Below are 226,970 nucleotides of genomic sequence, written 5' to 3'. Positions count from 1 at the left end.
GCCTGATCGTGATCGACTTCATCGACATGGAGGACAGCAAGAACCAGCGCGCCGTCGAACAGCGCCTGCGCGACGCCCTGCATTTCGACCGTGCCCGCGTGCAGATGGGCAAGATCTCGCGCTTCGGCCTGATGGAGCTGTCGCGCCAGCGGCTGCGTCCGGCGCTCAACGAAGGCTCGCACATCACCTGCCCGCGCTGCAACGGCACCGGCGTGATCCGCGACGCGGAGTCCAGCGCCCTGCATGTGCTGCGCCTGCTGCAGGAAGAGGCCATGAAGGAAAACACCGCGGCGGTGCACGCCCAGGTGCCGGTCGACGTGGCCACCTTCCTGCTGAATGAAAAGCGCGCCGACATCGCCAAGATGGAAGCCCGCCTGAAGGTCAACCTGGTGCTGATCCCCAACAAGCACCTGGAAACGCCGCACCACCATATCGAGCGCCTGCGCCACGACGACCCGCGCCTGGAAGAAACCAAGACCAGCTTCGAGCTGGCCGAGGCTCCGGCCACCGATCTCACCTGGCAGCCGCGCGAGCACGAGATCAAGGCGCGCCCCGAAGCGCTGGTCAAGGGCATCACGCCCGCGCAGCCGGCCCCGGTGTCCACGCCCGCGCCCGCGGCCAAGGCGGCGGCCGCCGCGCCGGCCGCCCAGGGCGGACTGGGCAGCTGGTTCAAGCGCCTGGCCTCCTGGCTGGGCGGCAGCGCCGAGCCGGCCAAGACCGAAAGCAAGCCCGAGGACGAAAAGCGCGGCGCGAACCGTGCGCGGCGCGCCCACGACGGCCAGGACCGCCGCGGCGAACGCCACGGCTCGGACCGCAACCGCCATCGCCGCAATGAGCCGCGCGGCGAACACGCCGAGAGCGGCGACGCGCGCCATCACGTGCGCGGCGGACGACGCCAGGAAGAGCGCGGCGAGCGCGGCGAACGTGCCCAGAAGGAAGCCCGGACCGACCGCGAGCAGGCCCAGCAACAGCAGGCAGCCGGCCAGCCGCGCCAGGAACGCCCCTCGACCGCCGACACCGGCGAGGAAGGCGGCCGTGGCCGCGGTCGTCGCGGCCGCGGTCGTGGCCGTCGCGAGGAAGCCCAGACCGACACGCCCATGACCGAGCAGGAAAGCATGGTGGCGGCGCTGGCCGAAACCGTGGCTACCGCCCTGCCCGAAAAGCAAGCGGCAACGCCCGCTCCGGCGGTCGCCGCCGCCACGGCCCTGGCGGTTGCCGAGGCCGCCAGCAGCGATGAGCAGGCTCCCGTGACCGAGGATGCCGCCGGCATCGACGCCAACGTGGACGCCGGCGCCGAAACGGGTACCGACCCCGAGCGCAAGCGTCGCCGCCGCCGCAGCCGTCGTGGTCGCCGCAGCCAGGAAGACGGCAGCACGGTCAATGCCGAAGGCATCGAGGGCGCCGACGAGCACGGCGAGCAGGCCGACGCGCCCGCGGGCGTAACGGACATCGAGCCGTCCGCCCTGCAAGCCGGGCCCGAGACCGCGGCCGCCCCCGTGACGGTCAGCGTGGCCGCCGACGAGCCCGCTGCCACGACCGACACCGCCGCCGCCGAGCCCACGGCCCCGCAAGCCGCCGAAGCCGCGCAGGCCGAACCCGTGGTTGCAGCGCCTGTCGCCGACACCGCCCCGCAAGCGCCCCAGCCCGTGCAAACGGAGCCCGCGCCGGCCGAAACGGTGCAGGCGCCCGCCCAGGCGGCTGAACCGGCAACGACCGCTCCGGTGGAAACTGCTCCGGTGGAAACTGCTCCGGTGGAAACTGCTCCGGTGGAAACTGCTCCGGTGGAAGCCGCTCCGGTGGAAGCCGCTCCGGTGGAAGCCGCTCCGGTCGAAGCCGCCCCCGTCGAAGCGCCGGCCGAGCCTGCCCAGGTGGCGGCTCCGGTCGAAGCCGAGACGCCCGCCGCCGTGCAGCCTGAAAAGGCGCCCGAGCCTGTCGCCCGTCCCGCCGACGCCATCAGGGTGCCGGCGCAAGCGGCTGCCCCGGCCGCTGGCGCGCTGCACGACGTGCTCGACGCCGCCGGCCTGACCTGGGTCGAAACCGACCCGGAACGTCACGCGCAAACCCAGATGCGCATCGCCGCGGCCGCCACGCCGGTGCGTCTGGGCCGCGAGCGCAAGCCGGTGGCTGCCGTGTCCAGCGAGCCGTTGGTGCAAGTCGAAACGCGTCACTGACGCAAAAAGCGGGTTGCGGCGTCGCCGCAACCCGCTTTTTCTCCTGCTGTCCCCTTCCCGCGCGCAATGCGCGGCGCTCAGAGCCCCAGGAACTTGAACGGCGCGGCCTGCTTGAAATGAGCATTGGCCTGGCCGGAGTAGATGTGGGCCTGGTTGGGGCCAAGATCCAGCTTCATTACCTTCCCGCTTTCCGTCGAGAAATCCAGCGCGCCCAGGTCTATCCAGAAGATATTGGGAGTCAGCGCCGACTCGAAGAAGTAGCGCTTGCGCTTGTGGTCGGCCACCGTGCGCCAGCGCGTCGATGAAATATTGGGCTGGTCCGGCGTGGTAATGCCATACGGCACGGAAACGTTGCGGATCACGCTGAATACGCTGGCGATCGCCTCGCCGGGATCCTCGCTCTTGGGAATCGCGTTCACATAGAAATGCGCGCGTGCAAAGCGGTCCGATGCCCGGTTCGTGCCTGGCAGCATCACGGTACCGCCGATCTGCTTCCAGTATTCGTTCAGGGCCAGCTGCTTGTCGAAGGTCGGCGAATTGGTCATCACCTGAAAGGCGCGGCTGTGGTGGATGACTTGCTTGCCGTCTATATATTCGATGATGGCGCTGTCGCCGCTGGCATCCGAGAGGGACAGATGCAAGGTGGCCAGGCGCTGCTCGCCCGGCACGTTATCGGTGACGACGGTGAAGGGCTCGCGCACCAGCGTATCGACGGCTTCCCGCACGGTCGCGAAGTTATCCAGCACATATTGCGCCCAGGCGGCCAGGGTCAGCCCGGGTGTCTTGCCATCGTATTCGGGATATGAGGACTCGACCAGCCACAGCACGTTGGCGACCAGTCCGGCCTCGTTCATGCCGTCGGTGGTGGAAATATCGTAGCCCGATGCGATGACGCTGCCATACTTCGACGTCCACTGGATCGAATTCGGGCCAGCCTGACCCGAGCGCTGCATGCCGCGCGGGAAGGCCCACAAGTTGGTCCCGACATCCACTTTCCAGTCCATCGAACGGGCGGTGATCACCTCGTCGTTGGCGCCGTGATAGACAAAGCGCGTGCATGCCGAAGCCGCCGGCGTGGCCAGCAGGCTGGCGCACAGCAGGGTGACGGCACCTATCGTGCCAGGCCGGGATCGCCGGAAAATCATGAGACTACTCCTCGGGTGCCTGTCCCCGCAGGGGGACTGGCACCCGCCAATCGTCCCGCTGCGGCAAGGGCGCCTGTCCCCACATGGGGACAGGCATCCGGCGCTGCCGCGCCGCCGCCCCGATACTACCCGATGAGCCCACAAAAAAAACCCGCCAGCGTGCTGGCGGGTTTCAATGACTTGCCGCCCCAGGGGCGGCCTTGCTCAGAACTGGTATGTATAGGTCAGCTGCACGATATCCAGGCCGGGGTTCGGTTCCTTGATGCCGGCATTCGAGAAGTGCGAATAGCGCAGGCCGATACGGTTACTGGGTGTCAGCAGGAAGCCCAATCCGATATGGTCGCCAAACTGGAAGGCCGAACCGATGCGCTTGTCGGCGAAGCTGGTGCTGCTGAAAACCGTGGCGCCGATGCCGGCCTCGATGTAGAAGCGCTCGCCGGTCCACCAGCGGAACATCGGAATGGCGCTGGCCTGCCACACGTGGCCGGGCGAGCGCGAGCCATCGGCCCACCAGTACGACGCGCCCAGTTCGGGGGTCAGGTCCAGGCGGCCCCAATTGCCGTCGAACTGATGGCTCCAGAGCGTGGGGGTTTCGTAATTCAGCGTGACGCGCTGATAGTGGTCGCCAATGCCGTAATGCAGGCTGACGCCGCCCTGAGTGGGCTGCGCCTGGGCGGTGGCGGCGGCGCAAGCCAGGGCCAACGTGGCGATGCCGAACAGGGGCTTGTTTTTCTTGAGAAATTGCATGAACGCTCCACAAAATCCGCAAATTCGATACGCGCTAAACCTTAGCAGAAAATGTCCGCAGCCAGCACGAGCATCTGTCTTAATCTGGCAACACTGCGTCCCGGAATTCGACATCGGGCGGTACAGTCCCGCCGTATTACCCGCATGCATGGAAAAATGACAACGCCCGGCCTGGGCCGGGCGTTTCATGGCGATGCCGGCGGGCAATCTCAGGCGGCGGCCACGATATCAGCCGACTCGTTGCCAAGCAGGGCCAGCAGGCGGGCGATTTCCTCGCGCAGCTGGCGCCGGTCCACCACCATGTCGATGGCGCCCGTCTTCAGCAGGAACTCGGCGCGCTGGAAACCCTCCGGCAGCTTCTCGCGCACGGTTTGCTCAATCACCCGTGGGCCGGCGAAACCGATCAGCGCCTTGGGTTCGGCAATCACCACATCGCCGACGAAGGCAAAGCTGGCCGACACCCCCCCCATGGTGGGATCGGTCAGCACGCTGATGAACGGCAACCCCGCGGCCGACAGGCGCGTCAGCATGGCATTGGTCTTGGCCATCTGCATCAGCGAAAGCAGGCTTTCCTGCATGCGCGCGCCGCCCGAGGCGGCCACGCAGATGAACGGCGTCTTGTTCTCCAGCGCGGCCTGCACGCCGCGCACGAAGCGCTCGCCCACCACCGAGCCCATGGAGCCGCCCATGAACTCGAATTCGAAGCAGGCCAGCACCGCCGACACGCCGCGGATCGAACCGCTCATGACGACCAGCGCATCGGTCTCGCCGGTCTGCTTCATGGCTTCCTGGATGCGCTCGGGATACTTGCGCGAATCCTTGAACTTCAGGGTATCGACCGAACGGGTGGTCTGGCCGATCTCGACCCGGCCCTCGATATCGAGCAGGGAGTCGATGCGCGCGCGCGCGCCGATGCGCATGTGGTGATCGCATTTCGGACACACATGCAGATTGGCGGCGAGGTCTTCGCTGTACAGCACCGATTCGCACGAGGGACATTTGACCCACAGCCCTTCCGGCACGCGGCGCGCGCCGCTGTCGCTGTTCTTGTTGATGCGCGGGGGCAGGAGTTTCTCGATCCAGCTCATAGGTTGGTATCCCGTAGGTGACTTGCTTGCGCGGGCTCAGGCCGGCGCGTTTTCTCGTTTGACTTCATCCAGCGCCAGCCGGATGGTGTGCAGCCATTGCTGCGCCGCCGTGATGGCGGCCTCGTTTTTCTGCTCCGGGGCCGCCTGTGCGCCGGCCTGTTCCATGGTCTCGATCAGCTTGCTGCCGATGACCACGGCGTCGGCGTGCGCGGCGATGCGCTGCGCGCTGGCCGCGTCGCGGATGCCGAAGCCCACGCCCACCGGAATGCTCACGTGGCGGCGGATCAGGGCCAGCTTGCGGGCGACGTCGTCCGTATCCAGGCTGCCGGCACCCGTGACGCCCTTGAGCGACACATAATAGACGTAGCCGCGCGCCACGCGGCCGATCGCCTCGATGCGGGCCTCGGTGGAAGTCGGCGCCAGCAGGAAGATCGGCGCCACGCCGGCTTCGGCCAGCATGACCGCGAACTCGTCGACCTCTTCGGGCGGATAGTCGACCACCAGCACGCCGTCGACGCCGGCCGCCCGCGCGGCCTGCGCAAATGCCCGCTGGCCCATGCGTTCGATCGGATTGGCATAGCCCATCAGCACCACCGGCGTGACGCTGTCGTCGCGGCGGAAATCCGCCACCAGCTCCAGCACGCGGCGCAGCCCGACGCCCTGGGCGATGGCGCGCTCGGCGGCGCGCTGCACCACCGGCCCATCGGCCATCGGGTCGGAGAAGGGCACGCCCAGCTCGACCAGGTCGGCGCCGCCGCGCACCAGCGCGTGCATCAGCGGCACCGTCGCCTGCGGCGACGGATCGCCGGCGGCAATATAGGGAATCAGGGCGGCCGCGCGGCCGGCCTCGGACACCCGCGCGAACGCGGCGGCAATTCGGTCAGTGGTAGTCATAGGTCAGAGCTGTAGGCCCGCGCGCTCGGCCACGGTGTGCATGTCTTTGTCGCCCCGGCCGGACAGATTGACCAGGATGACCTTGTCCTTGGAAAGCGTGGGCGCCATTTTCACGGCCTGCGCGATGGCGTGCGCCGACTCCAGCGCCGGCATGATGCCCTCGATGCGGCAGCAATCGTGGAACGCCGCCAGCGCCTCGTCGTCGGTGATGCCCGCGTACTCGGCGCGGCCGCTGTCCTTGAGCCACGCATGCTCCGGCCCCACGCCGGGATAATCCAGCCCGGCCGACACCGAATGGGTTTCCTGCACCTGGCCATCGGCATTCTGCATGACGTAGGTACGGTTGCCGTGCAGCACGCCGATCTGGCCCGCCGCCAGCGAGGCCGCATGGCGGCCGGTTTCCATGCCCTCGCCCGCCGCCTCGACGCCGATCAGGCGCACGTCCTCGTACGGGATGTACGGATGGAAAATGCCCATGGCGTTGGAGCCGCCGCCCACCGCCGCGACCACGTAATCAGGCTGGCGGCCGATGACTTCGGGCATCTGGGTCAGGCATTCCTGGCCGATGACGGTCTGGAAGTCGCGCACCATGCGCGGGTAGGGATCGGGCCCCGCCACCGTGCCGATGATGTAGAACGTGTTCTCGATATTGGTGACCCAGTCGCGCATGGCTTCGTTCAGCGCGTCCTTCAGGGTGCACGAGCCCGACTCCACCGGCACCACCGTGGCGCCCAGCAGCTTCATGCGATAGACGTTGGAGGCCTGGCGGCGCACGTCCTCGCTGCCCATGAACACCACGCATTCCATGCCATAGCGGGCCGCCACCGTGGCCGTGGCCACGCCGTGCTGGCCGGCGCCGGTCTCGGCGATGACGCGCGGCTTGCCCATGCGCCGCGCCAGCAGAGCCTGGCCGATGCAATTGTTGACCTTGTGCGCGCCCGTATGGTTGAGGTCTTCGCGCTTGAACCAGATCTGCGCGCCACCCAGGCGCTGCGACCAGCGGCTGGCGTGGTAGACCGGGCTGGGCCGGCCGACGAAGTGCTTGAGCTCGTAATTGAACTCGTCGATGAAGCTGGGGTCGACGCGGCACTGGTCATAGGCCGCGCGCAGCTCGTCTAGGGCGTGCATCAGCGTTTCCGCCACAAACACGCCGCCGTAGGGGCCGAAATGGCCCCGGGCATCCGGAAGGTCGTAAGGTTTCACCAGGAATCTCCCCGGGGTGCCGCCGCGCCAGGCGCGGCGGACCGGTTTCGCAACCCGTCATTTTACCCGAGAGGCGCGCCCCCGGCCGGGGATGCCTCCGCGGGCGTCTCTAGAGCGACTGTCCGAGCCGCCGCAGGAACGCCTCGCAGGCGGCCAGCTGGTCCAGCGCCACGTATTCATCGGGCTTGTGGGCCTGCTCGATATGGCCTGGCCCGCACACCACGGTAGGGATGCCGATGCCCTGGAACAGGCCGGCTTCGGTCCCGTAGGCCACCTTGCGGGTGACCCGGTCCGCGGTCAGGGCCCGCACCAGTTCCGTGATGGCGGCCTGCTCGGAGGCCTCCAGGCCGGGCGCCGCGGCGCCGGTTTCGATGTCGATGCGGGCTTGCGCGTATTCGGCGCGCATGCGCGGCAGCAGCTCGTCGCGTACGTAGCGCTCCACCTCGGCCTGGATGGCGTCGGCCGGCATGCCCGGCAGGTTGCGGAACTCGTACGAGAACTCGCACAGCTCGGGAATGGTATTGACCGCGATCCCGCCGTGGATCTGGTTGGTGGTCATGGTCGAGAACGGCACGTCGTAGAACTCGTCATACGGGCCGTTGGCCTTGAAGGCGTCGGCCAGGTCGCGGATGCGGCAGATCAGCCGCGCCGCGTATTCGATGGCGTTGCACCCGCGCGGCGTCAACGACGAATGCGCCGCCTTGCCATGGACCCGGCAGCGGAACAGGTTGATGCCCTTGTGCGCCACCACCACCTGCATGCCGGTGGGCTCTCCCACCACGCAGCCTTCCGGCTGGATGCCGCGTTCGCGCAGGTCGGCCAGCATGACGGGCGCGCCGGCACAGCCCACCTCCTCGTCATAGGAAAACGCCAGGTGGATGGGCTTCTTGCGAGGCATCTCCAGGAATGCCGGCACCAGGGCCAGCGAAGCGGCGATGAAACCCTTCATGTCGCACGAGCCCCGGCCGTACAGGCGCCCTTCCTGTTCGCGCAAGGCGAACGGGTCGCCGGACCAGTCCTGGCCGTCGACCGGCACGACGTCGGTATGGCCGGACAGCACGATGCCGCCCTGCTCGCCGCCATCGCTGGCCGGCAGCGTGGCGAACAGATTGGCCTTGGTGCGCTCGGGGTTGTGCGCCAGCCAGGCCTGCACGCCCCGCCGGCCGAGCCAGTCCCGCACGGTTTCGATCAACGCCAGGTTGGAATTGCGGCTGGTGGTATCGATAGCCACCAGCGTCTCGAGCCAGGTGCGAGTGTCCATGGGATTCCCCCGGAGGGCCAAAAGACCTAGTGTAGGGCACGCGGCCGCCCCGCGGGACGCCATCGCGGCCCGCCGTTCAGCGGCGCGCCGCCGACGTGACCCCGGCCACCTCGCCCAGGGCATCGAGCGCCTTGTGCAGCGACTCGCCGCCGCGCACCTCCACCGTGAACACCATGTGCGCCAGCGACTGGCGGCTCTGCGTGTTCACGCCGACCACGTTGAGCCGCTGACGCGCGAACACTTCCGAGAGGTCGCGCAGCAGGCCCGGCCGATCCTGGGCGCGCACGCTGATATCGACCGGGTAGAACGAGTCGCTGGTCTTGCCCCAGGCGACCTCGATGATCCGCTCCGGCTCGCGCTCGGCCAGCGCCTTGTAGCTCGGGCAATCGGCTCGATGGATCGAGACCCCGCGCCCGCGCGTCACGAAGCCGGCGATCTCGTCCGGCGGCGCGGGCCGGCAGCAGCGCGCCAGCTGGGTCAGCAGGGACCCCACGCCCACCACCAGCACGCCGCTCTTGCCGCTTTTCTCGGCGCTGTCGGCGCTACGCGCGTGCGCGAGCGCGGCCGGCTCGGGTTCGGCCACGGGCGCCGGCTGCTGGAATACCGTGTCGATCTGGCGCAGGCTGAACTCGTCCTTGGCGGCGGCGACATACAGGTCGTCGGCGCGCGCGAAGCCCAGGCCCTGGGCCAATTGCTCCAGGTTGACCGCCGTCTTGCCCAGGCGTTGCAACTCTTTCTCGACCAGCGCCTGCCCCTGGGTGATGCGCTGCTGCAGCTCGATGGCGTTGAACCACATGCGCACCTTGGCCCGCGCGCGCGGGCTGGCCAGGTAGCCCAGCTGAGTATTGAGCCAGTCGCGCGACGGGCCGCCCGACTTGGCCGCGATGATTTCGACGGTCTGGCCGGTGGCCAGGCGGGTGTTCAGCGGCACCATCTGGCCGTCCACCCGCGCCCCGCGGCAGCGGTGCCCCAGGTCGGTATGCAGGTGGTAGGCGAAATCGACCGGCGTGGCGCCGGCAGGCAATTCGATCACCCTGGCCTGTGGCGTGAGCACGTAGATGCGCTGGTCGGCGCGCCGCCCGGCCTCGCCCTCCGCCTCGACGTCGCTGTTCCAGGCCAGCAGCTGGCGCATCCAGGACAGCTGGCGGTCGTACTCGCTGGAGGCGGCCACCTGGCCGCCGCGCGCGCCGGCCTCCTTGTAGCGCCAGTGCGCCGCCATCCCGTATTCGGCGAACTGGTGCATCTCGCGAGTACGGATCTGGACCTCGAAAGCGCGCCCCTGCGCGTCGGTCACCACCGTGTGCAGCGAACGATAGCCATTGGGCTTGGGGCGCGAGATGTAGTCGTCGAATTCCTCGGGCAGCGGCGTCCACATCTCGTGCACCAGCCCCAGCGCGGCATAGCAGGCGCGCACGTCGTCGACGATGATGCGCAGGGCGCGCAGATCGTACATCTGGCTGAAATCCAGCCCCTTCAGGCGCATCTTGTTCCAGATGCTGTAGATGTGCTTGGGCCGTCCGCTCACCTCGGCGGCCACGCCGGCGCGCGCCAGCGCGGCCTGCATGCGGGCGATGGCCTCGGTGATGAAGGCTTCGCGCTCGACCCGCTTTTCCTCCAGCAGGCGCGCAATCTGCTTGTAGCGCTCGGGCTCGAGGAAGCGGAACGCCAGGTCTTCCATCTCCCACTTGAGCTGCCAGATGCCCAGGCGGTTGGCCAGCGGCGTATACAGGTCCAGGGTCTCGCGCGCGAAACCGGCCGCGCACGGCGTCTTGGTCTCGGCGTGCCAGCGCAGGCTCTGCAGCCGCGACGCCAGGCGCATCAGCACGATGCGCAGGTCGGCCGCCATGGCCAGCAGCATCTTGCGCTGCATTTCCTTCTGGGAGCCGCTTTCGGCCTCGCTGTCGCTGGCATGGCGCGCCACGATGCCCAGCCGCAGCAGGGCGCGCGCGCCCTGCACCAGCCGCGCCACCTCGACGCCGAACTCGCTGGCCACCGGGTCGTTGCGCAGGGCGGGCGCGGGCGCGTTCAGGTCCGCCGGCAACGAGGCCAGCACCGCGGCCACGCGAGTGGCCTGGTCGGTATGCAGGCTGGCCAGGATGCGCACCGCGCCGGCGGCATGGCTGGCCAGCGGCTCGCCGGTCAGCGCCTTCTGCGCCTCGAAGCGCGGCCAGGCCCAGGCCGCCGCGTGCGCCAGCTGCCGCTGGCCGGCATCGTCCAGCCCGGCGGCGGCCAACTGGCGCCAGGCATCGTCGAACGGCGTAGGCGTATCTGGAGCGGGCGTAGCGGACATTGCGAACGGGACGAGCGTACTCGGGTCAATTTTTCCTACACTCTACACTAACGCCAAGAGGCATTTCCAAGGAACTCCAAGTCATGTTGCGATGGCTACGCGGCCGGGGCGCCAAGGCGGGCGAAGTAGCCGCCATGCAGGCCCGCATCCCGCCCGACCTGTGGCGGCGGGTGCTGCACGCCTACCCGTTCCTGGCGGCCCTGTCCGAGGCCGAGCGGCAGGCCCTGCAGGCGCGCGCGGCATGGCTGCTGGCCAGCAAGAACATCAACGGCGCGCACGGGCTGGAAATAACCGATTTCATGCGCCTGTCGGTCGCCGCGCAGGCCGCCCTGCCGGTATTGAACCTGTCGCCCACCCTGTACGAAGGCTGGGACGAAATCATCATCTACCCGGCCGGCTTCTCGATCCCGCGCGAGCGCATGGATGAGGACGGCGTCATGCACGAATACATCGAGGAGGCCGTCGGCGAAGCCTGGGAAGGCGGGCCGGTGATCCTCTCGTGGAGCGATGCGGCGGGCTCCGACGGCGCCTTCAATGTGGTCATCCACGAATTCGCGCACAAGCTGGACCTGCTGGCGGGCCAGGCCGACGGGATGCCGGCGCTGGCGGCCCACCCGGACATCGACCCGCGCCAATGGCGCCGCGTGCTGGAAGACAGCCTGGACCGTTTTGCCGCCGCCGTCGAGGCCGTCGAACGCGCGATTCCGGCGCACGTCGATCCGGAGGGCCCGCAGGCCGACCCCTGGTACGCGCGCCTGCCGCTGGACCCCTACGCCGCCACCGACGAAGCCGAGTTCTTCGCGGTGAGTTCGGAACACTTCTTCGTCGAGCCCGAACCCCTGGCCGACGCCCTGCCGCAGTGGTACGCCCTGCTGCGCGCCTACTATCGCCAGGATCCCCTGGCCCGACTGGCATGAAGACCTTGCTCATCGCCTGGCATTCGCGCACCGGCGCGGCGCGGCAGATGGCGCAGGCGCTGGAGCGCGGCGCGCTGGACGCCGCCCAGGCGCTGGAACAGCCCGGCCAGTTGCGCGTGCGGCGGCAGGCGGCCGCGCGCACCGACGCCGCGGCGCTGCTGGCCGCCGACGGCTATCTGTTCTGCGCGCCCGAGAACCTGGGCAGCCTCAGCGGCGCCATGAAGGAATGCTTCGATCGCTGCTATTACGGCGTGCTCGACCGCATCCAGGGGCGCCCGTACGGCGTGGCCATCAGCGCCGGCACCGACGGCGAAGGCGCGGCCCGGCAGGTCGAGCGCATCTGCACCGGCTGGCGCCTGCGCGCGGCCGCGCCGCCGCTGATCGCGCGCAGCGGCGCGCAAACGCCCGAGCAGATCGCCGCACCCAAGCAGGTGCCCGCCGATGTGCTGGCCCGCTGCGAGGAGCTTGGAGGCCTGCTGGCGGCCACGCTGCTGATGGGAAGTTGAGGCCGGGACGGCGAAAATCCCGGCAAGATGCAGGCATCGCGGCATCGGCCGATGCCGCGATGCCTGCGCCGTCCCGAGGCGCTCGGTGCCTTGTATCTTTCCTCCGGTGGTGATTAGCTATCACCACCGCGCGCCGATGACCGCGAGTTGGTGCCCAAAGCGAGGACTTTGTGGGACAGATAGCGGCTCGGTTGCGCACTGCTGGGCCGGCGAAACACTGGACGGTATCGTAGGGCGAGGACCCTGTATGTACAAGGCAAGTGGGCGCAGTGGCTGACAGCAGTTTGTTATCTGCAGGAGGCCAAGTCCATGTTTTTTATAGGTATTGATGTATCGAAGGCTAAGCTGGATTGCACGTTGCTGACGGCTCAGTCTGATAAGCGTAAGACCAAGGTGGCGGCCAACAGCGCCGCGGGCGTGAAGGCCCTGCTGGCGTGGTGCGCCAAACACGGCGCACAGCCAGCGCAGTTGCACGCCATCCTGGAGCCCACGGGGCTGTATCACGAGCAAGCGGCCACGGCGCTGCACGATGCCCAGGTCCGGGTCTCTTTGGTCAATCCCGCCCAGGCTCGGGACTTTGCCAAGGCCTTGGCGATGCGCTCCAAAAATGATGCGCTCGACAGCTACGTTCTGGCACGCTATGGACAGACGCTGAGCCCGGCGCTGTGGCACCCGGCGCCCTTGCATGCGCGCCAACTGCGCGCCTTGTTGACGCGACGCGAGGCGCTGGGCAAGGATCTGCTGCGTGAGCTCAATCGCAAGGAGAAGAGCCAGTTCAGCCCTTCGGCGCCCTTGGTCGATGGCTCCATCGACAAGGCCATCGCGTTTCTGCGCGAACAGCTCAAACAGATCGAGCGGGCGATCGAGCAGCACATCGACAACCACCCCGATCTCAAGCAAGACCGCGAGCTGCTGAACTCCATCCCCGCCGTCGGGCCTCAGGCCGGCAACGCCATCCTGGCCGTCATGCACAATCGGCGTATCGACTCCGCCCAGAGCCTGGCCGCCTACCTCGGGATTGTCCCCGTGCAGCGCCAATCCGGCAGCAGCCTGAACGGCCGCGCACGCCTGTCCAAAGCCGGCCCGGCCCAGGTGCGCGCCACGTTGTACATGGCGGCCCTGGTGGGCACCCGCCACAACCCCCACATCCGTGCTCTCTACCAGCGTCTGCTCAAAGCGGGAAAAAGCAAAAAGGCCGCGCTGGGCGCGGCCATGAGAAAACTGGTGCATCTGTGCTTCGGGGTCCTCAAAAACCGCATCCCCTATCAGCCCAATTACGCCATGAACGCTTGACGGCCAAGACGGTATCTGTCCCCGCGGGACAGGCACACCTGCTATCAGCCGATCGCGGCGGTGACCACGATCTCGACCTTGTAGTCGGGATTGGCCAGGCGCGCCTCGACCGTGGCGCGCGGGGGCGAATTGCCCGGAGCGACCCACGCGTCCCAGGCCTGGTTCATGCCGTCGAATTCCTTCATGTTGGCCACGAAAATCTGGGCCATGAGGATCTTGGTCTTGTCGGTGCCGGCCTCGGCCAGCAGACGGTCGATGGTGGCCAGCACCTGTGCGGTCTGGCCAGCCATGTCCAGCGAAGCGTCGTCGGGCACCTGGCCAGCCAGGTAGGCCACGCCGTTGTAGACGGCCATGTCGGACAGGCGCTTTTCCACGTTGAAGCGCTTAATGCTCATAAATCACCCCTGATGCATTGATTGGATGGGTTGGCGAAAACAGCCGGCCCTCAGGCCGGCGGAAGCTGGAACACCTGGCGCAGGTAGGCCAGATAGGCGGGATCGTCGCACATCGTCTTCTCGGGCGCATCCGATACCTTGGCGACCGGTTGCCCATTGCAGCGCACCATCTTCATGACGATCTGCAGGGGCTCGTGCCCGAGGTCGTTGGTCAGGTTGGTGCCGATGCCGAACGACACCTTGCAGCGGCCGGCGAACTGGCGCGCCAGCTCGATGGCGCGCGGAAATGTCAGCGAATCCGAGAACACCAGCGTCTTGGCGCGCGGATCCGCGCGATTGGCGCGATAGTGCTCGAGCAGCCGCTCGCCCCACACGAACGGATCGCCCGAATCGTGGCGCGCGCCGTCGAACAGTTTGCAGAAGTACATGTCGAAGTCGCGCAGGAAGGCATCCATGCCATAGACGTCCGACAGGGCGATGCCGAGATCGCCGCGGTATTCCTTGGCCCAGACTTCCAGCGCGAACACCTGGGAGTCGCGCAGCCGCGGCCCCAGCGCCTGGCAGGCCTGCAGATACTCGTGGCCCATGGTGCCCAGCGGCAGCACGCCATGCCGCATGGCCAGCAGCACGTTGCTGGTGCCGGCGAAATGCACCCCCATGCGCGCCTTCATGGTCGAGACGATTTCTTCGTGCCAGACTTTAGAGAAGCGCCGCCGGGTGCCGTATTCCGCGACCCGGAAATCGGCCAGCGCGGGGTCGTCGAGCACCAGGTTCATCTTCGACTGCAGGCGCTTGCGGCCTTCCTCCCAATCGGGATTCTTGCGCGTATTACGAAAATAGACTTCGTTGACGATGGCCAGCACCGGTATTTCGAACAATATCGTGTGCAGCCATGGCCCCTTGACCGTGATGGATATTTCGCCCGGCTGCTCGCCCTCGCCGATGAATATGCAGCGCTCGGGCAAATGGAACAGGCCCAGGAAATCGACGAAATCGCTCTTGATGAAGCGCAGGCCGCGCAGATAATCCAGCTCCTCGCCGGTAAAGCGCAGCTGGCACAGTTCATGCACCTCGGCGCGTATTTCGTCGAGATAGGGCCGCAGATTGATGCCCGGAGTACGGCACTTGTAGCGATACTCGACCTGCGCGGCCGGAAAATGATGCAGCACGACCTGCATCATGCTGAATTTGTACAGGTCCGTGTCGAGCAGCGATGTGATGATCATGATGGCGCGAAACTGTTGCCGCGAAACGTTTCGGCACACCATAGCATACCGCGCGCCGGCGGGCCGGCCGCCACTACCGGCGCCAGGGTCTTGGTCGCCCCGCCGGCGCGCATTGGGTAAAATCGCTTCAATAATGCAACGGCCGCCCGGCACCCGGAGTTCCTGAATGACCCACGTAGTCACCGAAAACTGTATCAAGTGCAAGTACACCGATTGCGTGGATGTGTGCCCGGTGGACTGTTTTCGAGAGGGTCCGAACTTCCTCGTGATCGACCCCGACGAATGCATCGACTGTGCGGTATGCATCCCGGAATGCCCGGCCAATGCCATTTACGCGGAAGAAGACGTGCCGCAGGACCAGGTCCCTTTCATTGCGCTCAACGTCGAGCTGTCGGCCGAGTTTCCCAGCATCAGCCGGGCCAAGAAGCCGCTCGAAGACGCCGACCAATGGAACGGGGTGCAGGACAAGCTGCAATACCTGGAAAAGTAACTTTCTGTCCGGTCCGCCGCTGCGCGGCCCGGCCGCGCCACGCCGATGACCGATACCAAGTACACGCGCCAGACCATCACCGCCGTCCAGACCTGGGTGCCGGGCAAACTGTTTTCGGTGCGCGTCACCCGTGACCCCGACTTCATTTTCCAGGCCGGCCAGTTCGCCCGGGTAGGCCTGCCCGAGGGCGACGACCCGCGGGCCGAACCCAGCGTATGGCGCGCCTACTCCATGGTGTCCGCCCCCGACGAGCCCTGGCTGGAGTTCTATTCCATCGTGGTCCCCGAGGGCCAGTTCAGCCCCCGCATGGCGCGCCTGCAGCCCGGCGACGCCCTCTATGTGGAAAAGAAGCCGTTCGGCTTCCTGACGATAGACCGCTTCGCCCCGGGTGGCGACCTTTGGCTGCTGGCCTCCGGCACGGGCCTGTCGGCCTACCTGTCCATGTTGCGCGACCCGGCCACCTGGCGCGCCTTCGACCGCATCATCCTCGTGCACGGAGTGCGCAGCGCCGAGGAACTGGCCTATCGCGACGAAATCGAGCAATGGCGCGGCCAGCCCGCGTTCGCCCCCTATTTCGAGGCCGACCCGCGCAAGCTGATCTACCTGCCGATCGCCACGCGCGAGACCCTGCCCGGCATGCCCCAGGCCCGCCTGACCACCCTGATCGCCGACGGACGGCTCGAACAGCTGGCGGGCCAGCCGCTGGACCCGCAGCGCGCCAAGATCATGCTGTGCGGCAACCCGGCCATGCTGGCCGATGCCCGCAAGCTGCTGGGCGAACGCGGTTTCGCCCCCGGCCGGCGCGGCATCCCCGGCAACCTGGCGGTCGAAAACTACTGGTAATCCCCCCTATGGCGGGGGGAATCCGCCATACGGGGGTCGCTTTTTCGCAACATTTGTGCGCCGAAGCCCTAATCTGAACAGACAGATTCAAAATATTGATATTTCTGGCGACAATAAGACGTCAGTCTTATTAGGTCATGTCGCGATGCTGTATCAATTGCACGAAATGCAGCGGGCGTTCCTGCGTCCCCTGGCGGCGTTCACCGACGCCAGCTCCCAGCTTTTCACCCACCCGTACAGCCCGCTGGCCTATATGCCCATGTCGCGCCAGCTCGCCGCCGGCTGCGAGCTGGTGCACCGCATCGGCAAGGAATACCAGAAGCCGGCCTGGAACCTGCCGGCCACCGAGATCCAGGGCAAGCGCGTCGCCGTGATCGAAGCCGTCGTGCTCGACAAGCCGTTCTGCCGGCTGGTGCATTTCCAGCGCGACGTCCGCCGCACGGCCGGCCGCGCCGATCCGCGCGTACTGCTGGTGGCCCCGCTGTCGGGCCACCATGCCACGCTGTTGCGCGACACCGTGCGCGCGCTGCTGCCGGCCCACGACGTCTACGTCACCGACTGGGTCGATGCGCGCATGGTGCCGCAGGACGCCGGCCCGTTCCATCTCGACGACTACGTCCGCTACGTCCAGGCATTCCTGCGCCACCTGGGCCCCGACACCCACGTCATCTCGGTCTGCCAGCCCACCGTGCCGGTGCTGGCCGCCATATCGCTGATGGCCTCGGCCAACGACCCCTGCCAGCCGCGCAGCATGGTGATGATGGGCGGGCCGATCGATCCGCGCGAGTCGCCCACCCAGGTCAACCGGCTGGCCACCACCAAGCCGTATGCCTGGTTCGAGAGCCAGCTGATCCATGCGGTGCCGGCGCCCTATCCCGGCGCGGGCCGGCGCGTGTACCCCGGCTTCCTGCAGCACGCCGGGTTCATGGCCATGAATCCCGACCGCCACCTGAAGTCGCACTACGACTTCTACCTCGACCTGCTGCGCGGCGATGACGGCGACGCCGAAGCGCACCGCCGTTTCTACGACGAATACAACGCGGTGCTCGACATGCCGGCCGAGTTCTACCTGGACACCATCCGTACCGTGTTCCAGGAGTTCCGGCTGCCCGGCGGCACCTGGGAAGTCGACGGGCAACTCGTGCGGCCCGCCGACATCCGCAAGACATCGCTGCTGACCGTCGAGGGCGAGCTGGACGATATTTCCGGCCAGGGCCAGACGCGCGCGGCCATCAAGCTGTGCAGCGGCATCCCCGCCGCGCGCAAGAGCCATTACACCGCGGTCGGCTGCGGCCATTACGGCATTTTCTCCGGACGGCGGTGGCGCGAACTGATCTGTCCTAAAATCGCCGCATTCATCCGCCAATCCTGATGCGGCCGCGCGCGCTCCCTGCAACGGGCCGCCTGGCCCGTTTCTGCTTTTTACGCCATGTCTTCCTGTAGTTCGCTGGTCGACCGTATCGACGCCCTGCTGCCGCAGACGCAGTGCACGAAGTGCGGCTACGACGGTTGCCGGCCCTATGCGCAGGCCATCGCCGACGGCGCCGCGGCCATCAACCGCTGCCCGCCCGGCGACGAGGCCGGCATCGCGGCGCTGGCGGCCCTGCTCGACACGCCGCCGCTGCCGCTGGACCGCGCGCGCGGCCAACCGGGACCGCTGCTGGTGGCGGTCATCGACGAGGCCCATTGCATCGGCTGCACCCTGTGCATACGCGCCTGCCCGGTCGATGCCATCGTCGGCGCCAACAAGCGCATGCATACGGTGCTGGCCGACTGGTGCACCGGGTGCGACCTGTGCGTGGCGCCTTGCCCGGTCGATTGCATCGAGATGCGCCCGGCCGCGCGCGCGTGGTCCGAGGCCGACGCGCACGCCGCGCGCCAGCGCCATCAGCAACGCCAGGCGCGGGTGCGGCGCGAAACGGCCGCCAACGAACGGCTGATGGCCGCGACCACCGAGCCGGCCATCCCGCCCGCCGCGACCGAAAGCGCCGAGGATGCCGCCCGCAAACGTTCCACCATCGAGGCGGCGCTGGCCCGCGCCCGCGCCCGCCGCTCTGCCCAGCGCCCATGAACGCCGTCAAACGCCGCGAGATCTTCGCCCGCCTGCAAGCCGCCAACCCCAAACCCACCACCGAGCTCGAATACGACACGCCATTCCAGCTGCTGATCGCCGTGCTGCTGTCGGCCCAGGCCACCGACAAGTCGGTCAACCTGGCCACGCGCAAATTCTTCCCGCGCCACGGCACGCCGCAAGCCATGCTGGCGCTGGGCGAGGAAGGGCTGGCCGAGTACATCAAGACCATCGGCCTGTACCGCACCAAGGCCAAGAACGCCATCGCCACCTGTCGCCTGCTGCTGGAACGCCACGGCGGCGAAGTGCCGCAAAGCCGCGAAGCGCTGGAGGCCCTGCCCGGCGTGGGCCGCAAGACCGCCAACGTGGTGCTCAATACCGCCTTCGGCGAAGCCACCATCGCGGTCGACACGCACATCTTCCGCGTCTCCAACCGCACCGGCATCGCCCCCGGCAAGAACGTGCTGGAAGTCGAGCGCAAGCTGGAGAAAGTGGTGCCGCGCGAATACCTGCTGGACGCCCATCATTGGCTCATCCTGCACGGCCGCTACGTGTGCGTGGCGCGCAAGCCCAAGTGCCCGCAGTGCGGCATCTCGGATCTGTGCGAATACAAGCTGAAAACCAAGGCCTGAGCGCCGCGCGCCAGGCCCGCCGCTTGCTGCTGCGTACGACGCCGGGCCGGCCGCGGATAACCCCTGCGCCGTCGTGGAAAACACCGTGAAAACCCTTGTTCCTGAAGCGTTTTGACGGATTTCTTACTGCTGTTTGTCGGCTGCTTGACAATCAAGCATGCGGCGGCGCAAAACCTATGAAAAACCCTCATGGCAATTTGATAACCGGGTCCGCATACTCGCCGCAACTCTTAGAAAAAAACAAAGCGGATGCGGCGCAATGGATGACACGATCCTGGAGACAAAGGGCCTGACCAAGGAGTTCCGCGGCTTTGTCGCGGTCAACGGGGTCGATCTGCGTGTCAAGCGCGGCCAGATCCACGCACTGATCGGTCCCAACGGCGCCGGCAAGACCACCTGCTTCAACCTGCTGACCAAATTCCTGGCGCCCACCTCGGGCACCATCGTCTTCAACAGCCGCGACATCACTCGCGAGCGGCCGGCCCAGATCGCGCGGCGCGGCATCATCCGTTCGTTCCAGATCTCGGCGGTCTTCCCGCGCCTGACCGTACTGGAAAACGTGCGCCTGGGCCTGCAGCGCAAGACCGGGCTGTCGTTCCAGTTCTGGCGCAGCGAGCGGCAGCTGGCCGCGCTGAACCAGCCGGCGCTGCGCCTGCTCGAGGAAGTCGACCTGGCCTCCTTCGCCAATGAACTGACGGTCAACCTGCCTTACGGTCGCAAGCGCGCGCTGGAGATCGCCACCACGCTGGCGATGGAACCCGAGCTGATGCTGCTGGACGAACCCACCCAGGGCATGGGCCACGAGGACGTCGCCCGCGTGACGCAATTGATCAAGCGCGTCAGCGCGGGCCGCACCATCCTGATGGTCGAGCACAACATGAACGTGGTGTCCTCGATCGCCGACACGATCACGGTACTGGCGCGCGGCGCGGTGCTGGCCGAAGGCCCCTACGCCGAGGTCTCGCGCCATCCCGCCGTGATGCAGGCATACATGGGCACCACCAACGGCGAACTGCAAGGAGCGCACGCATGAGTATCCCCGCTCTCGAAATCGCGGGCCTGCAGGCCTGGTACGGGGAATCGCATATCCTGCACGGCGTGGACATGCAGGTCGGCCAGGGCGAAGTGGTCACGCTGCTCGGCCGCAACGGCGCCGGCCGCACCACCACGCTGCGCGCCATCCTCGGCCTGACCGGCGCGCGCCAGGGATCGGTGCGCATCCATGGCACCGAATCGATCGACCTGCCCACCTACAAGATCGCGCACCTGGGCGTGGGCTATTGCCCGGAAGAACGAGGCATCTTCGCCAGCCTCTCGTGCGAGGAGAACCTGCTGCTGCCGCCGCCGGTCGGCGCGCTGGGCGGCGGCATGTCGCTGACAGAAATCTACGACATGTTCCCCAACCTGCACGAACGCCGCAACTCGCCCGGCACCCGCCTGTCGGGTGGCGAACAGCAGATGCTGGCGGTGGCCCGCATTCTGCGCACCGGCGCGAACCTCCTGCTGCTCGACGAGATCTCCGAAGGATTGGCGCCGGTGATCGTGCAGGCCCTGGCGCGCATGATCACCGCGCTCAAGGAGCGCGGCTACACCATCGTCATGGTGGAGCAGAATTTCCACTTCGCCGCGCCGCTGGCCGACCGCTTCTACGTCATGGAGCACGGCCAGATCGTCGAACACTTCGAAGCCGCCGAACTGTCACGGAAACAGGGCACGCTCAACGAACTGCTGGGCGTGTAGAAAACCAGCCTGTCACCCGCCGTATCACGGCACCCCACACAGGAAGAGGAGTCATCCCATGAAGCTGCACAAGATCACTGTTGCACTGGCCGTGGCTGGCCTGGGATTCGCCGGGCTACCCGCCCAGGCTCAAGGCATCTCCGATGATGTCATCCGCATCGGTTTCATCACCGACATGTCCGGGGTCTACTCGGACATCGACGGCAAGGCGGGCGTGGAAGCGATCCGCATGGCCATCGAGGACGCCGGCGGCGCCATCAATGGCAAGAAGATAGAACTGGTGTCGGCCGACCACCAGAACAAGGCCGACATCGCCTCGGCCCGCACGCGCGAATGGATCGACCAGCAGAAGGTCGACATGATCATCGGCGGCACCAACTCGTCGACCAGCCTGGCCATCGCGCAGGTGGCGGCCGAGAAGAAGAAGCCGTTCCTCGCCGTGGGCGCCGGGGCCTCCGACCTGACCAATGCCCAGTGCTCGCCCTACACCATCCACTACGCCTACGACACGGTCGCGCTGGCGCGCGGCACCGGCTCGGCGGTGGTGAAGGACGGCGGCAAGACCTGGTTCTTCCTGACCGCCGACTATGCGTTCGGCCATGCGCTGGAACGCGACACCGCCAACGTCGTCAAGGCCTCCGGCGGCGAGGTCAAGGGCCAGGTGCGCGCGCCGCTGGGCGCCTCCGATTTCTCGTCGTTCCTGCTGCAGGCGCAGGCTTCCGGCGCGCAGATCCTGGGCCTGGCCAACGCCGGCGGCGACACCATCAACTCGATCAAGGCCGCCAACGAGTTCGGCGTGACGGCGACCATGAAAATGGCCGGCCTGCTGGTCTTCATCAACGACATCCACTCGCTGGGCCTGGACGCCACCAAGGGCATGTACCTGACCGACGGCTGGTACTGGGACCAGAGCGACGCCTCGCGCGCCTGGGCCAAGAAGTTCGAGGACAAGATCGGGCGCAAGCCGTCGATGCTGCAGGCGGGCGACTACTCCGCCGCCATGTTCTACCTGAACGCCGTGAAGGCCACGGGTTCGGATGACGGCGACGCCACCATGAAGTGGATGAAGTCGAACAAGATCAACGACTTCTTCGCCCAGGGCGGATACGTGCGCGAGGACGGCCGCATGATCCACGACATGTACCTGATGAAGGTCAAGTCCAAGGAAGAGTCCAAGGGCCCGTGGGACTACTACAACGTGGTGGCCACGCTGCCGGGCGACGAGGTCTACACCAAGCTGTCCGAATCGACCTGCCCGCTGCTCAAGAAGTAACCTCCTGAAGGAACGCCACACGGCCTTGCTCATCCGGCAAGGCCGTGTCGCGACCGGACACGTCTACCCGTACGCGCAGGACTCATAACAGATGACAGATCTATTCGGCATACCCATTCAGGCACTGTTGGGGCAGTTGCTGCTGGGGCTGGTCAACGGCTCGTTCTATGCCATGCTCTCGCTGGGGCTGGCCGTGATTTTCGGTCTGTTGAACGTCATCAACTTCGCCCATGGCGCCCTGTACATGCTGGGCGCCTTCGTAGCCTGGATGGGCCTGTCCTATCTGGGACTCAACTACTGGATCATGCTGGTCCTGGCCCCGCTGGTGGTCGGCCTGTTCGGCATCCTGATCGAGAAGCTGCTGCTGCGGCACCTGTACAAGCTGGACCACCTGTACGGCCTGCTGCTGACCTTCGGCCTGACGCTGCTCATCGAAGGCCTGTTCCGCAGTTTCTACGGCGTATCCGGCCAGCCCTACCCCACGCCGCAGGCACTGCGCGGCGCCACCAACCTGGGATTCATGGTGCTGCCGAACTACCGCGCCTGGGTCGTCGTGGCCTCGATCACGGTATGCCTGGCGACCTGGTTCGTCATCGAACGCACCCGCCTGGGCGCGCTGCTGCGCGCCGGCACCGAGAATCCGCGCCTGGTGGAAGCCTTCGGCGTCAACGTGCCGCGCATGATCACGCTGACCTACGGCTTCGGCGTGGCGCTGGCCGGCTTCGCCGGCGTGCTGGCCGCGCCGGTGCTGCAGATTTCCCCCCTGATGGGCTCCAATCTCATCATCGTGGTGTTCGCCGTCGTGGTGATCGGCGGCATGGGATCGATCATGGGCGCCATCGTGACCGGCCTGGGGCTGGGCGTCATCGAGGGCCTGACCAAGGTATTCTGGCCCGAAGCGTCCAACACCGTCGTGTTCATCATCATGGCCATCGTGCTGCTGCTGCGCCCCGCCGGCCTGTTCGGGAAAGAAAAATGAATCGACAACTCCTGGGCTACGCCGCATTCGCCATCGTGGTTGGCATCCTGCCCTACGTGGGCGTGTATCCGATCTTCGCCATGAAGGTCATGTGCTACGCGCTGTTCGCCTGCGCCTTCAACCTGCTGCTGGGCTATACCGGACTGCTGTCGTTCGGCCACGCCGCCTTCCTGGGCAGCGCCGCCTACGCGGCCGGTCACGCGCTGAAGGTATGGGGCCTGCCGACCGAACTGGGCCTGGCCTTCGGGGTCGCGGTGGCGGCCCTGCTGGGGCTGGCCATGGGCGCGCTGGCCATACGCCGCAGCGGCATCTACTTCGCCATGATCACCCTGGCCCTGGCCCAGATGGTGTTCTTCTTCTTCCTGCAGGCCCATTTCACCGGCGGCGAGGATGGCCTGCAGGGCGTGCCGCGCGGCACGCTGCTGGGCACCATAGACCTGCGCGACGACCTGAACCTGTACTACGTGGTCATGGGCATCTTCGCGCTGGGCTATTTCGTGATCTGGCGCACCGTGCACTCGCCGTTCGGCCAGGTGCTCAAGGGGTTGCGCGAGAACGAGCCGCGCGCCATCTCGCTGGGCTACGACGTCGACCGCTTCAAGCTGGTCGCCTTCGTGCTGTCGGCCGCCATCGCCGGCCTGGCCGGCGCCACCAAGACGCTGGTGTTCGTCTCGGCCACGCTGTCGGACGCAACCTGGCAAATGTCCGGGCTGGTCATCCTCATGACCCTGATCGGCGGCCTGGGCACGCTGACCGGCCCGATCCTGGGCGCCTTCATCGTCGTGCTGCTGGAGAACAAGGTCGGGGACTTCGGCCAGATGCTCACGCGCCTGACCGGGCTGGACTGGTTCCTGCGCCTGGGCGAGTCGGTCACCATCGTCATCGGACTGATCTTCGTGGTGTGCGTGATGGCGTTCCGGCGCGGCATCGTGGGTGAACTGGTCGCGCTGCGCGAACGCCGGCAGGCACGCACCTGAGCGCGCCTGCTGGGCAGGCCTGCCCGTGACGCCGTAGAATCGAACGGGTCTGGCGCCGGTCCGACGGGCCGCGTCCCCACTTCGAGGTACCCACATGCACGCCCCGCGTATTGTCCGCAAGGCGCTGGCCACCCTGGCCAGCGTCGCCGCCCTGGCCTGCGCCCCCACTGCCAGCGCTTGCGAAATCGATCGGCCGGTGCGCTTCAGCGGCCTGAACTGGGAATCCAACCTGGTCATGGTCGGCATCCAGCGCTTCATCCTGGAAAAGGGCTACGGCTGCAAGACCGCGATGGAGATCGGCGAGACCCTGCCCATGCTGGCGGCGCTGCAACGCGGCGATGTCGACGTCACGCCGGAAGTCTGGCCGGGGCAGATCGAAGGCGCCTGGAAAAAAGCCCTGGCTTCCGGCAAGGTGCTGGGCGTCGGCCATGTGTTCACGGCGGGCGAAGGCTGGTACGTGCCGCGCTATACCGTCGAACGCCACCCCGACCTCAGGCAGGCCGCCGACCTGCAACGCTACAAGAACATATTCATCGACCCGGAAGACCCCGCCAAGGGCCGCATCTACGGATGCCCGGCGGGCTGGGCCTGCGGCACGCTGAACGAGAACCTGCTCAAGGCGCTGCGGCTGGAGCGCGACTACAACCTGTTCGCGCCGGGCTCGGGCGCCGCGCAGAAGGCCGCCATCATGTCGGCCTACAAGCGCAAGCGCGATATCGTCTTCTACTACTGGACGCCCACGGCGCTGGTCGGCGCCCTGGACCTGGTCAAGCTGGAATTGCCGGCGTTCGACCAGGCCGCCTACACCTGCATGACCGATCCGAAGTGCGCCAAGCCCGTGGCCACCGAGTTCAAGCCCAACCCGGTGGTTACCGGCCTGAATGCCGACTTCGCCCGCCAGGCACCCGCCCTGCACCGCTTCTTCGAGGCCCTGACGGTTCCCGACGAGGCCATCGGCGCCACGCTGGGCTGGCTGGAAAACGAGAAGGCCGAAGCCGACGATGCCGCGCTGTACTTCCTGCGACAATATGGCGACGTCTGGAAAAAATGGGTGCCCGCCGATGTCGCGCAGCGCGTCCAGGCGGCGCTGTAGGCGCACCCCGATAACCAAGGAAGACCGCTGTATGGAAGCCCTTTACTGGTACGACGGCCAATGGCTGACCGAGAACCCCAAACTGCTCGGCCCGTCCGACCACGCATTCTGGATGGCCAGCATGGTGTTCGACGGCGCGCGCGCTTTCGCCGGCCTGACGCCCGACCTCGACCTGCACTGCCAGCGCGTGGTGCGCTCGGCCGAGAAAATGCTGATGAAGCCGGCGCTACCGTGGCAGCGGATCCAGGAGCTGTGCCTGGAAGCGGTGGCCAAGTTCCCCGCCGGCAGCGAACTCTACATCAAGCCGATGTTCTTCTGCGCCGACGGCTTCCTGCTGCCCGACGCCGAACGGACGCAGTTCGTACTGCATGTATTCAAGGTGCCGCTGCCCGGCGAACAAGGCTTCTCGGCCTGCTTCTCGAGTTTCGCGCGCTCCTGGCCCAACATGGCGCCCACCGACGCCAAGGCCTCGTGCCTGTACCCCAATGGCCAGCGCGCCATCCGCGAGGCCAACCTCAAGGGCTTCGACAACGCCATCATGCTCGACGGCGCCGGCCATATCGCGGAATTCGCCACCAGCAACCTGTGGATCGCGCGCAACGGCCGGATCGCCACGCCGGTGGACAACGGCACGTTCCTCAACGGGATTACGCGCCAGCGCGTGCTGGCGCTGCTGCGCGCCGATGGCGTGAACGTGGACGAGCGCGCCCTGACCCGCGCCGACGTCGAAGAGGCCGACGAAGTGTTCTCTACCGGCAACTACGGCAAGGTCGTGCACGTCAACCGGGTGGAAGATCGCAGCCTGTCGTATGGGCCGCTGGCTCGGCACGCCTATCGGCTGTACATGGACTACGCGGCGGGCGGGCGCTGACCTTCGCGCGCGCCGCTGGCGCGGCCCGGGCCGCGCCAGCCGCATTCAGTCCTGGGCGCCCTTGCCCAGCCCCAGGTAGCTCTCGATGACGCGCGGGTTGCCGGCCAGTTCGCGCGCCGGGCCGTGCAGCACGATTTCACCGGTCTCCAGCACATAGCCGTAATCGGCCACCTGCAACGCGGCGCGGGCGTTCTGCTCGACCAGCAGGATCGCCACGCCGGTTTCGCGCAGCCGCGCGATGATATGGAAAATCTCGCGCACGATGCGCGGCGCCAGCCCCAGGCTGGGTTCGTCGAGCATCAGCAGGCGCGGCTTGGCCATCAGCGCCCGGCCCACGGCCAGCATCTGGCGCTCGCCGCCGGACAGGGTGCCGGCCTGCTGCGCACGCCGCTCGCGCAAGCGCGGAAACAGATCGAACACTTCCTGCAGCGTATCGCGCCAGCCGCTCTCACGGGCGCGGTAACGCCGAAAACCGCCCAGCAGCAGATTGTCCTCGACCGACATGCTGCCGAACAGCTCGCGCCGCTCGGGCACCAGCGACATGCCGGCCGCGACGCGGCGCTCGACCTGCCAGCCAGACACGTCGGCGCCGGCATACTGCACCTGCCCGGCGGCATGCCCGGTCTGCGGCAGCGCGCCCATGACCGCATTGAGCATGGTCGACTTGCCGGCGCCGTTGGCGCCGATCACCGTCACGATGCTGCCGGCCGGCACCTGCAGGTCGGCCCCGCTCAGCGCGCCGACCTTGCCATAGCGGGCCGACAGCTGGCGTACTTCGAGAATGGGCGCCTGGCTCATTGCGCACCTCCGGCCGCCGCCGGCGCGCCCTGGCCGGCGTCGGGAAGATCGTCGTCGATACCGCCCAGGTAGGCTTCCAGCACCGCCGGGTTCTTCTGCACATCGGCGGGCACGCCCTCGGCCAGCTTGGTGCCGAAATCCATGACCACCAGGTGATTGGTCAGTCGCATCACAAAGTCCATGTCGTGTTCCACCAGCAGGATGCTCAGCCCCTCGGCGCGCAGCTGTTCCAGCACCTTGGCCAGTTCCTGCTTTTCCTTGTAGCGCAGGCCCGCGGCCGGTTCGTCGAGCAGCAGCAGCACCGGATCGCACGCCAGCGCGCGGGCGATTTCCAGGATGCGCTGCTGGCCCAGCGCCAGGTTGCCTGCCTGCTCGTACAGGTAATCGCCCAGCCCGACGCGCTGCAGCTGCTGCGCGGCTTCGTGCAGCAGCTGGGCCTCGCGGGCGCGCTCGCTGTGCAAGGCGCCCGACAGCACGCCCACATCCGAACGCATGTGCGCCCCCAGGGCCACGTTTTCCAGCACCGACATGGTCGGCAGCAGCTGCACGTGCTGAAACGTGCGGCCCACGCCGCGCTTGGCGATCTCGCGCGCCGAGCGGCCGTCGATGCGATCGCCCAGGAAGCGCACCTGGCCGCGCGTGGCCGGCAGCACGCCGCTGATCAGGTTGAAGGTCGTGCTCTTGCCGGCGCCGTTGGGGCCGATCAGGCCCATGATTTCGCCGGCGCGCACCTTGAACGTGATGTCGTTGACCGCCACCAGGCCGCCGAATTCCTTGCGGATGCGGTCGACTTCCAGCACCAGTTCGCCGGCCTGCGGCCGGGCGCGGTGCGGCAGCGCCGGCGCTTGCGGCGGCGGCGCCATGTTGCGCCGCGGGCCGGCGGCGCCGGTGATGCGCTCCCACCAGCCCGACAGGATGGGCCACAGGCCATTGCTGGCGTACTGCAGCACCAGGATCATCAGCACGCCGAAGAAGATCAGTTCGAAGTTGGCGTTGGTATCGAGCAGCTTGGGCAGGATGTTCTGCAACTGGTCCTTGATCCCCAGGATGACCGCCGAGCCCAGCAACGCGCCCCAGACATGGCCGGCGCCGCCGACCACCGCCATGAAGAGGTATTCGATGCCATAGTTCAGGCCGAACGGGCTGGGGCTGACCGCGCGCTGCATATGGGCGTACAGCCAGCCCGACAGGCAGGCCAGCAGCGCCGCCCACACGAAGATGACGATCTTGTAGATGCCGGTATTGACCCCCATCGACTCGGCCATGCCGGCGCCGCTCTTCAGGGCGCGGATGGCGCGGCCCGGACGCGAATCGAGCAGGTTGCGCGTGGCCCACAGCGCCAGCAGCACGAACACCCAGATCAGGTAGTAAATATGGCGCCCGCTGGCCAGCGACCAGCCGAACAGGCTGATGGGCTCGATGCCGGCGATGCCGTCATGCTTGCCCAGCCAGTCCAGGTTGCCGAACAGGTAATACAGCGAGAGCCCCCAGGCAATGGTGCCCAGCGGCAGATAGTGCCCCGACAGCCGCAGCGTGATCAGTCCCAGCAGGAACGCCACCACGGCCGTCACCAGCAGGCCGACCGGCAGCGCCAGCCAGGGCGAGATATCGTATTGCGTGGTGAGCAGCGCCGTGGTGTAGGCGCCCAGGCCCACGAAGGCCGCCTGGCCGAACGAGGTCAGGCCGCCCACGCCGGTCAGCAGCACCAGCCCCAGCGCCACCATGGCGGCCAGGCCGATGTAGTTCAGTTGGGTGATCCAGAATTCCGGCGTGGCCGACAGCAGCGGCAGGCCGGCCAGCACGACGATGAATGCGATAAGCAGGAAGCGGTTCATGGCGCTTATTCCTCTTCGTCCACATGACGGCTGCTGAACGAACGCCAGACCAGAACCGGGATGATCAGGGTGAACACGATGACTTCTTTGTACGAGCTGGCCCAGAACGAGGAGAAGGCCTCCAGGATGCCGACCAGCAAGGCGCCGGCCGCCGCCACCGGGTAGCTCACCAGGCCGCCGATGATGGCGCCCACGAAGCCCTTCAGACCGATCAGGAAGCCGGTGTCGTAGTACACGGTGGTGATGGGCGCGATCAGCATGCCCGACATGGCGCCGATGGACACCGCCAGGGTGAATGTCAGGCTGCCCGACATGGTGGTGCTGATGCCCACCAGGCGCGCGCCGCGCCGGTTCACCGCGGTGGCCCGCAGCGCGCGGCCATACAGCGTCTTGCCGAAGAACAGCCACAGCGCCACGATCAGCAGCGCGCAGGTGAGCACCACGAACAGGCTTTGCGCCGACCAGGTCGAGAACCCGAGGTCGACCTGCCCGCTGACGAATGCCGGCGTACGCCAGCCCTCGGCGCCGAAGAACACCAGCGCCAGCCCCATCAGCGCGAAGTGCACCGCCACCGATACGATCAGCAGCACCAGCACCGTGGCCTCGGCCAGCGGCTGGTAGACGATGCGGTAGACCATCGGTCCCATCGGGATCACCAGGGCCAGGGTCAGCAGCATGTTCAACCACAGCGACGTGCCCTGCGCCGCATAGCTGTTGGTCAGCCACAGCAGCGCCAGGGGCAGCGCCACGCAGCCGGCCAGCACCTTGGGCATGGCGCCCCACGCGCCGGTGCGCAGCGCGCGCACGAGTTCCAGCAACAGGCACACGCCACCCAGCAGGGGCAGCAGGTAGGCGGTGCCCGGCACTCGGCCGTCGACCAGCATGGCCAGCGTCAGGGCGCCGAAGGCGACGAACTCGCCCTGCGGAATGAAGATGACCCGCGTGACGGCGAAGACCAGTACCAGCGCCATGCCCAGCAGGGCATAAATGGCGCCGTTGACCACACCGTCTTGCAGCAGGATCAGCGCAATTGAAGAGTCCATCGAACCACTACCTTATGGGATTTCAGGTGCCCCGACCCCACCCGGGACACGGCACATACGACGCACCGGCCCTCAGGCCGGTGCGAGGTGAAGCTGGGGGAACGCACCGCCACGCCGTTCCGGCGTCGCCGCGCGGTGCCTCCCTTGAAGCCGACAGCGATTTACAGGTCGGGCTGGTACACCCACTTGCCGCCCTCGACCTTGACCATCACGCGCGAGCGCTCGTCGAAGCCGGCGTGGTCCGTGGCGCTCATATTGAACACGCCCTGCGAAGCGGGCAGGTTCTTGATGCCTTCCAGGGCGTCGCGCATGGCCGCGCGGAACTCCGGCGTGCCCGGCTTGGCGCCCGACTTCAGGGCCGTCGGCAGCGCGGCCACGATCAGCTGGCCGGCATCCCACATGTGGCCGCCGAAAGTGTTGGTCGAGCCGGCGCCATGCGCCTTTTCATAGGCCTGCGTGTACGCCAGCGCCGATTGCTTGACCGGATTGCTGTCGGGCAGTTGCGCGGCGACCAGCAAGGGGCCGGCCGGCAGCAGCATGCCGTCGCAATCCTTGCCGCACACGCGCAGCACGTCATTGTTGGCGGCGCCGTGGGTCTGGTAGATCACGCCGCCGTAGTTGCGCGCGCGCAGCTCCTTCTGGGGCAGGGCAGACGGCGTGCCGGCCCCCGCGATCAGGATCGCGTCAGGCTTGGCGCCCACCAGCTTGAGCACCTGGCCGGTCACGCTGGTATCGGTGCGGCCGTACTTCTCGACGGCGGTGATCTCGATGCCCTTGGCCTTGGCCGCGGCCTGCATCACGGCCAGCCAGCCGTCGCCGTAGGCGTCGGCGAAGCCGATGAAGCCCAGGGTCTTGATCTTGGCCTTGACCATGGCGTCGGCCAGGGCGCTGGCCATCAGGGCGTCGTTCTGCGGCGTCTTGAAGACCCAGCGGCGCTTGTCGTCCACCGGCTCGACGATCTTGGCGCTGGCGGCCACGCTGATCATCGGCACCTTGGCTTCGGCGGCCACGTCCACCATGGCCAGCGAACCTGGAGTGATCGAGGTGCCGACCAGCACGTCGACCTTGTCTTCCGAAGCCAGCTTGCGGGAGTTCTTCACGGCTTGCGTCGTATCGGTGGCGTCGTCGAGCACGATCCATTCGATCTTGGTGCCGTCGACTTCCTTGGGCAGCAAGGCCACCGTGTTGCGCTCGGGGATGCCGAGCGAGGCGGCCGGGCCGGTGGCGGCGATCGTCACGCCGACCTTGACCTGGGCGCTGGCAATCAGCGGCAGGCTGAGGGCAACAGCGGCCGCGACCGCGGACAAGCCGAAATGCTTGCGCATGTTTTGTCTCCTGTGTGAACCTGCCGGCGCGCCCGGGATGGAGCGCGGCAAGCCTGATTAAAGTTATACAGAAAAAAGAATTATAGGGTTAAAAGAGTATCAAATAACCACCCTGACCCCACCGGGATCAACCCTAATCCGGCGCCCGAAAATTTTCAAACGCGTTCGTTAATAGAAAATTTTTACCCGGGGCACCCGCAGTGTCTCTAAGGGGATTCCCTGGGAAAACGCCCTCAGCGCCCCAGCACCGGCCATACGCGCTCGACCCGCGAAGCCACCCAGGCCGCCACCGCCGCCTTGGCCAGGTCGCCCGGCAGGAACACCGCCACGGCCGCCCAGGCCTTGGCCATGCCCATCTGCGTGACGCTGGCCAGCCAGGGGACGCCGACGGCATAGACCACCACGATGCCGCCCAGCACGCAGGCCGCCACGTAGCCGGCCAGGCCGCGCCACGTACCGGCCGCGCGCAGGGCCAGGCGGCGCGCCAGCCAGCCCGTGACGCAGGCGCCGGCCACCATGCCCACCAGGAATCCCCCGGTCGGGCCGAAGAACACGCCCAGGCCGCCGCGTCCGCCCGGCAGCACCGGCAGGCCGATGGCCGCCAGCACCAGGTACAGCAGGCAGGCCAGCGCCCCACGCGATGGGCCCAGCATGGCGCCGGCCAGCATGGCCCCCAGCGTCTGCAGCGTCACCGGCACGGGAATCGCAGGCAGCGGAATCGGCGGCATCAGGCTCAACACCACGATCAGCGCCGCGAACAGCGCCACCAGAACCGTATCCTTGGTCGTCATCGGGCTTCTCCTTCGTATGGATGCGGCGCGCCGGCGCGGCCCCTCAACCGCGCGCGTCGATCGCCTGTGCCACTTCCTCGGCACGTTTCAGCGTACGCACCACCAGGGGCACGAGCAACGCCAGCGGATGGGCGCCCAGGCCGCGCGCGGCCTGGGCCTCCCGGATTTCCTGATAATTGCGCCAGATTTCGGGGATGAAGCGCAAGGCCAGCGCCAGGGCCAGCGCCACCTGCGCGGCGTTGAGCAGGCCCAGGCGTTCGGCCGGCCGCAGCGCGCGTTCGCAGACATCGATGAGGGCCGGCACCGGCGTGGTCAGCGTCACGGCCATGGCCAGGCCGATCAACGCCGCGACCCGCAGCACCACCACGGCGGCGTGCGGCCATCCCTGCATCAGGCCGGTGAACAGGCCGACCGCGAGCACGATCAGCGCCAGGCCGCGGGTCTGCCGCCACCAGGCGGCCGCGCCGACGCCGCTGCGCCAGACCAGCAGCGCGGCGCCGGCCAGCACCGCCGCCAGCGCGCGCCAGTCGGACACCATGAACAACCCTACCCCCGCCAGCGCCAGCGCCGCCAGCTTCAGCCCGGCCGGCAGGCGATGCAGGAAACTGGCGCCGGCGACGTACAGGGGCTCGATCATGCGCAATGCTCGCGATACCAGCGCAGCACCGAGGCCGGCTCGCCATCGGCGGCGATGCGCCCGTCGACCACCGCCAGCACCCGGTCGTAGCCGGCCAGCAGGTCGAGGTCGTGACTGACCACGATGGCCTGTTGCGGCAACGCGGCGATGGCCTCGGCCACCCGGTTGCGGTTGCGCAGGTCCAGCTGGGTGGTGGGTTCGTCGAACACCACCAGTTCCGGCGCCATCACCAGCACCGACGCCATGGCGACCAATTGGCGCTCGCCGCCGGACAGCGTGTGGCTGGTGCGTTCGGCCAGGTGGCCCACGCCCAGCCCCGCGAGCGCGGCCGCGATGCGCGCGTCGCGCTCGGCCGGCGCCAGGCCCTGCTTCTTCAGGCCGAACGCCAGGTCCTCGCGCACGATGGGAAAGACGATCTGGTTCTCGGGATTCTGGAAGACGAAGCCGACCCGGCGGCGCACGTCCTTGACCTGGCTGCGCGTATCCAGGCCGTCGACCAGCACCCGCCCGGCGGAAGGCAGGGCCAGGCCGTTGACCAGCCGCGCCAGCGTGCTCTTGCCCGCGCCATTGGGGCCGATCACCCCTACCCGGCGTTCGGACAGACTCAGGCTCACGCCATGCAGGACCTGTGCCTGGGGCGTGGCGACAACCGCCTGGTCAAACTCGATTAACATGGAGCGGGATTATGCCCGAACCAATTCGCACGGCGGGACTCCAAGCTGATCATGGACAAAATTCGCAAAACCGACGCCGAATGGCGCGCCCAACTCACCCCTGAAGAATACGCGGTCGCACGGCAGAAAGGCACCGAGCGCGCCTTCACCGGCCGGTATTGGAATACCACCACGCCCGGCATATACCGCTGCATCGGCTGCGGCACGCCGCTGTTCGCATCCGACACCAAATTCGATGCCGGCTGCGGCTGGCCCAGCTACTTCGAACCGCTGGCGCCCGAGCGCGTGCGCGAGGAACTCGACACCAGCCATGGCATGGTGCGCACCGAGGTGCTGTGCAATATCTGCGACGCGCATCTCGGCCATGTTTTCCCGGACGGTCCCGAACCGACCGGGCTGCGCTATTGCATCAATTCGCTGTCCCTGCAATTCGAACCGCTCGAGGACGAATGAAGAAGTTCCTGTTTGACCTGTTTCCGCTGATCCTGTTTTTCGTTGCCTATCGGTACGCCGATATTTACGCGGCCACCGCGGTCGCGATTACCGCGTCGATCGCCCAGATACTCTGGCTGCGCCTCACCGGCAAGGCCATCGAGGGCATGCACTGGATTAACCTGTCGGTCATCGTGATTTTCGGCGGGGCCACGCTGTGGCTGCACAGCGACGTCTTCATCAAGTGGAAACCCACCGTGCTGTACTGGCTGTTCGGCGGCGCGCTGCTGGGCGCGCGCTACCTGTTCGGGCGCAACCTGGTCCGCCGCCTGCTGGGCAAGCAGATCGCGTTGCCCGACCCGGTCTGGGAGCGCCTCAACCTGAGCTGGGCGCTGTTTTTCGTGGCGGCCGGCGCGGTCAACCTGTATGTGGCCTTCTCGGGCCACTTCACCGAATCCCAATGGGTCAACTTCAAGGTCTTCGGCCTGATGGGCCTGCTGGTCGCGTTCGTCATCGCCCAGTCGCTGTGGCTGGGCAAGCATCTGCAGGCGTCGGACACGCCTGATCAAGATCGAAACGAAGACTGACCAAGAAATACTCTCTTATATATGTCTGAAAATTCTGAACGAATTGAGATTATTCGCGCACGTCTCGCCGCGTTAAATCCGATTATCTTGGAGATACAAGACGAGTCGCACTTGCACGCCGGGCACGAAGGCGCAAAAGGCGGCGCGGGGCACTTTCGGGTGCACATCGTAGCCTCCTGTTTCGCGGGTCTGAAGCCCGTTGCACGCCATAGGCTGGTGTATCATCATTTGCAGGATTTGCTGCCTTATCCCATTCACGCACTTGCGCTGGATGCGCAAGCGCCCTCTCCAGACAACGCCAAGTAAATACCCTTCAAAAGGTCAAAGGACATACATGAAACGCATCGCCATGCTGGCTGCTGCCTGCGTCATTGCCGTGCCCGCTTTCGCCCAGAACGTGGCGACCGTGAACGGCAAGCCCATTACCCAGAAGAGCCTGGATGAGTTCGTCAAGCTGGTCGTCAGCCAGGGCGCCACCGACTCGCCCCAGCTGCGTGAGCAGATCAAGCAGGAAATGATCAACCGCCAGGTTTTCGTGCAGGCGGCCGAGAAGGACGGCGTGGCCAAGCAGGCCGACGTCCAGACTGAAATCGAGCTGGCCCGCCAGGGCATCCTGGTGCGCGCCCTGATGGCCGACTACCTGCAGAAGCACCCCGTCACCGACGCCCAGATCAAGGCCGAATACGACAAGATCAAGAAAGAACAGGCCGGCAAGATGGAATACAAGGTCCGTCACATCCTGGTCGAGGACGAAAAGACGGCCAACGACCTGCTGGCCCAGGTCAAGAGCAACAAGAACAAGTTCGACGACCTGGCCAAGAAGAACTCCAAGGATCCCGGCAGCGCCGAACGCGGCGGCGACCTGGGTTGGGCGCCCGCCACCAACTACGTCCAGCCGTTTGCCGAGGCCGTGACCAAGCTGAAGAAGGGCCAACTGGTCGACAAGCCGGTGCAGACCCAGTTCGGCTGGCACGTGATCCAGGTCGACGACACCCGTCCGGTCGAATTCCCCGCCATGGACCAGGTGCGTCCGCAACTGGAAGAAATGCTGCGCCAGCAAACCCTGGCCAACTACCAGAAGCAACTGCGCGAGCAGGCCAAGATCCAGTAAACGCCCGGCCACCGCCAACAACAAAATTGCCCGCGAATGCGGGCAATTTTGTTTCCGGCTGCGGGCCCCCGTCGCCCGGCGCCTTGCCTATAGGCCCAGCAGCGCCTTCAGGCCGTCCTCGTCCAGCACCGGCACGCCAAGTTCCTGGGCCTTGGTCAGCTTGCTGCCGGCATCCTCGCCCGCCACCAGATAGGCCGTCTTCTTGGACACCGAGCCGCTGACCTTCCCGCCGGCGGCCAGGATGCGGCGGGTCGCCTCGTCGCGGGTCCAGTTCGGCATGGTGCCGGTCAGCACGAAGGTCTTGCCGGCCAGGCTGGTGCCTTCGGGCTCGGCCTCGGCTTGCGGATGCACGCCCTGCTGGGCGAGCTGCTCGACGATCTCGCGGTTGTGCGGCTCGGCGAAGAAACGCCGGATCGAGCCCGCCACCACGCCGCCCACGTCGGGCACGGCCAGCAGCGCTTCTTCGCTGGCGTCCATGATGCGCTCCATGCTGCCGAAATGGCGGGCCACGTCACGGGCCGTCGTCTCGCCCACATGGCGTATGCCCAGCGCGAACAGCAACCGGCCCAGGGCCGGACGACGCGCCTGGTCGATGGCCGCCACCAGGTTTTCAGCCGATTTCTTGCCCATGCGCTCGAGCGCCGCCAGTTCGAACGCCGTCAGGCTGTAGATATCGGCCAGCGACTTGACGCGATCGGCGTCGACCAGCTGGTCGATCAGCTTCTCGCCCAGGCCTTCGATATCCAGCGCCTTGCGTCCGGCGGCATGCAGCAAGGTCTGCTTGCGCTGGGCGGCGCAGAACAGCCCGCCCGTGCAGCGGGCGATGGCCTCGCCCTCGGGGCGCTCGATCGCCGAGCCGCAGATCGGGCAGGCGGTCAGCATGACGAATTCGCGCGCGTCGGCCGGCCGCTTTTCCAGCACGGGCCCCACCACCTCGGGGATGACGTCGCCGGCGCGCCGCACGATCACGGTATCGCCGATGCGCACATCCTTGCGGCGGATCTCGTCTTCGTTGTGCAGGGTGGCGTTGGTGACCGTCACCCCGCCGACGAACACCGGCGCCAGGCGCGCCACGGGCGTGATCGCGCCCGTGCGGCCCACCTGGACCTCGATGCCGAGCAACTGCGTGACGGCCTCCTCGGCCGGAAACTTGTGCGCCAGCGCGAAGCGCGGCGCGCGCGCGACGAAACCCAGCACGCGCTGCGACGGCAAGGCGTCGACCTTGTAGACCACGCCGTCGATGTCGTAGGGCAGATCGGCGCGCAGCGTGCCGACCCGCTCATAGAACGCCAGCAGGCCGTCGGCGCCACGCTCCCGGTGGTTGTGCCGCAGATTGACCGGCAAGCCCAGTTCGGCCAGCCAGTCCAGCATGCCGCCATGCGTGTCGCGCGGCAGCGTGGACGCCACGCGCACGCCCGGCGCGGGCTCGTCGAAGCGCGTCGGCATGCCCGCGGGCAGGCCATGGACTTCGCCCCAGCTATAGGCGAAGAAACGCAGCGGCCGCTGCGCCGTGATGCGCGGATCGAGCTGGCGCAGGCTGCCGGCCGCGGCATTGCGCGGGTTGACGAACACTTTCTCGCCGCGCGCGGCCTGCGCACGGTTCAGGGCCTCGAATTCGGCGCGGTTCATCAGGACTTCGCCGCGCACCTCGAGGACCCGCGGCGCGCCATGCAGGCGCAGCGGCACCCCCTTGATGGTGCGGATGTTGGCCGTGACGTCCTCGCCGGTCTGCCCGTCGCCGCGCGTGGCGGCCTGGGCCAGCCGGCCATCCTCGTAGCGCAGGCTGATGGCCAGGCCGTCCAGCTTGAGCTCGCAGAAGTACTCGACCTGCTGGTCCAGGCCCAGCAGGCCCGCGCCGCGCAGGGTGTCGGCCACGCGCTTGTCGAAGGCGCGCACGTCCTCTTCGTCGAAAGCATTGCCCAGCGACAGCATGGGCACGGCGTGGCGCACGCTGCCGAATTCGGCCAGCGGCGCGGCGCCCACGCGCTGCGTGGGCGAATCGGGCGTGACCAGTTCGGGGTGCTGGGCCTCCAGCGCCTGCAGGTCGCGCATGAGCGCGTCGTACTCGGCGTCCGGAACGCTGGGATCGTCGTGGACGTAGTAGCGGATGTTGTGCTGCTCGATCTCGGCCCGCAGGCGCGCGATCGCTTGCTGCGGCGTGGGACCTGCCTGCGCCATTATGCAAATACTCGCTGCGCCCGCGCGCTGCCGGCCGGCAGGCCGGCCTGGTCGAGCTGCTCGAACAAGACCTGCAGGCGCTCGTCGATGACCGCGTCGGCGCCATCCTGCAAGGGCCGGCCCTGGTCGTCGACCAGTTCGGCGCGCAGGCGGGCGGCCAGGTCGCGGCCCACGTCGACCATGCGGCCGAAGGCCCGCTGGTCCGCCGGGCTGCACGGCACGTCCAGCAGCAGGTACAGGCGTTCGATGCCGCCCATGCCGGCGTCGAACGCCGCGCCATCGGCGCGCGACAGCGTGAAGCGCACCGCGCCATTGTCGGCCAGCCAGGCCAGCCGCGCCCCATCGGCGGCAAAGCCGAGGTCGCGCGCCACCGCCAGCACCTCGGCGGCCGGCTGCGCAACGCCCAGCAGCAGCGTCAGGCCGACCTGGGTATCCAGCGCGGCGCAGGTATCGTCCAGCCGGGCCGCCTGTTCCAGCACTTCCTGCTGGTCGGGGCCCTCGACGCTGGCCTCGAAGCGGTCGGCCAGGTCCTGCGCGCGCGCCCAGGCCTGCGACCATTCGATGGCGGTCAGCGGGCCGCTGCGGTTGGCCAGCAACACGGCCAGCTGCATGCTGGCATAGGATTCCTCGGGATGGATGCGGGCGCGATGGCGTTGCTCGGCCGTGGCGGCGAACACGCGCAGGGGCTTGCGGCCCGCCTGCCGCAGCGACTGCAGATAAGGCAGCAGGTCGGCGCCGCGCACCGGCTCGCTGAAATGGATTTCAATCACGACCTCGCAGGCGGGATCGGGCTCTTCCTGGTCGTCGGTGTCCGGATTGGCGGGCGCGGGGGCCGGCGCGGCGCCCGCCGCGGCGCCGCCCATGCCGGGTTCACGGCGGGCCGAGCCCGCCGCGGCGCGATCCTGCGCGCCCGCGCCAAGCAGGGGATCCTGCTCGGTCGAGGGGAAATGGGCCTGCATCCTGCGGCGCACCCGGCGGTCCTGCCACCAGTTAAAGCCCAGCACCAGCAATATGAGCAGGACACCAAGGGCAATCAGCCCGATCTGCAAATCACTCATGAGAACATCCCGCGCCTAAGGCAGCGCAAATCCGAAATATGGGTTTCAGGCTTCGGCGGCCATTTGCACGGCCGAGTCTATATCCACAGCAACAATACGCGATACGCCCTGCTCCTGCATCGTCACGCCAATCAGTTGCTTGGCCATCTGCATGGCGATCTTGTTGTGCGAGATGAACAGGAACTGGGTCTGCTCGCTCATGTTGCTGACCAGGTTGGCGTAGCGTTCGGTATTGGCGTCATCCAGCGGCGCGTCGACCTCGTCGAGCAGGCAGAACGGCGCGGGATTGAGCTTGAACAACGCGAACACCAGGGCCGTGGCCGTCAAGGCCTTCTCGCCCCCGGACAACAGGTGGATGGTGCTGTTGCGCTTGCCCGGCGGCTGGGCCATCACCTGGACGCCCGCGTCGAGGATTTCGTCGCCGGTCATGGTCAGCTTGGCCTCGCCGCCGCCGAACAGCTTGGGGAACAGCTCGCCGAAATGGCGATTGACCGTATTGAAGGTCTCCTGCAGCAGCTCGCGGGTTTCGCGGTCGATCTTGCGGATGGCGTCCTCGAGGGTCTCCATGGCCGTCAGAAGATCCTGCTGCTGGGCGTCGAGGAAAGTCTTGCGTTCGCGCGAGGTATTCAGTTCGTCCAGGGCGGCCAGGTTGACCGGCCCCAGCGCGTCGACCTGGCGCGAAATGCGGCCCACCTCGGACTGCAGCCAACTGGCCTTGCGCCACTCGTCGGGCATCCCGGCCAGCTCCCGCGCCAGCGTCTCGCGGTCGACCTCGCGGGCGTTGAGCTGCTCGGTGAACTGCTCCTCGGCCAGGCGGGCAGCCTGCTCCTGCAGCTGCAGTTCGGTGATGCGGGCGCGCAGCGGCTCGAGCGCGCGCTCCTGTTGCATGCGCTCCTCGTCGGCGCCGCGCATCAGGGCCGACAGGTTGTCCAGCTCCTGGCGCGCGCGCGTCAGCGCTTCTTCGCGCTCGGCGCGCAATTCCAGGGCATCCTGCAGGCCGGCCTGCGAGGCCGAGGCGTCCAGGTCGACCAGGTCGGTTTCGAGCTGCTGCAGCTCGGTGCCGGCGCGCTGGCTCTGGTCGGCGGCCAGTTGCCGGTTGCGCTGCAGGTCGGTGATGCGTACCTGGACGCCGCGCTCGGCGAACTCGGCCTCCTGGGCGGCGCGCTCCAGCTCGCGCAGCCGGGCGCGGGCGGCGTCGGCCTGGGCAGACAGGGTTTCGCCGTCGATCTCGGCGTCGGAGAAACGCGATTGGTGCTCGGCCAGTTCGCCGTCGAGCGCCTCGAAGCGCACTTCGGCCTCCTCGCGGGTGGCGCGCAGGTCTTCCTCGTGCGCCGCGAGTTCTTCGAGATCCTGGCGCAGGCGGGCGGCCCGCTCGCCGGACTGCTCGGCCTGCTGCTGCAGGCGCGAATGCTCGAGCTGGATATCGTGCACGCGCCGGGTGACTTCGGCCACCCGCTGGCGCGCCGGCGCGATGGCCTGCGACACCTGCTGCCAGGCCGCCTCGGCGCGCGCCACGGCGGCGCGGGCCTGGTCGGCGATCAATTGCTGCGCCTTGATCTCGCGCTGCAGGTTTTCGATTTCCTGCTGCCGCGCCAGCAGCCCGGCCTGCTCGGAATCGGGCGCGTAGAAACGTACGCTGCAGGCATCGACCAGATGGCCGGCCTGGACGACGTAGGCGGCGCCGGCCGGCAGGCTGGCGCGCCCGCCCAGGGCCTGGGTAAGGTCGGTGGCGATATACAGGCCGGCCAGCCACTGGTTGAGCAGCGTGCGCAGGTCGGGGTCGGTGACCCGCAGCAGGCTGGCCAGCGGCGTCAGGCCCTGCGGGGCGGCCGGCGCGGGCGCGGCGACCGGCATCTGGTAGAACGCCAGGCGGGCCGGCGGCGCGTCGTCGGCAAAGGCGCGCGCCCAGTCCAGGCTGCGCACCTCGAGCGCGGCCATGCGCTCGCGCAGCGCGGCTTCCAGGGCGGTTTCCCAGCCCGGCTCGATATGCAGCTTCTGCCACAGGCGGCCCAGGCCGGCCAGTTCGTGCTTGGCCAGCCACGGTTCCAGCGCGCCCTGCTTCTGGACATCCTCCTGCAGCTTGACCAGCGCCGCCAGGCGGGCCTCGAGCCGGGCCAGGCCCTGGGCGTCCTGCTGGGCGGCGGCCTGGGCGCGGCTGCGCTCGGCGTCGGCCTCGGGCACGCGCCCTTCCAGGCTGGCCAGTTCGGCCTGCGCCGCCTCGAGCTGGTCCTCGCCGGCCAGGCGGTCGCCGGCCAGCTGTTCCAGCCGTTCGGGATCGGGCGTATGCAGTTCGCGCAGTTCCTGCTGCAGGCGCTCGCGGCGCTGCTCCAGCGTTTGCAACTGGCGGTCGGCGTCGCGCTGGGTCTGGGCCACCAGGGCCAGGTTCTGCTCGACGCGCGCCAGGGCGGCGCGCATGTCGTCGCGCCCGGCCGCGGCGTCACGCACCCGGGCCTCGATGGCCGGCAGGCCGGCCTGGGCGTCCTCGGCCGCGGCGCGCGCCTCTTCGGTGCGCGCCGCGCCGGCGGCCAGGTCTTCCTCGGCCAGGGCGATCTGTTCGGTACAGTGTTCCTGCTGGGTGTTCCACTCGGCGATCTGGGCCTGCAGCTGTTCGCGGCGCGCCTGCAGGCGGTTGCGCGAATCGACCACATGGCGGATCTCGGCCTCCAGGCGGCTGACCTGGGCATTGGCCTCGTACAGCTGGCCCTGGGCCGCGTGCACGGCGTCGCTGGCGGCGTAATGCGCCTGGCGGCGCGATTCCAGCTCGGCCTCGCCGGCCCGCAGGCCGGCGATGGCGGACTCCAGATCGTTCTGGGCCCGCACCATGTCCTGATTCTTGCGCTCGCGCTCGTCGCGGGCGCCGGTTTCCTTCAGCAGCCACAGCGCAAACTGCTTTTTCTCGCCGTCGGCCTGCAGTTCACGGTATTTGCGCGCCACCTCGGCCTGGGCCTCCAGCTTGTCGAGCTGGCTGCCCAGTTCGCGCAGGATGTCCTCGACCCGGGTCAGGTTCTCGCGCGTATCGGACAGGCGGTTCTCGGTTTCGCGGCGGCGCTCCTTGTAGCGCGACACGCCGGCCGCCTCTTCGAGGAAGACCCGCAGCTCTTCGGGGCGGGCCTCGATCAGGCGGTTGATCATGCCCTGCCCGATGATGGCGTAACCGCGCGCCCCCAGGCCGGTGCCCAGGAAGATGTCGTGGATGTCGCGCCGCCGGACCTGCTGGTTGTTGACGTAATAGCTGCTGGTGCCGTCGCGCGTCAGAACGCGGCGCACCGCGATTTCCGAATAGGCGCTCCACTGGCCCGCGGCCCGCCCTTCGGTATTGTCGAATACCATTTCGACCGAGGCGCGGGCAGCCGGCTTGCGGTTGCCGGAGCCATTGAAGATGACGTCCTGCATCGACTCGCCGCGCAGTTCGGACGCCTTGGCTTCGCCCAACACCCAGCGCACGGCGTCGATGATGTTCGACTTGCCGCAGCCGTTGGGGCCCACCACGCCCACCAGTTGGCTGGGCACGGGGATCACGGTTGGATCGACGAAAGACTTGAAGCCGGCGAGTTTTAGCTGGGTGAGACGCACAGTACGATGACGGACGGGGTAGGTTGAACGAGGGGCGTTGAACGGACCTGCCGCACACAATAGGCGATGCGACCCCCAGGAGGGCCGATCCAAGGCCCGTATGATACCCCAGGAGGTTAGCGCCCATCGTGAGCAAAGGTGAGCCTGGGGCAAACGCGAAGCGCCGGCCGGCCGGACCGGGCGCTATACTCGCTGACACTTTTTTTCGCCAATACGGTCAATCGGACAGTGCCAGCCGCTCGGGCAGGCAGCGGGGACATTCTTGAAACGCGGGTTTTATCTGGTCATGGCCGCGCAGGCCTTCTCATCCCTGGCAGACAACGCACTGTTCATCGCGGCGATCGCCTTGATCCTGGAGTTGAGCGGGCCCGACTGGATGGCGCCCATGATGAAGTGGTCCTTCGCCCTGGCCTACGTGGTGCTGGCCGCGTTCGTCGGCGCCTTCGCCGACTCGTTCCCCAAGGGCCGGGTGATGTTCATCACCAACGCGCTCAAGGTCGCCGGCTGCCTGCTGATGTTCTCGTACGCCAGCATCGGCGTGCCCGCCGCCTACCAGACCTACCTGGTCTGCGCGGCCTACGGGCTGGTCGGCGTCGGCGCGGCCGCCTACTCGCCGGCCAAGTACGGCATCGTCACCGAAATGCTGCCGCCCGACCTGCTGGTAAAGGGAAACAGCTGGATCGAAGGGCTGACCGTGCTGTCCATCATCATCGGCACGGTGCTGGGCGGCGTGCTCATTTCCCCCCATGTCTCGAGCGTGCTGCTCGCCCACCCCTGGCTGAACAAGCTGGTCCATACGCCGGCGGAAGCCGCCATCCTGGTCATCGCGCTGGTCTACGTCATCGCCGCGCTGTGCAACCTGCTGATCCCGCCCACGCACGTGCGCTACCCCCCGCAGCAGCGCAACCCCTTCAAGCTGGTGCGCGTGTTCAGCGGCTACGTGTGCGTGCTGTGGCGCGACAAGCTGGGCCAGATCTCGCTGGCCGTGACCACGCTGTTCTGGGGCGCCGGCGCCACGCTTCAGCTGATCGTGATCGAATGGGGCCGCAGCCACCTGGGCTATCGCCTGGACCAGGCTTCGGTGCTGATGGGCGTGGCGGCGGTAGGAACGGTGGTCGGCTCCATCCTGGCCGGCCGCATTCCGCTGCGCAAGGCGCTGTCGGTGCTGCCGGTCGGCGCGGCCATGGGCCTGGTGGTGCTGCTGATGCCGCTGGTCTATTCGCCCTGGAGCGTCTACCTGCTGCTGCTGGTCACCGGCGGCCTGGCCGGCTTTTTCGTCGTTCCCATGAACGCCCTGCTGCAGCACCGCGGCCACGTGCTGCTGTCGGCAGGCCACTCGATCGCGGTGCAGAACTTCAACGAGCAGCTCAATATCCTGCTGATGGTCGCCATCTATACGGTGCTGCTGTGGCTGGAACTGCCCATCAACATCATCATCGTCATCTTCGGGCTGATCGTCACCATCCTGATGGTGGTGTTCATCCGCTGGAGCCGCCGCAACCTGTCGGCCGATCCCGCCCTGCGCGAGCAGATCGGCCAGGAAGGCCACGGCAAGGCCCTCGACTCGGCCCACTGAGGGCCGTCCGCCGCCGCTCAGGCGCGCGCGGCCAGCAGCAGGTCCTGCCAGGCGCGCGCTTTCTCCGCCGGACTGCGCAACAGGTAGGCCGGGTGGTAGCTGACCACCACCGGAATCGACCGCCCCTCGTCGGTCTGCAGGCTGTGCATGCGGCCGCGCAAATTGCCTATCGTGGCCTCGGTGCCCAGCAGCGTCTGGGCCGCGAACCGGCCCAGCACCAGGATGCGCTCCGGGTTCAGCAGGGAAATCTGGCGCCGCAGGTAGGGATTGCAGGCGGCGATTTCCTCGGGCTTGGGATTGCGGTTGCCGGGCGGGCGGCACTTGATGACGTTGGCGATGAACACGTCGCGCTCGCGGCTCATGCCCACCGACTGCAGCATCGCATCCAGCAGCTTGCCCGAGCGGCCGACGAATGGCAGCCCCTGGCGATCTTCCTGCTCGCCGGGCGCCTCGCCCACCACCATCCAGCGGGCCGGCTGGGCGCCCATGCCGAATACGGCGTGGCGCCGCCCCTGACACAGGCCGCAGGCGGTGCAGTCCTGCACCAGTTGCTGCAATTGCCCCAGGTCGGCGCCAGCGGCCCGCGCCGCCACGGCGGCGCGCGCGGCCTGTCCGTCAACCTCGGCGGCCGGCTCGGCGGGCCGGGGCGCGGCCAGCGGCGGGCGCGGCGCGCGGGCCGGGCCGGCCGCCGGGCCATCGGCGCGCGGCGTCATGGCCGCCGGCGGGACGGCCGGGGCCGTCGCCACGGCCGCACTGGCGGCCTCCTGGACGGCTGGCGCGGCAGGCGCGACCGCCCGGGCCGCGGGCGCCAACGGCGCCGGCAGCCAGGTTTTCTCGATGCCGATCTCGCGCAGCCAGATCCGCTGCAGCGGATTCGGGCGCGGCGCGGCCGGCACGGCGGCCTCAGGCGCGCTCATTGCCCACCATCGCTACGCCCAGGGTTTTCTGCATTACCAAAGCATCCTCGCGCTTGCCTTTACCTGCGGGATAGTAATCCTTGCGCCGGCCGATGCGCAGATAGCCGTGCCGCTCGTAGAACCGCACCGCGGCGGCGTTGGACGGCCGCACCTCCAGCAGCACGCCGGCCAGGCCGCGCGCGCGCGCCTGGCGCTCGCACCAGCCCAGCATCAGGCTGCCCAGGCCTTGCCGGTGCAGATGGCGCGGCACGGCGATGACCAGCAGGTGCACCACGTCGGGCGCCGGCATCATCACGCAGAAGCCCGCCAGCCTGCCATCCTGGCGCAGCACACAGGCCGGATAGCCGGCCTGCAGCGCATCGGCGAAATTGCCGCGCGTCCACGGAAAGGACTGGACCTGCGCCTCGAGTTCGGCCACTTCGTCGAGATCGCCCTGCGCCATGGGCAGCATCTGCGTGGCGGCCAGGGCCGAGGCCGCGCGCGGGTTGCCCCCCTGCCCGCGCTCGCGCTCGGCGGTGGTGAAGGCCACCTTGTCGCGCACATACAGGGGCGCGGCCAGTTCCGCGGCCACGCCGCCGCCATCGCGCCAGGCGCGGCGCGCCAGGCGCGCCACCGCCTGGGCCTGCGGCCGCTCGGCCTGCACGCGCACCCAGCCGGGCGGCGCGGCCATGCTGGCCGCGTAGACCTGCCATGCATCGCCCGCCATGCGCACGCGCAACGCGCGGCCGGCGCGGGCCGACCAATCGCCCAGGTGGTGCACGGTCCACGGCACCACCTCGCCGGCGGCGATCAGCAGCGGCGCCTGCAGCACCTGCCACTGCCCGCCGTCGCCGCGCAGGTAGACGGCCAGGTAGACCTCTTCCATGCGGGCGTCCAGCGCCACCACGACCACGTCGTCGGCCGCCGCGCCCGAAACTTCCGCCACCGCCTCGTGCGATACGACCGGCAGGACCGGGATGCCCAGCCCCAGGGCGATGCCCTGCGCCACGCCGCACGCCACCCGCAGGCCGGTGAACCCGCCCGGCCCCTGGCCGAAGGCGACCGCCTGCAAGGCTTCGGGCGCCAGGCCGGCGCGCGCCAGCAATTCCCGTGCCATGGGCAACAGGCGTTCGGCGTGCTCCTGGGCGCCCTCGTGCTCCAGCACGGCGACGACGGGTTCGGCGCCATGCTCGGTGAGCAGGGCCACGCCGCAGCGGGAAGACGAAGTTTCGAAGGCAAGCAGGTTTAGATCCATAGGGGCGGATTGTACGAAATCGGGCGCTTCACCTAGTATGTAAGGGGGATTTCAACCGTAGCGCGCAATGTGTAATATCTTGTGAACACCCACTAGCCGCTGGTTCTTGTCACTGTTACATTTCCGGCCATGAACACGCAAAACACCACTCCTACCCGCAAGATCCTGGTCGTCGACGATGATCCCCGACTGCGCGATCTCCTGCGCCGCTATCTGTCGGAACAAGGGTTCAATGTATTCGTGGCCGAAGATGCCAAGGAAATGGGCAAACTGTGGCAACGCGAACACTTTGACCTGCTGGTTCTCGACCTGATGCTGCCGGGCGAGGATGGCCTGTCGATCTGCCGCCGCCTGCGCGGCGGCCACGACAATACTCCCATCATCATGCTGACCGCGAAGGCCGAGGAAATCGACCGGATCGTCGGCCTGGAAATGGGAGCCGACGATTACCTGTCCAAACCCTTCAACCCGCGCGAACTGCTGGCCCGCATCAATGCGATCCTGCGCCGCCGCGGCACCGAAGAGCACCCGGGCGCGCCCAGCCAGGAAAACGAGTCGATCGCCTTCGGCCCGTACGTCCTGAACCTGTCCACGCGCACCCTCACCCGCAATGGCGAGCAGGTGCCGATCACGACCGGCGAATTCTCGGTCCTGAAGGTTTTTGCCCGCCATCCCAAGATCCCGCTGTCGCGCGACAAGCTGATGGAACTGGCCCGCGGACGCGAGTACGAGGCGTTCGACCGCAGCCTGGATGTGCAGATTTCGCGTCTGCGCAAATTGATCGAACCCAACCCGTCCAAACCCGTTTTCATCCAAACCGTCTGGGGCCTGGGATACGTTTTCGTTCCGGATGGCGGCAGTTGACCTGATGGCCCGCCCCGGGCAGGAGCGCCGTCTCGTGCCCCGCATGCGCAGACTGTTCAGAAATCTGACCTCGCGGTTGCGTCTCGGCCTGTTCGGACGCACCTTTCTGCTGCTCGCGGCACTGATGCTGGTCAGCCTGGGCGCCTGGCTGCAAGTATTCTTCAGCATGGAGCTGGGACCGCGCGCCAATCAAATGGCGCAGCGGGTGATCACGGCCGTCAATATCACGCGTACGGCCCTGGTCTATTCGCATACGGACGAACGCAGCAAGCTGCTGCTGGACCTGGCCACCAACGAAGGCATCCAGGTCTACCCGCGCGAGCTCACCGACTTCACCGAGGCGCTGCCCGACGACGACTACTGGCAACGGGTCGCGCAGCATATCCGCGTGCGCTTCGGGCCGGAAACGCAGATCGCCTGGGGGGTCAACCAGGTACCGGGCTTCTGGGTCAGTTTCCAGATCGACCAGGACCTGTACTGGCTGGTCTTCGAGCGCGAACAGATCGGCCTGACCGGCGGCATCGAATGGCTGGGCTGGGGCGCGACGGCGCTGCTGCTCTCGCTGGTCGGCGCGGCCGTCAGCGTGGGGTTCGTCAACCGGCCGCTGTCGCGGCTGGCGCGCGCCGCCCAGGTGCTCTCGCGCGGCGAAACGCCCGCGCCGCTGCCCGAGCAGGGGCCGCTGGAAATCCGCGACCTGAACGCCTCGTTCAACCGCATGGCCAAGGATCTGCGGCAGGCCGAGGCCGATCGCGAACTCATGCTGGCCGGCATTTCCCACGACCTGCGCACGCCGCTGGCGCGCATGCGCCTGGAAATCGAGATGAGCGGCGTCTCGGAAGACGCCCGCCAGGCCATCGACGAGGACCTCGGCCAGATCGACCACAGCATCGGGCAGTTGATGGAATACGCGCGCCCGGCCGGGACCCTGCCCCAGCTCGCCACCGACATCTCGTCGGTGCTGGCCGAGCTGTACGAGCGCGAGCGCAGCCATACCGCCTCGCTGGGCGGCGAGCTGGAAGCCTCGATCGATCCGGGCCTGCGGGCGCGCATCACGGCGCTGGATCTCAAGCGCATCGTCAGCAACCTGATCGAGAACGCGCGCCGCTACGGCCGCTCGTCCGACGGGCTGGCTCACCTGGCCATCAGCGTGCACTCGGAAGGCAACATCCTGGCGATCGAAGTGGCCGACCGCGGCCCCGGCATCGCCCCCGAGGAAGTCGACCGTCTGCTGCGCCCGTTTTCGCGCGGAGAGGCGGCCCGCACCGGCGTCAGCGGCGCGGGCCTGGGCCTGGCGATCGTCGAGCGTCTGCTCAAGCACGTGGGCGGCTCGCTGCGCATGCTGCCGCGCCCGGGCGGCGGCCTGATCGCACGGATAGAGTTACCCAAAGCCAAGTTTAGAAATTATCAATTAGACAGCGAAAACCAATAGCGTAGAATTTAGGGTTTGAGGCCTTGCCTGCCTTAATTCCACCAACAACTTACTGGGAGCACCACATGAAAACTGTTGGCGACAAACTCGAGCCTTTCAAGGTCACCGGCGTCAAGCCCGGCTTCAACCAGCATGAAGAAAACGGCGTTTCGGCTTTCGAGGACATCACCGAAAGCTCCTTCCCCGGCAAGTGGAAAGTGATCTATTTCTACCCGAAGGACTTCACCTTCGTGTGCCCGACCGAAATCGTCGGCTTCAACAAGCTGGCCAAGGATTTCGAAGACCGCGACGCCGTCCTGCTGGGCGGCTCGACCGACAACGAATTCGTCAAGCTGGCCTGGCGCCGTGAGCACCCGGACCTGAACAAGCTGGGCCACTACCAGTTCGGCGACACCACCGGTGCGCTGATCGACCAGCTGGGCGTGCGTGAGAAGGGTGCCGGCGTTGCGCTGCGCGCCACCTTCATCGTCGACCCCGACAACACGATCCAGCACGTTTCGGTGAACAACCTGAACGTCGGCCGCAACCCTGAAGAAGTGCTGCGTCTGCTCGACGGCCTGCAAACCGACGAGCTGTGCCCGTGCAACCGTTCGGTTGGCGGCGCCACGCTGTAATTTCCCCGGCCCGGCTCGTCCGGGCTTTCATTGCTCCAGACTATAGGGAAAAACTATGGAATTCCTTTCTACCATCAAGGATCAACTGCCGGATTGGGCCAAGGACATTCGCCTGAATCTGGATGCCGTGATTGCACGCTCCACCCTGGCGCCGGAAGACGCCCTGGGCGCCGCGCTGTCGGCCGCGTTCGCCGCGCGCAGCCAGGTGCTGATCGACGCCTTCAAGGGCGCGCTGTCGGAGACCGACGCCAATGCCGCCCTGACCGCATCGGCGCTGATGGGCATGAACAATACCTGGTATCCGTACGTAGAAATGACGGGCGACGCCCAGTTGAAGAGCCTGCCGGCCCAGCTGCGCATGAATGCCTACGCCACCCATGGCGGCGTGGACAAGAAGCGCTTCGAGCTGTTCGCGCTGGCCGCCTCGATCATCGGCAAGTGCCATTTCTGCGTGCAGTCGCACTATGAAAACCTGAAGAAGGACGGCCTGACCGTCGAACAGCTGCGCGACGCGGGCCGTATTGCCGCCGTCGTCAACGCAGCCGCCCTGGCGCTGGCCGCACAGGGCAAATAACGCCCCCCGCGACGCGCCGGCCTCCCCCGCCGGCGGCCGCAGCCGGCCCCTGCATGGGGCCGGCACTCATTCCCGCCCCTCTCCCAGGCGCCGCCACTCGCGCGGCGAGCACCCCAACGCCCGATTGAACATGGCCGTGAACGCGCTCGGACTCTGATAGCCGAGATCCAGCGCCACGTCGGTGATCGCCTGGCCGTCGCCCAGCCGCCGCACGGCGTCCAGCAGGCGGGCCTGCTGGATCCAGCGCGCGAAGCTCAGGCCCGTTTCGTCGAGAAAATGCCGGTACAGCGTGCGCGCGCTGATCTTCAGCCGGCGCGCCTGCGCCTGGGCGCTGTCGAATGCCGACAGGTCGGCCAGCGCCCGCTCGCACAGGCTGCGCAAGGCCGTGCTTTCGGGCAGCGGCAGATCGAGGCCGCAGCGCGGCAGCCGCCGCAGTTCGGCCACCATCAGGGCGCAGAGCAGGCCATATTCCTCGTCCAGCGCGCCGTCGCTGGCCTCGTGCCGCTGAGGGGCGTCGCGCGTGGACGGCGCATCGGCGCTGGCGCGCACCACCAGCTCGCGCATCAGCGTGGTCATGTCCAGCACGGCGCAATCGTCGGGCATGCCCCGCACCAGCGCGGCGTCGATGTACAAGGACCGCATGTCGACCGCGCTGCTCATGCGGATCTCGTGCACGGTGCGCGCCGGGATCCACAACGCGCGCATCGGCGGCACCACCCACAGCCGGCGCCGCGTCGCGACTCGCATCACCCCCGACGAGCCGCACAGGAACTGCGCGCGATCATGCCAGTGCGGCTTGACGTGCGCGTCGGCCGGGTAGCGGTTGCGCCGCGTGACGACGGCCGGCGCGCGCGCATGGGCAACCGAGATGGCCTCGGCGGCGGGTTTGTCCATTTCTCGATAGTTTTGGTCAAATTCAAGAAGGACAGAATAACGCAGCCGGCGCACACTGGCATGCATCCTCACTACGACACCTTCGCCATGGACGCTCCCGCAGCCAGCACGCCCGCCCCGCCCGCCGCCTTCCCGCGCAGCGTCACGCTGCTGCTGAACGTCGCGCACGCGCTGGACCATATGTTCCTGCTGATCTTCGCGGCGGCGGTCGCGGCCATCGCGGCCGACTTCGGCTTTGCGCGCTGGGAGGACCTCATGCCCTTCGGCGTGGCGGCCTTCTTCCTGTTCGGACTGGCCTCCTGGCCGGCCGGCCGCCTGGGCGACCTGTGGGGCCGGCGCCGCATGATGCTGCTGTTCTTCTTCGGCCTGGGCGCGGCCGCGCTGCTGTGCGCACTGACCCGCAACGCCTGGCAACTGGCCGGCGCGATGGCGCTGATCGGCGCGTTCGCCGCCATCTACCATCCGGTGGGCATTCCCATGATCGTGCAGCACGCGGCCAATCCGGGCGCGGTCATCGGCGTCAACGGGCTGGCCGGCAACCTGGGGGTGGCCCTGGCGGCGCTGGTGACCGGCGTGCTGGTCCAGTGGCTGGGATGGCGGGCGGCGTTCGCGGTGCCCGGGCTGCTGTCGATCGCCTGCGGCCTGCTGTTCATGCGCGTATGCCCCGCCGAGGACGAGCCGCCGGCCCGCCGCAAGAGCCGCGCCAGCGTGACGCTCGACCCGCGCCAGCTGGCGCGGGCGTTCGCGGTCATGACGGCCGCCGCCGTCACCGGCAGCCTGCTGTTCAACTTCACCACCAACGGCAATGCCCAGTTGCTCGACCAGCGCTTTCGCGGCATCGTCGAAGACCCGGTCGCCCTCGGCGCCATGCTGGCCTTCATCTATGTGGTGGCGTCGCTCACGCAGGTGGTGGTGGGGCGCCTGATCGACCGGGTGGCGCTCAAGCCGCTGTACCTGTGCATGGCGCTGGCGCAGATCCCGCTGCTGGCCTGGGCGGCCGTGGCGCAGGGCTGGGCCCTGTTTGCCGCGCTGCTGGGAGCCATGGTGTTCATTTTCGGCGCGATCCCGTTCACCGACGCGATGATCGTGCGCTACGTGGACGATCGCAGCCGCTCGCGCGTGGCCGGCATGCGGCTGACAGTGTCGTTCGGCGTCAGTTCGCTGGCGGTTTGGCTGCTGGGGCCGGTGGTCAAGCAGGCGGGTTTTGGCACCCTGTTCGCCGGCATGGCCGTCATCGCCGCCTGCACCGCCACCATGGTGCTGCTGCTGCCCGGCGAGCGGCCCGAGCCGCAAGGCGCTCCGGCCGCCTAGCGGCCGGCCCTAGCCGGCGCGCGCCAGCAGCACCACCACGTTGGCGGCGATGCCTTCCTTGCGGCCCAGGTAGCCCAGGCCTTCGTTGGTCTTGGCCTTGATGTTGACTGCGCCGGCCTCCAGCGCCAGATCGGCGGCGATATTGGCCACCATGGCGGCCGCATGCGGGCCGATCTTGGGCGCCTGCGCATGGATGGTCGCGTCGACGTTGACCGGCGCCCAGCCCGCCGCGCGGACCTTGTCGAATGCCGCGCGCAGCAGCACCCGGCTGTCGGCGCCACGGTAGGCCGGATCGGTATCGGGAAAATGGCGGCCGATATCGCCCAGGCCGGCCCCGCCCAGCAGGGCGTCGGTCACCGCGTGCAACAGGACATCGGCATCGGAATGCCCCAGCAGGCCATGCGTGTGGGCGATGGTGACGCCCCCGATGATCAAGGGCCGGCCTTCGACCAGCGCGTGCACATCGAAGCCCTGCCCCACGCGAAACGGGATATTCATAGCCATTTTTCCATCAGTTCGAAATCATCGGGCCAGGTCACCTTGAAATTGCGCAGCGCGCCCGCCACCAGGCGCGGGGCGTGGCCGGCCGCCTCCACCGCCGACGCCTCGTCGGTCACGGCCAGGCCGGCCGCCCGCGCGTGCGCCAGCGCGTCGCGCAGCAAGCCGGCGCGAAACATCTGCGGCGTCTGGGCCAGCCACAGCCCGTCGCGATCGACGGTGCGCGATACGCGCTGCCCGCCCGCCTTGACGGTATCGGCCACCGGCAGGGCCAGCAGGCCGCCGACCGCGTCGCCCAGGCAGGCGTCGATCAGGCGCGCCAGCGCCTGGGCCGGCAATCCCGGACGGGCGGCGTCGTGCACCAGTACCCAGTCGTCGGCGGCCGCCCCGCTGTCGGCCAGGGCCGCGGCCACCGTGTCGGCGCGGGTCGGGCCGCCGCATGGGCGCCATACCGTACGCGGCAGGCCAGCCAGCGCCTGCTCGACCCAGCCGTCGCCGGCGCTGACCGCCACGCGCACCTGGGCGATGCGCGGATCGGCCAGCAGGGCGCGCACCGCGTGGCGCAGCATGGGCTGCCCGGCCAGCGGGCGATATTGTTTCGGAACGGCCGCCTCGCCGGGCAGGCTGGCGCGCGCGCCGATGCCGGCGGCCGGCACGATGGCAATCAGGGACTCGGACATGTTGCGGTGATTTTATAATCTTTGCCCTGATGCCTGATCTCACTCCGCCCGCCGTGCCCATCCCCGCCACCGCCACCACCCTGTCCGCCCTCAAGCCGGGAGCGCGCTTTACGCAGCCCCGCCCGCCCGGATCCGGAGACGGATGGCTGCTGGCGGACCTGGCTCGCCAGGCCGGCAAGCCGCTGGTGGTGCTGACGGCCGACCCGCTGGAAGCCCAGCGGCTGGCCGATGAAATCCCGCAATTCGCGCCCGAACTGCGCGTGCGCCAGTTGCCCGACTGGGAAACCCTGCCCTACGACGCGTTCTCGCCCCACCAGGACCTGATCTCGCAACGCCTGCGCACGCTGCACGCGCTGATGAACCAGGGCGTGGACATCCTGACCGTGCCGGTCACCACCGCCTTGTACCGCCTGGCGCCGCCCGCCTTCCTGGCCGCGTATACGTTTTCGTTCAAGCAGAAGGACCGGCTCGACGAAGCGGCCCTGCGCGCGCAGCTGACGCTGGCCAACTACAGCCACGTCACCCAGGTCACGGCGCCGGGCGAATTCTGCCTGCGCGGCGGCCTGATCGACCTGTTTCCCATGGGTTCGGTGGTGCCGTACCGGCTGGACCTGTTCGACGACGAAATCGAATCGATCCGCAGCTTCGACGTCGACACGCAGCGCAGCCTGTATCCGGTGGGCGAAGTGCAGTTGCTGCCCGGCCGCGAGTTCCCCATGGACGAAGAGGCGCGCAATCGCTTCCGGGCGCGGTTTCGCGAAGTGTTCGAAGGCGATCCTTCCCGCGCCCTGCCATACAAGGACATCGGCAACGGCATCGCGTTCGCCGGCATCGAGTACTACCTGCCCCTGTTCTTCGAGCAGACCTCCACCCTGTTCGATTACCTGGCGGCCGACACGGTCACCGTCACGCTGGGCGACATCGACGACGCCATGCAGCGCTTCGCCCATGACACCCGCAGCCGCTACGACTTTCTCAAGGTCGACCGCGAACGGCCGGTGCTGCCGCCGGACGCCCTGTTCCTCGACCATGAGGCGCTGTTCGCGCGCCTGAAGGATTTCCCGCGCCTGGCCTTGACGGCGGAACGCCCGCACCCGGACTTCGCCGCCGCGCCCGACGTCGCCGTGGCGCGCCGCGCCGACGACCCCGTGGCTCGTCTGCGCGCCCTGCTCGCGCAGACCCAGGACCGCGTGCTGCTGTGCGCCGACTCGGCCGGCCGGCGCGAGACGCTGGCGCAGATGCTGGGCGAACACGGCCTGGCGCCCGAGACCCAGGCCGATTCGATCCAGGCCTTCCTGGACGACGGCGCGCGTTTCGGCCTGGCCGTGGCGCCGCTGTCGGCCGGTTTCGGCGTGCCGGGTGGCGCCCTGCTGTTCCTGACCGAGAACGATCTCTACCCCGGCCATGCCGGCGCCACGCGGCGCGGCAAGCGCACCCAGGAACGCACCAGCAACGTCGAAGCCATGGTGCGCGACCTGGCGGAGCTGCGCGCCGGCGACCCGGTGGTGCACGCCCAGCACGGCATCGGCCGCTACCACGGGCTGGTCAACATGGACATGGGCGAAGGCGAGATGGAGTTCCTGCATCTCGAATACGCCAGCGGCAGCACGCTGTACGTACCGGTGTCGCAGCTGCATGTCATCGCCCGCTACAGCGGCGCCGACCCGGACGCCGCCCCCCTGCACCAGCTCGGCTCGGGCCAGTGGGACAAGGCGCGCCGCAAGGCCGCCAGACAGGTGCGCGACACCGCGGCCGAACTGCTGGCCCTGTATGCGCAACGCGCCGCCCGCGAAGGCTATGCCTTCAAGCTGCCCATGAGCGATTACGAGGCCTTCGCCGAAGGCTTCGGCTTCGAGGAGACGCCCGACCAGTCGGCCGCCATCCAGGCCGTCATCATGGACATGACCTCGGGCCGTCCCATGGACCGTCTGGTGTGCGGCGACGTGGGCTTCGGCAAGACCGAGGTCGCGCTGCGCGCCGCCTTCCTGGCCGTGGCCAACGGCAAGCAGGTCGCGCTGCTGTGCCCCACCACCTTGCTGGCCGAGCAGCATGCCCAGACCTTTTCCGACCGCTTCGCCGACTGGCCGGTGCGCGTCGTGGAGCTATCGCGCTTTCGCTCCGCCAAGGAAGTGGCCGCCGCCGTCGAGGGCATCAACGACGGCCGCGTGGACATCGTCATCGGCACGCACAAGATCCTGTCCAAGGACGTGCGCTTCAAGCGGCTGGGCCTGGTCATCATCGACGAGGAACACCGCTTTGGCGTGCGCCAGAAGGAAACCCTCAAGGCGCTGCGCGCCGAGGTCGACGTGCTGACCCTGACGGCCACCCCGATCCCGCGCACGCTGGGCATGTCGCTGGAAGGGATCCGCGACTTCTCCGTGATCGCCACGGCGCCGCAGAAGCGGCTGGCCATCAAGACCTTCGTGCGGCGCGAGGACGGCAGCACCATACGCGAAGCGCTGCTGCGCGAGCTCAAGCGCGGCGGCCAGGTGTATTTCCTGCACAACGAGGTCGAGACCATCCACAACCGGCGGGCGCGCCTGGAAGAACTGGTGCCCGAGGCCCGCATCGCGGTCGCCCACGGCCAGATGCCCGAGCGCGAGCTGGAACAGGTGATGAAGGGCTTCTACCAGCAGCGCTACAACGTGCTGCTGTGCACCACCATCATCGAGACCGGCATCGACATCCCGACCGCCAACACCATCGTCATCCACCGCGCCGACCGCTTCGGCCTGGCGCAGCTGCACCAGCTGCGCGGCCGCGTCGGGCGCTCGCACCACCAGGCCTACGCGTATCTGCTGACGCCGGGCGAGGATGCCATCACGAACAACGCCAAGAAGCGCCTTGAAGCCATCCAGGCCATGGAAGAACTCGGCTCGGGCTTCTACCTGGCCATGCACGACCTGGAAATCCGCGGCACCGGCGAAATCCTGGGCGACTCGCAATCGGGCAACATCCAGGAAGTGGGCTTCTCGATGTACAACGAGATGCTCAACGAAGCGGTGCGGGCGCTGAAGGCGGGCGAGGAGCCCGACCTGGACGCGCCGTTCAACCTGGCCTGCGAAGTCAACCTGCACGCGCCGGCGCTGCTGCCATCGGACTACTGCCCAGACGTGCACGGCCGCCTGGCCATCTACAAGCGCCTGTCGCATGCCGACGGCGAAGACGACCTGATCCGCATCCAGGAAGAACTTATCGACCGTTTCGGTAAACTGCCCGAAGCCGCGCAGACGCTGCTGGCCACGCACCGCCTGCGCCTGGCCGCGCAACCGCTGGGCATCGTCAAGATCGACGCCAGCGAAACGCAGGCCCTGCTGCAGTTCGGCGCCAAGACCACGGTCGACCCCTTGCGCATCATCGAGCTGGTGCAGCGCCAGCGCCATATCAAGCTGTCCGGCCAGGACAAACTGCGGGTGGAGATCAAGGCGCCTCAGATCCCCGCCCGCGCCGACGCCGTGCGCGCCGTCCTGCGCGCACTGAAATAACCGCCGCGCTCGGCGCGGCCCGGAATCCCGAACCCATGACTATTCTCCACCTCGTCATCCAGTCCCCTGCCCTGGCGGCCGAACACGCCGAACAGCTGGCGGCGCTGGCCCAGGCCCAGGGCGTGACGCGCATCAGCGCCACCGCGGCGCGCCTGCTCGACGTACAGCAGGATGCGGACACGCGCGCCCAGGTACGGCAATGGGCCGAAACGCACGGCGTCGACGCCGCCTTCGTGCCCGCGGGCCAGGCGCTGGCAGACTGCCGCATCCTGGCGATGGACATGGACTCGACGCTGATCAACATCGAGTGCATCGACGAGATCGCCGCCGTCGCCGGCGTGGGGGCCCAGGTGGCCCAGATCACGGAAGCCGCCATGCGCGGCGAAATCAAGGATTTCTCGGAAAGCCTGCGCCGCCGCGTGGCGCTCCTGGCCGGCACGCCGGCCGCCGCGCTCGAGCGCGTATACACCGAGAAGCTGCGCCTGAACCCGGGCGCCGAGCGCCTGCTGGCCAGCGTCCAGGCGGCCGGCATCAAGACCCTGCTGGTTTCCGGCGGGTTCACCTTCTTCACCGAACGGCTGCGCGAGCGCCTGGGGCTGGACCACGCCCATGCCAACACGCTGGAAATCGACGCCGACGGCAAGCTGACCGGACGCGTGCTGGGCGACATCCTCGACGGCCAGGCCAAGGCCGCGCACCTGGCCGCGCTGGCGCAGCGCCTGTCGGCGCGTCCCGAGCAGATCATCGCCATCGGCGACGGCGCCAACGACCTCAAGATGCTGGCGCGCGCCGGTTTCGCCGTCGCCTACCACGCCAAGCCCATCGTGCGCGAGCAAACGCCCTACGCCCTGAACGTATGCGGCCTGGACGGCGTGCTGAACTGGTTCGAAAAATAAGAGCCCATCGCCGGCATGCCTGTCCCGGTGCGGCAGGGTGTGCCTGTCTACGCGGGAGCCGGCGCCCGCCGGCGCGGCGCTGTCAGGACCCGGTGTCTGCCTTGTCCCGCAAGGGAACCGGCATCCCGGGCGACGGGATGGGGCCGGCATCCTTCACGAACCGCAATAGCAGCCGCGCGGCCGGACTCAGGCTGCGCGTCGGCAGGTGCAGAAACCCCAGCGGACGGCGCACCCGGGGGGCATGCAGCCGCAATACCTTCAACCCGGCGACGTTGCATACCTCGACGGCGGTAGTGGGCAGGACGGAAACGCCCAGCCCTGCCCGAACCATGCCGATGGCGGTGGTGATGAGGCTCACCTCGCGCTTGGGACGCTTCGAGATGCCGTTGGCGGCGAAGGCTTCGTCGACCAGCATCCTCACGTGGCTCTGGTAACTCATGCCGATCAAGGGCGATTCCGCCAATTCGCTCCAGCGGACCAGGGTGCGCCTGGCCAGGGGATGGTCCTGCGGCACGACCGCCACCAGCTCATCGTGCGCCAGCAGATCGAACTCCAGCCCGTCCTGGTCGAGCGACGGGCTGCCCACGCCATAGTCGATATCGCCGGTTCGCAGCATTTCGTGAATGCTGCGGTTTTCCGTCATGGCGTCCTTCAGAATCACCTTGATGCGCGGATAGGCGTGCTCGACACGCGCGATCAGCGACGGGATCCAGGTATTGCTGAGCGACGGAATGCACGCCAGCGTGACGGTGCCGCCGCGCGGCGAGGCGGCACCGCGCACGTCCTCGATCACGACCTCGAGATTGGCCAGGATGCGCTGCAGCTCCGGCAGCAATTCGCGCCCGGTGGTGGTCAGCTCGGCGCCACGGCGCGTACGCGTGAACAGAACCACCCCAAGCTGGGCTTCCAGCTTCTGGACCATGGCCGTCAGCGCCGGCTGCGTCACGTGCAAGGCCTGCGCGGCCTGCGAGAAGCTGCGGCTGCTTGCGACCTCGATGAAGGCGGTCAACTGCCTGAAGGTCACGTTCATGGCGCCATAACTTAAATTGAATTAACTATAAACAGAATAGATTATACGAATCAAACATTTGCGAGTGTAATGGCGTCGCCTTCAGGCCAATCATCGATAACAGGCGCATCCACAGCGCCTTCCGGAGACGCAGCAAAATGCTATTGCACCGAGTACTCATTTCCCTCGCCACGGGCGTGCTGACTTTGGGGGGCCTTGGCGCCGCACACGCCGACGCCTATCCGACCAAGCCGATCAGGCTGGTGGTGCCCTATCCGCCCGGAGGAATCACCGATATCGCCGCGCGCGGCCTTGCCCGCGCCATGAGCGAGGAACTGAAACAGTCGGTGATCGTGGAGAACCGCGCGGGCGCCGGCGGCATCATCGGCTCGGATCATGTGGCGCGCGCGCCCGCCGACGGATATACGCTGCTGATCGGCACCAGCGCGACCCACGGCACGAACCCCAGCACCTACGCCAATCTGCCGTACAGCGCCACCGACAGTTTCGAGCCGATCGCCGCCGTGGCGTCCAGCCCGCTGCTGGTGGTCGTCAACCCGTCGTCCCCCGTGCGGGACGTCCAGGGCCTGATCGCGCACCTGAAAGCCAATCCGGGCAAGGAGTCCTTCGCATCCACGGGCACCGGCGGCTCGCTGCACCTGACGCTGGAACTCTTCAAGCTGATGACCGGGACCGATATCCAGCATGTGCCCTACAAGGGCAGCGCCCCCGCATTGACCGACCTGATCGGCGGCCACATCCAGCTGATGTTCGACAACATGCCCTCGTCGCTGCCTCAGGTCAAGGCGGGCAGCCTGCGCGCCCTGGCCGTGACGGGCCCGCAACGCTCGGCACTGGTGCCCGAGCTGCCCACCGTGGCCGAAGCCGTTCCCGGCTTTTCCTCGGCCTCGTGGGTCGCGCTGTACGCGCCGAGGAACACGCCCGCCGCGATCGTGCAAACGCTCAATGCCGCGGCCAACAAGGGGCTGAAATCGCAAGACGTGTTGACGCAGTTCTCCGCCGCGGGGCTGGAGCCGACCGGCGGGACGCCCGCCGAGCTGGACAGTTTCATGCGCGCGGAAATCGCCAAGTGGGCGGAGGTCGTCAAGAAGATCGATCTGCCGCCATCGAAACTGTAGCCACGGCCGCACGCCATCGCCAGGCCGGCCACCCGGCTATCTCCACACCAGATGAAACCCCATGCAAGCACATACTGAATCACCGCCCGGCGCGCGAACCAGCACCGGCAGCTGGGCCCGCCAGGACCTGAGCGCCTACCAGGCCGCCAACGCAATCGCCGACGTGCTGAAGGCCGCGGGCGTCAACCAGATCTTCGGCCAAAGCTGTCCGACGGCCCTGTTCCTGGCCGCCGATGCGATCGGTATCCGCCAGATCGGCTACCGAACCGAGAACGCGGGCGCCGCGATGGCCGACGGCGCGGCCCGCGTCGGACGCCAGCTCACCGTGATCACGGCGCAGAACGGCCCCGCCGCGGCCTTGCTGGTCGCCGGATTCTCCGAGGCGACCAAGGCATCCGTGCCCATCCTGGCCATCGTGCAGGAGGTGCCGCGCGCCAACGCGGACAAGAATGCGTTCCAGGAGCTGGACCATGTCCAGTTGTTCGCATCCTGCGCGAAATGGGTGCGCCGCATCGACATGGCCGAACGCGCCGCCGAATACACCGAGCGCGCGATACGTATCGCGACATCCGGCCGGCCCGGCCCGGTCGTGCTGCTGGTATCGCAGGACGTCCTGACCACGGCCTGCGCGCGGGCGCGGCCGGTGGAGCAGGACAGCGACGAGCCGCTGGGCCGGTTCCCTTTGGACCGGACGGTTCCGGTGGCCAGCCGCCTGGACCATCTGGCCCAGCGCCTGCTTGACGCGAAGCGGCCCCTGGTCGTGGCCGGAGGCGGCGTCCATCTTTCGGGAGCCTGCGACGCCCTGGCCCGGCTGCAGTCCCTGGCCGGCCTGCCCGTGGCCACGACCAACATGGGCAAGGGCGCGATCGACGAAACGCATCCGCTGTCCGTAGGGGTGATCGGCAATGCCATGGGCACGCGCAGCCCGGCGAAGTACTTCATGGATTACGTCCAAAGCGCCGACCTCGTGCTGTTCGTCGGCACCCGCACCAACGAGAACGGCACGGCGTCGTGGTCGCTCTTTCCCGAGCAGGCGCAGTATGCCCAGATCGACATCGACAGCGAGGAAGTCGGCCGCAATTACGGCGCCATGCGCTTCGCCGGCGACGCCGCCGCCACGCTGCAGGCGCTTTGCGAGACCCTGCAGGGGCGCGGCCAGGCCGTCGCGGCGCGCAGAATGGCCGAACTGGCGCCGGCCTTCGAAGCCAGCCGCCTGGCCCACCGCGCGGAACTCGCCCCCTATGCGCAGAGCGACGCCTCGCCCATGCGGCCCGAGCGGATCATGGCCGAGTTGCGCGCAAGCCATGGCGACATCATCTGGGTCGCGGACGCCAGCTACTCGTCCATATGGCTTTCCCAGTTCATTCCCAGCACCCGGGCGGGAACGCGATTCGTCACGCCGCGCGGCATCGCCGGCCTGGGATGGGGCGTCCCGATGGCGATCGGCGCCAAGATCGCGCGGCCCGACGCCCGCGTGATCTGCCTGACCGGCGACGGCGGCTTCGCCCATTGCTGGGCCGAACTGGAAACGGCTCGCCGGCACGCAGTCCCCGTCACGATCGTGGTGCTCAACAACGGCGTGCTCGGTTTCCAGATCAACGCGGAAGAGAGTCGTTTCGGCACCCATACCGACGTCTGCCACTTCGGGGCCATCGATCACGTCGCGATCGCCAAGGCATGCGGCTGCGACGGCGCCAGCGTGAGCGACGCCGCCTCGCTGCGGCAAGCCATGGCGGCGGCCGAGCGCAGCCCGGTGCCGTTCGTGATCGACGTGAAAACCGAACCGTCGGCGTTTCCGCCGATATCGGCATTCGAATCCCAGCTCCAGCCCCTCGGAGACCAGACGCGATGACGCACCTCGAACAGTCCCGGTTCCAAGGCCAGCGGGCGCTCGTGACGGGCGCCGGCGCCGGCATAGGCCGCGCCATCGCCCTGGCGCTGGCCGAGCGCGGCGCCCATGTCTGCGTACTGGATGCCGACCGCGCGGCCGCCGAGAAAACGGCGGCCATGGCGCGCCGGCTGGGCGCGCAGGCCGCGACGATCGTGCACGACATGGGATGCGCGTCCGTCGTCGCGTCGATCGCGTCGATGCAGGACGGTTTCGGCGCCTTCGATCTGCTGGTCAATAACGCCGGCATCTCGCCCAAGAAGCCGGACGGCCGCAAGCGCATGATCTGGGAAACCCCGCCCGACGAGTGGCAGCGCGTCATCCAGGTCAATCTTTGCGGCTATTTCTTCTCGCTGCGCGCGGTGCTGCCCGGGATGGTCGAGCGCCGCGCCGGCGCAATCGTGAATATCGCCTCTCTGGCGGGCCTGCGCTATTCCTCGATCGCCGGCGCGGCGTACGCCACCGCCAAGAACGCGGTCGTCGGCCTGACCCGGCAAGCCGCCGGCGAAGTCGCCGAATTCGGCGTGCGCATCAACTGCGTCGCTCCAGGGCGCATCGAGACCGCGATGGCCTCGGTGGCCGGCGGGGAATTCAACGAGGCGATCCGCGCAAGCACCCCGCTGCGACGCCTGGGCCAACCCGCCGACATCGCCGACGCCGTGATGTTCCTGCTGTCCGAGCGGGCCGGCTTCATCACCGGCGAGACCCTGCCCGTGACCGGCGGACGAGGGTTGTGACCGGCCGGGCTCAGGCCGCCCGCGCCAACAGGAGATGTGCCGCCCCCTCGAACACCACACTGGAATATCCGCGAAAACCAAGCCGGTCGGCCAGGCGCAGCGAGGGCAGGTTGGAACGCGCGATCAGCGCCACCAGGCGCTGGCGTCCGCCTGATTGATCGTGGTGCGCGAGGATTGCCTGCATGGCCTGCGTCGCAAGCCCCTGGCCCTGATGGGCGCTGACGATGGCCCAGGCCGCTTCCGGATGGTGGTCGAAATCCGCCCCGAGGCCGCGGCGCCGGAATTGGAAGCCGGCCTCCCCGCGCATCTCGCCGCTGGCCGGATCGAGCAGGTAGTAAAAGCCGCAAGCGTACGCGTCCCACATTCCCTGCCGCGCGCAAAGGCGCAACCACGCCTGATCCTCGGTGAGATCGCGATGGCCGGCTTCGTCGCGCTGCCGCTCCATCGCGAACCACTGATCGAAGCGCGCCACCGTTTGCGGCTTCAGCAACAAACGGTCCGTTCTCAGCACCTGCCGCATATCCGTCATGTTTTCCGCCAGGGTGGCTCAATGGCAAACACTTGAAATCGTAGAATATTTTCGCGCCGTGCCGAAAAAAAACCGGCGCATTGCGCCGGTCTTTCCTGCCGTGCGGCGGCGCTCAATACTTGATGTTGAACGACAGCACCGCGGCGCGGCCCGTGCCCAGCGCCGCATAGTGCGCCGCGTAGGCCTTGGTGTAGTACGTCTTGTCGAAGATGTTCATCACGTTGAGCTGCGCGGTCAGGTGGTCGTTGAACTCGTACGCGGCCATGGCATCGAAGCGCCAGTACGACGGCACCCAGCGCGCCTTCGGCGTGCCGTCGGCATTGCGCCCGTTGTCCGCGTTGCCATACACCTTGTCGACATAATAGGCGCCGCCGCCCACGGTCAGCTGGGGCACCAGCTTGTAGGTGGTCCACAGGCTGAAGGCATTGCGCGGCGTGTTGGGCAGGTCCTGGCCCACCGCGCCGCTGTTGTAGGCGCCCTCGACCAGTTCGCTGTCCATGAAGGTATAGCCGCCGTAGACATTCCACTTGGGCGTGATGCTGCCCGAGAAGCCCAGCTCGATACCGCGCACCTTGGCCTTGCCGATCTGCTCCGTTTCGGTCGCCGACACAGCCACGCTGGTGTTCTTGCGGATGTCCTGGAACAACGCGCCCGACAGGGTCAGGCGGTCGTCGAGCAATTGCCACTTGGTGCCGACCTCGACGGTACGGCTTTTCTCCGGCGCCAGCGACTCGTTGCTCGCCGTCACGGCGTCGCTCACGTTCGAGCCGGCGACGGCCGAAGGCGTCGACGACGTGCCGTACGACGCGTAGATCGTGCCATTGGGCGCAGGCTTGTAGGCCAGGCCCAGCTGGTAATTGAACAGGTTGTCTTCGCGGCTGGTGCTGTAGAACGCCGGCGTGCTGGCGGGGTCGTTGCGACCGCGGGCGATATTGCTGCCGCTTACGCGGTAATTGTCCCAGCGCAGTCCGACGCTGGCCTGCCATTGTTCGTTGAACTTGATCGTGTCGAAGCCGTAGAGCGCGATCGTGTCGGTGGAATAGCGGGCCGGATTGTCGTTGCGCGACAGGTGGCCGGGATAATAATCATGCGGATCCGGATCCCACAGCGAGGTGCACAGGGCCGGGTTGCTGGCGTCGTTGGCGCCCACCTTGCACGGCATCGCGCCCTTGGCGATGGTCTGGGTATACGAGTCCTTGTCCTGCTTGATGTTGCTGTACTCGAAGCCCAGGTCGAACGAGTGCTGCAGGCTGCCCGTCTCGAATTCGCCGCTCAGATCGGTCTGGTTGGTGAACGTCTTGTTGACGTAGTAGCCCGCCTTCAGCGCCCGGTATACCAGCCCATTGGGCACGTTGCCCTTGCTGTCGTCGGGGTTGGTGGCGGCGTAGTCGGTCACCGAGCGTCCGTAACGGGTGACGTTGCGCAGGCGCAGCTTGCTGCTGAAATCGTGATCGATGGCCAGCGTGGCCACGTCGTCGCGCGACTTCATGAAGTCGCGCCCGGTCAGGCCGTAGAAATTCTTGCGGCTGACGCCCTGGGTCTCGGTGACCGGCTGTCCCGATTTCGGATCGTACGGGATCGCGTAATCGGGCATGCTGTCATCCTGGTAGTGGTAGTAGCCCAGGGTAATGCGGGTGGGCGTGCCCACGCCCAGTTGCAGGGTGGGCGCCACGCCCCAGCGGCTGAAATCGACCGCATGGTCGCGGCCCGGCACGTCGCCCTTGTTGCCCATCAGGTTCAGGCGGAAGGCGGCGTTGTCGCCCAGCAGCCAGTTGCCGTCGGCGGTGGCGCGGTAATTGCTGTCGGTGCCGATCTGCACCGAACCCTCGGCGAAGTCGCGCGCCTTCGGCGTCTTGCTGACCAGGTTGATGCTGCCGCCGGCTCCGCCGCGGCCGGAATAGACCGAATCAGGTCCCTTGATGATCTCGACCTGCTCCAGGTTGAATGTGTCGCGTATCTGGGTGCTGGGGTCGCGCACGCCGTCGACGAAGATGCTGCCCGCCGCATTCTGGCCCCGGATGATGGGCAGGTCGCCGCCGGCGCGTCCGCCCTCGCCCGCGCCCATGGTGATGCCCGGCGAGTTGCGCAGCACGTCCTGCAGATTGGTGGCGGCCTGGTCCTGCATGACCTGCTGCGGCACGACCTGTACCGTCCTGGGCGTATCCAGCAAGGGCGCCGTCATCTTGGACGACTGGACCGTGGTGGCCTGATACGGGGACGCTTCGCCCTCGACCTGCACCGGCGCCAATTGGGTAACGCCCGCGCTGGTCTGCGCCTGAGCACCGGGCATCAGGCACAGGGCCGGTACCGCGATGGCGGCGGCCAGCGAATTGGCGAGCGTACTCGCTGAATACGAGTCCAGGGATTTCAACGGCTTCTCCATAAAAATCTTAATAACAACGATTCTTGTTCTTTAAATCGACTGCGATTCTCGTCCGTTTAGCTGACCCAAACCTGAAAATTCCTACAATGTCACATTTCCGCAACATCCAAGCCATCCTCCCGCCCCCCCCTCTTCGGGCCAGGAAAACCCCGCCGGAAATGAAAAACGGCCCCCCTCGCGGGAGGCCGTTGCGGGACCGCGGCGATGCCGCGGCCGCGATCAGTAGCTCAGCTTGAACGTCAGCATGGCGGAGCGTCCCGCGCCCAGGGCCGCGTAATGGCTGCGGTAGGTCTTGGCGTAATAGGTCTTGTCCAGCAGGTTGTAGAGGTTCAACTGGGCCGTGAGGTGCTTGTTCAGCTGGTACGCCGCCATGGCGTCGAAGCGCCAGTATGCCGGCACCCAGCGCGCCTTCGGCGTCCCGTCCTTGTTGTAGCCGGCGTCGGCGTTGCCATGAACCTTGCTGCGATAGAACGCGCCAGCCCCCACGGTCAGCTCCGGCAGCAGTTTGTAGGTGCTCCAGACGCTGAATGCGTGCCGGGGCGCGCTGGGCAGCGGCTGGCCCTGCGCCCCGCTGTTGCGGCTGGCGCGCACCAGCTTGCTGTCGAGCAGCGCGTACCCGCCATAAACGTCCCAGTACGGCGTCAGGCTGCCCGCCGCACCCAGTTCCAGGCCGGTGACGCGGCTCTTGCCGGCCGGCGCGCGCACGCCTTCGGCGACTTCGATGCTGGTGTTCTTGCGCGTTTCGCGGAAGATGGCGCCCGTCACCAGCAGCCGTCGGTCCAGCACCTGCCACTTGGTTCCCAGCTCGATCGCCTCGCTGCGCTCGGGCTTGAACCGCTGGCTTGTACCGGAGATGCTGTCGGCCGGGGCGTAGTCGGACACGGCCGAGGGCGTGGAGGCGGTGCCGTAGCTCGCATACACCGTGCCGTCCGGACGAGGCTTGTAGACCAGGCCCAGCTGGTAGTTGAACAGGTTGTCGGTGCGCGCGGCGCTCTCGTAGACGGGCGGCTTGGCGCCGCGTACCGGCAGGTTGCGCCCGCTGGTCTTGTAGTTGTCCCAGCGCAGGCCGAGGTTCAGTTGCCACTGCTCGTCGAAGGCGATGGTGTCGAAACCGTACAGCGACAGGATGTCGGTGTGGTAGCGGGCCGGATTGTGGTTGCGCCGCACCGTTCCCGGGAAATCCACGTGCGGGTCCGGATCCCGGAGCGAGGCGCACAGGGCCGGGTTGTTGCCGCCTTCCACCGGCGAGCAAGGGCTGGCGGCATCGGGGATTTCCTGCTTGTAGCGGTCGCGGCTGCGCCGGCTGGTGGCGAACTCCGCGCCCAGGTCGAAGGTATGGCGCCACTGCCCCGTCTCGAACGTGCCGCGCAGGTCGGTGCGATTGGCGAAACTGTCGTTGACCTGGTAGCTGGCGCGCAGGTTGCGGTACACCAGCCCCTTGGCCAGGTCGGCGGTTTTCAGTTCCGGCATGGTGGTGATCTGCTCCACCTTGGCGCGCGAGTAGCGCGCCAGGTTCTCCACCTTCCAGCCATTGGCGAGGTCGTGCTCCCACTTGACGGTGGCGGCATGATCCTCGGTATCGCCGGAGTCGCGCTGCACCAGGCCGTAGAAGTTGCGGCGGCTCACCCCGATGGTCTCGGTGATCGGCGTGCCGGTGCGCGGATCGTACGGAATCGAATAGTCGGGAATCCGCCGGTGGCGATAGAGGTACAAGCCCAGCGTCACGCGGGTGGAGCCGCTCAGGCCCAGCCGCAGCGATGGCGCGATACCCACGCGGCTGAACTCGACCACCTTGTCGCGGCCCGGCACGGTGCCCTTCGCGCCCAGCAGGTTCAGGCGCAGCGCCGTGTTCTCGCCCAGCACCCAATTGCCGTCTATCGTGCCGCGATAATTCTCGGCCGTGCCGATGCCCGCCTGTACCTCGGTGAAATCGTGGCTCCTGGGCGTCTTGGTGACGAGGTTGATGCTCCCGCCCGCGCCGCCGCGACCCGAGAATACCGAATCCGGGCCCTTGACTACGTCGACCTGTTCCAGGTTGAAGGTATCGCGCGACTGCGTGCTGGGATCGCGCAGCCCGTCGACAAACAGGCTGCTGGCGGAATTCTGGCCGCGGATGAACGGCAGGTCGCTGGCCGGACGGCCGCCTTCGCCGGCGGTCATCGATATCCCGGGCGCATTGCGCAGTACCGCTTCGAGGTCGCTGGCCCCCTGGTCCTGGATGAGCCGCCCGGGTATCACCTGCACCGTGCGCGGCGTGTCCGCCAGGGGCGCGGTGAACTTGGGCGATTGGGCGCTGTCGGCCTGGTAGGGCGAGTACTCGCCCTCGACCGTGACGGATGGCAGCTGGACCGCGGGGGACGCGGCCTGCGCCGCCGGCAGCAGGCTCAACAACGGCACTGCGATCGCGGCCGCGAGCGACTCGGGCATCGGGTGGGAAGCGTGGAACTTCATGGGAATCCGCTATCGTCAACGAAACATGGAATGCGGCGCGCCCCGCCAAGCGGATGCGGCACTGCGCCATGCTACGGACGACTGCGGCCCGTGCGGCCTGCTATGGGCCGCGCCTCCCCAAAACCAGATAGCTCCTATTTGCCGCCACACACAGTCCTTCCCTGGCAGCGGAACAAATCTCTCGCCAGTCACGCCATCTGTGGTAATTCACGAAGACAGACGTCCCTCGGAAAACGGGCTGGCGAAGGCGAAAAAAAAACCGCCTCCTGGAGGCGGTATCGCTGCGGCGGCCCGGCGGGCTCAAACCCGTGCCGGGCGGCGCTTCTTGTAGAGATAGCGGTAAACGAAGCCAGGGTAGCCCAGGACCAGGAACAGGCTGAGCGTAATGGCGTAGAACTCCCAGGCCTGCGCGAAGCGGTTGCCCAGTTGCGCCTCGAACGCAAAGCCGAGCAGGCCCACCACCGCGTACCAGACCAGGACCTCGCACAGCCTGAGCCAGAAAGGCTTGGGCGCATGGACGCCGCCCCGCTTGTACGGCAGCAGCGCGAACACGCGCTCGCTGAGAAACGGCAGATTGGCGCTGACCAGGGCCAGCGCAATCAGCAACCATACGGCGGCGGTCTGGTTCACGCCCCTGCCCCGGCCATCAACCCAGCGACGCCTGGATCACCTGCACGCACAGCGCCATCAGGCCGCCCGGCAGGATGCCCAGCACCAGGATCAGCGCGCCGTTGAGCGACAGGAGGCTGCGCTGGCCGGTCGTGACCGCCAAGGCGGCGGGCTGGTCGGCCGGATCGTCGAAGTACACGACCTTGACCACGCGCAGGTAGTAGAACGCCCCGATCAGCGAGAACATCACCGCGATCACCGCCAGCGCCACGTGGCCGGCCTCGACCAGCGCCTGCAGCACCGCCAGCTTGGCGTAGAAGCCCACCAGCGGCGGGATGCCGGCCAGCGAGAACATCAGCAGCAAGACGATGGCGGCGTGCCACGGATTGCGCCGGTTCAGGCCCTTGAGGTCGTCGATCTGCTCGCACTCGAAACCCTGGCGCGCCAGCAGCAGGATGATGCCGAAAGTGCCCAGCGTGGTCAGCACGTAGGTAAGCATGTAGAACAGGGCCGCGCCATAGGCGGAAGCGGCCGCGTCGGGCTTGCCGTCGACCACCCCGGCCATCAGGCCCAGCAGCACGAAGCCGGTGTGCGAGATGGTCGAATAGGCCAGCATGCGCTTGAAGTTGGTCTGGACGATGGCGGTCAGGTTGCCGATCGCCAGCGACAGCACGGCCAGGATCATCAGCATCGGCTGCCAGTCGGCCGCCAGCCCGTGCAGGCCGTCGACCAGCAGGCGCAGCGTGATGGCGAAGGCCGCCAGCTTGGGCGCGGCGCCCAGGATCAGCGTCACCGCCGTGGGCGAGCCCTGGTAGACGTCGGGCAGCCACATATGGAACGGCACGGCGCCCAGCTTGAAGGCCAGCCCGGAAACCAGGAACACCACGCCGAACACCAGCGGCAGCTGCTTGGCCTGGCCGGAGGCGATGACCTCGGCGATCTTCGCCAGGTCGAGATGGCCGGTGGCGCCATACACCATCGACATGCCGTACAGCAGGAAGCCCGACGCCAGCGCGCCCAGCACGAAGTACTTCATGGCGGCTTCGGTGGCGACCTTGTCCTCGCGGCGCAGCGCGATCAGCGCGTACAGCGCCAGCGACATCAGTTCCAGGCCGAGGTAGATGCTGATCAGGTTGCCGGCCGAGATCATGACCATCTGGCCAAGCAAGGCGAACAGCGTCAGCACGTAGAGCTCGCCGCCGCGCTGCATCATGTCGCGCTGCTGCGCATAGATGCGGCCGTATACCAGGGTCGCGGCGACCGCGATGTACGAGGCGACCTTGAGCAGGTGCGCCAGGCTGTCGGTCACGTACAGGCCGTTGAAGGTCTGGCCCTGGACGCCGTCGCGCCATTGCAGCAGGGACACCACGGTCAGCGCCGCCAGCGTGGCCAGCGTCAGGACGAACGTGGTCTTGCGTTCAGGATGGGAGCTGACCGCGTCGATGAGCAGGATGGCCAGCCCGAGAACCAGCAGCAGGATCTCCGGGGTCGCCAGGGCAAAATCGAGATGGGATTGCATCATTGTCCAGGTCTTACAGTTTCGAGACAGCCACGTGTTGCAGCAGGGCCTCGACCGAAACGTGCATCACGTCGGTAAAGGGCTTGGGGTAGATCCCCATGAACAACACGGCGATCGCCATGACGCCGAGAATCAGGAATTCGCGGCCGCTGAGGTCGGTCATTTCGCGCACGCGGTCGTTGCCGATGTCGCCGAAGGCAACGCGCTTGAGCATCCACAGCGAATACGACGCGCCCAGGATCAGCGCGGTAGCGGTCAGCAGGCCGATCCAGAAGTTGTATTCGACCGCGCCCATGATGACCAGGAACTCGCCCACGAAGCCGCTGGTGGCCGGCAGGCCGCTGTTGGCCATCGAAAACAGCACGAAGAACGTAACGAAGCGCGGCATGACGTTGACCACGCCGCCGTAGTCGGCGATGCGGCGCGAGTGCATGCGGTCGTACAGCACGCCGATGCACAGGAACATGGCGCCCGACACGAAGCCGTGCGAGATCATCTGCACGATGGCCCCTTCGAGGCCGGCCGTGTTGAAGATGAAAAAGCCCAGCGTCACGAAACCCATGTGGGCCACGGACGAATAGGCCACCAGCTTCTTCATGTCGTCCTGGACGATGGCGACCAGGCCGATGTAGATGACCGCGATCAGCGACAGCGCGATCATCAGGCCGGCCAGGCCGTGCGAGGCGTCGGGCGCGATCGGCAGCGAAAAGCGCAGGAAACCATAGGCGCCCAGCTTGAGCATGATGGCGGCCAGCACGACCGAGCCGCCCGTCGGCGCCTCGACGTGCGCGTCCGGCAGCCAGGTGTGCACCGGCCACATCGGCACCTTGACCGCGAAGGCGGCCAGCAGCGCGACGAAGATCAGCACCTGCGGCGTATAGCCCAGCTTGGTCTGGTGCCAGGTCTGGATGTCGAACGAACCGCCCGACACGTTCCACAGGTAGACGAAGGCCACCAGCGTCAGCAGCGAGCCCAGCAGCGTGTACAGGAAGAACTTGAACGCCGCGTACACGCGGTTGGGTCCGCCCCACACGCCGATGATGATGTACATCGGGATCAGGGTGGCTTCGAAGAACACGTAGAACAGCATGCCGTCGAGCGCGGCGAACACGCCCACCATCAGGCCCGACAGGATCAGGAAGGCGGCCATGTACTGCGCCACTCGGCTGGTGATCACCTGCCAGCCGGCCCCCACCACGATGATGGTGATGAAAGCCGTCAGCAGCACGAACCACAGCGAGATGCCGTCGATGCCGAGATGGTAGTTGACGTTGAAGGCCTCGATCCAGGACGCCTTCTCGACGAACTGCATCTGCGCCGTACCGGCGTCAAAGCCCGTATAGAGGGGAATCGTGACCAGGAAGCCCGCCAGCGCGCCGATCAGCGACAAGCCCCGCGTCAGGCCGGGACGGTCGTCGCGGCCCAGCGCCAGCACCAGCAGACCGAATACGATCGGAACAAAGATCGCAAGCGTAAGCCAGGGGAAGTTGTTGGATGCCATGTCGCTTGCCATCATTGGGGAATCAGCACAAAGAAAGTTACCAGCGCCATGATGCCGATGATCATCGCGAACGCGTAGTGATAGATGAAGCCGGACTGCAGGTGGCGGCTGATCGCGGCCACCCAGCCCACCACGCGGGCGCTGCCATTGACGAGCACGCCGTCGATGATGCCGCGGTCGCCGGTCTGCCACAGGCCGTAGCCCAGGCACCGCGCGCCGCGGGCGATGATCTGCTCGTTGACCCAGTCGACGTAGTACTTGTTCTCGAGCAGTTTGTACACGCCCGAGAAGGTGGACTGGATCGCGGCCGGCACCCTCGGGTTGACCAGATAGCAGTACCAGGCGATGACGGCGCCGGCAACCACCAGCCAGAACGGCACGGTCTGCACGGAATGCAGGCCGAAGGCCACCCAGCCGTGCCACTCGTGGCCCAGCTCGGCCATGGCCGGGTGCTGCGGCAGCACCTTGATCACGCCATCGAAGAACTTGCCGAACAGCATGGGCTCGACCACCCAGGCACCGACCAGCACCGACGGGATGGCCAGCAGCACCAGCGGCAGGGTCACCACCCACGGCGACTCGTGCGGCGTGCCGCCGTGATGGCCATGGTCGTCATGGTGCGCGTCGCCGTGATGGCCGTGGCCATGGGCGTCGAAACGCTCCTTGCCGTGGAACACCAGGAAATACACGCGGAACGAGTACAGCGAGGTCACGAACACGCCGATCAGCGTCGAGTAGTAGGCGAAGTTGGCGCCCCACACGTTGGCCGCGCCGGCGGCCTCGATGATGTGTTCCTTCGAGTAGAAGCCGGAGAAGAACGGCGTGCCGACCAGCGCCAGCGTGCCCAGCAGGAACGTGATCCAGGTGATGGGCATGTACTTGCGCAGGCCGCCCATGTTGCGGATGTCCTGGTCATGGTGCATGCCGATGATGACCGAGCCCGCGCCCAGGAACAGCAGGGCCTTGAAGAAGGCGTGGGTCATCAGGTGGAAGATCGCCACCGAGTAGGCCGAGGCGCCCAGCGCGACGGTCATGTAGCCCAGCTGCGACAGCGTCGAATACGCCACGACGCGCTTGATGTCGTTCTGGATGATGCCCAGGATGCCCAGGAACAGCGCGCCGATGGCGCCGATCACGATGACGAACGACAGCGCCGTGTCCGACAGCTCGAACAGCGGCGAAAAGCGCGCCACCATGAAGATGCCCGCCGTCACCATGGTGGCGGCGTGGATCAGGGCGGAAATCGGCGTCGGGCCTTCCATCGAGTCCGGCAGCCAGGCATGCAGCGGCACCTGGGCCGACTTGCCCATCGCGCCGATGAACAGGCAGATGCAGGCGACCGTCAGCAGCATCCAGTCGGTGCCCGGCAGGGTTTCGCCGGCCAGCTTGTCGGCCTGGGCGAACACGTCGGCGTAATGCATGGTGCCGGCGTAGGCGAACAGCAGGCCGATGCCCAGCACGAAGCCGAAGTCGCCGACCCGGTTGATCAGGAACGCCTTCATGTTGGCGAAGATCGCGGTCGGGCGGGTGTACCAGAAGCCGATCAGCAGATAGGACACCAGGCCCACGGCTTCCCAGCCGAAGAACAGCTGCACCATGTTGTTCGACATCACCAGCATCAGCATGGAGAACGTGAACAGCGAGATGTAGGCGAAGAAGCGCTGGTAGCCCGGATCGTCGGCCATGTAGCCGATGGTGTAGATGTGCACCATCAGCGAGACCGAGGTCACCACGACCATCATCATGGCCGACAGCGGGTCGATCAGGAAACCGATTTCCAGCTTGGTCTGGCCGATCAGGCTCCAGGTGTAGACCGTGCCGTCGTAGGTATGGCCGTTGAGTACGTCGCCCAGCACCACGAACGAGCCGATGGTGGAGATGAGCACGCCCAGGATGGTGATGACGTGCGAGCCGCGGCGGCCGATGGGGCGGCCCAGGAACCCGGTGCCGAACAGGCCGGCGAGAATCGCGCCGGCCAGCGGAGCCAGCGCGATGAGCAAGTAGAGATTGGGTGAGCTAGACATTTTCTTCCAATACCCCGTCAGCCCTTGAGGCGATCGAGTTCGTCAACATTGATCGTGTTCAGGTTGCGGAACAGCAGTACCAGGATCGCCAGGCCGATGGCGGCCTCGGCGGCCGCGACGGTCAGGATGAAGAACACGAACACCTGGCCGGCGGTGTCGCCGAACCAGCTCGAGAACGCCACGAAGTTCATGTTGACGGCCAGGAGCACCAGCTCGATGGACATCAGCAGAATGATCAGGTTGCGGCGGTTGAGGAAGATGCCGAAGATGCCGATGGCGAAGAGAATCGCCCCCAGGATCAGGTAGTGGGCCAGCGTCAGCGTCATTGTTGTTCTCCTTGGGCGTCCGCGGACGGCGAGGCCACGCGAGCCTGGGCACGGTCGCTCTGCGCGGTCATCTTCACCATGCGGAAGCGGTCTTTGGCGCGCACACGCACGGCGGCGACCGGGTCGTTGTACTTGACGTCGCGGCGGCGGCGCAGGGTCAGCGCGATGGCGGCGACCATGCCCACCAGCAGCAGCGCAGCGCCCACTTCGATGGCGTAGACGTACTGGGTGTACATGACTTCGCCCAGCGCGCGAGCGTTGTTGTAGTCGCCGGCGACGGGGGCCTGCGGGCCGGCGCCATACCAGGTGGTGCCCAGCACGAAGGCCATTTCCAGCACCAGCACCACGCCGATGACCAGGCCCAGCGGCAGGTAGGTCTTGAGCCCGTCGCGCAGGCTGTCGATGCGGATATCAAGCATCATCACGACGAACAGGAACAGCACCATCACGGCGCCGACGTAGACCAGCACCAGCAACAGGGCCAGGAACTCCGCGCCCAGCAGCATCCAGATCATGGCGGCGTTGGCGAAGGCCAGGATCAGGTGCAGGACGGCGGTGACGGGGCTGCGCGCCGTGATCACGCGGAAAGCGGCGACCACCAGGACGAAAGCCAGTATGTAGAACAGGACGGTAGTGAATGTCATGGATCAGACCCTGGCGATCAACGGTAAGGCGCGTCTTCGGCCCGGCGGCGGGCGATTTCGGCTTCATAGCGGTCGCCGACGGCGAGCAACATGTCCTTGGTGAAGTAAAGGTCGCCGCGCTTCTCGCCGTGGTACTCGTGGATGTGGGTTTCCACGATCGAGTCCACCGGGCAGCTCTCTTCACAGAAACCGCAGAAAATGCACTTGGTGAGATCGATGTCGTAGCGCGTGGTGCGGCGGGTGCCGTCGTCGCGCTGCTCCGATTCGATGGTGATGGCCAGCGCCGGGCAGACGGCTTCGCACAGTTTGCACGCGATGCAGCGCTCTTCCCCGTTGGGGTAGCGGCGCAGCGCATGCAACCCGCGAAAGCGCGCCGAGGTCGGCGTCTTTTCCATCGGGTAGCGCAGGGTGACCTTGCGCTTGAAAAAATACTTGCCCGTCAGGCGCAAGCCCTTGAACAACTCGGTGAGCAGCAGGCTACCGAAAAAATCCTTGATCGCTTCCATTTCCAGCCTCAGCCTGACGCATCAGCGCCAAATGTTCCAGGGCGTCTGCATCCAGATCGCCAAGACGACCAGCCACACGCCGGTCAGCGGGATGAAGATCTTCCAACCCAAGCGCATGATCTGGTCGTAGCGGTAGCGCGGGAACGACGCGCGGAACCACACGAACATCGACACCACGCAGAAGGTCTTGATGCCCAGCCAGATCCAGCCCGGAATCCAGTTCAGCGGCGCGATGTCGATCGGCGACATCCAGCCGCCCAGGAACATGATCGCGGCCATGCACGACAGCAGGATCATGTTGGCGTATTCACCCAGGAAGAACAGCGCGAAGGCCATGCCCGAGTACTCGACCATGTGGCCGGCCACGATTTCGGACTCGCCCTCGACCACGTCGAACGGGTGGCGGTTGGTTTCGGCCACGGCCGAAATCACGTAGATGATGAACAGCGGCAACAGCGGCAGCCAGTTCCACGACAGGAACGTCAGGCCGCGCTCGGCGAACCAGCCGCGGCCCTGCCCCAGCACGATTTCGCTCATGTTCAGGCTGCCCGACACCAGCAGCACGCTCACCAGCACGAAGCCGATGGCCAGCTCGTACGACACCATCTGCGCCGAGGCGCGCAGCGCGCCCAGGAAGGCGTACTTGGAGTTCGAGGCCCAGCCGGCCACGATCACGCCATATACGCCGATCGAGGTGATGGCCATGATGTACAGCAGCCCGGCGTTGACGTTGGCCAGCACCACCTCGGGACCGAACGGCACGACCGCCCAGGCGGCCAGCGCCGGCATCAGCGTCACCACGGGCGCCACCACGAACAGCACCTTGTTGGCGGCGCTGGGCACCACCACTTCCTTGGTCAGCAGCTTGAACACGTCGGCGAACGGCTGCAGCAGGCCCTTGAAGCCGACCCGCGTCGGCCCCAGGCGCACGTGCATCGCGCCGATCATCTTGCGCTCCCAATATGTCAGGTACGCCACGCAAAGAATGATCGGCACGGCAATCACGACGATCTTGACGAGCGTCCAGACCACCATCCACGCCGCGGGGCCCAGCAGTGCCTGACCGTGGCTTTCGAGAACATTAAGCCATTCCATCAGACACGCTCCACGCTGATTTGACCGAAGGCACCGCCGAGGGCGGCGGTTTGCTCAAAGGCGGCGGCCACGCGCACGGCGCGGTCGGCCACGGCCTCGTCCAGGGCGGCTTCGAGCTCGATCGCTCCCGCCGCACCGATTACGCGCACCTTGTCGCCCGCATTCACGCCCAGGCTGGCCAGGGTGCGGCCATTCATGCGCGCCTGGGGCGCGCGCGAGGCCGGGGCGGCCTGCAGCGGTTCGGAGCGGCGCACGATGGCGTCGGTGCGGTAGATCGGCACATCGGCCACGCGCTCCAGCGCTTCGAGCGGCTGGCCCAGGCCCAGCGGCGCGCCGATGGCGTTGGACAGGCGCGCTTCCACGCCGCCCGCCAGCACCGCGTCGCGCACGGTTTCGGAGGTTTCCTCGTCAAAGCCCGCCAGGTGCAGCACGTTGCCCAACACGCGCAACACTTTCCAGGCCGGACGCGTCTGACCGAACGGCGCGACCGTGCCCTTGAAGCTCTGCGGCTGGCCTTGCGCGTTGATGAAGGTGCCCGAGGTCTCGGTGAACGGCGCGACCGGCAGCATGACGTCGGCCCAGTCCTCGGCCGCCGAACGGTACGGGGTCAGCGCGACGGCGAACTGCGCGCCACGCAGCGCGGCCAGCGCCTGCGGCGCGTTGTCGGCGTCCAGCGAGGGCTCGGCGTGCAGCACGATGTAGGCCTTGAGCGGGTCGGCCAGCATGGCGGCGGCGTTCTTGCCGCCCTTGCCCGGCACGGCGCCAGCCAGGTAGCCGCCCACGGTATTGCCGCCGGCGGTCAGAAAGCCCAGTTTCGCGCCAGCCAGTTGCGCCACGGCCTGCGCATTGGCCGCCAGCGTGGCGGCCTGCGGCGCGTTGACGGCCATGTTGCCCAGCAGCACCGCGGCATTGCTGCCCGAGGCCAGGCTGGCGGCGATCTGCTTGGCGCCCTCCGCCGGGGTCACGGCGGCGAACTCGGCCGGCACGGCCTGGCCCTTGGCATGCGCCAGCGCCACGGCCACTTCGGCCAGGGCGCGCGCCAGCGCGGACGGCGCAACCGTCAGGCGGCCGGCGACCGGCATCAGGGGATCGTCGGCCGCGGCGTCGAGCAGCAGTACCTGCGTGCCGCGCTTGGCGGCCTGGCGCAGGCGTTGCGCCATCAGGGGATGGTCCTTGCGCAGGAACGAGCCGACCACCAGGACGCGGTCGAGATTGTCCAGTTCGGCCACCGGCATGCCCAGCCACGGCGCGCCGTCGAGAGCCGCGTCGAAGCCGGCGTCGGTCTGGCGCAGGCGGAAGTCGATATTCTCGGAACCCAGGGCGCGCACCAGGCGGCCCAGCAGGGAGAACTCTTCGGTGGTGGCGTACTCGGAAGCCAGCGCGCCGATCTGGCCAGCGCCGAAACTTTCGCGCACGCGCGACAGGCCCTGGGCCACCGCCTGCAGGGCGTCGGCCCAAGAGGCTTCCTGCCACTTGCCGTCGGCGCCCTTGATCATGGGCGCAGCCAGGCGGTCGTCGCTATTGAGGCCTTCGTAGGAGAAGCGGTCGCGGTCGCTGATCCAGCACTCGTTGAGCGCTTCGTTCTCGAACGGCACCACGCGCAGCGCGCGGTCGCCCTTGACCTGGACGACCAGGTTGGCGCCCATGCTGTCATGCGGGCTGACGCTGCGACGGCGGGCCAGTTCCCAGGTGCGGGCCGAGTAGCGGAACGGCTTGGACGTCAGCGCGCCCACCGGACACAGGTCGATCATGTTGCCCGACAGCTCGGACTCGATCGAGCGGCCGACGAACGACGTGATCTCGGCATGTTCGCCGCGGTTGAGCATGCCCAGCTCCATCACGCCGGCGATTTCCTGGCCGAAACGCACGCAGCGGGTGCAGTGGATGCAGCGCGTCATTTCCTCGGCCGACACCAGCGGGCCGAGATCCTTGTGGAAGACGACGCGCTTTTCTTCCTTGTAGCGCGACGACGAGCCGCCATAGCCGACCGCGAGGTCCTGCAGCTGGCACTCGCCGCCCTGGTCACAGATGGGGCAGTCGAGCGGGTGATTGATGAGCAGAAACTCCATCACCGATTTCTGCGCGGCCTTGGCCTTCTCGGAGCAGGTGTGCACCACCATGCCGTTGGTCACGGGCGTTGCGCAGGCGGGCAGCGCCTTGGGCGCCTTCTCCACTTCCACCAGGCACATGCGGCAGTTCGCCGCGATGGACAGCTTCTTGTGGTAGCAGAAATGCGGCACGTACAGCCCGAGCTTCTGGGCCGCATGCATCACCATGCTGCCTTCGGGCACTTCGACTTGATTGCCGTCGACGGTTAGTTCAACCATTGCTGTTCCTGAGACCTACAGATATTGCGGGACCACACAAGACTTGTGCTCGATGTGGTGCGCGAATTCGTCGCGAAAATGCTTGATGAAGCTGCGCACGGGCATGGCGGCGGCATCACCCAGGGCGCAGATGGTGCGGCCCATGATGTTGCCGGCCACGCTGTCGAGCATGTCCAGGTCCTCGGGGCGGCCCTGGCCGTTCTCGATGCGGTGCACCATGCGGTAGAGCCAGCCGGTGCCTTCGCGGCACGGCGTGCACTGGCCGCAGCTTTCCTCGAAATAGAAATACGACAGCCGCAGCAGCGACTTGACCATGCAGCGCGTCTCGTCCATGACGATCACCGCGCCCGAACCCAGCATCGAGCCGGCCTTGGCGATGGCGTCATAGTCCATCGTGCAGTCCATCATGATGTCGGCGGGCAGCACCGGCGCGCTCGAGCCGCCGGGGATCACCGCCTTCAGCTTGCGGCCGCCGCGCATGCCGCCGGCCAGTTCCAGCAACTTCGAGAACGGCGTGCCCATCGGGATCTCGTAGTTGCCGGGACGCTCGACGTCGCCGGAAATCGAGAACAGCTTGGTGCCGCCGTTGTTGGGCTTGCCCACCTCGAGGTAGGCCTGCCCGCCGTTGCGGATGATCCAGGGGACCGCCGCGAAGGTTTCGGTGTTGTTGATCGTGGTCGGCTTGCCGTACAGGCCGAAGCTGGCCGGAAACGGCGGCTTGAAACGCGGCTGGCCTTTCTTGCCTTCCAGCGATTCGAGCAGCGCGGTTTCCTCGCCGCAGATGTACGCACCGTAGCCGTGGAACGCGTGCAGCTGGAAGCTGAAATCCGAACCCAGCAGCTTGTCGCCCAAAAAGCCCGCCGCGCGCGCCTCTTCGAGCGCCTCCTCGAAGCGTTCATACACCTCGAAGATCTCGCCGTGGATATAGTTGTAGCCCACGCTGATGCCCATCGCGTAGGCGGCGATCGCCATGCCTTCGATCACGATATGGGGATTGAAGCGCAGGATGTCGCGATCCTTGAACGTGCCGGGCTCGCCCTCGTCCGAGTTGCACACCAGGTACTTCTGGCCCGGAAACGCGCGCGGCATGAAGCTCCACTTCAGGCCGGTCGGAAAGCCCGCTCCGCCGCGGCCGCGCAGGCCCGAGGCCTTGACTTCCGCGATCACGTCTTCCGGCGTCATGCCGGTGGTGAGGATCTTGCGCAGCGCCTCGTAGCCGCCGCGCTTGACGTATTCCTGCAGGCGCCAGTTCTCGCCATCGACGTCGGCCATGATCTGCGGCGCGATGTGCCGGCCATGCAGGCACATCGAGTTCGACAGATCGTTCAGCGGGTTGGGGTCCAGCCCCTGCGCCAGGCGCTTGTACAGGTCGGGCGCGTTCATGCCGACTCTCCTTGCGACTTCAGGCCATCGACCAGCGCGTCCAGTTTCTCTTCCGTCATGCGCACGCACATATGCTTGTTGTTGACGATGAGCACGGGGGAATCGCCGCAGGCGCCCATGCATTCGCCTTCGATAAGCGTGAACCGGCCGTCGGCCGTGGTTTCACGGAAATCGACGCCCAGCTTGCGCTTGAGATAGTCGGCGGCCTTTTCGCCATCGCGCAAGGCACAGGGCAGGTTGGTGCACACGGCAATCTTGTGCGTGCCAACCGGCTTGACGTCGAACATGTTGTAGAACGTGGCGACTTCCTGCACCGCGATGGGCGGCACGCCGATGTAGTTGGCCACGTCTTCGAGAATTTCGGCCGGCAACCAGCCCTTCTCTTCTTGCGCAATGGCAAGCGAGGCCATGATGGCCGACTGCCTTTGGTCGGCCGGGAACTTGGCCAGCTCACGGTCGATTTTTTTGTAGGCCTGTTCGGAAAGCAGCATAGTTTGAATCCGGGTTATGCGGGCGCTCTGGACTGATATGAAGGATCAGCGGTCGATCTCGCCAAAAACGATGTCCTGCGTGCCGATGATGGTGACGGCGTCGGCAATCATGTGGCCGCGCGCCATTTCGTCCAGCGACTGCAAGTGGGCAAAACCGGGCGCCCGGATCTTCAGGCGGTAGGGTTTGTTGGCGCCATCGGCCACCAGGTAGATCCCGAACTCGCCCTTCGGGTGCTCGACCGCGGCATAGGCTTCGCCGGGAGGCACGTGGAAGCCTTCGGAGAACAACTTGAAGTGGTGGATCAGCTCTTCCATGTTCGACTTCATGGCGGTGCGGCTGGGCGGCGCGATCTTGTGGTTCTCGATCATGACCGGGCCCGGGTTGTTGCGCAGCCATTCGACGCACTGGCGGATGATGCGGTTGCTTTCGCGCATCTCGGCCACGCGCACCAGATAGCGGTCGTAGCAATCGCCATTGACGCCGACCGGCACGTCGAAGTCCATCAGGTCGTAGACTTCGTAGGGTTGCGTCTTGCGCAGGTCCCAGGCCACGCCCGAGCCCCGCAGCATCGGGCCGGTAAAGCCCAGCGCCTTGGCGCGATCCGGGTCTACCACGCCGATACCCACCAGGCGCTGCTTCCAGATGCGGTTGTCGGTGAGCAGCGTTTCGTACTCGTCGACGCAGCCGGGGAAGCGGTTGGTGAAGTCCTCGATGAAATCCAGCAGCGAGCCCGAGCGCGCGTCGTTCATCGCGCGCACTTCCTTCTCGCCGCGGTATTTGCTCGAATCGCCATACTGCGGCATGGCGTCCGGCAGGTCGCGGTAGACGCCGCCGGGGCGGTAGTACGCCGCGTGCATGCGGGCCCCCGAGACCGCTTCATAGCAGTCCATCAGGTCCTCGCGCTCGCGGAAGGCGTACAGGAACACCGCCATCGCGCCCACGTCCAGGGCGTGCGAGCCCAGCGACATCAGGTGGTTCAGGATGCGGGTGATCTCGTCGAACATCACGCGGATGTACTGCGCGCGCAGCGGCGCCTCGATGCCCAGCAGCTTCTCGATGGCCATGACGTAGGCGTGCTCGTTGCACATCATGGACACGTAGTCCAGGCGGTCCATGTAGGGCAGCGCCTGGATGAAGGTCTTGTGCTCGGCCAGCTTCTCGGTGGCGCGATGCAGCAGGCCGATATGCGGGTCGGCGCGCTGGATGACTTCGCCGTCGAGCTCGAGGACCAGGCGCAGCACGCCGTGCGCGGCCGGGTGCTGCGGGCCGAAGTTGAGCGTGTAGTTCTTGATTTCTGCCATGATTAACGCCCCATGCCGTAGGAATCTTCACGAACGACGCGCGGCGTGATCTCGCGCGGGTCGATCGTGACCGGCTGGTAAATGACCCGCTTCTGTTCGGGGTCGTAACGCATTTCGACCGTGCCGGAAAGCGGGAAATCCTTGCGGAACGGGTGGCCGATGAAGCCGTAGTCGGTAAGGATGCGGCGCAGGTCCGGGTGGCCTTCGAAGACGATGCCGAACAGGTCGAAGGCTTCGCGCTCGAACCAGTTCACGCCGGGCCAGCATTCCAGCAGCGACGACACCATCGGGAACTCGTCGTCCGGGGCCCAGGTGCGCACGCGCAGGCGCCAATTGTGCTCGATCGACAGCAGGTGCACCACGACGGCATAGCGGCCGCGCGCGACCGCGCCGGTCTTTTCCTCGGGCTGCGTGCCATTGCCCCAGGTCAGGTAGTCCACGCCGCAAAGGTCGATACAGGACTCGAAGCGCAGCGCGGGGTCGGTGCGCAGCTTGGTGCACGCCGAAAACCACTGCTCGGCGGCGACTTCCAGCGTCAATTCGCCAAGCGACTCGGTGAGCGCGAGGTCCTGGCCAAAAGCGGCCTGCAAGTTGTTTTTCAGGGTTTCGAGCCTGGTCATCATCATGTACGCATAGGTAAACCGGGACACTGCTTCACTGGGCGGCGGCGCGATCGAACCGCGCCGCCCGCGCCGGTGGTTCAGCGCGCAATCGTATTGGTCAGGCGGATCTTGTTCTGCATCTGCAGCAGGCCATAGACCAGCGCCTCGGCCGTGGGCGGACACCCCGGCACATAAACGTCGACGGGCACGATGCGATCGCAACCACGCACCACCGAGTACGAGTAGTGGTAGTAGCCGCCACCGTTGGCACAGGAACCCATGGACACCACCCAGCGCGGCTCGGGCATCTGGTCATAGACCTTGCGCAGCGCCGGCCCCATCTTGTTGCACAGCGTGCCGGCCACGATCATCAGATCGGACTGGCGCGGGCTGGGACGGAAAATGATGCCGAACTGGTCCAGGTCGTAGCGGGCGGCGCCCGCGTGCATCATTTCGACCGCGCAACAGGCCAGGCCGAAGGTCATGGGCCACATCGAACCGGTCTTGGCCCAGTTGAGGAACTTGTCGGCGCTGGTGGTGATGAAGCCTTGCTTGAGAATGCCGTCTATAGCCATATTCGTCTCTGATAGCGTGCTGATCGAGGCCGGGATTTATTCCCAGTCCAGCGCGCCCTTTTTCCATTCGTAGATAAACCCGACGGTCAGCACGGCCAGAAAGACCATGACTGCCCAGAAACCGACGAGGCCCACCGTACCCTGGGCAATAGCCCACGGGAACAGGAACGCGATTTCCAGGTCGAACAGGATGAAGAGAATGGCTACCAGGTAGTAGCGCACATCGAACTTCATCCGCGCGTCTTCGAAGGCTTCGAAGCCGCATTCATAGGGCGACAGTTTTTCGGCGTAAGGACGCCGCGGCCCAAGCAACGAGCCCGCTGTAAGCAGGGCAAACCCGATCAGGGTTGCCACCAGGATAAACAGCAGGACGGGGAAATACGGGTGCAGGTTCATTCAGGCGTCCGTCAAATGCGCAAACCTTTGGATTGTAGCATTTACGGAATTACTTCCGGCTGAACCCAAGCGCTCGGAAACATGATTCAAAAGCGAAAAAAGCCGCCCCGAAGGGCGGCTTTTCACGCGCGGGCACGAGGCCCGCGCGTCAGCTTGGAATCGAAGCGGAACTTGCGTTCCGCAGCCGATTAGAAGCGGTGACGGATACCGACGCCGACAGCGGTCGACTTGGCATCTTCCAGGAACGCGAAGTTCTTGGCGTACGAACCGTAGGCGTACAGGTTGGTGCGCTTGGACAGGTCGTAGGTGTAGCCCAGCGAGAAGACGTTCATCTTCTCGTCGCCGCCGGTCAGCTTGTCGTTGCTGGGGTCAACCATCTGCCACGAACCGAACACGTTGCTGGCGCCGCCGATGGGGGCCGACAGGCCGACCATGTACGAGTTGGCCTTGAAGCCGTCAGCGAAGGTGTTCACGCCGAAGCCGCCGAACTTGTCGCCCGAGGGCAGCGTGACAGCGACCGGGTAGCCTTGGCCACCGAACCAGCCGTCGGTCGTGCGAGCGTAGGCCAGAGCCAGCTTCACGACTTCGAAGTCATACGAACCGCCGATGCCGTAGCTGCGCGGGGTGGCGTCGACTTCGTCTTGGGCCTGGTTGTTCGAAGCGTTCAGCTGGTCGTACGACAGAGCGACGTTCAGCGGGCCGTTCACGTAGCGCAGACCGGTCGTGATGGCACGAACGTTGTCGGCGGTGGCGAAGCCAACGCGGTTGACGGCGTCAGCGTCCTTGTCGTTCGCGCTGAACGAGTAGCCGATACCGAACTGGAAGCCGCTGTACGACGGGGTCTGGTACATGACCATGTTGTCGTAGCGAACGGTGTTCATCGCGCTCATGCCCATGCCGATGTTGGCTTGACCGAAGCCAGCGCCGAACGGATCGATCGAGCCGAAGTACTTCGAGGCGATGTTGGTTTGGCGACCGAAGTCCAGACGGCCCCAGCTTTCGCTTTGCAGACCGATGGTGGCTTGGCGACCGAACAGGCGACCGTCCTGGGCCGAGTTACCGTTGCCCGAGTTGAAGCCCGATTCCAGTTGGAACACAGCTTGCAGGCCGTCACCCAGATCTTCCGTACCACGCAGACCCCAGCGCGAACCGTTCTGCACGCCGTTGATCATGCCGAAGCGGCTGTGGTTGTACTTGAAGTCGCTGCCGTCGGCGTTAGCGCCTTTCACCTTGAAATCGACATCGTTGTAGCCGATACCCGTGTCGATGATACCGTACAGGGTGACCGACGTTTCTGCCTGAGCGGCACCGGCGAAACCGGCGAGCAGGGCGGCAGCGAGCAGAGTCTTTTTCATTTAAGAAATCTCCGTTGATTTGAGTGACAAGAGCAGCAATGCAGCACATACCGGCCTGCCGCCCCCCTAACTCCGCGAAGGGAAGTTGACGCTATTGCATCAAAAATCGGCAGGACTGGCTATGGTCAGGCTCAGAAAAACGCCGGTTTCCCGCCCCATTGTTGGTAAGTTGCAACATCCTGTCCCCTTAATCTGGAATGGCGCGCGGGCTAACCCTAGGCCGGCGCATCGCAATGCAACAAGCCCCAGCCCGCCCGCTTTGCGCGGATCTTCTACCACCCCTGGTGGCCGATTCGTCCGACCTTACCAAGTATGCCCACGCCCGTCCGCGGCCCTGCCGCGCCTGCCGCTGGCGCACATGGATATAACGTTGTTATTTTCAAAGAACGTTGCTATAACTTGCCTGGGCGGCCTGTAGCGCCGCCGCCACACCGTCGCGCAGACAAGGAAACCCATGACCCTGCCCCGCCCGCCCGGCCGCGCCGACCAGCTTGCCTCGCTGCGGCGGCAATTGATCCTGGAAGCCGCCGAGCGCGTGTTCGCCCGCGACGGCCTGGAAAACACCACGATCCGCGCCATCGCCAAGGAAGCCGACTGCACGACCGGCGCGATCTACCCGTGGTTCGACGGCAAGGAGGCCATCTACGGCGCCGTGCTGGAGGCGTCGCTGCAGCGCCTGCGGCAAAGCCTGGCCGATGCGTTGCGGGACACGGTCGACGCCCAGGCGGCGCGCAGCGTGATCGCCGCCTTCTTCAATTACTACACGACGCGCGAAACCGAGTTCTCGCTGGGCCTGTACCTGTTCCGTGGCCTGGGGCCGCGCGGCCTGGGGCGCGAAATGGACGACAGGCTGAACGCGCGCCTGCGCACCTGCGTGGAACTGCTGGGCACGGGCCTGGCGCGCACGCGCCGCTGGCCGGCCGACCGCATCGCCCTGGAAGAAATGAACACCTTCACCTATCTGATGGGCCTGCTGCTGCTGTTTCACACGCGCCGGCTCAAGTCGCTGGACCAGCAGGCCGACGCGCTGCTGGACAGTTTCATCACCGCCCTGGAGCAGCGCTGACATGAATCTCCCCGCCGCCGAGCCCCGCGCGCGCATCACGCTGGCCGAGTTCCATCGGCTGCTGGCCGACCAGCATCCCTTCGCCCAGGTACTGGGCATCGACGTGGTCGATATCGGCCATGGCACGGCGCGGGCCGTGCTGCCGGCGCGCGATTCGCATCAGCGCCTGGGCGGCATCGTGGCCGGCCCCATGCTCATGGGCCTGGCCGACCTGACGATGTACGCGGCCGTGGTCGGCGCCACCGGACAGGCCGGCGCCGTGACCGCCAACCTGACGATCCATTTCCTGCGCAAGACGTCCGGCGCCGCGGTGATCGCCGATGCGCGGGTCCTGAAGACGGGCCGGCTGGCCATGGCCGAGGCCATCCTGCGCTGCGACGGCGCGGACGAGCCGGTCGCGCATGTCGTCAGCGCCTGGGCCGTGCCGGCGCCATGACGCGCGAGATCACCATCATCGGGCTGGGAGCCACCGGCAGCCAGGCTGCCCATGCGCTGCTGCACGCCGCCCCGGATGTCTCGTTGACGCTATATGACCGCCAGCCGCTGCGCTGCGAACCGTTTCGCGGCCAGGCCACGCTGGCCGCCAGCGCCGCCGAGGCATTGCGCGAGTCGGGCGTGATCGTGCTGGCGCTGACCGATGAACGGGAAATCGACCGCACCCTGGAGCGGTTCAGCGACGGCAAGGTGGGCGTGGACCTGCAGGGCAAGCGGGTGCTGGACCTGTGCCCGAGCCCGCCGGACTGGGTGCGGGCGCTGGGCGCCGCGGTCTCGGCGGCGGGCGCGGACTACCGCCACGCCGACCCGCGCGAGGTGGCCGGCGAGCGCGCCGGGCCGCATGCGCTGCTGCGGCTCATGCTCGCGCGTTGACGCGCAGCGCCCATTCGGTGACGGCCACGCACAGGGCCAGCCAGGCCGCGGTAATGGCGAACCCCGCCACCACGTCGCTCAGGAAATGCACCTGCAGCAGCACGCGGCTGACGCCGATGGCCACGATCAGGGCCGCCACGCCGGCCAGCGCGGACGAGCGCCAGCGCGCCGGCAAGGCGCGCAGCATCAGATAGCAGGCAATGCCGTAGACGGCCATGGAGGCGGAGGCATGCCCGCTCGGAAAGCTCCAGCCGTCGGCCAGCGTGTAGCCGTGGAGATGGTCCGGGCGCACTCGCTGGAAGGCATGCTTGAGCACCCAGTTCAGCGCGCCCGCGCCTCCCGTCGCGGCCACGCAGGCGCCGGCCAGCACCCATCGGCGCCGCCACAGCAGCGCCAGCGTCATGCCCACCGCGACCGCGGTGAGCAAGGTTCGATCGCCCAGGTGCGTGAACCAGGACAACACCCACAGCAACGCGGCCGGCATGGACAGCCCCAGCGCGCGCGCCAGCGCCTGATCGAATGCAACCATGCCTCCCTGGTGCTCGACCGAGGCGGCCAGCACGCCGAACACCCCCACCGCCACCAGCGCCAGCACCGCGAAGACCATGGTGCGGCGGCGGCCGGCGGGCAGGCCGGCCACCAGTTGCCACAGCAGCAACGCGCCGGCCGCGGCCAGTGCCGGGGCGGCGACGAAGATGATGATGGGGTGGGCAGCAATCCAGGCTGCGTAGGATTCCATGGGCTCAATAGACGAAACGACGGCCAAAAGGTTCACGGGCGGCATCGCGCCGCGACGGGCCTCATGCTCGCCCGCGGTGCAGGGCCAGCACCTGCTGCCCGAAAAGGGCGAACGCGCCGCTGTCCGCCTGGAAATCCCAGCGCTGCACCGTGCAAACCGGACAGTCGGCTGGCGCCGCGTAATCGATCAGGTTGACCGAATTGGGCACCCTGCCCCGCACGCGCCGCGAAACCGCCGTCCCGGCCTGCACCGTCCAGGCACGCCGGCCGGTTTCGCCGGCCTGGCCGTGCAGCGGCGCCACGTATGGCAAATGTATATGCCCGCCCAGTATCAGGTCGACCCCTGCGTCGACCCAGGCGGGCACCGCAAACTCGCGCCCGATGAGCAGATTGCGCTGGTCGCTCTCGACCATGGCGCGCACCGGGTGATGCAGGGCCACCACCCGCAGCTGGCCCGGACGCGCGTCGCGCAGGCGCTGCGCCACCCGCTGCACCTGCGCACGCGACACCTCGCCGTTCTTGCGGCGCGCCGCGCGCGTGCTGTTGACGCCAATGGCCAGCAGACGGTCGTCCTCGTAGACGGGCTCGAGCACCGCGCCCAGGGCGCGCCGGTAATTGCCATAGGGATCGAACAGGCGCGCGGCCAGGTTGAACAGCGGGATATCGTGGTTGCCCGGCACGGCCAGCACCGGCCGCTGCAGGGCCTCGACGAAGCGCCGCGCCGCGGCGAACTGGCCGCGCCGCGCCCGCTGCGTGATGTCGCCGCCCAATACCACCAGGTCGGGGCGCAGCGTATCAGCCAGCGCGTGCAAGGCGCGCACCACCGGCTCGCGCTCGGTGCCGAAGTGGGTATCCGAAATATGCAGCAAGCGCATCATGCCGCCTCCAGCCGCTGCCCGGGCGCCGGCACCAGCAGGTGCAGCGGCTCGGGCGAGACCTGGAATTGCAGCGGCGTCGGCAGCCAGGAGATTTCGCCGTCCATGGCCACCTTGACGCGCCGCCGCCCGCGCACGCGCACGGTCAGGCGCTCAAAGCCGAAGCTGATGACCTGGTCGGCCTCGCCCAGGCGGCTGAACAGGCCGCTGAGCAGCAGGCCGTAGAGCGCCAGGGTGCCCACCGGACGCACCGACATCGCCACCAGTTGCCCGTGCCGCAGCGCCTGCGCCTCGGCAATGCCCAGGCGCTCGAGCTGCAACGCGTTGTTGCCCACCACCAGCGTGGGCGTGCGCAGCGTGCGCGCCTGGCCGCCATGCTCCAGCTGCAGGGTCAATTGCGGCGGCGCCCGCAGCAGGGTCGCCAGGCCCGACCATAGCGCCACCATGCGGCTGCGCCCGTAGCGCTGCTTGTACGCTTCGCGGTCTTCCAGCAATTGCGGGTACAGGCCAAGGCTGGCGTTCACCAGGAACAGCCTGTCGTTGAGCAGGCCGACCTGCACGGGCTCGACGCGGGCGTCGAGCAGGCAGCGGGTCGCGGCTTGCGCATCCTGCGGGATGCCGTGCGCGCGTCCGAAGAAATTGAAGGTGCCTTGCGGCAGGATGCCGAACGGCACGCCCGAACCCAGCACGGCGCGCGCCACGGCATTGAGCGTGCCGTCGCCGCCGGCGGCCACGACGACGCCCCCTTCGGCACGCGCGCGTTCGACAGCCTGGCGGGCCACCCCCGGCAGGGCCGTGGCGTCGCTGACCGGCATCAGCGTGTGCGCGCGCGAGGCGGCTTGCAGCACCTGCACGATGGCGGCCTGCGCGGCGGACGCGTCATCGCGTCCGGAGCCGGTGTTCAAGACAATGAAAAGGGGCTCGCGCCCGCTCAGGCCGCCGCGTAGGGGTTGCGTCATGCGGTCAAAGATAGCGCAGGCGCGGCGTGCCCCGCAAGGCGCATCAGGGCAGCCGGCAGGGCGCGGCGAAATCGACCGACAGCAGGACCTGGTCGCGCATGGCGGCCACCAGCGGCCGCGTATCGTCGCGTCGCCAATGAAAAGCATAGGGCAACGGCACCGGCTCGGGATCGCTGGAGAGGATGCGCAGCGCGCCGTCGCGCGCCAGCGCCTGCGCCCAGTGGCGGGGCAGCAGGCCGATGCCCATGCCTTCGAGCAGCATGCCCGCGATCGCCCCCCAGTTGTTGCAGGCCAGCCGCGGGCCGGCCGGCGCGCCGCTGGCCAGCCAGGGATCGAGCAGGCGCGTGGTGCCCGCCCCGTCGGGCAGCGAAACCAGCGCGGCGCCGGCCAGCAGTTGCGGCGTCAGGCTTTGCGCCGCCCCGGCCACCGATGGCGCGGCCACCCATGCGAAATGCGCCTGCCCCACCGGCGCGGAGGCGATGGCGCTGTGCGCCGAGGCGCCGGCCACGACCGCGAAATCGAGCTCGCCTTCGGCGACCTTGCGCTTGAGCACCTGACCGACATCCACATAAGGCTCGAGCGCCAGCCCTGGATAGCGGCCACGCACGCGTCCGATCAGCCTGGGCAGCCAGGTCAGCGCGCTGAGTTCGCCCACGCCGAAGCGGCAGCGCACGCCCAGTTCGGGCTCGGCGCGCAGGCTGGCGCGGATGCGATCGGCGCTGGCCAGCAGGTCGCGCGCCTGCGGCAGCAGCCGTTCGCCAGCCGCCGTCAGGACCGCGCGATGGCCGCTGCGGTCGAACAGTTCCAGGCCCAGCGCCGACTCGAGCTCGGCGATCCGCTTGGACAGCGACGACAGCGACAGGTGCAGGCGATCGGCCGCCACCGCGAAACTGGCGCAGGTGGCGGCCCAGTAGAAGGCTTCGAGTTGCTTGAGCGTCATGCGGCGATTGTAGGGGCCGCGCGGGCGTCAATGCACCACGTGCAGATAGTGGCGGTGGCGCTCGTACTGGTCGAGGATGTCGCCGATCACCTCGTCGCGGGTCCAACCCATGATGTCGTAGTCCTGGCCGCCCTCGCGCAAGTGCACTTCGGCGCGGAAGTAGCGGCGCTCCTCCTCGTCGTTGGCCTCCTGGGGCGTGAGGCTGGGGCGCACCTCGGAGCGCGGATAGACGGCATAGGAGAAGTCCAGGTAGACGCCGTGCGACACCTCCAGCCTGACCTCACCCTCCTCGCCGTCGACCACCTGGGCCTCGTAGCCCTCCTTGCGCAAGGCTTCGGCCACGTCGTCCATGGCGGGACGCACCACGTCCGAAATGAAGCGCAGCACATGGGCGCGGCGCGGCATCATCACGATGTTGCGCAGGCGGTGCTCCCAGTTCTGGCCGCGCACCGGCTGGGTGCGCGTGATGGTGCGATGGAGCAGGCTGCGCTTGGTGGCGTCCAGCCTGAGCGCCTTGAACAGCCCCCACAAGGCCAGCAGCAGGATGATGGAAAACGGCAGCGCGCTGGCGATGGTGGCCGTCTGCAGCGCCTGCAGGCCGTCGGCCAGCAGCAGCGCGATGGCGACCACGCCCATCAGCGAGGACCAGAAGATGCGCTGCCAGACCGGCGTGCTCTCGGCGCCGCCCGAGGCCAGCTGGTCCACCACCAGCGCGCCCGAATCGGCCGAGGTCACGAAGAACACGACCACCATCACGATCGCCACGACGGACGTCACGCTCCCCCAGGGCAGGTGCTCCAGGAAGGCGAACAAAGCCAGCGAACTGTCGGCCTTGACGGTCTCGGCCAGGCTGCCCACGCCTTCGACCAGCACGGCGTAGATGGCGGCATCGCCGAACACCGTCATCCAGAACAGGGTGAAACCGGCGGGAACCAGCAATACCCCGCCCACGAACTGGCGAATGGTGCGCCCGCGCGAGATCCGCGCGATGAACAGGCCCACGAAGGGCGACCATGCGATCCACCAGCCCCAGTAGAACAAGGTCCAGCCGCCGATCCAGTCGGTCGGCTCATAGGCATAGAGGTTGAAGGTCTTGTTGACGATGTCCGAGAGGTAGGCGCCGGTGTTCTGCACGAAGGTCTGCAGCAGGAACACCGTGGGGCCCAGCACCAGCACGAACAGCAGCAGCACCACCGCCAGCAGCAGATTGGTCTCGGACAGGATGCGGATGCCCCGGTCCAGCCCGCTGGCCACCGAGATCGTGGCCAGCCCGCAGCTGATGACGATGAGTATGATCTGCGTCGGTATGCCGACCGGCAGGCCGAACAGGTGGTTCAGGCCGCTGTTGATCTGCGCCACTCCCAGGCCCAGCGACGTCGCCACGCCGAACACCGTGCCGATGATGGCGAAGATGTCGACGGCATGGCCGATCGGACCGTAGATGCGCTCGCCGATCAGGGGGTAGAGGGCCGAGCGCAGGGTCAGCGGCAGGCCATGGCGAAAACAGAAAAATGCCAGGACCAGCGCCACGCTGGCGTAGATGGCCCAGGCATGCAGGCCCCAGTGGAAGAAGGTGATCTTCATGGCCTCGCGCGCCGCCAGCGCGGTGCCGCCCTCTCCCACCGGCGGATCGATGAAGTGCATGACCGGCTCGGCCACGCCGAAGAACATCAGGCCGATCCCCATGCCGGTCGAGAACAGCATGGCGAACCAGGTGATATCGCGGTAGTCGGGCTCGCTATGGTCCGGCCCCAGCTTGATATTGCCGTACCGGCTGACCGCCACGAAGATGACCGCCAGCAGGATGATGGCCACGGTCAGGATGTAGAACCAGCTGGCGTTGCCCAGTATCCAGGCCTGGATCAGGTTGAAGAAATCCTGGGCCGTGGCCGGAGCGGCGATCGTGAAGGCGACCAGCAGCAGGATGAACAGCGCCGAGGTCAGGAACACCGGCTTGTTGATGGTCGGCTTGAATTCGGTTTGCATGCGCTCGCCTCCGGTCGATTGTCTTGGGTTGGCCCGGGCATGGCGCCGACAGCCCCGTACCGACCCTATTACTAACACACGGCGCCCAGGCCTGCCTAGGTGTGGCGCCGCCCCGGCGCGGGACTGGTAATATCGGCGCAATACTCCTGATAGCGGAGTCAATGGTCCTATTTTGGAACCGCATACTGGCGGGCAGGCAAGCCCGGCGGCACAGGCATGGCAGGCAAACGAAGCTATGAAGATGGGTGCGCGGGCGCCCATGCGCTGGATCTGGTCGGCGAGCGCTGGGCGCTGCTGGTCGTGCGCGAGCTGTTGCTCGGCCCCAAGCGCTTTACCGACCTGCGCAAGGGCTTGCCGGGCATCAGCCCCAATGTACTCACGCAGCGCCTGACCGAACTGGAGGCTGCCGCGGTGCTGCGCCGCCGCAAGCTGGATCCGCCGGCAGGCGCCTGGGTCTACGAGCTGACGGACTGGGGCCGCGAACTGGAACCGGTCATTCTCCAGCTGGGCAAATGGGGCGCGCGCTCGCCGGCCTTGCCGCGCGAGGCCGGGCTGAGCGCGGACTCGCTGGTGCTGTCGTTTCGCGCCATGTTCGACCCGCGCGCGGCCGCCCGCCTGGCCGCCACCTACGAATTGGTGCTGGACGGCCAGCATTTCTGGGCCCGGGTCGAGAACGGCCGGATCGCCCTGCTGCGCGGCCGGCCGCCGGCGCGGCCCGATGCGACCATCGAAGCCTCCCCCAACGCGCTGGCGGCGCTGGTCTATGACGATGGCGACCTCGATGCCGCCGTTGCGGCCGAGCAACTACGCTACAGCGGCCCGCGCGCGAGCATCGCCCGCTTTCTCGGCTTGTTCACGCTGCCGGAACCCGCCGCGCAACGCTGAACTCCCCAAAAACCGAACCCTAATAACCCCACGGTATCTGTCAGATTAACTTTAATTTCTTGACGGCAACTTCGCTTTGACTAATTATCCAAGAATATTCTTTGATAATTAGGTTGCGTCATGAAAAGCAAGAAAGGGACGCTGGCGGCCGGCATCGCGGCCGCCGTGGCAATAGCGGGAGGGGCATGGCTGTACCTGCGTGACGCGGGCTCGGCGCCGGCCTGGACGACGGCTCCCATCAAGGTCGCGGCCGCCCCCGCGGCGCAGGGGCCGCTGCCGGTGACGCTGGCCGGCATCGGCACGCTGCAGGCCAGCCGCCAGGTGGTCGTTCCCGCCGAAGTGGACGGGCGCATCGCGCGGATCGTCTTCGAGTCGGGCCAGACGGTGCGGGCCGGCCAGGTGCTGGCGCAACTGAACGACGCCCCCGAACAGGGCGACCTGGCGCGCCTGCAGGCGCAGCTGCGCAATGCGCGCAGCGTGCTGGAACGTACGCGCCGCCTGGTGCCGCAGCAGGCGGCCACCGCCGAACAGCTGGACCAGGCCCGCGCCGCCTACGACCAGGCCGCCGGCGAAGCGCGGCGGGTGCAGGCCGTGGTCGAACAGAAACAGATCAGGGCGCCTTTCGACGGCGTGCTCGGGGTGCGCCAGGTCGATCTGGGCCAGTTCGTGCGCGCCGGCGAGCCGATCGTGTCGCTGACCGACGCCCGCACCATGTACGCGGACATCACATTGCCGGAACAGGCGCTGCGCGACATCAGGACCGGCCAGGCCGTCCGCATCGGCGTCGATGCGTATCCGGGCCGGGTGTTCGACGGCGTGGTCAGCACCATAGAACCGCAGGTGTCGGCACAGGCCCGCACCCTGCTGGTGCGCGCCACCCTGCCCAACCCGGACGGCGCGCTGGCGCCCGGCATGTACGTGAATGCCCGCGTGGCGCTGCCCGAACGCCCCGGCGTCATCACCGTGCCGGAAACCGCGGTGAGCTACAGCGCCTATGGCGACTCGGTCTATGTCGTGGACGACAGCGCCCGGCCCGCGACGGTGCGGCAGGTGTTCGTCAAGACCGCCGAACGGGTGGACAGCCGCATCGTGGTGACCGAGGGACTGCAGGCCGGACAGCGGGTCGTGACCTCGGGCCAGTTGCGGCTGCACAACGGCGCGGCGGTCGAGATCGCCGGCCAGGACACGCTGGCCGCCGGCGGCGGCATGGCGCTGGCCGGTCATTGAACGGGGCCGACCATGACATTCACCGATCTGTTCGTGCGCCGCCCGGTGCTGGCCCTGGTGGTCAGCACCCTGATCCTGCTGCTGGGCCTGCGCGCCACCGGCGAACTGCCGGTGCGCCAGTACCCGCTGACCGAAAACACCACCATTACCATCACCACCCAGTACCCGGGCGCCTCGCCCGAGCTGATGCAGGGTTTCGTGACCCAGCCCATCGCCCAGGCCGTGGCGACGGTCGAGAACATCGACTATCTCTCGTCCTCGTCCACGCAGGGGCGCAGCCTGATCACCGTGCGCATGAAGCTGAACGCCGACTCCAACAAGGCGCTCACCGAGATCATGGCCAAGGTCAACCAGGTCAAGTACCGGCTGCCGCGGGAGATATACGACCCGGTCCTGGCCAAGTCCTCGGGCGAGGCCACCTCGGTGGCCTACGTGGGCTTTTCCAGCAAGACCATGCCGATTCCCGCGCTGACCGATTACCTGCAGCGCGTGGTGCAGCCGCAGCTCTCGTCCATCGACGGCGTGGCCAGCGTGGACCTGTACGGCGGCCAGACCCTGGCGATGCGCGTCTGGCTCGACCCCGCCCGCATGGCCGCGCGCGGCATCTCGGCGGGCGAGATCGCGCAGGCGCTGCGGGACAACAACGTGCAGGCCGCGCCCGGCCAGACCAAGGGGCTGTACGTGGTATCGAACATCCAGGTCAATACGGACCTGAACAGTCTGGCCGATTTCCGCGACATGGTGGTGCGCCAGGTCGACGGCGCCGTCGTGCGGCTGGGCGACGTGGGCACGGTGGAACTGGGCGCCGCCTCGTACGACTCCAGCGCCCGCATGGACGGCGAGAAGGCTGTCTACTTCGGCCTGAACGCCACGCCGGTCGGCAATCCGCTGACCATTGTCGAACGCATCAACGCCCTGCTGCCCGGCATCAAGCAGAACCTGCCGCCCGGCGTCGAAGTGCAGGTTCCCTTCGAGCTGGCGCGCTTCATCAATGCCTCGATCGACGAAGTGCGCAACACGCTGCTCGAGGCGGTGCTCATCGTGGTGGCGGTGATCTTCCTGTGCCTGGGTTCGCTGCGCGCGGTGCTGGTCCCGGTGGTGACGATTCCGCTGTCCATGCTGGGCGCGGCCGCCATCATGCTGTCCCTGGGATTTTCCATCAATCTGTTGACGCTGCTGGCGATGGTGTTGGCCATCGGGCTGGTGGTCGACGACGCAATCGTCGTGGTGGAGAACGTGCATCGCCATATCGAGGAGGGCAAGTCGCCGGTGCACGCCGCCCTGGTCGGGGCGCGCGAGGTGGCCGGGCCGGTGATCGCCATGACCCTCACGCTGGCCGCCGTGTACGCGCCCATCGGCCTGATGGGAGGACTGACCGGTTCGCTGTTCAGGGAATTCGCCTTCACGCTGGCCGCGGCCGTGGGCGTGTCGGGGGTGATCGCCCTCACGCTTTCGCCCGTGATGAGTTCGTTCCTGCTGAACAGCCGCGTATCCGACGGCTGGATGGCGCGCAAGGCCGAGCACTTCTTCCAGCGCCTGGGCGACGCCTATGGGCGCGTGCTCGATGTGTCGCTGCGCCATCGCTGGGTGACCGGCCTGATCGCCGTCGTGGTGCTGGCGAGCCTGCCGGTGCTGTACGGCAGCGCGCAGCGCGAGCTGGCGCCGGTGGAAGACCAGGCCATGATCCTGACCGCCGTCAAATCGCCCCAGCACGCCAATATCGACTACGTCGAGCAATTCGGCCAGAAGTGGGACGCCGTCATGCGGGAAATTCCCGAGCAGAACGGCCGCTGGCTCATCAACGGCTCGGACGGCGTGGCCAACAGCATCGGCGGGGTGAACCTGGTTACGTGGCAGGAGCGCGAACGCTCGGCCGACGAGATCCAGGGGGATCTGCAAAACCGCGTCAACGCGATCGAGGGCAGCAACACCTTCGCCTTCCAGCTGCCGTCGCTGCCCGGCTCGACCGGCGGCCTGCCGGTGCAGATGGTGCTGATGAGCGCGGCCGACTACCGCGTGGTCTACGACGCCATGGAAAACCTGAAACAGGCCGCGCGCGCAAGCGGCCTGTTCATGGTGGTCGACAGCGACCTGGACTACAACAATCCGGTGGTGCGGGTGGACATCGACCGCGCCAAGGCCAACAGCCTGGGCGTCACCATGAAGGCCATCGGCGATACGCTGGCCGTGCTGGTGGGCGAAAACTACGTCAATCGCTTCGGCATGGACGGGCGCTCGTACGACGTGATTCCGCAAAGCCCGCGCGGCATGCGCCTGACGCCGCAGTCGCTGGGCCAGTTCTACGTCAAGAGCGCCAGCGGCGCGCAGGTGCCGCTGGCCACGCTGGCGAAAATCTCGATGGGCGTCGAGCCCAACCGGCTGACCCAGTTCGACCAGCTCAACTCCGCCACCTTCCAGGCCATTCCCATGCCCGGCGTGACCATGGGCGACGCCGTGCAGTTCCTTACCGAACAGGCGCGCCTGCTGCCGCCGGGCTTCAGCCATGACTGGCAGTCCGACGCTCGCCAGTACAGCCAGGAGGGCTCGGCGCTGGTGGTGACGTTCCTGTTCGCCATCATCGTCATCTACCTGGTCCTGGCCGCCCAGTACGAAAGCCTGCGCGATCCGCTGATCATCCTGATCAGCGTGCCGATGTCGATCTGCGGCGCCCTCATCCCGCTGGCGCTCGGCATGGCCACCATCAACATCTATACCCAGATCGGCCTGGTGACCCTGATCGGCCTGATCAGCAAGCACGGCATCCTGATGGTGGAGTTCGCCAACGAGATGCAGGCGCATGCCGGGCTGGATCGCCGCGCCGCCATGGAGCGGGCCGCGCGCATCCGGCTGCGCCCCATCCTGATGACGACGGCCGCCATGGTGGTGGGCCTGGTCCCGCTGCTGTTCGCCAGCGGCGCCGGCGCGCATAGCCGCTTCAGCCTCGGGCTGGTGATCGTGGTGGGCATGCTGGTGGGCACCCTGTTCACCCTGTTCGTGCTGCCCACCATGTACACCCTGCTGGCGCGCGACCACCGCGCCGCCGGCCAATCCGCGCGCGCCCGCGAACTGGCGCGGCTGGACGCCCGGGCGGGCGCCGCCTCCCCCGCACACGAGACCGCATCATGACGCATTCCGCCCCGACGACTCTTGCACGTAACGCCGGCGCGCTGCTTGCCGCGCTGGCGCTGGCCGGCTGCGCTGTAGGGCCGCGGTACCAGGCGCCCACGCCCGCGCCGGTGAAGCTGGCCAGCCCCGAGCAGGCGCTGTTCTCGGCCGACCAGGTACAACGCGACTGGTGGCGCCAGCTGCAGGATGCCCGGCTGGACGCCTTGATCGGCCTGGCGCTGGCGCGCAATCTCGATATCCGCCAGGCGCAGGCGCGCCTGCGCGAAGCGCGCGCCGCGCTCGACGAAAAGGAGCTGGACCGCTGGCCGACCGTGACCGCGGCCGGCGGCTACACGCGCAGCCTGTCGCAGATCAACCCGGGCCCCGACCAGCGCAACCTCGCGCAAAGCTACCGCGCGGGTTTCGACGCGACCTGGGAAATCGATCTGTTCGGCCGGCTGCAACGGCGGGCCGAGGCCGCGGCCGCGCGCGACCAGGCCGCCGCCGCCGACCTGGCCCAGACGCGCCTGGTGGTGGTGGCCGAGCTGGCGCGCAACTATTTCGAGATGCGCGGCGCCGAGCAGCGCCTGGCCGTGGCGCGCGCCAACCTCGCCACCCAGCAGGAAACGCTGCGCGTCACCGCGGCGCTGGTGGAAACCGGCCGCGGCTATGCCGGCGACCTGGCCAGCGCGCGTGCCGAGCTGGCCGGCACGCGGGCGCTGCTCGCGCCGCTGGAGACCCAGCGGCGCCTGGCCCAGTACCGCATCGCCGTCCTGGCGGCCATGCGGCCCGCCGAACTGGGCGAGCTGCGCCAGGAGCGACCGCTGGCGCCGCTGGCCGCGCAACTGCCCATCGGCGACGTGGCCATGCTGCTGCAACGCCGCCCCGACGTGCGCGCCGCCGAGCGCCTGCTGGCGGCCACCAACGCCGATGTCGGCGCCATCACCGCCGAACTGTATCCGCGCATCGACCTGGGCGGATTCCTCGGCTTCATTGCCTTGCGCGGCGGCGACCTGGCGCAGGCCGGCAGCAAGGCCTTCGCGCTGGCGCCGACGATCAGCTGGCCGGCGCTGCACCTGGGCAGCATCCAGGCGCAACTGCGCGCCAGCCAGGCCCGGCACGACGCGGCGCGGGCGCGCTACGAGCAGGTGGCGCTGCAGGCCATCGAGGAAGTGGAAGGCGCATTGACGCGCTACGGGCAGAACCAGCAGCGGCTGCGCGACCTGCTCGACAGCGCCACGCAGAGCCAGCGCGCCGCCGACCTGGCGCAAACGCGCTATCGTGAAGGGGCCGCGCCGTATTTGACGGTGCTGGACGCGCAGCGTACTCTTTTGCGCGCACAGGATGCCGTGGCGCAATCCGAGTCGGAGTCGTATACCAGCCTGGTCGCGCTCTACAAGGCCCTGGGCGGAGGCTGGAATGCCGACGCCGCCGCGCCCGCCCGTTCCGACCGCACCGCCGCCCTGCCGGCCAGCCCCTGAGACGCCCACCGCCATGCCCGACCAATCCGCCCCTGCCAGCACGCACTGGGTCCCGCACCAGCCGGCCGAGCGCATTCTCATGACGCTAAAGACGCGCGGCCCGCAAGGCATCGCGGCCATCGCCGAGGTGCTGGACGTGACGGCCGAGGCGGTGCGCCAGCAAATGGCGCGCCTGCAGGTCGAAGGCCTGGTGGACGCCGAAACGCGTTCGGCCGGCCGCGGCCGGCCCACCCAGATATGGCGGCTCACGCAGGCCGGCCATGCGCGCTTTCCGGACATGCACGCCGAGATGACCGTGCAGATGCTGGGCGCGGTGCGCCAGGTTTTCGGCGAAAGCGGGATCGACAAGCTGATCGGCGCGCGCGAGGCCAGCATGCGCGCCAGCTACGCCGAGGCCATGCAGGGCGCCAACGGCCTGCGCGAGCGCCTGGAGCGCCTGGTGGCCGTGCGCAGCCGCGAAGGCTACATGGCCGAATTGGTCGCCACCGACGATGGCTACCTGCTGGTGGAGAACCACTGTCCCATCTGCGCGGCGGCGCAAGCCTGTATGGGTTTCTGCCGCAGCGAACTGGACCTGTTTCGCGAGGTCATCGGCCCGCAGGCTCAGATCGAGCGGGCCGAGCACATCCTGGCCGGCGCGCGCCGCTGCGCCTATACGGTCAGGCCGTTGCGCCGGACCGCCTGAAAGCGCGCCCCGGCGGCAGCGCCGCCAGGGGCCATGCCGGCGCTCAGTCGACCAGCTTGAGGGTGCCCTTCATCAGGGCGCCATGGCCGGGGAACGAGCAGAAGAACGTGTAGTCATCGCCCGCGGCCAGCTTGGCCACGTCGAACGTCACCGAATCCGACTCGCCGCCGCCCAGCACCTTGGTGTGCGCAAGCACGCGCGTATCGCCGGCTTTCAGGTACTGGTTGTCCAGGCCCGCGGCTATGCCATCCTTCTCGACCGCCTGCATGTCGGCCGTCTTGGTCAGCACCCAGTTGTGCCCCATGACGTTGCGGGGCAGCTTGCCGGTGTGCTTGAGGTTGACCGTGAACTGCTTGCACGACTTGCTGACCTCGATGGCCTTCTTGTCGAACTGCATCTGGTCCGTGCCGGCGATGTCCACCGAGCATTCGGCCGCGAGAACCGGCGCGCTGAACGCCGCCATCAAGGCCATGCCACCCAATACCTGCTTGAACATAACGTCCTCCATCAACACATTGTGCGACGCGCGACCGCGCATCGGGCAATCCCTACTTTACGCCCCCGCGCGCGCAAAGGGAAAGGCGCGCGGCGCGCCCGTTTGCGCGCCATCAAACAATGGGGCCGGCCCGCGCCGCGCCGCGAAATCCATGCAGGGACAAGGGGAATGGCAACGCGGACTACATCTCGCCCAGGCGCATCAGACGCCGGATATGGTCGCGTTGCGCGCGCAGGCGCGGCAGGACCTCGGCCTCGATGCGCGGCATGTCGTAGTCGTCGTCGTTGACGGACAGGCCCAATGAAAGACCGCGCGCCTGGCTGGAGAAGAGCGCGACCCCCACGGTGGTGACCTTGCGCTCGGGATATCGGGCGATCGCCCACTGGTCTTCGGGCAGGTCCAGCGCCGAGCACAGCGCGCTGGCCGGCGGCAGCGCATTGCCCACGCGCAGATTGACCACCAGGATCTTGCGCCGCTCGGCCTCCGAACTGGCCCGCGCGATGATGATGACCTCGTCCTTGCTGCGCTCGCCGATATTGGCCGTGCCCGCGCATTGGTCCGCCAGGTCCTGCAAGGCGGACTGGATCACATCGTTGACCCCGGTATTGGCCAGCGCGGCGAAGCCGATCTCCAGCAGCTGGGGCGTCAACGACCACAAGGTGCCTTCCTTGCGCACATAGCCTTCGCTCTCGAGCGTGGTCAGAAAGCGCAGCACGGTGGAGTGCGGCAGGTCGACCGCCTTGGACAAGGCGGTGAGCGATTGCCCGGGACCGCTGCGGAAACTGCGCAGCAGCGCTAGACACCTCTGGACCGAGCGATTATCATTCATTTGACCACTGCATGAAAATATTGTTCACCTAGCGGAAAGTTTAAGCGACTCGCAGGTACTTTGCAAGCGTTTATCGACTTTGCGCCACATCGATGGGGGCACCATGGGGTACAGGGTAGGCGTCGATATCGGCGGCTCATTCACCGATTTCGCCGTGTTCGACGAAGACAGCGGCGAAATCAAGAGTCTCAAGGTCTTTTCGCGGCCCGACCAGCCGGGCGAAGAAGTCATCGCCGGGGTCCGCATGCTGGGCGAGCGCTACGGCATCCAGCCCGCGCAGATCACTTACTTCACGCACGGCACCACGGTCGGCATCAATACGGTCATCCAGCGCAAGGGCCTGAAGCTGGCGCTGTTCACCACCGAGAACTTCAGCGACGTGCTCGAACTGGCGCGGCTGAAAACCCCCGACATGTATCACCTGCTGTCGCGGCGGCCCGCGCCGCTGGTCAAGCGCAGCATGGTGTTCGGCATCGCCGAGCGCATGGGGCCCGACGGCACGGTGCGCGCGCCGCTGGACGAGGCCAGCGTGGAGCGCGCGGTCCGGCAGGCGCTGGACGCGGGCGCCGAAGGCATCGTGGTCTCGCTGCTGCACGCGTACCGCAACCCGGCGCATGAACTGCGCGTGCGTGAAATCGCCGAAGCGCTGGCGCCGGGCCTGCCGGTGTCGTGTTCCAGCGAGACCTGGCCCATCATCCGCGAATACGAGCGCACCATCACCGCCGTGATCGGCGGCTATGTGCAGCCGCGCGTCGCCCATTACCTGACGTCGCTGCAACAGGCGCTGAAGAACGCCGGCGTGCAGCCCGAGCCGCGCCTGACCAAATCCAACGGCGGCGTGATGACCGCCGAGCAGGGCAAGCGCGATTGCGTGCAGATGATCCTGTCGGGCACCGCCGCCGGCGTCATCGGCGCCAGCCACGTCGCGGCAACGGCCGGCCTGCCGCGCTGCCTGAGCCTGGACATCGGCGGCACCAGCGCCGACATCGCGGTCATCGTCGACGGCAAGCCGCAATACGGCGTGGGCGAGCTGATCGGCGATTTCCAGATCTACATTCCGTCCGTCTCGGTTTCCTCGGTCGGCGAAGGCGGCGGCTCCATCGCCTGGGTGGACCCGCTGGGCGTGCTCAAGGTGGGTCCGGAAAGCGCGGGCTCGCATCCGGGCCCCGCCTGCTATCGGCGCGGGGGCACGCGCGCCACCATTACCGACGCTTTCGTCTGCTGCGGACTGGTCGGCCATTCCGAACTGGGCTACCAGGCCGTCACGGTCGATGCCGACGCCTCGCGCCAGGCGGTGGGCGAGCTGGCCGACAGGCTGGGCCGCGGCATCGAGGAAACGGCCGAGGCCATCATCCAGATCGCCGTCTCCGGCATGTACTCGGAAGTCAGCGGCCTGGTGTCGCGCTACGGCATCGATCCGCGCGAGTATGCCGTACTGGCCTTCGGCGGCGCGGGCCCGATGCTGGGCTGCTTCCTGGCGCGCGAACTCAAGGTCCGCGAGATCGTGGTTCCGCCCTCGCCCGGCACCCTCAGCGCGCTGGGCGGACTGATCGCCGACCTCAAGAGCGACTTCCTGAAAACCGTGTACACCGACCTCAGCGCCGACCGGCTGGCCTTCGTGCGCGACGAGTTCGCCACCCTGGCCGAGCGCGCGCGCCAATGGCTGGCGCAGGAACAGGGACACGCCGAGGAAGCCGAACTGGTGTACTCGGCCGAAATGCGCTATCGCGGCCAGTCGTACGAGATCGATACCGTGCTGGACCCGGCCCACATCGAGGCCGGCGACGTGCAGGCGGTGGGCCAGGCCTTCCACGACATGCACCGGCGCCTGTACGGGCATGCCGACGAGCAGGCCCCGGTGCAGATCGTCAGCCTGCGCGTGGTCATCGCCGGCAACAACGACAAGCCGTCCTTCCCGCGCCATGCGCTGCGCCCAGGCACGCCGCGCACCGAACGCAAGGTGCGCGTCTGGCTGGACGGCGCCTGGCACGAGGTGCCGCTGTACGCACGCACCGCGCTGGCGGCGGGCCAGCAGTTCGCCGGCCCGGCCATCGTGACCCAGGACGACTGCACCACCGTCATCCCGGCCGACTATGCATGCCGGGTCGACGAGTACGCCAATCTGCGCATCACCGAAGGAGCCGCGTCGTGACCGTGGACAATTTCCGCCTGCAAGTGCTCGCCAACCACTGCACCGCCGCCGCCGAGGCGATGGGCTATACGTTGATGCGCACCGCCTATTCGACTTTCGTGAAGGAAACCGAGGACTTCTCGGCGCAACTGATGACGCCGGCGGGCAAGACCTTTGCCTCGCCCAAGACCTTCGGCGCGACCTGGTACACCGGGCTGGACTATGGCCGCGTCATCGCCATGTTCGACGATTACCGCGAAGGCGACATCTATCTGACCAACGATCCGTACAGCGGTTTCGTGGCCACCCATACCCCGGACATGCACGTCTGGAAGCCGGTGTTCCGCGACGGCCGCCTGGTCTGCTTCGTCGGCAGCCACATCCACAATACCGACATGGGCGGCGCCGTGCCGGCGTCGCTGTCGCGCACCCTGACCGAGGTCCACCAGGAGGGCCTGCGCATCCCGCCCATGCTGCTGGCGCGCGACGGCGTCATCGACGAGAAAGTGCTGCGCATCATGGAAGTCAACGTGCGCATGCCGGAGCAGAACCGCGGCGACCTCAACGCGCAGATCGCGGCGCTCAATGTCGGCGAGCGCAAGGTGCACGAGATCATCGACCGGTTCGGCGTGGACGAATTCATGCAGGGCGCCGAGGCCATCCTCGATTACGCCGAGCAACAGACGCGCGCCCTGATCCGCGAAATCCCGGACGGCGAGTACCGCTTCGCCGAGTACGCCGACGAAGATACCGTGGGCGGCTACCCGTGCCGCATCCATATCACGCTGCGCGTGCGCGGCGACGAACTGGAACTGGATTTCACTGGCAGCGACCCGCAGGTCGCCTCGTCGCTGAACGTTCCGACCGGCGGCGACGGCCACCATTCGGTGATCACGGTCGGCCTGATCTACGTCATGCATACCCTGGCGCCGCGCAACGTGCTCAACGCCGGCAGCGTGCGGCCCTGCCATGCCGTCCTGCCGGAAGGCACGGTGGTCAACCCGCAGGCGCCGGCGGCGGTGGGCATGCGCAGCCTGATGGCGGCGGTCATCCAGGCCTGCACCTTCGGCGTCTTCAGCCGCGCCATGCCCGATCGCCTGCCGGCCTGCCCGGCCGGCGGCTCGACGCTGCTCAACGTCAAGACCGCCACGCGCGAAGGCCGCCAGGTGCTGTCGTCGATCGGCCCCTGCGGCGGCGGCGCCGGCGGCGGGCCGGAATACGACGGCGTCGAAGGCTGCGGCGCCAACAACGCCTTCCTGAAGAACACGCCCGTGGAGATCAACGAAGCCGAGGTGCCGATCGAGATCATCCGCTACGGCCTGGTGCCGGACACCGGCGGAGCCGGCCGCCAGCGCGGCGGCAACGCGGCCACGATGGAATTCCGGCTGCTGGCGCCCAACGGCGTGGTCACGGCGCGCAACCGCAACCGCTCCGAGCTGGCGGCCTGGGGCGTCATGGGCGGCAAGGCGGGCGCCAACTCGCGCTTCATCCGCAACCCCGACTCCGACGCGCCGGAGGAGCTGCGCAACAGCGACCTGGTCAACTGCGCGCCAGGCGACGTCATTCGCCTGCAGGGCCCGGCCGGCGGCGGCTACGGACACCCCCACGAACGGCCGGTCGAGCAGGTGGTGGAGGACGTGCGCTGCGGTTTCGTGTCGCGCCAGCGCGCGCGCGAGGCCTATGGCGTCGCGGTGCGCGCGGACCTCAGCGTGGACGAGGCGGCCACCCGCGAACTGCGTCGCGCCGACCGGGGCGGCCCGGAGCATTTCGACCATGGCCCGGGCCGCGCTCGCTTCGAGGCGGTCTGGACGCCAGCGCGCTACGACGCGATGACGCGCATCATGGCGGCGCTGCCCGTCAGCTGGCGACATTTCGTCAAGCACCAGATGTTCGCGGCGCTGGCCGGCTCGGCCCCGCCGCAGGACGGCGGCGCGCAGGATATCGAGCGGCTCTATGCGCAATTGAGCCAGCGCTACGCGGACCTGCCCTCGCCGCAGGCGATTGCCGCGGCCAGCGGCGCGGCCGCCTGAGTGCCCAGCCATGCGGGAGCCGGACATGGCCGCGTCGAGGGATATCTTTGCGCCGGATTTTCGCCGGCGGCCCTACTGGTGGGAGGGCTACGAGCCGCCCGAATGCGGCGAGGACGCCCTGCCCGCCGGCGCCGACGTGCTCATCGTGGGCGGCGGCTACACCGGCGTGTGCTGCGCCCTGGCCCTGCGCGAGGCCGGCATCGAGGCCGTGGTGCTGGAGGCCGGCCGCCCTGGCGAAGGCGCCAGCACCCGTTCGGGCGGGCAGGTGTCGGGCGGCGTCAACGTGCAGAAAAAGGCGCTCGCCGCGGTCGGCGAAAGCGCCGGCCAGCGCGCCGAACGCCTGGCCGCGCGGCTGCGCGACGCCGCGGCCTCGATGGCCTATGTCGAATCATTGATCGAACGGCACGCCATCGAGTGCGGCTGGCACCGCACGGGGCGGCTCACCACCATGTGGGTGCCCGCGCACTACCAAAGCTGGCAGGCGCGCCTGGACCAGCTCAATGCCTGCACCGGATCGCAGGCGCGCATGATCCCGCGCGAGGAGCTGGCCGCCGAGATCGGCTCGTCCGTGTACCACGGCGCCGCGCTGATCGAGCACGCCGGCCACCTGCAACCCGCCCAGCTCTATGGCGGCATGCTGCGGGCGGCGCGCGACGCGGGCGCGCGCGTGTTTGGCCGCACGCCGGTCGAACGCATCGAGCGCCGCGCCGGCGGCTACGACGTCCATACCGCGCGGGGCGCCGTGCGGGCCGGCCAGGTGGTCATCGCCACCAACGGTTATACGGGCGCCAACCTCGGCGGCCTGAAGCGCCGCATCGTGCCGGTGTGCACCCACATGATCGCCACCGAAGCGCTGTCGCCGGATCTCGCCGCCAGCCTGCTGCCGACCAATCGGGCCGTGTCCGAGTCGCGCCGCGTCGTCAACCACTACCGGCTCTCGCCTGACGGGCGACGGCTGCTGTTCGGCGGACGCGCGCGCTTCGTACCCACCGACGAGGCGACCACCGCCCGGCTGCTGTACCGCGCCATGCTCAAGCGCTTTCCGCAACTGGCCGGCACGCGCATCACCCATAGCTGGGGCGGCAACGTCGCCATGACGCTGGACTCGATGCCCCACATCGGCGGCGCCGACGGCCTGCATTACGCGCTGGGCTGCAATGGCAGCGGCGTGGCCATGATGAGTTACCTGGGCCACTGCGTCGGCCGCAAGATCGCCACGCAGTCGGGCGAACCGATCAACGCATTCGATATGGGGGAAATTCCAGGCCATCCTTTCTACTTCGGCAACCCGTGGTTCCTGTTCGCGATCGGCAGCTGGTACCAGGCGCGGGATGCCTACGACCACTGGAGGGCCCGCTGAACAGCGGGCGCAGACACCGGCTTTCGCTCATCCACCCGGCCAGGGCCTCGCACCGTCCGGATGCCCCGGCCGCCGAAGCGGACCGGCAAAATATCTATGGAGCGCTCCATGAACAATCAGCGTCGCAATGCATTGAGAGTACTGACCGGCCTGTGCGGAGCCGCCGCCCTGCCCCGGCTTGCCCTGGCGCAGGCAGGCGCCTACCCCGCCGGCCCGGTCACCGTCGTCGTGCCGTACGGCTCGGGCGGCAGCACCGATGTCATCGCCCGCCTGCTGGTCAACGACGTCAGCGAACGCCTGGGCGGCAAGTTCATTGTCGAGAACAAGCCCGGCGCGGCCGGCAACATCGGCACCCGCCAGGTCGGCATTTCCCGCCCTGACGGCACCACCCTGCTTTATTCCACGGCCACGCCGTTCTGCATCAACCCGTACGTCTACCGCACCCTGCCCTTCGATCCCGACAAGGATTTCGCGGCCGTCTCGCGCACCGCCAAGCTGCCCCTGGTGCTGGTGGTCAACGCCGGCCTCGGCATCAAGACCCCGCAGGCCTTCATCGACTACCTGCGCAACAACCAGCAGCAGTGCAGCTACAGCTCGTATGGCATCGGCACGTCCAGCCACATCGCCAGCGCGATCTTCACCAAGAAGATCGGCGCGCCGGGCGTGCTGCATGTTCCCTACAAGGACATGACGGCGATGTCCGACCTGGCGGCCGGACGCAATACCTTTCACATCGACGCCTGGTCGGTCGTCGACCCGCTGGTCAGGGCCGGCAAGCTGACCGCCCTGGCCGTCTCCAGCGCCGAGCCCCTGCCCTGGGCCCCCAAGCTGCCGACCATCGCCAGCGTGATCGGCAGCGACTACGAAGTCGTCACCTGGCATGCGGTGTTCGCGCCGCGCAAGACACCGGCGGAGATCGTCCAGAAGCTGAACCACGAGTTCCAGCAGACCATCGCCAAGCCTTCGGTACAGAAGACCTACGTGGACCAGGGCTTTCTGACCTACCCGCCGGCCACCCCCGCCGAAATCGACGCCTTCGTGCAGCAGGACAAGCAGCGCTGGAAATCGTTCGTGGAAGCGGCCGGCATCACGCCCAGCTGAGCCACCCCGGGCAGCGCCCACCGGCCGGCGACGGCCCCGCGCGCCCTCGGGCGCGGGGCCGTCGCCGCGTTCAGATGCGAAACGCCACGGTGGGATCGGACCGGACCTTGTCCAGCAGACCGGTTTCCCAGCTCAGGTACTGGTGCATGGCCTCCTCGATGCCGGTCTCGCGGTCATAGGGCCGGTACCAGACATCGATCACCTCGGTCAGGAACCGCGGCGCGTCGCCGCGCAGCCGGTCCGCCCCCAGCGCCGAAGTGCCCCCCTTCAGATAGGCGGCCCGATAGCCCAGCGCGGCGGCGTCGGCCGCCGCCAGCCGCGAGACGCGGCCGTCCGTGCACGTGAACAGCAGCGGCCCGGCGGGCTTGCGCTGCGCCAGCAAGGCCGGCAGGCGCGAGCGCGGCGCCCAGGCGGCGCCGGCCAGATGGGCGGCGCGATAGGCACGCGAATCCCCCACGTCGATAATCACGGCGTCCGCCGCGATGGCATCGACCGGCACGCCGCGCTCATCGTCGCACTCGACGCGCGGCGGCGCGACCAGCGCCGCCGCCTCGGGCCGGTGCAGGTAGACTTCCCAGCCCATCTGGTGCAGCCAGCCGGCGGTCATCGGCGCCTGCACGCCGTCGGTGTCGAACACCACGATGCGCGCATTGCGCACCGGCGCGTAGTGATCCGTCTGCTGGACCAGCTGCCCTCCGGGCGCGGCCACGGCACGCGGCAGCGTCGCCCGCGCCGAGCATGACGGATCGCGCGCGTCGAACAGGTACGTGGTGCGATAGGGATTGGACAGCATGTCCTGCAGCTCGCCCGCGTCCAGCGTGACGATGGACATGCCCCGAGCCCATGCCTGCGCCGCCTGCGCGGCGCCGGCGGCGACCGGGCGATCCAGGTAGCTGGCGGACTTGCCGCGCTCCAGCGGCAGGCCGGCCAGGTGCTGGCCCATCGTGCCGTTCTCCAGGGCGCGCACATCCGTCTTGCCGGCATTGCGCAGCGACTGCGCGCCGATGATGGAGCGGGTGCGGCCGGCGCAGTTGACGACGATGGGGCCGGCATGGTCCAGCGCGCGCGCCACCAGCTCGGCGCCCGGGCACGAATAGGCGCCCGGCACCGACATCAGGTTGAATTCCTGTTCGGTGCGGCTGTCGAGCACCAGCACGTCCTCGCGCCGCCGCAGCGCGTCGAGCTCGACGGCGCTGATGCTGGGCGTGCCGTAGACGTGTTCGGCCACTTCGCCAAAAGCCTTGCTGGGCACGAAAACGCCGGTATACACCGGCAGGCCGGCGGCATTCCAGCCCGGCTGTCCGCCCTGCAGCACCGCCACATTGTGGTAGCCGCGCTGGTGCAGCAGGCGCACCGCCTGCTCGGCCAGGCCGTCGGCGTCGTCGATCACCACGATGCGCACGTGCGGCGACGGCAGCCCGTCGGCGACGCGCAGTTCGAACACCGACAGCGGCATGGACGCGGCATGGAACAGGTGCCCCTGGGTATAGACGCCGTTCTCGCGCACGTCCAGGATGGCAAGCTCGCCGCCGTCGGTCAGCATCTCGTACAAGTCACGCGGCGCGATCCAGGGCGCGTAGGTCTCCGGCACCGCCATGAAGCGCGTATAGGCGCCGCCTTCTTCCGTGGCGAAATTGATACGCCCGCTGAGCGTGTCGAGCGCGCGGCCGTACAGATGCAGGTGCAGCGAATCCTCCTCGGACACCACTTCGATCGTGTGGAACACCTCGCCGCTCAGGCAGGCGGCGTTGCCCCGCACCACGGTCAGGGCGTCGATCTGGCGCAAGGCGCCGAAGCCGGGGCGCGAGCCATCGTCGGTGCGCTCGAAGAATACGTTGTGCTCTTCGCCGTATACGCCGGCGATCACCGCCCAGGTGGTGTGGTCATGCGGCGGCTGCTTCTTGCCGGTCTTGCCCGCCGACGCGTACAGGGCCAGGTCGCCGCCCTCGCCGCGCCACAGCTGGTACAGCCCGCCGGGCTTGCCGGCCCGGATCGGGAATTCATGGCGCGGAAACAGCTCGTCGCGCTCGCCCAGGGCGACCAGCACCGGGCTGATCGCCTCGCGCAGCGCCTCGCCGTCGAGCTGCCCCGCCAGGCGGCCGATCTGCGCCATGGCGTCTTTCACCGCGTCGTAACGTTGTTGCATCGTAGTCATCATCTGCTCTCCTGTCGGCATGCTTACTCAACCTTGATGTTCTGGTCGCGGATCAGGCGCTTCCACAGCTGCGTCTCCGAGTCGATCAGCTGGCTGAACGCCTGCGGCGTGCCGACGTCGGGCGTCATGCCCAGGTCCTTGACGCGCCTGGCGATCTCCGGCTCGGCCATCAGCTTGGCGAAGATCTGCTGGTAACGATCCACGATGGGCTGCGGCGTGCCCGGCGGCGCGATGACGCCCAGCCAGTTGGTCACCTCGTAGCCCGGCACGGTCTCGGCCACCGTCGGCACGTCGGGAAAACGCGGCTCGCGCTGGCGGGTGGTGGTGGCGATGGCGCGCAGCCGGCCGGCGGCGATCAGTTCATGGGTGGCCGTGTCGCCGAACCCGATGTCGGTCTCGCCGGCCATGGTGGACATCAGCGCCGGGCCGCCCCCTTTGTAGCCGATCTCGCGCAGCCGGCTGCCGGTCATGGCATTGAGCAGATGGCCGGTCATCGAGTTCGAGGTGCCCACGCCCACCGACGAATAGGTCACGTCGCCACTCTTGCTGCCGTCGATCACGTCCTGCACGCTGTTCCAGCGGCTTTCTCCCGGCTTGGTCACCAGCATGTAGCCCATCTGCACCAGCAGATTGACCGGGGTCAGCTTCTTGGGGTCATAGGAAATCTGGCGCAACTGCGGCCAGATTGTCAGCACGCCCGGACCTGACCAGGTGATGGTGCGGCCGTCGGGCCGCGCGTTGGCGACGAACTCGGTCGCGATCAAGCCGCCGGCGCCCGGCTTGGGCATGACGATGAGCGGCTGGCCCAGCTCCTCGGCCATGCGGGCCTGCAGCACCTGGGCCAGGGCATAGTGCCCGCCACCGGCGCCATAGCCCAGGATCAGCGTCACCGGGCCGTCAGGCTGCCAGGGCCCGGCCTGCTTGTCCTGCGCCCCGGCGGTCCAGGGCAGTACCGCGACGGCGGCGGCGGCCAGATACTTGGCGAGAGTATGTTGCATGGTATTTCCCCATCGTTTCTTCGTTGAAAAAGACCGCGCGCCGCGGGCGCGGGCCGAACGCAACCACCGGCGCCGCCCGCGGCGCCGGACCTGCTCGAATCGGAATGGACTGGAACCGTGAAGCTGCGCCTCAGCCGGCGCCGATGTCCGCCTGGTCCCATTGCGTTGCCACGAATGCCACGCGGTCGCCGGTATGCACCACCGGATCGCGTCGCATGCCGATGACGATGCAGTCGGTATCCAGAACGACCTCCTCCACCTCGGCGCCATGCAGATCCATGATGCGGCCCAGCGGCGCGCCGGCCGGCACGATCTGGCCGGCCCGCCCGGCCGCCAGGAACAGCCCTCCATGGCGCGCCATCACCCAGCGGCGCCGGGTCACCCGGCGCACGCTGGCGGGCGCCGCGGCGCCGGCGGATGCGCCGCTGTCGATGAGGCCCAGGTGGCCCGCCAGGCGCAGCAGCCCGGTCAACGCCTGCTCGACGTTCTCCGGCGTATACCAGCTGCCCTGGCCCAGCTCGACCATGAACGCCGGCACGTCGATGGCCAGGCATTGGTAATCCAGCCCGCCGGCGATGTTGCCGGGCAGCTCGCCCGCGCCGCCCACATCCATGCGGCAGCTGACAGAGGGCTCGAAGAACGAGGTCATGCGCAGCAGTTGCGCTTCGGTGACCGCGCTGCCCGGGAAGACCTTGTAGACACAGTACGGCTTGCTGTCATGGATCGAGCCCATCGTGTGCATGTTGACCAGGCACGAGGCCACCGCGCGCACTTCCTGGAACAGGGCATGGGCCATGTGGTTGGTCACCATCCCCTGCGGATTGCCCGGGAAAGTCTGGTCCAGGTCCTGCAGGTCCTGCGGCGCCGTCTTGGTGCGGTTGTCCAGCCCCAGGGGGTTGGCCGTGGGCGTGATGACCAGGCTGCCCGACAGCGCGGCCGGATCCACCCGGCGGCCCAGCTCCACCGCGGCGATCACGCCGTTGAGTTCATTGCCATGCACCTGTCCGTTGACCCACAGGCAGGGCCCGGACGCCGCCCCCTTGATCACCGTCACCGGGATGGCGATGGCCATGCCCGAGCTCATGGTGCCCACGGGCAGGTAGTCATGCGCCACGGTTCCCGGCTGCATGCCGGACAGCAGATCCTGTATTTTCGACACGGTTCAATCCTCCCTGCGCAGCGCCTGGTCCAGGTCGCGCTTCAAGTCTTCGACGTCTTCCAGCCCGATATGCAGCCGCACCAGCGGCCCGGCGTACTCCCTGCCCGCCAGGCTGCGCTTGCCGGCGGTGTCGGCCGGCAGCACCAGGCTCTCGTAGCCGCCCCAGCTCGCGCCGATGGCGAACAACGTCAGCCGGTCGATGAAGGCGTCGCGCTGCGCCGGGCTGCAGGGTTGGAGTTCGATGGTCAGCAAGCCCGAGGCGCCGCGCATCTGCCGGCGCCACAGCGCGTGGTCGGGATGCTGCGGCAGCGCCGGATACAGCACCTGCGCCACCCGCGGATGCCCGGCCAGCCATTGCGCCACGTCCAGCGCGTTGCGGTAGTGCGCCGCCATGCGCACCCCCAGCGTGCGGATGCCGCGCGTGGCCAGATAGGCGTCGTCGGGACTGATGGACAAGCCTTGCGCGGCCGCTTCCGTACGGATGGCCAGCCACAGTTCCGGATCGTGCGCCGTCACGGTCCCCATCATGACGTCCGAATGGCCCACCAGGTACTTGGTGGCGGCATGGATGGAAACATCGATACCGTGCTCGAACGGCTGCAGGAATACCGGCGTCGCCCACGTGTTGTCGGCCACCACCTTGGCGCCGACCGCGTGCGCGGCGGCGGCGATGCTGGCGAAATCCTGCATTTCCATGGTCAGCGAGCCAGGGCTCTCGCAGTACACGACCGAGGTATCGGGCCGGACCAGATGCTCGACCTCCGAACCGGTGTAGTACTCGACCCGCACGCCGCGCGGCGCCAGCACCTTTTCGCAGAACTCGCGGCACGGGTAATAGACGTTGTCCGGCACCAGGATGTGCGAGCCCGGGCGGGCCAGGGTATTGAGGGTCGTGGCGATGGCCGAAACGCCCGAGGGCGTGAGTACCGCCCGGTGGCCGCCCTCGATGGCGGCCACCAGGTTCTCCAGCTCCTTGACGGTGTGCGTGCCGAGCCGGCCGTAGCGCACGTGGTCGAACTTCGCGCCACGGGTTGCCTTGTACTCGGCCATGGACTCGAATACAACGGTTGAGGTGCGGTAGACGGGCGTGTTCACCATCCCCTTGTGCGCCTTCGGGTCGCGACCGCCATGGGTCAGCAGCGTATCGAACTTCATGAGCACCTGCAGAAGTGAAAGTGTTCCGACGGGCCCGCCCGCGGCGCGACAGCCGGCGCCCGGGCAGGAGCGAAATGCGCGTCCGCGCCCGCGCATGCATCGGGCACAGACAACGAAGGGGATTCTAGGTAGCCGGCGCGGCACCTACCAATGAAAGATTTTCCTGAACCATTAAAATGATTAATAAATCAAAACAGGGGATACGCTCCGTGCGCCATCTGGACATGCAGCAGTTGCGCACTCTGGTGACCATTGCGCAGACTGGCAGCTTTTCGGCCACCGCCGAAAAGCTGTTCAAGACACAGCCGGCCATCACCCACCAGATGCATCAGCTGGAAGCGACGCTGGGCACCGCCCTGTTCGAGAAGCAGGGGCGCAGCCGCGTCCTGACCGAGGACGGGCAGAAGATGCTCAAGTACGCAAGCCAGGTGCTGGCGCTCAACGACGAGGTTTTCCGCGTTTTCCAGGAACGCCTGCAGGGCACGCTGCGCATCGGCTCGCCGCACGACGCCGTCGAGACCCTGCTGCCCTCCATCCTGCGGCAGGCCAGCCAGGCGCTGCCGCAGCTGAACATCGACGTCTGCATAGACCGCGCGCCGCGGCTGTTCGAGCTGCTGCAGCGTGGCGAAATCGACATGGCCATCTCGGCCCGCTTCCACCAGGAATTCGAGGGGCTGATCCTGAAACGCTCGCCGGTGGTCTGGCTATGCGCCGCGGACTATGTGCACCGCCCCGACAAGGCCTTGCCGCTGATCCTGGCCGACGGCTCCAGCATCTACCGCGAAATGGCCCTGGCGGCGCTGGAGCAGCACCACATACGCTGGACGGTCACCCGTATCGTGCCCGACCTGGTCGGCATCAAGGCGGCGATCCGCGCCGGGCTGGGCGTCACCCCGCGCAGCATCGACCTGCTCGCGCCCGACATGCGCATGCTGGGCGAGGCCGACGGCCTGCCGCCGCTGCCCGAGATGACCTATCACCTGTGGATACGCCCGCATGCGGACGATTCGCCCGCGCGCCAGGCCTACGAGATGCTGCGCCAGGCCTGGGAGCTGGTCGACGCGGTGCCGGCGGCGCGCGCCGACCCGGCTGCGGGCTGACGGCGGCGTCCCCACGGTTTCACAGTTCAGGCCCGTTCCCGCTCGAACCGGCCATCCAACCCAAGGAAGACACACATGGATCTCGGCATTGCAGGACGATGGGCGCTGGTATGCGGCGCCAGCAAGGGGCTCGGCCATGGCTGCGCAAGCGCGCTGCTGCAAAACGGCGTCAACGTCGTCATCAACGCGCGCAACGACGGCGCCTTGCAGGACGCGGCGTCCGCGCTGCGCAAGGACGCCGAAAACTGGGCCCGGCAAGCGGGCGGCCAGGCAGGCAAGGTCATCGCCGTCGCCTGCGACATCACCACCGAGCAAGGCAGGCAGGCCGCGTTCGAGGCACCGGGCGGGCCCGGGCTGGACTTCGATATCGTGGTGACAAACGCCGGCGGCCCGCCGCCGGGGCAATACCAGGACTGGGACCGCGATGACTGGATCAAGGCGATCGACGCCAACATGCTGACGCCGATCGCGCTGGTCAAGGCCACCGTGGACGGCATGCAGGCGCGCCGCTTCGGGCGCATCGTCAACATCACCTCTACCGCCGTGAAGGCGCCGATCGCCACGCTGGGATTGTCCAATGGCGCCCGCTCCGGCCTGACCGGCTTTATCGCCGGCCTGGCGCGCTCGGAGATCGCGGCCCGAGGGGTGACCATCAACAACATCCTGCCGGGCAGGTTCGACACCGACCGGCTCAAGAGCACGATGCGCGTCGCGGCGCAGGCGTCCGGCAAAGGCATCGAAGCGCTGCGCGAGGAACAGCAACGGAGCATCCCCGCCGGCCGCTTCGGCCGTCCCGACGAGTTCGGCGCGCTCTGCGCTTTCCTGTGCAGCGTGCACGCCGGCTATATCACCGGGCAGAACATGCTGATCGATGGCGGCGCGTACCCGGGCACCTACTGAGCGTCCGCGCACGGACCGGAGTGCCGGCTCCTGCGCGAGGGGCCGGCACCGCCGGATCCCGGGCCTGTCGCTCAGCCATCGGCCGGCGCGGCCAGGATCGCCTGCGCGCGCTTGAGCAGCGGGCCGTCGACCATCTGCCCCTCGAATTCGATCACGCCCACGTGCCGGCCCAGCGCCTCTTCATAGGCCGCGACCAGCCGCCGCGCGAAATCGCGCTCCCGCGGCGTAGGCGAGAACACCTGGTGCGCCAGCCTGACCTGCGCCGGCGTGACGCAGGTCTTGCCGCCGTAGCCCAGCTCGCGGCCCTGCGTGGCGTCGGCCAGGTAGTGCGCGTCGTTGCGGATATCGACCACCGCCTGGTCGATCGCCTGCAGGCCCGCCGCCTTGGCCGCCATGACCACCATCGAGCGCGCGGCCAGCACCTCCTGGCCCTGCGGCGTGCGGCGACCGCCGATGCTGCTGGCGTAGTCTTCGGCGCCGAAATACACGGCTCCCACGTCCAGGTCCGGCCGGCTGACCCTGGCCGCCGCCTGCACGCCGCGCACGCTTTCCAGTCCGCAGACGACGAACCGGCGCGCCCGCGCCGGATGGATGGCCGCGAGCCGGGCGACGTGGTGATGGGCAGGCCACAGCTGGCCGGGCTCTTCCACCTTGGGAATGACGACAGCGTCGATGCCGGCGTCGAACGCGGCCGCCAGGTCATCCAGGTACAAGGGCGAGCCCGGCTCGTTCACGCGCACCGTCAACAGCCCGCCGTAGCCGCCCGCCCGGATCGCGCCCACCGCCTTGGGCAGCGCGGCGCGCGCGGCCACCTTGTCGGCGGACGGCGTGCCATCCTCCAGGTCGATGACGCAGCAATCAGCGCCGAAGCGGGGAAACTTGGCCAGCAGGTCGTGCCGGTTGGCCGGCGCAAGAAGCAAGGATCGAATCAGCTTGAGTGCCATGGGGTTCCGTCAGGTGGTGGGCGCGGGATACGGATGGCGTGCCGCGCTAGGCATGCCAGGCGCAGACTTCTTCCATCGGCGCCCGGTCGGTGCGATAGGCGTTCAAGGGCGAGGACTGCCGCTCGAAACCCAGCGAGATCCCGCAAATGATGGTCAGCGCGGGATCGATGTCGAAATGCCGGCGCAGCACCGGGGCATGCTGCGCCAGCGCGGCCTGGGGAATCGCCGCCACCCCGTGCGCCTGCGCGGCCAGGAGGAAATTGGCGATCCAGCCGCCGCAATCCACCAGGGCATAGGGGCCCAGATAGGCCGGCGTGGCCACCACCAGGCAATGCGGCGCGCCGAACAGCTCGAAGTTCTTCAACGAGAGCGCCCGCGACGCCTGCCGGTCACCCTTCTCGATGCCGGCGGCGGCATACAGCTGGAAGCCCGCCGCGCGCCGGCGGGCCAGATGCTCGTTCTCATAGGCGGCGGGAAACGGCATGTCGGGCTCGGCCGGCGCGCGGCCGGCCACCTGCGCCAGCGCTTCCTTCAGGCGCCGCGTGCTGTCGCCGCTACCGAGAAAGAGCCGCCAGGGCTGTGTGTTGCACCACGACGCGGTGCGCTGCGCCATCCGCAGCATGCGCGCGATCGTCTCCCGCGGCACGGCCTGCGGCAGGAAATCGCGGCAACTGTGCCGCTCGTCCAGCAAGGCCTGCAGAACCCCGGCCCGTTCCATCCCACTGTGCTCCATGGCTATTGCGGCTGGATGCCGGCGTTGCGGATACTTTTGCCCCAGGCCGCCTTCTGCTCGACCATGAACGTCGCGAACTCCGCCGCGCTGCTGGGAAACGGCTCCAGCCCCATCATGGCGAAGCGCTCCTTCACCGCCGGCTTGCCCAGGCTCTTGACGACCTCGGTGTTGAGCCGCTCGACGATCTCGGGCGCCATGCCCGGCGGCCCCATCAGCCCGCCCCAGGCCAGGTAATCGAAGCCGGGGAACTTCTCGCCCAGCGCGGGCAGGTCCGGCATCAGGCTGGAGCGCTTGTCGGACATCATCGCCAGCGGCCGAACCTTGCCATCGTTGACGAAGGCACGCGAGGAAGCGAGGTCCACGAACATGAAATCGAACTGCCCGCCTATCATGTCGACCAGCGCCGGCGGCGTGCTCTTGTACGGCACCGAAATCGCGGTGAAGCCGGCCGATTGCATCAGGTGCGCGTTGGCGACCTGCCCCGTCGCATTGCCATAGCCCATCGTGATCTTGCCGCTCGTTTTGACGAAGCGCACGAAATCATCCAGGCTCTTGATCGGCGACTGGCTGTTGACCGCCAGATAGAACGGAAAATCGGTCGTGCGCGCGATCGGCGTCACGCCCTTGATGGGGTCGTACGCGAGTTCCTTCATCACCCACGGGTTGGCCGAATAGGCGGAACTGGTACCCAGCAGCAAGGTATAACCGTCCGGCTCCTGCTTGCTGATGTATTCCGCGGCCACGTAGCCATTGGCGCCGGGCTTGTTCTCCACCACGATCGGGGCGCCCAGGCCCTTCTGCAGGTCTTCGACCAGGATGCGGGTCATCACGTCGGTTCCGCTGCCGGGCGCGAACGGCACGATCAGGCGGATCGACTTGCCAGGCGCGGGATAGACTTGCACGGCGCTGGCGGCGCCCGCGGCGACGGCCAGGCCCAGGAATACTGCGAATAGTTTTTTCATTTTGTCTCCCTCCTCCACACGGTTTCAGTAGGACTTCGGCAGGCCGAGCACCCGCTCGGCGATATAGCACAGCACCAACTCCGGACTGATGGGCGCGATGCGCGGCACCATGCACTCGCGCAAGTACCGCTCGACGTGATACTCCTTGGCATAGCCATACCCGCCATGGGTCATCACGGCCTGCTGGCAGGCATCGAAGCCGGCCTCGCCGGCCAGGTACTTGGCGGCGTTGGCGCACGCCCCGGCATTCATGCCCTGGTCGTATTGCCACGCCGCCTGGCTGACCATCAACCAGGCCGCCTCCAGCTGCATCCAGCACCGCGCCAGTGGATGCTGGATCGACTGGTTCTGGCCGATCGGCCGGTTGAAGACGATACGCTCGTTGGCGTATCGGGTTGCCCGGCTCAAGGCCAGGCGGCCCAGGCCGATGGCCTCGGAGGCGATCAGGATGCGCTCGGGGTTCATCCCGTGCAGGATGTACTCGAAACCACGACCCTCTTCACCGATCCGGTCTTCGACCGGCACTTCCAGCCCCTCGATGAACAGCTCGTTCGAATCGACGCACTTGCGTCCCATCTTTTCGATCTCGCGCACCTCGATCTTCGAACGGTCGAAATCCGTGTAGAACAACGTCAGGCCATGGGTGGGCTTGTCGACCTGCTCGAGCGGGGTCGTACGGGCCAGCAGCAACACCTTCTGGGCCACCTGCGCCGTGGAAATCCAGACCTTGGCGCCATCCACGATGTAGCGCTCGCCCCGGCGCACCGCCCGGGTCTTCAGCTGCGTGGTGTTCAGGCCGGTATTGGGTTCGGTGACCGCGAAGCAGCTCTTCACTTCGCCGCGCGCCATCGGCGGCAGCATGCGCTGCTTTTGCGCGTCGTTGCCGAAGACCACCACGGGATTGAGGCCGAACACGTTGATGTGCACCGCCGAAGCGCCCGACATGCCCGCGCCCGACCGGGCGATCGCCTCCATCATGACCGCCGCGTCGGCGATCTTCAGGCCCGCTCCGCCGTACTCCTCCGGTATGCAGATGCCCAGCCAGCCATCCTTGGCCAGCTGCTGGAAGAACGCCTCCGGAAAACCGCCGTCGCGATCGCGCTCCAGCCAGTACGCATCGTCGAACCGCTGGCAGATGCGCTCGATGGAGTCGCGGATCGACTCCTGCTCCTTGCTCATTTCAAAGTTCATGCCCTCTCCTTTGTTCACGGTAGTGAATATATATAACCTACACATGAACAAAATACGGACATACCCGCATTAATCCGGCGAATCAGCCATGATAACTTCCATTTACTTGGACAAATATCACATACACATGAACAAACCAATTCCGCCTGACGCCCCCCTGGCAGGCGTGCGCGTCATCGACATGGCCACCGTCCTGATGGGGCCCGTCGCCACCCAGGTGCTGGGCGACTACGGCGCCGACATCATCAAGATCGAACCGCCGGAAGGCGACGTCATGCGCCATGCCGGCGCCGCGCGCAATGCCCGCATGGGCGCCATGTACCTGTCCACCGGCCGCAACAAGCGCAGCCTGGTCCTGGACATCAAGAAGCCGGACGGCCGCCAGGCGCTGTTGCGCCTGTGCGAGAGCGCGGACCTGTTCATCCACAACGTGCGGCCGGCGGCCATGCGGCGCGCAGGGCTGTCCCATGAGGACATACGGAAGGTGAACCCCGCCATCGTTTACATGGCGCTGGTGGGCTTCGGCCAGGATGGCCCGTACGCGCAACGCCCCGCGGTCGACGATGTCATCCAGGCCGCCAGCGGCCTGGCCGGATTGCCGGTCCATGCCGGCCAGGCCGAGCCCGGCTTCGTCCCGGCCAATCTGTGCGACCGCATGACCGGCCTGGCGGCGGCCCATGCGGCCATCGCGGCCCTCTACATGAAGCAACGCACCGGCCAGGGCCAGTACATCGAAGTCCCGATGTTCGAGACCATGGCCCAGATGATCCTGGGCGATCACCTCAACGGCGAGGCGTTCCTGCCGGCCATCGACGGCCCGGGCTACAGCCGGCTGCTCAACGCCTATCGCCGCCCGTTCCGCACGGCCGATGGGCATATGGCCGTGACCCCCTACAGCGACAAGCAGTTCCGCGCGTTCTTCCAGGCCATCGGACGCTGCGCCGAGTTCGACGCGGACCCGCGCATCAACACCCACGCCGCGCGGGCGCGCAACTACGACGTGGCCTATGCGCTGCTGGCGCAGATCCTGGCCACGCGCTCGACCGCCGAGTGGGTCGCGCTGTGCCTGGCGCACGACATCCCCGCCCAGAAAGTGAACGCGATCGAAGACGTGCTGCACGACGCGCACCTGCGCGAGGTGGCGTTCTTCCAGGACGTGGACCATCCCACGGAAGGCCGGATCCGCCAGATGCGCCCGGCCGCGCGCTGGAGCAATGCAGACGTTTCGGTGCGGCGGCTGCCCCCGCGCATCGGCGAGCACAGCCTGGAAATCCTGCGCGAGGCGGGCTTTCCGGAAGAAGAAATCCAGCAGTTGCTGCACAGCGGAGCGACGGTACAGGCCGCCGCCCACTCTCCCACCCAGGCGGCCCCATCCGCCACCGAATGAAAGGATCGACCATGGCAGGACTCTATTTTGAACAGTTCGAAGTCGGGCATGTCTTCAAGCACGCCACCACCCGCACCGTCACCGAAGCGGACAACCTGCTGGCGACCGTCCTCAGCATGAACCCGCAACCGCTGCACCTGGATTTCGAATTCGCGGCGCAGACCGAATTCGGCCGGCCGCTGGTCAACAGCACCTTCACGCTGGCGCTGGTGATCGGCCTGTCGGTACACGAAACCACCCTGGGCACGACGCTGGGCAACCTGGGCATGAAGGATGTCAACTTTCCTCGCCCCGTCTTCGCGGGCGATACCCTCCGCGTCGAAACCACCGTCGTTTCCAAGCGCGTCTCGCAAAGCCGCCCCACGGCCGGCATCGTCGAACTCGAACACGCCGGCATCAACCAGCGCGGGGAGACTGTCTGCACCTGCCGCCGCTTCGCCTTCATGAAGCGCACGCCGCAAGACGCCCAGGCCACCACGGCATGAGCGCCCGCGCCATCGTCGAGGCCGACGCCTTCACGTTCGCCGGCCTGCTGCGCGACGACGACCTGGTGGTCTGCGGCCAGACCTGCGCCGAGCCGCTGACGCTGACGCGCAAGCTGGTGGCGCATTGCGCCGAGCACCACCAGCCGGTGCGTATCTTCGTCGGTACGCTTTTCTCCGCCACCTTCGATCATGCGCCGGCCTCGGCCAGCTTTCTGTCCTATGGCGCGATCGGGCGCGCGGCGCGCCTGTCCGAGCGCGGCATGCTCGACGTGCTGGCCGAACGCTACCACAGCGTGCCGGGTCTGTTTGCCAACGGCCCTCTGCGCGCCGACGTGGTCCTGCTGCAGGCCGCCGAGGCCGCCGACGGAACGCTCAGCTTCGGCCTGTCGTGCGACTATGCGCTGCAAGCCGCGCGCCAGGCGCGCCTGGTGGTGGTGGAACTGAATCCCTGGGCTCCCTGGACCTACGGCACGCCGTGGCCGCGCGACCTGCGCATCGACATCCGGGTGCGCGCCGACTGCCCGCCGCTGGAGCTGCCGCGGTCCGCGGCCGACGACACCGCGACGGCCATCGGACGGCATGTCGCGCAACTCGTGCCCGACGGCGCCACCCTGCAGACCGGCGTGGGCTCGCTGCCCGACGCCACGCTCGACGCCTTGCGCGGCCATCGCCACCTGGGCCTGCATTCCGGCCTGCTCGGCGACGCCGGCCTCGACCTGATCCGCTGCGGCGTCATCGACAACAGCCGCAAGACCCGCGACGCGGGCATCGCAGTCGCCAATACGCTATGCGCCAGCGCGGACGGCTACCGCTACGCCGACCGCAATACCGGCATCGAAGTCCGGCACAGCGACGACACCCATGACGCCGCGATCCTGGGCCGCCAGGCCCGGCTGCACGCCATCAACGGCGCGCTGCAGATCGACCTCGGCGGCCAGGCCAATTGCGAAACGTTGCGCGGCCGGCCGCACGGCGGCATCGGCGGCCTGCTGGATTTCACCCGCGCGGCCCGGCAATCGAGCGAAGGACGCGCGATCACCGTCCTGCCGGCCACCGCCGCCCAGGGCACGCTGAGCCGCATCGTCCCCACGCTGAGCGGCCCGGCCACGCTGGGCCGCTCGGATATCGACGTGGTCGTCACCGAATACGGCGTCGCCGAACTGCGCGGCGCGTCGCTGGCGCAACGCGCCCGGCGCCTGATCGCCATCGCCGCGCCGCGGTTTCGCGACGAACTGGCCGCGGCCTGGCATGCACAAGGAGTGCTCGCATGAGTCCAACGCAACGCCACGGCCCCTTGCGCGGCCTGCGCGTCATCGAGTTCGGCGGCATCGGGCCAGGGCCGCTGTGCGGCATGCTGCTGGCCGACCTGGGCGCGGAAGTCCTGCTCATCGAGCGCGCCGGACCACAGGAGATCGGCATCGCGCGCCAGCGCCGGCACGAACTGGCCCATCGCGGCAAGGCCTCGCTGGTGCTCGACCTCAAACAGGTTGCGCAGCGGGACCTCGCGCTGGAACTGGCCGCGCGGGCCGATGTCCTGATCGAAGGCTTCCGGCCTGGCACCATGGAAAGGCTCGGCCTGGGCCCGCAAGCCTGCATGGCGGGCAACGCCGGGCTGATATACGGGCGCGTCACCGGATACGGGCAGGACGGTCCGCTGGCCGCACGCGCCGGGCACGACCTGAACTACATCGCGCTCAGCGGCGTGCTGCACGCCATCGGACGCGCAGGCCAGCCGCCCACCCCGCCCCTGAACCTGGTCGGCGACTACGCGGGCGGCTCCATGCTGCTGGCGCTGGGCATCCTGGCCGCCATCGTGGAGCGCGCCCGGTCGGGCCAGGGCCAGGTCGTGGACGCCGCCATGGTGGAAGGCGCCGCCCTGCTCATGGCGCCCTGGTTCGGCATGCTGGCCGCTGGCCTGGTCAACGGCGCGCGCGGCGAAAACCTGCTCGACAGCGGCGCCCCCTTCTACGACGTCTACCGCTGCCAGGATGGCCAGTACCTGGCCTTTGCCGCCGTGGAACCGAAGTTCCGCGCCGTGTTCGCCCAGCGCACCGGGTTCGACCAGGCCGCGCTGCTCGACGCCGACCGTTCGCGCTGGCCGGCCTTGCGCGAAGCGCTGGCCGCGCTGTTCGCCCAGCGCACGCGGGACGCCTGGTGCGCCCTGCTGCAGGACTGCGACGCCTGCGTCACGCCGGTACTGCCGCCCGCGTCGGCCGCGGCGCATCCGCACAACGCCGCGCGGCAGGTGTACGTACAGGCCGGCGGCATCGCCCAGCCCGGCCCGGCGCCGCGATTCTCGCGCACGCCGGCCGACGCGCCCGGCCTGCCGCCGGAACCCGGCCAGGGCGGCGACAGTTTGACCGCCGCATGGGGAATCACCGAAAATCGCCTGCTCGAGGCGGGTGTGACCGGCACCCGCGCCCACCACTGAGGAATGCATGCGGCGTGCCGCGGCAGGCACCCTGCCCTTTGAATCGAGAAACCCGTGGATGTCCGCCAAGTCGTAAACGTACTGGAGTTGCTGGAATTCTTCGCCGAGCGCGGGCGCCCCGCCTCGCTGGCCGAGATTTCCCGCCATTTCGGCTGGCCGCGCTCCAGCACCTTCAACCTCCTCGGTACGCTGGTCAACCGGGGCTACCTGTACGAGCCGCGCGCGCGCGAAGGCTTCTACCCGTCGCCCACCTGGGTGCCGCTGATCCAGAAGATCGACCGGGCCGCGCCCGTGCCGCCCGAGCTGCAGGAGCTGGTGCTGGCACTGCGCCGCCGCACCAATGAAACCACCGTGCTCGCCGCCATCAGCGGCATGCACGTACTGTTCATCGCCACGGTCGAGTCCGAGCAGGCGGTCCGCTATACCGCGCCGGTCGGCAAGATCGTCCCGCTGCACGCCACGGCCACCGGGCGGGCGCTGCTGTCGCAACTGCCCGAACCCGAGCGCGCGGCCATCCTGCGCCGCGCCGTGTTCGAGCGCTACACGTCCAACACCCTGATGAGCGTGGACGCGGTGGAGCGGGAAATCGCGCTGTCGCTGCAGCGCGGCTACTTCGAAGGTGTCGGGGAGTTCTCCGAAGACCTGAGCGGGATCGCCATGCCGCTGACCAACATGAGCCGGCACCTGGCCGTCCTGGTGGGAGGGCCGTTCGCGCGCGTGCGCGCGGTCAAGGACGAAATCATCGCAATCATGCGGGAAGAGCTGGCCCGCTATGCGCCCGGCACGCCATAGCGGCCGGGCGGGCCGGCTCAATCGACCTTGACCCTGGCCTCCTTCACCACCTTCCGCCATTTCGCCACGTCGTCGCGCACCATCCGGGAGAACGCATCGGGGGTGCTGGTGGCGACTTCATAGCCCTGCCCCACCAGCGCCTCGCGCACCTTGGCGTTCGACAGGACGGCCACCAAGGCCTGGTTGAGCCGGTCGACAACCGCCGCCGGCGTGCCCGCCGGCGCATGGATGCCATACCAGGTCTGCACGTCGTAGCCGGCCACGCCTGCCTCGTCGATGGTGGGCACCTCGGGCAACAGCTGCGAACGCTGCTTGCCGGTGACCGCCAGCGCGCGCACCTTGCCGGCCTTGATCGACGTCATCAACGGCGGCAGCGTGTTGAACGTCAGCTGCACCTGCCCGGCGATCACGTCCGCGTTGGAAGGCGACGCGCCCTTGTAGGGCACGTGCACCATGTCCGTGCCCGTCATCAGCTTGAACAGTTCGCCCGCCAGATGGGGCGTGCCGCCCTGCCCGGTCGAGGCGAAGTTCAGCCGTCCGGGCGCACGGCGCGCCAGCTCGATCAGTTCGGTCACCGAGCGGGCCTCGACGCCCGGATTCACCACCAGCACGTGGGTGGTGTAGCCGATCAGGCTGACTTCCTCGAAACTGTCGACCGCGTCATAGGGAAGGTCGGGATAGATGGCCTGGTTGATGGCGTTGGGCCCGCTGTTGCCGAGCAGGATGGTGTAGCCGTCGGGCGCGGCGCGGGCCACGGCGTCGGTGCCGATGATGCCGTTGGCCCCGGGCCGGTTCTCGACGATGACCGGCTGGCCCAGTTGCGCCGCCAGGGGCTCGGACAGGGTGCGGGCGAAGATATCGGCGCCGCCGCCAGGCGGATAGGGCACGACCAGGCGCACCGGACGATCGGGAAATGGCGCCGCGACAGCGGCGGGCGCGGCCAGCATCGCGCCCAGCGCAAGGGTGTATGCGATACGCAGCACTGAAAACAGGTCAGCCATGCAAACCTCCTGAAGTAAGCCGCCGGACGGCGGCGGTTCAAGCGCCGCCGCGCGCGCTCGCCAGCAAGGCGCGGTCCGCCTCGTCGTAGCGGGCCTGCCACTGCCGCCAGGCCTGTTGGTCCGCGTGCAGCCGGTCCCGCCACACGGCGAGCACGCGGCGCACCTCGTCGGGCGCAGTGCCCCCGCTGGAATGGATGGCCTGCACGAAATTGCCCGGCTCGATGCAGGCAGCCAGCTGCGCATCGTCGATCGGCGGCAGGTCGATGCCCATGCCACGCGCCGCCGCGCGCACGCGCGCCGGCGTCAGCGCGGCCCGTCCGTCCGCCATGCAGGCGCGCACCGCCGTGCCGACGATCTCGTGCGCCTCGCGAAACGGCAGACCGCCGGCCGCCACCAGCGTATTGGCCACTTCCGAGGCCGTGGCATAGCTCAGGTCCAGCAGCTCGCGCATGCGCGCCGCGTCGAAATCGACGTCGCGCATGATGGCGCTGGTCAGGTCCGCCGCGTCGCCGCTGAGCGTCAGCGCGCCGTTGATTGCGTCGAAACCATGGTTGATCAGGCTGTGCGGCCAGTCCTCGTTGCGCGCCATCAGATAGACCGTGGCCAGCGCGCCCTGCACCTGCTCGGCGAACACCTTGACGGTCTCGAGCGGCTCGGGGTTGCGCTTGTGGGGCAAATAGGTGCTGGCGGTGCAGAACGCGTCGCTCAAGCGCACCATGCCGAACTCCTGGGTATGCCAGAGAATGAAGTTGCCCGTCAGGCGCGCCAGGTGGGAGCACATCAGCGCCGCCACCGATACGGGTTCGATCATGTAGTCCCAGGCATTGGTGCCGTCACCCGTGGACAGCGTGGGTTCGTCATGCCCCAGCCATGCGGCGGTCATCGAGCGATCGACCCGCACGCTGGTGCCCACGCCGTTGGCGCTGCCCAGCACCGAAAGATTGTGGCGCGACACGCACTCGAACAGGCGTTGCGTATCCCGCTCCAGCCAGGCGCTGAACCGGCCCAGGAAGTGCCCCACCGTCATGATCTGCGACTGCTGCCAGTGCGTGTAGGCTGGCATGATGGTATCGGCATGCTCGACGGCCCGGTCGAGTATCGCTGCGCGCACGGCCAGCACCGACGCCAGCAGGCGCATCAGCTTGATACGCAGCTTCAGGCGCATCGCCGACGGAATGACGTCGCCGCGCGATCGCCCGAGCTGCAGGTAACCGGCCACGTCGGCGCCCAGCAGCGTGGCCGCGTGCGCCTCGATCTGCGGATACAGGTCGCCGGCGCCGGCCTCCAGCGGGACGCTGGAAGGTCCGCGCTCGAACAGTTCGGCCATCAAGGCCACCAGCGCCCGCGCGGCGTCCGGCGGTATCAGGCCGCGGTCGCGCAGCATCACGGCGTGCGCCAGATTGACGCGCGACATGGCATGGAACAGATCCTCGTGGCCGGCTCCGGCGGCCTCCTTGGTGGCGAAGGTCAAGCGGCGGACGATCTCGGCGGGTTCCGCCGACAAAATCGCCCCGACTCCCAAAGTCGTCATGCGGGTCTCCTGATGAAATAGCGATGGGGTTGGGAAAGCAGACCGTCTCAGGCGTTGGCGGCCGGCGGCCGCAACAGCGCCATCAGGGCCGACACCGTGCCAGGCTCCTCGGGCAGGCGCAGCACGGCGTCGCGCACCGCTTCGCACGACGCGAAGCCGGGCACGGCGCCGGCCACGCGCATGAATTTCCCGAGCGCGACGCGCCATTTGTCCTGCGAGGTAGCGGTACTGGCGCGCAGGTCCGCGTGCCGGCGCAACCGGCTGCCGTCGGCCAGCGTCACCGTGACGATGGCTTCGGGCCAGGCCAGCCCGGCGCCTTGCGCGATCGTCGTGCGCGCGCGCAAGGCCCGCAGGGCCGGCTCGCGCGCGCGGGCATCGGAGAAGTCGGCAACCGTGGCCTGGCCATGCACGAGGCCCTGGGCGATCGCGTGGGGCAGGCTGAACTTGGCCTGCATGCCGTCGCGCGGCTCGGCGATGCGCGCATTGGCCATGGACATCGCGCTGACTTCGCCATGCACCTGCGCAACCGCCGTCCAGGCAAAGCCCGGCGTCGCGCGCAGCGCCAGGGCGCATTCGATCAACGCCTGCGTGCAGAATGACGAGGCATGCGGCTTGTAGAGAATGCCGTGCATGGACCAGCGCTCGCCCCAGCCGTCGAGCAGCCCGTCCCAATCCGCGCCATCGCCGCACACGCGGCCGAATCCATAATGTCCGCCCAGGATATCCTCGGCGCTCGTGTACCCCTGGCGCGCCAGCAGCGCGGCCATCACGCCGTTGCGCGCCGCCTGGCCGGCATGCAGCGGCTTGGACATCGTGCCGAAGGTCTCTTTCAGGCCGCTGGCCTGCGTACCGGCGATACCCAGCGCCATCGTCGTCTGTTGCGCATCCAGCCCCAGCAGGCAGCCCGCCGCGACCGCCGCGCCGAAATGGCCCAGCGTGCCGGTGGCATGCCAGCCCCGCTGGTAATGGTGCGGCCGCACCGCCTCGCCGATGCGCAACTGCGCCTCGATGCCCAGCGCCAGGGCCCGCAGCAGCGCCGGTCCGTCCGCGCCCTCGTGCTCGGCCACGGCCAGGGCGGCCGCAACCACCGGCACGCTCGGATGCATGGCCGACTCGATATGCATATCGTCGAAATCGAGCGCATGGCCCGAGGCGCCATTGACGAGCGCCGCGTCCGGCAATGGCGCGCGCCTGCCCCGGCCGATCAGCGTGGCCTGCCCCGCCCCGCCGAAGCCGGCCAGCGTGCGGTCAAGCACGGCCACCAGCGGCTCCTGCGCGCCGGCCAGCGTCACCGCCAGGCTGTCGAGCAGACAGGCCTGCGCCGTCTGGAGCGTATCGGCGCCCAGCCTGGACGATGCGGTGGCCACGATGGCGCCGGCCAGCGACCGGGTGACGCCCGCGGCGGGCGGTGGCGATGCGAGCGGCATGCGGCACTCCAGCGATGGGATGGTTGGCGGCTATTGCTTCTGGAAGCCGTCGCCGGCCTCGGCCACGACGCGGGCCCACTTGGCGATCTCGCGCTCGACCATGGCGGTGAAGTCCTGGCGGGAGCGGGTCGCCACCACGATGCCCATCTTGCCCAGGCTGTCGATCACGCGCGGATCCTTCAAGGTCTCCTCGAACGCGGCATGAACGGCATCCACCACCGCGTCCGGCGTGCCGGCCACGGCCCAGACTCCCAGCCAGATGTCGGCGTCGTAGCCGGGCACGGTATCGGACACCGGCGGCAGGTCCGGCAAGGACGGCAGGCGCCGGGCCGACGTGACCGCGATGGCCCGCAGCTTGCCGGCAGCGACGAAACTCTGCGAAGCCGGCTGGGATGCGAAAGCCACGGCGGTCTGCCCCCCGGCGACGGCCACCAGCGCCGGCGATGTGCCCCGGAACGGCACATGCATCATCGGCACGTCGGCCATCGAACCGAACATCGCCGCGAACAGATGATTGGGCGAGCCGATGCCGGCCGACGCGTACTGCACGCCGCCGGGCTGCTTGCGCGCGTAATCGATCAGTTCGGCGACCGACCGCACCGGCAACGACGGATTCACCAGCACCAGGGTCGGAATCAGGCCGATGGACGTGACGGGAATGAAATCCTTGGACGGGTCGAAAGGCAGGTTGTCCTGCACGGCCGGCAGGATGCCGAACTGGTTGCTGGAGATGAGCAGCGTGTGTCCGTCCGGTTTGGACTTGGCCACGTCCTGCGTGCCGATGATGCCGCCCGCGCCGGCGCGATTGTCCACCACCACGGGCTGGCCCAGAATGGCGGAGAGCCGCTCGGAAAAAGCGCGCGCCGCCAGGTCGGTGCCGCCGCCCGGGCCGGTCGGCACGACCAGCGTGACCGGCCCTTTCGGGTAGCCGGCGGGAGCTGCCTGGGCGCTCGTCGCCATGCCCAGGCAGGCTGCGCCGCACCCCAGCGCGGCGGTGATCCATTGCTGCCAACGTGTCATGTCTGTGTCCTCGGTCCGATCAAGTTGTGCGCCGGCCGCGCGCCATGCGCGGTCGACGGTCCGCCAAAACCAGTGATGCCCACAAACCGTCCGCGCCGCGCGGACGGACGCTACGCCGCGGACAGGCGCGTCCGATAGGAACGAATCGCGCGGTGCATTTCGTTGGTGACGATCATCACTCCCTCGTCCAGGCCCAGCCCCGGCTTGCCGAGGAACTCGACCGGACGCACCGCCAGCGCGACGTGCGCGGCGACGCGGGCCGAAATGTCCGTCTCGTTGCAACTGCCCCCCAGGTACACGCCGACGCCGCCGTCGCGGCAGATCAGGCAGGCCTGCACGGTGTTGTCCACGCCCCCCAGGTCCGGCATCTTGATCTGGATGAGATCGCAACACCCGTGCGCGACGAACTCGCGCACGTCCTCGCGGGTGTTGCACCATTCGTCGGCAATGAGGCGGATGCCCGAGCCGGCGCGCCGCAGGGCCTCGCGCAGGCGCCCCATCAGCGCGATCTGGGCGCCGCGCTCGCCCGCGTCGAGCGGGTCTTCGAACAGCACGGGGTACGGCGCGCTGGCCGCCTCCACCTCGCGCAGATAGGCCAGCGCGCCGTCCAGGTCGTCGCCCACCCGCTGCGACAGCAGCCCGTGCAGGTCGTAGTGCAGCGTCGGAAAGAAATCCGGACGGCCCACCGCGCGGATGCGCTGGCTGATCCATTGCGCATAGGCCGGCAGTTCGTCGAGTTGGTCGGTGCGCACCATGGCCGTCTGCGGGAAGTAAGGCAGCTCGCGCACGATGGCCTTGTCGACGTTCTCGTACCAGTTGCCGCCGCAGGAACCCAGCAGGTCGCAGGGCGTATCGGCCAGCGCCAGGCCATACTCGCGCGCCAGGATCTCGGCCATCGTGACGCGGTGATTCGCGGCCACGGCCTGCAGCAGCAGTTGCGACAGGCCATAGCGCAGCGCCATGTGCAGTGGCTGCCCGTCGAGCCGCATGGTATCGAGTTGCGCGGCGGCGGCGCGGAACGATGACAGGTCGCACTGCGCCAGCCAGCGCGACAGCGGCCCCTCGGCCTGCGCGATCAGGCGGGCCGCATCCGGCGCCTGCTGACGTCCCGAGCGGAAGGCATGATTGACCGTCGCGCAATCGCCGTACAGTTCGCTGCCGTCGTCGGCCACGCCCGTCAGCAGCACAGTGGAACTCACCTGGATGATGGACGCGAAACCGGGCGTGACCGGCGCGCCCCGGTACAGGAAACCGTCGCGCGGCGCCCCCTGCCCGATCGCCTCCTGGTCGCGCCAGTAATACCCGCCGATCCCGTCCGTCGCCAGCAACCGTTGCACTCGCATGTCGTCCTGTCTCCCGTGGCATCCGCCTTCTTCTCGAGGCCAGGCCAGTTTAGGCAGGCCGGATTTACATGTCATTAGATGAGATGTAAATTCCGAATAACGGAATTTATGATCGGCAAGAAACGCCCCGGAAGCACGGCCCGGCCATGGCCGGCCAGCGCCGGCGGCGGCGGCCCGGCAAGGCCGGCACGCTCTACACTCACGCTGTCGTCGGCGTTGGCCGGCCACCCAGGCAGCACCCTGCCCCCTCTTGGGGCGGCGTTATTTCAGGGAATGCGCATACATGGAAAACGAGCGCGGTACCGTCGAACGAATCGTCAGGCTGATCGGCTTTCTCGCCTCGCAGGACGACGACGTCGGCGTGAAAGACATCGCCGATGAACTGCAGTTGCCGCACAGCACGGCGCACCGCCTGCTGCAGCAACTGGTGGCGCTGAACCTCATGCAGCGCGTGCAGGGCGCGCGCCGCTACGCGTTCGGCCCGGAGATGTACCGGCTGGGCGCCATGATCTCCAACAAGGTGAACGTGGTGCAGCTGGCCAGCGCGCCGCTGCATCGCATCGTCGCCTACACCAATGAGTCCTGCGCGCTGGCGCTGTACCGCGACCAGGACGCCACCCTGGTGTTCGCCAAACAGGTCGAATCGGCCAACCAGCTGCGCTACCAGCTCGACCTGTACCGGCCGGTCTCGGTCCTCTGGGGCGCCTCCGGGCATGCCGTGCTGGCGCACCTGCCGCCCGAGCGCGTGCGCGCGCTGCTCAAGAAAGAACCCGTCTCGCCCACCGGCCTGGCCGCCCTGCCCGCGCGCGACCTGAATCGCGATCTGAAGCAAATCCGCGAGCAAGGCTATTCGGTCAGCACGCGCGGCGAGAAGATCGAAGGCGCCGCCGGCATTTCCACCCCGATCTTCGGCACCGGGGGACACGTCATCGGCTGCTTCTCGCTGTTCATCCCCCGCATCCGCTACCCGGAGCATCGGGAAACGGAACTGGCGCAACTGCTGGTCCGGGAAGCCGGCGCCCTGTCCGACGTGCTGGCTGGCCGGCAGGCGGCGCCCGCCGGCGCGCCTGGCGCGGCGCGTTGACATATCCGCGGGCGGGCGCGGGCTAGGGGTTCTTGGCCGGCATCGGCGGCGTCAGCACCGAGGCCGTATCGGTATTCGTGGAGAAGGTGAGAAAGGCGAGGTGGGCCTCGAATCGCTCGAGCACGTCGTCGATCACCTGCTGCCGGGTCAGGCCCATCAGGTCATAGCCGCCCGAACCGGTCTGGGTGAACACTTCAAGCCGGTAATAGACGTCGGTCTCGCGCGACATCCGGCCGCTGAACATCGGTACCGGCGCCTCGACGATCGCCACGTGATACTGAAAGGCGCGAAAACTGTCCATCGACACCCGCAGCAGCGGCTCCTCGATGCCGCGCTCGTCGGCCCGGGATTCGCGCGCGACCTCGTAGCCCTGGTTGCGGAACTCAGCGGCCACATCGTCGAGCGCCGGCCGTACGGTACGGTCGAGGAACTGGGCAACCTGCCGCAGCGAAGCGAACGCGTGCAACTGTTCGAGGCGCTGCTTCCATGAACGCTCCGGCAGGTGGCCGCCCATCGGCGCCATGGACGGCCTGCGCAGCACCTGCCCTTCGCGCTCGGCCCGCTCCATGCGCAGCACCTTGTAGAACGACGCCATGACCGTGTAGGCGATGATGGTCACCGGCAAGGCGAAGATGAGCGTGGCGTACTCCATCGTCGTCACGCCGCCGGCCAGCAGCATCGCCACCGTGAGCACCGCCGTCAGCACAGCCCAGAAAATGCGCAGCCACTTCGGCCCGTCGTGCGAGGGGTCGGGAATCGAGGCCGAGAAATTCGACATCACCATCGCGCCCGAATTCGCGCTGGTCAGGTAGAACAACAGCCCCGACAGCGTGGCCAGGCCTATCAGGAACATGGCTCCCGGAAACATCGCCAGCAACGCGTACCAGCCGCGCTCGGGGCTTTGGACCGCGAGCGCGGCGAACGCGGCATCCCCTTGCAGCACGTGATAAAGGGCCGAGTTGCCGAACAGCGAAACGATGATGAAATCGCACAACACCGGCGCGGTGATCGCCGCGATCACGAATTCGCGCAGCGTCCGGCCACGCGAAATGCGCGCAAGAAAGACGCCGACGAACGGCCCCCATGCCAGCCAGAACGCCCAGAAGAACAGCGTCCATCCGCCCATCCATGCCGGCCCGCCGGGCTCGTAGGCGAACGTCTGCAAGGTGCGCGCGGGGAAGGTCACGAGAAACCGGCCGATGTTCTCCGACAGCGCGTTCAGGAGGAACGCCGTTTGCCCGGTGAGCAGGATGTAGACCATCATCGCCACCGCGCTCCAGAGGTTCAGCTCGGAAATCCAGCGGATGCCGCGGTCGACCCCGGAGGTCGTGGCCCCGATGGTCAGGATCACGGCGCCCACGACCAGGGCGATCTGCAGCGACAGGCCTTGCTCCAGCCCGAAAATCAGCGAGAACCCGACATTCAGCAACACCACGCCGATGCCCATCGAGGTCGCCACGCCGAACACCGTGCCCACCAGCGCGATGATGCTGATGCCGTCGCCCAGGGGGCCGCGCACGCGCTTGCCCAACAGCGGATAGAGCGCCGCGCGGATGGACAGGGGCATGCCCCAGCGGTAGGCGAAATATCCCATCGCCATGCCCAGCAAGGCATACATGGACCAACCGGCCACCCCGTAGTGGAACATCGTCCAGACCACCGCGTCCTGCATGGCTGCCGCCGTGCCCCCCTCGCCGGACGGCGGATGCAGGTATTGCACGACCGGTCCGGTGACCGAGAAGAAAAGCATGTCGATCCCGACGCCGGCGGCAAACAGCATCGCGACCCAGGTCGACAGCCGGTATTGCGGCCGCGATTGATCGGGGCCGAGGCGCACATCCCCCTCCTTGGAGAACGCCACCCACAGCACGAAACCGATCACCAGCGTCATGGTCAGCACGTAGTACCAACCGAGATTGGCCGCGATCCAGTCCACGGCCGTCTTCATCCGCATGCGTGCAGCGCCGGGCACCAGAATCGCCCACAGCGAGAACGCGGCGATCACGGCCGACGAGACGAGCAGCACGCGCCAATTTATGCTGGCCGTGCGGTGCTCGAGCACCTCCTCGGGCCCCTTGCTGAGGTCGCTGCGCGACACCGGCGCGTCGTCGCCGACCTGGCGTTCGTGGCGGCGCTGCGAGCCGCCGAACCGGCTGCGTTCGATCGGCCGGCGCAACGCCGCCGCCCGCGCGTCCGGCGCCTGGCCGGACGGCTCGGACTCGGCCCCCTCGTCGTCGGATGGCGTGGTCGACATGGCTGACTCCTTTCCAGAAGGGGCGCCGCTCCGAAACCGTCCACCGGGAAGGCGCCAGTCGGGTTGGACATGCCGTGCCCGTCCCGCGCGCCTTCCAGCCGGATCCTGGATGCCAGGCCCGGGACCATTATGCGCCACGCGTCCCCGATTCGGTCAGCCTCCGGGGCGCGCCGCGAAACGTCCGCCCGGGGCCCGGGACGACGCGCAGACTCGACGTCCGGCGATTTTGTTGCTAATGTAACCAGACACAACAAAAATATAGCAACGCCCATATCCGCTACAGCCAGCTCGGGAACTGCGCGCTGGATGGAAAAGCCATGGGCAGTGGATAGACGCAGCGGCTGGCTGCTCATCTTCGACCAGGGAGGAGAAACTATGAGAACAATCCAACTTTTCGCGACAACGTGGCTGCTTCTGGCGCTCGCCCTGCCCTTTCCGGCCTCGGCCCACGGCGGCGGATGCCGGAAAGACTCGCCACCCGGGAAATGCTGCCACATGGACAGAAAGGCAGGCACGGTACATTGCCACTGAGGCAGGCCCGGTATCGACAGATGCCCAGATGGGCCCTCGATGGGCCGAAAAGGCCGCCCGAATGACAAAATAGCCCATAGGCGCTGACGCTCATGGGCTATTTTTGCTGGCTATTTTGCTGGCTATTTTTGCCAGCCTTTTTGTGGTTTTTTCTTGCGGGCCTTTGCCGCGCCAGGGCCTGCCTGGACAAATTCTTGGTGCCGACGGCGAGACTCGAACTCGCACAGCTTTCGCCACTACCCCCTCAAGATAGCGTGTCTACCAATTTCACCACGTCGGCATCTTGCAAAATCTCGACCAGGATCCAAAGATCCTGGAAAGTCGGGCATTCTAGCATGTAAATGCCCATGGGCAAAACCGTCAGGGCGGCTGGCCGCGCCATGCGCGGCGCCCGTCCTGTGCTACTGCGCGGGCTTGGGCTGCTCGGGCGCGGCCGGGGGCGCCGGCTGGCCGGGCGCCTGGGGCACCGAGGCGTCGGGCTGGGCGGGGGCGGCCGGCACGCTGCCGCCCGGAGCCTGGGGCACCGACGAGCCGCTGCCGGCCGGCGCGCTGCCGGGCGCCTGCGGCACCGAGCGGTCCTGCGGGAAATTCTGCATCACGCCCGAATCGATGGCCGGGCCGGACGGCCCCTTGTGGGTGACGTACGCCAGGCCCGCGGTGCTGACGAAGAACACCACGGCGGCCCACTTGGTGGTGCGCGACAGGAAGTTGGCCGCGCCGGTGGCGCCGAACAGGCTGCCGGCCGAGCCGCTGCCGAACGCCGACCCCATGTCGGCGCCCTTGCCCTGCTGCAGCAGGACCAGAACGATGATAGCCAGCGCCGATACAACCTGGACGACCAGCAGGACAGTAAGCATCAAAGACATTACAGACTCCGGAACGGAAACTTAAGCTGCGGCGATGCGCAGGAATTCTTCGGCGACGAGCGAGGCTCCGCCCACCAGGCCGCCGTCGATGTCGGGCATGGCGAACAGGCTGGCGGCATTGGCCCCCTTGACGCTGCCGCCATACAGCACGCGCACCTGGCTGGCTTGCAGGCCGTCGAGCGCCACGCGGATGGCGCTGTGCACTTCCTGCGCCTGCTCGGGGCTGGCGGTACGGCCGGTGCCGATGGCCCATACCGGCTCGTAGGCCAGGACCATGCGGACCAGGGCGTCGCGGCCCAGGGCCAGGACGGGTTCGAGCTGGCGCTCGATCACGCCCAGGGTATTGCCGCCTTCGCGCTCCTGCAGCGATTCGCCGACGCAAACCACCGGGGTCAGGCCTGCGTCGAGCGCGGCGCGGGCCTTGTCGGCCACCAGCTGGTCGCTCTCGGCATGCAGCGTGCGGCGCTCGGAATGGCCGACCAGCACCCAGCGGCAGCCGAATTCGGCCAGCATCGGAGCGGCCACTTCGCCGGTATAGGCGCCCTTGGCGTGCGCGCTGACATCCTGCGCGCCCCAGCCGATGGCGCTGCCCTGCAAGGCGGCAGCGGTCTGCGCCAGGTACGGGAACGGCACGCACACCCCCATTTCGCAATGGGCGGCGGCATCGGCGGCGCGCAACTCGGCCAGCAAGGCGGCGTTCTCGGCCAGGTTGCCGTGCATCTTCCAGTTGCCCAGCACCAGGCGGGCGCGATTCTCAGCTGTGGTCATGGCGCAGAAAAAAGAGTCAAAAAGGCCTGACCCGGGGTCGGGTCAAACCTGAGATTGTATCCTGTTGCCGGGCGATGCGCCGTTACCGGGGCAAGAAAATCCGGGCGCACCGGACAATCCGATGCGTCCCGCCGTCCGGCTGGCGCTATACGGTCAGGATGATCTTGCCGATGTTTTCACCGGCTTCCATCATGGCGTGGGCCGCGGCGGCCTGCTCCAGCGGCAGCGTGGCGTGCACCACCGGCTTGAGCGTGCCGTTTTCCAGCAAGGGCCAGACCCGCTCGCGCAGCGCACGGGCGATCTCGCCCTTGAACTCGACCGGACGCGGACGCAGCGTCGAACCGGTGATGGTCAACCGGCGGCGCAGCACCTGATTGCAATCTACGTTTGCATGCGCGCCACCCAGCAGCGCGATGATGACGATGCGGCCGTCGTCCGCCAGGCACTTGAGGTTGCGGCCGATGTACTCGCCCGCAACCATGTCCAGCACCACGTCCACGCCGGCGCCGCCGGTGGCGTCCAGCACTTCCTTGACGTAGTCCTGCGTCTTGTAGTTGATGCCCAGCGTGGCGCCCAGCGTTTCGACGGCGCGCGCGCGTTCGTCGCTGCCCACCGTGGCGTAGACCTTGTTGCCCATGGCGCGCGCCAGCTGGATGGCCGTGGTGCCGATGCCGCTGGCGCCGCCGTGCACGAGCAGCGCTTCGCCGGCCGACAGGCGGCCGCGGTCGAACACGTTGCTCCAGACGGTGAAATAGGTCTCGGGCAGGCCGGCCGCCTCGATCTCGGTCAGGCCGCGCGGAATCGGCAGGCACTGCGGCGCGGGCGCCACCACGTATTCGGCGTACCCGCCGCCAGCCACCAGGGCACAGACCTTGTCGCCGATGGCAAAGCCCCCGGCGGCGGCGTCGCCGCCGACGATCTCGCCGGCCACTTCCAGGCCGGGCAGGTCCGAGGCGCCCGGCGGCGGGGCATAGTTGCCCTTGCGCTGCAGCACGTCGGGCCGGTTGACGCCGGCGGCGGACACCTTGATCAGCACTTCGCCGGCAGCGGGCTCGGGAACGCTGCGCTCGGTGGGCACCAGGACTTCAGGACCGCCAGGACGGGTGATTTCTACGGCTCGCATGTCGCGTCTCCAACCAGAGTCGATATCGAAACGGCAATTATGCGCTTTTTTGCACGGCCGCCTGCCGGCGGCGGGCACGGCGCCACGGATTTGCCAGGGATGCGGGGGCGGCGTGGCGCCGCGATGAAGTGGCGGAAGGTGTGAGATTCGAACTCACGAGGGCCGTGAAGCCCCGCCGGTTTTCCGTACCGCTATGGCTTTCGCCACCAGAACGATGTCTGTTTGCTGGTCTGGACTTTGCCTTCACCATAGTCGGGCGACCTTAGGTGGGAGCCGTCAAGTCTCTACACGTTGCCGCCCCGGCGGGGGGGTGGCCTTCGCTCGGCGTTACCTCGGACAGGGCCAGGGGCTTCGCCGAATTTGACTCCTTACTACCATGCGGTTTCCCGCGTGGCGCTCGATTGAACAAGACCGGTGCATTCAACCACTCTGCCAACCTTCCACGGCGCGCATTGTATAGGATTCGGGCCCGCGGCGCGGCCAGCGGCCCGTTAAAGCACGTTATCATTGTCGCCCTGCCGGACCAGCCGCACCCATGGCGAAATTGGTAGACGCAAGGGACTTAAAATCCCTCGCCGCAAGGCGTCCCGGTTCGATTCCGGGTGGGTGCACCATCAATCGGCACCGCTGTTTTCCCCAGGCCCGATAGACGCGCCGCGCCAACGGGCCGCGCATGCCCTACCTCAACTTGATACCGAACCCCGCGCCTCCGTTTGTCGTTCTCGATGCCTGCGTACTGATGTCCGGCATCGCCCGCCAGCTGCTGTTGCGGGTGGCGCGGGCGGGCGTCTTCCAGCCCGTCTGGAGCGAGCGCATCGGCGAAGAATGGCGCCGCAACGCCGCGCGCCTGTGGGATATCCCCGCCGAGGCCCTGGCGGCGCAATGGGCGGCGATGAACGCCAGCTTTCCGCGGGCGCTGGAAACCGATACGCAGCCTTACGAAACGGGTCTGCGCTACAGCGACCCGAAGGATTTCCACGTGATCGCCGCCGGGCTGGCGCGACGGGCCCGCTGCGGCCTGCCCCAGGCGCCCGCCACCTTGGTGATGACCTGGAACCTGAAGGATTTCAACCGCTCCGAGCTGCGCCGCCAGGGCCTGGACGCGTTCAGCCCGGATCACCTGCTGGCGCGCTGGTGGCAGGCCGACCCGGCCGCGCTGCGCGCGGCGCTGGCGACGGTCGCCGACGATTACGTGGCGCTCGGGCGCGAGCCCCTGCCGCTGGCTGCGATCCTGCAGCGCGAGCGCCTGTACCGGCTAAGGCGCCTGGCCGACGCGGATCAGTGATCGTGGTTGCTGGCCGCGAAGCCTGCGGCGTTGAGCACCGAGATGACTTCCTGGATGTGGTCGTGTCCACGCGTCTGCAGCACGAAATCGACCTCGACATTGCGCACCGGCAAGGTGGTGAAGGCGCGCTGGTGATGCACTTCGGTGATGTTGGCGTGCGCGTCGGCGATCAGCTTGGTGGCCTGCGCCAGCGCGCCCGGCAGGTCGCGCAGGTCGACCCGGATGCGCGCCAGGCGCCCGGCGCGCACCATGCCGCGCTCGATCAGCTCGCCCAGCATCAGGGGATCGATGTTCCCGCCCGTGAGCACCAGCCCCACGCGCTTGCCCCGGAACCGCGCGTCGCCTTGCTCCTGCAGGCGCAGCAGCGCCGCCAGGCCGGCCGCGCCGGCCCCTTCGACCACGGTTTTCTCGATTTCCAGCAGAACCACGATGGCATGCTCGATATCGCTTTCGTTGACCAGCTCGATATGATCGACCAGGCGCGTGACGATCTCCTGGGTCAGCGTGCCGGGTGACTTGACGGCGATGCCCTCGGCGATCGTGTAGTGGCCGCTTTCCATGGCCACGCCCTTGACGGCGGCGTACATGGACGGAAAGCGCTCGGTCTGCACGCCGATGATCTGGATGTCCGGCTTGATGGCCTTGGCGGCCGTGGCGATGCCCGCGATCAGGCCGCCGCCGCCGATGCCCACCACGATGGCGTCCAGGTCGGGGCGCGCCTGCAGCATTTCGAGCGCCACCGTGCCCTGTCCGGCGATCACGGCCGGATCGTCATAGGGGTGGATCATGACCAGGCCGCGCTCGCGCGCCAGCTCGTAGCCGCGCGCCTTGGCGTCGTCGAAGGTCTCGCCGGCCAGGACCACTTCGGCGCCGAAGCGCCGCGTGTTGGCCACCTTGACCGTGGGGGTGAAGCGCGGCATGACGATCACCGCCGGCACGCCCATGCGCTGCGCGTGGTACGCCACCCCCTGGGCATGGTTGCCGGCCGACACGGCGATCACCCCGGCGGCGCGCTCGGCCTCGGTCAGGTTGAGCATCCGGTTGAGGGCGCCGCGCTCCTTGAACGAGGCGGTGAACTGGAGGTTCTCGAACTTCAGCCAGATTTCCGCGCCGAGGATATCGGACAGCGTGCGGGAATGCGTGAACGGCGTATTGAGGACCTGTCCCCGCAGGATGTCCCGGGCGGTCTGGATGGCGGCAAGATCGATCACGATGGCGGCGTCTTGGTGAGTGCGCGGTGTCCCGCGCAGCCTAGCGGACTGGCAGGAAATTGAAGAACAGCAGGCCCTGTGCGTAGTTGATGCCGATGCGGCGGGAGTTCTCGCCGAGCAGGTTGGCAATCAGGTCCAGCCTGCCGATGATAGCGCCGAATTCGCGCTCGAAGCTGAGATTCGTGGCCACGGCCGACATCTCGTTGGCCAGCAGGAGCGGCTCGCCCTGGGCGGTGCGGCGCGAGGCCAGCAGCCAGGCGGCCGCCTCGACGTTGCGCGCCGCGTTGTAGATGCGCTGGCCGTCGAGCACGTCCGAGAGGTAGATGCGGGTCTTGTCGTTGTGCGCCGCGATCAGGGTGTCGGCCAGGCCATAGATGAAGGCCGCCACGCGGTCGCCGCCATAGGCCGGGTCGAGCGACACGGCCAGCACCTGGATGTCGCGCAGGCCCGCCAGGCCGGCCGGCGGACGGCGCTCTTCGATCAGGCGCTTGACCCGCGCCACCGCGGCGGCCTGGTCCGCCACCCCGCTCTTGCGCCATTCGCGCGGATTGCGCCGGTACAGCTTGTCCAGCAGCGTGTCGAGGCTGGCCAGGTTGTCGCGGATTTCCAGCGTGACCGTGCGGTTGAAGTCGGTCTGCATGAACTGGTCGGCCGACATCGACTCGCCGCGCGGCCCGCCGCTGCCGCCGGGCGCGATGCAGCCGGCCAGCAGCACGCTGGCGGCCCATCCAGACAGTGCGGCCAGCCGCCTGCTCGTCATGCCATATCCGTCCGTGTCCCTTGTTCTGATGCGGCCTGGCCGCGCGTGGCATGACTTTACCGTATGCGGACGTAAAAACGGCGCCCGCGGGCGCCGTTTTTACGTCAGGAATCGCAAACCTTATTCGGCTTGCGGCTCCGACTGGGCGGCCGGCTCGGCCGCGCCGGACTGCTGCTGCTCGATGCCGCCGATCGCCTTGATCGACAGGCGCAGACGGCCCTTGTCATCGGCCTCGATGACCTTGACGCGGACCGGCTGGCCAACCTTCAGCACATCGTTGATGTTGGCGATGCGGTAGTTGGCGATCTCGGAGATGTGCAGCAGGCCGTCGCGGCCCGGCAGCACTTGCACGATGGCGCCGAAGTCCAGCAGGCGCAGCACCGAGCCGTCGTAGATCTGACCCACTTCGACGTCGGCCGTCAGTTCGACGATGCGGCGCTGGGCTTCCTTGGCCTGGGTCTCGTCCACGCTGGCGATCACGATGGTGCCGTCGTCCGAGATATCGATCTGCGTGCCGGTTTCCTCGGTCAGCGCACGGATGGTGGCACCGCCCTTGCCGATCACGTCGCGGATCTTCTCGGGGTTGATCTTGATGGTCAGCATGCGCGGCGCGAACGCCGACAGCTCGGTACGCGAACCTTCCAGCGCCTCGCGCATCTTGCCGAGGATGTGCAGGCGGCCTTCGCGGGCCTGGGCCAGCGCGACCTGCATGATTTCCTTGGTGATGCCCTGGATCTTGATGTCCATCTGCAGCGCGGTGATACCGGATTCGGTACCCGCCACCTTGAAGTCCATGTCGCCCAGGTGGTCTTCGTCGCCCAGGATGTCGGTCAGCACGGCGAACTTGCCGCTGTCCAGGATCAGGCCCATGGCCACGCCGGCCACGTGATCGTTGGTGGGCACGCCGGCGTCCATCATGGCCAGCGAACCGCCGCACACCGACGCCATCGACGAGGAGCCGTTGGATTCGGTGATTTCGGACACCAGGCGAATGGTGTACTGGAAGTCTTCCGGGGCCGGCAGCAGCGGCAGCAGCGCGCGCTTGGCCAGGCGGCCGTGGCCGATTTCGCGGCGCTTGGGCACGCCGATGCGGCCGGTTTCGCCCGTGGCGAACGGCGGCATGTTGTAGTGCAGCATGAAGCGGTCGCGGTACTCGCCCATCAGGGCGTCGATGATCTGCTCATCCTGCTTGGTGCCCAGCGTGGCCACCACCAGCGCCTGCGTTTCGCCGCGGGTGAACAGCGCGCTGCCGTGCGCGCGCGGCAGCACGCCCAGGCGGATGCTGATCGGACGCACGGTGCGGGTGTCGCGGCCGTCGATGCGCGGCTCGCCGTTGAGGATCTGGCTGCGCACGATGCGCGCTTCCAGGTCGAACAGGATGTTGTCCACGCCAACGCTGTCGGGCGCGGGCTGGCCAGCCTGCGCGGCCTGCTCGGCCATGGCGGCCTGCACGGCGGCGTAGACTTCGCGCAGCTTGGTGGTACGGGCCTGCTTTTCGCGGATCTGGTAGGCGGCGTTCAGCCCTTCCTGGGCGGCGGCGCCCACGGCGGCGATCAGCGCTTCGTTCTTGGGGGCGGGCTGCCAGTCCCAGTCGGGCTTGCCGGCATCGCGCACCAGGTCATGGATGGCGTTGATGGCGGCCTGCATCTGCTCGTGGCCGAACACCACGCCGCCCAGCATGATTTCCTCGGACAGCTGCTTCGCCTCGGATTCGACCATCAGCACGGCGTTCTCGGTGCCGGCCACCACCAGGTCCATCCTGGACGACTTCAGCTGCGTCGCGGTGGGGTTGAGCACGTACTGGCCGTCGACATAGCCCACGCGGGCGGCGCCGATGGGGCCGTTGAACGGGATGCCCGAGATGGCCAGCGCGGCCGAGGCGCCGATCATGGCGGGGATATCGGGATCGATATCCGGATTGACCGACAGCGTGTGGATGACCACTTGCACGTCGTTATAGAAGCCTTCCGGGAACAGCGGACGCAGCGGACGGTCGATCAGGCGCGAGGTCAGCGTTTCCTTTTCGGAGGGCTTGCCTTCGCGCTTGAAGAAACCGCCCGGGATGCGGCCGGCGGCGTAGGTCTTCTCGATGTAGTCGACGGTCAGCGGGAAGAAGTCCTGGCCAGCCTTGGCCTTCTTGGCCGCCACGACCGTTGCCAGCACGACGGTGTCCTCCACGGACACCAGCACCGCGCCGGACGCCTGGCGAGCAATCTCGCCGGTTTCCAACACGACCGTATGCTGGCCGTACTGGAAGGTCTTGGTCACTTTGTTGAACATGACGGTGATTCCTTACAAATGAAAAACCGTGGCCGTTGCGACATGCGTCGCCCCGACCACGGTTGCGTCATGGGGAGCCAGCCCCGTCGATCACTTGCGCAGACCGAGTTTTTCGATCAGTGCGCGGTACGAATCGGGATTGCGGCCCTTGAGATAGTCGAGCAGCTTGCGACGACGGCTGACCATGCGCAGCAGACCGCGGCGCGAGTGGTGGTCCTTCATGTGTTCTTTGAAGTGACCGGTCAGTTCGTTGATGCGAGCGGTGAGCAGAGCCACCTGAACTTCAGGGGAGCCGGTATCGCCTTGAGCGCGTTGGAATTGCGCGACGATTTCGGATTTTTTGATGTCAGCTACAGACATTGATGACCTCTACGGACATGCGTCAGGGCCGAGGCGCCCGGACGTGGGTTTCAAGAAAACGAGCCCCGAGACAACCGGGCGCCCTGTTACGCTGTTGCCGCCGCGCCGGATCCGTTCTTGATCATTCTTGGATTCGGCAGGCTGGCGTGTTCCGCGGCCAGAAAAGCAACTTCGACAACCTTGACCGCAAAAGCGACGATGATTATAGCCGATTCGGTAGAATTGCCCAGTGAGGCCGCGCGCGGGCGGATTTTGCCCGCGATGATCCGCCCCCTATTGAAGGAGACCGCCATGCCCCCGACCCGCCGCCCTGTCGTCCGCGCCCTGCGCCTGGCCGGCGCCGGCATGCTGCTGGCCGCCCTGGCCGCCTGCGCCAACATGAAGCAGGTGCCGCCCGGCACGCCGCTGGCCGACGTGCAGGCGCAATTCGGCGCGCCCAATTTCGCCTGCGAGCTGCCCAACGGCGGGCAGCGCGTGATCTGGACCCAGCAGCCGTACGGCCAGTTCGCCTGGGGCGCCAATGTGGGCCCCGACGGGCGCGTCGACCGTGTCGTCGAAGTGCTGACCGACGAGCATTTCAAGGTCCTGGGCAGCGGCACCTGGACCGCCGAGCAGGTGCGCTGCGAATTCGGCCCGCCGGCCGAGATCAAGCAGGTCGGCCTGCCCAGCGTGCGCCAGGTGGTGTGGTCGTATCGCTACCGCGAATCGCGGGTCTGGAATTCGCTGATGTATGTGTACATGGGCCGCGAAGGAGACCGCGTCACGCGCTTTCACCCCGGGCCGGACCCGATGTACGACGAAGACTGGCGCTGGCACTGAGCGGGCAGCGCCCGGCCATCACGGGGAATGATGGCCGCTGCGGCGCTCCTGCTGCAGCCTGCGGGCGCGGTTCCAGCGCCAGGCCATCACCACCCAGCCAGACAGGCCATAGAGCACGAACAGGCCGAACAGCACCACCGGCGGATCGCTCGAGACGAACACGAACACGGCCACCACCAGCAGGATGCCCCAGAACGGCACGCTGCGGCCCAATGCGAAGTTCTTGCCGCTGAAGAACGGCGCGTTGCTGACCATCGCCACGCCGGCGTACATCGTCAGCACAAAGGCCACCCAGGCCATGATGCTGTCATGGATGGGCAGCTTGTTGTCGATGGCCAGCCAGACGAAGCCGGCCACCAGCGCCGCGGCGGCGGGGCTGGGCAACCCCTGGAAGAAGCGCTTGTCGACCACCGCGATGTTGGTGTTGAAGCGCGCCAGGCGCAAGGCGGCGCCGGCGACGTACACGAAGGCGGCCAGCCAGCCCCAGCGGCCGAGGTCCTGCAGGATCCATTCGTAGATGACCAGCGCGGGCGCCACGCCGAAGGAAGTCATGTCGGACAGCGAATCGTATTGCTCGCCGAAGGCCGACTGGGTGTTGGTCAGGCGCGCCACCCTGCCGTCCATGCCGTCGAGCACCATGGCCACGAAGATGGCGATGGCCGCGGTCTCGAAGCGGTCGTTCATGGCCTGCACGACGGCGTAGAACCCCGCGAACAGGGCCGCCGTGGTGAAGGCATTGGGCAGCAGGTAGATGCTGCGATGGCGATTTTCGGGATCGCGCATGGAGAAATTGGGCATAGATGACAGAATCGCTTGCAGCGGAAGTGAAAGCTTAACCCATATGACCCCACTTGCGGGCGCGCATCACCGGGTCGTTTGCCCCGCGGAAAAGAAAAACGCGCCCCGCGGGGCGCGTCTGGACCAGACTGCCGGACCCTGCCGGGCCCGGCGCGGCCATGGCCTTTAGTTCTTGGCCTTGTCCACCAGCTTGTTGGCGGCGATCCAGGGCATCATGGCGCGCAGCTTGCCGCCGACCTGCTCGATCTGCGATTCCGCGTTGATGCGGCGGCGCGAGGTCAGGGTCGGGGCGCCGGCGGCGTTTTCCAGAATGAACTTCTTGGCGTATTCGCCGGTCTGGATGGCCGTCAGGCACTCGCGCATCGCCTGGCGGGTCGCGTCGGTCACGACCTTCGGGCCGGTCTCGTACTCGCCGAATTCGGCGTTGTTCGAGATCGAGTAGTTCATGTTGGCGATGCCGCCTTCGTAGATCAGGTCGACGATCAGCTTGAGCTCGTGCAGGCACTCGAAATAGGCCATTTCGGGCGCGTAGCCGGCTTCCACCAGCGTGTCGAAGCCGGCCTTGATCAGCTCGACGGTGCCGCCGCACAGCACGGCCTGTTCGCCGAACAGGTCGGTCTCGGTCTCTTCGCGGAAGTTGGTCTCGATGATGCCGGCACGGCCGCCGCCGTTGGCGCTGGCGTACGACAGGGCCACGTCGCGGGCGCTGCCCGACTTGTCCTGGTAGACGGCGATCAGGTGCGGAACGCCGCCGCCCTGGCTGTAGGTCGAGCGCACGGTGTGGCCCGGAGCCTTCGGCGCCACCATGATGACGTCGATGTCTTCGCGCGGCACGACCTGGCCGTAGTGCACGTTGAAGCCGTGGGCGAAGGCCAGCGCGGCGCCAGCCTTGATGTTGGCGTGCACTTCGTCGCGGTAGACGGCGGCGATGTTCTCGTCGGGCAGCAGCATCATGACGATGTCGGCGCGCTTGACGGCTTCGGCCACTTCGGCGACTTCCAGGCCGGCGTTGGCGGCCTTGTTCCACGAGGCGCCGCCCTTGCGCAGGCCCACCACGACCTTGACGCCCGAATCATGCAGGTTCAGCGCGTGGGCGTGGCCTTGCGAGCCGTAGCCGATGATGGCGACGGTTTTACCCTTGACCAGGGAGAGATCGCAGTCTTTGTCGTAGAAAACTTTCATGTTGTGCTCCGGTTCTTGAATTTTGGTAATCGTTGATGCTAATGCAGGGTGGCGCGCCGCCAGGCGCGCCGGTCAGATTTTCAGTATCCGTTCGCCGCGCCCGATGCCGGACACGCCGGTGCGCACGGTTTCCAGGATGGCACTGCGGTCGAGGGCTTCGATGAAAGCCTGGATTTTCTCCTGAACGCCGGTCAGCTCGATCGTGTAGGACTTGTCGGTGACATCGATGATGCGCCCGCGGAAGATATCCGCCATGCGCTTCATTTCCTCGCGCTCCTTGCCCACGGCCCGCACCTTGATCAGCATGAGCTCGCGCTCGATGTGCGCGCCTTCGGTGAGATCCACCACCTTGACCACGTCGACCAGGCGATTGAGGTGCTTGGTGATCTGTTCGATGACCTCGTCCGAACCGACGGTCACCACGGTCAGGCGCGACAGGGTCGCGTCCTCGGTGGGCGCCACGGTCAGCGTCTCGATGTTGTAGCCGCGCGCGGAGAACAGGCCGACCACGCGCGACAGCGCGCCGGGCTCGTTTTCCATCAGCACAGAAATCACATGTTTCATGGTGGCCTCCTTACAGATCCTCGGAACCGAGCAGCATCTCGGTCAGCCCGCGGCCGGCCTTCACCATGGGCCACACGTTCTCGGTGCGGTCGGTGATGAAGTCCAGGAAGACCAGGCGATCCTTGTGCTTCTTGAATGCTTCGCGCAGCGCCGGCTCGACGTCGGCCGGCCGCTCGATGCGCAGGCCGACGTGGCCATAGGCCTCGGCGACCTTGACGAAATCCGGCAGCGAATCCATGTACGACTCGGAGTAGCGCGAGCCGTAATCGATCTGCTGCCACTGGCGCACCATGCCCAGGAAGCGGTTGTTCAGGCAGATGATCTTGGGCGTCAGGTGATACTGGTGGCAGGTGGACAGTTCCTGGATGTTCATCTGGATCGACGCCTCGCCGGTGATCACGGCGATGTCGGCGCCCGGATTGGCCATCTGCACGCCCATGGCATAGGGCAGCCCCACGCCCATGGTTCCCAGGCCGCCGGAGTTGATCCAGCGGCGCGGCTTGTTGAACTTGTAGTACTGCGCGGCCCACATCTGGTGCTGGCCGACGTCGGAGGTCACGAAGGCGTCGCCCCCGGTCACTTCCCACAGTTTCTCGACCACGAACTGAGGCTTGATGACTTCGTCGGAGCCTGCGTACTTCAGGCACTCCTTGCCGCGCCAGGCCTCGATCTGCTGCCACCACTTCTCGATCGACGCCGGCTTGGCGTCGGCGCGCGCCAGGTCGTACTGGGCGCTCAGGTCGGCCAGCACGTCCTTGACGTTGCCGACGATGGGCACGTCGACGCGCACGCGCTTGGAGATCGAGGACGGATCGATGTCGATGTGGATGATCTTGCGGGCGTTCTGCGCGAAATGGCGCGGATTGCCGATGACCCGGTCATCGAAGCGCGCCCCGATGGCCAGCAGCACGTCGCAGTGCTGCATCGCCATGTTCGCCTCGTAGGTGCCGTGCATGCCGGGCATGCCCAGGAAGCGGTGGTCGGTGGCCGGCATCGCGCCCAGGCCCATCAGGGTGTTGGTGCACGGCGCGCCGGTCTGGTCCACCAGGTGGCGCAAGGCTTCGGCGGCATCGGACAGGATCACGCCGCCGCCCGTGTAGATCATGGGACGCTCGGCGTGCAGCAGCATCTGCACGGCCTTCTTGATCTGGCCCTGGTGCCCCTTGTTGACCGGCGCGTACGAGCGCATCGAGATCTCGCCCTTGGGCGGCGCATATTTGCACTGCGCGACGGTGATGTCCTTCGGGATATCGACCAGCACGGGGCCGGGACGGCCGGTGCGGGCGATGAAGAAGGCGCGGCGCATGGTCTCGGCCAGGTCCTTGACGTCGCGCACCAGGAAGTTGTGCTTGACGCAGGGACGCGTGATGCCCACGGTGTCGCATTCCTGGAAGGCATCCTCGCCGATGGCCGCCGTCGGCACCTGGCCGCTGATGATGACCATGGGGATGGAGTCCATGTAGGCGGTGGCGATGCCGGTGACGGCATTGGTGACGCCCGGACCGCTGGTCACCAGGCACACGCCCACTTTCTGCGAGGCGCGCGAGTACGCGTCGGCGGCGTGCACGGCAGCCTGCTCGTGACGCACCAGAATGTGCTGGAATTTGTCCTGCTTGAAAATCGCGTCGTAGATGTAAAGCACCGCGCCGCCAGGGTAGCCGAAAACGTGTTCCACGCCTTCTTCGGCCAGGCAGCGCACGACGATGTCGGCGCCATTGAGTTCCATGTTGTCTTTCCTTTCAGTACCGGCCCTGCACGCCTGAGCGCTGCCCGCCCGGATACGACGGCAGCTGAACCCGAACCGGCGACGACAACATGATCCGGCGCTTTGCGGCTCACGGAGCCACGCCACCCGGACACATTGTCGACCCGGCACACGCTCGTCAGAAACGCAGTGCAAACGCCCTGGGGGCGCTGGAGGTCGAAATGGAAGCCTTGGCAACACACGCTTGTGGCGCGGCCAACGGCAGGTGTAACTGGCGCAATCCGCCCGGAAGGTGGCCCGGGCAGCTGTAAGCCGGCGCACCGGCTTCGGATAGTCACGCCGGCGCAAGACGGGCAATTTACCGCGTTGCGGCATCCTGAGCAAATCGAGTGTTGGGAAAGCCCCGCAACCGGCCGTTACCCCATCCGGCCCCAAAAGTGACGCACATCTCTCTATACTGGCGTTGTCGCGGACAAATCGCCCCATCTCCATGGATTTGCGCATCGCCAGCATTCGGCGCTTCCTGTACAGCCACTACTTTTTTGGCGGTATCCGACAGGCGATCGGCATGCTTCTGCCCGTCCTGGTGCTGGGTGGCCTGTTCGGCCAGTACAGCATCGGCCTGGTCGCCACCTTCGGCGCCCAGTGCCTGGCCATCATCGACCAGCCCGGCGGGCCGCAGCGCCATCGCACCAACGAAATGCTGGGCGGCGCCTTGCTGGGCACCGCCACGGTCACGCTGACCGGCGCGGCCTCCACCTACCCCATCCTGCTTTGGCTGGCGGTGATCGCCCAGTGCTTCACCTTTTCGATGTTCTCGGTGTTCGGCAAGCGCGGCGGCCTGATCGGCTTTGCCGGCCTGCTGCTGATGACCCTGACCATGCATTCGCCGCTGGCCCCGCACGAGGTGCTGCTGCACTCGGCCGCCACGCTGGGCGGGGCGCTGTTCTATCTCGGCTGGAGCCTGGCCTTCAGCCGCCTGTTCTGGCTGCGCGAGGAGCGCCAGGCGATGTCGGTGGCGCTGTTCGCCACCGCCGACTACATGGCCGCGCGGGCCAGCTTCTACGACGAGAACGCCGACCTGGACGACGCCTACCGCACCCTGATCCAGCGCCAGTCGGCCATGACGGAGAAGCACCAGGCCGCGCGCGACATGGTGCTGCGCGCGCTGCCGCGCGGCGGCGGCTTCCGCGAAGACGACCGCATCATGCTGTGGAACATGTTCGTCGACATGCTGCAGCTGCTCGATACGCTGGTCGCCACCCATACCGACTACGCGTCGCTGCGCCGCACCCTGGCCGGCCACGATGCGCTGGTCTTCATGCGCGACGCCCTGGTGAAGATGTCGCTGGAGCTCAACCGTGTCGCGCTGGATGTCTCGCGCGGCCGCAAGACGCAATACCGCAGCAGCGCGAAGGCCGAGCTGCGCGCCATCGAGTACGAAATCGAACAGCTCAAGCAGCAGGGGCTGGGCGAGCGCGAGCCCGAGATGCTCGCGCTGACCGTGCAGGTGCTGCGCCGGCTGCGCAACGCCGCGCGCATCGTCGACAAGCTGGCCCAGCACACCGAGGCGCGCCCGGACGCCATCCCCACCAGCATGCTGCGCATCGACAAATCGCTGACGCAGTTCATCTCGCGCCAGGAGCTGCGCCTGGGCATGATCACCAGCAACCTGCGGCTGGACTCGCCCCACTTCCGCTACGCCATCCGCGTCACGCTGGCCGCGGCGCTGGCCATGACGCTGATCGGCATCTGGCTGGCGCCCAACATGGCCACGCACAGCTACTGGGTGCTGCTGACCATCGTCATCATCATGAAGCCGGGCTTCGCGCTGACGCGCCAGCGCAACGGCTGGCGCCTGATGGGTACGCTGGTGGGCTGCATCCTGGCCCTGACGCTGTTCACGCTGACCGACAACCCGACCATCCTGTTCGCGGTGCTGCTGGGCGCCTGCATCATGGGCAACAGCCTGGTGCAGCTGAACTACATGGCCAGCGCCATCTTCAACACGCTGTTCGTGGTGCTGGTGTTCCATTTCGTCGCCCCGGGCACGGTTTCGCTGGAGGTGATCGGCGAACGGGCCATGGACACGGCGCTGGGCTGCGCGCTGGCGCTGATCTGCAGCTATGTGCTGCCCTGGTGGGAGGCGCGCTACATGAAACCGCTGGCGCGGGCCGCCTCGCGCGCCAACCGCGAGTACCTGCGCGCCGGGCTGCGCTATATCGAGGCCATGCGCCAGCCGGCGCCCGGCGGCGCGGCGGGCGAGGAAACGCCGCAGACCGGCGAACGCGCCGACGCCGACCTGGCCTGGCGGCTGGGCCGCAAGAACGTGCACATCGCCTTCAGCAATTTCGCCGAGGCGTTCTATCGCATGATGAGCGAGCCGACGCAGCACCAGGTGAGCGTGCCCGAATTCAATAACCTGCTGGTGCAGAACCACATCCTGGCCTCGCAGATCACGGCCGTCGTGCCCATCCTGGTCGGCCTGCCGCACACGCCGCCCGCGGTGCAGCAGGCGCTGGACGCGATGATGGACCTGCTGGACCCGGCCCGCAAGCCGCCGGCCGCGCTGCCCGCGCAGTTCGACACCGAGGGCGAGCAGGCGGCGCTGGCCTATCCGCTCAAGCAGATGCTGCGCGCCTGCGTGATGATCCGCCAGGAACTGGCCGGCATCGCCGACCCCGAGGACCCGCGCCCGGCGCCAGCCTCGGCCTGAGCCGGCTCAGGCGCCCTGCCCGGCCGAGGCGGCGCGCCGGCGCGGCCAGAAGTAGTACAGGGCCACCGCTATCTGCAACGCCAGGAAGGCGCTCCACGCGGCCAGGTAGCCGCCGGCCGGATAGCTGCCGGGCCCATACACGGCCTCGCCGCGCGGCCACAGCTCGACGATCCAGCCGAACGTGACCTGGCAGACGAAGATGGACACGAACGTCAGCAGGTTGGTGGTCGCGGCCACGCGCCCCAGCAATTCGCGCGGAAACTCGCCCGCCAGCAGGGCGAACACCAGGATGTTGGCCGAGCCGAACACGCCGTAGCCCGCCCACAGCAGCGCCAGCGGCACGGGCGCGCGCAGCACGATCAGCAACTGGATCAGGATGAACAGCGCCAGGCACACGCCGCTGAAGCCATACAGCCCCAGCCCCATGCGCTCGACGCGCCGCGCCATGGCGCCCAGCCCGACGTTGCCGCCCATCATGGCAAAGCCCAGCAGCGACACCAGCGCGGCGGCCGGCGCGGCCGGCAGCATGTTGACATCCGTAAGGTAGGGGCGCACCCACAGCGATTGCACGCCGTAGAACACCCCGCCGGTGGCCACCGGCAGCGACACCAGCCGCCAGTAGTGCGCGGTGCGCAGCAGCACGAACGTGCCGCGCAGCTGCTCGCCCAGGCTGGCGTGCGGCCGGTCGCGGGCGGGCTCGCGCGGCGCGCCGAACCACAGCAGCGCCGCCACGCACAACGTGACCACCACCATGCCGAAGCTGACCTCGCGCCAGGTGGAGAAATTCAGCAGCCACGACAGCGGCGAGCCCACCAGCACGCCGCCCAGCCCGCCCACCGCCATCACCAGCCCGTTGATCAGGGGCAGGCGCGCCAGCGGGTAGTTCAGCGCCAGCGCCTGGAACGCCGCGCCCAGGCAGACCGACACGCCGGCGCCGATCAGCAGCCGCCCCACCATCAGGCCGGGCAGGCCCTGGGACAGCCCATAGACCAGGGTGCCCACGGCGGCCACCACCAGCAGGCCGGCGTTGACGCGCCGCGGCCCCCAGGTATCGAGCAGCACGCCGGCCGGGATCTGCAGCAGCGCGAAGCCGAGGAAGTACAGGCTGGTCAGGGTGCCCAGATCGGCGGCCGACAGGCCCAGCTCGGCGCTCAAGGTCGGCCCGAAGCCGATGTTCAGGCCCCGGAACAGATACGAGACCAGATAGCCGAGCGAAAAGAACAGGAAAACGCGCAAGCCTGCCGACATCGCGCGTCCTCGTCAGGCCTGCTTGCGGCGGAACACCAGCTTGTCGGCGCTGGAAGCGGCAGCGTCGTAGGCATAGCCTTCCGAATCGAAGCCCTGCAGGCCTTCCGGACGGGCGACCTTGTGCGCGATGGCGTAGCGCGCCATCAGGCCGCGCGCGCGCTTGGCATGAAAGCTGATCACCTTCCAGGCGCCGTTCTTCCAGTCCTGGAAGACGCACTGCACCACGCGCGCCTTCAGCGTCTTGAGGTCGACGACCTTGAAATACTCTTCGGACGCCAGGTTGACGATGACCGGCGCCTTCGCGCCCGCCAGGCGTTCGTTGAGATACTCGGCAATGCCGCTGCCCCAGTATTCGTACAGGTTCTTGCCCTTGGGCGTCTGCAGGCGCGTGCCCATTTCGAGACGGTACGGCTGCATCAGGTCCAGCGGGCGCAGCGCCCCGTACAGGCCGCTGAGGATCACGACGTGGTCCTGCGCCCAATCGAGCTGGCGGGCCGACAGCGTGTCGGCCTGCAACCCTTCGTAGACGTCGCCGTTGAACGCCAGGACGGCCTGGCGCGAATTGGCCTGCGTGAAGCTGCGCTTCCAGGCGCCATAGCGGCCCACGTTCAGCTCGGCCAGCGCCGGGCTCAGGCTCATCAGCTGGGAGATCTCGTCGGCGGACTTGGTCTTGAGCACCTTGATCAGCGCCGCGGCCTGGTCGACGAACAGCGGCTGCGTGTGCGTTTCGACGTGGACGGGAGAGTCGTAGTCCAGCTTCTTGGCGGGAGACAACAAGAACAACATGAGGGTTTCCTTGGTTTGAACGAGACTAGCGGGCCGTCCAGCCGCCGTCGACGGAAATGGTGGTGCCGGTGACCTGGGCCGCGGCCTCCGAGGCCAGGAACACCGCCGTGCCGCCCAGTTGCTCGGGCGTGACGAACTGCAGCGACGGCTGCTTCTCGCCGAGCAGTTCGCGCGCGGCGCTTTCCTGGTCGACGCCGTCCTTGGCCGCCAGCGCGGTGATCTGCTTTTCCACCAGGGGCGTGCGCACCCAGCCCGGGCAGATGGCGTTGGCCGTGATGCCCATGCCGGCGGTCTCCAGCGCGGTGACCTTGGTCAGGCCGACCACGCCGTGCTTGGCGGCCACATAGGCGGACTTGGCGGCCGAGGCCACCAGGCCATGGGCCGAGGCGATGTTGATGATGCGCCCCCAGCCCTGCTTCTTCATGTGGGGCAGCGCGGCGGCCGTGCCATGGAATACCGCCGAGAGATTCAGCGCGATGATGGCGTCCCACTTGTCGGCGGGAAAATCCTCGATCAGGGCGGTGTGCTGGATGCCCGCGTTATTGACCAGGATATCGATGCGCCCCAGCTCGGCGACCGCGCCGGACACCAGTTGCCGCACCGCCTCGCCCTTGGACAGGTCGGCGCCGTCATAGCGCACCCGCACGCCATACTGGCTGGCCAGCCCGGCCCGCAGTTTCTCGATCTCCGCCGCGTCGCCAAAGCCGTTGAGCACGATGTCGGCGCCCTGCTGCGCCAGCGCGCTGGCGATCCCCAGGCCGATGCCGCTGGTGGAACCGGTGACGACTGCAACTTTTCCTTTGAGCATGACTATTCTCCTGTGGAGTACGCGGGACGACCTCAAGTGTAGCCGTCCGCCGCCGGCGATGATGGCACGGATCCGTGACCGGGCGCGGTCAGCCCGGGCCGGGCCGCTCGTCATTGGCCGCCGCGGGTTGCTGCGGCGGATCGACGAACCCGACCGGCGTGACCGTCATGTCGCCGATGCCGCCGTAGCGGCCCGGCAGGCGCTCCAGCAGCCGGATGACGATGGGCACCGCGCCCATGGAAATCGCCACCACGATGGCCAGCAGGTCGCGCTGCTCCAGCGACATCAAATGGTTGTCCCAGGCCTCGTTGAAAATCACGAAGCTGAATTCGCCGCCCTGCGCCAGCACCAGCGCATACAGCAGGCGATGATAATGCGGCAGCCCCATCAGGCGCGCGATGCCGTAGAGCACCAGCGCCTTGAGCAGCAACAGCGCCACGACCCCGGCGAGCACGTACGGCCAGTAATCGAGCGCCTCCTCCACATTGACGGACATGCCCACTGCCAGGAAGAACAACCCCAGCAACAGCCCCTTGAACGGCTCGATCGTGTGCTCCAGTTCATTGCGATAGCGCGACTCGGCCAGCAGCATGCCGACCAGGAAGCCGCCCAGGCCGGCCGACAGGCCCGCGTAATCGAACAGCTGCGCCGTGCCCAGCACGATCAGCAGCGTGGCGGCGGTGAACAGCTCGTGCAGTTGCGAGCGCGCCGCCCATTCCAGCAGCCGCAGCCGGTAGCATGCCAGCACCACCACCACCGCCACCAGGGCCGCCTCGAACGACGGCGCGGCGTCGCCGTCCGAGCCCAGCAGGCCGGCGGCCACCAGCATCGGGATGGCCGCCATGTCCTGCAGCAGCAACACCCCCAGGGCCGAGCGGCCCAGCGGCGTGCGCACCAGGCCGCGCTCTTCCAGCAGGCGCAGCGCCACCGCGGTCGAGGACAGGGCCAGCGACAGGCCGCACAGGATGGCGGCCTGCCAGCCCATGCCGGCCAGGTGACGCAGGCCGGCGCCGAACACCACGCCCAGCAGCGCGCCGCAGGCGGCCATCTGCAAGGTGCCGGCGCCGAACACTTCGCGGCGCATCGCCCACAGGCGCTTGGGCGCCAGCTCCAGGCCGATCACGAACAGCATCATCACCACGCCCCATTCCGAGACGCGCATGATGTCCGGGACGTTGGTGACCAGCCCCAGCCCGGACGGCCCGATCACGCCGCCCGCCAGCAGATAGCCGGGGATGGCGCCCAGGCCCAGGCGCTGCGCCAGGGGCACGCACAGGACGGCGGCGATCAGCAAAATGGTGAGCAGTTCCATGGCCTGGGGCTTGGCGGTGGCGGCGATACAGCGGCAATTCTGACAAAAACCCGGCCGGCGCGAAATCGGGCATTGGCGTTTGGCAAAATCTTGCACCAACCCTGGCATGACCAGAAATTTTCAGGTAGAATAGCTGGCTTTGCTGGATCCCGCGCAGAAATGCCGGCGGGGAGATTGCCCAGGGCCATGACCACAACCCATGCGCACAGACAGCAAACACACAGGCAAGACAGCACACCCCGGAGAGGTGGCAGAGTGGTCGAATGCGCCGGACTCGAAATCCGGTATACGTTTAGGCGTATCGTGGGTTCGAATCCCACCCTCTCCGCCAGATTCTGTTCCAGGCAAATCCTGGAATAGCCAGGAAAACCCCGTAGAACCGAGCGTCTACGGGGTTTTTTTGCGCCCGCAAGCCCACGACGCGAGCCCCGCCCCATGTTCCATGGCCGGCGGCCCGCTTGCATGGCGGCGCAAAAGCGCGGACACTGGCTGCGCCCCGACGGCCACGAGGAAGAACATGGGTAATTTCGTGTCGGAGATCCTGTTCGGCTACACCACGCTCATCAGCATCATCAATCCGCTGGGCCTGGCTTTCGTCTTCCTGAACAAGACCGCCACGCTCACGCCCGAGGAGCGCGCCCGGCTGGCCTACAGCGTGGCGCTCAACGCCATGTTCCTGCTGCTGGTGACGTTTTTCATCGGCGCCTACATCCTGCACCTGTTCGGCATTTCACTGGAGGCGCTGCGCGTGGCGGGCGGCCTGTCGGTGGCGGTGTCCGGCTGGGCCATGCTCAACGCCCCGGAGCCGCACCCGCAGGCCCAGGCGCTGCAGCAGATCACGCCCAGCATGGCGCGCGAGATGGTGTTCTTCCCGCTTACCATGCCGTTGACCACCGGCCCGGGCACGGTCGCGGCGACCATCGCCCTGAGCGCCAACCGCACCAACGAATTGCGCGACTTCCTGCTGGCCAGCCTGGCGTCGGTACTGATCACCATGGCGGTGGCCGCCACGGTGTATCTCGCCTATAGCCGCGCCGGCACGCTGGCGCGCTACCTGGGCGCGGACGGCACGCGCATCGTCACCCGGGTATCGGCGTTCCTGTTGCTGTGCGTGGGCGTGCAGATCATGCTGACCGGACTGGAACAATTCCTGCGTCCGATCATCGGCCACGGCTGAGGCTGCGTCAGGCCGCCTGCCCGTCGGACGCGGGACGCTCGCCACAGACGCCAACGCCCGCGTATATGCGCTTGGGTCTCCAGATGCGGCAGGCATGATCCAGGTCCTTGCCCTGGTCCAGAAACCTGACGAATCCCATCGCCTGCTCTATCGACAGGAACTCATAGCGCCTGTCCCCATACCAGACCGATCGACCTTCGCGCGTCGCGTGCACCTACCTGCCCCTCTCCGCAAAATAAGACGTGACATATATCACACTCTTGCAGCGGCCCGCTTTCCGGTGTCAGGCGGCGGCGTAGCCAAGGCGTTCGAAATCCAGCGCGCGGATGCGCCCGTCTTCGGTGTGGTGAACGGTCAGCGACTTGGCGCCGGCGATGCGCGCGCGCTGGGCGCGATCCACGCCGAAGCTGCGCGCCAGGTCCCGGTCGCCGAGCGGGTCCGGCGCGCGGCGGCGATCCAGCCCGCCGTAGCGCATGGCGTTGTAGCGGGCCCAGGCCACCAGCACCGCGGCATTGAGCAAGGCCACGGCAAGGTAGACGCCCAGGGTCGCCAGCGACGGCAGCACGCGCGCGGCCCAGCCGATCTCGGGTGCGCCGCGGGCGCCTTGCAGCACGGCCAGCAGGCCCGCGCCGAACAGGTAGAAGAAGCCGAACCAGGCCAGGGCCGTCAGCAGCGCGTCGATGGCCGCCGCGAGGCGGGAACGGGGGGTCTTGATGATCATGATTGGGTATTCCGTTTGATGCCGCGGTCCGGGCTGGTCCAGCGGGCGCGCTGGCGCCGGATCCTGAGCATGACTTTGGGGAAGCTGACCAGCGTCGTCGCCAGGCTGACCATCCAGTAGGCCGCGGGATACCAGATCACCCAGTAGAGCGAGCGCCACAGGGCCGGCTCGTAGCGCCGGTCTATGAGTACGCTGATGGCGAACTGCAGCAGGCACATCAGGGCCAGCACCATGCCGGTGAAGGCCGGCGGGGCCAGCGTTTCGATGCGCACGTGCGCGGGCAGGTCCACCACATGGCCCAGGGCCCACAGGACGATGGACAGCGCGAAGGCGAAGGCCCAGACGGTGGACAGGCAGAACTCGAACACCATGGGCCACAGGCGGCGATGGCGCCAGCCCCAGATGCTGCGCATGTTCTTCAGGAACACCTCGGCGCCGCCCTGCGCCCAGCGCAGGCGCTGCTTCCACAGCCCGCGCAGCGTCTCGGGCATCAGTATCCAGCACAGCGCGCGCGGCTCGTAGAACACCGACCAATGGTCGCGCTGCAGCTTCCAGCTGATGTCGATGTCCTCGGTGATCATGTCCAGGCTCCAGTAGCCGACGCGATCGAGCGCGCCGCGCCTGAACGCCGCCACCACGCCCGAGACCGTGAACACCTGACCGTAGACGCGCTGGGTGCGCTTGATCAGGCCGATGATGGAGGAAAACTCGCCGACCTGGATGCGGCCGACCAGGGTGGAACGGGTGCGTACGCGCGGGTTCCCCGTCACGGCGCCGACGCGCGGATGCGCGATCAGCGGCGCCACCAGGTAGGCGGCGGCGTCCGGGTCCAGCAAGGCGTCGCCGTCGATGCAGACCAGGTATTCGCTGCGGGCGGCCAGGGCGCCCATGCGCAGCGCCATGGCCTTGCCCTGGTTGTGCGCCAGGTGCACCACGCGCAGGCGCCGGTGCGTGGCGGCCAGCCGGTCGAGCAAGGCGCCGGTGGCGTCGCTCGAGCCATCGTTGATGGCGATGACTTCGATATTGGGATAGCGCTGCCCAAGCGCGGCCAGCAGGGTCGCCTCGCCGTTTTCCGCTTCGTTGAAGCACGGCACCAGGATGGAGACCAGCGGTTCGCCGGCCAGAACCGGCGGCTCGGCCTGGTCGCCGACGCGCCAGTGGCGTTCCCAATGCAGCCAGAAATACAACCCGCCGCTCATCCAGAGCGCCGACATGAACAAGGGATAGAAGAACACGAATTCCAGGATGACATCGCCGGTCATGCCCAGCGCCACGCCAAAGGGCGCGCCGAGCACGATGCACAGCACCAGGAAGGCGAGGATGCGATCAATCATGATGGGGATACCAGGCGTTGGAGAGCGCGGGCCGGATCACATCCAGGCGCGGCGCATTGCGGGCGAAATCGTCGGGGTAGTAGCCAAAGCTGCGCGCGCCGCGCAGTTGCAGCCGCCGCATCCAGCCGGCCAGGGTGGCGCTGTCGACCAGCGGCTCGCCGGGCCGGCTCCAGTCGCGCGCCTGCAGTTCGAACACGGTACGGTCCAATGCGCCGGGCCGGCGCGCCACGGCATCGACGATGCGGTCGAGCCAGCGCCCGGCCTGCGCCGGCGGCACGCCTTCCATCAGCGGCATGGCCATCGGGGCGGTCCAGTCATAGGCCTGCAGGAAATCGTCGAGATTCTGCGCGAACCAGGCTTCGCTTTCCGGCTCGAGGATGGGCATGGCGAAGATGTTGCGCGCGGTCTTGATCTGCGGGCCGCGGATGGCGCGCACGCGCTGCGCCAGTTCGTGCGTGAAATCCACCAGGTGGCGGCTCTTGAACCGGGTCCAGCGCCGCAGGGTGTCCGGGTCGCCGCGCAGCGCGGCGATGGAGTCCGGCAGGCCGGCCGCCCGGTAGGCGGCCAGGGCCTGCGGGCCGGCATCCTCGAAGTCGCCGAGGATGGCGTCGTCGTGGAACAGGATGCCGTCGAACGCGGCGTGGCGCGCCAGGTCCTCGTACAGTTCGCCGATGCGCTGGCGCACCCGGGCGTCGAACGGCGACAGCCGCCGGTACTGGTCCGGATCGACCTGCGCCGGACCGCCGTCGCCGCCGGCCCGCGTCACGCGCGGCAGCGCGCTGTCCAGATCGTAGCTGAGCACGGGCATCCAGGCGTAGACATCCACGTCGCGGGCGCGGCTCTTGAGCTGCCAGGCGGTGCGGTTGAACAGATCGGCGCGCATGGGCAGCCAGCGGTTCGGAAAGTAGACCGATTGCACCAGCCCGTCGCCGCGCGGGTCGGCATAGGCCTGCAGGAACACCGTGGTGATATTGAGGTCCGCGATGCGCTGCACCAGTTCGCCCAGGTTGCGGTCCATCTGCTGAGGGTCGGGGTCATAGACGTAGTCCAGGTCCACGTGCGCCACACGCATGACCGGCCGCGCCTCCGTGCTGAGCACCGCCGTGGCGAAGCCGCGCGTGCGCGGGTCGCCCGACAGCAGGACGCGCGGCGCGCTCATCAGGCGGTTGACCGACCCCAGGCCGTCCTCCAGCGTCAGCGCCATGTCGTAGCCCTGCTCGCCGACGATGCGCAAGGCCGTGCCGCTGGCCGCCCCATAGGGCCACACCCAGACGCGCGGCGTCTTGCCCGTGACCTTGCGCAGCTTGTCGGTGATGGCGCGGGCGTCGCGCCGCAGACGGGCCTCGTAGGCTGCCTCGCTCTCGTATTCGCCCGTGCGCGGGTCATAGACGCGGGTGGACGCCGCGGGTTGCTCGTTGCCCTGCGGATTGGCGCGCACGCCGTAGTGCAGATTGTCGGTATGTACGGCCACTTCGACCAGGTTGGAGCGCGCCATCTCGCGCACCTCGTCCCAGTTCAGGAATCGTTCGCGTTCGACCTGCTTGCCGCCGAAATCCACCGGCTGCCCGGCGGGCGTGTCGATCCACACCCCGACCGGTGCGATCACGAACGGCCATTGAAAGGCCTTCATGATGGGGAACACGCGCGTGTAGAAGTTGCGATAGCCGTCGTCGAAGCTGAGCAGTACGGCGCGCGGCGGCAGGGGCGCGCCGCCGTCGCGCGCGGCCAGGATCTGATCGACCGACACCGCCTGGTAGCCGTTCTCGCGCAGCCAGGTCAGTTGCTCGACCAGATGATCGGTGCGCACGCTGAGATAGGTCTGGTCGGGGTCGCGGTCCTCGACGTCGTGATAGGCCAGCGTCAGCAGGCCGCCGGCCCAGGGCTGGTCGACGCGCTCGACCGCGCGCTGCGCCGGCGGCGTGAACACCGGGATGTCCTTGGCGCAGCCCGCCAGCGCGAAGCTGGCGGCCAACAGCGCGGCGACGACGCGCCAGCGCGCGAGCAAGATGGAAAGAAGGGTTTTCATGCGGGTTCAGAACCGGATAGTCATATCGAAAACGACGCGCAGCTCGCGCTCGCGCTCGCCGTCATAGGGGCGGGTCAGGCCCGACACCGTGGCGCCCACCTCGAACACATCGTTGGCGCGATAGCGCTGGCCATAGGCCAGCATGCCGATCGCGCCGGCGCCATAACCACGCTGCAGATAAGCGCCGGCGCCGGCGGTGAACTGCTGTTCCCACACCGTCTCGTAGCGCCGGTGCAGCAAGTGGGTAAGCTGCAGCGCGGGCAGCACGGTCAGGTCCGAGCGCGGATTGAAGTACGGCGCATCGGTACGCGTGTTATGCGAGGCGGACAGCTCCAGCAGCGCGTCGGTCCGCGCGTGCGGCGCGGTATGCAGGCGTTCGCGCCCTTCGACCACGGCCTCGACGCGGCGATTGCCATCGGAAAAGCGCGAGGGGGTCAGCCCGAAGCGCCATTCGCGCCGCTCGTCGGCGCGCCAGCGCGCATACGCCTCGACGCTATCGGCATAGACGTTGTTCTTCAGCGCGCGCAATGGCGTCGCGCGCGAACGCAGCGCCGCGCCGCCGCCCACCTGCCAGTTGTCGTCGATATCGTAGGCCGCCGTCAGGCCGGCCCCGACCTTGGCGCCGTGGCCGTAGAGGTTGTTCGAGACCTCGGCCTGCACCGTCAGGTCGCGGGCGCGCCATTGCAGGCCGGCGCGGACCCAGCGGTAGTCGGCGCGGCCCTCGTCGAAATCGCCGGTGGCATAGCCGCCGCCGACGAAGGGGCGCCAGTTGTAGTCCAGCGGCGGCGAGTACAGCACGGCGTCGATGCCGAAATCGCGACTGCCCGAAACCGGGCTGTCGGAGGCCAGGCCCCGGTAGCCGGCGATCCGCAGCTCGGCCTTGTTGTGCACTTGCCATTCGCGGTCCAGCCGCCGCACGCCCAGATCCTCCGGATAGCGCGCCACCATGTCGTCGCGCAGCATCTCCGCCTGGCGCCACTCCTGCAGATCCAGCGCGGTGAATCCCTGGCCGGTCTCGACCAGGGGTTCGCGCGGAGCCAGCGTCTCGGCCATCTTCAGGTCGCGCTCGGCCGCCCTGGGCAGCTCGCGCGCCCGCAGCACCTGGGCGCGCTCGACCAGCAGGCCGGTATTGTTCGGCGCCATGCCCACCATATGGTCGAACGACTGCTGGGCGTTGCGCGTATCGCCGGCGTACAGGCGCGACATGGCCAGGGTGCGGTCGGCGGCCAGCTTGCGCTCGTTGGGTACGCGCGTCTCCAGCCCGCGCTCGTAGTTCCAGATGGGCTGGCGCGCATGCGCGGACTGCACTACCGCGTCGGCGGGCCCGAATGTCTCGGCTTCGGCCAACGCGTAGTACAGGCCGGTTTCATCCTCCAGCCAGGCGTCATCGTCGCCGCCGGTGGACGAAGCCTGCAGGGCCTGCCGGTAAATCTCGCGCGCCTGCTCGGGTTGCCGCAGGTACAGGTAGGCCGAGGCCACATCGCTGAGCGCATAGGCCGGCACACGGGCGCCCTGCGCACGCAGCGCCTCGTACTCGTCCACCACCTCGCGCATGCGCACCCGCGCATGCAAGGCGCCCAGCCGATCGACGCGGATGCGCGTCAGGTCGGCCTCGGGCGGCGGCTGCAGCGCGCCCCATTGCGCCTTCAGGCGGTCATAGGCGGCCAGCGCGCGGTCGGCAATGACAAAGCGTTCGGCCTCGCCGCGCGATGGCAAGGCGGCCATGCGCACCTGTTCGGCGACCGCATCGCCCTGCAGGCGGCGCAGCAGGCGCGCATCCACCGCCGCCGGATGGGCATCCGCGACGCGCAACGCGGGTCCGGCCATGCGCGCGCCGCGCAGCGCCAGGATGTACTCGCGCACGACATCAGTCCTGCCGGGCGCGAGCTCGTACGCCCGGTCGGCTTCGGCCAGCGCGGCGAACACCTCGCCGCGGCGCGTCTGGACGTAGGACAGCGTCAGCCGCCGGTCCGGATCGGCCGGCCGCTGGCGCACCTGTTCCTCCGCGCGCTCGAGCGCCTCGTCCAGGCGCCCCGCGTCGGCCATCGTCATGACCGCCCCCTGCCCGAAGGCGTCGTCGCGCGCGAAGCGCCGCGCGCCATCCTCGTACACGGCCAGCGCATCATCCCAGCGGCGATCGTCACGATAGGCCCGCGCCACCTGCAACAGGGAATAGTCTGGCAGGGCCACGCCACGGCCATAGGATTCGTAGGCCCGGATGACATCGTCGCGCCTGCCGGCCCAGCCCGATACGGCGATGTAGTCATTGAGCGCGCGCCCCTGCAGGGGCGCCGCGCGCAGGGCAAGCAGGGCCGGCCCGTAGTCGCCGCCACGGGCCCGTTCCATCAGTTCGTCATAGTTGGCGATATCCGCGGCGCCCGCCGCCGATGACGCCATGGCCAGGCATAGCAATACCGATCTGCGCTTCATCATGTGTTTCCACGCCGGCCGCGCCCGCACCCGCCGCGCGAAACGCGCGGCGCGGCAGGCCCGAGCCGGCTGGTTGTCGGACCCTCGCCGCGCGCACGGAAACCCGGCGGCGAGGACTCAGCTTGCCCCGCCGGGCGAACACATCGAGGGAAACGACGGATGCGCGCAAGGCCGGCGAAGGCGATGGGCGCTACTTTGAAGCAGCCTGGAAGGCGGGAAGTCCCGTGTTGACAATTGTTGACAGCCGAACCGTAGAGGTTTCAAGCAAAACGCCGTAGCCTACGCTTGGTGGTGGGATCGGCATCTCACCGGTAACGGAAACCCCTGCTCCGAAAAACAACATGCGACTTATCAGAACCGGAGGGATGGCAACGGCGAGGCTGGACAACACCGACGCCACATCCATGACCGGGCATCCGCCACTCATCATGAACGATCAGCGCAAATCCCCGCGTGCCAACTGCCGTGCCAGCGCCAATTACCTGCGCGCCGAAGCGGCCATGCCCCGGCGCCGCTATCCGCAACCGCTGGCGGCCGGCGCCGCGACGCTGCAGGAACTGCAGGCCCAGGTGGACACGCTGGAGCTGGAAAATGCGCGGCTGCGCCGCCTGGCGCTGACCGACGACCTGACCGGGGCGTACAACCGGCGCTACTTCGCCACCATGCTGCGCGATGCGCTGCGCGAACGCGTGCGTGGCGGCGGGCTGGCGCTGTGCCTGTTCGATATCGACAATTTCAAGACCATCAACGACCGCCACGGCCACTTCGCCGGCGACTACCTGCTGCGCCGCGTGGCGCTGGCGGCGCGCCGCTGCATGCGCCGCACCAGCGATGACCTGTGCCGGGTGGGCGGCGACGAGTTCGCCGCGGTGCTGTCGGCGCCCAGCGCGTCGGCGGCGCTTGCGCAGGCCCAGCGCGTGCTCGACGCGATACGCGCCATTGCGCCGCTGGACACGCCGGATGGGCCGCGCCATGTCACGGCCACCTTTGGTTTGGCGTGGATCGCTCCTGGCGTCTCGCTGACTTGGGAGCAGGCCTACAGCGATGCGGACCGGGCGCTCTACCGTGCCAAGCAGGCCGGCAAGAATCGCCTGCACCTGATCGCCAGCCGCACGGCTGACGCGTGACGGGCCCGCGGCCGGTCAGCCTTCCTGGCTGACGACCGGCGGCTCGATCCAGAAAAAGCGTTCGCCCTGGCGGATCATGCTGGCGACGCCTTCGGGCTCCACGCGGTAGTCCGTACCCATCAAGGTCGCGCCGCCATCTTCATGGATGTGAATGATGGCCAACGGATCGTTTTCCATGGTGTACCAGTAGTACCCGGGCTTGAGGTCGTGGGTCGTATTCGTCATGCCTTGAGTATACAAACAAGGCATGCATATGGCTTGACGCAGCGCAAGAGCGGCGGGCGGAACGTTGCCTGGACGAAACGCCAGTGTCCCCAGGGCGCGAATGCGCGCATACTGCCAGGCATGACACCCGGCCCGCGTACGTCACCGCTCGTGTTCGCGAGCGCGTCGATACAAGCCATCAAGGCCGGCCAGCAGCGGCAGACACGCCGGATCGTCAAGCCGCAGCCCCCGCCGGCCGCCACGCTTTGGTACTGCGATCCCGCTCGCGCCGAACGCTGGATCGCAGCCACGGCTCGCCCGGATGACGCCAACGCCACGCAGACCGTATCGAAATGGCTGGTATGCCCCTATGGCAAGCCCGGCGACCTGATCGACCTGGCCCACGAATCGGGCCAGCCGTTCGGCCGGGCCATCCTGATGGGGGTGCGCATCCAGCGCCTGCAAGCCATCAACGAGGCCGACGCGGCGGCCGAAGGCTTCGCCGCCGCATCGCGGCTGGGCGAATTCCTGCCGGAAACACCGCCGCAGGCCGCGTTTGCGCTGGCCTGGTGCGAACGCTATGGCGCGCGCGCCTGGGCGGCCAATCCCTGGGTATGGGTGCTGGAATTCCGCCTGCTGAACCAGAACGGTCGGTAATCCCCGTGGCGGGCGGACCACGCAAGGTGTGAAAATGTAACGTCCCCCGGCGCACCCCCTGCCGCCCCCCGCGTTTCAACCCATTTCAAAGCCGCTTTTGCCCGAGGGGGGCCACTTTGCCGCAACGCAGCAAACGGCGGCGCCCCGTACCGCCGGCGGTTGCGGATTGTCGCCATTGCGCAGGCCGTTCTCACAACTTCACAGGGAAAACCGCCGAAAATAGGCCCGTCGATTAGTCAACTTGGCTGCACGCGCAGCAAGGCAGGTGAAAAATGAAAAAGTGGTTCGTTGCTGCCGGCATCGGCGCTGCCGGACTCATGCTCTCCAGCGCCGCCCTGGCCCGTGTGGACATCGGGGTGTCGATCGGCATCCCGGGCGTGGTGTACCCCGCGCCCGTGTATGTGGCGCCCGCCCCGGTCTATGCCCCGCCGCCCGTGGTGCACTACCCGGCGCCGGTCTATGTGCGCCCGCAGGTGGTCTATCCGGCGCCCGTCTACTATGGCGGCCCCCGCTACTACAAGGGGCACCGGCACTATGACCGTGGCCATCGCGGCCACCGCGGCCATGGTCGCGGCCACTGGCGCGATTGAACGGCAATCGCCGCAGATCAATGAAAAAGCCGCCCGGATGGGCGGCTTTTTTGCGGCACGGCTGGATTCAGGCCTGTTGAGCGCGGGCCTTGGCGGCTGGCGCGGCCGTCTGCCCCTCGGCGGGCTTGTCGCTGCGCATGGCGTCGAGCCAGCGGCGCGGCGCGCTGGAGGCCTTCCACCAGCCGTTATGCGGACGCGTGTGCGAATTCCGGTTCACCATTGAAACGTACTCCATTGATTCTTTCAAAGATCTGCTGGCTCGTTCGCTCGGCGTCCGCGCGGTCCTGGTAAGAAACCTGGCCCGGCACCGTCCAGCATTTCTCGGGCGCATTGCCGCCAACGCGGCGCGTGCAGATCTGCACGCTGTACTGATTGCCCTCTTCCTGAACGACGGTACACCTGACGCGAAAATCGCCAATCATTCGCGAAGTCATAAAACAGCTTCCTTTATTGAAATGAAGGGGACGTGTTGCCAGGCGATATTTTGCCGCAGATATGGCCCTGTTTATTGCCGGTACACATTTATTCACATCAACTTAGGCTGTTCTACGGAGATTACCTGCCAAAAGCGACAAATTTGTGGCTAACCCGGGAAAACCCCCAGCCGCGTTTGTACCAGTTGCGCGCCGCCGCAATACGCGCATGGCGGCCTGCCAGCATGAAAAACGGAACCCGCGGGTTCCGTTTTTCATTCATTCACGGCGCTGCCGCCTCAAGGCTTGAGCACCGCCAGGCCGCCCATATACGGCTGCAGCACGGCCGGCACCCGCACGCTGCCGTCGGCCTGCTGGCAGTTTTCCAGCACGGCCACCAGGGCGCGGCCCACGGCCAGCCCGGACCCATTGAGCGTATGCACGTATTCGGGCTTGTTCTGCGCGTTGCGGAAGCGGGCCTGCATGCGGCGCGCCTGGAAGGTTTCGCAGTTGGAAACCGAGGATATCTCGCGCCAGGTATCCTGCGCCGGCAGCCAGACTTCCAGGTCGTACGTCTTGGCCGAGCCGAAACCCATGTCGCCGGTGCACAGCAGCATGACGCGGTACGGCAGTTCCAGCAGCTGCAGGACGCGCTCGGCATGGCCGACCATCTCCTCGAGCGCCTCGTACGAACGCTCGGGATGGGCGATCTGCACCATCTCGACCTTGTCGAACTGGTGCTGGCGGATCATGCCGCGCGTATCGCGCCCGCCGCTGCCCGCCTCGGAGCGAAAGCACGGCGTATGCGCGGTCAGGCGCAGCGGCAGGTCGGCGCCGGCCACGATGGTCTCGCGCACCACGCTGGTCAGGGTGATCTCCGAGGTCGAGATCAGGTATTGGTCTTCGCGCGCCAGCGGGTTGCCCTGCTCGTCGACCCTGGGCTCGTCGTCGCCGCCGCCCTTGGTGACGAAGAACATGTCGTCCTTGAACTTGGGCAGTTGGCCGGTGCCGTACAGCGTCGAGCTATTGACGATGTACGGCGTGTAGCACTCGGTGTAGCCGTGCGTGCCGGTCTGCAGGTCCAGCATGAACTGCGCCAGCGCGCGGTGCAGGCGCGCCATCTGGCCGCGCATGAAGGAAAAACGCGCGCCCGACAGCCGTGCGGCCAGGTCGAAATCCAGGCCCAGCGGCTCGCCCACCGCCACGTGGTCCCGCGCCTCGAAACCCAGCGCCGCGGGGTTGCCGCGCTCGTCGGACGCGCCCGGCAGCCAGCGCCGCACCTCGACGTTCTCGTCGCTGGACGCGCCCTGCGGCACGCTGGCGTGCGGCAGGTTGGGCACGGACATCAGCAGGTCGTTGAGTTGCGCCTGTATCTCGGCCAGCTCGTCTTCGAGCGCCTTGAGCCGGGCCGGCAAGGCCTGCGACTCGGCCATCACGGCCTGTACTTCCGCTTCGGGCGCGCCCTTGCCCTTGAGCTGGCCGATCTGCTTGGCCAGGGCATTGCGGCGCGCCTGCTGCGACTCGGTTTCGGTCTGGACGGCCTTGCGGCGGGACTCCAGCTCGTTGAACCGGGCGGTGTCGAAATCGACGCCACGGCTCTTGAGGCGGTCGACGACGGTTTGCAGGTCTTTGCGCAGCAGTATCGGATCTAGCATGGTGTGTCAGTGAGGGTTGGCAATCACGGCGGCGGCGGTCGCGCCGCTACCGTTTCCTGGCGCGTTCCTGGGCGTCCAGCTCATCCAGGAATGCCAGCTTCTGCTGGATTTTAGCCTCCAGCCCCCGGTCGGTCGGCCGGTAGAAGGTGGGATCGAGGCCATCGGGGAAATATTGCTCGTCCGCGGCATAGGCATGCGGCTGGTCGTGGGCGTAGCGGTAGGCCTTGCCATGGCCAAGCTGCTTCATCAGCTTGGTGGGCGCATTGCGCAGGTGCAAGGGCACCGGCGCGCTGCCATGCTCGGCCGCGAACTTGCGCGCGGCGTTGTACGCGTTGTAGACCGCATTGGACTTGGCCGCACAGGCCATGTAGACCACCGCCTGCGCCAGCGCCAGTTCGCCTTCGGGCGAACCCAGGCGTTCGTAGATGTCGGCCCCATTGATGGCCAGCTCGGTGGCGCGCGGATCGGCCAGCCCGATATCCTCGATCGCCATGCGCACCAGGCGGCGCGCCAGGTACTTGGGATCGGCGCCGCCGTCGAGCATGCGGGCCAGCCAGTACAACGCGGCGTCCGGGTCGGAACCGCGCACCGACTTGTGCAGCGCGCTGATCTGGTCGTAGAACGCGTCGCCCCCCTTGTCGAAGCGGCGCAGGTTCTGCGACAGCGAGGTTTCCAGCCAGGCCGCGTCGACGCTGTCGCGCCCGGCGGCCTGGGCGGACTCGGCCACCACCTCGACCGCGCTGATCAGGCGGCGCGCGTCGCCGTCGGCCCAGGCCGCCAGTTGCTCGCGCGCCTCGGCCTCGAAGCGGATCTGCTGGCCGTCCTCCAGGCCCTCGTTGAGCGCGGCGACGGCGCGGTCGACCAGTTGCGCCAACTCCTCGGCCGACAGCGACTGCAGCACGTAGACGCGCGCCCGCGACAGCAGCGCCGAGTTGACCTCGAAGGAAGGGTTCTCGGTGGTGGCGCCGATGAAGGTGAACAGGCCGCTTTCCACATACGGCAGGAAGGCGTCCTGCTGCGCCTTGTTGAAGCGGTGCACCTCGTCGACGAACAGGATCGTGCGGCGCCCCTGCCCTTGCGCGACCTGGGCGGTCACCACCGCGTCGCGGATGTCCTTGACGCCGCCCAGCACGGCCGAAATGGCGATGAACTGCGCATCGAAGCCGTCTGCCATCAGGCGCGCGAGAGTGGTCTTGCCCACGCCGGGCGGCCCCCAGAAGATCATCGAATGCGGCCGCCCCGAGTCGAACGCGACGCGCAGCGGTTTGTCCGGCCCCAGCAGATGCGACTGCCCGACCACATCGGACAGCGTGCGGGGCCGCAGGCGTTCGGCCAGCGGCACATAGGGCCGATGGGCCGGATCGGAGGCGAACAGGTCGTTGCTCATGGACAGCAGGGAAAAAACACGGGCGGATCCAACGCGCATTACACCATGCTGCGGCCTTGCTTAAGGGAAAGTCCCAACTCCACGCTGTAAATTTTTTTCAAGATAATTTGTTTTATCTGATTTATCGGTAAAAATTTTCAAGGAGCCCTCATGCCAGCCGCTTCCGCCCCCGCCCCGCTCCTGGATCCGGACGGCAAGGGCCTGGGTTCATTCGAGCCAGGCACCGCATCGACCGAGGCCGCCCGCCTGGGCTGGAACCTGCTGGACGAGGATATCAGCCTGCCGGTGGCCGTCCTGTACGAAAGCCGCGTCCGCCACAACCTGGCGTGGATGCAGCAGTTCATGCAGGCCTATGGCGTGAAGCTGGCCCCGCACGGCAAGACCACCATGAGCCCGGCGCTGTTCCGGCGCCAGCTCGACGGCGGCGCCTGGGGCATCACGCTGGCCACCGCGCCGCAGGCGCACGCGGCCTGGCGCCGCGGGGTACGGCGGGTGCTGATGGCCAACCAGCTGGTGGGACGCGCCAACATGGCCCTGGTGGCATCCATGCTGCGCGACCCCGGCTTCCAGTTTTCCTGCCTGGTCGATTCGCCGGCCAACGTCGCGCAACTGGGCCGCTATTTTGGCGAACAGGGGCTGCGCCTGCCGGTTCTGATCGAACTCGGCGTGACCGGCGGACGCACCGGCGTGCGCACCGCCCCCCAGTTGCAGGCCATCCTGGACGAACTGGCGCGCTGGCCCGCCGCCCTGGCCCTGGCGGGCGTGGAGATCTACGAAGGCGTGCTGCAGGATGAGGCCGCCATTCGCGCCTTCCTGCGCCAGGCGGCCAAGGTGATCGATGAGCTGGCCGCCGGCGGGCGCCTGTGGCGCGACCGGCCGGCCATCCTGTCCGGCGCGGGGTCGGCCTGGTTCGACGTGGTGGCCGAGGAGTTCGCCGGCCTGGATATCGGCCAGCCGCTCGATATCGTGCTGCGTCCGGGCTGCTACCTAAGCCACGACGTGGGCATCTACCGCAGCGCGGCCGAGCGCATCGGCGTGCGCAATCCCGTCGCACGCCAGATGGCCCCCGGCCTGATGCCGGCCCTGCAGGTCTGGGCCTACGTGCAGTCGCTGCCCGAACCCGGGCGCGCGATCGTGGCGCTGGGCAAGCGCGACGCCGCCTTCGATGCCGGTCTGCCGGCGCCGGCGGCGCACTACCGTCCGCCGGCCGTGGCCGCCGCGCGCCAGGCCGGCGACCGGCCCGCGGCCGCGCCGGGACACTGGAAGCTGACCGCCATGATGGACCAGCACGCGTTCATGGACATCGCGCCGGGCGACGACATCGCGGTGGGCGACATGATCGCCTTCGACATCTCGCACCCCTGCCTGACGTTCGACAAGTGGCGCCAGGTGCTGCTGCTCGACGACGACTACCGTGTCAGCGGCGTGGCGGAAACCTATTTCTGAAGCAGTTTGTTGTTCACACACTGGAGACAGACTCATGGATTTGCGCAATTCCCGTCGTGGCCGCCTGCAGCGGCTGGTACTGGCCGGCGCGGTCGGCCTGGCCGCCCTGGGCGGCGCCGCGCTCTGTAGCGCCGCGCCCGTCAAGGGCGGCACGATCTCGGTCGCCACCATCGGCGAGCCGCCCACCCTGGACCCGATGACCAGCACGGCCGACCTGGTCGGCATCCTGAGCCAGCACATCTTCGAAACGCTGTACACCTTCGACGCCAAATGGAACCTGACGCCGCTGCTGGCCGACAGGCTGCCCGAGATCAGCGCCGACGGCCTGGTCTACACCATTGCGCTGCGCCCCGGCATTACCTTCCACGACGGCTCGGCCATGGACTCCGCCGACGTGCTGGCGTCGCTCAAGCGCTGGACCGAGATCGCCTCGCGCGGCAAGCAGGCCGCCAAGCTGATCTCCGCCATCGAGGCGCCCGACGCCCATACCGTGCGCATCACCCTCAAGCAGCCCTACGCGCCGCTGACCGCCCTGCTGGCCATGAACAACAGCGCCGCGGTGATCCTGCCCTCGGAGAAGATCGCCCCGACCCTGGCCGAGTTCATCGGCACCGGCCCCTACCAGTTGAAGGCGCGCGTACCCGACCAGTACATCCAGCTGACCCGCTACGACGGCTACCAGTCGCGCCCGGGCGAACCCGATGGCTACGGCGGCGCGCGCAAGCAATACCTGGACGAGATCCGCTTCGTGCCGGTCAGCAACGCCAATACTCGCGTCGAAGCCGCGGTGGCCGGCCAGTTCGACTATGTCGACGCGCTGCCGGTCGAGTCGCTGGACAAGCTCAAGGGCGGGCGCTCCGATCCGGTCATGCTCAAGCCCTTCGGCTGGCCGCGCCTGGTGCTCAACACCAGGCAAGGCATCATGTCGAACCTGGCGGTGCGCCAGGCGGTGCAGCGGGCGCTCAACGAGGAGGACATGCTGTTCGCCGCGTTCGGCAGCAAGGACTTCTACAAGCTGAACGGCGACCTGTATCCGGAAGGTTTTCCCTGGGCCACCAAGCTGGGCGGCAAGGTCTACAACCAGGGCGACGCGGCCGGCGCCAAAAAGCTGGCCGACTCGGCCAACCTGCAGGACCGCACCATCCGCATCCTGACCAGCCAGCAATACGAGTTCCATTACAAGATGGCGCTGGTGGCGGCCGAATACCTGAAGGCGGCCGGGTTCAAGGTCGACATGCAGGTGGTGGACTGGGCGACGCTGACGCAACGCCGCCAGGATCCCGCCCTGTGGGACATTTTCATCACGCACAGCCCGTTCCTGCCGGAGCCGGCGCTGATCGACTTCCCGTCCAAGGACGCCCCGGGCTGGTGGGATACGCCGCGCCGCAACCAGGTGCTCGACGCGTTCAACCAGGCGCGCACGCAGGACGAGCGCGTCAAGCGCTGGGCCGATGTCCAGCAGGCGGTGTTCGACGAAGTTCCGTTCATCAAGGTCGGCGACTTCAACTCGCAGTCCGCGCGTTCGCCGGCGCTCAACGGCGTGCGCCCGGCGCCGTGGCCGTACTTCTGGAACGCCTGGAAAGCCGCCAAATAAGCCGCTTGCCGCGCGCGTGCGGGCCGCCGGCCCGCGCGGCGCGCGACGCCCTGCCCCGCCTGAGAGGATTCTGCTGTGTTGCGTTATCTAATGAACCGGCTGATCGGCCTGGTGGCGGTCATGTTCATCGTGGCCACCATCGTGTTCGTGATCATCCGCGTCACCCCGGGCGACCCGGCCGCGGTCATGCTGGGCCCGGAAGCCAGCCAGGCCGACATCGCCTCGCTGCGTGCCCGCCTTGGCCTGGACCAGTCCCTGCCGGTGCAGTACGTCACCTGGCTGGGCCAGTTGGCGCAGGGCGACCTGGGCCAGTCGATTTTCCTGAACAAGCCCGTGCTGTCGGCCCTGGCCGACCGCGCCGAGCCGACCTTCTGGCTGACCGTGATGTCGCTGCTGATCGCCAGCGCCATCGCGCTGCCGGTGGGCATCCTGTCGGCGGTCAGGCGAGGCACCGCGCTGGACCAGTCGGTGCTGACGTTCTCCATGTTCACCTCCAGCGTGCCCAGCTTCTGGCTCGGACTGCTGCTGATGCAGGTCTTCTCGGTGAAACTGGGCTGGCTGCCGGTGGCCGGCTACGGCGGCCCGGACGCCAGCATCGCCACGCGCCTGTCGCACCTGGTGCTGCCGGCCGTGGTGCTGGGCCTGGTGAACTCGGCGCTGATCACCCGTTTCATCCGCGCCAGCATGCTGGACGTGCTGCGCGATGACTACGTGCGCACCGCGCGCGCCAAGGGCCTGCCCGAGCGGCGCGTCATCCTCAAGCATGCCGTGCGCAACGCGCTGATTCCGATCCTGACCGTGCTGGGCCTGACCACGGCGCTGCTGATAAGCGGGGCGGTCGTCACCGAGACCGTGTTCGGCCTGCCCGGCGTGGGCAGCCTGGTCGTCTCGGCGGTGCTGCGGCGCGACTATCCGGTCATCCAGGGCGCGCTGCTGGTCATCGCCGCCATCTATGTGCTGATCAATCTATTCATCGACCTGCTGTACCTGCTGGTCGACCCGCGGGTGCGTTACTGACATGGCTATTGCGACTTCCCCCGGCAGCGGCATCGACCGCTGGCAGATCCTGCGCCTGATGGTGGCGCGCAAGACCGTGCTGATCAGCCTGATCGTGCTGGTGGCGCTGGTGGCCGCGGCGCTGCTGGCGCCCTGGATCAGCCCCTTCGATCCTTACAAGCTGTCCATCATGAACCGCCTGAAGGCGCCGGGCGCCGCCCACTGGTTCGGCACCGACGACTTCGGCCGCGACGTGTTCAGCCGCGTGGTGTACGGCGGCCGCCTGTCGCTGCTGGTGGGCTTCTCGGTCGTGGTGCTGGCCAGCGTGCTGGGCATCGCGCTGGGCCTGATAGCAGGATTCTTCCGCTCGGCCGACAAGCTGGTGTCGCGCATCATCGATGCCATGATGGCGTTCCCCGACATTCTGCTGGCGATTTCGCTGGTGGCCGCGCTGGGCCCGTCGCTGGTCAACGTCATCATCGCGCTGGGCATCGTCTACACGCCCCGGCTGGCGCGCATCGTCCGCGCCTCCACCCTGGTGATCCGCGAACTGCCTTTCGTGGAAGCGGCCCGCGCGCTGGGCGTGCCGACCTGGCGCATCGTGAGCGTGCACGTGCTGCGCAACCTGGTCTCGCCCATCCTGGTGCAGGGCACCTTCATCTTCGCATACGCCATCCTGGCCGAGGCCGGGCTGTCGTTCCTGGGCGTGGGCGTATCGCCCGACATCCCCACCTGGGGCACCATGATCAACGCGGGCCAGCAATACATGGGGTCGGCCGACTGGATCATGATTTTCCCCGGGCTGGCCATCGTGCTGTCGGTCCTGTCGCTGCAGCTGGTGGGCGACGGCCTGCGCGACGTGCTGGATCCACGCCTGCGCAAGGAGCTGTAATCATGACTGAACGCAGCACGGACGTCGTCCTGTCCGTCGAAGGGCTGAAAACCTGGTTCCACAGCCGCGACGGCGTGGCCAAATCGGTCGATGGCGTCACCTTCGACCTGGCGCGCGGCGAAACCCTCGCCATCGTCGGCGAATCGGGCTCGGGCAAATCCGTCACCAGCCTGTCCATCATGGGCCTGTTGCCCAAGCCGGCCGGGCGCATCGAGGCGGGCCGCATCCTGTTTCGCGACCGCCAGGGCACGGAGCATGACCTGGCGCACGCACCGCCCGCGGCCTTGCAGCGCATCCGGGGCGCCGAGATCGCGATGATTTTCCAGGAGCCCATGACCAGCCTCAACCCGCTGTTCACCGTGGGCGACCAGATCGCCGAAGCGGTCATGCAGCACGGCGGCGGCAGCCGCGCGGCGGCCATGCGGCGCGCCCAGGAGATGCTGGAGCGGGTCGAGATCCCGGCGGCGGCGCGCCGCGTGCACGAGTATCCGCACCAGATGTCGGGCGGCATGCGCCAGCGGGTCATGATCGCGCTGGCGCTGGCGTGCAACCCCTCGGTACTGATCGCCGACGAGCCCACCACGGCGCTCGACGTGACGGTGCAGGCGCAGATCCTCGACCTGCTGCGCCGCCTGCAGGCGGAATCGGGCATGAGCATCCTGTTCGTCACGCACAACCTGGGCGTGGTGGCCGAGATCGCCCATCGCGTGGCCGTCATGTACGCCGGACGCGTGGTCGAGGATGCCGGCGTCCACGAGCTGTTCGAGCGCCCCACCCACCCCTATACCCGCGGCCTGCTGTCGTGCATCCCGACCGCCGCCCTGCTCGCCTCGCGCCAGCGGCTGCAGCCGATACCCGGCAATGTGCCCAGCGTGATGGCCCTGCCGCCGGGCTGCACGTTCGCGCCGCGCTGCCCGCAAGCCGACGACGCCTGCCTGGCCGGCGTCCCGGAACTGCTGGCCGTCCAGCCCGCGCACCGCGCGCGCTGCATCAAGGTGACCCCGCAATGAACCATAACCCCATTCCCAAGGCCGCCGAGCCGCTGCTGCGCGTCGAAGGCCTGAAGGTCCACTTCCCGACCGGCGGCGGCCGCCAGGCGCCGGTGGTGCGCGCCGTCGACGACGTCAGCTTCGACGTGCCGCGCAACACCATCGTCGGACTGGTGGGCGAGTCCGGCTCCGGCAAGACCACGACCGGCCGCGCCCTGCTGCGCCTGTTCGCCCCTACCGGCGGGCGCATCACGTTCGACGGCGCGGACATCACGCACCTGAGCGAAAAGCAGATGCTGCCCTGGCGCCGGCGCATGCAGATCGTGTTCCAGGACCCCTACGCCAGCCTCAATCCGCGCATGACGGTGGCCGAAATCCTCGGCGAGGCGCTCGACACCCACGGACTGGCCCGCCAGCGCCGCGATGCGCGCATCGTCGAGCTGCTCGAACGGGTCGGGCTGCACGGCGACCACCGGCGCCGCTATCCGCACGAGTTCTCGGGCGGCCAGCGCCAGCGCATCGGCATCGCCCGCGCCCTGGCGGTGGAGCCGGAATTCATCGTGGCCGACGAGCCCGTGTCGGCGCTGGACGTCTCGGTGCAGGCCCAGGTGCTGAACCTGCTGCAGGACCTGCAGCGCGACCTGGGCCTGACCATGCTGTTCGTCGCGCATGACCTGGCGGTCGTGGACTACCTGTGCGAAGAAGTGGTGGTGATGTACCTGGGACGCGTCATGGAGCGCGGCCCCACCCGCCAGGTCTACGCCCGGCCGCGCCACCCGTACACGCGGGCGTTACTATCGGCAGCGCCCGTGCCCGATCCCCGCGCCCCGCGCGCGCGCATCCTGCTGCAAGGCGAAATACCCAGCCCCATCAACCCGCCGTCGGGCTGTGTGTTCCGCACCCGCTGTCCGCACGCCGCCGAGGTCTGCGCCCAGACGCCGCCGCCTGCCCGCGACCTGGGCGGCGGCCATTACGCCGCCTGTGCGCGCCTGGACGAAATCGGCGCTTGAACCCCTTCCGAACCGGAGCCCCAGGCATGCAATCCCATCGCGATATCGTCTACCAGATCCGCAGCTGCCGCGACCAGTTGAGCGTGACCGAACGCAAGGTTGCCGACGCCATCCTCGATGACATCGCCCACGCGGCCGGCGCCACGGTGGACCAGCTGGCGCACAAGGCCGGGGTCAGCATCGCCACCATCTCGCGCTTTGCCCGCTCGGTGGGCTGCGACGATACGCGCGACCTGAAACTGCGCCTGGCGCAGGCCAGCGCCGTGGGCGAGCGCTTTCTCGACCGCGCCACGCCGGCCGCCGAGGAAAGCACCTTCTACGCCCGGCTGTGCGCCGATATCGAACGCACGCTGCGAGCCCACCTGCCGCTGTTTTCCGAGCCCCTGTTCGAACAGGCGGCCGCGATGGTGGGCGGCGCGCGCATGACCTATGTGTTCGGCATGGGCGGCGCCTCGGCCGTGCTGGCGCAGGAGATGCAATCACGCCTGGTGCGGCTGGGCTACCCGGTCGCCGCCTACAGCGACGCCGTGCTGCTGCGCATGGTGGCCGCGACGCTCGACGAGCGCGACGCGGTGGTGGTGCTGTCGATCTCGGGCGTTACTCCGGAGATCCTCGCCACCGCGCGCATCGTGCAGCAATACCGGGCGCGCATGGTGGCGCTGACCGACCCCGAATCGCCGCTGGCGGAGATGGCGCAGGTCGTGCTGCCCGTGCGCGCCGACGAGACCGACTTCATCTACAAGCCGTCCTCGTCGCGCTACGCGATGCTGCTGGCCATAGACCTGCTGTCCACCGAACTGGCGCTGGCCCGCCAGGACGATACCCAGGAGCGGCTGCGCCGCATCAAGCTGGCCCTGGACGAATACCGCGGCGGCCCGAACCGGCTGCCGCTTGGAGACTGATCCGATGTACGACACCCTGATAGGCGGCGCGCGCGTGCTCGACGGCAGCGGCGGCGCGGCCTTCCAGGCCGACGTGGCGATCCGGGACGGGCGCATCGCCGCCCTGGGCGAACTGGCGGGCCAGCCGGCCCGCGAACGCGTCGACGCGCGCGGCCGCGTGCTGGCGCCCGGCTTCATCGACGTGCACACGCACGACGACACCAACGTCATCCGCACGCCGCAGATGCTGCCCAAGCTGTCGCAAGGCGTCACCACGGTGGTGGTCGGCAATTGCGGTATCAGCGCCGCCCCGGTGCGCCTGCGCGGCGAGCCGCCCGACCCCATGAACCTGCTGGGCGGACGCGCCGACTTCGCCTATCCCAGCTTCGCCGCCTATACCCAGGCCGTGGACGCCGCGCGCCCGGCGGTCAACGTGGCCGCGCTGGTGGGGCATACCGCGCTGCGCAACAACCACATGGACCGGCTGGACCGCCCGGCCACCCCGGCCGAGATCGCGGCCATGCGCAGCCAGCTGCGCGAGGCGTTGGCGCATGGCGCCATCGGCCTGAGCACCGGTCTGGCCTATGCCTCGGCCTTCCAGGCCGACACCGCCGAGGTCAAGGCGCTGGCCGAAGAACTGGACGCCTGGGGCGCGCTCTACACCACGCACCTGCGTTCCGAGTTTGCCGAGATCCTGGAAGCCATGCAGGAAGCCTTCGACATCGGCGCGCATGCCCGCGTACCGGTCATCGTGTCGCATCTGAAATGCGCCGGAGCCGGCAACTGGGGCCGCAGCGGCCAGGTCCTGGCCAGGCTGGACACCGCCGGACGCTACCTGCCGGTAGGCTGCGACTGCTATCCGTATTCGGCCAGTTCGTCCACGCTGGACCTCAAGCAGGTCACCGACGAGCACGATATCGACATCACCTGGTCGGAGCCGCACCCGGACATGGCCGGCCGCAAGCTGGCCGCCATCGCCGCCCTGTGGGGCGTCAGCCTGCTGGAGGCCGCGCGGCGCCTGCAGCCGGCCGGCGCCGTCTACCACGGCATGCACGAAGACGACGTGCGCAACATCCTGGCGCACCGGCTGACCATGATCGGCTCGGACGGGCTGCCCAACGACCCGCTGCCGCATCCGCGCCTGTGGGGCGCCTTTCCGCGCGTGCTGGGACATTACAGCCGGGATCTGGGCCTGTTCCCGCTGGAACAGGCGGTGCACAAGATGACCGGCCTGTCCGCCGCCCGCTTCGGCCTGGCGCGGCGCGGCCTGGTGCGCCAGGACTACCACGCCGACCTGGTGCTGTTCGACCCCGCCGCCGTGGCCGACCGCGCCACCTTCACCGACCCGGCCCGGCCGGCCGCCGGCATCGACGCCGTCTGGGTCAATGGCGCGCTGTCGTACGCCCACGGCCGGGCCAGCGGCGCGCGCGCCGGCCGCTGGCTGCCGCGCGCCGGCGACCTGCGCGCCGGCTTCGCCGCGGCGACCGCACCCTGACCCATACCGGAGAAACCCATCATGACATCCCAGCCCCCCACCGCCGACGCCAACGGCATCATCCGCTACGGCGTGGCCGGCGGCACCGGCCAGGGCGGCCAGCACATGCCGTTCGCGCGGGCCGTCCAGGCCGATGGCTGGCTGTATGTGTCCGGCCAGGTGCCGATGCAGGATGGCGAAGTCGTCGAAGGCGGCATCGTGGCCCAGTCGCACGTGGCGATACGCCACGTCATGGCCATCCTCGCCGAGGCCGGCTATGGCCCGCAGCACGTGGTGCGCTGCGGCGTCTGGCTGGACGATCCGCGCGATTTCGCGGCCTTCAACAAAGTGTTCAAGGAGTACTTCGGCGACCACCCGCCGGCGCGCGCCTGCGTGGAGTCGCGGCTGGTGGTCGACGCCAAGGTCGAAGTGGACTGCGTGGCCTACAAGCCCGCCACGCGCGCGTCCCCGGCCGAGGGCTGAGGCCGGCCCGCCGCGCGGGCGCAGGCGGCCTGGCCTACATCTTCACCACGTCCACCCCCTGGGGCGGGGTGAACTGGAACTCCGAGGCCGGCACGGCGCTGGGCAGCAGGTTCGACAGTTCGACGCGCGTGGTCTGCCCGAAGGCGTCGACCAGTTCGATGCGCGCGGGCTGGTTGTCGCGCAAGCCGATATCGACCTGCGAGAAACCGGCGTCGGCGTTGCGCGGCTTGGCGCGCAGCCATTGCATGCCGTCGCGGTCGGGCAGCGCGCTGACGGCAAACGCCTGGTTCAATTGGCCCGCGCCGAAAAGGATGGCGGCGGGCGACGTGCCGATGGCCTGGTCGACCTGGCGCACCGTGACCTGCGCCAGGTCCGGGTCGTACTGGAAGACCTGCTTGCCATCGGACACGATGAGTTGCTCGTAGGGCAGCTTGACGGCCCACTTGAACTTGCCCGGGCGCTGGAAAGCGAAGGTGCCGCTTTGCGCGGGCTGGGTGGCGCCCTGCGGGCTGACGGTCGATTGCGTGAACGAACCGGTGGCGCCCTTGACGGTGGCCACGAAGGTGTCGAGCTGCTCCTGGGCCGTGGCGGCCCAGGCCGGCGCGGCGGCCAGGGCCGCCACGGCGAAGACGGCAAGCGCGCCAGCGGCGCGGCGGATCATGTGCATCAGGCTTCCTCTCGGGCCGGCACCAGGATTTCCCGGTTGCCGTTGGATTGCATGGCCGACACCATACCCGCCTGTTCCATCTGCTCGAGTAACCGTGCGGCACGGTTGTAACCAATGCGCAGATGGCGCTGGACCAGCGAGATCGAGGCGCGGCGGTGCTTGAGCACCACTTCGCAAGCCTGGTCGTACATGGGATCGGACTCCGCGTCGCCCATGCCGGTGACCGAGCTCAGGCCATCGCCGGTCTCGCCTTCGCCGCCTTCGAGCAGGCCATCGATATAGTTGGGCTCGCCCTGCGCCTTGAGCGCCTCGACCACGCGGTGCACCTCGTCGTCGTGCACGAACGCGCCGTGCACCCGCACCGGCAGGCCGGTGCCCGGCGGCATGTACAGCATGTCGCCCTGGCCCAGCAGGGTTTCGGCGCCCATCTGGTCCAGGATGGTGCGCGAGTCGATCTTGGAAGACACCTGGAAGGCGATACGGGTCGGGATGTTCGCCTTGATCAGGCCGGTGATCACGTCCACGCTGGGGCGCTGGGTGGCCAGCACCAGGTGGATGCCCGCGGCGCGGGCCTTCTGCGCCAGCCGGGCGATCAGTTCCTCGATCTTCTTGCCCACCACCATCATGAGGTCAGCCAGCTCGTCGATCACCACCACGATATGCGGCAGCGCCTGCAGCGGCTCGGGCTCGTCCGGCGTCAGCGAGAACGGGTTGGGAATGGGCTCTTCGCGCTTGATGGCGTCGCGGATCTTGCTGTTGTAGCCGGCCAGGTTGCGCACGCCCATCTTGCTCATCAGGCGATAGCGCTTTTCCATCTCGCCCACGCACCAGTTCAGCGCGTTGGCGGCATGGCGCATGTCGGTGACCACCGGCGCCAGCAGGTGGGGGATGCCTTCGTAGACGCTCATTTCGAGCATCTTCGGGTCGATCAGGATCAATCGGGTGTGGCTGGCGTCGGCCTTGTAGAGCAGCGACAGGATCATGGCGTTGATGCCGACCGACTTGCCCGAACCGGTGGTGCCGGCCACCAGCAAGTGCGGCATCTTGGCCAGGTCGGCCACCACCGGGTTGCCGGCGATGTCCTTGCCCAGCGCCATGGTCAGCACCGAATGGCTGGCATGGTAGGTCTGCGAGCCCAGGATCTCGGACAGCTTGACCATCTGGCGCCGCGGGTTGGGCAGCTCCAGGCCCATCAGGTTCTTGCCCGGGATGGTTTCCACCACGCGGATGCTGACCAGGCTGAGCGCGCGCGCCAGGTCCTTGGCCAGGTTGACGATCTGGCTGCCCTTCACGCCCGTGGCGGGCTCGATCTCGTAGCGCGTGATCACCGGGCCGGCCTGCGCCGCCACCACGGTCACGGAAACGCCGAAATCGGCCAGTTTCTTTTCGATCAGGCGCGAGGTGAACTCGATCGTCTCGGCGGAAACGGTTTCCTGGTTCTGCAGGGGGGGATCCAGCAGCCCGATGGCCGGCAGGTCGCTCTCGCCGGCCGGCGGCGCGAACAGGCTTTGCTGCTTTTCCTTTTCGGCGCGATCCGAGCGCGGCACCACGGTAATGGCGGGCTCGATGCGCACGGGCTGCTCGTGCACGAGTTTTTCCTGCTTGGCCACGACCTGTTCGGTACGGACGGCCTTGGCGACTTCGCCGACCTTGCGGTCCTCGCGCGCGGCGTACGAATCGCGCACGCGCCGCACCAGGCCTTCGAGCCAGCTGCCGACCCGCTCGGCGATCTGCAGCCACGAGAACGAGAAAAACAGGCTCAGGCCGACCGCCAGCAGCACCAGCAGGGCCAGGGTGCCGCCGGTAAAGCCCACGCCGCGCGACAGCCAGCCGGCCAGCATCTGGCCGATCACGCCGCCGGCGCCGCTTTCGCCGTCGGTGCCGCCGGGCAGGTGCATGCCCCAGCTGTACAGGCGCAGCGCCTCGATGCCCAGCGAGCCGGTCAGCAGCAGCACGAAGCCGATGCCCTCTTCCCAGTGCACGCGCGGCAGGGCGTCGGGCTGCTTGCCGCTGGTGACGCGCAGGTTGCTGGCCAGGCGGCGGTAGCCGGCGCGCACGCGGTGCAGCAGCAGCACGACCCACCACCAGGCGGAGAACCCGAACAGATACAGCAGGATATCGGCGAGATAGGCGCCCAGCGTGCCGCCGCCGTTGTGGATGGCGTCCCCGGAAACAGAATGTGACCAACCGGGGTCGGCCGGGCTCCAGGTGGCAAGCACCAGGGTCAGCCAGGCGGCCAGCGCGGCGAACAGGATCCAGCGGGCCTCCCTGAGGAGCGCGGAGATGCGCGCCTGGAAGGGCGACGGCCCGTTGCGGGTGTTGCGCGAGGCGCGCGGAGAGGCATTCGAAATACGCGGCATGCGGCTCATTATAATTGGGCGTTATCCTAAAGATACCCGCCATGTCTACGCCTAAACACGCCAAAGTCCTGATTCTGGGTTCCGGCCCCGCCGGTTACACCGCTGCCGTCTATGCGGCGCGCGCCAATCTCAGCCCCGCGCTCATCACCGGGCTGGCCCAGGGCGGCCAGCTGATGACCACCACGGAAGTCGACAACTGGCCCGCCGACGTGCAGGGCGTGCAGGGCCCCGACCTGATGCAGCGCTTCCTGCAGCACGCCGAGCGCTTCAACACCGAAATCCTGTTCGACCATATCGCCAAGGTCGACCTCTCCAAGCGTCCGTTCACCCTGACCGGCGACACCGGCAACCTGTACACCTGCGACGCGCTCATCATCGCGACCGGCGCCTCGGCCAAGTACCTGGGGCTGCCCAGCGAGCAGGCCTTCATGGGCCGCGGCGTATCGGGCTGCGCCACCTGCGACGGCTTCTTCTACCGCAACAAGGACGTCGTCGTGATCGGCGGCGGCAATACGGCGGTCGAAGAGGCGCTGTACCTGTCCAATATCTGCCGCAAAGTGACCCTGATCCACCGGCGCGACAAGTTCCGCGCCGAGCCCATCCTGGTCGACAAGCTGATGGACAAGGTCGCCAACGGCAACATGGAACTGAAACTGTTCCACACCCTGGACGAGGTGCTCGGCGACGATAGCGGCGTCACCGGCGTGCGCATCCGCAGCACCGAGACCGAGGCCACCGAGGACCTGGAAGTGGCCGGCTGCTTCGTCGCCATCGGCCACCAGCCCAATACCGGCATTTTCGAAGGCCAGCTCGAGATGAAGGACGGCTACATCATCACCAGGAGCGGCCTGTCGGGCATGGCCACCATGACCTCGGTGCCGGGCGTGTTCGCCGCCGGCGACGTGCAGGACCACGTATACCGCCAGGCCATCACCAGCGCCGGCACCGGCTGCATGGCGGCCCTGGACGCTCAGCGGTGGCTGGAGAATGCGGGGCAATAAGGCGGGGCTGGCCGACCTGAAACGGCTGCACGAGCAGGTGCGCGAGACCCGGGCGCGGGCCGAGGCCGCCGAGCGCGAAGCGGCGGCCCGCGCGGCGGCCGCCGCCCCCGAGGCCGACGTCGCCGCGTTCCGGCGCGCCGTGCAGGCCGCCACGCCGCTCAAGCCCACCGGGCGGCTCGCCAACCGCCGTTCCGATGCCACGCCGGCCGCGGCCGTGGCGTCGCGCCGCGCCGCCGCGCTGGGCGAAGCGGCGCCGCGCGCCGACGCCGGCGTCTCCGATGCCAGCGATATCGGCGCCTTGCTGACCGACGGCGGCACGGCCTACGTGCGCGCCGGCGTCGCGCCCGACACCGCGCGCAACCTCAAGCGCGGCCAATGGCGGGTGGGCGCCGAGCTCGACCTGCATGGCCTGCGCGTCGAACAGGCCCGCCACGCGGTGCTGTCGTTCCTGGACGAATGCCTCGAACACGGCATCCGCTGCGTGCGCATCGTGCACGGCAAAGGCTACGGCTCGCAGGGGCTGGAACCGGTGCTCAAGGACAAGGCCCGCACCTGGCTGGTGCAGAAGGCCGACGTCCTGGCGTTCTCCGAAGCGCCGGAGCGCGGCGGCGGCGCCGGCGCGCTGCTGGTGCTGCTGCGCCAGGCCGAGACCGGAGGCAGGCCATGAACAGCTGGATCTATCTGTCGGTGGCCATCGTGGCCGAAATCATCGCCACCAGCGCGCTGAAAAGCTCCGAGGGCTTCACCCGCCTGCTCCCATCGCTGGTCACCGTGGCGGGCTACGCGGTGGCGTTCTACTTCCTGGCCCTCACGCTGCGGGTCATCCCGGTAGGAGTCGCCTACGCCATCTGGTCCGGCGTGGGCATCGTGCTGATCTCGCTGGTCGGCGCGCTGCTGTTCAAGCAACACCTGGACCTGCCCGCCATCATCGGCATCGCCCTGATCCTGGCCGGCGTGGTGGTCATGAACGTGTTCTCCAAGTCGGTCGGCCATTGAAGGCGCGGCCGCGCTAGCGGCCGCCGGGCTCGCGCAGATAGTCGACCAGGGCCTCGGTGGCGGGGTCCGGGCGCGGAGTCAGCAACGACACCACGATGATCGTCAGGAACGCCATCGGCGCGCCGAACACGCCGGCGGCCACCGGCTGGATGCCCCACCACAGGTCCACCGGCTCGGCGCGCGTCACGCCGAACACCCATTCGCGCAGCCACGGATGGGTATGCGCCATGTAGGCGAAGGTAGTGGCCAGCCCGGCGAACATGCCCAGCGTGGCGCCCCATTTGTTGGCGCGCCGCCAGAACACCCCCATCACCAGCGCGGGGAAGAACGACGACGCCGCGAACGAGAACGCCGCCGACACCATGAACAGGATGTCGGCCGGCTTGCGCGCGGCCACCCAGGCCGCGCCGAACGCGACCAGCAGCAGCAGGATCTTGGACACCATCACCCGCCGGCCGGCCGACATGCGCGGCGACACGACACGGTACCAGGTATCGTGCGACAGGGAATTCGACAGCGTCAGCAGCAACCCGTCGGCCGTGGACAACGCCGCAGCCAGCCCGCCCGCGGCCACCAGGCCGGACACGACGTAGGGCAGGCCGCCGATCTCCGGCATGGCCAGCACCACCACATCGGCCCCCATGCTGATCTCGCCCAGCTGCACGATGCCGTCGCGGTTGACGTCGAGCACGTCCAGCAAATGGATGTCGACCGCGCTCCAGGCATGCACCCACGACGGCAGGCTGAGGAAACTGGTGCCCACCACCTGCGTGTACACCTCGTACTTGACCAGCAGGGCCAGCGCGGGCGCCATGAAATACAGCAGGAGAATGAACAGCAGCGACCAGCACACCGAGCGGCGCGCCTCGCCCACCGATGGCGTGGTGTATGAGCGCATCAGTATGTGCGGCATGCCGGCCGTGCCCAGCATCAGGCACAGCACCAGCGCCAGGAAGTTGATGCGCATGTTCTCGCGTTCGCGCGGATCCTCGGCCGGGAACGGCTCCGCGTGCGGCACCGGCGGGGTGGCGCGCGCCTCGAAGGCGGCGCGCGCCTGCGACCAGAGCGTGCGCGCCTCCTCCACCGTGGCCGGGTAGCTGGCCAGTTCGCGCTCCAGCGAGCGGATCTCCACCATCGGCGCGTCGCTGGCGTTCAATTGCGCCAGGCGGCCGCGCAGCCGGTCTTTCTCGTGCGCCAGCGAATCGGGCAAGGCCCGCAGGCGCTCGTCCATCTCGTCGGCGCGGCTGCGCCACAACTGCCGCACTTCCCGCTCGCCCGGGTCGTGGGCCAGGTAGACTTCCTTTTCGGTGATCTCCTGCAGCACCGTACCGGCCGACAATTGCGGCACCGGCATGCCGGTATGCTTGACCGACAGCCAGACCACCGGCACCAGGTAGGCGATCACCAGGATGATGTACTGGCCGACCTGGGTCCACGTCACCGCGCGCATGCCGCCCAGGAACGAGCACACCAGCATGCCGCCCAGGGCCACGAAGATGCCCAGTTCGAACGAGATGCCGGTCAGGCGGGTGGTGATGATGCCCACGCCGTAGATCTGCGCCACCAGGTAGGTGAACGAGCAGAGGATGGCGCAGAACACCCCCGCCAGGCGCGGCAGCTTGCCGCCGTAGCGAGCGCCCAGGTAATCGGGAATGGTGTACTGGCCGAATTTGCGCAGGTAGGGCGCCAGCAGCAGCGCCACCAGCACGTACCCGCCCGTCCAGCCCATGATGTAGGCCAGCCCGCCGTAGCCGGTCAGGTACAGCGTGCCCGCCACGCCGATGAACGACGCCACGGACATCCAGTCTGCCGCCGTGGCCATGCCGTTGTAGAAGGCCGGCACGCGCCGGCCCGCGACGTAGTACTCGACCTGGTCGGAAGTCCGGCACACGATGCCGATGCAGGCATACAGGCTGACCGTCACCAGCAGGAATACATAGCCGATCCAGCTGCGGGCCATGCCCATGAGCTCGGCCAGCGCCAGCAGCAGCACCAGCAGGATGAAGCCCAGCGTGTAAAGCGTATAGATGCGGCGCAGGCGCTGCTCGAACTCCTGGGGGTTGTTGCCGGTAAAGGGCATCAGTCGTCCCGCCGGGCGCGCGAGCGGGCGTCGAACCGGTTCATGACCAGCGCGTAGACCACGATGAGGACCAGATAGGCCAGCGGGGCGCCGTAGGCTGCCATCCAGAACGAAAAGGGCCAGCCGATGAAGTCGAAGGCAAGCTGGCGGGCGAAATAAGCGGGCACGAACGTCAGCCCGGCCCAGCAGGCCAGCAGCAGCACGATCAGCCGCACATTGCGGCGCCAGTATGGCGCGGGGGACGGCTCGGAGTTGACGCGGGATTCCGGCATGGCTTACCTGAATATCGCGAAACGCAGTACTTGAAAAGCCCTTCGCGCCGGTCGGCCTGTCAGCGACAGCTTTTTAAGCGACAACGGCTGGCCCGTGAGGTGCCAGCCGTTGTGCGTTTTGCTTTTTTTTGGGTACTGCTTCGCTTTCTATTTGTATACCGGTGCCGCCGGTTATGCCCATGCAGGGCTTTGTCTCCTCACCTGCATGGAACGAGATTCTGCACCATAAGCGGGCCGGCAACACTAGGGGAATGCCCTAAGAAGGCGCACACATATGCTTATGAAATGCACCAATATGGTGCAAAAAGACGTTTTCTGTGGCTTACGTGCTTAATTTTCGCGAATTTTCAGTGAATTCGCACTCGAAATCACCAAACGCGCACTGGTTTTTCATGAAATCGGGTGACCTGACCCTGCCCCGCGCGCGTGCATGGACGCCGGGCCCGGCGGGCGATTTTTACGCCGCGTTTATGCCCCGCCTCGGAACATTTACCCCGTTTTTATCCGCCGATCCGTAATCTGCCAGCGTCTGCCGGCGCCCCGCGCACAACGCGCCACCGGCCCAAACCCGCGGGCCCCTCGCCCAAGGAGAACGCTACATGGATCTGGTTTACCTGGCCGTCTTCGCCGCCATGGCGGCCCTGACCGGCGCGCAACTGCGCCTTTGCGCCCGACTGTCCGCGGGAGGCCGCCCATGACCGCGCTTTACTGGCTGGGCGGCCTGACGGCCGCGCTGCTCTTCGCCTACCTGGCCTATGCGCTGTTCAATCCGGAGAAATTCTGATGAACGCCGATTTCCTCGGTTTGCTGCTGCTGTACCTGGCGATCCTGCTGGGCGCCGCGCCCCTGCTCGGGCGCCATATCCGGCAGGCCATGGCTGGCGAGCGCACCTGGCTCACCGCCTGGGGTCGGCCGCTGGAACGCGGGCTGTACCGCCTGGCCGGCGTGAACCCCGCCGCCGAAATGGACTGGCGCCGCTATGCCGTGGCCATGCTGGCCTTCAACGTGCTGGGGGTGCTGGCCGTCTACGCCCTGCAACGCGTCCAGGGCTGGCTGCCGCTCAATCCCGCCGGGCTGCCAGGCGTCGCTCCCGATTCGGCGCTCAATACGGCCATCAGCTTCGTGACCAACACCAACTGGCAGGGCTACGCCGGCGAAAGCACGATGAGCTACCTGACGCAGATGCTGGCGCTGACGGTGCAGAACTTCGTTTCGGCCGCCACCGGCATCGCCGTGCTGATCGCCCTGGTCCGCGGACTGGCCCGCCACAGCGCCGCCACGCTGGGCAATTTCTGGGCCGATCTGGTGCGCGCCACGCTGTACGTGCTGCTGCCGCTGTCGTTCATCCTGGCGTTGGCGCTGGTCAGCCAGGGCGTGGTGCAGAACCTGGACCCGTACGTCGAGGCGCAAACCGTGCAGGCGCAACAGTACGAGAGCGCGCGACTGGATGCGCAGGGCCAACCCATGGCCGGGCCGACCGGCCAGCCCCTGACCGACACCGTCGTCACCCGCGTGCAGACCCTGCCCATGGGCCCGGTCGCCTCGCAAGAGGCCATCAAGCTGCTGGGAACCAACGGCGGCGGCTTTTTCAACGCCAACTCCGCCCACCCGTTCGAAAACCCCACCGCCTGGTCCAACCTGCTGGAAATGCTGGCGATCCTCCTGATCCCGGCGGCGCTGTGCTGGACTTTCGGCGAGATGGTCGGCAGCCGCCGGCAAGGCGTCGCCATTCTGGCGGCCATGACGGTGCTGTTTGCCGGATTCGCCGCCAGCGCGGCGTATTTCGAGCAGCAGCCCACCCCCGCCCTGCGCCAGGCCGAACCGGCGCTGCTGGCCGACGGCGGCAATCTCGAAGGCAAGGAAGCCCGCTTCGGCGTGGCCGCCACGGCACTGTTCGCCACCGTCACCACCGCGGCCTCGTGCGGCGCGGTCAATGGCATGCACGATTCGTTCAGCGCCCTGGGAGGCGTCACGCCGCTGCTGCAGATGCAGCTGGGCGAGGTGATCTATGGCGGCGTGGGCTCGGGCCTGTACGGCATGCTGGCGTTCGCCATCCTCGCGGTGTTCATCGCCGGGCTGATGATAGGCCGCACGCCCGAGTACCTGGGCAAGAAGATCGAAGCCCTGGACATGCAGATGGTGGCCATCGTGATCCTGGCCACGCCGGTGCTGGTGCTGGCGGGCACGGCCGTCGCCGTGCTGGCCGATGCCGGCAGGGCGGGCGTGCTCAATCCCGGCGCGCACGGCTTTTCGGAAATCCTGTACGCCCTGTCGTCGGCCGCCAACAACAACGGCAGCGCGTTCGCAGGCCTGTCGGCCAACACCCCTTTCTACAACGTCCTGCTGGGCCTGGCCATGTGGTTCGGCCGCTACACCATCATCATCGCCATCCTGGCGCTGGCCGGCTCGCTGGCCGCCAAGCCGCGGCTGCCGGCCAGCGTCGGCGGCATGCCGACCACCGGCCCGCTGTTCGTCGCGCTGCTGGTCGGCGCCGTGCTGCTGGTCGGCGCGCTGACCTATGTGCCGGCGCTGGCGCTGGGCCCGGTGGCCGAATACCTGCATCCCTGACGCTTGCGCATCGAGAACACTCCATGGCCAACTCCCCTACCCCCCTGTCCACCCAGGCCAACCTGCCGGCCGCAAGCCCCTGCCTGCCGGCGGCCACGCCGCATCGCGCGTTCGGCCTGTGGTCGCGCGCGCTGGCCGGCCCCGCCCTGCGCGATACCCTGCGCAAACTGTCCCCGGCCGCGCAACTGCGCAACCCGGTCATGTTCGTCGTCTACGTCGGCAGCATCCTGACCACCCTGCTGTGGCTGCTGGCCCTGGCCGGCCTGGCCGAAGCCCCCGCGGGCTTCATCCTCGCCGTCGCGGCCGGCCTCTGGTTCACCGTGCTGTTCGCCAACTTCGCCGAGGCGTTGGCCGAGGGACGCGGCAGGCAGCAGGCCGCCGCCCTGCGCGGCTTGCGCACCACCATCGAGGCGCGCGTGCTGACGGGCTTTCGCGAAAGCGACGCGGCCGGCGCGCTGCCGCCGTACTGGCGCTCGCGCGCCGCCTCGCGCCCCTCGGGCGCGCTGCGCCGGGACGACGTGGTCCTGGTCGAAGCGGGCGAAACCGTGCCGGGCGACGGGCAGGTCATCGCCGGCATCGCCTCGGTCGACGAAAGCGCCATCACCGGCGAGTCGGCCCCGGTGATCCGCGCGGCCGGCAGCGATTTCTGCTCGGTCACCGGCGGCACGCGCGTGCTGTCCGACTGGATCTTCGTGCGCATCGCGGCCGACCCTGGCGACAGCTTCCTCGATCGCATGATCGCCATGGTGGAAAGCGCCCGCCGCCAGAAAACCCCCAATGAACTGGCGTTGACCATCCTGCTGGTGGGCCTGACGCTGGTGTTCCTGCTGGTCGTGGCCAGCCTGCTGCCGTTCTCGCTGTATGCGGTGTCCGCGTCGGGCGCCGGGCAGGCCGTGTCGATCACCGTCCTGGTGGCCTTGCTGGTCTGCCTGATCCCCACGACCATCGGCGGCCTGCTGTCGGCCATCGGGGTGGCGGGCATGAGCCGCATGATGCAGGCCAACGTCATCGCCACCTCGGGACGCGCGATCGAGGCGGCCGGCGATGTCAGCATCCTGCTGCTGGACAAGACCGGCACCATCACGTTCGGCAATCGCCAGGCCGCCGCCTTCGTCGCCGCGCCGGGAGTGTCCCCGGCGGCGCTGGCCGAGGCGGCGCGGCTGGCGTCGCTGGCCGACGAGACACCCGAGGGCCGCAGCATCGTCGCCCTGGCCGAGCGCATCCTGGACACGCGCGCCGGGGCGCCGGCCGGCGCGCGGTTCGTGCCGTTTTCCGCCCAGTCGCGCATGAGCGGCGTGGACCTCGACGACCGCCTTATCCGCAAGGGCGCGGCCGATGCCCTGGCGCGCTGGCTGGGCGAAGGCCACGGCGGCCTGCCCGCCGCCGTGGCCCGCGACGTGGACGACGTGGCGCGCCGCGGCAGCACGCCGCTGGTGGTCGCCGAAGACGGGCGGGCGCTGGGCGTGATCGAGCTCAAGGACATCGTCAAGCCCGAGATCCAGCCGCGCTTTGCCGCGCTGCGCCGCATGGGCATCAAGACTGTCATGATCACCGGCGACAACGCCCTGACCGCTGCCGCCATCGCCGCCGAGGCCGGGGTGGACGACTTCCTGGCCGAAGCCACCCCGCAGGCCAAGCTGGAACTGATCCGCGCCTGCCAGGCCGACGGCCACCTGGTGGCCATGACGGGCGACGGCACCAACGACGCGCCGGCGCTGGCCCAGGCCGACGTGGCGGTCGCCATGAATTCCGGCACGCAGGCCGCCAAGGAGGCCGGCAACATGGTGGACCTGGACTCCAACCCCACCAAGCTGATCGAAATCGTCGAAATCGGCAAGCAGATGCTGATGACGCGCGGCGCGCTCACTACCTTCAGCGTCGCCAACGATGTCGCCAAGTACTTCGCCATCATTCCGGCGGCGTTCATGGCGGTGTACCCGCAACTGGCGCAACTCAATGTGATGGGCCTGGCCACCCCCGCCTCGGCCATCCTGTCGGCCGTCATCTTCAACGCCCTGATCATCGTGGCGTTGATTCCGCTGGCGATCAAGGGCGTGCGCTACCGCCCGCTCGGCGCGGCGGTACTGCTGCGCCGCAACCTGCTGGTCTATGGCCTGGGCGGGCTGCTGGTGCCGTTTGCCGGCATCAAACTTATCGACATGGTACTGGCCGCCCTTGGCTGGGCCTGACAAAAGGAGCATCGCCATGCACCCTTCGCTTTCCTCCGCCGGACGTCCGCTACGCGCCGCCCTGGTGATCTTCCTGGCGCTGTCCTTGCTGGTCGGACTGCTTTATCCGCTGGCCACCACCGGCGTGGCCCGCCTGCTGTGGCCCTTCCAGGCTGGCGGCTCGCTGCTCGAGCAGGACGGCCGCGTGGTCGGCTCGGCGCTGATCGGCCAGTCGTTCAGCGATCCGCGCTATTTCTGGGGCCGGCCATCGGCCACCGCGCCCATGCCGTACAACGCCGCCGCTTCGGGCGGCTCGAACCTGGGACCCTCCAACCCGGCGCTGGCGCAAGCCGTCCAGGCGCGCATCGCCGCCTTGCGGGCGGCCGATCCCGCCAACCCGGCGCCGATTCCGGTGGACCTCGCCACGGCTTCGGGCAGCGGCCTGGATCCGCACATCAGCCCGGCGGCGGCCAGCTACCAGGCCGCCCGCGTGGCGCGCGCCCGCGGCCTGCCCGCCGCCACGGTGGAACAGCTCATTGCCCGGCACATCGAGCGCCCGGCGCCGGACATCCTGGGCGAACCGGTCGTCAACGTGCTGGCCCTCAACCTGGCGCTGGACCGGCTGCGCTGAAGCGGCGCGCGTATAGTATGCGTGCAGCTTGCGCGCGCGACCCGTCCTTACGCGACACCTCCACTCCATGGCCGACCCCGGCAGCGACCGCCTCGACCCCGACCACCTGCTCCAGACCCTGGAACAGGCGCAGTCCGACGCCCGGCGCGGGCGGCTGCGCATCTACTTCGGCGCCTGCGCCGGCGTAGGCAAGACCTATGCCATGCTGGCCGCGGCGCGCGCCCAGGCCGCGCAGGGTGTGGATGTCGTGGCGGGGCTGGTCGAAACCCACGGCCGCGCCGACACGGCGGAGCTGCTCGATGCGCTGCCCGCCCTGCCCCTGCAGACGCTCGACTTCCAGGGACGCCGCCTGCGCGAATTCGACCTGCAGGCTGCCGTGGCGCGCCGCCCGCGCCTGCTGCTGCTCGACGAGCTGGCGCACACCAACGCGCCCGGAGCGCGCCACGCCAAGCGCTGGCAGGACATCGAGGAGCTGCTGGCGGCCGGCATCGACGTCTGGACCACGCTCAACGTCCAGCACCTGGAAAGCCTGAACGAGGCGGTCGGCGGCATTACCGGCGTGCGCGTGCGGGAAACCGTGCCCGACTCGGTATTCGACGCGGCCGACGAGATCATCCTGGTGGACCTGTCGGCCGACGAGCTGCTGCGCCGCCTGCGCGAAGGACGGGTCTATGTGCCGGAACAGGCCCGCCACGCCAGCCGGCATTTCTTCCGCAAAGGCAACCTGATCGCCCTGCGCGAACTGGCGTTGCGCCGTACCGCCGAGCACGTCGACGACGATGTGCGCGCGTACCGGCACGAACGCGCGATCGAACCGGTCTGGCGCACGCGCGAGGCCGTGGTCGCCTGCATCGACGCCGACCCGCATGCCGAGCACGTGCTGCGCAGCGCGCACCGGCTGGCCCAGCAACTGGACTGCGAGTGGCATGCCATCACCATCGAGGCGCCGCGGGTCGCGCCCCTGCCGCGCGCCGGCCGGGCGCGGCTGGACCAGGCCCTGGCGCTGGCCGAGACGCTGGGCGCGCATGTCGAGACCGTGGCCGGCACCGACATGGTCGACGCCGCGACCCGCTACATGCGCCGCCACAACATCACCAAGGCCGTGATCGGGCGCGACGCCTGGCGCCGCCGCGGCCTGTCGGGCCTGCTCGACGCCGCCCTGACGCCGGGCCGGCTGCTGCGCCGGCGCAGCTTCGCCGATGCCCTGGCGTCGGCCTGCCCGGAGGCGGACATCGTGCGGGTCGGCGCGCCCTCGGCGGCCACGGCCGCGCCGCGGCGCGACCCGCGCTCGTGGCGCAACGCCCCCGCGCCCGCCGGCCGCGCCGCCCCCGGCGCCTACCTGTGGGCCCTGGCCTACTGCGCGGCGGCCACCGCGGCCTCGCGCCTGGCCTTCCCCGTGCTGCACCAGACCAATATCGTCATGTTCTTCCTGCTGGCGGTCGTGGCCGCGGCCCTGCGCCACGGACGCGGGCCGGCGGCGCTGGCCTCGGTGGTCAGCGTCGCCCTGTTCGATTTCTTCTTCGTGCAGCCGTTGGCCTCCTTCGCCGTCTCGGACGTGCAATACCTGCTGACGTTCGCCGTCCTGCTGGCGGTCGGGCTGCTGATCGGCCAACTGACGGCCGGCCTGCGCCAGCAGGCCCGGGCCGCCGCCAGGCGCGAGGCCGACGCGCGCGGCCTTTACGAATTCGCGCGGGAGCTGTCCGCGGCCCTGCAGCCGGAACAGATTGCGGGCGCGGCCTCGGCATTCCTGAACGCGGCGTTCGGCGCCCGCGCCGCCCTCTACATACTGGGCCTGGACGGCCGGCTGCGGCTGGCGCCCGGCTCCGGCGACGCGGCGCTCGAGCCCGCGCTGGCGCAATGGGCCTTCGACCACGGCCAGGCGTGCGGCGCCGGCACCGACACCCTGTCCAACAGCCCGGCGCTGTACCTGCCCCTGCGCGCGCCCATGCGGGTGCGTGGCGTCCTGGCCCTGCGCCACGATGGCCCGCCGCTCTACAACGCGCCGCCGACGCGCCGCCAGCTCGACGCCTACGCCACCCTCATCGCCATCGCCATCGAACGGCTGCACTATGTGGAGGTCGCCCAGCAGGCGCTGCTCAATATCGAATCCGAACGCCTGCGCAATGCCCTGCTGGCGGCGGTATCGCACGATCTGCGCACACCGCTGACCAGCTTGCTCGGCATGGCCGAGACCCTGCGGCGCTCGCCCGCCGCCATGACGCCGGCCGCGCTCGAAACCGTAGCCGCCATGCAGGACCAGGCGCGGCGCATGCATGCGCTGGTCGTCAACCTGCTGGACATGGCGCGGCTGCAAAGCCACGATGCGCCGTTGCGGCGTCAATGGCAATCGGTCGAGGAACTGGTGGGCTCGGCCCTGGCGGCCATGAACGCAGCGCTGCAGGATCGCCGCGTGACGGTCGCGCCGCTGTCGGCCCTGCCGCTGGTCGAATGCGATGGCATCCTGATCGAACGGGTGCTGTGCAACCTGCTGGAAAATGCCGCCAAGTACACGCCGCCCGGCAGCGCCATCCACATCGACGCCGTGGCCGACGCCCATACCCTCCAGGTACGCGTGGCCGATGACGGCCCGGGCATCGCGCAGGCCGACCGCCAGCGGATCTTCGAGAAATTCGCGCGCGGCCAGCGCGAGTCCGCCACGCCCGGCGTAGGGCTCGGGCTGGCGGTATGCCGCGCCATCCTGGACGCCCACCAGGGCCGCATCTGGGTCGAGCCGGCCCAGCGCCCGCACGGCGCCTGCTTCGTCTTCGCGCTGCCGCTGACGCCGCCGCCGGCCGTCCCCCCCGAACCCGCCTGACCCGCCATGCCCGATTACCGCCCCACCGTACTGATCATCGAGGACGACGCCCATATCCGCCGCTTCGTGCGCAGCGCGCTCGAAGCCGAAGGCTGCGAGGTCCATGAAACCGACACCGTCAGGCGGGGGCTGATCGAGGCCGGCACGCGCCAGCCCGACGCCGTGGTGCTGGACCTGGGCCTGCCCGACGAGGACGGCATGGCGCTATTGCGCGAACTGCGAGGCTGGAGCGAACTGCCGGTGCTGGTGCTGTCGGCGCGCAGCAGCGAAGGCGACAAGATCGCTGCCCTGGATGCCGGCGCCGACGACTACCTGACCAAGCCGTTCGGCGTCGGCGAGCTGCTGGCGCGCCTGCGCGTGCTGTTGCGCCGGCACGCCCGCGGCGGCGCCGGCAATGCCGCGCAGGCTGGTTTCGGCGACGTGCGCATCGACCTGGCCCGGCGCATCGTCACCCGCGCGGACCGGCATGTACACCTCACCCAGATCGAATACCGCTTGCTGGCTGCGCTGGTGGCATCGCGCGGCAAGGTCATGACGCACCGCGAACTGCTGCGCGAGGTATGGGGGCCGTCCCACGTGGAAAGCCACCACTACCTGCGCATCTACATGGGCCACCTGCGGCAGAAACTGGAAGCCGACCCGGCCCGGCCGCGCTACCTGCTGACGGAAATCGGCGTCGGCTACCGCTACGCGGGCGAGTAGCCGACGCCAGCTAGGCTGCGCGCGGCGCCTGCGGCGCGCGCGGCGCGGTCAGCGCCAGCAGCAGCACCAGCGTGACACTGTAGATGGGCACGCTGCGCATGTTGCGGAACATCATCTCGGTCAGGCTGAAGACGCAATAACCGAGGCAGAACAACAGGCCTATCTGCGCGCCCGTGCGTATGACCCGGTCGTCGCTGGCCATGCGGCGCAGGAACACCCAGGCCGGCGCGAGATACAGCGCCAGCATGCTCAGCAGGCCGAGCAGGCCGTAGCCGGCCATGGCCGCCATGAAGTCATTGTGGGGCTCGCCGTACCCGCTGGCGACTTCCGGCGTGACCACGCCCCGGTCGCGCAGCTTGGCCAGCTCGGTACGGAAATTGCGCGGGCCCACCCCCAGCACCGGCGCCTCCTGGAAGATCATCCACGAGGCATGCCACAGCTGCAGGCGTATGCCCACGGACGTATTGCGATCGTTCTGCACCGTATAGCGCTGCAGATCCGTCAGGATCTTGTGCATCCGGTTTCCCTGGGAAGACAGCATCGCCCCCGCCAGCACCGCCAGCGCCACGACCAGCGCCAAGCCCACGGCCAGTTTCCTGCGCAGGCTCCAGACGCGGCGGGACATGAGGAACACCAGCCCGAATACCGGCAGCAACATCCAGCTGCTGCGCGTCTCCGATACATGCGCCGCGTACAGCGCGACGCAGGCGGCCCCCACCTTGAGCAGCGCTTCCAGCCCGGGCCAGGGCGTCAACCGCCAGCCCAGCGTCAACAGCGACGCGAATCCGAAGAACAGCGTCAGATTGGCGAAGGCCACGGCGTTGTACTCGGCGCCGTAAAAGCTGACCTGCATACGCCCGCCGTACCAGCCGACGATGACGTACAGCATGATCGCGCCGGCGTAGGCGCTGAACAGCAGGCTCCACTGGATCTGTTGCAGCCATGGGCGCGGCACGCACAGCAGCACCCAGAACAGGGGAAGCGCCAGCGCGAACCGCAGCAGTTTCTCGAACTCCGAGCCGCTCCAGATGCCGAGGTAGGCGTTGGTGACCAGCATCGACAGCAAGGGCACCACCAGCGCCACGCCGGGCCAGGCCAGAGCGCGCCAGGACGGCCGCGCGCCCTCACGGCCGGCGTAAACCATGATTGCGAGCGACGTCAGTACGGCCAGCGTATAGAACACGGCGACGCCCCCGCCTTTGCTGACCAGCGCCAGCGCAGGTACCAGCAGGGCAAGAATGGTGAAGATTTTCAGATGGACAGCAGGCATGGCATCAAGAGCAGAAAAACAAGGGCGCGTTCAAATCGGGCACTGGGCGCCGCAGCAGTGTAGAGGCAAATACCGGGCCGGCTTCATGCTGAGACGGAATCCCACACTCACGTAGGACTATTACGCACAACATCAGTGCCCGGTTGCCTCAGGCTTTTCCCCACGGCACCCCCACGGGTCGCCGCCGGTCGTCCGCCTGCAGCTTGTGGAATGCCGACATGACGCGGCGCGGCGAGAGCCATTCGCGCCACAGGCGGTCGCGCCAGCGACCGCCGGGAATCAGGGCCGGATAGACGATGCGCGAGGTCGACCAGGCCGGCCGCCAGGCGCGCGTGCGCGTGGGCCTGCCGGTCAGCGACAGGGTGGGCACGCCCACGTTGGAGGCCAGATGGCCAATGCCGGACTCATTGCCGATGAACCAGCCGGAGGCATGGATGAAGCCCGCCACTTCCGACAGCGACGGAAACTGGGGCAGGCGCAGTCCATGGTCCAGCACCCAGCTCCACTCGGCCCGCTCGTGCGGCGCGACGATGTAGTTCGGCTCGTAGCCCTCGCGCAGCAGGCGCAACCCCAGCTCCTTGAAATGGCGCGGCGCCCAGCAGCGCTGGGCCCCCGTCGAAGTGGGATGCAGCACGACCCGGCGCGGATGGCTGCGGTGCGGCTGCACCTGGGGCGGCGGCCGCAAGCCGTTATCGGCGCCGGCCTGCGCCAGCCCCAGTTGCTCGCGACAGAAATCACGGATCTGGAACAGCTTCACGAAGCCGCGCCCGGTGATCACCACATGCGCGTCGTAATAGAAATAATTCGGCTGGTACGCATGCAGCGCGTAGGGCCAGCCCACATGCATCTGGGCCGCGCAATCGTAGCCGGGCAACACCTGGCCGGCCTGCTCCTCGGACAGCGATGGACGGATATCCAGCCCTGGGAACCAGTCGCGCAAGCCGTGGATGTAGTCGCCGAAGATGCTGACTTCGCGGCCGTGCGCGGCCAGGTTGCGCGCCATGTTCATCATCAGCAGCGTATCGCCCAGTCGTGGCGCCATCAGCAGCGCCACACGGCGCGCGCCGGCCAGGCCGCGCAGCGCGGCCGCCTGGTCGTAGGGGGGCATATCGGAAGCAGGTTTAGCCATGTTCTCTATCGTCCGAGCCAACGTCCCCCGGATAAGTTTTGAAATGCAAAACTGGAAATTTTACAACGAAACGTTACATACCTATGAGCCCGACAGGGTCATGGCCGCCACGGATGGCAGTTGTCCATTCGGCAAAAAACCCGCTACCCCCATGGGGGCGCGGGTTTTTCGGCTGATGCGGCTGAAGCCTTACAGCAATTACATATTGTCGATCATGACCTGACCGAAGCCCGAGCACGACACCTGGGTGGCGCCTTCGAGCAGACGGGCGAAGTCATAGGTGACCTTCTTGGACAGGATGGATTTCTCCATGCTGGCGATGATCAGGTCGGCGGCCTCGGTCCAGCCCATGTGGCGCAGCATCATTTCGGCCGACAGGATTTCGGAACCGGGGTTCACGTAGTCCTTGCCCGCGTACTTCGGCGCGGTGCCATGGGTGGCTTCGAACATGGCCACGGAATCCGACAGGTTGGCGCCCGGGGCGATGCCGATGCCGCCCACTTGCGCGGCCAGCGCGTCGGAGATGTAGTCGCCGTTCAGGTTCAGCGTGGCGATCACGTCGTACTCGGCCGGACGCAGCAGGATCTGCTGCAGGAAGGCGTCGGCGATCGAATCCTTGACGATGATCTCGCGACCGGTCTTGGGATTCTTGAACTTGCACCACGGGCCGCCGTCGATCGGCTGCGCGCCGAACTCGTTCTGGGCCAGCGCGTAACCCCAGTCGCGGAAGCCGCCTTCCGTGAACTTCATGATGTTGCCCTTGTGGACCAGGGTCACCGAGGCGCGGTCATTGTCGATGGCGTACTGCAGCGCCTTGCGCACCAGGCGCTCGGTGCCTTCGCGCGAAACCGGCTTGATGCCGATCGACGAGGTGTTCGGGAAGCGGATCTTGGTCACGCCCAGCTTGGTCTGCAGGTACTGGATCAGGTCCTTGGCCTGCTCGGACTCGGCCATGTACTCGATGCCCGCGTAGATGTCTTCCGAGTTCTCGCGGAAGATGACCATGTCGGTCTTCTCGGGCTCGCGCACCGGCGAGGGCACGCCCTTGAAATAGCGCACCGGGCGCAGGCAGACATACAGGTCCAGCTGCTGGCGCAGCGCCACGTTCAGCGAACGGATGCCGCCGCCGACCGGGGTGGTCAGCGGGCCCTTGATCGACACCACGTAGTCCTTGACGGCGTCGAGGGTTTCCTCGGGCAGCCAGACGTCCGGGCCGTAGACCTTGGTGGCCTTCTCGCCGGCGTAGACTTCCATCCAGTGGATCTTGCGCTTGCCCGCATAGGCCTTCTGCACGGCCGCGTCGACGACCTTGATCATCACCGGCGTGATGTCGGCGCCCGTACCGTCACCCTCGATGACCGGAATGATGACCTGATCGGGCACATTCAGCGAGTAATCGGCGTTGACCGTGATTTTTTGGCCCCCAGTGGGAACCTTGATATGTTGATAGGACATGAATGCTCCAGTTGCTCCGGGTGGTTTTTACCGCTCGCCTGACCGTGTTTCTGCCGGAGATGCACGTTTGTAACCACGCAAAGCAACCCGGGCCGGATGGCGGACAACCTCCAATTCTATATCGCATTGGCCCGGCGCGCCCGGAGGGGGGGCCGGCAGACGGTAAAATGGCCTATCCCCCTCGCCTGTCTTTGAAGCGCCGATGTTCAATCCTTCCCGCGACCAGGTTCGCGAATTCTTTATCGAAACCTGGCGCAAGCACCGCGCCACCGAGGTCCTGACCCCGCTCGAATCCATGGCGCTGGACTGGATCCTCGAACACCCCGAGTACCACGGCGACCTCGAAAGCCCCGAGGCCATGACCGCCGAGTACCCGGTCGAGCACGGCCGCACCAATCCTTTCCTGCACCTGTCCATGCACCTGGCGATCGCCGAGCAGTTGTCGATCGACCATCCGCGCGGCATCCGCGCGGCCTACCAGCGCATGGTCGGCCGCGGCGACGCGCACCAGGCCGCCCACGAAATCATGGAATGCCTGGGCCAGGTCGTATGGGAGGCCCAACGCCTGGGCACGCCGCTCGACAGCGACGCCTATATCGAACTGATCCGCCAGCGCGCCGAACGCTAGAAAAGGAAAAGCCCCCGGATCGGGGGCTTGCCCGGCGCCGCCGGCACCGCCTACTGGCGCACGCCCAGGTCGCTGGGCTGCGCCGCCAGCCAGGCCGCGACGTTGCGGATATCCTGGTCCGACAGCTGCGCCGCGAAGGCGCCCATGATCGGATTCTTGCGCACGTTGGCCGTGGCCGCGCTGCCCGCGGCGCCGCGCTTGTAGGCCTTGAGCGCATGGGCCAGGTAATCGGCGTGCTGGCCGGCCAGCACCGGATACTCCGGCTGGACGCTGGTCTTGGCGTCGGCGCCGTGGCAGGACGCGCAATTGAACTTGTCGAACACGGCCTTGCCGGCCACCACATCCTGGGCCTGCGCCGAGACGCCGGCGGTCGCCAGAACAATGCCCGCGAGGGCAAACGTAAAGCGTTTCATGGTCTGCCCCGATTACTTGAGAGATGAGTAGTAGGCCGCCAGGTCGGCGATGTCCTGGTCGGACAGGCTGCCGGCCACCGCGTCCATCGTCGGATGGCTGCGTGCGCCCTTCTTGTACTCATTGAGCGCCGCTTCGATGTACTTGGCGTTCTGGCCAGCGATCATCGGAACGTGATAGAGCTCGGGGAACGAGGACTTGTAGCCCGGGATGCCGTGGCAGCCTATGCACATCGACACCTTGTCACGGGCGTTCTGCGCATTGCCCACCGGCGCCGCGTCGGCCGCGGCCGCCGGACCGGCGATCGCACAGGACGCCAATACTGCCAGCACGGAAACCGTGCGCGTCATCGAGATTCGCAACTTCATAATGGCTCTTGTATGGCTGAATACGAAAGGAGAACTTCTTCTTCAAGACACCGGGTAAACATCCCTAGCCGGTCGCAAAACCCTGCGATTGTACGATAATTGCCGCAAGACCATTCCTTATCATGCTTCGGCGCAGCCGCGCCTCATTGACTGCCACTCCATGTCCATGTCCGCGTCCTCATCTTCCGCCCCCGCCCAATCGGCCCGTTTCGAAGGCACCGACCGCTACGTCGCCACCGACGACCTGAAGCTGGCCGTCAACGCCGCGCTGACGCTGCAGCGCCCCCTGCTGATCAAAGGCGAGCCCGGCACGGGCAAGACCATGCTGGCCGAGGAAGTGGCGCGCGCGCTGGGCCGCCCGCTGCTGCAATGGCACATCAAGTCCACCACCAAGGCGCACCAGGGCCTGTACGAATACGACGCGGTCTCGCGCCTGCGCGACTCGCAGCTGGGCGACGAGAAGGTCCGCGACATCCGCAACTACATCGTGCAGGGCACGCTGTGGCAGGCCTTCGATGCGCCCGAGCCCGTCGTGCTGCTGATCGACGAGATCGACAAGGCCGACATCGAATTCCCCAATGACCTGCTGCGCGAGCTCGACCGCATGGAGTTCCATGTCTACGAAACGCGCCAGACCGTGCAGGCGCGGCACCGCCCGCTGGTCATCATCACCTCCAACAACGAGAAAGACCTGCCCGACGCCTTTCTGCGGCGCTGCTTTTTCCACTACATCCGCTTTCCGGACCGCGAGACCATGCGCGATATCGTCGGCGTGCACTACCCCGACATCCGCCAGGACGTGCTGCGCGCCGCGCTCGATACCTTCTTCGCGCTGCGCGAAGCGCCGGGCCTGAAGAAAAAGCCGTCGACCTCCGAGTTGCTGGACTGGCTGCGCCTGCTGCTGGCCGAGGCGATCCCGGCCGCCGAGATCGACGCCCACGCTGCCACCGCCGTGCCGGTGCTGGCAGGGGCGCTGCTCAAGAACGAGCAGGACGTGCATCTGCTGGAACGCCTGGGCGCCATGACGCGCGGCGCCCAGCGCCGCTGACGCCGGACGCCGCGCCAGGCCCTGTCCCATGCTGATCAATTTCTTCTATCATCTGCGCGCCCACAAGCTGCCGGTGTCGGTGCAGGAGTACCTGACCCTGCTCGAGGCGCTGCGCCAGCGCCTGATGGCGCCCACGCTCGACGATTTCTACTTCCTGGCGCGTACCGCGCTGGTCAAGGACGAAAGCCTCTACGACCGTTATGACGCCGCGTTCGGCGCCTACTACCGGGGCATCGCCGCCGCCCTGCCCGCCGACCGCGACATCCCGCTGGACTGGCTGATCAAGGAATTCGAGAAAACCCTGACGCCCGAAGAAAAGGCCGCCATCGAGGCGCATGGCTGGGACAAGCTGATGGAGCTGTTCAAGCAACGTCTCGAAGAACAGAAGGAACGGCACGCCGGCGGCAGCAAGTGGATCGGCACCGGCGGCACCTCGCCATTCGGCAACGGCGGCTATCACCCCGAAGGCATCCGCGTCGGCGGCGATTCGGCCGGCAACCGCACCGCGGTCAAGGTGTGGGACATGCGCCAGTTCCGCGACTACGACGACCAGCTCGAACTGGGCACCCGCAACTTCAAGGTCGCGCTGCGGCGCCTGCGCCGTTTCGCGCGCCAGGGCGCCGACCTGGAGCTGGACCTGGACGACACCATCACCAGCACGGCGCGCAACGCCGGCCATCTCGACCTGCGGCTGGTACCGGAACGCCGCAATACCGTCAAGGTGCTGATGCTGCTGGACGTGGGCGGCAGCATGGACGACCACATTGCGCGCGTGGAGGAACTGTTTTCCGCCGCGCGCAGCGAGTTCCGCCACCTCGACGTCTATTACTTCCACAACTGCCCGTATGAAAACCTGTGGCAGAACAACCGCCGGCGCCAGAACGAGCGCTTCGATACCTGGGACGTGCTGCGCAAGTACAACGCCGACTGGCGCCTGATCATCGTCGGCGACGCCACCATGAGCCCGTACGAAATCCTGCAGGCCGGCGGCTCGGTCGAGCACTACAACAAGGAGGCCGGCGCGGTCTGGCTGCGCCGGCTGCTCGACGCCTGGCCCAAGGCCGCCTGGCTCAACCCCGAGCCCACCGCGTCCTGGCGCTACCGGCAGTCGATCGCCCTGCTGCGCGACATCATGCAGGACCGCATGTACCCGGTCACCGTGGCGGGCCTGGAACAGGCCATGCGCCAGCTGTCCAAATAGCGGTCAGCCGTCGACCGGGCGCAGCGGCGTGTCGAGCGTCAGCTGGTAGAACGCCAGGTCGAGCCAGCGCCCGAACTTGAAACCGGCCTGGGTGATCGTGCCGGCATGCACGAACCCCAGCTTGCGGTGCAGTGCGATGCTGCCGGCATTGGTGGCGTCGATCCCGCCCACCAGCACGTGCACCTGCTGCAGGCGGGCCCGCTCGATCAGTGCGCGCAGCAAGGCTTCGCCCAGCCCGTGGCCGCGATAGCGGCGGTCCACGTATACCGAGTGCTCGACCGAATACTTGTATGCCGGCCAGGCGCGAAACGTGCCGTAGCTGGCGAACCCCATCAGCACGCCCGCCGCGTCCTCGAAACCCACCACCGGGAAGGCGCCCTGGCGCTTGGCCTGGAACCAGGCCTCCATCGATGCCAGCGTACGCGGCTGATAGTCGTACAACGCCGTGGACGTCAGGATGGCGTCGTTGAAGATATCCAGGATGACCGCCGCGTGGCGGTCATGCGTGCAGTCGACCAGCGTGGCGCCGGACGGGGCGGGGGAAGGCGTGGCGTTCATGCCGGCATTGTAGCCAGCCGGACGCCCCGCCCGCCGCTCAGGCCACGCGGCTTTGCGCCTGCCGCGTCGCCGCCAGGGCCACGGCGCCCGGACAGCGGCGCCAGGCGATTTCATCGCCGTCCATGTCCAGGTCGAACAGATCATTGACGGCGGGCCAGGGGTGGCCGTGCTCCTGCGCGCCCTCCATCTCAAGCACGTGCCCGGCGAATCCGCACGGCACGCCAGCGCACTCCGCAAAGTAGCGCTGTGCATCGACATCCACCACATAAGTAGTCAGGTCGTGGCCCAGGATGGCCACAAAACGGCCATCATCGCTGGCATAAGCGTAGCGAAAGCGCCCTTTGATGACGTCGCCCGACAGGGAATTGCCAAGCAACTGGGACAGGGCGCGCGTGACGATATCGGTCAGCATGAATCGATCCTCCGGAGTGAGCGCCGGCGTCGAGCCGGCCGCGAAGGCGCGAGCAAACAAGCGCCGACACAGCGCACGGAAGGCGGAGTGGGGGCGAAGGACGGGAAGCCAGGAAAGGCTGTCGCGCATCCCGTCAGACTAGGGGAAACCATATCGGACATTTAGCTTACACCCGTGCCAGCCATGTCTTCAAATCTCTCCCCGTCCCCATAATCCATGCCGTGCCGCAGCATGGCGGCGCGGCCAGCGCGGCGCCGCGCGCCCCGGCCCGGGTGAACCAATCCAAACGTATACACTCCAACGGATTCCGCTAGTTTCGAGGTCATCCCCATGCGCCTGCCGCTACTGTCGCGCCGCCTGAATGCATTGTTAGTGTCGTCGTTCCTGGCTTTCCAGGCCGGCGCCGCGTCGCTCCCCACGGGCGTCTCGGAAGTCTCCTCCATCGAGGGCATTACCGAATACCGGCTGGCCAACGGCCTGCGCGTGCTGCTGGCGCCCGACGCCTCCAAGCCCACCACCACGGTCAACATGACGTATCTGGTGGGATCGCGCAACGAGAACTACGGCCAGACCGGCATGGCGCACCTGCTCGAGCACATGCTGTTCAAGGGCACGCCCACCATCCGCAACGCGCTGGGCGAATTCTCGCGCCGCGGCCTGCAGGCCAACGGTTCCACGTCGTCGGATCGCACCAATTACTTCGCCAGCTTCGCGGCCAATCCCGAGACCCTCAAGTGGTACCTGGGCTGGCAGGCCGACGCCATGGTCAACTCGCTGATCGCCAGGGAAGACCTGGACTCCGAGATGACTGTGGTCCGCAACGAGATGGAAAGCGGCGAGAACAACCCGTTCCGCGTGCTCATGCAGAAGATGCAGGCAGCCGCCTACCAGTGGCACAACTACGGCAAGAGCACCATCGGCGCGCGCAGCGATGTCGAGAACGTGGACATCGCGCAACTGCGCGCCTTCTACCACGAGTATTACCAGCCCGACAACGCCGTGCTGATCGTCGCGGGCAAGTTCGATCCGCAAACGGCCCTGGCCGATATCCAGTCCTCGCTGGGCAAGCTGCCCAAGCCCAAGCGCGCCCTGCCGCCCGAATACACCGTGGAGCCGGTCCAGGACGGCGAGCGCTCGGTGACGCTGCGGCGCGCCGGCGGCACCCCGCTGGTGGCCGCCATGTACCACCTGCCCGCCGCCGGCAGCCCCGACTTCGTCGGGCTGGACCTGGCGGCCACCATCCTGGCCGACACGCCGTCGGGCCGCCTGTACCACGCGCTGGTGCCCACCAAGCTGGCGTCGGGCGTATTCGGCTTCACGATGGACCAGCTCGACCCCGGACTCGCCATGTTCGGCGCCCAGCTGCAACCCGGCATGGACCAGGACAAGGCGCTGCAGGCCCTGACCTCCACGCTCGAATCCCTGTCCAGCAAACCGTTCAGCCAGGAAGAACTGGAGCGCGCCCGCAGCAAGTGGCTGACCGCCTGGCAGCAGACCTATGCCGATCCGGAGAAGGTCGGCGTGGCCCTGTCGGAGGCCATTGCCTCGGGCGACTGGCGCCTGTTCTTCCTGCAGCGCGACCGCGTGCGCGACGCCAAGCTGGAAGACGTGCAGCGCGCCGCCGTCGAATACCTGGTGCGCAGCAACCGTACCGAAGGCCGCTACATCCCCACCGAAAAGCCGCAGCGCGCGCCGCTGGCGCAGCGCGCCGACCTGGCGGCCGTCTTCAAGGACTACAAGGGCGACCCGAACTTCAAGGCCGTCGAGGCCTTCGATCCGTCGCCGGCCAATATCGACAAGCGCACCCAGCGGCGCACGCTCGACCTGCCCAACGGCCAGGTCGAGCTGGCCTTGCTGCCCAAGGCCACGCGCGGCGACCGCGTGCAGGCCGAACTGCTGATCCAGTTCGGCGACGCCGAAACGCTGCGCGGCCAGCGCGTGCCGCTGGCCGCCGCGGCCGCCCTGCTCGACCGCGGCACCGACAAACTGTCGCGCCAGGCCATCCAGGACCGCCTGGACCAGTTGCAGGCCGAAGCCGCCATCAACGGCAGCGGCACCAACCTGGTGGTCAACATCTCCACGCTGGGCAAGAACCTGCCCGACGTGATGGCGCTGGTGCTCGATGTGGTGCGCAACGCCAACTTCCCGCAGGACCAGGTCGAGGAATACAAGCGCCAGGCCATTACCATGGTGCAGGACGCAATGACCGACCCGACCGCGCTGGCCTCGCGCGCCCTGGCGCGCCACAACAATCCGTGGCCGGCCGATGACGTGCGCTACGTGCCCACCTTCGACGAAGCCCTGGAGCAGATCCGCGGCCTGTCGCGCGACGACCTGACCGCGGTCGGCGGCAAGCTGTACGGCGCCGGCCGGATCAAGTTCTCGGCCGTGGGCGAGTTCGATCCCGCCGCGGTCGAGGCCGTGCTGCGCAAGGGCCTGGACGGCTGGCGCAGCGCGCCCGCCTATACGCGCCTGCCGGACCCCTACCGCGCCGTGCCCGCGCAGCAATTCGACATCGCCACGCCCGACAAGGCCAACGCCTTCTACATCTCGCGCATGCCGCTGCAATTGCAGGACACCAACCCCGACTACCCGGCCCTGTACCTGGCCAACTTCCTGCTCGGCACCTCCGAAACCTCGCGCCTGTGGCACCGCGTGCGCGAAACCGAAGGCCTGTCGTACAACGTGCGCAGCAACCTGTCGGTCTCGTCGTACGAGCCGTCGGCGAACTGGACGATCTACGCCATCTACGCGCCGCAGAACCGGGCACGACTGGAAAAGGCGATTTCGGAAGAGCTGGCCCGCGCCCTCAAGGACGGCTTCACCGACGAGGAAGTCCGCGACGGCGTCGTGGCGCTGCTGAACTACCGCAACCTGGCGCGCGCCCAGGACGACGTGCTGGCCGATACCTGGGTGAACTACATGCAGACCGGCCGCAGCTTCCAGTGGTCGGCCGACATGGACCGCAAGCTGGAAGCCCTCACGCCCGACCAGGTCAACGCCGCGCTGCGCAAGTATCTCAAGCCCGACGCCTTCAGCACCGCCGTGGCGGGGGATTTCACCAAGAAACCCGCCCCTTGAGGGACGGCATGGGGGCTGACATCCGCGGCAGCGTGTGCCTGCCCCCACTGGGACAGGCACACCGTCACAGGCCATGAACGCCAGCCAGCCAGGACGGTGGTCTCTGTCCCGCAGGGAACCCGCCACGCAAAAAGAAACGCCGGCATGATGCCGGCGTTTTACGTGCGCACGTGGCGCAAGGCGGCGCCTGTCCCCAGCGGGACAGGCCGCTTGCGCGTCAGCTGAAGAACTCCTTGACCCGGTCGGTCCAGGACTTGCTCTGCGGCGAGTGGCGATCGCCGCCATCGTTGAGCGAAGCCTCGAACTGGCGCAGGATGGTCTTCTGCTCGTCGCTCAGGCGCACCGGCGTCTCCACCACCACGTGGCAGTAGAGGTCGCCCGGATAGCTGCCGCGCACTCCCCGGATGCCCTTGCCGCGCAGGCGGAAGGTCTTGCCCGACTGCGTGCCCTCCGGGATCGAGATCTCGGCCTTGCCGCCCAGGGTCGGCACCTGCAGCTCGCCGCCCAGCGCCGCCGTGGTGAACGGGATGGTCAGCTCGCAGTGCAGATCGTCGCCATCGCGCTGGAAGATCTTGTGCTGCTTGATATGGATCTCGACATACAGGTCGCCCGGGGGGCCGCCGTTGATGCCGGGCTCGCCGTTGCCGCTGGAGCGGATGCGCATGCCGTCGTCGATGCCGGCCGGGATCTTGACCTGCAGCGTCTTGTTGCGGCGCGTGCGGCCCACGCCATCGCACGACGGGCAGGGATCGGTGATTTCCTTGCCGGTGCCGTGGCAGGTCGGGCAGGTCTGCTGGACGCTGAAAAAGCCCTGCTGCATGCGCACCGCGCCCGAGCCGCCGCAGGTGCGGCAAGTCTTAGGCGAGGTGCCGGCCTTGGCGCCGCTGCCGTGGCAGGTATCGCAGTTTTCCCAGCTGGGAACGCGGATCTCGGTGTCAAAGCCGCTGGCGGCCTGCTCCAGCGTGATTTCCAGCGCGTACTTCAGGTCGGCGCCGCGATACACCTGCGGCCCGCCGCCCCCGCGCCGTCCCGCGCCGAAGATCTCGCCAAAGATATCGCCGAAAGCATCGGCGAAGCCGCCGCCCATGCCGCCGCCCATGCCGGCGGCGTTGGGGTCGACCCCGGCATGGCCGTAGCGGTCGTAGGCGGCGCGCTTCTGCTCGTCGCCCAGGACCTCGTAGGCCTCCTTGGCTTCCTTGAATTTTTCCTCGGCTTCCTTGCTGTCCGGGTTGCGGTCCGGGTGGTATTTCATCGCCAGCTTGCGATAGGCCTTCTTCAGGTCTTCGTCGCTGGCATTCTTCGCCACACCCAGTACTTCGTAGTAATCGCGTTTTGCCATGGTGGGAGGGCCCGTCGCCGGGCCATGTTCTGAATCATCAACGCGCGCGCCCGGTAGCTGGAATCAGCTACCGGGCGTATCGCACGTCATCGTCCGGCCATTACTGGTCGCGCTTGACTTCCTTGAAGTCGGCGTCGACCACATTGTCGTCCACCGGCTTGGCGTTGTCGGCCGCCTGCTGTTGCTGGGCCTGCTGCTGCGCCTGCATGTCGGCGTACATCTTTTCGCCCAGCTTCTGCGAGGCCGTCGACAAGGCTTCCACCTTGGCGTCGATCTCGGCCTTGTCGCCCGTCTTGAGGATGTCCTCGAGGTCCTTGATGGCAGCCTCGATCGACTCCTTCTCGGCGGCTTCCAGCTTCTCGCCGTATTCCGTCAGCGACTTGCGGGTGGCGTGCACCAGCGCGTCGGCCTGGTTGCGGGCCTGCGCCAGCTCGGCCAAGCGGTGATCTTCCTCGGCATTGGCCTCGGCATCCTTGACCATGCGCTGGATCTCGTCTTCCGACAGACCCGAGTTGGCCTTGATGGTGATCTTGTTTTCCTTGCCGGTGCCCTTGTCCTTGGCCGAGACGTGCAGGATGCCGTTGGCGTCGATGTCGAACGTGACCTCGATCTGCGGCAGGCCGCGCGGCGCCGGCGGGATGCCTTCCAGGTTGAACTCGCCCAGGCCCTTGTTGCCGGCCGCGATTTCGCGCTCGCCCTGGAACACCTTGATCGTCACCGCCGGCTGGTTGTCGTCGGCGGTCGAGAACGTCTGCGAGTAGCGCGTCGGAATCGTGGTGTTCTTCTGGATCATCTTGGTCATCACGCCGCCCAGGGTCTCGATGCCCAGCGACAGCGGCGTCACGTCCAGCAGCAGCACGTCCTTGCGGTCGCCCGACAGCACGGAACCCTGGATCGCGGCGCCGGCGGCAACCGCCTCATCGGGGTTGACGTCCTTGCGCGGCTCGCGGCCGAAGAATTCCTTGACCTTGTCCTGCACCTTGGGCATGCGGGTCATGCCGCCGACCAGGATCACGTCGTCGATGTCGGAAACCTTGACGCCGGCGTCCTTGATGGCGACGCGGCACGGCTCGATGGTGCGCTCGATCAGCTCCTCGACCAGCGCTTCCAGCTTGGCGCGCGTGATCTTGAGGTTCAGGTGCTTGGGACCGGACGCATCGGCCGTGATGTACGGCAGGTTGATCTCGGTCTGCTGGCTCGACGACAGCTCGATCTTGGCCTTTTCGGCGGCCTCTTTCAGGCGCTGCAGGGCCAGCACGTCCTTGGACAGGTCGACGCCTTGCTCCTTCTTGAACTCGGAGATGATGTAGTCGATGATGCGCTGGTCGAAGTCCTCGCCGCCCAGGAACGTATCGCCGTTGGTCGACAGCACCTCGAACTGCATTTCGCCGTCCACGTCGGCGATCTCGATGATCGAGACGTCGAACGTACCGCCGCCCAGGTCATAGACGACGATCTTGCGATCGCCCTTCTCGGTCTTGTCCAGGCCGAAGGCCAGCGCGGCCGCGGTCGGCTCGTTGATGATGCGCTTGACTTCCAGGCCGGCGATGCGGCCGGCGTCCTTGGTGGCCTGGCGCTGGCTGTCGTTGAAGTACGCCGGCACCGTGATCACGGCCTCGGTCACTTCCTCGCCCAGGTAGTCCTCGGCGGTCTTCTTCATCTTGCGCAGCACTTCGGCCGACACCTGGGGCGGCGCCAGCTTCTTGCCGCGCACTTCGACCCATGCGTCGCCGTTGTCGGCCTTGACGATCGAGTACGGCATCAGGTCGATGTCCTTCTGGACCGCCTTTTCGTCGAACTTGCGACCGATCAGGCGCTTGACCGCGTACAGGGTGTTCTTGGGGTTGGTCACCGCCTGGCGCTTGGCCGGCGCGCCGACCAGCGTCTCGCCGTCGTCCATGTAGGCGACGATGGAGGGGGTGGTGCGGGCGCCTTCGGCGTTCTCGATGATCTTGACCTGACCGCCGTCCAGGACAGCCACGCAGCTGTTGGTCGTACCCAGGTCGATGCCAATGATTTTGCTCATGGTGGGAAATACCTTGCTATGAATTGAATACGGTAGGAATCAGGGTTTGAAACTCAGTCCCCCAGTAACTGGGGTTGGCCACAGGGTTTTTCAAGGCCCGTCCCGCAACCGCTGCATCGCGGCGCTGAACTGGGGCAATCCGGGCCAGCCGGTCACCCGGCCCAGCCGCTTGCCGCCGCGGTACAGCACGAAAGTCGGCACGCCATGCAGAGAAAACCGGCGCCCCAGCGCCTCGTCGGCGTAGACGTCGGCCTCGAACCAGCTCAGCTCCAGCGCCAGGAGCGCCTGCCGCTGAAGCAAGGCGGTCTGCTTGAAAATGCCGCAGTTGTAACAGTCCTGGCCCCACAGGAACACGCAGCGCAGGTCGTCTCCCGGCGCCTGCACCACTTGCTCGTCGAAGCTGGCGCTGTCGACGTGGCGCATGCCGAATACCTGGAAGACCTCGGCGGGATCGAACGGGGCGGCAGCCATGCCTTGCCTCAGCCCTGGCCGGCGGACACCACGACCAGCGCCGGACGCAGCGTGCGGTCGGCGATGACGTAGCCCTTCTGCAGCAGTTGCAGCACGGTATTGGCGGGCTGGTCGGCCGGCACCGAGGAAATCGCCTGGTGCAGGTGGGGGTCGAACTTGTCTCCCTGGGCCGGCGCGATTTCCTTGAGCAGGTTGCGCTCGAAGGCGGCGGTCAGCTGCTTGAGCGTGACTTCCACGCCTTCGCGCCAGGCCTGCGCCGCCTGGTCGGGCTGGGCCAGGGCGGCCTCCAGGCTGTCCTTGACCGGAACCAGGCTCTCGGCAAACGATTCGATACCGAACTTGCGGGCCTTGGCGACGTCTTCCTGGGCGCGGCGGCGCACATTCTCGGCCTCGGCCGCGGCGCGCAGCACCTGCTCCTGCTGAGCCTTGACGGTGGCCTGGGCTGCCTCGAGCTCGGCGCGCAGGGCCGCCAGCTCGGTCGACAAATCGTCCTCGAGGCCGGGCGTCGCGGCGTTTTCGCCGCTTTCAGGGGTCGAATCGACCGGCTCTTGGGGTGCCGTCATGGGAGTCCTCCAGAATATAAATTGGCTTCAAGCGCCAACGATGGGGGCGAATGCCCCCATTTCAAGTCCGGTATTTCAGGAAAAAAAACCCGGCTCCCATGACGCCGCCGGACGGCGCGCCGCTGCCCGGACGATGCGACCCTATTTCTTCCCTGGCTGGGCCGGCGCGGGCGGGTCGCTGGCGGGGAAGGAGTCGTCCAGCGCCTCGTCGACCTTGTCGTCGGGTTCGTCCCGGTCGTCCTCGGAGGTGATGGCAATCGGGTCGCTGGCGGGGAAGGTCTCCAGCAGCGCCTCGTCCAGTTCACGCTCGAGCTGATCTTCTTCCAGGTCGGTGTGCCCAGGCGGACCCGAGGTGCCGATGGTGGGCTTGCGAGGAGGATTCATGGCCGTCTCCTTGAAAATGCTGCACATTCGCGGGATGGACCGGCGCGCTCGCGCCCGCCGCTTCAACCACAGTGTACGCGTTCAGGGATTGCCCGTCGGCCAGCCCCGCAACTGGCGTTCGACCAGGTCGGTCAGGGCCTCGATCCAGGGCGGGCAGTCATTGAGCGCCGGAATGTAGCGGAACTGCCGGCCGCCGGCGGCCAGGAAGGCGTCGCGGCATTCCTGGCTGATTTCCTCGAGCGTTTCCAGGCAGTCGGCCACGAACCCCGGGCACACCACGTCGACCTCGGTCACGCCCTGCCGGGCCAGTTCCGCCAGGGTGGGCTCGGTATACGGCTCGAGCCAGCGCGCCGAGCCGAACCGGCTCTGGAAGGTCACTTCGACCTCGTCCTCGCGCAGGCCCAGGCGCTCGCGCAGCAGGCGCGCGGTGTCCAGGCAATCGCGGTAGTAGGGGTCGCCCAGCTCGATCGAATAGCGCGGCAGCCCATGAAAGCTCATGACCAGCTTCCGGGGCCGGCCGTGGGCCTGCCAGAATTCGGCGATGCGTCCGGCCTGCGCCTGGACGTAGCCCGGATCGTTGTGGAAGCGCTTGATGAAACGCAGCGCCGGCTGGTCGCGCAGGCGCCCCGCGTGGCGCGTCACGGCGTCGACCACCGTGGCCGTGGTGCTGGCCGCGTACTGCGGGTACAGCGGCACGGCCAGGATATGGTCGCAGCCGCGCTCGCGCAGGGCCGTGATCGCCGCCGGGATCGACGGATTGCCATAGCGCATGGCCAGCTCCACCTCGGCCCGCACCCCGCGCGCGGCCAGGCCCTGGCGCACGCCTTCGGCCTGCCGCTGGCTGTAGACCAGCAGGGGCGAGCCCTCTTCCATCCAGATGCCGGCATAGCGCGGCGCCAGCTTCTTGGGCCGCATGGTCAACACCAGCCCGTGCAGGATGGGCATCCACAGATAGCGCGGAATCTCGATCACGCGCGGGTCGGACAGGAATTCGCCCAGGTACTGCCGGATCGCGCCGCGCGTGGGCTCATCGGGGGTGCCCAGGTTGACCAGCAGCACGCCGACGCGCCCCGGTCCGCACGGCGGCGGGTTTTCGTCGAAAGGATCCTGCGCGGGGGTTTCGGGCAGATAGCGTTCGGGCCACAGGTACTTGAACAGGCGAAGAAACACGAAGACACCTCTCAGGGCGCCGCCCCGCGCGCGCAGGCGGTATCCGGCCCGAAATGGGATTATTGGTTATGGTTCAAGGCGTTGGACAGCAAGCGCGCAGTGATGTCGACGATGGGAATGACCCGCTCGTACGCCATCCGGGTAGGGCCGATGACCCCCAGCGTGCCGATGACCTTGCCATCCACGCCATACGGCGCCGTGATGACCGACACTTCCTCCATCGGCACCAGCTGCGAATCGCCGCCGATGTAGATCTGCACCCCTTGCGCGCGGCTGGAGACATCCAGCAACTGCAGCAGATCGGTTTTCTTTTCGAACAACGAGAACATCTTGCGCAGCCGGTCCATGTCGGACGCGATGTCGGTCACGTCCAGCAGTTTGCGCTCGCCGGAGATCACCACCGCCTCGCCGTCGTCGGCGGCCTCGGCGCCGGCCTCGACCGCCGCCTGCATCAGGCGCGAGATATCGTCGCGCAGTTGCGCCAGTTCGGTCGACAGCGTGCGGCGCACGGCATCGAACGACTTGCCGGAGAAATGCACGTTGAAGAAGTTGCCCGCCTCCAGCAGCTCGGCCTCGGTGTAGTCGCGCTGCGCCGACAGGATGCGGTTCTGCACATCGCCCTCGGGGGTCACGATGATCAGCAGCACGCGCTTGTCGGATAGGCGGATGAACTCGATCTGGCGGAAAATCTGGGTCCGCTTGGGCGTGAGCACCACGCCGGCGAACTGGGTGAGGTTGGACAGCAGCGCCGCCGCCGCGTTGACCGCCCGGCTGGGCTCGGACACCGGCAGCAGCTCGCCGATATGGGCGGGCTCGAACTGGTAGGCGCGCACCGCCAGCAGCGAATCGACGAACATGCGGTACCCGCGCGGCGTGGGCACCCTTCCAGCCGAGGTGTGGGGGCTGTGGATCAGCCCCAGCTCTTCCAGGTCGGCCATGACATTGCGTATCGTGGCCGGCGACAGATCGAACACTTTGGAAAGCGTACGTGAGCCGACCGGTTGCCCGTCGGCGATGTAGCGTTCGATCAACGCCTTGAGCAATGCGCGTGCGCGGTCATCCATGGGCGTATTTTAGGGAAACTTTCAACAAAGGGGCGTTTTTTGTCCAGCGCGGCAATATGCGGCCCCATATAATCGCGAAATCGGCATCTCAAAAACATACTTTACGCGGCTCGCCATGCACTTTCCCATTGTCGCCCTGATCGGCAGATACCAGGACACCGGACTGGACGCACCGCTGACCGCGCTGGCGCAAATGCTGACGCAGGCCGGCCGCCGCGTGCTGGTCGAGGCCGAGACGGCGCGCAACACCGGCGTCAGCGGCTATCCCGTGGCCGACTGGGATGAAATCGGCCGCAACGCCACGCTGGCGGTCGTGATGGGCGGCGACGGCACCGTGCTGGGCGCGGCGCGCCACCTGGCCCCCCACGGCGTGCCGCTGGTCGGCATCAACCACGGACGGCTCGGCTTCATTACCGACATCCCGCTGCAGGACGCGCACGACGCGCTGGGCCGCGTGCTGGGGGGCAACTACCAGGCCGAAGACCGCATGCTGCTGCAAGGCGGCGTCTGGCGCGGCGAGCAGCAGATGTACTCGGCCTCGGCCGTCAACGACGTGGTGCTCAACCGTGCCGGCCGCGGCGGCATGATCGAGGTGCGGGTCGAACTCGACGGCGCCTTCATGTACACGCAGCGCGCCGACGGCCTGATCATCGCCACGCCCACCGGCTCCACCGCCTACTCGCTGTCGGCCAACGGCCCCATCCTGCACCCGGGCATGAATGCCATGGTGTTGGTGCCGGTCGCGCCCCAGACCCTGTCCAACCGCCCTATCGTCATTCCCGACAGCGGCGTGCTCAACATGACGCTGACGGCCATGGGACGGGTGGAGATCGGCGCCAGCGTGCATTTCGACATGCAGACCTGGTCCGACCTGCAACCGGGCGACCGCATCACGGTGCAGCGCGCCCCGCACACCATCCGCTTCGTGCATCCCGAAGGCTACAGCTTCTTCTCCACCCTGCGCCGCAAGCTGCACTGGAACCTGATGCCGCAGGCCACCGACAACCTTGAGTAGTCCGTCGCGTCCGCCATGTTGCGAACCCTCCATATCCGCGATTTCGTCATCGTCGAACAGACCGAGATCCACTTCGGCGACGGCTTCACCGTCTTTTCCGGCGAAACCGGCGCCGGCAAATCGATCCTGATCGATGCGCTGGCCCTGACGCTGGGCGAGCGCGGCGACGCCTCGATGCTGCGCGAAGGCGCGGCGCGCGCCGATATCACCGCCGTCTTCGACGCTCCGCCGGCCCTGCGCGACTGGCTGGCCGAGCGCGAACTCGACAGCGGCGAAGAACTGGCGCTGCGCCGCGTGATCGACAGCCAGGGCCGCAGCCGCGCCTACATCAACGGCATGCCGGCCACGGTCGCCCAGTTGCGCGAACTCGGCGACGGGCTGGTCGACATCCACGGCCAGCACGCCCACCAAAGCCTGATGCGTCCCGACGCCCAGCGCGACCTGCTCGACGCCCACGGCGGGCACGCCGAATTGCGCCAGGCGGTGGCGCAGGCCTGGAAGCAATGGCGCGCGCTGGCCCGCCAGCTCGACACGGCCGAGCAGGACGCCGAAGCGCTGGCCGCCGAACGCGACCGCCTGCAATGGCAGTCGGACGAGCTGGACCGCCTGGGCCTGGGTCCGGACGAATGGGATGCGCTGCAAACCGAGCACACCCGGCTGTCGCACGCCCAGTCGCTGCTCGATGGGGCCTCGCGCATCCTCGAGGCGCTGGACGGCGAACACGACTCGGCCCAGCGCCGTCTCAATGGCGCCGCCCATCAATTGCAGCAGATGCTGCGCCACGACCCGGCCCTGCAAGGCATCGGCGACGAACTCGAATCGGCCCGCATCGCGATCACCGAGGCCGTCTCCGACCTGAACAACTACGTCAGCCGCGTCGAACTGGACCCACAGCGCCTGGCCGATGTCGAAGCCCGGCTGAGCGCCGTGTTCGAGACCGCGCGCAAATTCAAGTGCGAACCGCAGGATCTGCCCGCGCTGCGGGACGCCCTGCACGGCAGGCTGGCAGAAATGCAGGCGGCCAGCGACGTGCAGGCGCTGCGCGCGCAGGCCGAGGCGGCGCAGTCCCGGTACGACGCCGCTGCGGCGCGCCTGTCGGCCGCGCGGCGCAAGGTCGCCAAGGATCTCGGCAAGCAGGTCACCCAGGCCATGCAGACCCTGTCCATGCAGGGCGGCCGCTTCGAGGCGGCCCTGACCGGCGCCGCGCCCTCGGCGCATGGCAGCGAGCAGGTGGAATTCCTGGTCGCGGGCCACGCCGGCAGCACGCCGCGGCCGTTGGCCAAGGTGGCCTCGGGGGGCGAGCTGTCGCGCATTTCGCTGGCGCTGTCGGTCATCGCCAGCCGCGCCGCGCGCGTACCCACCCTGATCTTCGACGAGGTCGACAGCGGCGTGGGCGGCGCGGTGGCGGAAGTGGTCGGCAAGCTGCTGCGCGAACTGGGCCAGCGCCACCAGGTGCTGTGCGTGACGCACCTGCCGCAGGTGGCGGCCTGCGCCCATGCGCAGTACCGCGTCAGCAAGGTCGAAAGCGGCGGTTCCACGCGCTCGCGCATCGCCGAGCTGGACGCCGAGGCGCGGGTCGAGGAGGTCGCGCGCATGCTGGGCGGCATCAAGATCACGGCCACCACCCGCGACCATGCGCGCGAAATGCTGGGCGGCCATACCGCGCCGGCGGCCTGAGCGCGCCCGCTACGAAACCGCAAAAAAAAACCTCCAGGCTTGCGCCTGGAGGCAGGGTTGGTCGAGCCGGAGAATCAGCGGCCCTTCTGGCAGTTACCGCAAATGCCGTACAGCACCATGGCGTGGCTTTCGAGCACAAAGCCGTTGTCCTTCGCCACCTTGTATTGACGCTTTTCGATATCGGGATCCGAAAACTCGAATACCGCGCCGCAATTGGTGCAGATGAGGTGATCGTGGTGATCGCCGTCGTTCAGTTCGAACACCGCCTTGCCGGTATCGAACTGGCTGCGCGTGAGGATGCCCGCCTGCTCGAACTGCGTCAGCACGCGATATACCGTCGCCAGGCCGATTTCCACGTTCTCGGCGATCAGGGCGCGATAGACGTCTTCCGCGCTGAGGTGGCGGAGGTCGGATTTACGAAAAATATCAAGGATCTTCAGGCGGGGAAACGTCGCCTTCAAACCCATGTTTTTCAGTTCGCTTTGGTCGCTCATGGTGTAATCGCTCTCCATCCGCGGTGGCATGGGGGTCGAAGGTCGACGCAAGCCAGCGTAGCCATCACCCGCTGCCCCACGGAACTATCGTTATGAAACCTTTATGATAACGGTTTTATCCGTTTCCAATAATAGGGGCGCTAGTGTCCATGATCGCACGTATTTCCCTGCGGCCTCTGAAGGGGCTCGCGGTGGCTGTCCTGGCAGCCTCCGCCCTGACCGCCTGCTCGTCCGGCAAATGGGGCTTCCCCTACAAGGCCGGCGTCCAGCAAGGCAACTGGATCACCAAGGAACAGGTCGCGCTGCTGCAGCAAGGCATGTCGCGCGAACAGGTGCGCTTCGCCCTGGGCAGCCCCACGCTGACCAGCGTGCTGCACGCCGACCGCTGGGACTACCCCTACTACTTCAAGCCCGGCTACGGCAAGGCGCAGGAACGCCAGTTCACCGTGTGGTTCGAGAACGACCACCTGGTACGCTGGAGCGGGGATGAGCAACCCGACCTCCAGCCGTTCCAGATTGAGAAAGTGAACGCCAAGCAGGAAGAAAAAGACGACGCCCAAGTGGATACGGCCGAAAAGCGCCAGGAAGGCATCGACAAGGCCGAAGAAGTCCGGCCCCATGTCGATGTCACGACGCCGGACAACCCCACCCTCGACTACCCGGGCGAGCCGGGCCAAACCTTCGAACCGCTCAAGTAAATGACGCAAGCCAACCCCCAGCGCATCGCCATCGCGGGCGCCAGCGGCCGCATGGGCCAGATGCTGATCGAAGCCGTCCTCGACACCGAGGGCGTCGAACTGGCCGTGGCGCTGGACCGCGCCGGCTCGCCCTCGCTCGGCCAGGATGCGGGCGCCGCGTTGGGGCGCCCCTGCGGCGTCACCATCACCGACCAGCTCGACGCCCTGGCGCGGGCCGACTGCCTGATCGACTTCACCCGGCCCGAAGGCACGCTGCAGCACCTGCAGGCCTGCCTCAAGCACGACGTGAAGATGGTGATCGGCACCACCGGTTTCGACAGCAGCGGCCGCGCCGAAATCGAGGTCGCCGCCCAGAAGATCGCCATCGTCTTCGCCCCGAACATGAGCGTCGGCGTCAATGCCACGCTCAAGCTGCTGGACATGGCGGCGCGCATCCTCAACTCAGGCTACGACGTCGAGATCTTCGAGGCGCACCACCGCAACAAGGTCGACGCGCCCTCGGGCACGGCCCTGATCATGGGCGAAACGGTGGCTTCGGCCTGGGACGTGGCGTTGCCCGACGTCGCCACCTGGACCCGCCACGGCGACACCGGCGTGCGCAAGCCCGGCACCATCGGTTTTTCGGTGGTGCGCGGCGGCGACATCGTCGGCGATCACACGGTGTTTTTCTGCGGCACGGGCGAACGCATCGAAATCTCGCACCGCTCCAGCAGCCGCGCCACGTATGCGCAGGGCGCCGTGCGCGCGGCGCGCTTCCTGGCCCGCCAGGACAACGGCCTGTACGACATGCAGGCCGTGCTGGGCCTGTAGGCCAGGCAGCGGCGCGGCGTCATGCCGCGCCCGCCTTCAGCGGGCCGGCACCACGACCGGCTCGGGTTCGAGCCGCACCCCGTAGCGCCGCTCGACGTCGCCCTGGATGGCTGCCGCCAGCTCCATGATGTCGCGCGCCTGCGCGCCGCCTCGATTGACCAGCACCAGCGCCTGTCGATCGTGCACGCCCGCGGCGCCCAGTTGGCGCCCCTTCCACCCGCACTGGTCGATCAGCCAGCCGGCGGCCAGCTTGTAGCGGCCATCGGGCTGGGGATACGAAACCAGGCCGGGAAACCGGCCAAGCAGCGCCTGCCGCGTAGCCGCATCGACCAGTGGGTTCTTGAAAAAGCTGCCGGCGTTGCCGATCACCTCGGGGTCGGGCAGCTTGGCGCGCCGGATCGCGCACACGGCGTCATACACGGCGCGGGCGGTCGGCGCGGCGCCTTCCAGCGCGGCGTGCCGCTGCAGGTCGGGATAATCCAGCACCGGCCGCCAGGGCCGCGGCAACGCGAAGCGCACCGAGACGATCACCCAGGCGCCCGGCTCCTGGTGCTTGAAGAAGCTGTCGCGATACGCGAAACGGCAATCGTCCGCGCCCATCTCGACCAGGCGCCGGCCGCGCACGTCCCAGGCCGTCAGGCCATGGAATCGGTCGGCCAGCTCGACGCCATAGGCGCCGATATTCTGCACCGGCGCAGCGCCCACCGTGCCGGGAATCAGCGCCAGGTTTTCCAGCCCGTCCCAACCGTTGCCGATGCAGGTCGTGACCAGGCCGTGCCAGCTCTCGCCGGCCGCGGCCTCGACCAGCCAGCCGCCGGCATCGGCGCGCAGCAGCCGTATCCCGGCCAGACGCACGTGCGCCACCAGCCCGGCCACGCTGGCCGGCAGCACCACGTTGCTGCCGCCCCCCAGCACCAGCAGCTCGCCGTGGCGCGCGGCCAGCGCCGAGAGCGCCTCCAGTTGGGACGGCGCGCTCAGCGCGACGAACGCCGGCGCGTGCGCCGCCAGGCCCAGGGTATTGAAATGACGCAGATCCTGCGCCCGCGGCGCCAGGGACGCGGCAGGCTCGGGACTCGAAATGGTTGACATGGGCACGGCTTGTTATGCTATAGTTTCTGTCTTCGCTCATCTTACACAAGTATTTGAGTGAGCTTGTCGCAGCGGCACGCCGCAACCGCTTTGAAGGCGCGCGACAAACTCCGGAAACTCATGTAGAATGCGCGGCTCGCGATGACAGCGGCATGACACACCTGCCCAGGCATCGACGAGCATCAGGCGGTATTTTGCGGGAATAGCTCAGTTGGTAGAGCGCAACCTTGCCAAGGTTGAGGTCGCGAGTTCGAGACTCGTTTCCCGCTCCAGATTCAAAAAAAGGCCCAAACTTCGGTTTGGGCCTTTTTGTTCTTGCGTGACAATTCTCTGGCCCGCTTCACGAAGATACTGAATCTTCTTATCAGATAACCCTCTTCTTATCAGATAACCCGCACTATGCATGGCTACTAAATGAATGCCTCACATATTGCAAGAATGAATGAAGCCAGCAACGGCGGCAATCCTTAGCCTTTGAGGCTCGGATCATCGCGAAGTCCGTGCAGCAGGCGGCGACCAGAATATCTACGGCCGATGGAGAAATGGCATCCCAAAGCCCAACCACGTTCCCGGCTGGCTTCGTTGAAACAGCGGCCTTGAGTTATTGTTCCTTGTGAATACTTTTCACGCAGCCATGCGCGCCAGCGTGACCGTTCCTTCATGCGCGGTACCGGAACCCTCAAGCCAGCCGGCAGATGACAGCCCTTGAGGAACCCGCCGGCATAGACAGGATTCCACGGACGGATACGGCTCTGCCGCCGCCTGTTCGCGCACCCACTCAGCGAGGCCCGCCAGGATGTTCAGCGCAGCGCACAAGAACCGACTGGCGGCGTTCTTCAACCTTCGCCACGACGAGATCCGGCCGGCGCTGCTGTCCGGGCTGTGTTTTTTCTGCGTCCTGACGGCGCTGATGGTGCTGCGCCCGGCCCGCGACGCACTGGGCATGCAGCGCGGCATCGAGGCGGTGCGCTGGCTGTTCATGGGCACCGCGCTGGTGACGCTGCTGGTCAACCCGGTGTTCGGCTGGCTGGTCAGCCGGTTTTCCAGGCGCCAGTTCATCGGCGCGACGTATATCTTCTTCGCATTGAGCCTGGCCGCGTTCCACCAGTTGCTGGTGCAGGCGCCGCAGGCCGTCGGCGCGACCAGCGGGCAGGTGTTCTACGTCTGGTTCAGTGTCTTCAACATGTTCGCCACCATGCTGTTCTGGGCGCTGATGGCGGATCGCTTCACGCTCGAGCAAAGCAGGCGCCTGTTTGCGCTGATTTCCGTGGGCGGCACGCTGGGCGCGATTTTCGGCCCCTGGCTCGCGTCGCTGCTCGCGCGTCCGTTGGGCACGCCCGCCCTGCTGCTGGTCTCGGCGGGCTTTCTGCTGCTGGCGATGCAGGCCGCCTGGGCGGTGGGGCGCGGCCAGGCCGCGGCGCCGCCCGCCGGCATGGACGGCGGGCAGCGGGCCACGGACGGGCAGGACCGTACCCTGATCGGCGGCAACGCGTGGCAGGGGCTGAAAGCGGTGTTCCGCTCGCGCTATCTGTTCGGCATCGCCAGCTATGTGATCATCATGGCGATCGCCAGCACGCTGCTCTACTTCACCCGGCTGCAGATGGTGGCCGAGCTGGGCGAGGACATGGACTTGCGCACCACTGTGTTCGCGCGCATCGACCTGATCACGCAGGCGGCCACGCTGGCCCTGCAGGCGGTGGTGGCCGGACACGTGATGAAGCGGCTGGGCGTGGCCATCACGCTGACGCTGCTGCCGCTGACCGTCATGCTGGGCTTCGTCGGGCTGGCCATGGTCGGCACGCTCGCGGCGCTGATCGTGTTCGAGGCGGTCTTCCGGGCGGTCCAGCGGGCGCTGGCGCGGCCGGCGCGCGAGACGCTTTATACGGTGCTCGACCGCGAGGACAAATACAAGTCCAAGGCCTTCATCGACACCTTCGGCTACCGCAGCGGCGACGTGGCCGGCGCGCAGGTCGAAGGCCTGCTGGGCCGGCTGGGCGTGGGCCTGGCCGGCCTGGCGAGCGTGGCCGTTCCGCTGGCGCTGGGCTGGGCCGCGCTGGGATGGTGGCTGGGCCGCGCCCAACTGCGCCTGGCCCGCAAGAACGGCGCGTCCGTTCCATCCACCCCGGCCGCCGCGCCGGAAACGCTTGCCGCGACGAGGAGCCCGCCACCATGATGACCCGACGCGATTGCCTCAGGCTGTCCGCCGCCGCCCTGGCCCTGGCCGCCCGCCCGGGGCTGCCGTGGGCGGCCGATGGCCCCGCCGGCCTGATCACCCGGGCGATCCCGGGCACCGGCGAACGGCTGCCGGCGGTGGGCCTGGGCAGCTCGGCATCGTTCGCGCGCATCGCCGGCGAAGGCGACGCCGGCCGCGTGCGCGACGTGCTGGAAACCTTCGTGCGCGAGGGCGGCACGGTGTTCGACACCGCGCCCGCCTATGGCACGGCCGAGGAGGTGGCCGCGCGCATCGCCCGTGAGGCCGGCCTGGACCGCAAGCTGTTCTGGGCGACCAAGGTGAACGTGGCGGGACGCGGCGGCGGCAGGGCCGATCCGGCCGCCGCCCGCGCGCAGATCGACCGCTCGCTGGCCCGCCTGGGCCGGCCCGCGATCGACCTGGTCCAGGTCCACAACCTGGGCGACGTGCCGACGCAGCTCGGCCTGCTCAGGGAGTACCGCGACGCCGGCCGCGTGCGCTACATCGGCGTCACGACCACCTTCCCCGAGCAGTACGAGGCGCTGGAGCAAATCCTGCGCGCCGAACGGCTGGACTTCATCGGCGTGGACTACGCCATCGACCACCGCGTCATGGAAGCGCGCATTTTTCCGCTGGCGCGCGAGCGCGGCACCGCCGTGCTGGCCTACCAGCCCTTCGGCCGCTCGCGCCTGTGGCAGCGGGTCGAGGGGCATGCCCTGCCGGACTGGGCGGCCGAATACGGCATCGCCTCGTGGGGCCAGTTCTTCCTGAAATTCGTGATTTCGCACCCGGCGGTCACCACCGCCACGCCGGCCACCAGCCAGCCGCGCAATGTCATCGACAACCTGCGCGCGGCCACGGGACTGCTGCCCGACCCGGCCGGACGGCGGCGGATGATCGCGCACATCGAGTCGCTGTAGGCGACGCGCCGCGCCCACGGCGAGCGCGGCGGCCCTCTTCCCCATGCAGGACTGCCCGTTCGGACCGAACGGCGGGCCAGCGTCCGCCCGCGCCTAGGGAAAACCACAATTCTGCCCCGGCCTAGAATTTCATTAACATTTATCTGAAATGTCAGATAAATGTCTGAAGGCATATCGCCAATGGCGATGACATACCAACCCGTCGGCCAGACCGACGGGCCAGGAGACACGGAGCCGCCCGGCCGGGCATGGGCTCCACCTATGGAGCATTCTTGATGACCACGTTGTTTTCATCCCTGAAAACGTTTGGCGCGGCATGCCTGCTGGCGGCATCGAGCGTCATGTCGCCGAGCGCGCATGCCCAGGACATCCGCGTCCGGCTGGGCCATGTCTTCGCCATTGGCAGCCCCCAGGAAGTCGCCGGCAAGGAGTTCGCCGAACTGGTCAAGACCCGCTCGAACGGCCAGATAGAGATTGCGCTGTTTCCCGCCGGCCAACTGGGCGGCGACGAGGCGCTGGGGCGCGAACTGGCGCGCGGCTCGCTGGACCTCGCCTTTCTGAACGTGGCGGGCCTGACCGGGCTGGACCCGCTGCTGGACATCCACTACCTGCCCTATGCCGTCAGCACCTTCGAGGAGGCGGACCGTATCCACTTCAATCCCGACGGGATCATCCAGAAAACCACGCGCGAGACCCTGCGCAAGCGGCGCATCGAGCCGCTCGCCTTCTTCGAGCTGGAGTTCCGGTCGATCACCAATTCGCAACGCCCCGTGGCCACGCCCGATGATCTGCGCGGCATGAAGCTGCGCACGCCCAGCGTCACCAATATCAAGACGCTGTTCGAGGCCGCCGGCGCGCATCCGCTGGCGCTGCCGTTTCCCGAGCTGTTCACCGCGCTGCAGCAGGGCACGGTCGACGGCCAGGACAACGGTCCCGCCCTGACCTACACCTCGCGCCTGTTCGAGGCGCAGAAGTACATGACCCTGACCAACCACATCTACGCGATCGGGGCCATCGCTTCCAGCGAACGGTTCTGGAAACGGCTGAACGACGAGCAGAAGGCGCTCGTGCTGGCCGCCGCCGAAGAGGCCGCGCGCAACCAGATCGCCAACAACCGCAAGCTGAACCGTGAATATGTGGAGAAAATCCGGCAAGGCGGCGTAGCCGTCATCGAACTGGACGCGCAGGCGATGCGCCCTTTCCGCGAGCTCGGACGCGCGCAGTGGGACAAGCTGGCAAACGTCTATGGCGCGGACCGCATCCAGGCGCTGCGCGACGAGCTGGCCAGGAACAACATCCAATGAACGCCGCCTCCCCTTCGTCCGCCTCGCTGGCCGGTCCCGCGCCCGGCTCGGCCATCGACCGTGCCGAGCGCTGGCTGCTGCGCGGCGAGATGGCCGTCAGCGTCGCCGCGCTGGCGGTGATCATGGCGACCGTCGCCGTCAGCGTGGCCGCGCGCGCGCTGCTATTGCCCATTCCCAACCTGACGGAATGGGCCGTGACCGCCATGTCCGCCCTGACCTTCCTGGGCGCGTCCGCGTGCACGGCCCTGCGGCGCCACATCAATATCGAAGTGGTCGACCTGCTGCCGGCCGGCGCGCTGCGCTTCGCCGCGCACCTGGCATCGCTGCTGGCGCAGCTGGTGTTCGGCGTCATGTTCGCCATCACGGCCTGGGGATTCTTCGACTATGCCCTGGACTCCGGCGAAAGGCTCATCGACCTGGGCACGCCGGTGGCCTTGCCCAGCGGGCTCATGGTGGCCGGCGCCGCCCTGATCGCCCTGCACGCCGCGCTGGCCATTTACCGACTGGTCGCCGGCCGTCCCAGCCTGGAGTTCGCGCAATGAGCCTCGCCTTCGCGGGATTGTTCCTGCTGCTTATCATCGGCACGCCGCTGGGCATGGCGTTCGCCCTCGCGGTGATGGGCCGCGCCGGAAGTTTCAACCTGGATCTCGACGCGCTGGGCGCCATCCCCTATGAAACCATTTCGGCGGTTCCGCTGGTGGCGATTCCGCTGTTCCTGCTGGTCGGCGAAATCATGAATCGCGGCGGCCTGGCTCTTTGCCTGAGCCAGATCTGCGACCGCATCCTGCATTTCCTGCCCGCTCGCATGGGCCACATCGCCGTGGCGGCATCGGGATTGATGAGCGCCATGACCGGCTCGTCCGTCGCCACGGTCGCCGCCATCGGCGCGACCGTGGGTCCGGAGATGACCGCGCGCGGCTACAAGCGCGCCTACAGCGCGTCGCTGGTCGCCGCCGCCGGCCTGCTGGGCGTGCTGCTGCCGCCATCGATCCCGCTGATCCTGTACGGTTCGGTGGTCGGCACGTCCATCGTCGACCTGTTCCTGGCCACGCTGGTGCCCGGCCTGATCATGGCCGGCGCGTTCTTCGCCACGCACGCCCTGCGTTCGCGCTCGGTCTTGCAGGGCGGCGTCGAAAGCGCCGTCGCGCCGGCAGGCGCGGCGGGTCTTGATCGTGCGCCGGCCCCGCCCCCCGGCGCCACCGTCTCGGCATTGCTGCTGCCCGTGTTCGTGCTGGGCGGCATCTACTCCGGGCTGACCACGCCCACCGAGGCGGCCGCGGTCGCCGCGGCCGCGGCCCTGGCGATGACGCTGATCCAGCGCACCCTGCGCTGGGACCAGGTGCCGGTGGTATTCACCAACGCCGTCAAGGCTTCCGCGGCCATTCTCACCATCATCGCGCTGACCAGCCTGTTCAACCGCGCCTTGGTGCTCAACCAGATTCCCCAGGACATCGCCGCCTTCGCGCTGTCGGTGACGGACGACCCCATCGTGTTCCTGATCGGCGTCAACCTGTTGCTGCTGCTGGTCGGCATGTTCATGGAAACCAACGCCGCGGTCATGCTCATGGGTCCGCTGCTGGCGCCGGCGGCCATCAAGTTCGGAATCGATCCGGTGCACTTCGGTATTATCCTGGTCACCAATATCGAAATTGGCTTGATCACCCCACCTTTGGCCGCCAATGTTTTCGTTGCAGCCCGCACACTGGACGTGAACATGGTGAAAATGCTGCCCCACCTCGCCTGGTTCTTCGGCGCCGCGCTGAGCGTCCTGCTGCTTATCAGCTTCGTGCCCGAACTGACCCTGTGGTTCAGGCATTTCCAATAGGCTACGCAACAAAGGAAGACGCGTATGAACGACTTGCACACCCGAGCCCGCACGGCCTCCCGTGCCCTGGCGGGCAAGCGGACCACGAGCGCGGCCGAGGCAAGCGATACGGCGCCCGGCGCCCCGCAGCCCTTTCTGCGCGACGTGGCCTACGAGCAGATCAAAGCCATGCTGTTCCTCAATGAAGAGACGGGGCGGGCCTATTCCGAACGCCAGCTTGCCGCCCAGTTCGGGCTGGGGCTCAATCCCGTGCGCTCGGCGATCGAACGCCTGAAGCTGGAAGGCCTGGTGGTCGTGGTGCCCAAGATCGGCATCATGCTGCCGGAAATGTCGGCCAATGCGATCAATGATTTCTACGAGATCCGCACGGTCATCGAAAGCCATGTCGCGCTCTCCCTGGTCGGACAGCTTCAGCCCTCGGACATCGAGCGCGTGGAAGCCATCCTGCGCCAGCAGGAGGACTGTGTGCGCGAGGGCGCCTATCTCGACTACCACCAGCTCGACATGGCGTTCCACCTCAGCCTGGCCCAGATACACGGCAACGAGGAAATCGTGCAGATGCTCGAGCGCCTGCGCGACAAGATGCATAGGCTGTCCACGCGCCTGCACACCAAATATCCCGGGCGGCTGGGCGCCAATGTCCAGCAGCACCGGGAGATTTTCGAGGCCATCAAGGACGGGGACGCGAAGCGCGCGCAGAACCAGATGCGCGCGCACCTGGTCTGGGGCAAGCGCTTCGTGCTCGACCCCCGCTCCTCGGCCGACGCATTGCTGCCCGCCACGTAGGGCGCAGCGCCTTCCGCCTTCCCTGCCAGCCGCAACGGCTGGGCCGCGCCGGCCCAGCCGCTGGGGACTTGCACGCCTCATTTCTCGACAAGGACAACGCATGCACATACCCGACCGACTCTTTGCGGCCCTGCGCGGCCGCAGGCCCGCCTACGGCACCTGGGCCCAGATGAACTCGCCCGAATTCTGCGAAATCGCCGCCAGCGCGGGCCTGGACTTCGTCATCGTCGACATGGAGCACGGCTCGTTCGGCATCGAATCGGCGGTGCACATGACGCGCGCGGCCCAGCTCGGCGGCGCCACCGCGCTGGTGCGCACGCCCGATGCCAGCCGGACCGCCATTTTCAAGGCCCTGGACACCGGCGCCAACGGGGTGCTGGTTCCCAACGTGGACAGCGCCGAGATGGCCGCCGCCATCGTGGCGGCGTCGCGCTATGCGCCGGACGGGCAACGCGGCGCCTGCCCCTGCACCCGCGCCACCGCGCATGGCGTGACGCCCTGGCCTCGGCACGTGGAACAGGCCCGCGACCACACCTTCGTCGCGGCCCTCATCGAGACCCCGCAGGGTATCGCCAACTTCGAGCGCATCCTCGACGTGCCCGGCCTGGACGCCGTGGCGCTCGGCCCGTTCGACCTGAGCCAGGCGCTGGGCTTGAACGGTGACTGGAAGCACCCCGACGTGCAGGCCGCCCAGTCCCGCATGGTCCGCCAGGCGCGCGCCAAGGGCATGCAAGTCATGATGTCGATATTCGACAGCGATCCGCGCCTGCTGTGCGAACAGATCGCGCGCTGGCAGGACGAAGGCGCGGCGCTGTTCGTGGTCAGCGGCGACCGGTTCCTGCTTTCCAGCAGCTTCAACGCGCTCAATGCCATCCTGCCGCGGCCCGGGCTCGCATCCTGAGCCCCGCGCATCCCTCTGGAGTCATCAATGCAACACACCAAGGTTCTGATCACGGGCGGAGGCGGCTTCCTGGGCGCCTGGGTCGCCCAACGGCTGCTGGCGCGCGGGTTGCCGGTGCGCATCATGGACATCGGCGATGACCGCCGCGTCGTTCGCGGCCTGCTGGGCGATGCCGCCGACAAGCTGGAATGGGTGGTCGGCGACGTCAGCCAGGCCCGGGACGTGGAGACCGCCCTGTCGGGCTGCCAGCAGGTCGTCCACCTGGCCGGCCTGCTCACGCCGTCATGCCAGCTGGATCCCATCAAGGGCGCGCAGGTCAATCTGCTGGGCACCCTGCATGTTTTCGAAGCGGCCAAGAAGCAGGGCCTGCGCCATGTGGTCTACACCAGCTCCGTCAGCGTATTCGGCCCGGACGACGGACTGCGGCCGGAGCCGTCGACCCACTACGGCGCCTTCAAGCTGGCGGCCGAGGGCTGCGCGCGCACGTATTGGCAGTACGACGGCATATCCAGCGTCGGGCTGCGTCCCGGCGTGGTCTATGGGCCCGGACGGGAGGTCGGGCTGAGCGCCGGCCCCACCCTGGCCTGCCGCGCCGCCGCGCGCGGCGAGCCCTACACCATCGGATACCAGGGCGATACGTGCCTGGTGTACGCGGACGACGTCGCCGCGGCCTACGAGCAGGCGCTGCTTGCGCGCGCCCCCGGCGCGCGGGTGTTCAATGTGTCCGGCCGGCCCACGCCGATGGCGGACATCCTGGAGGCCATTCGCCGCCATTGCCCGGACGCGCGCCTGCGGGCGGAAGGCCCGGTGCTGCCGTTCACCGCCGATATCCCCGACGACGCGCTGTACCAGGCCTTTCCCGCCCTGCCCCGCACGCCGCTCGAGACGGGCATCGGACGGACGCTGGCGCATTATCGGCCTGCCCGGGCCTGAAGCGGCAGCCGCCGCCGTGCCGCCAGCGCGGCCAGCCCCCACCCGCCCGGCCCGGCCGTCAACCTGCTAGCATCCGTGGCGACGCGCCGGGGCCGCGCCATCCACATGGCGCGGCCCCGGGCACCGACAAGGAAAACAACGGGGACTACGAATGGATC

At 67.8% G+C, this 226,970-nt stretch carries 204 protein-coding genes and 4 tRNA genes (2 of these 208 only partly in view); 97 read left to right on the top strand and 111 right to left on the bottom strand.

The genetic code is table 11. The annotated features are described in order from the left end of the window. Positions 1-2,171 carry the 3' portion of an Rne/Rng family ribonuclease gene (locus tag CAL11_RS06145; protein WP_086092422.1) on the top strand. It extends 1,015 nt beyond the left edge of the window, so the window shows 2,171 of its 3,186 coding nt (coding positions 1,016-3,186); its start codon lies beyond the left edge, outside the window; it ends in the stop codon at positions 2,169-2,171. 77 nt (positions 2,172-2,248) lie between these two features. Here CAL11_RS06145 and CAL11_RS06140 read toward each other — a convergent pair whose 3' ends face one another. From CAL11_RS06140 to CAL11_RS06110, 7 genes are all read right to left on the bottom strand, one after another. Continuing rightward, positions 2,249-3,316 carry a linear amide C-N hydrolase gene (locus CAL11_RS06140; RefSeq protein WP_086092421.1) on the bottom strand — a complete coding sequence of 356 codons (1,068 nt, stop codon included), beginning with the start codon at positions 3,314-3,316 and terminating at the stop codon, positions 2,249-2,251. A gap of 204 nt (positions 3,317-3,520) precedes the next feature. Beyond that, a complete protein-coding gene (locus tag CAL11_RS06135) occupies positions 3,521-4,063 on the bottom strand; it encodes an acyloxyacyl hydrolase (RefSeq protein ID WP_033463168.1) in 543 nt (180 codons plus the stop codon). A gap of 209 nt (positions 4,064-4,272) precedes the next feature. Continuing rightward, the gene (accD, locus tag CAL11_RS06130) at positions 4,273-5,151 is read right to left on the bottom strand and encodes an acetyl-CoA carboxylase, carboxyltransferase subunit beta (RefSeq protein ID WP_033463170.1); all 879 of its coding nucleotides are present in this window, start codon (positions 5,149-5,151) and stop codon (positions 4,273-4,275) included. A 36-nt stretch (positions 5,152-5,187) separates the two neighbouring features. Further along, positions 5,188-6,045, bottom strand: a complete 858-nt coding sequence (trpA, locus tag CAL11_RS06125) for a tryptophan synthase subunit alpha (protein ID WP_086092420.1) — start codon at positions 6,043-6,045, stop codon at positions 5,188-5,190. A gap of 3 nt (positions 6,046-6,048) precedes the next feature. Beyond that, entirely contained in the window at positions 6,049-7,248 is a 1,200-nt protein-coding gene (gene trpB, locus CAL11_RS06120) for a tryptophan synthase subunit beta (RefSeq protein ID WP_033463176.1), read from the bottom strand. Between the two features lie 109 nt (positions 7,249-7,357). Then, positions 7,358-8,509, bottom strand: a complete 1,152-nt coding sequence (gene argE, locus CAL11_RS06115) for an acetylornithine deacetylase (protein ID WP_086092419.1) — start codon at positions 8,507-8,509, stop codon at positions 7,358-7,360. A gap of 76 nt (positions 8,510-8,585) precedes the next feature. After that, on the bottom strand, positions 8,586-10,799 hold the full coding sequence (locus CAL11_RS06110) for a RelA/SpoT family protein (RefSeq protein ID WP_033463181.1): 2,214 nt from the start codon (positions 10,797-10,799) through the stop codon (positions 8,586-8,588). A gap of 83 nt (positions 10,800-10,882) precedes the next feature. On the opposite strand from CAL11_RS06110, the gene CAL11_RS06105 reads away from it, so the two are divergent. From CAL11_RS06105 to CAL11_RS06095, 3 genes are all read left to right on the top strand, one after another. Further along, complete coding sequence (locus tag CAL11_RS06105) at positions 10,883-11,716, top strand: zinc-dependent peptidase (RefSeq protein ID WP_033463183.1); 834 nt, start codon at positions 10,883-10,885, stop codon at positions 11,714-11,716. Continuing rightward, positions 11,713-12,222, top strand: a complete 510-nt coding sequence (locus CAL11_RS06100) for an NAD(P)H-dependent oxidoreductase (protein ID WP_033463186.1) — start codon at positions 11,713-11,715, stop codon at positions 12,220-12,222. Before CAL11_RS06105 ends, CAL11_RS06100 begins: the two co-directional genes overlap by 4 nt. Positions 12,223-12,531: 309 nt before the next feature. Beyond that, entirely contained in the window at positions 12,532-13,515 is a 984-nt protein-coding gene (locus tag CAL11_RS06095) for an IS110 family transposase (protein WP_157668840.1), read from the top strand. 44 nt (positions 13,516-13,559) lie between these two features. Here the strand turns inward: CAL11_RS06095 and CAL11_RS06090 are convergent, their stop codons facing one another. Then, positions 13,560-13,910, bottom strand: coding sequence for a RidA family protein (locus CAL11_RS06090; protein WP_033463188.1), 351 nt, complete (start codon positions 13,908-13,910; stop codon positions 13,560-13,562). A gap of 50 nt (positions 13,911-13,960) precedes the next feature. Continuing rightward, complete coding sequence (pncB, locus tag CAL11_RS06085) at positions 13,961-15,136, bottom strand: nicotinate phosphoribosyltransferase (RefSeq protein ID WP_167382453.1); 1,176 nt, start codon at positions 15,134-15,136, stop codon at positions 13,961-13,963. A 166-nt stretch (positions 15,137-15,302) separates the two neighbouring features. Here pncB and fdxA point away from each other — a divergent pair, with 166 nt between their 5' ends. The 12 genes from fdxA to CAL11_RS06025 all read left to right on the top strand — a co-directional run bounded on the left by fdxA (position 15,303) and on the right by CAL11_RS06025 (position 26,105). Then, entirely contained in the window at positions 15,303-15,626 is a 324-nt protein-coding gene (gene fdxA, locus CAL11_RS06080) for a ferredoxin FdxA (protein WP_010931551.1), read from the top strand. Between the two features lie 45 nt (positions 15,627-15,671). Continuing rightward, positions 15,672-16,469, top strand: coding sequence for a ferredoxin--NADP reductase (locus CAL11_RS06075; protein ID WP_068926844.1), 798 nt, complete (start codon positions 15,672-15,674; stop codon positions 16,467-16,469). A 145-nt stretch (positions 16,470-16,614) separates the two neighbouring features. Further along, positions 16,615-17,841 carry a polyhydroxyalkanoate depolymerase gene (locus CAL11_RS06070; RefSeq protein WP_086092417.1) on the top strand — a complete coding sequence of 409 codons (1,227 nt, stop codon included), beginning with the start codon at positions 16,615-16,617 and terminating at the stop codon, positions 17,839-17,841. 57 nt (positions 17,842-17,898) lie between these two features. After that, complete coding sequence (rsxB, locus tag CAL11_RS06065) at positions 17,899-18,540, top strand: electron transport complex subunit RsxB (RefSeq protein WP_086092416.1); 642 nt, start codon at positions 17,899-17,901, stop codon at positions 18,538-18,540. After that, a complete protein-coding gene (nth, locus tag CAL11_RS06060; RefSeq protein ID WP_086092415.1) occupies positions 18,537-19,172 on the top strand; it encodes an endonuclease III in 636 nt (211 codons plus the stop codon). Before rsxB ends, nth begins: the two co-directional genes overlap by 4 nt. Positions 19,173-19,431: 259 nt before the next feature. Next, positions 19,432-20,205, top strand: a complete 774-nt coding sequence (locus tag CAL11_RS06055; protein ID WP_033463204.1) for an ABC transporter ATP-binding protein — start codon at positions 19,432-19,434, stop codon at positions 20,203-20,205. Then, positions 20,202-20,912 carry an ABC transporter ATP-binding protein gene (locus tag CAL11_RS06050; protein WP_086092414.1) on the top strand — a complete coding sequence of 237 codons (711 nt, stop codon included), beginning with the start codon at positions 20,202-20,204 and terminating at the stop codon, positions 20,910-20,912. The genes CAL11_RS06055 and CAL11_RS06050 overlap by 4 nt, the downstream gene beginning before the upstream one ends. A gap of 58 nt (positions 20,913-20,970) precedes the next feature. After that, positions 20,971-22,185 (top strand): ABC transporter substrate-binding protein, encoded by a 1,215-nt coding sequence (locus CAL11_RS06045; protein WP_004566398.1) that lies wholly within the window; start codon positions 20,971-20,973, stop codon positions 22,183-22,185. Between the two features lie 91 nt (positions 22,186-22,276). Next, entirely contained in the window at positions 22,277-23,164 is an 888-nt protein-coding gene (locus tag CAL11_RS06040; RefSeq protein WP_033463208.1) for a branched-chain amino acid ABC transporter permease, read from the top strand. Further along, positions 23,161-24,141 (top strand): branched-chain amino acid ABC transporter permease, encoded by a 981-nt coding sequence (locus CAL11_RS06035; RefSeq protein ID WP_033463210.1) that lies wholly within the window; start codon positions 23,161-23,163, stop codon positions 24,139-24,141. The genes CAL11_RS06040 and CAL11_RS06035 overlap by 4 nt, the downstream gene beginning before the upstream one ends. A 94-nt stretch (positions 24,142-24,235) precedes the next feature. After that, positions 24,236-25,234, top strand: coding sequence for an ABC transporter substrate-binding protein (locus CAL11_RS06030; RefSeq protein ID WP_086092413.1), 999 nt, complete (start codon positions 24,236-24,238; stop codon positions 25,232-25,234). Positions 25,235-25,265: 31 nt separating this feature from the next. Continuing rightward, on the top strand, positions 25,266-26,105 hold the full coding sequence (locus CAL11_RS06025; RefSeq protein WP_033463214.1) for a branched-chain amino acid aminotransferase: 840 nt from the start codon (positions 25,266-25,268) through the stop codon (positions 26,103-26,105). A 45-nt stretch (positions 26,106-26,150) separates the two neighbouring features. On the opposite strand, the gene CAL11_RS06020 is transcribed toward CAL11_RS06025, so the two are convergent. From CAL11_RS06020 to CAL11_RS05990, 7 genes are all read right to left on the bottom strand, one after another. Then, positions 26,151-26,903: an ABC transporter ATP-binding protein gene (locus CAL11_RS06020; protein WP_033463217.1), complete on the bottom strand. Its 753-nt coding sequence runs from the start codon at positions 26,901-26,903 to the stop codon at positions 26,151-26,153. Further along, positions 26,900-28,738, bottom strand: a complete 1,839-nt coding sequence (locus tag CAL11_RS06015) for a branched-chain amino acid ABC transporter ATP-binding protein/permease (RefSeq protein ID WP_086092412.1) — start codon at positions 28,736-28,738, stop codon at positions 26,900-26,902. The genes CAL11_RS06020 and CAL11_RS06015 overlap by 4 nt, the downstream gene beginning before the upstream one ends. Positions 28,739-28,743: 5 nt before the next feature. Further along, positions 28,744-29,781 (bottom strand): branched-chain amino acid ABC transporter permease, encoded by a 1,038-nt coding sequence (locus CAL11_RS06010; RefSeq protein WP_033463219.1) that lies wholly within the window; start codon positions 29,779-29,781, stop codon positions 28,744-28,746. Between the two features lie 161 nt (positions 29,782-29,942). After that, positions 29,943-31,106, bottom strand: coding sequence for an ABC transporter substrate-binding protein (locus CAL11_RS06005; RefSeq protein WP_033463221.1), 1,164 nt, complete (start codon positions 31,104-31,106; stop codon positions 29,943-29,945). 233 nt (positions 31,107-31,339) lie between these two features. Next, positions 31,340-31,897 (bottom strand): biotin transporter BioY, encoded by a 558-nt coding sequence (locus CAL11_RS06000; protein ID WP_033463223.1) that lies wholly within the window; start codon positions 31,895-31,897, stop codon positions 31,340-31,342. A gap of 43 nt (positions 31,898-31,940) precedes the next feature. Continuing rightward, positions 31,941-32,534 carry an energy-coupling factor transporter transmembrane component T family protein gene (locus CAL11_RS05995; RefSeq protein ID WP_068926853.1) on the bottom strand — a complete coding sequence of 198 codons (594 nt, stop codon included), beginning with the start codon at positions 32,532-32,534 and terminating at the stop codon, positions 31,941-31,943. Further along, on the bottom strand, positions 32,531-33,208 hold the full coding sequence (locus CAL11_RS05990; protein WP_068926855.1) for an energy-coupling factor ABC transporter ATP-binding protein: 678 nt from the start codon (positions 33,206-33,208) through the stop codon (positions 32,531-32,533). The genes CAL11_RS05995 and CAL11_RS05990 overlap by 4 nt, the downstream gene beginning before the upstream one ends. Before the next feature lie 51 nt (positions 33,209-33,259). Between CAL11_RS05990 and msrB the strand changes: the two genes are divergently transcribed. The 4 genes from msrB to CAL11_RS05970 are packed head-to-tail and all read left to right on the top strand — an operon-like array spanning position 33,260 to position 35,338. Beyond that, the gene (gene msrB / locus CAL11_RS05985; RefSeq protein ID WP_033463228.1) at positions 33,260-33,661 is read left to right on the top strand and encodes a peptide-methionine (R)-S-oxide reductase MsrB; all 402 of its coding nucleotides are present in this window, start codon (positions 33,260-33,262) and stop codon (positions 33,659-33,661) included. Further along, complete coding sequence (locus tag CAL11_RS05980; protein ID WP_003813872.1) at positions 33,658-34,227, top strand: septation protein A; 570 nt, start codon at positions 33,658-33,660, stop codon at positions 34,225-34,227. The genes msrB and CAL11_RS05980 overlap by 4 nt, the downstream gene beginning before the upstream one ends. Before the next feature lie 21 nt (positions 34,228-34,248). Continuing rightward, positions 34,249-34,533 carry a BolA family protein gene (locus CAL11_RS05975; RefSeq protein WP_033463231.1) on the top strand — a complete coding sequence of 95 codons (285 nt, stop codon included), beginning with the start codon at positions 34,249-34,251 and terminating at the stop codon, positions 34,531-34,533. Positions 34,534-34,561: 28 nt separating this feature from the next. Next, positions 34,562-35,338 (top strand): peptidylprolyl isomerase, encoded by a 777-nt coding sequence (locus CAL11_RS05970; RefSeq protein ID WP_033463233.1) that lies wholly within the window; start codon positions 34,562-34,564, stop codon positions 35,336-35,338. Positions 35,339-35,425: 87 nt separating this feature from the next. On the opposite strand, the gene ligA is transcribed toward CAL11_RS05970, so the two are convergent. The 3 genes from ligA to smc are packed head-to-tail and all read right to left on the bottom strand — an operon-like array spanning position 35,426 to position 42,147. Next, positions 35,426-37,516, bottom strand: a complete 2,091-nt coding sequence (gene ligA, locus CAL11_RS05965; RefSeq protein WP_086092411.1) for an NAD-dependent DNA ligase LigA — start codon at positions 37,514-37,516, stop codon at positions 35,426-35,428. Beyond that, positions 37,516-38,574, bottom strand: a complete 1,059-nt coding sequence (locus tag CAL11_RS05960) for a cell division protein ZipA C-terminal FtsZ-binding domain-containing protein (protein ID WP_033463237.1) — start codon at positions 38,572-38,574, stop codon at positions 37,516-37,518. Before CAL11_RS05960 ends, ligA begins: the two co-directional genes overlap by 1 nt. Positions 38,575-38,619: 45 nt before the next feature. Beyond that, positions 38,620-42,147: a chromosome segregation protein SMC gene (smc, locus tag CAL11_RS05955; protein WP_167382452.1), complete on the bottom strand. Its 3,528-nt coding sequence runs from the start codon at positions 42,145-42,147 to the stop codon at positions 38,620-38,622. A 262-nt stretch (positions 42,148-42,409) separates the two neighbouring features. Between smc and lplT the strand changes: the two genes are divergently transcribed. Next, positions 42,410-43,723, top strand: a complete 1,314-nt coding sequence (gene lplT / locus CAL11_RS05950) for a lysophospholipid transporter LplT (protein ID WP_086092409.1) — start codon at positions 42,410-42,412, stop codon at positions 43,721-43,723. A 17-nt stretch (positions 43,724-43,740) separates the two neighbouring features. Here lplT and CAL11_RS05945 read toward each other — a convergent pair whose 3' ends face one another. Both CAL11_RS05945 and tsaB read right to left on the bottom strand, forming a co-directional pair. Next, positions 43,741-44,640: a uracil-DNA glycosylase gene (locus tag CAL11_RS05945; RefSeq protein WP_086092408.1), complete on the bottom strand. Its 900-nt coding sequence runs from the start codon at positions 44,638-44,640 to the stop codon at positions 43,741-43,743. Next, a complete protein-coding gene (tsaB, locus tag CAL11_RS05940; RefSeq protein WP_086092407.1) occupies positions 44,627-45,874 on the bottom strand; it encodes a tRNA (adenosine(37)-N6)-threonylcarbamoyltransferase complex dimerization subunit type 1 TsaB in 1,248 nt (415 codons plus the stop codon). The genes CAL11_RS05945 and tsaB overlap by 14 nt, the downstream gene beginning before the upstream one ends. 129 nt (positions 45,875-46,003) lie before the next feature. Here tsaB and risA point away from each other — a divergent pair, with 129 nt between their 5' ends. From risA to CAL11_RS05920, 4 genes are all read left to right on the top strand, one after another. Continuing rightward, a complete protein-coding gene (gene risA / locus CAL11_RS05935) occupies positions 46,004-46,738 on the top strand; it encodes a response regulator transcription factor RisA (protein WP_003813882.1) in 735 nt (244 codons plus the stop codon). A 34-nt stretch (positions 46,739-46,772) separates the two neighbouring features. Further along, positions 46,773-48,167 carry a sensor histidine kinase RisS gene (gene risS, locus CAL11_RS05930; protein ID WP_033462608.1) on the top strand — a complete coding sequence of 465 codons (1,395 nt, stop codon included), beginning with the start codon at positions 46,773-46,775 and terminating at the stop codon, positions 48,165-48,167. A gap of 65 nt (positions 48,168-48,232) precedes the next feature. Further along, positions 48,233-48,781 (top strand): peroxiredoxin, encoded by a 549-nt coding sequence (locus CAL11_RS05925; RefSeq protein ID WP_003813886.1) that lies wholly within the window; start codon positions 48,233-48,235, stop codon positions 48,779-48,781. 55 nt (positions 48,782-48,836) lie between these two features. Next, positions 48,837-49,355, top strand: coding sequence for a carboxymuconolactone decarboxylase family protein (locus tag CAL11_RS05920; RefSeq protein WP_033462609.1), 519 nt, complete (start codon positions 48,837-48,839; stop codon positions 49,353-49,355). A 66-nt stretch (positions 49,356-49,421) separates the two neighbouring features. On the opposite strand, the gene CAL11_RS05915 is transcribed toward CAL11_RS05920, so the two are convergent. Further along, positions 49,422-50,249, bottom strand: a complete 828-nt coding sequence (locus tag CAL11_RS05915; RefSeq protein WP_080699743.1) for an AraC family transcriptional regulator — start codon at positions 50,247-50,249, stop codon at positions 49,422-49,424. A gap of 60 nt (positions 50,250-50,309) precedes the next feature. On the opposite strand from CAL11_RS05915, the gene CAL11_RS05910 reads away from it, so the two are divergent. Continuing rightward, positions 50,310-51,560 carry an MFS transporter gene (locus CAL11_RS05910; protein ID WP_244172916.1) on the top strand — a complete coding sequence of 417 codons (1,251 nt, stop codon included), beginning with the start codon at positions 50,310-50,312 and terminating at the stop codon, positions 51,558-51,560. Between the two features lie 9 nt (positions 51,561-51,569). On the opposite strand, the gene ispF is transcribed toward CAL11_RS05910, so the two are convergent. After that, positions 51,570-52,058 (bottom strand): 2-C-methyl-D-erythritol 2,4-cyclodiphosphate synthase, encoded by a 489-nt coding sequence (gene ispF / locus CAL11_RS05905; RefSeq protein WP_033462611.1) that lies wholly within the window; start codon positions 52,056-52,058, stop codon positions 51,570-51,572. Then, positions 52,055-52,738: a 2-C-methyl-D-erythritol 4-phosphate cytidylyltransferase gene (gene ispD / locus CAL11_RS05900; RefSeq protein ID WP_086092405.1), complete on the bottom strand. Its 684-nt coding sequence runs from the start codon at positions 52,736-52,738 to the stop codon at positions 52,055-52,057. Before ispD ends, ispF begins: the two co-directional genes overlap by 4 nt. A 29-nt stretch (positions 52,739-52,767) precedes the next feature. Between ispD and mfd the strand changes: the two genes are divergently transcribed. Together mfd and serB are read left to right on the top strand one after the other, a co-directional pair. Continuing rightward, positions 52,768-56,223, top strand: coding sequence for a transcription-repair coupling factor (gene mfd, locus CAL11_RS05895; protein WP_086092404.1), 3,456 nt, complete (start codon positions 52,768-52,770; stop codon positions 56,221-56,223). Between the two features lie 35 nt (positions 56,224-56,258). Further along, positions 56,259-57,119, top strand: coding sequence for a phosphoserine phosphatase SerB (gene serB, locus CAL11_RS05890; protein ID WP_033462614.1), 861 nt, complete (start codon positions 56,259-56,261; stop codon positions 57,117-57,119). Between the two features lie 82 nt (positions 57,120-57,201). On the opposite strand, the gene CAL11_RS05885 is transcribed toward serB, so the two are convergent. Beyond that, positions 57,202-58,149 carry a LysR family transcriptional regulator gene (locus CAL11_RS05885; protein ID WP_086092403.1) on the bottom strand — a complete coding sequence of 316 codons (948 nt, stop codon included), beginning with the start codon at positions 58,147-58,149 and terminating at the stop codon, positions 57,202-57,204. A gap of 137 nt (positions 58,150-58,286) precedes the next feature. On the opposite strand from CAL11_RS05885, the gene CAL11_RS05880 reads away from it, so the two are divergent. The 3 genes from CAL11_RS05880 (at position 58,287) to CAL11_RS05870 (ending at position 61,892) form a co-directional block, all read left to right on the top strand. Continuing rightward, positions 58,287-59,267: a Bug family tripartite tricarboxylate transporter substrate binding protein gene (locus CAL11_RS05880; RefSeq protein ID WP_086092402.1), complete on the top strand. Its 981-nt coding sequence runs from the start codon at positions 58,287-58,289 to the stop codon at positions 59,265-59,267. Between the two features lie 61 nt (positions 59,268-59,328). Continuing rightward, positions 59,329-61,119: an acetolactate synthase catalytic subunit gene (locus CAL11_RS05875; protein ID WP_086092401.1), complete on the top strand. Its 1,791-nt coding sequence runs from the start codon at positions 59,329-59,331 to the stop codon at positions 61,117-61,119. Then, a complete protein-coding gene (locus CAL11_RS05870) occupies positions 61,116-61,892 on the top strand; it encodes an SDR family oxidoreductase (RefSeq protein ID WP_086092400.1) in 777 nt (258 codons plus the stop codon). The genes CAL11_RS05875 and CAL11_RS05870 overlap by 4 nt, the downstream gene beginning before the upstream one ends. Positions 61,893-61,902: 10 nt before the next feature. On the opposite strand, the gene CAL11_RS05865 is transcribed toward CAL11_RS05870, so the two are convergent. The 19 genes from CAL11_RS05865 to CAL11_RS05775 all read right to left on the bottom strand — a co-directional run bounded on the left by CAL11_RS05865 (position 61,903) and on the right by CAL11_RS05775 (position 83,910). Continuing rightward, complete coding sequence (locus tag CAL11_RS05865) at positions 61,903-62,421, bottom strand: GNAT family N-acetyltransferase (protein ID WP_086092399.1); 519 nt, start codon at positions 62,419-62,421, stop codon at positions 61,903-61,905. A gap of 112 nt (positions 62,422-62,533) precedes the next feature. After that, positions 62,534-64,804 carry a TonB-dependent receptor gene (locus CAL11_RS05860; protein ID WP_086092398.1) on the bottom strand — a complete coding sequence of 757 codons (2,271 nt, stop codon included), beginning with the start codon at positions 64,802-64,804 and terminating at the stop codon, positions 62,534-62,536. A gap of 219 nt (positions 64,805-65,023) precedes the next feature. Next, positions 65,024-67,255, bottom strand: a complete 2,232-nt coding sequence (locus CAL11_RS05855; RefSeq protein WP_086092397.1) for a TonB-dependent receptor — start codon at positions 67,253-67,255, stop codon at positions 65,024-65,026. Positions 67,256-67,555: 300 nt separating this feature from the next. Further along, entirely contained in the window at positions 67,556-67,885 is a 330-nt protein-coding gene (locus tag CAL11_RS05850) for a DUF2818 family protein (protein WP_033462622.1), read from the bottom strand. Positions 67,886-67,901: 16 nt separating this feature from the next. Next, entirely contained in the window at positions 67,902-69,386 is a 1,485-nt protein-coding gene (nuoN, locus tag CAL11_RS05845) for an NADH-quinone oxidoreductase subunit NuoN (protein ID WP_033462623.1), read from the bottom strand. A gap of 10 nt (positions 69,387-69,396) precedes the next feature. Further along, positions 69,397-70,899: an NADH-quinone oxidoreductase subunit M gene (locus CAL11_RS05840; RefSeq protein ID WP_003813918.1), complete on the bottom strand. Its 1,503-nt coding sequence runs from the start codon at positions 70,897-70,899 to the stop codon at positions 69,397-69,399. Then, on the bottom strand, positions 70,896-72,908 hold the full coding sequence (gene nuoL, locus CAL11_RS05835; protein WP_086092396.1) for an NADH-quinone oxidoreductase subunit L: 2,013 nt from the start codon (positions 72,906-72,908) through the stop codon (positions 70,896-70,898). The genes CAL11_RS05840 and nuoL overlap by 4 nt, the downstream gene beginning before the upstream one ends. Before the next feature lie 17 nt (positions 72,909-72,925). Then, positions 72,926-73,234 (bottom strand): NADH-quinone oxidoreductase subunit NuoK, encoded by a 309-nt coding sequence (gene nuoK / locus CAL11_RS05830; RefSeq protein WP_006217969.1) that lies wholly within the window; start codon positions 73,232-73,234, stop codon positions 72,926-72,928. Beyond that, positions 73,231-73,878: an NADH-quinone oxidoreductase subunit J gene (locus CAL11_RS05825; protein WP_033462628.1), complete on the bottom strand. Its 648-nt coding sequence runs from the start codon at positions 73,876-73,878 to the stop codon at positions 73,231-73,233. The genes nuoK and CAL11_RS05825 overlap by 4 nt, the downstream gene beginning before the upstream one ends. Positions 73,879-73,895: 17 nt before the next feature. Next, the gene (gene nuoI / locus CAL11_RS05820; RefSeq protein WP_003813924.1) at positions 73,896-74,384 is read right to left on the bottom strand and encodes an NADH-quinone oxidoreductase subunit NuoI; all 489 of its coding nucleotides are present in this window, start codon (positions 74,382-74,384) and stop codon (positions 73,896-73,898) included. 21 nt (positions 74,385-74,405) lie between these two features. Beyond that, positions 74,406-75,479 (bottom strand): NADH-quinone oxidoreductase subunit NuoH, encoded by a 1,074-nt coding sequence (nuoH, locus tag CAL11_RS05815; protein ID WP_033462630.1) that lies wholly within the window; start codon positions 75,477-75,479, stop codon positions 74,406-74,408. After that, entirely contained in the window at positions 75,479-77,806 is a 2,328-nt protein-coding gene (nuoG, locus tag CAL11_RS05810; protein ID WP_086092395.1) for an NADH-quinone oxidoreductase subunit NuoG, read from the bottom strand. The genes nuoH and nuoG overlap by 1 nt, the downstream gene beginning before the upstream one ends. 15 nt (positions 77,807-77,821) lie before the next feature. Beyond that, the gene (nuoF, locus tag CAL11_RS05805; protein ID WP_086092394.1) at positions 77,822-79,189 is read right to left on the bottom strand and encodes an NADH-quinone oxidoreductase subunit NuoF; all 1,368 of its coding nucleotides are present in this window, start codon (positions 79,187-79,189) and stop codon (positions 77,822-77,824) included. After that, positions 79,186-79,680 carry an NADH-quinone oxidoreductase subunit NuoE gene (gene nuoE, locus CAL11_RS05800; protein ID WP_003813932.1) on the bottom strand — a complete coding sequence of 165 codons (495 nt, stop codon included), beginning with the start codon at positions 79,678-79,680 and terminating at the stop codon, positions 79,186-79,188. Before nuoE ends, nuoF begins: the two co-directional genes overlap by 4 nt. Before the next feature lie 45 nt (positions 79,681-79,725). Then, positions 79,726-80,982: an NADH-quinone oxidoreductase subunit D gene (locus CAL11_RS05795; protein WP_086092393.1), complete on the bottom strand. Its 1,257-nt coding sequence runs from the start codon at positions 80,980-80,982 to the stop codon at positions 79,726-79,728. 2 nt (positions 80,983-80,984) lie between these two features. After that, positions 80,985-81,608, bottom strand: a complete 624-nt coding sequence (locus CAL11_RS05790; RefSeq protein WP_176462782.1) for an NADH-quinone oxidoreductase subunit C — start codon at positions 81,606-81,608, stop codon at positions 80,985-80,987. 74 nt (positions 81,609-81,682) lie between these two features. Continuing rightward, positions 81,683-82,159: a NuoB/complex I 20 kDa subunit family protein gene (locus CAL11_RS05785; RefSeq protein ID WP_003813941.1), complete on the bottom strand. Its 477-nt coding sequence runs from the start codon at positions 82,157-82,159 to the stop codon at positions 81,683-81,685. A gap of 36 nt (positions 82,160-82,195) precedes the next feature. Further along, entirely contained in the window at positions 82,196-82,555 is a 360-nt protein-coding gene (locus CAL11_RS05780; RefSeq protein ID WP_086092392.1) for an NADH-quinone oxidoreductase subunit A, read from the bottom strand. Positions 82,556-82,743: 188 nt separating this feature from the next. After that, positions 82,744-83,910, bottom strand: coding sequence for a porin (locus CAL11_RS05775; protein WP_086092391.1), 1,167 nt, complete (start codon positions 83,908-83,910; stop codon positions 82,744-82,746). Positions 83,911-84,364: 454 nt separating this feature from the next. Between CAL11_RS05775 and CAL11_RS05770 the strand changes: the two genes are divergently transcribed. The 3 genes from CAL11_RS05770 to CAL11_RS05760 are packed head-to-tail and all read left to right on the top strand — an operon-like array spanning position 84,365 to position 85,843. After that, on the top strand, positions 84,365-84,976 hold the full coding sequence (locus CAL11_RS05770; RefSeq protein ID WP_033462637.1) for a TetR/AcrR family transcriptional regulator: 612 nt from the start codon (positions 84,365-84,367) through the stop codon (positions 84,974-84,976). Between the two features lies 1 nt (position 84,977). Then, positions 84,978-85,412: a PaaI family thioesterase gene (locus tag CAL11_RS05765; RefSeq protein WP_033462638.1), complete on the top strand. Its 435-nt coding sequence runs from the start codon at positions 84,978-84,980 to the stop codon at positions 85,410-85,412. Beyond that, positions 85,409-85,843 (top strand): NAD(P)-binding domain-containing protein, encoded by a 435-nt coding sequence (locus tag CAL11_RS05760; RefSeq protein ID WP_086092390.1) that lies wholly within the window; start codon positions 85,409-85,411, stop codon positions 85,841-85,843. The genes CAL11_RS05765 and CAL11_RS05760 overlap by 4 nt, the downstream gene beginning before the upstream one ends. On the opposite strand, the gene CAL11_RS05755 is transcribed toward CAL11_RS05760, so the two are convergent. The 5 genes from CAL11_RS05755 to CAL11_RS05735 are packed head-to-tail and all read right to left on the bottom strand — an operon-like array spanning position 85,827 to position 91,341. Then, a complete protein-coding gene (locus CAL11_RS05755) occupies positions 85,827-86,627 on the bottom strand; it encodes a phosphatase PAP2 family protein (RefSeq protein ID WP_080699739.1) in 801 nt (266 codons plus the stop codon). The two genes, CAL11_RS05760 and CAL11_RS05755, sit on opposite strands and share 17 nt — an antisense overlap. A gap of 16 nt (positions 86,628-86,643) precedes the next feature. After that, on the bottom strand, positions 86,644-87,459 hold the full coding sequence (locus CAL11_RS05750; RefSeq protein ID WP_086092389.1) for a metallophosphoesterase family protein: 816 nt from the start codon (positions 87,457-87,459) through the stop codon (positions 86,644-86,646). Next, entirely contained in the window at positions 87,456-88,415 is a 960-nt protein-coding gene (locus tag CAL11_RS05745; protein WP_086092388.1) for a diacylglycerol/lipid kinase family protein, read from the bottom strand. Before CAL11_RS05745 ends, CAL11_RS05750 begins: the two co-directional genes overlap by 4 nt. A gap of 43 nt (positions 88,416-88,458) precedes the next feature. Then, complete coding sequence (locus tag CAL11_RS05740; protein WP_086092387.1) at positions 88,459-89,355, bottom strand: LysR family transcriptional regulator; 897 nt, start codon at positions 89,353-89,355, stop codon at positions 88,459-88,461. A gap of 27 nt (positions 89,356-89,382) precedes the next feature. After that, a complete protein-coding gene (locus tag CAL11_RS05735) occupies positions 89,383-91,341 on the bottom strand; it encodes a BCCT family transporter (protein ID WP_033462645.1) in 1,959 nt (652 codons plus the stop codon). 216 nt (positions 91,342-91,557) lie between these two features. Here CAL11_RS05735 and CAL11_RS05730 point away from each other — a divergent pair, with 216 nt between their 5' ends. The 5 genes from CAL11_RS05730 to CAL11_RS05710 all read left to right on the top strand — a co-directional run bounded on the left by CAL11_RS05730 (position 91,558) and on the right by CAL11_RS05710 (position 98,724). Further along, entirely contained in the window at positions 91,558-92,226 is a 669-nt protein-coding gene (locus tag CAL11_RS05730; RefSeq protein ID WP_033462646.1) for a winged helix-turn-helix transcriptional regulator, read from the top strand. 120 nt (positions 92,227-92,346) lie between these two features. Then, the gene (locus CAL11_RS05725) at positions 92,347-93,453 is read left to right on the top strand and encodes an efflux RND transporter periplasmic adaptor subunit (RefSeq protein ID WP_086092386.1); all 1,107 of its coding nucleotides are present in this window, start codon (positions 92,347-92,349) and stop codon (positions 93,451-93,453) included. 12 nt (positions 93,454-93,465) lie between these two features. Next, entirely contained in the window at positions 93,466-96,579 is a 3,114-nt protein-coding gene (locus CAL11_RS05720; RefSeq protein ID WP_086092385.1) for a MexW/MexI family multidrug efflux RND transporter permease subunit, read from the top strand. Then, positions 96,576-98,039 (top strand): efflux transporter outer membrane subunit, encoded by a 1,464-nt coding sequence (locus tag CAL11_RS05715; protein ID WP_086092384.1) that lies wholly within the window; start codon positions 96,576-96,578, stop codon positions 98,037-98,039. Before CAL11_RS05720 ends, CAL11_RS05715 begins: the two co-directional genes overlap by 4 nt. 13 nt (positions 98,040-98,052) lie before the next feature. Then, the gene (locus CAL11_RS05710) at positions 98,053-98,724 is read left to right on the top strand and encodes a helix-turn-helix transcriptional regulator (protein WP_033462653.1); all 672 of its coding nucleotides are present in this window, start codon (positions 98,053-98,055) and stop codon (positions 98,722-98,724) included. A gap of 43 nt (positions 98,725-98,767) precedes the next feature. Here the strand turns inward: CAL11_RS05710 and azu are convergent, their stop codons facing one another. Both azu and CAL11_RS05700 read right to left on the bottom strand, forming a co-directional pair. Further along, positions 98,768-99,262 (bottom strand): azurin, encoded by a 495-nt coding sequence (gene azu, locus CAL11_RS05705; protein WP_003813974.1) that lies wholly within the window; start codon positions 99,260-99,262, stop codon positions 98,768-98,770. 139 nt (positions 99,263-99,401) lie between these two features. Further along, positions 99,402-100,049, bottom strand: a complete 648-nt coding sequence (locus CAL11_RS05700; RefSeq protein WP_033462655.1) for an IclR family transcriptional regulator — start codon at positions 100,047-100,049, stop codon at positions 99,402-99,404. Between the two features lie 103 nt (positions 100,050-100,152). On the opposite strand from CAL11_RS05700, the gene CAL11_RS05695 reads away from it, so the two are divergent. The 4 genes from CAL11_RS05695 (at position 100,153) to CAL11_RS05680 (ending at position 106,671) form a co-directional block, all read left to right on the top strand. Beyond that, positions 100,153-102,201, top strand: coding sequence for a hydantoinase/oxoprolinase family protein (locus CAL11_RS05695; RefSeq protein ID WP_086094518.1), 2,049 nt, complete (start codon positions 100,153-100,155; stop codon positions 102,199-102,201). Then, positions 102,198-104,210 (top strand): hydantoinase B/oxoprolinase family protein, encoded by a 2,013-nt coding sequence (locus CAL11_RS05690; protein ID WP_033462656.1) that lies wholly within the window; start codon positions 102,198-102,200, stop codon positions 104,208-104,210. Before CAL11_RS05695 ends, CAL11_RS05690 begins: the two co-directional genes overlap by 4 nt. 25 nt (positions 104,211-104,235) lie before the next feature. After that, positions 104,236-105,570, top strand: coding sequence for an NAD(P)/FAD-dependent oxidoreductase (locus CAL11_RS05685; RefSeq protein WP_033462739.1), 1,335 nt, complete (start codon positions 104,236-104,238; stop codon positions 105,568-105,570). Between the two features lie 108 nt (positions 105,571-105,678). Then, positions 105,679-106,671 (top strand): Bug family tripartite tricarboxylate transporter substrate binding protein, encoded by a 993-nt coding sequence (locus CAL11_RS05680; protein WP_033462659.1) that lies wholly within the window; start codon positions 105,679-105,681, stop codon positions 106,669-106,671. A gap of 70 nt (positions 106,672-106,741) precedes the next feature. On the opposite strand, the gene CAL11_RS05675 is transcribed toward CAL11_RS05680, so the two are convergent. From CAL11_RS05675 to metC, 4 genes are all read right to left on the bottom strand, one after another. Continuing rightward, the gene (locus CAL11_RS05675) at positions 106,742-108,826 is read right to left on the bottom strand and encodes a rhodanese-like domain-containing protein (RefSeq protein WP_086094517.1); all 2,085 of its coding nucleotides are present in this window, start codon (positions 108,824-108,826) and stop codon (positions 106,742-106,744) included. A gap of 23 nt (positions 108,827-108,849) precedes the next feature. After that, positions 108,850-109,824 carry a tripartite tricarboxylate transporter substrate binding protein gene (locus CAL11_RS05670; protein ID WP_033462661.1) on the bottom strand — a complete coding sequence of 325 codons (975 nt, stop codon included), beginning with the start codon at positions 109,822-109,824 and terminating at the stop codon, positions 108,850-108,852. A gap of 130 nt (positions 109,825-109,954) precedes the next feature. Then, entirely contained in the window at positions 109,955-110,983 is a 1,029-nt protein-coding gene (locus CAL11_RS05665) for a M14 family metallopeptidase (protein ID WP_164872521.1), read from the bottom strand. 3 nt (positions 110,984-110,986) lie between these two features. Beyond that, positions 110,987-112,138 carry a cystathionine beta-lyase gene (gene metC / locus CAL11_RS05660; RefSeq protein ID WP_086092383.1) on the bottom strand — a complete coding sequence of 384 codons (1,152 nt, stop codon included), beginning with the start codon at positions 112,136-112,138 and terminating at the stop codon, positions 110,987-110,989. Positions 112,139-112,314: 176 nt separating this feature from the next. Between metC and CAL11_RS05655 the strand changes: the two genes are divergently transcribed. Both CAL11_RS05655 and CAL11_RS05650 read left to right on the top strand, forming a co-directional pair. Further along, a complete protein-coding gene (locus tag CAL11_RS05655; RefSeq protein WP_080699740.1) occupies positions 112,315-113,238 on the top strand; it encodes a LysR substrate-binding domain-containing protein in 924 nt (307 codons plus the stop codon). 75 nt (positions 113,239-113,313) lie between these two features. Next, on the top strand, positions 113,314-114,138 hold the full coding sequence (locus CAL11_RS05650) for an SDR family oxidoreductase (protein WP_086092382.1): 825 nt from the start codon (positions 113,314-113,316) through the stop codon (positions 114,136-114,138). A 71-nt stretch (positions 114,139-114,209) separates the two neighbouring features. Here CAL11_RS05650 and CAL11_RS05645 read toward each other — a convergent pair whose 3' ends face one another. From CAL11_RS05645 to CAL11_RS05630, 4 genes are read right to left on the bottom strand one after another with little or no spacing between them, the layout of a single operon-like run. Beyond that, the gene (locus CAL11_RS05645) at positions 114,210-115,082 is read right to left on the bottom strand and encodes an HpcH/HpaI aldolase/citrate lyase family protein (protein WP_086092381.1); all 873 of its coding nucleotides are present in this window, start codon (positions 115,080-115,082) and stop codon (positions 114,210-114,212) included. A gap of 46 nt (positions 115,083-115,128) precedes the next feature. Next, the gene (locus CAL11_RS05640; RefSeq protein ID WP_230590269.1) at positions 115,129-115,800 is read right to left on the bottom strand and encodes a nitroreductase; all 672 of its coding nucleotides are present in this window, start codon (positions 115,798-115,800) and stop codon (positions 115,129-115,131) included. Positions 115,801-115,817: 17 nt separating this feature from the next. Next, positions 115,818-116,777 carry a Bug family tripartite tricarboxylate transporter substrate binding protein gene (locus CAL11_RS05635; protein ID WP_086092380.1) on the bottom strand — a complete coding sequence of 320 codons (960 nt, stop codon included), beginning with the start codon at positions 116,775-116,777 and terminating at the stop codon, positions 115,818-115,820. Between the two features lie 24 nt (positions 116,778-116,801). Beyond that, complete coding sequence (locus CAL11_RS05630; RefSeq protein WP_033462674.1) at positions 116,802-117,968, bottom strand: acyl-CoA dehydrogenase family protein; 1,167 nt, start codon at positions 117,966-117,968, stop codon at positions 116,802-116,804. 127 nt (positions 117,969-118,095) lie between these two features. On the opposite strand from CAL11_RS05630, the gene CAL11_RS05625 reads away from it, so the two are divergent. Genes CAL11_RS05625 through CAL11_RS05605 form a run of 5 tightly spaced genes read left to right on the top strand, consistent with a single transcriptional unit; the run spans position 118,096 to position 123,063 of the window. Then, on the top strand, positions 118,096-119,355 hold the full coding sequence (locus CAL11_RS05625) for a CaiB/BaiF CoA transferase family protein (protein ID WP_086092379.1): 1,260 nt from the start codon (positions 118,096-118,098) through the stop codon (positions 119,353-119,355). Positions 119,356-119,366: 11 nt separating this feature from the next. After that, a complete protein-coding gene (locus tag CAL11_RS05620; RefSeq protein WP_086092378.1) occupies positions 119,367-119,840 on the top strand; it encodes a MaoC family dehydratase in 474 nt (157 codons plus the stop codon). Beyond that, on the top strand, positions 119,837-121,111 hold the full coding sequence (locus CAL11_RS05615) for an acetyl-CoA hydrolase/transferase family protein (protein ID WP_086092377.1): 1,275 nt from the start codon (positions 119,837-119,839) through the stop codon (positions 121,109-121,111). Before CAL11_RS05620 ends, CAL11_RS05615 begins: the two co-directional genes overlap by 4 nt. Beyond that, positions 121,108-122,271, top strand: a complete 1,164-nt coding sequence (locus CAL11_RS05610; protein WP_086092376.1) for a CaiB/BaiF CoA transferase family protein — start codon at positions 121,108-121,110, stop codon at positions 122,269-122,271. Before CAL11_RS05615 ends, CAL11_RS05610 begins: the two co-directional genes overlap by 4 nt. A 54-nt stretch (positions 122,272-122,325) precedes the next feature. Continuing rightward, on the top strand, positions 122,326-123,063 hold the full coding sequence (locus CAL11_RS05605; RefSeq protein ID WP_033462679.1) for an IclR family transcriptional regulator: 738 nt from the start codon (positions 122,326-122,328) through the stop codon (positions 123,061-123,063). Between the two features lie 17 nt (positions 123,064-123,080). On the opposite strand, the gene CAL11_RS05600 is transcribed toward CAL11_RS05605, so the two are convergent. The 5 genes from CAL11_RS05600 to CAL11_RS05580 all read right to left on the bottom strand — a co-directional run bounded on the left by CAL11_RS05600 (position 123,081) and on the right by CAL11_RS05580 (position 129,385). Then, positions 123,081-124,064, bottom strand: a complete 984-nt coding sequence (locus tag CAL11_RS05600) for a tripartite tricarboxylate transporter substrate binding protein (protein ID WP_086092375.1) — start codon at positions 124,062-124,064, stop codon at positions 123,081-123,083. Between the two features lie 37 nt (positions 124,065-124,101). Next, a complete protein-coding gene (locus tag CAL11_RS05595) occupies positions 124,102-125,595 on the bottom strand; it encodes an argininosuccinate lyase (RefSeq protein WP_086092374.1) in 1,494 nt (497 codons plus the stop codon). A gap of 47 nt (positions 125,596-125,642) precedes the next feature. Continuing rightward, positions 125,643-127,022 carry an MmgE/PrpD family protein gene (locus CAL11_RS05590; protein WP_086092373.1) on the bottom strand — a complete coding sequence of 460 codons (1,380 nt, stop codon included), beginning with the start codon at positions 127,020-127,022 and terminating at the stop codon, positions 125,643-125,645. Positions 127,023-127,052: 30 nt separating this feature from the next. Then, on the bottom strand, positions 127,053-128,042 hold the full coding sequence (locus CAL11_RS05585; RefSeq protein ID WP_086092372.1) for a tripartite tricarboxylate transporter substrate binding protein: 990 nt from the start codon (positions 128,040-128,042) through the stop codon (positions 127,053-127,055). A 110-nt stretch (positions 128,043-128,152) separates the two neighbouring features. After that, positions 128,153-129,385: a methylaspartate ammonia-lyase gene (locus tag CAL11_RS05580; RefSeq protein ID WP_086092371.1), complete on the bottom strand. Its 1,233-nt coding sequence runs from the start codon at positions 129,383-129,385 to the stop codon at positions 128,153-128,155. A gap of 283 nt (positions 129,386-129,668) precedes the next feature. Here CAL11_RS05580 and CAL11_RS05575 point away from each other — a divergent pair, with 283 nt between their 5' ends. Further along, on the top strand, positions 129,669-130,469 hold the full coding sequence (locus tag CAL11_RS05575; protein WP_086092370.1) for an IclR family transcriptional regulator: 801 nt from the start codon (positions 129,669-129,671) through the stop codon (positions 130,467-130,469). A gap of 22 nt (positions 130,470-130,491) precedes the next feature. Here the strand turns inward: CAL11_RS05575 and betT are convergent, their stop codons facing one another. From betT to CAL11_RS05545, 5 genes are all read right to left on the bottom strand, one after another. Beyond that, positions 130,492-132,723: a choline BCCT transporter BetT gene (betT, locus tag CAL11_RS05570; RefSeq protein ID WP_086092369.1), complete on the bottom strand. Its 2,232-nt coding sequence runs from the start codon at positions 132,721-132,723 to the stop codon at positions 130,492-130,494. A gap of 726 nt (positions 132,724-133,449) precedes the next feature. Further along, a tRNA-Leu gene (locus CAL11_RS05560) sits at positions 133,450-133,534 on the bottom strand. 121 nt (positions 133,535-133,655) lie between these two features. Next, on the bottom strand, positions 133,656-134,120 hold the full coding sequence (gene secG, locus CAL11_RS05555) for a preprotein translocase subunit SecG (RefSeq protein WP_033462692.1): 465 nt from the start codon (positions 134,118-134,120) through the stop codon (positions 133,656-133,658). Between the two features lie 21 nt (positions 134,121-134,141). Beyond that, positions 134,142-134,888, bottom strand: a complete 747-nt coding sequence (gene tpiA / locus CAL11_RS05550) for a triose-phosphate isomerase (protein ID WP_086092367.1) — start codon at positions 134,886-134,888, stop codon at positions 134,142-134,144. A gap of 145 nt (positions 134,889-135,033) precedes the next feature. After that, entirely contained in the window at positions 135,034-136,011 is a 978-nt protein-coding gene (locus CAL11_RS05545; RefSeq protein ID WP_086092366.1) for an NAD(P)H-quinone oxidoreductase, read from the bottom strand. Positions 136,012-136,540: 529 nt separating this feature from the next. Between CAL11_RS05545 and CAL11_RS05540 the strand changes: the two genes are divergently transcribed. Both CAL11_RS05540 and CAL11_RS05535 read left to right on the top strand, forming a co-directional pair. Then, positions 136,541-136,625 (top strand) — tRNA-Leu (locus CAL11_RS05540). 59 nt (positions 136,626-136,684) lie between these two features. After that, positions 136,685-137,296, top strand: a complete 612-nt coding sequence (locus CAL11_RS05535; RefSeq protein WP_068926890.1) for a PIN domain-containing protein — start codon at positions 136,685-136,687, stop codon at positions 137,294-137,296. On the opposite strand, the gene CAL11_RS05530 is transcribed toward CAL11_RS05535, so the two are convergent. The 5 genes from CAL11_RS05530 to CAL11_RS05510 form a co-directional block, all read right to left on the bottom strand. Continuing rightward, positions 137,290-138,507, bottom strand: coding sequence for a threonine ammonia-lyase (locus CAL11_RS05530; protein WP_033462702.1), 1,218 nt, complete (start codon positions 138,505-138,507; stop codon positions 137,290-137,292). The two genes, CAL11_RS05535 and CAL11_RS05530, sit on opposite strands and share 7 nt — an antisense overlap. Before the next feature lie 40 nt (positions 138,508-138,547). Then, a complete protein-coding gene (locus tag CAL11_RS05525; protein ID WP_068926892.1) occupies positions 138,548-139,267 on the bottom strand; it encodes a hypothetical protein in 720 nt (239 codons plus the stop codon). 120 nt (positions 139,268-139,387) lie between these two features. Continuing rightward, on the bottom strand, positions 139,388-141,547 hold the full coding sequence (gene pnp / locus CAL11_RS05520) for a polyribonucleotide nucleotidyltransferase (RefSeq protein WP_033462706.1): 2,160 nt from the start codon (positions 141,545-141,547) through the stop codon (positions 139,388-139,390). Positions 141,548-141,637: 90 nt separating this feature from the next. After that, positions 141,638-141,907: a 30S ribosomal protein S15 gene (rpsO, locus tag CAL11_RS05515; protein WP_003814002.1), complete on the bottom strand. Its 270-nt coding sequence runs from the start codon at positions 141,905-141,907 to the stop codon at positions 141,638-141,640. 86 nt (positions 141,908-141,993) lie between these two features. Then, positions 141,994-142,200, bottom strand: coding sequence for a hypothetical protein (locus CAL11_RS05510; RefSeq protein ID WP_080699741.1), 207 nt, complete (start codon positions 142,198-142,200; stop codon positions 141,994-141,996). Here CAL11_RS05510 and CAL11_RS05505 point away from each other — a divergent pair. After that, entirely contained in the window at positions 142,199-142,726 is a 528-nt protein-coding gene (locus CAL11_RS05505; protein ID WP_086092365.1) for a hypothetical protein, read from the top strand. The two genes, CAL11_RS05510 and CAL11_RS05505, sit on opposite strands and share 2 nt — an antisense overlap. Before the next feature lie 18 nt (positions 142,727-142,744). On the opposite strand, the gene pssA is transcribed toward CAL11_RS05505, so the two are convergent. The 4 genes from pssA to CAL11_RS05485 all read right to left on the bottom strand — a co-directional run bounded on the left by pssA (position 142,745) and on the right by CAL11_RS05485 (position 146,996). Next, positions 142,745-143,524: a CDP-diacylglycerol--serine O-phosphatidyltransferase gene (gene pssA / locus CAL11_RS05500; protein ID WP_033462710.1), complete on the bottom strand. Its 780-nt coding sequence runs from the start codon at positions 143,522-143,524 to the stop codon at positions 142,745-142,747. 165 nt (positions 143,525-143,689) lie between these two features. Next, positions 143,690-144,706 (bottom strand): ketol-acid reductoisomerase, encoded by a 1,017-nt coding sequence (gene ilvC / locus CAL11_RS05495; RefSeq protein WP_003814005.1) that lies wholly within the window; start codon positions 144,704-144,706, stop codon positions 143,690-143,692. Between the two features lie 72 nt (positions 144,707-144,778). Continuing rightward, positions 144,779-145,270: an acetolactate synthase small subunit gene (gene ilvN, locus CAL11_RS05490; protein ID WP_003814006.1), complete on the bottom strand. Its 492-nt coding sequence runs from the start codon at positions 145,268-145,270 to the stop codon at positions 144,779-144,781. Between the two features lie 10 nt (positions 145,271-145,280). Further along, a complete protein-coding gene (locus CAL11_RS05485) occupies positions 145,281-146,996 on the bottom strand; it encodes an acetolactate synthase 3 catalytic subunit (protein ID WP_033462712.1) in 1,716 nt (571 codons plus the stop codon). Positions 146,997-147,465: 469 nt separating this feature from the next. Here CAL11_RS05485 and CAL11_RS05480 point away from each other — a divergent pair, with 469 nt between their 5' ends. Further along, on the top strand, positions 147,466-149,691 hold the full coding sequence (locus tag CAL11_RS05480; RefSeq protein WP_086092364.1) for an FUSC family protein: 2,226 nt from the start codon (positions 147,466-147,468) through the stop codon (positions 149,689-149,691). 6 nt (positions 149,692-149,697) lie between these two features. Here the strand turns inward: CAL11_RS05480 and CAL11_RS05475 are convergent, their stop codons facing one another. The 4 genes from CAL11_RS05475 to CAL11_RS05460 form a co-directional block, all read right to left on the bottom strand. Continuing rightward, a complete protein-coding gene (locus CAL11_RS05475; RefSeq protein WP_033462715.1) occupies positions 149,698-150,939 on the bottom strand; it encodes an MFS transporter in 1,242 nt (413 codons plus the stop codon). A gap of 12 nt (positions 150,940-150,951) precedes the next feature. Beyond that, a complete protein-coding gene (gene yaaA, locus CAL11_RS05470) occupies positions 150,952-151,725 on the bottom strand; it encodes a peroxide stress protein YaaA (protein ID WP_033462717.1) in 774 nt (257 codons plus the stop codon). 25 nt (positions 151,726-151,750) lie between these two features. Further along, positions 151,751-152,533 carry a 3-hydroxybutyrate dehydrogenase gene (locus tag CAL11_RS05465; protein WP_086092363.1) on the bottom strand — a complete coding sequence of 261 codons (783 nt, stop codon included), beginning with the start codon at positions 152,531-152,533 and terminating at the stop codon, positions 151,751-151,753. Positions 152,534-152,621: 88 nt separating this feature from the next. Then, on the bottom strand, positions 152,622-153,845 hold the full coding sequence (locus tag CAL11_RS05460) for a cation:proton antiporter (protein ID WP_086094516.1): 1,224 nt from the start codon (positions 153,843-153,845) through the stop codon (positions 152,622-152,624). A gap of 241 nt (positions 153,846-154,086) precedes the next feature. Between CAL11_RS05460 and CAL11_RS05455 the strand changes: the two genes are divergently transcribed. Then, positions 154,087-154,176 (top strand) — tRNA-Ser (locus tag CAL11_RS05455). Between the two features lie 186 nt (positions 154,177-154,362). After that, positions 154,363-155,022 (top strand): MarC family protein, encoded by a 660-nt coding sequence (locus tag CAL11_RS05450; RefSeq protein ID WP_003814020.1) that lies wholly within the window; start codon positions 154,363-154,365, stop codon positions 155,020-155,022. A 283-nt stretch (positions 155,023-155,305) separates the two neighbouring features. On the opposite strand, the gene pgaD is transcribed toward CAL11_RS05450, so the two are convergent. From pgaD to pgaA, 4 genes are read right to left on the bottom strand one after another with little or no spacing between them, the layout of a single operon-like run. After that, positions 155,306-155,743: a poly-beta-1,6-N-acetyl-D-glucosamine biosynthesis protein PgaD gene (gene pgaD / locus CAL11_RS05440; RefSeq protein ID WP_086092362.1), complete on the bottom strand. Its 438-nt coding sequence runs from the start codon at positions 155,741-155,743 to the stop codon at positions 155,306-155,308. Further along, the gene (gene pgaC, locus CAL11_RS05435; protein ID WP_086092361.1) at positions 155,740-157,077 is read right to left on the bottom strand and encodes a poly-beta-1,6-N-acetyl-D-glucosamine synthase; all 1,338 of its coding nucleotides are present in this window, start codon (positions 157,075-157,077) and stop codon (positions 155,740-155,742) included. Before pgaC ends, pgaD begins: the two co-directional genes overlap by 4 nt. Further along, on the bottom strand, positions 157,070-159,103 hold the full coding sequence (gene pgaB / locus CAL11_RS05430) for a poly-beta-1,6-N-acetyl-D-glucosamine N-deacetylase PgaB (protein WP_086092360.1): 2,034 nt from the start codon (positions 159,101-159,103) through the stop codon (positions 157,070-157,072). Before pgaB ends, pgaC begins: the two co-directional genes overlap by 8 nt. A 6-nt stretch (positions 159,104-159,109) precedes the next feature. Then, on the bottom strand, positions 159,110-161,536 hold the full coding sequence (gene pgaA, locus CAL11_RS05425) for a poly-beta-1,6 N-acetyl-D-glucosamine export porin PgaA (RefSeq protein ID WP_244172914.1): 2,427 nt from the start codon (positions 161,534-161,536) through the stop codon (positions 159,110-159,112). A 401-nt stretch (positions 161,537-161,937) separates the two neighbouring features. Here pgaA and CAL11_RS05420 point away from each other — a divergent pair, with 401 nt between their 5' ends. Next, positions 161,938-162,660: a GGDEF domain-containing protein gene (locus CAL11_RS05420; RefSeq protein ID WP_086094515.1), complete on the top strand. Its 723-nt coding sequence runs from the start codon at positions 161,938-161,940 to the stop codon at positions 162,658-162,660. A 15-nt stretch (positions 162,661-162,675) separates the two neighbouring features. On the opposite strand, the gene CAL11_RS05415 is transcribed toward CAL11_RS05420, so the two are convergent. Next, positions 162,676-162,885 carry a hypothetical protein gene (locus CAL11_RS05415; RefSeq protein ID WP_164872498.1) on the bottom strand — a complete coding sequence of 70 codons (210 nt, stop codon included), beginning with the start codon at positions 162,883-162,885 and terminating at the stop codon, positions 162,676-162,678. Positions 162,886-163,005: 120 nt separating this feature from the next. Between CAL11_RS05415 and CAL11_RS05410 the strand changes: the two genes are divergently transcribed. Further along, entirely contained in the window at positions 163,006-163,521 is a 516-nt protein-coding gene (locus CAL11_RS05410) for a hypothetical protein (RefSeq protein ID WP_086092358.1), read from the top strand. A gap of 272 nt (positions 163,522-163,793) precedes the next feature. Beyond that, the gene (locus CAL11_RS05405; RefSeq protein WP_003814024.1) at positions 163,794-164,111 is read left to right on the top strand and encodes a virulence factor; all 318 of its coding nucleotides are present in this window, start codon (positions 163,794-163,796) and stop codon (positions 164,109-164,111) included. Between the two features lie 67 nt (positions 164,112-164,178). Here CAL11_RS05405 and CAL11_RS24465 read toward each other — a convergent pair whose 3' ends face one another. The 4 genes from CAL11_RS24465 to CAL11_RS05390 form a co-directional block, all read right to left on the bottom strand. Continuing rightward, positions 164,179-164,331 (bottom strand): hypothetical protein, encoded by a 153-nt coding sequence (locus tag CAL11_RS24465; RefSeq protein ID WP_167382414.1) that lies wholly within the window; start codon positions 164,329-164,331, stop codon positions 164,179-164,181. Then, positions 164,297-164,545 carry a hypothetical protein gene (locus CAL11_RS24640; RefSeq protein WP_080699997.1) on the bottom strand — a complete coding sequence of 83 codons (249 nt, stop codon included), beginning with the start codon at positions 164,543-164,545 and terminating at the stop codon, positions 164,297-164,299. The genes CAL11_RS24465 and CAL11_RS24640 overlap by 35 nt, the downstream gene beginning before the upstream one ends. Before the next feature lie 278 nt (positions 164,546-164,823). Beyond that, positions 164,824-166,179 carry a serine--tRNA ligase gene (serS, locus tag CAL11_RS05395; protein WP_033468097.1) on the bottom strand — a complete coding sequence of 452 codons (1,356 nt, stop codon included), beginning with the start codon at positions 166,177-166,179 and terminating at the stop codon, positions 164,824-164,826. A 46-nt stretch (positions 166,180-166,225) separates the two neighbouring features. After that, complete coding sequence (locus tag CAL11_RS05390; protein ID WP_068926916.1) at positions 166,226-167,566, bottom strand: replication-associated recombination protein A; 1,341 nt, start codon at positions 167,564-167,566, stop codon at positions 166,226-166,228. A 150-nt stretch (positions 167,567-167,716) separates the two neighbouring features. Here CAL11_RS05390 and CAL11_RS05385 point away from each other — a divergent pair, with 150 nt between their 5' ends. The 9 genes from CAL11_RS05385 (at position 167,717) to CAL11_RS05345 (ending at position 177,331) form a co-directional block, all read left to right on the top strand. Further along, a complete protein-coding gene (locus tag CAL11_RS05385; protein ID WP_086092356.1) occupies positions 167,717-169,012 on the top strand; it encodes an amino acid deaminase in 1,296 nt (431 codons plus the stop codon). A gap of 34 nt (positions 169,013-169,046) precedes the next feature. Continuing rightward, positions 169,047-170,606, top strand: a complete 1,560-nt coding sequence (locus CAL11_RS05380) for an ABC transporter substrate-binding protein (RefSeq protein WP_086092355.1) — start codon at positions 169,047-169,049, stop codon at positions 170,604-170,606. 75 nt (positions 170,607-170,681) lie between these two features. Continuing rightward, positions 170,682-171,623 (top strand): ABC transporter permease, encoded by a 942-nt coding sequence (locus tag CAL11_RS05375; RefSeq protein ID WP_033468106.1) that lies wholly within the window; start codon positions 170,682-170,684, stop codon positions 171,621-171,623. Position 171,624: 1 nt separating this feature from the next. Continuing rightward, positions 171,625-172,494, top strand: coding sequence for an ABC transporter permease (locus CAL11_RS05370; RefSeq protein WP_033468109.1), 870 nt, complete (start codon positions 171,625-171,627; stop codon positions 172,492-172,494). A 2-nt stretch (positions 172,495-172,496) separates the two neighbouring features. Next, positions 172,497-173,504: an ABC transporter ATP-binding protein gene (locus tag CAL11_RS05365; protein WP_086092354.1), complete on the top strand. Its 1,008-nt coding sequence runs from the start codon at positions 172,497-172,499 to the stop codon at positions 173,502-173,504. Beyond that, entirely contained in the window at positions 173,501-174,493 is a 993-nt protein-coding gene (locus CAL11_RS05360) for an ABC transporter ATP-binding protein (protein WP_086092353.1), read from the top strand. Before CAL11_RS05365 ends, CAL11_RS05360 begins: the two co-directional genes overlap by 4 nt. A gap of 26 nt (positions 174,494-174,519) precedes the next feature. Then, positions 174,520-175,395 carry a MurR/RpiR family transcriptional regulator gene (locus tag CAL11_RS05355; RefSeq protein WP_033468118.1) on the top strand — a complete coding sequence of 292 codons (876 nt, stop codon included), beginning with the start codon at positions 174,520-174,522 and terminating at the stop codon, positions 175,393-175,395. A gap of 4 nt (positions 175,396-175,399) precedes the next feature. Next, a complete protein-coding gene (locus CAL11_RS05350; RefSeq protein ID WP_086092352.1) occupies positions 175,400-176,869 on the top strand; it encodes an N-acyl-D-amino-acid deacylase family protein in 1,470 nt (489 codons plus the stop codon). 21 nt (positions 176,870-176,890) lie between these two features. Continuing rightward, positions 176,891-177,331 (top strand): RidA family protein, encoded by a 441-nt coding sequence (locus CAL11_RS05345; protein WP_086092351.1) that lies wholly within the window; start codon positions 176,891-176,893, stop codon positions 177,329-177,331. A gap of 34 nt (positions 177,332-177,365) precedes the next feature. Here CAL11_RS05345 and lolA read toward each other — a convergent pair whose 3' ends face one another. After that, positions 177,366-177,998 (bottom strand): outer membrane lipoprotein chaperone LolA, encoded by a 633-nt coding sequence (gene lolA, locus CAL11_RS05340; RefSeq protein WP_033468127.1) that lies wholly within the window; start codon positions 177,996-177,998, stop codon positions 177,366-177,368. Then, positions 177,998-180,358, bottom strand: coding sequence for a DNA translocase FtsK (locus tag CAL11_RS05335; RefSeq protein ID WP_080700000.1), 2,361 nt, complete (start codon positions 180,356-180,358; stop codon positions 177,998-178,000). Before CAL11_RS05335 ends, lolA begins: the two co-directional genes overlap by 1 nt. A 41-nt stretch (positions 180,359-180,399) precedes the next feature. Between CAL11_RS05335 and trxB the strand changes: the two genes are divergently transcribed. From trxB to CAL11_RS05320, 3 genes are read left to right on the top strand one after another with little or no spacing between them, the layout of a single operon-like run. Then, complete coding sequence (trxB, locus tag CAL11_RS05330; protein ID WP_033468133.1) at positions 180,400-181,359, top strand: thioredoxin-disulfide reductase; 960 nt, start codon at positions 180,400-180,402, stop codon at positions 181,357-181,359. Further along, the gene (locus CAL11_RS05325) at positions 181,346-182,026 is read left to right on the top strand and encodes a Smr/MutS family protein (RefSeq protein ID WP_086092350.1); all 681 of its coding nucleotides are present in this window, start codon (positions 181,346-181,348) and stop codon (positions 182,024-182,026) included. Before trxB ends, CAL11_RS05325 begins: the two co-directional genes overlap by 14 nt. Further along, on the top strand, positions 182,023-182,355 hold the full coding sequence (locus CAL11_RS05320; RefSeq protein WP_033464613.1) for an SMR family transporter: 333 nt from the start codon (positions 182,023-182,025) through the stop codon (positions 182,353-182,355). Before CAL11_RS05325 ends, CAL11_RS05320 begins: the two co-directional genes overlap by 4 nt. Before the next feature lie 13 nt (positions 182,356-182,368). On the opposite strand, the gene CAL11_RS05315 is transcribed toward CAL11_RS05320, so the two are convergent. Further along, positions 182,369-184,435, bottom strand: coding sequence for a sodium:solute symporter family protein (locus tag CAL11_RS05315; RefSeq protein ID WP_086092349.1), 2,067 nt, complete (start codon positions 184,433-184,435; stop codon positions 182,369-182,371). Next, positions 184,435-184,707 (bottom strand): DUF4212 domain-containing protein, encoded by a 273-nt coding sequence (locus CAL11_RS05310; protein ID WP_033464616.1) that lies wholly within the window; start codon positions 184,705-184,707, stop codon positions 184,435-184,437. Before CAL11_RS05310 ends, CAL11_RS05315 begins: the two co-directional genes overlap by 1 nt. Positions 184,708-185,401: 694 nt before the next feature. Here CAL11_RS05310 and kdpF point away from each other — a divergent pair. From kdpF to kdpE, 6 genes are all read left to right on the top strand, one after another. Beyond that, positions 185,402-185,491, top strand: coding sequence for a K(+)-transporting ATPase subunit F (gene kdpF / locus CAL11_RS05305; protein WP_017685545.1), 90 nt, complete (start codon positions 185,402-185,404; stop codon positions 185,489-185,491). Next, positions 185,491-187,275 (top strand): potassium-transporting ATPase subunit KdpA, encoded by a 1,785-nt coding sequence (kdpA, locus tag CAL11_RS05300; protein WP_086092348.1) that lies wholly within the window; start codon positions 185,491-185,493, stop codon positions 187,273-187,275. Before kdpF ends, kdpA begins: the two co-directional genes overlap by 1 nt. Positions 187,276-187,298: 23 nt before the next feature. Beyond that, positions 187,299-189,464, top strand: a complete 2,166-nt coding sequence (kdpB, locus tag CAL11_RS05295; protein WP_086092347.1) for a potassium-transporting ATPase subunit KdpB — start codon at positions 187,299-187,301, stop codon at positions 189,462-189,464. 10 nt (positions 189,465-189,474) lie between these two features. Next, positions 189,475-190,074 (top strand): potassium-transporting ATPase subunit KdpC, encoded by a 600-nt coding sequence (gene kdpC, locus CAL11_RS05290; protein WP_086094514.1) that lies wholly within the window; start codon positions 189,475-189,477, stop codon positions 190,072-190,074. A gap of 67 nt (positions 190,075-190,141) precedes the next feature. Next, positions 190,142-192,889 carry a sensor histidine kinase gene (locus tag CAL11_RS05285; RefSeq protein ID WP_086092346.1) on the top strand — a complete coding sequence of 916 codons (2,748 nt, stop codon included), beginning with the start codon at positions 190,142-190,144 and terminating at the stop codon, positions 192,887-192,889. A gap of 6 nt (positions 192,890-192,895) precedes the next feature. Continuing rightward, complete coding sequence (gene kdpE / locus CAL11_RS05280) at positions 192,896-193,591, top strand: two-component system response regulator KdpE (protein WP_033461048.1); 696 nt, start codon at positions 192,896-192,898, stop codon at positions 193,589-193,591. Between the two features lie 10 nt (positions 193,592-193,601). Here the strand turns inward: kdpE and CAL11_RS05275 are convergent, their stop codons facing one another. Both CAL11_RS05275 and CAL11_RS05270 read right to left on the bottom strand, forming a co-directional pair. Continuing rightward, a complete protein-coding gene (locus CAL11_RS05275) occupies positions 193,602-194,861 on the bottom strand; it encodes an O-antigen ligase family protein (RefSeq protein WP_033461050.1) in 1,260 nt (419 codons plus the stop codon). Positions 194,862-195,009: 148 nt separating this feature from the next. Further along, complete coding sequence (locus CAL11_RS05270) at positions 195,010-195,990, bottom strand: glycosyltransferase family 9 protein (protein ID WP_086092345.1); 981 nt, start codon at positions 195,988-195,990, stop codon at positions 195,010-195,012. Here CAL11_RS05270 and CAL11_RS24505 point away from each other — a divergent pair. Next, positions 195,989-196,213 (top strand): hypothetical protein, encoded by a 225-nt coding sequence (locus CAL11_RS24505; protein ID WP_157668843.1) that lies wholly within the window; start codon positions 195,989-195,991, stop codon positions 196,211-196,213. The genes CAL11_RS05270 and CAL11_RS24505 overlap by 2 nt on opposite strands. Here the strand turns inward: CAL11_RS24505 and icd are convergent. Beyond that, on the bottom strand, positions 196,189-197,445 hold the full coding sequence (gene icd / locus CAL11_RS05265; RefSeq protein ID WP_003814059.1) for an NADP-dependent isocitrate dehydrogenase: 1,257 nt from the start codon (positions 197,443-197,445) through the stop codon (positions 196,189-196,191). The two genes, CAL11_RS24505 and icd, sit on opposite strands and share 25 nt — an antisense overlap. A gap of 202 nt (positions 197,446-197,647) precedes the next feature. Here icd and CAL11_RS05260 point away from each other — a divergent pair, with 202 nt between their 5' ends. After that, positions 197,648-198,073 carry a DUF1841 family protein gene (locus tag CAL11_RS05260; RefSeq protein ID WP_086092344.1) on the top strand — a complete coding sequence of 142 codons (426 nt, stop codon included), beginning with the start codon at positions 197,648-197,650 and terminating at the stop codon, positions 198,071-198,073. 50 nt (positions 198,074-198,123) lie between these two features. Here the strand turns inward: CAL11_RS05260 and CAL11_RS05255 are convergent, their stop codons facing one another. Both CAL11_RS05255 and CAL11_RS05250 read right to left on the bottom strand, forming a co-directional pair. Beyond that, positions 198,124-198,486 (bottom strand): c-type cytochrome, encoded by a 363-nt coding sequence (locus CAL11_RS05255; RefSeq protein WP_003814063.1) that lies wholly within the window; start codon positions 198,484-198,486, stop codon positions 198,124-198,126. 12 nt (positions 198,487-198,498) lie between these two features. After that, positions 198,499-198,852, bottom strand: a complete 354-nt coding sequence (locus CAL11_RS05250) for a c-type cytochrome (RefSeq protein ID WP_033461058.1) — start codon at positions 198,850-198,852, stop codon at positions 198,499-198,501. A 160-nt stretch (positions 198,853-199,012) separates the two neighbouring features. Between CAL11_RS05250 and CAL11_RS05245 the strand changes: the two genes are divergently transcribed. Further along, positions 199,013-199,900 (top strand): AAA family ATPase, encoded by an 888-nt coding sequence (locus CAL11_RS05245; protein ID WP_080699649.1) that lies wholly within the window; start codon positions 199,013-199,015, stop codon positions 199,898-199,900. 28 nt (positions 199,901-199,928) lie between these two features. Next, entirely contained in the window at positions 199,929-201,101 is a 1,173-nt protein-coding gene (locus tag CAL11_RS05240) for a vWA domain-containing protein (protein WP_086092343.1), read from the top strand. A 3-nt stretch (positions 201,102-201,104) separates the two neighbouring features. Here the strand turns inward: CAL11_RS05240 and CAL11_RS05235 are convergent, their stop codons facing one another. Then, a complete protein-coding gene (locus CAL11_RS05235) occupies positions 201,105-201,659 on the bottom strand; it encodes a GNAT family N-acetyltransferase (protein WP_033461064.1) in 555 nt (184 codons plus the stop codon). 37 nt (positions 201,660-201,696) lie between these two features. After that, positions 201,697-202,071 (bottom strand): hypothetical protein, encoded by a 375-nt coding sequence (locus CAL11_RS05230; protein WP_003814072.1) that lies wholly within the window; start codon positions 202,069-202,071, stop codon positions 201,697-201,699. A gap of 330 nt (positions 202,072-202,401) precedes the next feature. Here CAL11_RS05230 and CAL11_RS05225 point away from each other — a divergent pair, with 330 nt between their 5' ends. Continuing rightward, entirely contained in the window at positions 202,402-205,152 is a 2,751-nt protein-coding gene (locus CAL11_RS05225; RefSeq protein ID WP_033461066.1) for a M16 family metallopeptidase, read from the top strand. Between the two features lie 217 nt (positions 205,153-205,369). Here CAL11_RS05225 and dnaJ read toward each other — a convergent pair whose 3' ends face one another. The 7 genes from dnaJ to hrcA all read right to left on the bottom strand — a co-directional run bounded on the left by dnaJ (position 205,370) and on the right by hrcA (position 212,169). Continuing rightward, positions 205,370-206,491 carry a molecular chaperone DnaJ gene (gene dnaJ / locus CAL11_RS05220; protein WP_033461069.1) on the bottom strand — a complete coding sequence of 374 codons (1,122 nt, stop codon included), beginning with the start codon at positions 206,489-206,491 and terminating at the stop codon, positions 205,370-205,372. A 100-nt stretch (positions 206,492-206,591) separates the two neighbouring features. Then, positions 206,592-208,517: a molecular chaperone DnaK gene (gene dnaK, locus CAL11_RS05215; protein WP_033461072.1), complete on the bottom strand. Its 1,926-nt coding sequence runs from the start codon at positions 208,515-208,517 to the stop codon at positions 206,592-206,594. Between the two features lie 90 nt (positions 208,518-208,607). Continuing rightward, positions 208,608-208,988 carry a thioredoxin family protein gene (locus CAL11_RS05210; protein WP_033461075.1) on the bottom strand — a complete coding sequence of 127 codons (381 nt, stop codon included), beginning with the start codon at positions 208,986-208,988 and terminating at the stop codon, positions 208,608-208,610. Positions 208,989-208,996: 8 nt separating this feature from the next. Next, the gene (gene grpE, locus CAL11_RS05205; RefSeq protein WP_033461078.1) at positions 208,997-209,551 is read right to left on the bottom strand and encodes a nucleotide exchange factor GrpE; all 555 of its coding nucleotides are present in this window, start codon (positions 209,549-209,551) and stop codon (positions 208,997-208,999) included. Between the two features lie 141 nt (positions 209,552-209,692). Next, positions 209,693-209,935, bottom strand: coding sequence for a hypothetical protein (locus CAL11_RS05200; RefSeq protein ID WP_033472008.1), 243 nt, complete (start codon positions 209,933-209,935; stop codon positions 209,693-209,695). Positions 209,936-210,016: 81 nt separating this feature from the next. Continuing rightward, positions 210,017-211,105 (bottom strand): ferrochelatase, encoded by a 1,089-nt coding sequence (hemH, locus tag CAL11_RS05195; protein WP_033461081.1) that lies wholly within the window; start codon positions 211,103-211,105, stop codon positions 210,017-210,019. Positions 211,106-211,164: 59 nt separating this feature from the next. Then, the gene (hrcA, locus tag CAL11_RS05190) at positions 211,165-212,169 is read right to left on the bottom strand and encodes a heat-inducible transcriptional repressor HrcA (RefSeq protein WP_033461084.1); all 1,005 of its coding nucleotides are present in this window, start codon (positions 212,167-212,169) and stop codon (positions 211,165-211,167) included. A 115-nt stretch (positions 212,170-212,284) separates the two neighbouring features. Here hrcA and CAL11_RS05185 point away from each other — a divergent pair, with 115 nt between their 5' ends. Beyond that, positions 212,285-213,184, top strand: a complete 900-nt coding sequence (locus CAL11_RS05185; protein ID WP_086092342.1) for an NAD kinase — start codon at positions 212,285-212,287, stop codon at positions 213,182-213,184. A gap of 15 nt (positions 213,185-213,199) precedes the next feature. Continuing rightward, positions 213,200-214,861 carry a DNA repair protein RecN gene (recN, locus tag CAL11_RS05180; protein WP_086092341.1) on the top strand — a complete coding sequence of 554 codons (1,662 nt, stop codon included), beginning with the start codon at positions 213,200-213,202 and terminating at the stop codon, positions 214,859-214,861. A gap of 74 nt (positions 214,862-214,935) precedes the next feature. Here the strand turns inward: recN and fur are convergent, their stop codons facing one another. After that, positions 214,936-215,355 carry a ferric iron uptake transcriptional regulator gene (gene fur / locus CAL11_RS05175; protein WP_086094513.1) on the bottom strand — a complete coding sequence of 140 codons (420 nt, stop codon included), beginning with the start codon at positions 215,353-215,355 and terminating at the stop codon, positions 214,936-214,938. A gap of 149 nt (positions 215,356-215,504) precedes the next feature. Between fur and CAL11_RS05170 the strand changes: the two genes are divergently transcribed. Beyond that, positions 215,505-216,053 (top strand): outer membrane protein assembly factor BamE, encoded by a 549-nt coding sequence (locus tag CAL11_RS05170; RefSeq protein WP_033461093.1) that lies wholly within the window; start codon positions 215,505-215,507, stop codon positions 216,051-216,053. Next, positions 216,054-216,863: a 4-hydroxy-tetrahydrodipicolinate reductase gene (gene dapB / locus CAL11_RS05165; RefSeq protein WP_033461096.1), complete on the top strand. Its 810-nt coding sequence runs from the start codon at positions 216,054-216,056 to the stop codon at positions 216,861-216,863. It abuts the gene before it with no gap. A 36-nt stretch (positions 216,864-216,899) separates the two neighbouring features. Here dapB and murB read toward each other — a convergent pair whose 3' ends face one another. After that, complete coding sequence (gene murB / locus CAL11_RS05160; protein ID WP_167382451.1) at positions 216,900-217,952, bottom strand: UDP-N-acetylmuramate dehydrogenase; 1,053 nt, start codon at positions 217,950-217,952, stop codon at positions 216,900-216,902. Between the two features lie 196 nt (positions 217,953-218,148). Between murB and CAL11_RS05155 the strand changes: the two genes are divergently transcribed. The 10 genes from CAL11_RS05155 to CAL11_RS05110 form a co-directional block, all read left to right on the top strand. Further along, positions 218,149-218,224 (top strand) — tRNA-Gly (locus CAL11_RS05155). A 524-nt stretch (positions 218,225-218,748) separates the two neighbouring features. Beyond that, positions 218,749-220,125 (top strand): NTP/NDP exchange transporter, encoded by a 1,377-nt coding sequence (locus CAL11_RS05150; RefSeq protein WP_086092339.1) that lies wholly within the window; start codon positions 218,749-218,751, stop codon positions 220,123-220,125. Next, entirely contained in the window at positions 220,122-221,063 is a 942-nt protein-coding gene (locus tag CAL11_RS05145) for an aldo/keto reductase (RefSeq protein WP_086092338.1), read from the top strand. The genes CAL11_RS05150 and CAL11_RS05145 overlap by 4 nt, the downstream gene beginning before the upstream one ends. Positions 221,064-221,338: 275 nt before the next feature. Then, positions 221,339-222,367, top strand: coding sequence for a TRAP transporter substrate-binding protein (locus CAL11_RS05140; protein ID WP_086092337.1), 1,029 nt, complete (start codon positions 221,339-221,341; stop codon positions 222,365-222,367). After that, positions 222,364-222,909 carry a TRAP transporter small permease gene (locus tag CAL11_RS05135; protein ID WP_086092336.1) on the top strand — a complete coding sequence of 182 codons (546 nt, stop codon included), beginning with the start codon at positions 222,364-222,366 and terminating at the stop codon, positions 222,907-222,909. The genes CAL11_RS05140 and CAL11_RS05135 overlap by 4 nt, the downstream gene beginning before the upstream one ends. Continuing rightward, positions 222,906-224,192: a TRAP transporter large permease gene (locus CAL11_RS05130; protein WP_086092335.1), complete on the top strand. Its 1,287-nt coding sequence runs from the start codon at positions 222,906-222,908 to the stop codon at positions 224,190-224,192. Before CAL11_RS05135 ends, CAL11_RS05130 begins: the two co-directional genes overlap by 4 nt. 24 nt (positions 224,193-224,216) lie before the next feature. Continuing rightward, complete coding sequence (locus tag CAL11_RS05125; protein WP_033461146.1) at positions 224,217-224,978, top strand: GntR family transcriptional regulator; 762 nt, start codon at positions 224,217-224,219, stop codon at positions 224,976-224,978. 100 nt (positions 224,979-225,078) lie between these two features. Next, positions 225,079-225,879, top strand: a complete 801-nt coding sequence (locus CAL11_RS05120; protein ID WP_033461149.1) for an HpcH/HpaI aldolase family protein — start codon at positions 225,079-225,081, stop codon at positions 225,877-225,879. A gap of 27 nt (positions 225,880-225,906) precedes the next feature. Further along, positions 225,907-226,812 carry an NAD-dependent epimerase/dehydratase family protein gene (locus tag CAL11_RS05115; protein WP_086092334.1) on the top strand — a complete coding sequence of 302 codons (906 nt, stop codon included), beginning with the start codon at positions 225,907-225,909 and terminating at the stop codon, positions 226,810-226,812. 151 nt (positions 226,813-226,963) lie between these two features. Then, positions 226,964-226,970, top strand: partial view of a sulfite exporter TauE/SafE family protein gene (locus CAL11_RS05110; RefSeq protein WP_086092333.1) — the 5' portion only. It continues 740 nt past the right edge of the window; only the first 7 of its 747 coding nucleotides appear in the window; the start codon lies at positions 226,964-226,966; its stop codon lies off the right edge, out of view.

The sequence above is a fragment of the Bordetella genomosp. 6 genome, from assembly GCF_002119705.1.
GTDB lineage: Bacteria > Pseudomonadota > Gammaproteobacteria > Burkholderiales > Burkholderiaceae_B > Bordetella > Bordetella bronchiseptica_F.
The sequence above is the reverse complement of the archived record's forward strand: the minus strand, read 5'-3'. Positions and strand labels throughout refer to the sequence as shown.

Bases quoted from the DNA above. Each gene is read 5' to 3' on its own strand.
- CAL11_RS06140 (WP_086092421.1), bottom strand. From the start codon at position 3,316: ATGATTTTCCGGCGATCCCGGCCTGGCACGATAGGTGCCGTCACCCTG.
- CAL11_RS06135 (WP_033463168.1), bottom strand. From the start codon at position 4,063: ATGCAATTTCTCAAGAAAAACAAGCCCCTGTTCGGCATCGCCACGTTG.
- accD (WP_033463170.1), bottom strand. From the start codon at position 5,151: ATGAGCTGGATCGAGAAACTCCTGCCCCCGCGCATCAACAAGAACAGC.
- trpA (WP_086092420.1), bottom strand. From the start codon at position 6,045: ATGACTACCACTGACCGAATTGCCGCCGCGTTCGCGCGGGTGTCCGAG.
- argE (WP_086092419.1), bottom strand. From the start codon at position 8,509: ATGGACACTCGCACCTGGCTCGAGACGCTGGTGGCTATCGATACCACC.
- CAL11_RS06110 (WP_033463181.1), bottom strand. From the start codon at position 10,799: ATGTCCGCTACGCCCGCTCCAGATACGCCTACGCCGTTCGACGATGCC.
- CAL11_RS06105 (WP_033463183.1), top strand. From the start codon at position 10,883: ATGTTGCGATGGCTACGCGGCCGGGGCGCCAAGGCGGGCGAAGTAGCC.
- CAL11_RS06100 (WP_033463186.1), top strand. From the start codon at position 11,713: ATGAAGACCTTGCTCATCGCCTGGCATTCGCGCACCGGCGCGGCGCGG.
- CAL11_RS06095 (WP_157668840.1), top strand. From the start codon at position 12,532: ATGTTTTTTATAGGTATTGATGTATCGAAGGCTAAGCTGGATTGCACG.
- CAL11_RS06090 (WP_033463188.1), bottom strand. From the start codon at position 13,910: ATGAGCATTAAGCGCTTCAACGTGGAAAAGCGCCTGTCCGACATGGCC.
- pncB (WP_167382453.1), bottom strand. From the start codon at position 15,136: ATGATCATCACATCGCTGCTCGACACGGACCTGTACAAATTCAGCATG.
- fdxA (WP_010931551.1), top strand. From the start codon at position 15,303: ATGACCCACGTAGTCACCGAAAACTGTATCAAGTGCAAGTACACCGAT.
- CAL11_RS06075 (WP_068926844.1), top strand. From the start codon at position 15,672: ATGACCGATACCAAGTACACGCGCCAGACCATCACCGCCGTCCAGACC.
- CAL11_RS06070 (WP_086092417.1), top strand. From the start codon at position 16,615: ATGCTGTATCAATTGCACGAAATGCAGCGGGCGTTCCTGCGTCCCCTG.
- rsxB (WP_086092416.1), top strand. From the start codon at position 17,899: ATGTCTTCCTGTAGTTCGCTGGTCGACCGTATCGACGCCCTGCTGCCG.
- nth (WP_086092415.1), top strand. From the start codon at position 18,537: ATGAACGCCGTCAAACGCCGCGAGATCTTCGCCCGCCTGCAAGCCGCC.
- CAL11_RS06055 (WP_033463204.1), top strand. From the start codon at position 19,432: ATGGATGACACGATCCTGGAGACAAAGGGCCTGACCAAGGAGTTCCGC.
- CAL11_RS06050 (WP_086092414.1), top strand. From the start codon at position 20,202: ATGAGTATCCCCGCTCTCGAAATCGCGGGCCTGCAGGCCTGGTACGGG.
- CAL11_RS06045 (WP_004566398.1), top strand. From the start codon at position 20,971: ATGAAGCTGCACAAGATCACTGTTGCACTGGCCGTGGCTGGCCTGGGA.
- CAL11_RS06040 (WP_033463208.1), top strand. From the start codon at position 22,277: ATGACAGATCTATTCGGCATACCCATTCAGGCACTGTTGGGGCAGTTG.
- CAL11_RS06035 (WP_033463210.1), top strand. From the start codon at position 23,161: ATGAATCGACAACTCCTGGGCTACGCCGCATTCGCCATCGTGGTTGGC.
- CAL11_RS06030 (WP_086092413.1), top strand. From the start codon at position 24,236: ATGCACGCCCCGCGTATTGTCCGCAAGGCGCTGGCCACCCTGGCCAGC.
- CAL11_RS06025 (WP_033463214.1), top strand. From the start codon at position 25,266: ATGGAAGCCCTTTACTGGTACGACGGCCAATGGCTGACCGAGAACCCC.
- CAL11_RS06020 (WP_033463217.1), bottom strand. From the start codon at position 26,903: ATGAGCCAGGCGCCCATTCTCGAAGTACGCCAGCTGTCGGCCCGCTAT.
- CAL11_RS06015 (WP_086092412.1), bottom strand. From the start codon at position 28,738: ATGAACCGCTTCCTGCTTATCGCATTCATCGTCGTGCTGGCCGGCCTG.
- CAL11_RS06010 (WP_033463219.1), bottom strand. From the start codon at position 29,781: ATGGACTCTTCAATTGCGCTGATCCTGCTGCAAGACGGTGTGGTCAAC.
- CAL11_RS06005 (WP_033463221.1), bottom strand. From the start codon at position 31,106: ATGCGCAAGCATTTCGGCTTGTCCGCGGTCGCGGCCGCTGTTGCCCTC.
- CAL11_RS06000 (WP_033463223.1), bottom strand. From the start codon at position 31,897: ATGACGACCAAGGATACGGTTCTGGTGGCGCTGTTCGCGGCGCTGATC.
- CAL11_RS05995 (WP_068926853.1), bottom strand. From the start codon at position 32,534: ATGATCGAGCCCCTGTACGTCGCCGGCGCCAGTTTCCTGCATCGCCTG.
- CAL11_RS05990 (WP_068926855.1), bottom strand. From the start codon at position 33,208: ATGTTAATCGAGTTTGACCAGGCGGTTGTCGCCACGCCCCAGGCACAG.
- msrB (WP_033463228.1), top strand. From the start codon at position 33,260: ATGGACAAAATTCGCAAAACCGACGCCGAATGGCGCGCCCAACTCACC.
- CAL11_RS05980 (WP_003813872.1), top strand. From the start codon at position 33,658: ATGAAGAAGTTCCTGTTTGACCTGTTTCCGCTGATCCTGTTTTTCGTT.
- CAL11_RS05975 (WP_033463231.1), top strand. From the start codon at position 34,249: ATGTCTGAAAATTCTGAACGAATTGAGATTATTCGCGCACGTCTCGCC.
- CAL11_RS05970 (WP_033463233.1), top strand. From the start codon at position 34,562: ATGAAACGCATCGCCATGCTGGCTGCTGCCTGCGTCATTGCCGTGCCC.
- ligA (WP_086092411.1), bottom strand. From the start codon at position 37,516: ATGGCGCAGGCAGGTCCCACGCCGCAGCAAGCGATCGCGCGCCTGCGG.
- CAL11_RS05960 (WP_033463237.1), bottom strand. From the start codon at position 38,574: ATGAGTGATTTGCAGATCGGGCTGATTGCCCTTGGTGTCCTGCTCATA.
- CAL11_RS05945 (WP_086092408.1), bottom strand. From the start codon at position 44,640: ATGAGCGCGCCTGAGGCCGCCGTGCCGGCCGCGCCGCGCCCGAATCCG.
- tsaB (WP_086092407.1), bottom strand. From the start codon at position 45,874: ATGGATCTAAACCTGCTTGCCTTCGAAACTTCGTCTTCCCGCTGCGGC.
- risA (WP_003813882.1), top strand. From the start codon at position 46,004: ATGAACACGCAAAACACCACTCCTACCCGCAAGATCCTGGTCGTCGAC.
- CAL11_RS05925 (WP_003813886.1), top strand. From the start codon at position 48,233: ATGAAAACTGTTGGCGACAAACTCGAGCCTTTCAAGGTCACCGGCGTC.
- CAL11_RS05920 (WP_033462609.1), top strand. From the start codon at position 48,837: ATGGAATTCCTTTCTACCATCAAGGATCAACTGCCGGATTGGGCCAAG.
- CAL11_RS05915 (WP_080699743.1), bottom strand. From the start codon at position 50,249: ATGGACAAACCCGCCGCCGAGGCCATCTCGGTTGCCCATGCGCGCGCG.
- CAL11_RS05910 (WP_244172916.1), top strand. From the start codon at position 50,310: ATGCATCCTCACTACGACACCTTCGCCATGGACGCTCCCGCAGCCAGC.
- ispF (WP_033462611.1), bottom strand. From the start codon at position 52,058: ATGAATATCCCGTTTCGCGTGGGGCAGGGCTTCGATGTGCACGCGCTG.
- ispD (WP_086092405.1), bottom strand. From the start codon at position 52,738: ATGTCCGAGTCCCTGATTGCCATCGTGCCGGCCGCCGGCATCGGCGCG.
- mfd (WP_086092404.1), top strand. From the start codon at position 52,768: ATGCCTGATCTCACTCCGCCCGCCGTGCCCATCCCCGCCACCGCCACC.
- serB (WP_033462614.1), top strand. From the start codon at position 56,259: ATGACTATTCTCCACCTCGTCATCCAGTCCCCTGCCCTGGCGGCCGAA.
- CAL11_RS05885 (WP_086092403.1), bottom strand. From the start codon at position 58,149: ATGAACGTGACCTTCAGGCAGTTGACCGCCTTCATCGAGGTCGCAAGC.
- CAL11_RS05880 (WP_086092402.1), top strand. From the start codon at position 58,287: ATGCTATTGCACCGAGTACTCATTTCCCTCGCCACGGGCGTGCTGACT.
- CAL11_RS05875 (WP_086092401.1), top strand. From the start codon at position 59,329: ATGCAAGCACATACTGAATCACCGCCCGGCGCGCGAACCAGCACCGGC.
- CAL11_RS05870 (WP_086092400.1), top strand. From the start codon at position 61,116: ATGACGCACCTCGAACAGTCCCGGTTCCAAGGCCAGCGGGCGCTCGTG.
- CAL11_RS05865 (WP_086092399.1), bottom strand. From the start codon at position 62,421: ATGACGGATATGCGGCAGGTGCTGAGAACGGACCGTTTGTTGCTGAAG.
- CAL11_RS05860 (WP_086092398.1), bottom strand. From the start codon at position 64,804: ATGGAGAAGCCGTTGAAATCCCTGGACTCGTATTCAGCGAGTACGCTC.
- CAL11_RS05855 (WP_086092397.1), bottom strand. From the start codon at position 67,255: ATGAAGTTCCACGCTTCCCACCCGATGCCCGAGTCGCTCGCGGCCGCG.
- nuoN (WP_033462623.1), bottom strand. From the start codon at position 69,386: ATGATGCAATCCCATCTCGATTTTGCCCTGGCGACCCCGGAGATCCTG.
- CAL11_RS05840 (WP_003813918.1), bottom strand. From the start codon at position 70,899: ATGATGGCAAGCGACATGGCATCCAACAACTTCCCCTGGCTTACGCTT.
- nuoL (WP_086092396.1), bottom strand. From the start codon at position 72,908: ATGTCTAGCTCACCCAATCTCTACTTGCTCATCGCGCTGGCTCCGCTG.
- nuoK (WP_006217969.1), bottom strand. From the start codon at position 73,234: ATGACGCTGACGCTGGCCCACTACCTGATCCTGGGGGCGATTCTCTTC.
- CAL11_RS05825 (WP_033462628.1), bottom strand. From the start codon at position 73,878: ATGACATTCACTACCGTCCTGTTCTACATACTGGCTTTCGTCCTGGTG.
- nuoI (WP_003813924.1), bottom strand. From the start codon at position 74,384: ATGGAAGCGATCAAGGATTTTTTCGGTAGCCTGCTGCTCACCGAGTTG.
- nuoH (WP_033462630.1), bottom strand. From the start codon at position 75,479: ATGGAATGGCTTAATGTTCTCGAAAGCCACGGTCAGGCACTGCTGGGC.
- nuoG (WP_086092395.1), bottom strand. From the start codon at position 77,806: ATGGTTGAACTAACCGTCGACGGCAATCAAGTCGAAGTGCCCGAAGGC.
- nuoF (WP_086092394.1), bottom strand. From the start codon at position 79,189: ATGAACGCGCCCGACCTGTACAAGCGCCTGGCGCAGGGGCTGGACCCC.
- nuoE (WP_003813932.1), bottom strand. From the start codon at position 79,680: ATGCTGCTTTCCGAACAGGCCTACAAAAAAATCGACCGTGAGCTGGCC.
- CAL11_RS05795 (WP_086092393.1), bottom strand. From the start codon at position 80,982: ATGGCAGAAATCAAGAACTACACGCTCAACTTCGGCCCGCAGCACCCG.
- CAL11_RS05790 (WP_176462782.1), bottom strand. From the start codon at position 81,608: ATGATGATGACCAGGCTCGAAACCCTGAAAAACAACTTGCAGGCCGCT.
- CAL11_RS05785 (WP_003813941.1), bottom strand. From the start codon at position 82,159: ATGGCTATAGACGGCATTCTCAAGCAAGGCTTCATCACCACCAGCGCC.
- CAL11_RS05780 (WP_086092392.1), bottom strand. From the start codon at position 82,555: ATGAACCTGCACCCGTATTTCCCCGTCCTGCTGTTTATCCTGGTGGCA.
- CAL11_RS05775 (WP_086092391.1), bottom strand. From the start codon at position 83,910: ATGAAAAAGACTCTGCTCGCTGCCGCCCTGCTCGCCGGTTTCGCCGGT.
- CAL11_RS05770 (WP_033462637.1), top strand. From the start codon at position 84,365: ATGACCCTGCCCCGCCCGCCCGGCCGCGCCGACCAGCTTGCCTCGCTG.
- CAL11_RS05765 (WP_033462638.1), top strand. From the start codon at position 84,978: ATGAATCTCCCCGCCGCCGAGCCCCGCGCGCGCATCACGCTGGCCGAG.
- CAL11_RS05760 (WP_086092390.1), top strand. From the start codon at position 85,409: ATGACGCGCGAGATCACCATCATCGGGCTGGGAGCCACCGGCAGCCAG.
- CAL11_RS05755 (WP_080699739.1), bottom strand. From the start codon at position 86,627: ATGCCGCCCGTGAACCTTTTGGCCGTCGTTTCGTCTATTGAGCCCATG.
- CAL11_RS05750 (WP_086092389.1), bottom strand. From the start codon at position 87,459: ATGATGCGCTTGCTGCATATTTCGGATACCCACTTCGGCACCGAGCGC.
- CAL11_RS05745 (WP_086092388.1), bottom strand. From the start codon at position 88,415: ATGACGCAACCCCTACGCGGCGGCCTGAGCGGGCGCGAGCCCCTTTTC.
- CAL11_RS05740 (WP_086092387.1), bottom strand. From the start codon at position 89,355: ATGACGCTCAAGCAACTCGAAGCCTTCTACTGGGCCGCCACCTGCGCC.
- CAL11_RS05735 (WP_033462645.1), bottom strand. From the start codon at position 91,341: ATGCAAACCGAATTCAAGCCGACCATCAACAAGCCGGTGTTCCTGACC.
- CAL11_RS05730 (WP_033462646.1), top strand. From the start codon at position 91,558: ATGGCAGGCAAACGAAGCTATGAAGATGGGTGCGCGGGCGCCCATGCG.
- CAL11_RS05725 (WP_086092386.1), top strand. From the start codon at position 92,347: ATGAAAAGCAAGAAAGGGACGCTGGCGGCCGGCATCGCGGCCGCCGTG.
- CAL11_RS05720 (WP_086092385.1), top strand. From the start codon at position 93,466: ATGACATTCACCGATCTGTTCGTGCGCCGCCCGGTGCTGGCCCTGGTG.
- CAL11_RS05715 (WP_086092384.1), top strand. From the start codon at position 96,576: ATGACGCATTCCGCCCCGACGACTCTTGCACGTAACGCCGGCGCGCTG.
- CAL11_RS05710 (WP_033462653.1), top strand. From the start codon at position 98,053: ATGCCCGACCAATCCGCCCCTGCCAGCACGCACTGGGTCCCGCACCAG.
- azu (WP_003813974.1), bottom strand. From the start codon at position 99,262: ATGCGCGGTCGCGCGTCGCACAATGTGTTGATGGAGGACGTTATGTTC.
- CAL11_RS05700 (WP_033462655.1), bottom strand. From the start codon at position 100,049: ATGAATGATAATCGCTCGGTCCAGAGGTGTCTAGCGCTGCTGCGCAGT.
- CAL11_RS05695 (WP_086094518.1), top strand. From the start codon at position 100,153: ATGGGGTACAGGGTAGGCGTCGATATCGGCGGCTCATTCACCGATTTC.
- CAL11_RS05685 (WP_033462739.1), top strand. From the start codon at position 104,236: ATGGCCGCGTCGAGGGATATCTTTGCGCCGGATTTTCGCCGGCGGCCC.
- CAL11_RS05680 (WP_033462659.1), top strand. From the start codon at position 105,679: ATGAACAATCAGCGTCGCAATGCATTGAGAGTACTGACCGGCCTGTGC.
- CAL11_RS05675 (WP_086094517.1), bottom strand. From the start codon at position 108,826: ATGACTACGATGCAACAACGTTACGACGCGGTGAAAGACGCCATGGCG.
- CAL11_RS05670 (WP_033462661.1), bottom strand. From the start codon at position 109,824: ATGCAACATACTCTCGCCAAGTATCTGGCCGCCGCCGCCGTCGCGGTA.
- metC (WP_086092383.1), bottom strand. From the start codon at position 112,138: ATGAAGTTCGATACGCTGCTGACCCATGGCGGTCGCGACCCGAAGGCG.
- CAL11_RS05655 (WP_080699740.1), top strand. From the start codon at position 112,315: ATGATTAATAAATCAAAACAGGGGATACGCTCCGTGCGCCATCTGGAC.
- CAL11_RS05650 (WP_086092382.1), top strand. From the start codon at position 113,314: ATGGATCTCGGCATTGCAGGACGATGGGCGCTGGTATGCGGCGCCAGC.
- CAL11_RS05645 (WP_086092381.1), bottom strand. From the start codon at position 115,082: ATGGCACTCAAGCTGATTCGATCCTTGCTTCTTGCGCCGGCCAACCGG.
- CAL11_RS05640 (WP_230590269.1), bottom strand. From the start codon at position 115,800: ATGGAACGGGCCGGGGTTCTGCAGGCCTTGCTGGACGAGCGGCACAGT.
- CAL11_RS05635 (WP_086092380.1), bottom strand. From the start codon at position 116,777: ATGAAAAAACTATTCGCAGTATTCCTGGGCCTGGCCGTCGCCGCGGGC.
- CAL11_RS05630 (WP_033462674.1), bottom strand. From the start codon at position 117,968: ATGAACTTTGAAATGAGCAAGGAGCAGGAGTCGATCCGCGACTCCATC.
- CAL11_RS05625 (WP_086092379.1), top strand. From the start codon at position 118,096: ATGAACAAACCAATTCCGCCTGACGCCCCCCTGGCAGGCGTGCGCGTC.
- CAL11_RS05620 (WP_086092378.1), top strand. From the start codon at position 119,367: ATGGCAGGACTCTATTTTGAACAGTTCGAAGTCGGGCATGTCTTCAAG.
- CAL11_RS05615 (WP_086092377.1), top strand. From the start codon at position 119,837: ATGAGCGCCCGCGCCATCGTCGAGGCCGACGCCTTCACGTTCGCCGGC.
- CAL11_RS05610 (WP_086092376.1), top strand. From the start codon at position 121,108: ATGAGTCCAACGCAACGCCACGGCCCCTTGCGCGGCCTGCGCGTCATC.
- CAL11_RS05600 (WP_086092375.1), bottom strand. From the start codon at position 124,064: ATGGCTGACCTGTTTTCAGTGCTGCGTATCGCATACACCCTTGCGCTG.
- CAL11_RS05595 (WP_086092374.1), bottom strand. From the start codon at position 125,595: ATGACGACTTTGGGAGTCGGGGCGATTTTGTCGGCGGAACCCGCCGAG.
- CAL11_RS05590 (WP_086092373.1), bottom strand. From the start codon at position 127,022: ATGCCGCTCGCATCGCCACCGCCCGCCGCGGGCGTCACCCGGTCGCTG.
- CAL11_RS05585 (WP_086092372.1), bottom strand. From the start codon at position 128,042: ATGACACGTTGGCAGCAATGGATCACCGCCGCGCTGGGGTGCGGCGCA.
- CAL11_RS05580 (WP_086092371.1), bottom strand. From the start codon at position 129,385: ATGCGAGTGCAACGGTTGCTGGCGACGGACGGGATCGGCGGGTATTAC.
- CAL11_RS05575 (WP_086092370.1), top strand. From the start codon at position 129,669: ATGGAAAACGAGCGCGGTACCGTCGAACGAATCGTCAGGCTGATCGGC.
- betT (WP_086092369.1), bottom strand. From the start codon at position 132,723: ATGTCGACCACGCCATCCGACGACGAGGGGGCCGAGTCCGAGCCGTCC.
- secG (WP_033462692.1), bottom strand. From the start codon at position 134,120: ATGTCTTTGATGCTTACTGTCCTGCTGGTCGTCCAGGTTGTATCGGCG.
- tpiA (WP_086092367.1), bottom strand. From the start codon at position 134,888: ATGACCACAGCTGAGAATCGCGCCCGCCTGGTGCTGGGCAACTGGAAG.
- CAL11_RS05545 (WP_086092366.1), bottom strand. From the start codon at position 136,011: ATGCGAGCCGTAGAAATCACCCGTCCTGGCGGTCCTGAAGTCCTGGTG.
- CAL11_RS05535 (WP_068926890.1), top strand. From the start codon at position 136,685: ATGCCCTACCTCAACTTGATACCGAACCCCGCGCCTCCGTTTGTCGTT.
- CAL11_RS05525 (WP_068926892.1), bottom strand. From the start codon at position 139,267: ATGACGAGCAGGCGGCTGGCCGCACTGTCTGGATGGGCCGCCAGCGTG.
- pnp (WP_033462706.1), bottom strand. From the start codon at position 141,547: ATGTTCAACAAAGTGACCAAGACCTTCCAGTACGGCCAGCATACGGTC.
- rpsO (WP_003814002.1), bottom strand. From the start codon at position 141,907: ATGTCTGTAGCTGACATCAAAAAATCCGAAATCGTCGCGCAATTCCAA.
- CAL11_RS05505 (WP_086092365.1), top strand. From the start codon at position 142,199: ATGCCCCCGACCCGCCGCCCTGTCGTCCGCGCCCTGCGCCTGGCCGGC.
- CAL11_RS05510 (WP_080699741.1), bottom strand. From the start codon at position 142,200: ATGGCGGTCTCCTTCAATAGGGGGCGGATCATCGCGGGCAAAATCCGC.
- pssA (WP_033462710.1), bottom strand. From the start codon at position 143,524: ATGCCCAATTTCTCCATGCGCGATCCCGAAAATCGCCATCGCAGCATC.
- ilvC (WP_003814005.1), bottom strand. From the start codon at position 144,706: ATGAAAGTTTTCTACGACAAAGACTGCGATCTCTCCCTGGTCAAGGGT.
- ilvN (WP_003814006.1), bottom strand. From the start codon at position 145,270: ATGAAACATGTGATTTCTGTGCTGATGGAAAACGAGCCCGGCGCGCTG.
- CAL11_RS05485 (WP_033462712.1), bottom strand. From the start codon at position 146,996: ATGGAACTCAATGGCGCCGACATCGTCGTGCGCTGCCTGGCCGAAGAA.
- CAL11_RS05480 (WP_086092364.1), top strand. From the start codon at position 147,466: ATGGATTTGCGCATCGCCAGCATTCGGCGCTTCCTGTACAGCCACTAC.
- CAL11_RS05475 (WP_033462715.1), bottom strand. From the start codon at position 150,939: ATGTCGGCAGGCTTGCGCGTTTTCCTGTTCTTTTCGCTCGGCTATCTG.
- yaaA (WP_033462717.1), bottom strand. From the start codon at position 151,725: ATGTTGTTCTTGTTGTCTCCCGCCAAGAAGCTGGACTACGACTCTCCC.
- CAL11_RS05465 (WP_086092363.1), bottom strand. From the start codon at position 152,533: ATGCTCAAAGGAAAAGTTGCAGTCGTCACCGGTTCCACCAGCGGCATC.
- CAL11_RS05460 (WP_086094516.1), bottom strand. From the start codon at position 153,845: ATGGAACTGCTCACCATTTTGCTGATCGCCGCCGTCCTGTGCGTGCCC.
- CAL11_RS05450 (WP_003814020.1), top strand. From the start codon at position 154,363: ATGGGTAATTTCGTGTCGGAGATCCTGTTCGGCTACACCACGCTCATC.
- pgaD (WP_086092362.1), bottom strand. From the start codon at position 155,743: ATGATCATCAAGACCCCCCGTTCCCGCCTCGCGGCGGCCATCGACGCG.
- pgaC (WP_086092361.1), bottom strand. From the start codon at position 157,077: ATGATTGATCGCATCCTCGCCTTCCTGGTGCTGTGCATCGTGCTCGGC.
- pgaB (WP_086092360.1), bottom strand. From the start codon at position 159,103: ATGAAAACCCTTCTTTCCATCTTGCTCGCGCGCTGGCGCGTCGTCGCC.
- pgaA (WP_244172914.1), bottom strand. From the start codon at position 161,536: ATGATGAAGCGCAGATCGGTATTGCTATGCCTGGCCATGGCGTCATCG.
- CAL11_RS05420 (WP_086094515.1), top strand. From the start codon at position 161,938: ATGACCGGGCATCCGCCACTCATCATGAACGATCAGCGCAAATCCCCG.
- CAL11_RS05415 (WP_164872498.1), bottom strand. From the start codon at position 162,885: ATGACGAATACGACCCACGACCTCAAGCCCGGGTACTACTGGTACACC.
- CAL11_RS05410 (WP_086092358.1), top strand. From the start codon at position 163,006: ATGACACCCGGCCCGCGTACGTCACCGCTCGTGTTCGCGAGCGCGTCG.
- CAL11_RS05405 (WP_003814024.1), top strand. From the start codon at position 163,794: ATGAAAAAGTGGTTCGTTGCTGCCGGCATCGGCGCTGCCGGACTCATG.
- CAL11_RS24465 (WP_167382414.1), bottom strand. From the start codon at position 164,331: ATGGTGAACCGGAATTCGCACACGCGTCCGCATAACGGCTGGTGGAAG.
- CAL11_RS24640 (WP_080699997.1), bottom strand. From the start codon at position 164,545: ATGACTTCGCGAATGATTGGCGATTTTCGCGTCAGGTGTACCGTCGTT.
- serS (WP_033468097.1), bottom strand. From the start codon at position 166,179: ATGCTAGATCCGATACTGCTGCGCAAAGACCTGCAAACCGTCGTCGAC.
- CAL11_RS05390 (WP_068926916.1), bottom strand. From the start codon at position 167,566: ATGAGCAACGACCTGTTCGCCTCCGATCCGGCCCATCGGCCCTATGTG.
- CAL11_RS05385 (WP_086092356.1), top strand. From the start codon at position 167,717: ATGCCAGCCGCTTCCGCCCCCGCCCCGCTCCTGGATCCGGACGGCAAG.
- CAL11_RS05380 (WP_086092355.1), top strand. From the start codon at position 169,047: ATGGATTTGCGCAATTCCCGTCGTGGCCGCCTGCAGCGGCTGGTACTG.
- CAL11_RS05370 (WP_033468109.1), top strand. From the start codon at position 171,625: ATGGCTATTGCGACTTCCCCCGGCAGCGGCATCGACCGCTGGCAGATC.
- CAL11_RS05365 (WP_086092354.1), top strand. From the start codon at position 172,497: ATGACTGAACGCAGCACGGACGTCGTCCTGTCCGTCGAAGGGCTGAAA.
- CAL11_RS05360 (WP_086092353.1), top strand. From the start codon at position 173,501: ATGAACCATAACCCCATTCCCAAGGCCGCCGAGCCGCTGCTGCGCGTC.
- CAL11_RS05355 (WP_033468118.1), top strand. From the start codon at position 174,520: ATGCAATCCCATCGCGATATCGTCTACCAGATCCGCAGCTGCCGCGAC.
- CAL11_RS05350 (WP_086092352.1), top strand. From the start codon at position 175,400: ATGTACGACACCCTGATAGGCGGCGCGCGCGTGCTCGACGGCAGCGGC.
- CAL11_RS05345 (WP_086092351.1), top strand. From the start codon at position 176,891: ATGACATCCCAGCCCCCCACCGCCGACGCCAACGGCATCATCCGCTAC.
- lolA (WP_033468127.1), bottom strand. From the start codon at position 177,998: ATGCACATGATCCGCCGCGCCGCTGGCGCGCTTGCCGTCTTCGCCGTG.
- CAL11_RS05335 (WP_080700000.1), bottom strand. From the start codon at position 180,358: ATGCCGCGTATTTCGAATGCCTCTCCGCGCGCCTCGCGCAACACCCGC.
- trxB (WP_033468133.1), top strand. From the start codon at position 180,400: ATGTCTACGCCTAAACACGCCAAAGTCCTGATTCTGGGTTCCGGCCCC.
- CAL11_RS05325 (WP_086092350.1), top strand. From the start codon at position 181,346: ATGCGGGGCAATAAGGCGGGGCTGGCCGACCTGAAACGGCTGCACGAG.
- CAL11_RS05320 (WP_033464613.1), top strand. From the start codon at position 182,023: ATGAACAGCTGGATCTATCTGTCGGTGGCCATCGTGGCCGAAATCATC.
- CAL11_RS05315 (WP_086092349.1), bottom strand. From the start codon at position 184,435: ATGCCCTTTACCGGCAACAACCCCCAGGAGTTCGAGCAGCGCCTGCGC.
- CAL11_RS05310 (WP_033464616.1), bottom strand. From the start codon at position 184,707: ATGCCGGAATCCCGCGTCAACTCCGAGCCGTCCCCCGCGCCATACTGG.
- kdpF (WP_017685545.1), top strand. From the start codon at position 185,402: ATGACCGCGCTTTACTGGCTGGGCGGCCTGACGGCCGCGCTGCTCTTC.
- kdpA (WP_086092348.1), top strand. From the start codon at position 185,491: ATGAACGCCGATTTCCTCGGTTTGCTGCTGCTGTACCTGGCGATCCTG.
- kdpB (WP_086092347.1), top strand. From the start codon at position 187,299: ATGGCCAACTCCCCTACCCCCCTGTCCACCCAGGCCAACCTGCCGGCC.
- CAL11_RS05285 (WP_086092346.1), top strand. From the start codon at position 190,142: ATGGCCGACCCCGGCAGCGACCGCCTCGACCCCGACCACCTGCTCCAG.
- kdpE (WP_033461048.1), top strand. From the start codon at position 192,896: ATGCCCGATTACCGCCCCACCGTACTGATCATCGAGGACGACGCCCAT.
- CAL11_RS05275 (WP_033461050.1), bottom strand. From the start codon at position 194,861: ATGCCTGCTGTCCATCTGAAAATCTTCACCATTCTTGCCCTGCTGGTA.
- CAL11_RS24505 (WP_157668843.1), top strand. From the start codon at position 195,989: ATGTTCTCTATCGTCCGAGCCAACGTCCCCCGGATAAGTTTTGAAATG.
- CAL11_RS05270 (WP_086092345.1), bottom strand. From the start codon at position 195,990: ATGGCTAAACCTGCTTCCGATATGCCCCCCTACGACCAGGCGGCCGCG.
- icd (WP_003814059.1), bottom strand. From the start codon at position 197,445: ATGTCCTATCAACATATCAAGGTTCCCACTGGGGGCCAAAAAATCACG.
- CAL11_RS05260 (WP_086092344.1), top strand. From the start codon at position 197,648: ATGTTCAATCCTTCCCGCGACCAGGTTCGCGAATTCTTTATCGAAACC.
- CAL11_RS05255 (WP_003814063.1), bottom strand. From the start codon at position 198,486: ATGAAACGCTTTACGTTTGCCCTCGCGGGCATTGTTCTGGCGACCGCC.
- CAL11_RS05250 (WP_033461058.1), bottom strand. From the start codon at position 198,852: ATGAAGTTGCGAATCTCGATGACGCGCACGGTTTCCGTGCTGGCAGTA.
- CAL11_RS05245 (WP_080699649.1), top strand. From the start codon at position 199,013: ATGTCCATGTCCGCGTCCTCATCTTCCGCCCCCGCCCAATCGGCCCGT.
- CAL11_RS05240 (WP_086092343.1), top strand. From the start codon at position 199,929: ATGCTGATCAATTTCTTCTATCATCTGCGCGCCCACAAGCTGCCGGTG.
- CAL11_RS05235 (WP_033461064.1), bottom strand. From the start codon at position 201,659: ATGAACGCCACGCCTTCCCCCGCCCCGTCCGGCGCCACGCTGGTCGAC.
- CAL11_RS05230 (WP_003814072.1), bottom strand. From the start codon at position 202,071: ATGCTGACCGATATCGTCACGCGCGCCCTGTCCCAGTTGCTTGGCAAT.
- CAL11_RS05225 (WP_033461066.1), top strand. From the start codon at position 202,402: ATGCGCCTGCCGCTACTGTCGCGCCGCCTGAATGCATTGTTAGTGTCG.
- dnaJ (WP_033461069.1), bottom strand. From the start codon at position 206,491: ATGGCAAAACGCGATTACTACGAAGTACTGGGTGTGGCGAAGAATGCC.
- dnaK (WP_033461072.1), bottom strand. From the start codon at position 208,517: ATGAGCAAAATCATTGGCATCGACCTGGGTACGACCAACAGCTGCGTG.
- CAL11_RS05210 (WP_033461075.1), bottom strand. From the start codon at position 208,988: ATGGCTGCCGCCCCGTTCGATCCCGCCGAGGTCTTCCAGGTATTCGGC.
- grpE (WP_033461078.1), bottom strand. From the start codon at position 209,551: ATGACGGCACCCCAAGAGCCGGTCGATTCGACCCCTGAAAGCGGCGAA.
- CAL11_RS05200 (WP_033472008.1), bottom strand. From the start codon at position 209,935: ATGAATCCTCCTCGCAAGCCCACCATCGGCACCTCGGGTCCGCCTGGG.
- hrcA (WP_033461084.1), bottom strand. From the start codon at position 212,169: ATGGATGACCGCGCACGCGCATTGCTCAAGGCGTTGATCGAACGCTAC.
- CAL11_RS05185 (WP_086092342.1), top strand. From the start codon at position 212,285: ATGCACTTTCCCATTGTCGCCCTGATCGGCAGATACCAGGACACCGGA.
- recN (WP_086092341.1), top strand. From the start codon at position 213,200: ATGTTGCGAACCCTCCATATCCGCGATTTCGTCATCGTCGAACAGACC.
- fur (WP_086094513.1), bottom strand. From the start codon at position 215,355: ATGAGCGACCAAAGCGAACTGAAAAACATGGGTTTGAAGGCGACGTTT.
- CAL11_RS05170 (WP_033461093.1), top strand. From the start codon at position 215,505: ATGATCGCACGTATTTCCCTGCGGCCTCTGAAGGGGCTCGCGGTGGCT.
- dapB (WP_033461096.1), top strand. From the start codon at position 216,054: ATGACGCAAGCCAACCCCCAGCGCATCGCCATCGCGGGCGCCAGCGGC.
- murB (WP_167382451.1), bottom strand. From the start codon at position 217,952: ATGTCAACCATTTCGAGTCCCGAGCCTGCCGCGTCCCTGGCGCCGCGG.
- CAL11_RS05150 (WP_086092339.1), top strand. From the start codon at position 218,749: ATGTTCAGCGCAGCGCACAAGAACCGACTGGCGGCGTTCTTCAACCTT.
- CAL11_RS05145 (WP_086092338.1), top strand. From the start codon at position 220,122: ATGATGACCCGACGCGATTGCCTCAGGCTGTCCGCCGCCGCCCTGGCC.
- CAL11_RS05140 (WP_086092337.1), top strand. From the start codon at position 221,339: ATGACCACGTTGTTTTCATCCCTGAAAACGTTTGGCGCGGCATGCCTG.
- CAL11_RS05135 (WP_086092336.1), top strand. From the start codon at position 222,364: ATGAACGCCGCCTCCCCTTCGTCCGCCTCGCTGGCCGGTCCCGCGCCC.
- CAL11_RS05130 (WP_086092335.1), top strand. From the start codon at position 222,906: ATGAGCCTCGCCTTCGCGGGATTGTTCCTGCTGCTTATCATCGGCACG.
- CAL11_RS05125 (WP_033461146.1), top strand. From the start codon at position 224,217: ATGAACGACTTGCACACCCGAGCCCGCACGGCCTCCCGTGCCCTGGCG.
- CAL11_RS05120 (WP_033461149.1), top strand. From the start codon at position 225,079: ATGCACATACCCGACCGACTCTTTGCGGCCCTGCGCGGCCGCAGGCCC.
- CAL11_RS05115 (WP_086092334.1), top strand. From the start codon at position 225,907: ATGCAACACACCAAGGTTCTGATCACGGGCGGAGGCGGCTTCCTGGGC.